The 230686-nt window shown below is 54.1% G+C and carries 209 protein-coding genes, 3 tRNA genes, 5 pseudogenes and 1 other annotated feature (2 of these 218 cut by a window edge); of the genes and pseudogenes, 92 read left to right on the top strand and 125 right to left on the bottom strand.

From position 1 onward, the window contains the following. A protein-coding gene (gene sohB / locus ACR8BN_RS09000) for a protease SohB (RefSeq protein WP_031591592.1) crosses the window boundary here: on the bottom strand, window positions 1-617 show its 5' portion. It extends 430 nt beyond the left edge of the window; the window shows 617 of its 1047 coding nt (coding positions 1-617); its start codon is at window positions 615-617; its stop codon lies beyond the left edge, outside the window. Window positions 618-790: 173 nt separating this feature from the next. Here sohB and ACR8BN_RS08995 point away from each other — a divergent pair, with 173 nt between their 5' ends. Together ACR8BN_RS08995 and cobO are read left to right on the top strand one after the other, a co-directional pair. Next, window positions 791-1552, top strand: a complete 762-nt coding sequence (locus tag ACR8BN_RS08995; protein ID WP_083068814.1) for a YciK family oxidoreductase — start codon at window positions 791-793, stop codon at window positions 1550-1552. Beyond that, window positions 1552-2142: a cob(I)yrinic acid a,c-diamide adenosyltransferase gene (gene cobO, locus ACR8BN_RS08990; protein ID WP_031591595.1), complete on the top strand. Its 591-nt coding sequence runs from the start codon at window positions 1552-1554 to the stop codon at window positions 2140-2142. Before ACR8BN_RS08995 ends, cobO begins: the two co-directional genes overlap by 1 nt. A gap of 54 nt (window positions 2143-2196) precedes the next feature. Here cobO and rluB read toward each other — a convergent pair whose 3' ends face one another. Beyond that, window positions 2197-3087: a 23S rRNA pseudouridine(2605) synthase RluB gene (gene rluB / locus ACR8BN_RS08985; RefSeq protein WP_010670251.1), complete on the bottom strand. Its 891-nt coding sequence runs from the start codon at window positions 3085-3087 to the stop codon at window positions 2197-2199. A 780-nt stretch (window positions 3088-3867) separates the two neighbouring features. On the opposite strand from rluB, the gene ACR8BN_RS08980 reads away from it, so the two are divergent. Further along, window positions 3868-4515, top strand: a complete 648-nt coding sequence (locus ACR8BN_RS08980) for a serine protease (protein ID WP_039386281.1) — start codon at window positions 3868-3870, stop codon at window positions 4513-4515. 10 nt (window positions 4516-4525) lie between these two features. Here the strand turns inward: ACR8BN_RS08980 and ACR8BN_RS08975 are convergent, their stop codons facing one another. Together ACR8BN_RS08975 and rnm are read right to left on the bottom strand one after the other, a co-directional pair. Beyond that, window positions 4526-5146 (bottom strand): L-threonylcarbamoyladenylate synthase, encoded by a 621-nt coding sequence (locus tag ACR8BN_RS08975; protein ID WP_003853883.1) that lies wholly within the window; start codon window positions 5144-5146, stop codon window positions 4526-4528. Between the two features lie 12 nt (window positions 5147-5158). Further along, on the bottom strand, window positions 5159-6043 hold the full coding sequence (rnm, locus tag ACR8BN_RS08970) for an RNase RNM (protein ID WP_434747547.1): 885 nt from the start codon (window positions 6041-6043) through the stop codon (window positions 5159-5161). Window positions 6044-6196: 153 nt separating this feature from the next. Further along, window positions 6197-6298 (top strand) — a sequence feature (Trp leader region). A 23-nt stretch (window positions 6299-6321) separates the two neighbouring features. On the opposite strand from rnm, the gene ACR8BN_RS08965 reads away from it, so the two are divergent. The 6 genes and pseudogenes from ACR8BN_RS08965 to ACR8BN_RS08940 all read left to right on the top strand — a co-directional run bounded on the left by ACR8BN_RS08965 (window position 6322) and on the right by ACR8BN_RS08940 (window position 13348). Continuing rightward, complete coding sequence (locus ACR8BN_RS08965) at window positions 6322-7887, top strand: anthranilate synthase component 1 (RefSeq protein ID WP_010670253.1); 1566 nt, start codon at window positions 6322-6324, stop codon at window positions 7885-7887. Beyond that, window positions 7887-9481, top strand: a pseudogene (gene trpD / locus ACR8BN_RS08960) (bifunctional anthranilate synthase glutamate amidotransferase component TrpG/anthranilate phosphoribosyltransferase TrpD). The gene ACR8BN_RS08965 and the pseudogene trpD overlap by 1 nt, the downstream one beginning before the upstream one ends. Window positions 9482-9483: 2 nt before the next feature. Continuing rightward, on the top strand, window positions 9484-10845 hold the full coding sequence (gene trpCF, locus ACR8BN_RS08955; protein ID WP_430018100.1) for a bifunctional indole-3-glycerol-phosphate synthase TrpC/phosphoribosylanthranilate isomerase TrpF: 1362 nt from the start codon (window positions 9484-9486) through the stop codon (window positions 10843-10845). A gap of 46 nt (window positions 10846-10891) precedes the next feature. Next, on the top strand, window positions 10892-12082 hold the full coding sequence (trpB, locus tag ACR8BN_RS08950) for a tryptophan synthase subunit beta (RefSeq protein WP_083067927.1): 1191 nt from the start codon (window positions 10892-10894) through the stop codon (window positions 12080-12082). Then, window positions 12082-12885 carry a tryptophan synthase subunit alpha gene (trpA, locus tag ACR8BN_RS08945; RefSeq protein ID WP_010670255.1) on the top strand — a complete coding sequence of 268 codons (804 nt, stop codon included), beginning with the start codon at window positions 12082-12084 and terminating at the stop codon, window positions 12883-12885. The genes trpB and trpA overlap by 1 nt, the downstream gene beginning before the upstream one ends. A gap of 148 nt (window positions 12886-13033) precedes the next feature. Next, window positions 13034-13348 (top strand): BON domain-containing protein, encoded by a 315-nt coding sequence (locus ACR8BN_RS08940; protein ID WP_010244430.1) that lies wholly within the window; start codon window positions 13034-13036, stop codon window positions 13346-13348. Window positions 13349-13405: 57 nt separating this feature from the next. Here ACR8BN_RS08940 and ompW read toward each other — a convergent pair whose 3' ends face one another. After that, window positions 13406-14041 (bottom strand): outer membrane protein OmpW, encoded by a 636-nt coding sequence (gene ompW / locus ACR8BN_RS08935; protein ID WP_031593125.1) that lies wholly within the window; start codon window positions 14039-14041, stop codon window positions 13406-13408. Window positions 14042-14291: 250 nt separating this feature from the next. Between ompW and ACR8BN_RS08930 the strand changes: the two genes are divergently transcribed. From ACR8BN_RS08930 to yciA, 4 genes are read left to right on the top strand one after another with little or no spacing between them, the layout of a single operon-like run. Beyond that, window positions 14292-14708 (top strand): YkgJ family cysteine cluster protein, encoded by a 417-nt coding sequence (locus ACR8BN_RS08930; protein WP_434747546.1) that lies wholly within the window; start codon window positions 14292-14294, stop codon window positions 14706-14708. A gap of 27 nt (window positions 14709-14735) precedes the next feature. After that, entirely contained in the window at window positions 14736-15470 is a 735-nt protein-coding gene (locus ACR8BN_RS08925) for a YciC family protein (protein WP_434747545.1), read from the top strand. Between the two features lie 51 nt (window positions 15471-15521). Continuing rightward, the gene (locus ACR8BN_RS08920; RefSeq protein ID WP_010244416.1) at window positions 15522-16061 is read left to right on the top strand and encodes a septation protein A; all 540 of its coding nucleotides are present in this window, start codon (window positions 15522-15524) and stop codon (window positions 16059-16061) included. Window positions 16062-16119: 58 nt separating this feature from the next. After that, window positions 16120-16542 carry an acyl-CoA thioester hydrolase YciA gene (gene yciA, locus ACR8BN_RS08915; RefSeq protein ID WP_010244413.1) on the top strand — a complete coding sequence of 141 codons (423 nt, stop codon included), beginning with the start codon at window positions 16120-16122 and terminating at the stop codon, window positions 16540-16542. 36 nt (window positions 16543-16578) lie between these two features. Here the strand turns inward: yciA and tonB are convergent, their stop codons facing one another. After that, window positions 16579-17328, bottom strand: coding sequence for a TonB system transport protein TonB (tonB, locus tag ACR8BN_RS08910; protein WP_434747544.1), 750 nt, complete (start codon window positions 17326-17328; stop codon window positions 16579-16581). Window positions 17329-17525: 197 nt separating this feature from the next. On the opposite strand from tonB, the gene ACR8BN_RS08905 reads away from it, so the two are divergent. Beyond that, the gene (locus tag ACR8BN_RS08905) at window positions 17526-17822 is read left to right on the top strand and encodes a YciI family protein (RefSeq protein WP_010244407.1); all 297 of its coding nucleotides are present in this window, start codon (window positions 17526-17528) and stop codon (window positions 17820-17822) included. A 77-nt stretch (window positions 17823-17899) separates the two neighbouring features. Next, entirely contained in the window at window positions 17900-18085 is a 186-nt protein-coding gene (locus ACR8BN_RS08900; RefSeq protein ID WP_143789029.1) for a hypothetical protein, read from the top strand. Between the two features lie 226 nt (window positions 18086-18311). On the opposite strand, the gene ycgZ is transcribed toward ACR8BN_RS08900, so the two are convergent. Then, window positions 18312-18554: a regulatory protein YcgZ gene (ycgZ, locus tag ACR8BN_RS08895; protein WP_031593131.1), complete on the bottom strand. Its 243-nt coding sequence runs from the start codon at window positions 18552-18554 to the stop codon at window positions 18312-18314. Window positions 18555-19284: 730 nt separating this feature from the next. Continuing rightward, window positions 19285-19458, bottom strand: a complete 174-nt coding sequence (locus ACR8BN_RS08890) for a YciY family protein (protein ID WP_003853917.1) — start codon at window positions 19456-19458, stop codon at window positions 19285-19287. A 170-nt stretch (window positions 19459-19628) separates the two neighbouring features. Here ACR8BN_RS08890 and cls point away from each other — a divergent pair, with 170 nt between their 5' ends. Beyond that, window positions 19629-21089 (top strand): cardiolipin synthase, encoded by a 1461-nt coding sequence (gene cls, locus ACR8BN_RS08885; protein ID WP_010244396.1) that lies wholly within the window; start codon window positions 19629-19631, stop codon window positions 21087-21089. A 45-nt stretch (window positions 21090-21134) separates the two neighbouring features. Next, entirely contained in the window at window positions 21135-21458 is a 324-nt protein-coding gene (locus ACR8BN_RS08880) for an HI1450 family dsDNA-mimic protein (RefSeq protein WP_003853921.1), read from the top strand. A gap of 48 nt (window positions 21459-21506) precedes the next feature. Here ACR8BN_RS08880 and oppF read toward each other — a convergent pair whose 3' ends face one another. From oppF to ACR8BN_RS08845, 7 genes are all read right to left on the bottom strand, one after another. Next, on the bottom strand, window positions 21507-22508 hold the full coding sequence (oppF, locus tag ACR8BN_RS08875; RefSeq protein WP_010244389.1) for a murein tripeptide/oligopeptide ABC transporter ATP binding protein OppF: 1002 nt from the start codon (window positions 22506-22508) through the stop codon (window positions 21507-21509). Beyond that, complete coding sequence (locus tag ACR8BN_RS08870) at window positions 22505-23518, bottom strand: ABC transporter ATP-binding protein (RefSeq protein WP_434747543.1); 1014 nt, start codon at window positions 23516-23518, stop codon at window positions 22505-22507. The genes oppF and ACR8BN_RS08870 overlap by 4 nt, the downstream gene beginning before the upstream one ends. An 11-nt stretch (window positions 23519-23529) precedes the next feature. After that, window positions 23530-24438 carry an oligopeptide ABC transporter permease OppC gene (gene oppC / locus ACR8BN_RS08865; RefSeq protein ID WP_010244382.1) on the bottom strand — a complete coding sequence of 303 codons (909 nt, stop codon included), beginning with the start codon at window positions 24436-24438 and terminating at the stop codon, window positions 23530-23532. Between the two features lie 14 nt (window positions 24439-24452). Beyond that, window positions 24453-25373 (bottom strand): oligopeptide ABC transporter permease OppB, encoded by a 921-nt coding sequence (oppB, locus tag ACR8BN_RS08860; protein WP_010244379.1) that lies wholly within the window; start codon window positions 25371-25373, stop codon window positions 24453-24455. Between the two features lie 92 nt (window positions 25374-25465). Further along, complete coding sequence (gene oppA / locus ACR8BN_RS08855; RefSeq protein WP_031593134.1) at window positions 25466-27106, bottom strand: oligopeptide ABC transporter substrate-binding protein OppA; 1641 nt, start codon at window positions 27104-27106, stop codon at window positions 25466-25468. A gap of 155 nt (window positions 27107-27261) precedes the next feature. After that, window positions 27262-28887 (bottom strand): ABC transporter substrate-binding protein, encoded by a 1626-nt coding sequence (locus ACR8BN_RS08850; RefSeq protein ID WP_069026602.1) that lies wholly within the window; start codon window positions 28885-28887, stop codon window positions 27262-27264. A 582-nt stretch (window positions 28888-29469) separates the two neighbouring features. After that, window positions 29470-30117: a YchE family NAAT transporter gene (locus ACR8BN_RS08845; protein ID WP_010244367.1), complete on the bottom strand. Its 648-nt coding sequence runs from the start codon at window positions 30115-30117 to the stop codon at window positions 29470-29472. Window positions 30118-30576: 459 nt separating this feature from the next. On the opposite strand from ACR8BN_RS08845, the gene adhE reads away from it, so the two are divergent. Then, entirely contained in the window at window positions 30577-33264 is a 2688-nt protein-coding gene (gene adhE, locus ACR8BN_RS08840) for a bifunctional acetaldehyde-CoA/alcohol dehydrogenase (protein WP_434747542.1), read from the top strand. Window positions 33265-33332: 68 nt separating this feature from the next. Here the strand turns inward: adhE and tdk are convergent, their stop codons facing one another. Next, window positions 33333-33953: a thymidine kinase gene (gene tdk / locus ACR8BN_RS08835; protein ID WP_031593137.1), complete on the bottom strand. Its 621-nt coding sequence runs from the start codon at window positions 33951-33953 to the stop codon at window positions 33333-33335. Window positions 33954-34362: 409 nt separating this feature from the next. Here tdk and hns point away from each other — a divergent pair, with 409 nt between their 5' ends. Continuing rightward, window positions 34363-34770: a histone-like nucleoid-structuring protein H-NS gene (hns, locus tag ACR8BN_RS08830; protein ID WP_031593138.1), complete on the top strand. Its 408-nt coding sequence runs from the start codon at window positions 34363-34365 to the stop codon at window positions 34768-34770. 87 nt (window positions 34771-34857) lie between these two features. On the opposite strand, the gene ACR8BN_RS08825 is transcribed toward hns, so the two are convergent. The 5 genes from ACR8BN_RS08825 to rssA all read right to left on the bottom strand — a co-directional run bounded on the left by ACR8BN_RS08825 (window position 34858) and on the right by rssA (window position 40366). Further along, window positions 34858-35865 carry an NAD-dependent epimerase gene (locus ACR8BN_RS08825; RefSeq protein WP_434747541.1) on the bottom strand — a complete coding sequence of 336 codons (1008 nt, stop codon included), beginning with the start codon at window positions 35863-35865 and terminating at the stop codon, window positions 34858-34860. Window positions 35866-35879: 14 nt separating this feature from the next. Continuing rightward, entirely contained in the window at window positions 35880-37220 is a 1341-nt protein-coding gene (locus ACR8BN_RS08820; RefSeq protein WP_311967686.1) for a UDP-glucose dehydrogenase family protein, read from the bottom strand. 22 nt (window positions 37221-37242) lie between these two features. Then, the gene (gene galU, locus ACR8BN_RS08815; RefSeq protein ID WP_031593142.1) at window positions 37243-38151 is read right to left on the bottom strand and encodes a UTP--glucose-1-phosphate uridylyltransferase GalU; all 909 of its coding nucleotides are present in this window, start codon (window positions 38149-38151) and stop codon (window positions 37243-37245) included. Window positions 38152-38344: 193 nt separating this feature from the next. Further along, a complete protein-coding gene (gene rssB, locus ACR8BN_RS08810; protein WP_010244345.1) occupies window positions 38345-39361 on the bottom strand; it encodes a two-component system response regulator RssB in 1017 nt (338 codons plus the stop codon). Window positions 39362-39460: 99 nt separating this feature from the next. Next, window positions 39461-40366: a patatin-like phospholipase RssA gene (gene rssA / locus ACR8BN_RS08805; protein ID WP_010244341.1), complete on the bottom strand. Its 906-nt coding sequence runs from the start codon at window positions 40364-40366 to the stop codon at window positions 39461-39463. Window positions 40367-40462: 96 nt separating this feature from the next. Here rssA and ACR8BN_RS08800 point away from each other — a divergent pair. From ACR8BN_RS08800 to xthA, 5 genes and pseudogenes are all read left to right on the top strand, one after another. Beyond that, window positions 40463-40917 (top strand): annotated as a pseudogene (locus ACR8BN_RS08800) (YchJ family protein). A 56-nt stretch (window positions 40918-40973) separates the two neighbouring features. Further along, window positions 40974-41822, top strand: coding sequence for a formyltetrahydrofolate deformylase (purU, locus tag ACR8BN_RS08795; RefSeq protein ID WP_003852258.1), 849 nt, complete (start codon window positions 40974-40976; stop codon window positions 41820-41822). A gap of 144 nt (window positions 41823-41966) precedes the next feature. Then, a tRNA-Tyr gene (locus tag ACR8BN_RS08790) sits at window positions 41967-42051 on the top strand. A gap of 38 nt (window positions 42052-42089) precedes the next feature. Next, window positions 42090-42174: transfer RNA gene (locus ACR8BN_RS08785), tRNA-Tyr, on the top strand. A gap of 158 nt (window positions 42175-42332) precedes the next feature. Then, window positions 42333-43139, top strand: coding sequence for an exodeoxyribonuclease III (xthA, locus tag ACR8BN_RS08780; protein ID WP_424998441.1), 807 nt, complete (start codon window positions 42333-42335; stop codon window positions 43137-43139). A 33-nt stretch (window positions 43140-43172) separates the two neighbouring features. Here xthA and ACR8BN_RS08775 read toward each other — a convergent pair whose 3' ends face one another. The 3 genes from ACR8BN_RS08775 to ACR8BN_RS08765 form a co-directional block, all read right to left on the bottom strand. Further along, window positions 43173-43484, bottom strand: coding sequence for a DUF1496 domain-containing protein (locus ACR8BN_RS08775; RefSeq protein WP_069026352.1), 312 nt, complete (start codon window positions 43482-43484; stop codon window positions 43173-43175). Then, window positions 43481-45397 (bottom strand): DNA topoisomerase III, encoded by a 1917-nt coding sequence (locus ACR8BN_RS08770; RefSeq protein WP_115759057.1) that lies wholly within the window; start codon window positions 45395-45397, stop codon window positions 43481-43483. The genes ACR8BN_RS08775 and ACR8BN_RS08770 overlap by 4 nt, the downstream gene beginning before the upstream one ends. A 197-nt stretch (window positions 45398-45594) precedes the next feature. After that, window positions 45595-46146 carry an NAD(P)H nitroreductase gene (locus ACR8BN_RS08765; RefSeq protein ID WP_031592757.1) on the bottom strand — a complete coding sequence of 184 codons (552 nt, stop codon included), beginning with the start codon at window positions 46144-46146 and terminating at the stop codon, window positions 45595-45597. Window positions 46147-46319: 173 nt separating this feature from the next. Here ACR8BN_RS08765 and sppA point away from each other — a divergent pair, with 173 nt between their 5' ends. From sppA to pncA, 3 genes are all read left to right on the top strand, one after another. Then, complete coding sequence (gene sppA / locus ACR8BN_RS08760; RefSeq protein WP_434747540.1) at window positions 46320-48182, top strand: signal peptide peptidase SppA; 1863 nt, start codon at window positions 46320-46322, stop codon at window positions 48180-48182. Window positions 48183-48267: 85 nt separating this feature from the next. Then, window positions 48268-49281, top strand: coding sequence for an asparaginase (gene ansA, locus ACR8BN_RS08755; RefSeq protein WP_010260629.1), 1014 nt, complete (start codon window positions 48268-48270; stop codon window positions 49279-49281). A 16-nt stretch (window positions 49282-49297) separates the two neighbouring features. After that, window positions 49298-49906, top strand: a complete 609-nt coding sequence (pncA, locus tag ACR8BN_RS08750) for a bifunctional nicotinamidase/pyrazinamidase (RefSeq protein ID WP_031592761.1) — start codon at window positions 49298-49300, stop codon at window positions 49904-49906. A 28-nt stretch (window positions 49907-49934) separates the two neighbouring features. On the opposite strand, the gene ACR8BN_RS08745 is transcribed toward pncA, so the two are convergent. After that, window positions 49935-50216 (bottom strand): YeaC family protein, encoded by a 282-nt coding sequence (locus ACR8BN_RS08745; RefSeq protein WP_003852750.1) that lies wholly within the window; start codon window positions 50214-50216, stop codon window positions 49935-49937. 5 nt (window positions 50217-50221) lie between these two features. After that, window positions 50222-50632 (bottom strand): peptide-methionine (R)-S-oxide reductase MsrB, encoded by a 411-nt coding sequence (gene msrB / locus ACR8BN_RS08740; RefSeq protein ID WP_010670269.1) that lies wholly within the window; start codon window positions 50630-50632, stop codon window positions 50222-50224. Window positions 50633-50973: 341 nt separating this feature from the next. Here msrB and gapA point away from each other — a divergent pair, with 341 nt between their 5' ends. After that, entirely contained in the window at window positions 50974-51972 is a 999-nt protein-coding gene (gene gapA / locus ACR8BN_RS08735; protein ID WP_003852747.1) for a glyceraldehyde-3-phosphate dehydrogenase, read from the top strand. Window positions 51973-52046: 74 nt separating this feature from the next. Continuing rightward, window positions 52047-52946 (top strand): D-hexose-6-phosphate mutarotase, encoded by a 900-nt coding sequence (locus ACR8BN_RS08730; RefSeq protein WP_424997350.1) that lies wholly within the window; start codon window positions 52047-52049, stop codon window positions 52944-52946. Here ACR8BN_RS08730 and ACR8BN_RS08725 read toward each other — a convergent pair. Together ACR8BN_RS08725 and ACR8BN_RS08720 are read right to left on the bottom strand one after the other, a co-directional pair. Beyond that, window positions 52943-53794 (bottom strand): aldo/keto reductase, encoded by an 852-nt coding sequence (locus tag ACR8BN_RS08725; RefSeq protein WP_434747539.1) that lies wholly within the window; start codon window positions 53792-53794, stop codon window positions 52943-52945. The genes ACR8BN_RS08730 and ACR8BN_RS08725 overlap by 4 nt on opposite strands. 72 nt (window positions 53795-53866) lie before the next feature. After that, window positions 53867-54616, bottom strand: a complete 750-nt coding sequence (locus ACR8BN_RS08720; RefSeq protein WP_031592766.1) for a MipA/OmpV family protein — start codon at window positions 54614-54616, stop codon at window positions 53867-53869. 420 nt (window positions 54617-55036) lie between these two features. Here ACR8BN_RS08720 and yeaG point away from each other — a divergent pair, with 420 nt between their 5' ends. The 6 genes from yeaG to ACR8BN_RS08690 all read left to right on the top strand — a co-directional run bounded on the left by yeaG (window position 55037) and on the right by ACR8BN_RS08690 (window position 63791). Then, window positions 55037-56971 carry a protein kinase YeaG gene (gene yeaG, locus ACR8BN_RS08715; RefSeq protein ID WP_010260606.1) on the top strand — a complete coding sequence of 645 codons (1935 nt, stop codon included), beginning with the start codon at window positions 55037-55039 and terminating at the stop codon, window positions 56969-56971. Between the two features lie 89 nt (window positions 56972-57060). Then, window positions 57061-58338, top strand: a complete 1278-nt coding sequence (locus ACR8BN_RS08710; RefSeq protein WP_434747538.1) for a YeaH/YhbH family protein — start codon at window positions 57061-57063, stop codon at window positions 58336-58338. Between the two features lie 248 nt (window positions 58339-58586). After that, window positions 58587-60314, top strand: coding sequence for a potassium/proton antiporter (locus ACR8BN_RS08705; RefSeq protein WP_069026356.1), 1728 nt, complete (start codon window positions 58587-58589; stop codon window positions 60312-60314). A gap of 78 nt (window positions 60315-60392) precedes the next feature. Continuing rightward, window positions 60393-60626 (top strand): DUF1480 family protein, encoded by a 234-nt coding sequence (locus ACR8BN_RS08700; RefSeq protein ID WP_010260598.1) that lies wholly within the window; start codon window positions 60393-60395, stop codon window positions 60624-60626. Between the two features lie 377 nt (window positions 60627-61003). Then, window positions 61004-62470: an undecaprenyl-phosphate galactose phosphotransferase WbaP gene (gene wbaP, locus ACR8BN_RS08695; RefSeq protein WP_029519111.1), complete on the top strand. Its 1467-nt coding sequence runs from the start codon at window positions 61004-61006 to the stop codon at window positions 62468-62470. A 127-nt stretch (window positions 62471-62597) separates the two neighbouring features. Beyond that, on the top strand, window positions 62598-63791 hold the full coding sequence (locus ACR8BN_RS08690) for a multidrug effflux MFS transporter (RefSeq protein ID WP_434747537.1): 1194 nt from the start codon (window positions 62598-62600) through the stop codon (window positions 63789-63791). Here the strand turns inward: ACR8BN_RS08690 and dadX are convergent. Next, on the bottom strand, window positions 63784-64854 hold the full coding sequence (gene dadX, locus ACR8BN_RS08685; protein ID WP_069026358.1) for a catabolic alanine racemase DadX: 1071 nt from the start codon (window positions 64852-64854) through the stop codon (window positions 63784-63786). The genes ACR8BN_RS08690 and dadX overlap by 8 nt on opposite strands. A gap of 19 nt (window positions 64855-64873) precedes the next feature. Beyond that, window positions 64874-66175, bottom strand: coding sequence for a D-amino acid dehydrogenase (locus tag ACR8BN_RS08680; protein WP_434747536.1), 1302 nt, complete (start codon window positions 66173-66175; stop codon window positions 64874-64876). Between the two features lie 504 nt (window positions 66176-66679). Here ACR8BN_RS08680 and ACR8BN_RS08675 point away from each other — a divergent pair. Next, window positions 66680-68215 (top strand): SpoVR family protein, encoded by a 1536-nt coding sequence (locus ACR8BN_RS08675; RefSeq protein WP_434747535.1) that lies wholly within the window; start codon window positions 66680-66682, stop codon window positions 68213-68215. A 40-nt stretch (window positions 68216-68255) separates the two neighbouring features. Here ACR8BN_RS08675 and fadR read toward each other — a convergent pair whose 3' ends face one another. Beyond that, complete coding sequence (fadR, locus tag ACR8BN_RS08670; RefSeq protein WP_010670276.1) at window positions 68256-68975, bottom strand: fatty acid metabolism transcriptional regulator FadR; 720 nt, start codon at window positions 68973-68975, stop codon at window positions 68256-68258. Window positions 68976-69458: 483 nt separating this feature from the next. Between fadR and dsbB the strand changes: the two genes are divergently transcribed. Further along, window positions 69459-69989 carry a disulfide bond formation protein DsbB gene (dsbB, locus tag ACR8BN_RS08665; RefSeq protein WP_010260580.1) on the top strand — a complete coding sequence of 177 codons (531 nt, stop codon included), beginning with the start codon at window positions 69459-69461 and terminating at the stop codon, window positions 69987-69989. A gap of 444 nt (window positions 69990-70433) precedes the next feature. On the opposite strand, the gene ACR8BN_RS08660 is transcribed toward dsbB, so the two are convergent. The 3 genes from ACR8BN_RS08660 to ACR8BN_RS08650 form a co-directional block, all read right to left on the bottom strand. Beyond that, window positions 70434-70880 carry a YcgN family cysteine cluster protein gene (locus tag ACR8BN_RS08660; RefSeq protein WP_010260578.1) on the bottom strand — a complete coding sequence of 149 codons (447 nt, stop codon included), beginning with the start codon at window positions 70878-70880 and terminating at the stop codon, window positions 70434-70436. A gap of 65 nt (window positions 70881-70945) precedes the next feature. Next, window positions 70946-71605, bottom strand: coding sequence for a fumarylacetoacetate hydrolase family protein (locus ACR8BN_RS08655; protein ID WP_039390979.1), 660 nt, complete (start codon window positions 71603-71605; stop codon window positions 70946-70948). Window positions 71606-71921: 316 nt separating this feature from the next. Next, on the bottom strand, window positions 71922-72197 hold the full coding sequence (locus ACR8BN_RS08650; protein ID WP_083067905.1) for a YcgL domain-containing protein: 276 nt from the start codon (window positions 72195-72197) through the stop codon (window positions 71922-71924). Between the two features lie 155 nt (window positions 72198-72352). Between ACR8BN_RS08650 and minC the strand changes: the two genes are divergently transcribed. Genes minC through minE form a run of 3 tightly spaced genes read left to right on the top strand, consistent with a single transcriptional unit; the run spans window position 72353 to window position 74179 of the window. Then, on the top strand, window positions 72353-73060 hold the full coding sequence (gene minC, locus ACR8BN_RS08645) for a septum site-determining protein MinC (RefSeq protein WP_031592776.1): 708 nt from the start codon (window positions 72353-72355) through the stop codon (window positions 73058-73060). A gap of 33 nt (window positions 73061-73093) precedes the next feature. Then, complete coding sequence (gene minD / locus ACR8BN_RS08640) at window positions 73094-73906, top strand: septum site-determining protein MinD (RefSeq protein ID WP_010260569.1); 813 nt, start codon at window positions 73094-73096, stop codon at window positions 73904-73906. 3 nt (window positions 73907-73909) lie between these two features. Further along, entirely contained in the window at window positions 73910-74179 is a 270-nt protein-coding gene (gene minE, locus ACR8BN_RS08635; protein ID WP_008925314.1) for a cell division topological specificity factor MinE, read from the top strand. Window positions 74180-74232: 53 nt separating this feature from the next. Here minE and rnd read toward each other — a convergent pair whose 3' ends face one another. From rnd to ACR8BN_RS08605, 6 genes are all read right to left on the bottom strand, one after another. Beyond that, complete coding sequence (gene rnd, locus ACR8BN_RS08630; protein ID WP_010670757.1) at window positions 74233-75354, bottom strand: ribonuclease D; 1122 nt, start codon at window positions 75352-75354, stop codon at window positions 74233-74235. Window positions 75355-75452: 98 nt separating this feature from the next. Further along, window positions 75453-77129 (bottom strand): long-chain-fatty-acid--CoA ligase FadD, encoded by a 1677-nt coding sequence (gene fadD / locus ACR8BN_RS08625; protein WP_124890019.1) that lies wholly within the window; start codon window positions 77127-77129, stop codon window positions 75453-75455. Window positions 77130-77337: 208 nt separating this feature from the next. Next, complete coding sequence (locus ACR8BN_RS08620; protein ID WP_031592781.1) at window positions 77338-77934, bottom strand: Slp family lipoprotein; 597 nt, start codon at window positions 77932-77934, stop codon at window positions 77338-77340. Between the two features lie 60 nt (window positions 77935-77994). Then, on the bottom strand, window positions 77995-78693 hold the full coding sequence (gene tsaB, locus ACR8BN_RS08615) for a tRNA (adenosine(37)-N6)-threonylcarbamoyltransferase complex dimerization subunit type 1 TsaB (RefSeq protein WP_434747534.1): 699 nt from the start codon (window positions 78691-78693) through the stop codon (window positions 77995-77997). Window positions 78694-78737: 44 nt separating this feature from the next. Next, a complete protein-coding gene (locus tag ACR8BN_RS08610; protein ID WP_031592783.1) occupies window positions 78738-80654 on the bottom strand; it encodes an ATP-dependent DNA helicase in 1917 nt (638 codons plus the stop codon). A 241-nt stretch (window positions 80655-80895) separates the two neighbouring features. Then, window positions 80896-81633 (bottom strand): carbonic anhydrase, encoded by a 738-nt coding sequence (locus ACR8BN_RS08605; protein ID WP_115764976.1) that lies wholly within the window; start codon window positions 81631-81633, stop codon window positions 80896-80898. Window positions 81634-83489: 1856 nt separating this feature from the next. Between ACR8BN_RS08605 and ACR8BN_RS08600 the strand changes: the two genes are divergently transcribed. Further along, window positions 83490-84164, top strand: a complete 675-nt coding sequence (locus ACR8BN_RS08600) for an ATP-dependent Clp protease proteolytic subunit (protein ID WP_137227720.1) — start codon at window positions 83490-83492, stop codon at window positions 84162-84164. Between the two features lie 383 nt (window positions 84165-84547). On the opposite strand, the gene ACR8BN_RS08595 is transcribed toward ACR8BN_RS08600, so the two are convergent. Next, window positions 84548-84715, bottom strand: a complete 168-nt coding sequence (locus ACR8BN_RS08595) for a hypothetical protein (protein WP_191938676.1) — start codon at window positions 84713-84715, stop codon at window positions 84548-84550. A 373-nt stretch (window positions 84716-85088) separates the two neighbouring features. On the opposite strand from ACR8BN_RS08595, the gene ACR8BN_RS08590 reads away from it, so the two are divergent. Both ACR8BN_RS08590 and ACR8BN_RS08585 read left to right on the top strand, forming a co-directional pair. Continuing rightward, window positions 85089-85448 (top strand): hypothetical protein, encoded by a 360-nt coding sequence (locus ACR8BN_RS08590; RefSeq protein WP_069026363.1) that lies wholly within the window; start codon window positions 85089-85091, stop codon window positions 85446-85448. Between the two features lie 67 nt (window positions 85449-85515). Then, on the top strand, window positions 85516-85860 hold the full coding sequence (locus ACR8BN_RS08585; RefSeq protein WP_003852699.1) for a RidA family protein: 345 nt from the start codon (window positions 85516-85518) through the stop codon (window positions 85858-85860). Window positions 85861-85872: 12 nt separating this feature from the next. On the opposite strand, the gene ACR8BN_RS08580 is transcribed toward ACR8BN_RS08585, so the two are convergent. Next, a complete protein-coding gene (locus ACR8BN_RS08580; RefSeq protein ID WP_010260545.1) occupies window positions 85873-86067 on the bottom strand; it encodes a YoaH family protein in 195 nt (64 codons plus the stop codon). A 110-nt stretch (window positions 86068-86177) separates the two neighbouring features. Between ACR8BN_RS08580 and pabB the strand changes: the two genes are divergently transcribed. The 4 genes from pabB to ACR8BN_RS08560 all read left to right on the top strand — a co-directional run bounded on the left by pabB (window position 86178) and on the right by ACR8BN_RS08560 (window position 91441). Then, window positions 86178-87557: an aminodeoxychorismate synthase component 1 gene (pabB, locus tag ACR8BN_RS08575; RefSeq protein ID WP_434747533.1), complete on the top strand. Its 1380-nt coding sequence runs from the start codon at window positions 86178-86180 to the stop codon at window positions 87555-87557. Then, complete coding sequence (locus ACR8BN_RS08570) at window positions 87541-88104, top strand: CoA pyrophosphatase (RefSeq protein ID WP_022625545.1); 564 nt, start codon at window positions 87541-87543, stop codon at window positions 88102-88104. The genes pabB and ACR8BN_RS08570 overlap by 17 nt, the downstream gene beginning before the upstream one ends. Before the next feature lie 184 nt (window positions 88105-88288). Next, window positions 88289-89653 (top strand): L-serine ammonia-lyase, encoded by a 1365-nt coding sequence (locus tag ACR8BN_RS08565; protein ID WP_010260538.1) that lies wholly within the window; start codon window positions 88289-88291, stop codon window positions 89651-89653. 225 nt (window positions 89654-89878) lie between these two features. Continuing rightward, entirely contained in the window at window positions 89879-91441 is a 1563-nt protein-coding gene (locus ACR8BN_RS08560) for an EAL domain-containing protein (protein ID WP_307745751.1), read from the top strand. 140 nt (window positions 91442-91581) lie between these two features. Here the strand turns inward: ACR8BN_RS08560 and ACR8BN_RS08555 are convergent, their stop codons facing one another. Continuing rightward, entirely contained in the window at window positions 91582-93162 is a 1581-nt protein-coding gene (locus ACR8BN_RS08555) for a TerC family protein (RefSeq protein WP_031591377.1), read from the bottom strand. Between the two features lie 507 nt (window positions 93163-93669). Between ACR8BN_RS08555 and manX the strand changes: the two genes are divergently transcribed. The 4 genes from manX (at window position 93670) to ACR8BN_RS08535 (ending at window position 96907) form a co-directional block, all read left to right on the top strand. Further along, complete coding sequence (gene manX, locus ACR8BN_RS08550) at window positions 93670-94632, top strand: PTS mannose transporter subunit IIAB (protein WP_115764973.1); 963 nt, start codon at window positions 93670-93672, stop codon at window positions 94630-94632. A gap of 63 nt (window positions 94633-94695) precedes the next feature. Next, the gene (locus ACR8BN_RS08545; protein ID WP_010670765.1) at window positions 94696-95496 is read left to right on the top strand and encodes a PTS mannose/fructose/sorbose transporter subunit IIC; all 801 of its coding nucleotides are present in this window, start codon (window positions 94696-94698) and stop codon (window positions 95494-95496) included. A gap of 15 nt (window positions 95497-95511) precedes the next feature. Beyond that, window positions 95512-96357 (top strand): PTS mannose transporter subunit IID, encoded by an 846-nt coding sequence (locus ACR8BN_RS08540; RefSeq protein ID WP_031591381.1) that lies wholly within the window; start codon window positions 95512-95514, stop codon window positions 96355-96357. 91 nt (window positions 96358-96448) lie between these two features. Next, window positions 96449-96907 carry a DUF986 family protein gene (locus tag ACR8BN_RS08535; protein ID WP_022625541.1) on the top strand — a complete coding sequence of 153 codons (459 nt, stop codon included), beginning with the start codon at window positions 96449-96451 and terminating at the stop codon, window positions 96905-96907. Here ACR8BN_RS08535 and rlmA read toward each other — a convergent pair. From rlmA to ACR8BN_RS08510, 5 genes and pseudogenes are all read right to left on the bottom strand, one after another. Then, window positions 96904-97713 (bottom strand): 23S rRNA (guanine(745)-N(1))-methyltransferase, encoded by an 810-nt coding sequence (rlmA, locus tag ACR8BN_RS08530; RefSeq protein ID WP_434747532.1) that lies wholly within the window; start codon window positions 97711-97713, stop codon window positions 96904-96906. The two genes, ACR8BN_RS08535 and rlmA, sit on opposite strands and share 4 nt — an antisense overlap. Window positions 97714-97850: 137 nt before the next feature. Continuing rightward, the gene (gene cspE, locus ACR8BN_RS08525) at window positions 97851-98060 is read right to left on the bottom strand and encodes a transcription antiterminator/RNA stability regulator CspE (RefSeq protein WP_003852684.1); all 210 of its coding nucleotides are present in this window, start codon (window positions 98058-98060) and stop codon (window positions 97851-97853) included. An 81-nt stretch (window positions 98061-98141) separates the two neighbouring features. Beyond that, window positions 98142-98186: pseudogene (locus ACR8BN_RS08520) on the bottom strand (DUF2627 domain-containing protein); the annotation flags it as partial. A gap of 518 nt (window positions 98187-98704) precedes the next feature. After that, on the bottom strand, window positions 98705-99715 hold the full coding sequence (locus tag ACR8BN_RS08515) for an MBL fold metallo-hydrolase (RefSeq protein WP_083067888.1): 1011 nt from the start codon (window positions 99713-99715) through the stop codon (window positions 98705-98707). Between the two features lie 18 nt (window positions 99716-99733). Next, window positions 99734-100006: a YebO family protein gene (locus tag ACR8BN_RS08510; protein WP_010258793.1), complete on the bottom strand. Its 273-nt coding sequence runs from the start codon at window positions 100004-100006 to the stop codon at window positions 99734-99736. Between the two features lie 212 nt (window positions 100007-100218). On the opposite strand from ACR8BN_RS08510, the gene ACR8BN_RS08505 reads away from it, so the two are divergent. Beyond that, complete coding sequence (locus ACR8BN_RS08505; protein WP_010258788.1) at window positions 100219-100455, top strand: YobH family protein; 237 nt, start codon at window positions 100219-100221, stop codon at window positions 100453-100455. Window positions 100456-100485: 30 nt separating this feature from the next. On the opposite strand, the gene kdgR is transcribed toward ACR8BN_RS08505, so the two are convergent. Further along, window positions 100486-101277 carry a DNA-binding transcriptional regulator KdgR gene (gene kdgR, locus ACR8BN_RS08500; protein ID WP_010670769.1) on the bottom strand — a complete coding sequence of 264 codons (792 nt, stop codon included), beginning with the start codon at window positions 101275-101277 and terminating at the stop codon, window positions 100486-100488. A 186-nt stretch (window positions 101278-101463) separates the two neighbouring features. Between kdgR and ACR8BN_RS08495 the strand changes: the two genes are divergently transcribed. Beyond that, the gene (locus tag ACR8BN_RS08495; RefSeq protein WP_022625538.1) at window positions 101464-102834 is read left to right on the top strand and encodes an MFS transporter; all 1371 of its coding nucleotides are present in this window, start codon (window positions 101464-101466) and stop codon (window positions 102832-102834) included. Window positions 102835-103097: 263 nt separating this feature from the next. Here ACR8BN_RS08495 and htpX read toward each other — a convergent pair whose 3' ends face one another. From htpX to ACR8BN_RS08475, 4 genes are all read right to left on the bottom strand, one after another. After that, on the bottom strand, window positions 103098-103979 hold the full coding sequence (gene htpX, locus ACR8BN_RS08490) for a protease HtpX (protein ID WP_434747531.1): 882 nt from the start codon (window positions 103977-103979) through the stop codon (window positions 103098-103100). Window positions 103980-104223: 244 nt separating this feature from the next. Next, on the bottom strand, window positions 104224-106263 hold the full coding sequence (gene prc, locus ACR8BN_RS08485; RefSeq protein ID WP_031591391.1) for a carboxy terminal-processing peptidase: 2040 nt from the start codon (window positions 106261-106263) through the stop codon (window positions 104224-104226). Window positions 106264-106282: 19 nt separating this feature from the next. Further along, complete coding sequence (gene proQ / locus ACR8BN_RS08480) at window positions 106283-106984, bottom strand: RNA chaperone ProQ (protein WP_425000276.1); 702 nt, start codon at window positions 106982-106984, stop codon at window positions 106283-106285. 96 nt (window positions 106985-107080) lie between these two features. Continuing rightward, the gene (locus ACR8BN_RS08475; protein ID WP_010258773.1) at window positions 107081-107581 is read right to left on the bottom strand and encodes a GAF domain-containing protein; all 501 of its coding nucleotides are present in this window, start codon (window positions 107579-107581) and stop codon (window positions 107081-107083) included. 213 nt (window positions 107582-107794) lie between these two features. On the opposite strand from ACR8BN_RS08475, the gene yebS reads away from it, so the two are divergent. The 3 genes from yebS (at window position 107795) to rsmF (ending at window position 113152) form a co-directional block, all read left to right on the top strand. Then, window positions 107795-109039, top strand: a complete 1245-nt coding sequence (yebS, locus tag ACR8BN_RS08470) for a membrane integrity lipid transport subunit YebS (protein ID WP_031591392.1) — start codon at window positions 107795-107797, stop codon at window positions 109037-109039. Next, window positions 109008-111641, top strand: coding sequence for an MlaD family protein (locus ACR8BN_RS08465; RefSeq protein WP_434747530.1), 2634 nt, complete (start codon window positions 109008-109010; stop codon window positions 111639-111641). The genes yebS and ACR8BN_RS08465 overlap by 32 nt, the downstream gene beginning before the upstream one ends. Before the next feature lie 83 nt (window positions 111642-111724). Then, a complete protein-coding gene (gene rsmF / locus ACR8BN_RS08460) occupies window positions 111725-113152 on the top strand; it encodes a 16S rRNA (cytosine(1407)-C(5))-methyltransferase RsmF (protein ID WP_434747529.1) in 1428 nt (475 codons plus the stop codon). A 1-nt stretch (window position 113153) separates the two neighbouring features. Here the strand turns inward: rsmF and ACR8BN_RS08455 are convergent, their stop codons facing one another. From ACR8BN_RS08455 to ACR8BN_RS08440, 4 genes are all read right to left on the bottom strand, one after another. After that, the gene (locus ACR8BN_RS08455) at window positions 113154-113801 is read right to left on the bottom strand and encodes a metallophosphoesterase (protein WP_191938669.1); all 648 of its coding nucleotides are present in this window, start codon (window positions 113799-113801) and stop codon (window positions 113154-113156) included. Between the two features lie 313 nt (window positions 113802-114114). Further along, on the bottom strand, window positions 114115-114327 hold the full coding sequence (locus ACR8BN_RS08450) for a DUF1272 domain-containing protein (protein ID WP_010258758.1): 213 nt from the start codon (window positions 114325-114327) through the stop codon (window positions 114115-114117). A gap of 146 nt (window positions 114328-114473) precedes the next feature. Next, window positions 114474-115823, bottom strand: coding sequence for an MFS transporter (locus ACR8BN_RS08445; RefSeq protein ID WP_031591397.1), 1350 nt, complete (start codon window positions 115821-115823; stop codon window positions 114474-114476). A gap of 140 nt (window positions 115824-115963) precedes the next feature. Continuing rightward, a complete protein-coding gene (locus ACR8BN_RS08440; protein WP_031591398.1) occupies window positions 115964-117994 on the bottom strand; it encodes a choline transporter in 2031 nt (676 codons plus the stop codon). A gap of 255 nt (window positions 117995-118249) precedes the next feature. Between ACR8BN_RS08440 and betI the strand changes: the two genes are divergently transcribed. From betI to ACR8BN_RS08400, 8 genes are all read left to right on the top strand, one after another. Further along, on the top strand, window positions 118250-118843 hold the full coding sequence (gene betI, locus ACR8BN_RS08435; RefSeq protein WP_010258750.1) for a transcriptional regulator BetI: 594 nt from the start codon (window positions 118250-118252) through the stop codon (window positions 118841-118843). A 14-nt stretch (window positions 118844-118857) separates the two neighbouring features. Beyond that, the gene (gene betB / locus ACR8BN_RS08430) at window positions 118858-120330 is read left to right on the top strand and encodes a betaine-aldehyde dehydrogenase (protein WP_208003087.1); all 1473 of its coding nucleotides are present in this window, start codon (window positions 118858-118860) and stop codon (window positions 120328-120330) included. A gap of 23 nt (window positions 120331-120353) precedes the next feature. Further along, on the top strand, window positions 120354-122036 hold the full coding sequence (gene betA / locus ACR8BN_RS08425) for a choline dehydrogenase (protein WP_033779020.1): 1683 nt from the start codon (window positions 120354-120356) through the stop codon (window positions 122034-122036). A 429-nt stretch (window positions 122037-122465) separates the two neighbouring features. Beyond that, complete coding sequence (gene mdtJ / locus ACR8BN_RS08420; RefSeq protein WP_434747528.1) at window positions 122466-122816, top strand: multidrug/spermidine efflux SMR transporter subunit MdtJ; 351 nt, start codon at window positions 122466-122468, stop codon at window positions 122814-122816. Then, window positions 122803-123132: a multidrug/spermidine efflux SMR transporter subunit MdtI gene (gene mdtI / locus ACR8BN_RS08415; protein ID WP_434747527.1), complete on the top strand. Its 330-nt coding sequence runs from the start codon at window positions 122803-122805 to the stop codon at window positions 123130-123132. The genes mdtJ and mdtI overlap by 14 nt, the downstream gene beginning before the upstream one ends. Before the next feature lie 200 nt (window positions 123133-123332). Continuing rightward, window positions 123333-124475, top strand: a complete 1143-nt coding sequence (locus ACR8BN_RS08410) for an acyltransferase family protein (protein ID WP_083067877.1) — start codon at window positions 123333-123335, stop codon at window positions 124473-124475. A gap of 148 nt (window positions 124476-124623) precedes the next feature. After that, entirely contained in the window at window positions 124624-124884 is a 261-nt protein-coding gene (locus tag ACR8BN_RS08405; RefSeq protein ID WP_031591403.1) for a hypothetical protein, read from the top strand. A gap of 101 nt (window positions 124885-124985) precedes the next feature. Continuing rightward, the gene (locus tag ACR8BN_RS08400; protein WP_031591405.1) at window positions 124986-125171 is read left to right on the top strand and encodes a hypothetical protein; all 186 of its coding nucleotides are present in this window, start codon (window positions 124986-124988) and stop codon (window positions 125169-125171) included. A 97-nt stretch (window positions 125172-125268) separates the two neighbouring features. Here the strand turns inward: ACR8BN_RS08400 and ACR8BN_RS08395 are convergent, their stop codons facing one another. The 7 genes from ACR8BN_RS08395 to copC form a co-directional block, all read right to left on the bottom strand. After that, the gene (locus ACR8BN_RS08395) at window positions 125269-125406 is read right to left on the bottom strand and encodes a hypothetical protein (RefSeq protein ID WP_010258717.1); all 138 of its coding nucleotides are present in this window, start codon (window positions 125404-125406) and stop codon (window positions 125269-125271) included. 213 nt (window positions 125407-125619) lie between these two features. Beyond that, window positions 125620-126642 carry an alcohol dehydrogenase AdhP gene (adhP, locus tag ACR8BN_RS08390; protein ID WP_434747526.1) on the bottom strand — a complete coding sequence of 341 codons (1023 nt, stop codon included), beginning with the start codon at window positions 126640-126642 and terminating at the stop codon, window positions 125620-125622. Between the two features lie 551 nt (window positions 126643-127193). Further along, window positions 127194-127634: a WapI family immunity protein gene (locus ACR8BN_RS08385; RefSeq protein WP_086905961.1), complete on the bottom strand. Its 441-nt coding sequence runs from the start codon at window positions 127632-127634 to the stop codon at window positions 127194-127196. A 17-nt stretch (window positions 127635-127651) separates the two neighbouring features. Beyond that, entirely contained in the window at window positions 127652-128326 is a 675-nt protein-coding gene (locus ACR8BN_RS08380) for a hypothetical protein (RefSeq protein ID WP_434747525.1), read from the bottom strand. A 759-nt stretch (window positions 128327-129085) separates the two neighbouring features. Continuing rightward, the gene (locus ACR8BN_RS08375; RefSeq protein WP_010670792.1) at window positions 129086-129433 is read right to left on the bottom strand and encodes a YebY family protein; all 348 of its coding nucleotides are present in this window, start codon (window positions 129431-129433) and stop codon (window positions 129086-129088) included. Window positions 129434-129461: 28 nt separating this feature from the next. Next, complete coding sequence (gene copD, locus ACR8BN_RS08370) at window positions 129462-130337, bottom strand: copper homeostasis membrane protein CopD (protein WP_434747524.1); 876 nt, start codon at window positions 130335-130337, stop codon at window positions 129462-129464. 5 nt (window positions 130338-130342) lie between these two features. Next, window positions 130343-130720, bottom strand: coding sequence for a copper homeostasis periplasmic binding protein CopC (copC, locus tag ACR8BN_RS08365; protein WP_434747523.1), 378 nt, complete (start codon window positions 130718-130720; stop codon window positions 130343-130345). Window positions 130721-130871: 151 nt separating this feature from the next. Between copC and ACR8BN_RS08360 the strand changes: the two genes are divergently transcribed. Then, window positions 130872-131105 (top strand): DNA polymerase III subunit theta, encoded by a 234-nt coding sequence (locus tag ACR8BN_RS08360; RefSeq protein ID WP_010258692.1) that lies wholly within the window; start codon window positions 130872-130874, stop codon window positions 131103-131105. Then, the gene (gene exoX / locus ACR8BN_RS08355; RefSeq protein ID WP_434747522.1) at window positions 131102-131773 is read left to right on the top strand and encodes an exodeoxyribonuclease X; all 672 of its coding nucleotides are present in this window, start codon (window positions 131102-131104) and stop codon (window positions 131771-131773) included. Before ACR8BN_RS08360 ends, exoX begins: the two co-directional genes overlap by 4 nt. Here exoX and ACR8BN_RS08350 read toward each other — a convergent pair. Together ACR8BN_RS08350 and ACR8BN_RS08345 are read right to left on the bottom strand one after the other, a co-directional pair. Further along, the gene (locus ACR8BN_RS08350) at window positions 131767-133830 is read right to left on the bottom strand and encodes a prolyl oligopeptidase family serine peptidase (RefSeq protein WP_434747521.1); all 2064 of its coding nucleotides are present in this window, start codon (window positions 133828-133830) and stop codon (window positions 131767-131769) included. The genes exoX and ACR8BN_RS08350 overlap by 7 nt on opposite strands. A gap of 126 nt (window positions 133831-133956) precedes the next feature. Continuing rightward, window positions 133957-134613, bottom strand: coding sequence for a tellurite resistance TerB family protein (locus ACR8BN_RS08345; protein WP_010258682.1), 657 nt, complete (start codon window positions 134611-134613; stop codon window positions 133957-133959). 166 nt (window positions 134614-134779) lie between these two features. On the opposite strand from ACR8BN_RS08345, the gene purT reads away from it, so the two are divergent. Further along, complete coding sequence (gene purT, locus ACR8BN_RS08340) at window positions 134780-135958, top strand: formate-dependent phosphoribosylglycinamide formyltransferase (RefSeq protein ID WP_033779003.1); 1179 nt, start codon at window positions 134780-134782, stop codon at window positions 135956-135958. A 34-nt stretch (window positions 135959-135992) separates the two neighbouring features. On the opposite strand, the gene ACR8BN_RS08335 is transcribed toward purT, so the two are convergent. Together ACR8BN_RS08335 and zwf are read right to left on the bottom strand one after the other, a co-directional pair. Next, a complete protein-coding gene (locus ACR8BN_RS08335; protein WP_031591424.1) occupies window positions 135993-136631 on the bottom strand; it encodes a bifunctional 4-hydroxy-2-oxoglutarate aldolase/2-dehydro-3-deoxy-phosphogluconate aldolase in 639 nt (212 codons plus the stop codon). A 214-nt stretch (window positions 136632-136845) separates the two neighbouring features. Next, the gene (zwf, locus tag ACR8BN_RS08330; protein ID WP_010258671.1) at window positions 136846-138321 is read right to left on the bottom strand and encodes a glucose-6-phosphate dehydrogenase; all 1476 of its coding nucleotides are present in this window, start codon (window positions 138319-138321) and stop codon (window positions 136846-136848) included. Between the two features lie 363 nt (window positions 138322-138684). Here zwf and ACR8BN_RS08325 point away from each other — a divergent pair, with 363 nt between their 5' ends. Next, the gene (locus tag ACR8BN_RS08325) at window positions 138685-139554 is read left to right on the top strand and encodes a MurR/RpiR family transcriptional regulator (protein WP_031591425.1); all 870 of its coding nucleotides are present in this window, start codon (window positions 138685-138687) and stop codon (window positions 139552-139554) included. 527 nt (window positions 139555-140081) lie between these two features. Here the strand turns inward: ACR8BN_RS08325 and ACR8BN_RS08320 are convergent. Further along, window positions 140082-140459: a hypothetical protein gene (locus ACR8BN_RS08320; protein WP_434747520.1), complete on the bottom strand. Its 378-nt coding sequence runs from the start codon at window positions 140457-140459 to the stop codon at window positions 140082-140084. A gap of 1560 nt (window positions 140460-142019) precedes the next feature. On the opposite strand from ACR8BN_RS08320, the gene ACR8BN_RS08315 reads away from it, so the two are divergent. Further along, window positions 142020-143105 (top strand): hypothetical protein, encoded by a 1086-nt coding sequence (locus ACR8BN_RS08315; protein ID WP_434747519.1) that lies wholly within the window; start codon window positions 142020-142022, stop codon window positions 143103-143105. Window positions 143106-143217: 112 nt separating this feature from the next. Here ACR8BN_RS08315 and ACR8BN_RS08310 read toward each other — a convergent pair. From ACR8BN_RS08310 to ACR8BN_RS08300, 3 genes and pseudogenes are all read right to left on the bottom strand, one after another. Then, window positions 143218-143562 (bottom strand): annotated as a pseudogene (locus tag ACR8BN_RS08310) (LEM-3-like GIY-YIG domain-containing protein); the annotation flags it as partial. Between the two features lie 18 nt (window positions 143563-143580). Beyond that, a protein-coding gene (locus tag ACR8BN_RS08305; RefSeq protein WP_434747518.1) for an IS3 family transposase occupies window positions 143581-144728 on the bottom strand; the annotation gives its coding sequence in 2 pieces (ribosomal slippage) (window positions 143581-144491 and window positions 144491-144728; 1149 coding nt in all). A gap of 63 nt (window positions 144729-144791) precedes the next feature. Then, window positions 144792-145223, bottom strand: a pseudogene (locus ACR8BN_RS08300) (LEM-3-like GIY-YIG domain-containing protein); the annotation flags it as partial. Between the two features lie 190 nt (window positions 145224-145413). On the opposite strand from ACR8BN_RS08300, the gene ACR8BN_RS08295 reads away from it, so the two are divergent. Then, complete coding sequence (locus ACR8BN_RS08295; RefSeq protein ID WP_434747517.1) at window positions 145414-146403, top strand: DUF4238 domain-containing protein; 990 nt, start codon at window positions 145414-145416, stop codon at window positions 146401-146403. A gap of 140 nt (window positions 146404-146543) precedes the next feature. Here the strand turns inward: ACR8BN_RS08295 and ACR8BN_RS08290 are convergent, their stop codons facing one another. From ACR8BN_RS08290 to ACR8BN_RS08260, 7 genes are all read right to left on the bottom strand, one after another. Then, complete coding sequence (locus tag ACR8BN_RS08290) at window positions 146544-146738, bottom strand: hypothetical protein (protein ID WP_434747516.1); 195 nt, start codon at window positions 146736-146738, stop codon at window positions 146544-146546. A gap of 164 nt (window positions 146739-146902) precedes the next feature. Next, the gene (locus ACR8BN_RS08285; protein WP_434747515.1) at window positions 146903-148099 is read right to left on the bottom strand and encodes a hypothetical protein; all 1197 of its coding nucleotides are present in this window, start codon (window positions 148097-148099) and stop codon (window positions 146903-146905) included. A 101-nt stretch (window positions 148100-148200) separates the two neighbouring features. Next, entirely contained in the window at window positions 148201-148617 is a 417-nt protein-coding gene (locus ACR8BN_RS08280; RefSeq protein WP_434747514.1) for a DUF6971 family protein, read from the bottom strand. Between the two features lie 228 nt (window positions 148618-148845). Further along, window positions 148846-149169, bottom strand: a complete 324-nt coding sequence (locus ACR8BN_RS08275) for a hypothetical protein (protein WP_434747513.1) — start codon at window positions 149167-149169, stop codon at window positions 148846-148848. Window positions 149170-149794: 625 nt separating this feature from the next. Beyond that, complete coding sequence (locus tag ACR8BN_RS08270; protein WP_434747512.1) at window positions 149795-150475, bottom strand: Rha family transcriptional regulator; 681 nt, start codon at window positions 150473-150475, stop codon at window positions 149795-149797. 792 nt (window positions 150476-151267) lie between these two features. After that, window positions 151268-152728 carry a tyrosine-type recombinase/integrase gene (locus tag ACR8BN_RS08265; protein WP_434747511.1) on the bottom strand — a complete coding sequence of 487 codons (1461 nt, stop codon included), beginning with the start codon at window positions 152726-152728 and terminating at the stop codon, window positions 151268-151270. A 262-nt stretch (window positions 152729-152990) separates the two neighbouring features. Further along, window positions 152991-153311 carry a hypothetical protein gene (locus tag ACR8BN_RS08260; RefSeq protein WP_118664012.1) on the bottom strand — a complete coding sequence of 107 codons (321 nt, stop codon included), beginning with the start codon at window positions 153309-153311 and terminating at the stop codon, window positions 152991-152993. 182 nt (window positions 153312-153493) lie between these two features. On the opposite strand from ACR8BN_RS08260, the gene pyk reads away from it, so the two are divergent. Both pyk and ACR8BN_RS08250 read left to right on the top strand, forming a co-directional pair. After that, complete coding sequence (gene pyk / locus ACR8BN_RS08255) at window positions 153494-154969, top strand: pyruvate kinase (RefSeq protein ID WP_311976495.1); 1476 nt, start codon at window positions 153494-153496, stop codon at window positions 154967-154969. A gap of 84 nt (window positions 154970-155053) precedes the next feature. Next, the gene (locus ACR8BN_RS08250; protein WP_022625519.1) at window positions 155054-156286 is read left to right on the top strand and encodes an MFS transporter; all 1233 of its coding nucleotides are present in this window, start codon (window positions 155054-155056) and stop codon (window positions 156284-156286) included. Between the two features lie 187 nt (window positions 156287-156473). Here the strand turns inward: ACR8BN_RS08250 and lpxM are convergent, their stop codons facing one another. The 3 genes from lpxM to znuA all read right to left on the bottom strand — a co-directional run bounded on the left by lpxM (window position 156474) and on the right by znuA (window position 159866). Further along, complete coding sequence (gene lpxM, locus ACR8BN_RS08245; RefSeq protein ID WP_039391085.1) at window positions 156474-157448, bottom strand: lauroyl-Kdo(2)-lipid IV(A) myristoyltransferase; 975 nt, start codon at window positions 157446-157448, stop codon at window positions 156474-156476. 125 nt (window positions 157449-157573) lie between these two features. Beyond that, complete coding sequence (mepM, locus tag ACR8BN_RS08240) at window positions 157574-158905, bottom strand: murein DD-endopeptidase MepM (RefSeq protein ID WP_069026418.1); 1332 nt, start codon at window positions 158903-158905, stop codon at window positions 157574-157576. 13 nt (window positions 158906-158918) lie between these two features. Beyond that, entirely contained in the window at window positions 158919-159866 is a 948-nt protein-coding gene (znuA, locus tag ACR8BN_RS08235) for a zinc ABC transporter substrate-binding protein ZnuA (protein WP_010670802.1), read from the bottom strand. 77 nt (window positions 159867-159943) lie between these two features. Between znuA and znuC the strand changes: the two genes are divergently transcribed. Next, window positions 159944-160699, top strand: a complete 756-nt coding sequence (gene znuC / locus ACR8BN_RS08230; protein ID WP_434747510.1) for a zinc ABC transporter ATP-binding protein ZnuC — start codon at window positions 159944-159946, stop codon at window positions 160697-160699. Continuing rightward, the gene (znuB, locus tag ACR8BN_RS08225) at window positions 160696-161481 is read left to right on the top strand and encodes a zinc ABC transporter permease subunit ZnuB (RefSeq protein WP_010258643.1); all 786 of its coding nucleotides are present in this window, start codon (window positions 160696-160698) and stop codon (window positions 161479-161481) included. Before znuC ends, znuB begins: the two co-directional genes overlap by 4 nt. Here znuB and ruvB read toward each other — a convergent pair whose 3' ends face one another. The 6 genes from ruvB to aspS all read right to left on the bottom strand — a co-directional run bounded on the left by ruvB (window position 161482) and on the right by aspS (window position 167008). Beyond that, the gene (gene ruvB / locus ACR8BN_RS08220; RefSeq protein WP_010258640.1) at window positions 161482-162486 is read right to left on the bottom strand and encodes a Holliday junction branch migration DNA helicase RuvB; all 1005 of its coding nucleotides are present in this window, start codon (window positions 162484-162486) and stop codon (window positions 161482-161484) included. It abuts the gene before it with no gap. Between the two features lie 8 nt (window positions 162487-162494). Next, window positions 162495-163109, bottom strand: coding sequence for a Holliday junction branch migration protein RuvA (ruvA, locus tag ACR8BN_RS08215; protein ID WP_010670803.1), 615 nt, complete (start codon window positions 163107-163109; stop codon window positions 162495-162497). A gap of 96 nt (window positions 163110-163205) precedes the next feature. Further along, window positions 163206-163733 carry a crossover junction endodeoxyribonuclease RuvC gene (ruvC, locus tag ACR8BN_RS08210; protein WP_003849205.1) on the bottom strand — a complete coding sequence of 176 codons (528 nt, stop codon included), beginning with the start codon at window positions 163731-163733 and terminating at the stop codon, window positions 163206-163208. Between the two features lie 37 nt (window positions 163734-163770). Then, window positions 163771-164514, bottom strand: coding sequence for a YebC/PmpR family DNA-binding transcriptional regulator (locus ACR8BN_RS08205; RefSeq protein ID WP_010258633.1), 744 nt, complete (start codon window positions 164512-164514; stop codon window positions 163771-163773). Window positions 164515-164798: 284 nt separating this feature from the next. Next, the gene (gene nudB / locus ACR8BN_RS08200; protein WP_010258628.1) at window positions 164799-165230 is read right to left on the bottom strand and encodes a dihydroneopterin triphosphate diphosphatase; all 432 of its coding nucleotides are present in this window, start codon (window positions 165228-165230) and stop codon (window positions 164799-164801) included. Continuing rightward, entirely contained in the window at window positions 165230-167008 is a 1779-nt protein-coding gene (gene aspS, locus ACR8BN_RS08195) for an aspartate--tRNA ligase (protein WP_434747509.1), read from the bottom strand. The genes nudB and aspS overlap by 1 nt, the downstream gene beginning before the upstream one ends. A gap of 211 nt (window positions 167009-167219) precedes the next feature. Here aspS and ACR8BN_RS08190 point away from each other — a divergent pair, with 211 nt between their 5' ends. The 4 genes from ACR8BN_RS08190 (at window position 167220) to cmoB (ending at window position 170281) form a co-directional block, all read left to right on the top strand. After that, complete coding sequence (locus ACR8BN_RS08190; RefSeq protein WP_258995322.1) at window positions 167220-168041, top strand: DUF72 domain-containing protein; 822 nt, start codon at window positions 167220-167222, stop codon at window positions 168039-168041. A 69-nt stretch (window positions 168042-168110) separates the two neighbouring features. Further along, window positions 168111-168506, top strand: coding sequence for an MAPEG family protein (locus tag ACR8BN_RS08185; protein ID WP_010258617.1), 396 nt, complete (start codon window positions 168111-168113; stop codon window positions 168504-168506). Between the two features lie 81 nt (window positions 168507-168587). Next, entirely contained in the window at window positions 168588-169316 is a 729-nt protein-coding gene (gene cmoA, locus ACR8BN_RS08180) for a carboxy-S-adenosyl-L-methionine synthase CmoA (RefSeq protein WP_010258614.1), read from the top strand. Beyond that, the gene (gene cmoB, locus ACR8BN_RS08175; protein WP_434747508.1) at window positions 169313-170281 is read left to right on the top strand and encodes a tRNA 5-methoxyuridine(34)/uridine 5-oxyacetic acid(34) synthase CmoB; all 969 of its coding nucleotides are present in this window, start codon (window positions 169313-169315) and stop codon (window positions 170279-170281) included. The genes cmoA and cmoB overlap by 4 nt, the downstream gene beginning before the upstream one ends. A 4-nt stretch (window positions 170282-170285) precedes the next feature. Here cmoB and ACR8BN_RS08170 read toward each other — a convergent pair whose 3' ends face one another. Further along, on the bottom strand, window positions 170286-170906 hold the full coding sequence (locus ACR8BN_RS08170) for a LysE family translocator (RefSeq protein WP_064705019.1): 621 nt from the start codon (window positions 170904-170906) through the stop codon (window positions 170286-170288). 154 nt (window positions 170907-171060) lie between these two features. Between ACR8BN_RS08170 and ACR8BN_RS08165 the strand changes: the two genes are divergently transcribed. After that, window positions 171061-172158, top strand: a complete 1098-nt coding sequence (locus tag ACR8BN_RS08165) for a glycerol dehydrogenase (RefSeq protein ID WP_031591434.1) — start codon at window positions 171061-171063, stop codon at window positions 172156-172158. A gap of 30 nt (window positions 172159-172188) precedes the next feature. Here the strand turns inward: ACR8BN_RS08165 and ACR8BN_RS08160 are convergent, their stop codons facing one another. Together ACR8BN_RS08160 and cutC are read right to left on the bottom strand one after the other, a co-directional pair. Next, complete coding sequence (locus ACR8BN_RS08160) at window positions 172189-173037, bottom strand: hypothetical protein (protein WP_434747507.1); 849 nt, start codon at window positions 173035-173037, stop codon at window positions 172189-172191. A 412-nt stretch (window positions 173038-173449) separates the two neighbouring features. Then, window positions 173450-174202: a copper homeostasis protein CutC gene (cutC, locus tag ACR8BN_RS08155; RefSeq protein WP_010258601.1), complete on the bottom strand. Its 753-nt coding sequence runs from the start codon at window positions 174200-174202 to the stop codon at window positions 173450-173452. An 85-nt stretch (window positions 174203-174287) separates the two neighbouring features. On the opposite strand from cutC, the gene ACR8BN_RS08150 reads away from it, so the two are divergent. After that, window positions 174288-175433 (top strand): MalY/PatB family protein, encoded by a 1146-nt coding sequence (locus tag ACR8BN_RS08150; RefSeq protein WP_434747506.1) that lies wholly within the window; start codon window positions 174288-174290, stop codon window positions 175431-175433. On the opposite strand, the gene ACR8BN_RS08145 is transcribed toward ACR8BN_RS08150, so the two are convergent. Beyond that, window positions 175430-176020, bottom strand: a complete 591-nt coding sequence (locus ACR8BN_RS08145) for a VOC family protein (protein WP_423211198.1) — start codon at window positions 176018-176020, stop codon at window positions 175430-175432. The genes ACR8BN_RS08150 and ACR8BN_RS08145 overlap by 4 nt on opposite strands. A gap of 284 nt (window positions 176021-176304) precedes the next feature. Between ACR8BN_RS08145 and ACR8BN_RS08140 the strand changes: the two genes are divergently transcribed. The 4 genes from ACR8BN_RS08140 to ACR8BN_RS08125 all read left to right on the top strand — a co-directional run bounded on the left by ACR8BN_RS08140 (window position 176305) and on the right by ACR8BN_RS08125 (window position 180598). After that, complete coding sequence (locus tag ACR8BN_RS08140; protein ID WP_009089698.1) at window positions 176305-176427, top strand: hypothetical protein; 123 nt, start codon at window positions 176305-176307, stop codon at window positions 176425-176427. Window positions 176428-176637: 210 nt separating this feature from the next. Beyond that, window positions 176638-178368 (top strand): arginine--tRNA ligase, encoded by a 1731-nt coding sequence (gene argS / locus ACR8BN_RS08135; RefSeq protein WP_434747505.1) that lies wholly within the window; start codon window positions 176638-176640, stop codon window positions 178366-178368. Between the two features lie 86 nt (window positions 178369-178454). Next, the gene (locus ACR8BN_RS08130; protein WP_163636885.1) at window positions 178455-179390 is read left to right on the top strand and encodes a LysR family transcriptional regulator; all 936 of its coding nucleotides are present in this window, start codon (window positions 178455-178457) and stop codon (window positions 179388-179390) included. Between the two features lie 209 nt (window positions 179391-179599). Further along, a complete protein-coding gene (locus ACR8BN_RS08125) occupies window positions 179600-180598 on the top strand; it encodes an aldo/keto reductase (protein ID WP_425028768.1) in 999 nt (332 codons plus the stop codon). Window positions 180599-180659: 61 nt separating this feature from the next. Here ACR8BN_RS08125 and flhE read toward each other — a convergent pair whose 3' ends face one another. From flhE to otsB, 18 genes are all read right to left on the bottom strand, one after another. Beyond that, window positions 180660-181052 carry a flagellar protein FlhE gene (gene flhE, locus ACR8BN_RS08120; protein ID WP_434747504.1) on the bottom strand — a complete coding sequence of 131 codons (393 nt, stop codon included), beginning with the start codon at window positions 181050-181052 and terminating at the stop codon, window positions 180660-180662. Beyond that, window positions 181052-183145: a flagellar biosynthesis protein FlhA gene (gene flhA / locus ACR8BN_RS08115; protein WP_010670817.1), complete on the bottom strand. Its 2094-nt coding sequence runs from the start codon at window positions 183143-183145 to the stop codon at window positions 181052-181054. Before flhA ends, flhE begins: the two co-directional genes overlap by 1 nt. After that, a complete protein-coding gene (gene flhB / locus ACR8BN_RS08110; RefSeq protein WP_031591448.1) occupies window positions 183138-184289 on the bottom strand; it encodes a flagellar biosynthesis protein FlhB in 1152 nt (383 codons plus the stop codon). Before flhB ends, flhA begins: the two co-directional genes overlap by 8 nt. A 188-nt stretch (window positions 184290-184477) precedes the next feature. After that, entirely contained in the window at window positions 184478-185119 is a 642-nt protein-coding gene (gene cheZ, locus ACR8BN_RS08105) for a protein phosphatase CheZ (protein ID WP_003849160.1), read from the bottom strand. 9 nt (window positions 185120-185128) lie between these two features. Beyond that, window positions 185129-185518, bottom strand: coding sequence for a chemotaxis response regulator CheY (gene cheY / locus ACR8BN_RS08100; RefSeq protein WP_010258559.1), 390 nt, complete (start codon window positions 185516-185518; stop codon window positions 185129-185131). Between the two features lie 39 nt (window positions 185519-185557). After that, entirely contained in the window at window positions 185558-186607 is a 1050-nt protein-coding gene (locus tag ACR8BN_RS08095; RefSeq protein WP_010258555.1) for a protein-glutamate methylesterase/protein-glutamine glutaminase, read from the bottom strand. Continuing rightward, on the bottom strand, window positions 186607-187479 hold the full coding sequence (gene cheR / locus ACR8BN_RS08090) for a protein-glutamate O-methyltransferase CheR (protein ID WP_010258551.1): 873 nt from the start codon (window positions 187477-187479) through the stop codon (window positions 186607-186609). Before cheR ends, ACR8BN_RS08095 begins: the two co-directional genes overlap by 1 nt. 80 nt (window positions 187480-187559) lie before the next feature. Beyond that, window positions 187560-189236 (bottom strand): methyl-accepting chemotaxis protein, encoded by a 1677-nt coding sequence (locus ACR8BN_RS08085; protein ID WP_434747503.1) that lies wholly within the window; start codon window positions 189234-189236, stop codon window positions 187560-187562. A gap of 106 nt (window positions 189237-189342) precedes the next feature. Beyond that, window positions 189343-190905: a methyl-accepting chemotaxis protein gene (locus tag ACR8BN_RS08080; protein WP_410009728.1), complete on the bottom strand. Its 1563-nt coding sequence runs from the start codon at window positions 190903-190905 to the stop codon at window positions 189343-189345. 194 nt (window positions 190906-191099) lie between these two features. After that, entirely contained in the window at window positions 191100-192773 is a 1674-nt protein-coding gene (locus ACR8BN_RS08075) for a methyl-accepting chemotaxis protein (RefSeq protein WP_434747502.1), read from the bottom strand. Between the two features lie 161 nt (window positions 192774-192934). Further along, window positions 192935-193432: a chemotaxis protein CheW gene (gene cheW / locus ACR8BN_RS08070; RefSeq protein WP_010258541.1), complete on the bottom strand. Its 498-nt coding sequence runs from the start codon at window positions 193430-193432 to the stop codon at window positions 192935-192937. 23 nt (window positions 193433-193455) lie between these two features. Next, window positions 193456-195438 carry a chemotaxis protein CheA gene (gene cheA / locus ACR8BN_RS08065; RefSeq protein ID WP_434747578.1) on the bottom strand — a complete coding sequence of 661 codons (1983 nt, stop codon included), beginning with the start codon at window positions 195436-195438 and terminating at the stop codon, window positions 193456-193458. Window positions 195439-195449: 11 nt separating this feature from the next. After that, window positions 195450-196391, bottom strand: a complete 942-nt coding sequence (gene motB / locus ACR8BN_RS08060) for a flagellar motor protein MotB (protein WP_434747501.1) — start codon at window positions 196389-196391, stop codon at window positions 195450-195452. Next, window positions 196388-197275 (bottom strand): flagellar motor stator protein MotA, encoded by an 888-nt coding sequence (gene motA, locus ACR8BN_RS08055; protein ID WP_031591454.1) that lies wholly within the window; start codon window positions 197273-197275, stop codon window positions 196388-196390. Before motA ends, motB begins: the two co-directional genes overlap by 4 nt. A 132-nt stretch (window positions 197276-197407) precedes the next feature. Next, a complete protein-coding gene (gene flhC, locus ACR8BN_RS08050) occupies window positions 197408-197986 on the bottom strand; it encodes a flagellar transcriptional regulator FlhC (RefSeq protein WP_010258532.1) in 579 nt (192 codons plus the stop codon). Next, the gene (flhD, locus tag ACR8BN_RS08045; protein ID WP_434747500.1) at window positions 197983-198336 is read right to left on the bottom strand and encodes a flagellar transcriptional regulator FlhD; all 354 of its coding nucleotides are present in this window, start codon (window positions 198334-198336) and stop codon (window positions 197983-197985) included. Before flhD ends, flhC begins: the two co-directional genes overlap by 4 nt. Window positions 198337-199352: 1016 nt before the next feature. After that, a complete protein-coding gene (gene otsA / locus ACR8BN_RS08040; RefSeq protein WP_039391132.1) occupies window positions 199353-200789 on the bottom strand; it encodes an alpha,alpha-trehalose-phosphate synthase in 1437 nt (478 codons plus the stop codon). Beyond that, on the bottom strand, window positions 200786-201574 hold the full coding sequence (gene otsB, locus ACR8BN_RS08035) for a trehalose-phosphatase (RefSeq protein ID WP_434747499.1): 789 nt from the start codon (window positions 201572-201574) through the stop codon (window positions 200786-200788). The genes otsA and otsB overlap by 4 nt, the downstream gene beginning before the upstream one ends. 454 nt (window positions 201575-202028) lie before the next feature. Here otsB and eptA point away from each other — a divergent pair, with 454 nt between their 5' ends. The 6 genes from eptA (at window position 202029) to ACR8BN_RS08005 (ending at window position 207214) form a co-directional block, all read left to right on the top strand. Next, window positions 202029-203657 carry a phosphoethanolamine transferase EptA gene (gene eptA / locus ACR8BN_RS08030; RefSeq protein ID WP_182686013.1) on the top strand — a complete coding sequence of 543 codons (1629 nt, stop codon included), beginning with the start codon at window positions 202029-202031 and terminating at the stop codon, window positions 203655-203657. Next, a complete protein-coding gene (gene pmrA, locus ACR8BN_RS08025; RefSeq protein WP_010670822.1) occupies window positions 203657-204337 on the top strand; it encodes a two-component system response regulator PmrA in 681 nt (226 codons plus the stop codon). The genes eptA and pmrA overlap by 1 nt, the downstream gene beginning before the upstream one ends. Continuing rightward, entirely contained in the window at window positions 204334-205392 is a 1059-nt protein-coding gene (gene pmrB / locus ACR8BN_RS08020) for a two-component system sensor histidine kinase PmrB (RefSeq protein ID WP_143789067.1), read from the top strand. The genes pmrA and pmrB overlap by 4 nt, the downstream gene beginning before the upstream one ends. Before the next feature lie 310 nt (window positions 205393-205702). Beyond that, a complete protein-coding gene (locus ACR8BN_RS08015) occupies window positions 205703-206269 on the top strand; it encodes a flavin reductase family protein (protein WP_031594590.1) in 567 nt (188 codons plus the stop codon). A gap of 59 nt (window positions 206270-206328) precedes the next feature. Then, window positions 206329-206862, top strand: a complete 534-nt coding sequence (gene msrA / locus ACR8BN_RS08010) for a peptide-methionine (S)-S-oxide reductase MsrA (protein ID WP_031594591.1) — start codon at window positions 206329-206331, stop codon at window positions 206860-206862. 264 nt (window positions 206863-207126) lie between these two features. Then, a tRNA-Ser gene (locus tag ACR8BN_RS08005) sits at window positions 207127-207214 on the top strand. Window positions 207215-207385: 171 nt separating this feature from the next. On the opposite strand, the gene phoH is transcribed toward ACR8BN_RS08005, so the two are convergent. The 5 genes from phoH to putP all read right to left on the bottom strand — a co-directional run bounded on the left by phoH (window position 207386) and on the right by putP (window position 213692). Continuing rightward, window positions 207386-208174, bottom strand: coding sequence for a phosphate starvation-inducible protein PhoH (gene phoH, locus ACR8BN_RS08000; RefSeq protein ID WP_010258505.1), 789 nt, complete (start codon window positions 208172-208174; stop codon window positions 207386-207388). Between the two features lie 571 nt (window positions 208175-208745). Then, a complete protein-coding gene (gene efeB, locus ACR8BN_RS07995) occupies window positions 208746-210023 on the bottom strand; it encodes an iron uptake transporter deferrochelatase/peroxidase subunit (RefSeq protein ID WP_086906028.1) in 1278 nt (425 codons plus the stop codon). Between the two features lie 2 nt (window positions 210024-210025). Then, the gene (efeO, locus tag ACR8BN_RS07990) at window positions 210026-211141 is read right to left on the bottom strand and encodes an iron uptake system protein EfeO (protein ID WP_143789069.1); all 1116 of its coding nucleotides are present in this window, start codon (window positions 211139-211141) and stop codon (window positions 210026-210028) included. Window positions 211142-211193: 52 nt separating this feature from the next. Further along, window positions 211194-212018 carry an iron uptake transporter permease EfeU gene (efeU, locus tag ACR8BN_RS07985; protein ID WP_031593440.1) on the bottom strand — a complete coding sequence of 275 codons (825 nt, stop codon included), beginning with the start codon at window positions 212016-212018 and terminating at the stop codon, window positions 211194-211196. A 189-nt stretch (window positions 212019-212207) separates the two neighbouring features. Beyond that, window positions 212208-213692 carry a sodium/proline symporter PutP gene (putP, locus tag ACR8BN_RS07980; protein WP_039391146.1) on the bottom strand — a complete coding sequence of 495 codons (1485 nt, stop codon included), beginning with the start codon at window positions 213690-213692 and terminating at the stop codon, window positions 212208-212210. Between the two features lie 451 nt (window positions 213693-214143). Between putP and putA the strand changes: the two genes are divergently transcribed. Then, window positions 214144-218091, top strand: a complete 3948-nt coding sequence (gene putA / locus ACR8BN_RS07975) for a trifunctional transcriptional regulator/proline dehydrogenase/L-glutamate gamma-semialdehyde dehydrogenase (RefSeq protein ID WP_434747498.1) — start codon at window positions 214144-214146, stop codon at window positions 218089-218091. 1339 nt (window positions 218092-219430) lie between these two features. Here putA and ACR8BN_RS07970 read toward each other — a convergent pair. From ACR8BN_RS07970 to ACR8BN_RS07925, 10 genes are all read right to left on the bottom strand, one after another. After that, a complete protein-coding gene (locus ACR8BN_RS07970; protein WP_069026438.1) occupies window positions 219431-220516 on the bottom strand; it encodes an acyltransferase family protein in 1086 nt (361 codons plus the stop codon). Window positions 220517-220980: 464 nt separating this feature from the next. After that, window positions 220981-221733, bottom strand: a complete 753-nt coding sequence (gene tcyN / locus ACR8BN_RS07965) for an L-cystine ABC transporter ATP-binding protein TcyN (protein ID WP_434747497.1) — start codon at window positions 221731-221733, stop codon at window positions 220981-220983. Continuing rightward, window positions 221730-222398, bottom strand: coding sequence for a cystine ABC transporter permease (gene tcyL, locus ACR8BN_RS07960; protein ID WP_003854540.1), 669 nt, complete (start codon window positions 222396-222398; stop codon window positions 221730-221732). The genes tcyN and tcyL overlap by 4 nt, the downstream gene beginning before the upstream one ends. Continuing rightward, window positions 222398-223198, bottom strand: a complete 801-nt coding sequence (gene tcyJ / locus ACR8BN_RS07955; RefSeq protein WP_033787602.1) for a cystine ABC transporter substrate-binding protein — start codon at window positions 223196-223198, stop codon at window positions 222398-222400. The genes tcyL and tcyJ overlap by 1 nt, the downstream gene beginning before the upstream one ends. A gap of 113 nt (window positions 223199-223311) precedes the next feature. Then, window positions 223312-224298 (bottom strand): D-cysteine desulfhydrase, encoded by a 987-nt coding sequence (locus ACR8BN_RS07950; protein WP_434747496.1) that lies wholly within the window; start codon window positions 224296-224298, stop codon window positions 223312-223314. Between the two features lie 218 nt (window positions 224299-224516). Next, window positions 224517-225020 (bottom strand): flagella biosynthesis regulatory protein FliZ, encoded by a 504-nt coding sequence (gene fliZ, locus ACR8BN_RS07945; RefSeq protein ID WP_434747495.1) that lies wholly within the window; start codon window positions 225018-225020, stop codon window positions 224517-224519. A 50-nt stretch (window positions 225021-225070) separates the two neighbouring features. Beyond that, window positions 225071-225793 carry an RNA polymerase sigma factor FliA gene (locus ACR8BN_RS07940; RefSeq protein WP_003854529.1) on the bottom strand — a complete coding sequence of 241 codons (723 nt, stop codon included), beginning with the start codon at window positions 225791-225793 and terminating at the stop codon, window positions 225071-225073. 144 nt (window positions 225794-225937) lie between these two features. Continuing rightward, on the bottom strand, window positions 225938-226906 hold the full coding sequence (locus tag ACR8BN_RS07935) for an HNH endonuclease signature motif containing protein (protein WP_434747494.1): 969 nt from the start codon (window positions 226904-226906) through the stop codon (window positions 225938-225940). Window positions 226907-227141: 235 nt separating this feature from the next. Next, window positions 227142-227912, bottom strand: a complete 771-nt coding sequence (locus ACR8BN_RS07930; RefSeq protein WP_228379744.1) for a glycosyltransferase family 25 protein — start codon at window positions 227910-227912, stop codon at window positions 227142-227144. A 490-nt stretch (window positions 227913-228402) separates the two neighbouring features. Further along, on the bottom strand, window positions 228403-229734 hold the full coding sequence (locus ACR8BN_RS07925; protein ID WP_434747493.1) for a FliC/FljB family flagellin: 1332 nt from the start codon (window positions 229732-229734) through the stop codon (window positions 228403-228405). Between the two features lie 336 nt (window positions 229735-230070). Between ACR8BN_RS07925 and fliD the strand changes: the two genes are divergently transcribed. Then, window positions 230071-230686, top strand: partial view of a flagellar filament capping protein FliD gene (gene fliD, locus ACR8BN_RS07920; RefSeq protein ID WP_134160628.1) — the 5' end (the start) only. It continues 797 nt past the right edge of the window; only the first 616 of its 1413 coding nucleotides appear in the window; its start codon is at window positions 230071-230073; its stop codon lies off the right edge, out of view.

The following is a 230686-nucleotide window of genomic DNA, read 5'->3' as shown; positions in this document are numbered from 1 at the left end:
ATTTGCGCAACCACGCCGATGGAGCCAATAATCGAGAAAGGTGCCGCCACAATGCGATCGGCCACGCAGGCCATCATGTAACCGCCGCTGGCAGCCACTTTATCCACGGCCGCCGTGATGCGCAGACCCTGATCGCGCAGACGCTGCAACTGCGAGGCTGCCAGGCCATAGCCATGAACCACGCCGCCCGGGCTTTCAAGACGCAGCAGCACTTCATCGCCAGGCTGCTTCACGGCCAGCACGGCTGAAATCTCTTCGCGCAGTGAGGTCACCTCATGGGCGTCCATGCTGCCTTTGAAATCGAGCACATAGAGCGTGGGCTTCGCACTGTCTGCCTGCCCCTGCTTCGCCGCCTGCTTTTCCGCTTTGGCTTTCAGTTTTTCACTTTTCTTATGATTTTTCAGCCAGACTTTTTGTGCCTGAGGCTTCATTTTTGCCAGCTGCAAATCCTCTTTCATCTGTTGATAATCATCATCCAGATGGGTCAGCCGAAGCTGACCGTTTTGTGCCCGTTTGCGTAACGCGGCATTCATCACAATCATGACAATCACAGCGACGGCAACCACCAGTGTCACCACTTTCGCTAAAAACAGTCCATACGTTGAAATAAAATCCATAGGTCGCCTTAGTAAACAGAGAATCAAAAACAGTTCGCCAGTTTAGCCGTTTTGCCCCGCTTCGTCGCCTGAAATGCCAGCAGCTGGCACAGAATGCGTGGGTTGGCGATTGCGCCCATTCGTAAATTCAGGCATAAAGCGGAATCATGCTGTTTTCGCTGGAGGACCCCGCTGTGCATTATCAACCGAAAAGCGACCTGCTCAATCATCGCATTATCCTGGTCACTGGCGCTTCAGATGGCATTGGCCGGGAAGCGGCGCTGACTTATGCCCGCTATGGCGCAGAAGTGATCCTGATGGGCCGTAACCCTGAGAAGCTTCAGCAGGTCGAACAGGCGATCAATCAACTCAATCTCTGCCCTGCTCACACTGTGGTGTTCGATCTGGCCGAAGCGACACCAGAACGTTGCCAGCAGGTGGCAGAACAGCTGGCACAGCAGTTCCCGCGTCTTGACGGCGTGCTGCATAACGCCGGTATCCTCGGTGAGATTGTGCCGCTGGCTGAACTTGACCCACAGGTCTGGCAGCAGGTGATGAACATCAACCTGGACGCCACCTTCTTCCTGACGCAGGCGCTGTTGCCGCTGCTGTTAAAATCGGATGCCGGTTCACTGGTGTTTACCACCTCCAGCGTGGGCCGCACCGGTCGCGCGGGCTGGGGGGCTTACGCCGTCTCTAAATTTGCTACCGAAGGCATGATGCAGGTACTGGCTGATGAGTATAAGAACCAGCCGCTGCGGGTGAACTGTATTAATCCAGGGGGGACGCGAACTAAAATGCGTGCCAGCGCGTTCCCGCAGGAAGATGCCAATAAGCTGAAAACCCCTGCCGATTTGATGCCGCTCTACCTTTATCTGATGGGTGATGACAGCCGTCGCAAAACCGGGATCAGCTTTGATGCCCAGCCAGGCAGAAAACCGGGAGCCGCTGAATAATGGCTGACGATCGTCATCAACAGCGTCAGCAGCGATTAAAAGAACAGGTTGACGCGCGTATTGCTGCAGCCACGGAGGTTCGTGGCATCCTGATGGTCTTTACCGGCAATGGCAAAGGCAAAACCACTGCGGCCTTTGGCACGGCACTCCGTGCCACCGGTCATGGCAAACGCGCGGCGGCTATCCAGTTTATTAAAGGTGACTGGCCGAATGGCGAGCGCAACCTGCTGGAACAGCACGGTGTTGAATTTCAGGTGATGGCAACCGGCTTTACCTGGGATACGCAGAATCGCGAAACGGATACCGCCGCCTGTCTGGCGGTATGGCAACATGCAAAACGGATGCTGGCCGATGAGCAGCTGGATCTGGTGGTGCTCGACGAAATCACTTATATGGTCAGCATGGATTATCTGCCACTGGAAGAGCTGATAGTGGCCCTGCAACAGCGCCCGGCGCATCAGAGCGTCATCATTACCGGACGTGGCTGTCATCGCAGCCTGACTGAGATGGCGGATACGGTGACTGAGATGCGGCCGGTTAAGCACGCTTTTGATGCCGGGATACAGGCTCAGCAGGGAATTGACTGGTAACAGAAAAAGAAAACGCAGCCCTGGGGCTGCGTTTTTAGCGATCGGGCAACGTGCTTAACCGGAGTTACGTTTGCTGCCCGGATTGCGGCGTGGTGCACGTGGGGTGCTGCTCACTTTACTGTGACGTTTCACGGCACGACGAATCTGGTTCGCTTTGGTGCGACGACGATCTTTTTCGACCACCAGTTTGGTGACCGTTTCATCATCCATTTCCACCAGGTTACGCAGGTAGTTAACCGCAGGCAGATCCAGTTCGGTCCAGCCACCGCGTGGCAGGCCTTTTGGTAAGGTGATATCGCCGTAGCGAACACGCATCAGACGACTGACCTGCACGCCGACCGCTTCCCATAAACGACGCACTTCACGGTTACGTCCTTCGGTCAGGGTCACGTTGTACCACTGGTTGATCCCTTCTCCACCGCCAAATTTCAGGGTTTTAAAGGCAGCCGGGCCATCTTCCAGCTGAACGCCCTTGCTCAGCTGACGAATTTTATCATCGTCGACCTGACCAAAGACGCGCACCGCATATTCACGTTCCACTTCACGGCTCGGATGCATCAGGCGGTTCGCCAGTTCACCGTCAGTGGTGAAGAGCATCAGGCCACAGGTGTTCACATCCAGACGGCCAACGGCAATCCAGCGTGAACCGCGCAGACGAGGCAGACGGTCAAATACCGTTGGGCGCCCTTCAGGATCGCTGCGGGTACAGAGTTCACCTTCTGGTTTGTAGTAAGCCAGCACGCGGCAAACTTCGGTTGCTGATTCAGCAATCGAGACCAGATGACCATCAATACGGATTTTCAGAGATTTGCTGCTTTCGACGCGGTCGCCCAGGGTGGCGATCTTGCCGTCGACGCTGACACGGCCAGCGGCAATCATTGATTCGATTTCACGACGCGAGCCATGACCGGCACGCGCTAAGACTTTCTGTAACTTTTCGCTCATTGAGCTTCCTCTTTGTCGCCTTCCCAGGCGTCACGGTAGGGTGATAATTCTTTCTGAATCAACAGGTTAACCTATTAATTCGGCCCCATTATACAGACATTTACCCCTGAAGTAACGCGCTTTATGAGTGGGTTAATAGCCAATAAAGAAGAGTTGGCCTCAAATAGTTTTAACTCTATTAATCCTTAATACGCTTCTGAATAATGTGCGATCATCTGACAAGACCTTTGATTAATAAAATGCATCTATTGAAAACTTTATAGCTGATGACAATTAAATTTTCTTACCACTCAGGAGGCATCAAAATGATGTTCTGGTGATGAAAACCATAACACTATCTTACACTTCTATAGATTCACTCTTGCTTTTAATCTTCTTCAGAAAACATTAAAATCAGAATAAACAACTGCCAGGTTGATTTTATCCATCACAAATGGTCGGTAAATATAAAAATGTTAGATTATTCTTAAGGCAGATTTATTTAAAACCTTATTTTTCATAACATTTGATTCTTATTAGCTTTAATAAATTGTACGACACTATTAAGCTGATATAATTTATTCCTGTAGCACAATAAAAAGCAGGACTCACGATAGAGGGGTCCTGCAACAATGAAGTCCGGCTTTTGTTATTCGTTTATAAAAATAGTCTTTTTACATTAATCCAATAAACCGGCGCATCCGGAGTTGTTGCGTTAATACGGTTCAGTGATGAACCTTGCTTGCATGTCAAAAATCTTCACCAGGGATTTCCCGACATGCCTGAATAAAGAAACCCATCATGAAAAACCTGTTGCTGTGCCCGGTGCTTGCTGCACTGGTGCTGAGCGGGTGTTCTGTGGGCCACACTGAGTACAGTCGTACGGCGATGCAGCACGTAGATATGAGCGTGACTGGCATTCCGACGATCCTCGGTCTCGGCACACTGGGCACCAGCATTCCTCTGACGCCTGAATATAGCCTGACGGCTGCGCACGTCGCCAAAACTGCCGTGCAGCGCGTCAAGTCTTATCACCCTTATTGCGACCTTGCGATTATTTATCACAAGAATGACGCCAGCACGCTGACTAAGTTCCGCAACAGCGACATCGGCGATCCGGTTAAAATGTATGGCTATAGCTTTATTTCGGCGATGCCGGTTGAATCGACGGGAGTTAATTTAGCCCGCACGGCAATTCGGAATAACTGGAATAAAAGTCCCTGTATAGCCATGGCCTCCAATGCAGGCGTTGTTCAGGGAATGTCGGGCGGCGGCGTTTATAACCGTGATGATACGCTGGGCGGCGTGATTGTTGGCTATTCTGACTCAATTAAAAATGGGCGTAATAACAAAGTGATCCTGAAAGATGTGTCACTTTATATCCCTTACGGCCAGTTCAAAAGCTGGTTAGAGTCGAATCTGGCCCAGACACCGACACGCGGTGCCTGAGCCTGAGGGCTTACAGGAACGGGCGGGTATCGCCCACCCCTTCACGCACAATTTCCGGCGCATCGGTGGTCAGATCGACCACCGTGGTCGGCTGCTGGCCCAGCGTGCCGCCGTCGATAATCAGATCGACCAGCTTGCCGATGCTGTGCTGGATCTCTTCCGGATCGGACTCGGTGAAATCGTTGCCCGGCAGAATTAATGAGGTCGACATCATCGGCTGATTCAGTGCTTCCAGCAGCGCCAGCGCCACGGGATTTGAGGGCACGCGCAGACCAATGGTCTTACGTTTTTCATTCATCAGGCGGCGCGGCACCTCTTTGGTCGCCTTGAGAATAAAGGTGTAGTTGCCTGGCGTGTTGTTTTTCAGCAGGCGAAACGCTGAGTTGCCCACCTGCGAGTAGACCGACAGCTCAGAGAGATCGCGGCACATCAGGGTAAAGTTGTGGTGCCCGTCGAGCTGACGGATACGACAGATACGCTCCATCGCGCCCTTCTCCTCCAGCCGACAGCCCAGCGCATAGCCGGAATCGGTTGGATAAACAATGACGCTGCCTTTGTTCAGGTAGTCTACCGCCTGATTAATCAGGCGAGGCTGCGGGTTGTCCGGATGAATATGAAACAATTGACTCATAGAAACCTCGTGTCACCTTTCCGTGATTGCCAGGCCGGGAGCCAGATCAGGGAAGCGTTCCCAGACCGGCTCAACCGCCGCGGGCAGCCAGAGTTTGCGGCCCAGTTCAATCCACGGACAGGGTTGATGAAAATCAGAACCTTGTGATGCGGCCAGTTCATTATCTCTGGCGTATTGCGCCAGCGTCGTGCGCTCATTGGGTGGCTGCTGGCACTGCGCAACTTCCATCGCATCGCCGCCCGCTTCGCGGAAATGGGCGACCAGCCGCTTGAGCCACTTTGCCGATAAACCGTAACGGCCAGGATGCGCCAGCACAGCGCAGCCACCAGAATGATGAATCGCATCAATAGCTTGTTTAATTGTACACCATTGTGGCGGCACGTAACCGGTTTTGCCACGCGCCAGATAATTTTTGAACACCTGCGCCATATTCTCTGCTTTACCCTGCTCAATCAGGAAGCGGGCAAAGTGACCGCGGGTAATGATGCCGCCATCAGCCAGTCGCGTGGCTCCCGCCAGTGCATCCGGGATACGTGCTTTCGCCAGTCGCTCACCAATCTCTTCTGCACGTGCCTGCCGACAGGCATGTTGTCCGGCCAGAAACGCCACCATCGCCGGATGGCGGATATCAATGTTGAGTCCCACGATATGAATCTCATGGTTCTCCCATAGGGTGGAGATTTCTGCGCCCGCCAGCACTTTTATCGATAAATCGTGATCGATTGCCGTTTGCTGCGCTTCATCTACCCCTGCAACGCTGTCGTGATCGGTGATCGCCAGTACGCCGACGCGCATCTCAACCGCTCGCTGCACCAGGGCTGCAGGCGTCAGTAAGCCATCGGAGGCACGCGTGTGGCTGTGTAAATCATAGACCGGGAAACGGGCGATATCGCTCAAGAGAACTCCTGCAAAAACTAAACCGGCCAGCATGATAACGATTTTCACGGTCAGTGAAAAAGTGTATTGACATTTCCGCCCTGAACCCGTTAACTAGTACACAAGTTCACACGTAACGGGTATTCAATCATGGCTGTTGTAATCACGCATTTAAACGGTTGGCGCGATGTTCCCGAAAACGGGCGACAGGGTCGTGCACACTTTGCGTAAACGCTGTGCTAATACCTGAGCCCGCCACCGAGCGGGCTTTTTTTTGAGCGAAATTCAGAGAAATCATCATGCCAAATGCGAAACCTACAGTGAAGTTGATTACCGGCACCGCACCCTACCGCGAAGATCCGGCCGCAGTGTTTCACCAGCTGTGCGGCGCACGTCCGGCAACCCTGCTGCTTGAATCCGCTGACATCGATAGCAAGCGCAACTTAAAAAGCCTGCTGATTGTCGACAGCGCGCTGCGCGTCAGCGCAATGGGCAATAATGTCACCGTTCAGGCGTTGTCAGAAAATGGCCGCGCCCTGCTGCCGCTGCTGGATGAGGCCCTGCCTGCGTCGGTCAGCAATCAGGTTCGTCCCGATGGACGTGAACTGACTTTTCCGCAGAGCACCGACCATCAGCAGGATGAAGATTCCCGCCTCAAGGCACTGTCGGTGTTTGATGCACTGCGTCTGATTCCACAACTGGTCAACTCTCCTGCCGATGAACGCGAAGCCGTGCTGCTGGGTGGCCTGTTTGCTTATGATCTGGTTGCCGGTTTTGAAACCCTGCCGGAGCTGGATAATCAGCAACGCTGCCCCGACTACTGTTTTTACCTGGCAGAAACCTTACTGGTGATCGATCACCAGACCCGCAGTGCGCGTCTGCAGGCCAGCCTGTTCTGCCCGTCCACCAGCGAGTTCCAGCGCCTGCAGCGCCGCATCGAGCAGTTGCACGGCCAGATGCTGCAGCCGGCACCGGCTCTGCCGGTCCAGCCGGTTGAACAGATGACGCTGACCACCAGCCAGAGTGATGAAGAGTATTGCGACGTAGTACGCACCCTGCAGCAGGCAGTTCGCATCGGCGAAATTTTCCAGGTCGTGCCGTCACGTCGCTTCTCGTTGCCGTGCCCGTCGCCGCTGGCTGCTTATGAGACACTGAAAAACAGTAATCCCAGCCCCTACATGTTTTTCATGCAGGATCAGGATTTCTCTCTGTTTGGCGCGTCGCCGGAGAGTTCGCTGAAATATGACGCCACCTCCCGTCAGATTGAGATCTACCCGATTGCCGGTACCCGCCCGCGTGGCCGCCATGCTGATGGCTCACTGGACCGCGATCTCGACAGCCGCATTGAGCTGGAGATGCGTACCGACCATAAAGAGCTGGCTGAACATCTGATGCTGGTGGATCTGGCGCGTAACGATCTGGCGCGAATCTGCGTGCCCGGCAGCCGTTACGTGGCTGACCTGACCAAAGTTGACCGCTACTCATTTGTGATGCATCTGGTTTCCCGCGTGGTGGGCACGCTGCGCGCGGACCTCGATGTGCTGCACGCGTATCGTGCCTGTATGAACATGGGCACGCTGAGCGGAGCACCAAAAGTTCGCGCCATGCAGTTGATTGCCGGGGCTGAACGCACCCGTCGCGGCAGCTACGGCGGCGCGGTGGGCTACTTCACCGCCCAGGGCGATCTCGATACCTGTATCGTTATCCGCTCCGCCTATGTAGAAGACGGCGTCGCCACCGTTCAGGCGGGCGCAGGTGTGGTGCTGGATTCTAATCCGCAGGCTGAAGCTGATGAAAGCCGCAACAAAGCGCGCGCCGTACTGCGCGCTATCGCGACTGCCCATCACTGCAAGGAGATCTTCTGATGGCCGATATTCTGCTGCTCGATAACATCGACTCTTTTACCTATAACCTGGTTGATCAGCTGCGCACCTTTGGTCACAACGTGGTGATCTATCGCAACAACCTGCCCGCCGAACTGCTTATTGAACAGCTGCAGCGGATGGAGAACCCGGTGCTGATGCTCTCTCCTGGTCCCGGCGCGCCAAAAGATGCTGGCTGTATGCCGGAGCTGCTGCGGGTGCTGCGTGGTCGTCTGCCAATTATCGGCATCTGTCTGGGTCACCAGGCGATAGTCGAAGCCTATGGCGGCCATGTGGGCCAGGCAGGCGAGATCCTGCATGGCAAAGCCTCTTCAATCGACCATGACGGCGAGGCGATGTTTACCGGTCTGAGCAATCCGCTGCCGGTGGCGCGTTACCACTCGCTGGTGGGCAGCAACACGCCGGATGAGCTGACGGTAAATGCCAGTTACAACGGGATGGTGATGGCCGTTCGCCATGAAACCGATCGCGTATGCGGATTTCAGTTCCATCCTGAATCGATTTTGACTTCTCAGGGCGCGCGCCTGCTTGAGCAGACGCTGGCCTGGGCGCTGGCGAAGTAACAGGGAGAATAAATATGCAACAGACACTGGAAAAACTTTACCAGGCGCAAACGCTGAATCAGGCTGAGAGTCATCAGCTGTTCAGCGCCATCATTACCGGACAGCTGGAACCAACGCAGCTCGCTGCCGCGCTGATCGCCATGAAAGTGCGTGGTGAAACGCCGGAAGAGATCGCCGGAGCCGCCACCGCGCTGCTGGAAGATGCCAAACCTTTTCCCCGCCCTGATTATGCGTTTGCCGACATTGTGGGCACCGGCGGCGATGGCAGTAACAGCATTAATATCTCGACTGCCAGCGCCTTTGTCGCCGCGACCTGCGGTCTGAAAGTGGCGAAGCACGGCAACCGCAGCGTCTCCAGCAAATCGGGATCCTCCGACCTGCTGGCCGCCTTTGGCATCAATCTCGATATGCCCGCTGACCGGGCACGCCAGGCGCTGGACGATCTGAATGTCTGCTTCCTGTTTGCGCCGCAGTATCACACCGGATTTCGCCACGCGATGCCGGTCCGCCAGCAGCTTAAGACCCGTACGCTGTTTAACGTGCTGGGCCCGCTGATCAACCCGGCACGCCCGCCACTGGCAGTGATTGGCGTCTACAGCCCGGAACTGGTAATGCCGATTGCCCAGACGCTGAAAGTGCTGGGTTATCAGCGCGCGGCGGTGGTTCACGGTGGCGGAATGGATGAAGTGGCGCTGCACGATGTAACCCATGTGGCCGAACTGCGTGAAGGTGAAATTACGCGCTATCAGCTCTCGCCAGAGGACTTTGGTTTTGGCTTCCATCCCAAAGAGGCGCTGGCGGGCGGCACGCCGGAAGAAAATCGTGACATTCTGACCTCTTTACTCCAGGGTAATGGCCAGCAGGCCCATGAGGAGGCCGTCGCCGTCAACGTGGCGATGTTGCTTAAAGTATTCGGTCAGGAAGATCTGCGTGAAAACGCACAGCAGGCGCTTAACGCCATCCGCAGCGGACAGGCTTATGAGCGTGTTGTCGCACTGGCAGCAAGAGGATAATCATGAAAGGCACCGTGTTAGAAAAAATTGTTCAGGACAAAGCGATTTGGGTTGAAGCCCGTCAGCAGCAGCAGCCTCTCTCTACCTTTCAGAACAGCATTGAACCCGCCAGCCGTCATTTCTACGACGCGCTGCAGGGTGCAAGAACCGCGTTTATCCTGGAGTGTAAAAAGGCCTCTCCCTCAAAAGGCATTATTCGCGAGGATTTCGATCCAGCCGCCATTGCCGGGGTCTACCGCCACTACGCATCCGCGGTGTCAGTGCTGACCGATGAAAAATATTTTCAGGGCGACTTCGCCTTTCTGCCGATTGTCAGCGCGGCCATCACCCAGCCGGTGCTGTGCAAAGATTTTATCATCGACCCTTATCAGATCTATCTGGCACGTTACTACCAGGCTGATGCGATTCTGCTGATGCTGTCAGTGCTGGATGATGAGCAGTATCGTCAGCTGGCCGCCGTGGCGCACAGCCTGAAGATGGGCATTCTGACTGAAGTGAGTAATGAAGAGGAACTGGAGCGGGCTATCGCGCTGCAGGCCAAAGTCGTGGGTATCAACAACCGCGATCTGCGTGACCTCTCTATCGATCTTAACCGCACCCGTCAGCTGGCACCGCGCCTGTCCCACGGCGTCACGGTAATCAGCGAATCAGGCATTAACAGCTATGCCGATATTCGCGAGCTGAGCCACTTTGCCAACGGCTTCCTGATTGGTTCTGCACTGATGGAAGAGGCCGACCTGACCGCAGCGGTGCGTCGGGTCACGCTGGGCAGCAATAAAGTGTGCGGCCTGACCCGTGCCGAAGATGCGCGCGCCGCCTATGAAGCCGGGGCAATCTATGGCGGTCTGATCTTCGCGGAAGGTTCTCCGCGCCAGATTGACACCGCTACGGCGCAGACCGTGATCGCTGCGGCGCCGCTACGCTACGTCGGCGTGTTCCGCAATGCCGCTGTAAGTGACGTTGTCACGCAAACCGGTACGCTTTCACTCTCTGCGGTGCAGCTTCATGGCAACGAGACGCCGGAGTTTGTGGCTGAACTGCGCGCGGCTCTGCCAGCAGAGATTCAAATCTGGAAGGCGCTGCGCATAGAAGGCATCTTACCGGCGCGCGACTGGCCTCATGTTGACCGTTATGTGTTTGATAATGGCGACGGCGGAACCGGACAGCGTTTCGACTGGTCACTGTTGCAGGGACAGACGCTCAACAATGTGCTGCTGGCCGGTGGCCTGAGCGCGGATAACTGTGTTGAAGCCGCACAGCTCGGCTGTGCCGGACTGGACTTCAACTCTGGCGTGGAAAGCGCGCCTGGCATCAAAGATGCCCGTAAAATTGCCGCTGTGTTTCAGACACTGCGAGCCTACTGATTTGCCTGGCCTGCTCAACGGCGGGCCCGAGAAAGGAAGATAAAAAATGACGTTACTTAATCCCTACTTTGGCGAATTTGGCGGAATGTATGTTCCGCAAATCCTGATGCCAGCCCTGCGCCAGCTGGAACAGGCGTTTGTCGACGCCCAGAAAGATCCTGAGTTTCAGGCCGAGTTTACCGACCTGCTGAAGAACTATGCGGGTCGCCCTACCGCCCTGACGCTTTGCAAAAACCTGACTAAAGGCACCAAAACCCGCCTCTATCTTAAGCGTGAAGATCTGCTGCACGGTGGCGCGCACAAGACCAACCAGGTGCTGGGTCAGGCGTTGTTAGCCAGACGCATGGGCAAAAACGAAATCATTGCCGAAACCGGTGCGGGTCAGCACGGCGTAGCTTCAGCGCTGGCCTGTGCGCTGCTGGGCATGAAATGCCGCATCTATATGGGCGCAAAAGATGTGGAGCGTCAGTCACCCAACGTCTTCCGTATGCGTCTGATGGGCGCAGAAGTGATCCCGGTGCACAGCGGCTCCGCCACGCTGAAAGATGCCTGTAACGAAGCGCTGCGCGACTGGTCTGGCAGCTACGAGACATCACACTATATGCTCGGCACCGCGGCGGGTCCGCATCCCTTCCCGACGATTGTGCGTGAGTTCCAGCGCATGATTGGCGAAGAGACTAAAAAGCAGATTCTGGAAAGAGAAGGTCGCCTGCCCGATGCGATCCTCGCCTGTGTGGGCGGCGGCTCCAATGCCATCGGCATGTTTGCCGACTTTATCGATGAGACCAGCGTGAAGCTGATCGGCGTAGAGCCTGCGGGCCACGGCATTGAGACCGGCGAGCATGGCGCGCCGCTCAAGCACGGTCGCGTCGGCATCTACTTCGGTATGAAATCGCCGATGATGCAGACCCATGATGGCCAGATTGAGGAGTCTTACTCGATCTCTGCCGGTCTCGACTTCCCGTCGGTAGGCCCGCAGCATGCGCACCTGAACAGCATCGGTCGTGCGGAATATGTCTCCATCACCGATAACGAAGCGCTGGCCGCCTTTAAACAGCTCTGTCGCGATGAAGGTATTATTCCGGCGCTGGAGTCATCCCACGCCCTGGCGCACGCCATGAAGATGATTCAGGCTGAGCCGGAAAAAGAGCAGTTGATTGTGGTCAACCTCTCTGGCCGTGGCGACAAAGATATTTTCACCGTTCATGACATTTTGACAGCGCAGGGAGAAATCTGATGGAACGTTACAATCAACTGTTTACGCGTCTGTCAGCGAATAACGAAGGGGCTTTCGTTCCTTTTGTTACGCTGGGCGATCCGTCACCGGAGCTTTCACTGCGCGTGATTGACGCCCTGGTTGAAGGAGGCGCGGATGCACTGGAGCTGGGTATTCCCTTCTCCGATCCCCTTGCAGATGGCCCGACCATCCAGAACGCGACGTTACGCGCCTTTGCGGCGGGCACTAACACCAGCCAATGCTTTGAAATGCTGGCCACTATCCGCCGTAAGTATCCGGATCTGCCGATTGGATTGCTGATGTACGCCAACCTGGTCTTCACCAACGGTGTGGATGAGTTCTATGCCCGTTGTGCAGAGGCGGGTGTGGATTCGGTGCTGGTGGCGGATGTGCCCGTTGAAGAGTCCGCGCCCTTCCGTCAGGCCGCGCTGCGTCATGGCGTGGCACCCATCTTCATCTGTCCGCCCAACGCCAGCGATGAGCTGCTGCGTGAGATCGCTTCGCACGGACGGGGTTACACCTACCTGCTGTCGCGCGCGGGCGTTACCGGTGCTGAAAACCGCGCCAGCCTGCCGTTGCAGCATCTGATCGACAAGCTGCGTGAATACCATGCAGCCCCGCCGCTGCAGGGCTTTGGTATTTCTGAGCCTGAACAGGTGAAGGAAGCGATCGCTGCGGGCGCTGCGGGCGCGATCTCCGGTTCTGCGATTGTCAGAATCATCGAAAAGCATCATTCAGAGCCTGAGGTGATGCTGAGCGAGCTGAAGAACTTTGTCAGCCGCCTTAAAGCCGCCAGCCGTTAATCCTGCCAGCATGCCTTATCGCGCGATAAGGCATGATTTGTTTCCTTTTTTTCATTCCCCCATTTGCCCTTTTTGCAAAATCTGCACCACAATGACAATGCGCCGTTACGGTAACGTCGCATCCATTTTGTGACAGGGAGAGAAAGCAATGAAATTCGTTAAACTGCTGACAGGTGCTGTACTGGCGGGCGTGGTTGCGCTGACACTGAGCGCCTGTGCGCCAACCGCAACCAAAGAGGGAACCGGTGGCTATATTGATGACACCGTGGTGACCACAAAAGTTAAAGGTGAACTGCTGAAAGATGACTCACTGAAATCAACTGAAATCAACGTAGAAACCTTTAAAGGTAAAGTTCAGCTGAGCGGTTTTGTTTCATCACCACAGATGGCTAATCGTGCCGTTCAGGTTACGCGCAGCGTGGCGGGCGTAAAGTCCGTGGTAAACAATATGCAGATCAAATAACGTCTTAACAGACAAAAAAAGGCCGCTGATTCAGCGGCCTTTTTATCGTCTTTATCATCAGAAACGGTAACCCGCACCGAAGAAGAAGACCCAGGGATCGATGCGCATATTGATATTCTGCTGCTCGCCACCCGCTTTAAACTTCACTTCCGTATCAATATCCATGTACCACACCGACGCATTCAACATCCAGTCACGGTTAATCTGATAATCCAGACCGACCTGACCCGCCACACCCCAGGAATCCTTCACGCTGAGATCGGTCAGGCCCGCATCGCGGCCCGTTTGATTGAAATCGGCGTCGTAAAAGGTGGTGTAGTTGATACCTACGCCAACGTAAGGACGCGCTTTGCTCTTGCTGTCAAAAAAGTAGTACTGCGCCATCAGCGTAGGCGGTAACTGGCGTACCGTTGCCAGTGTTCCGGTCGGGCCCAGGCCCACTTTGTGACGGAACGGTGTGGCGGCCAGTAATTCGACACCAATGTTGTCCGTTGCCATGTATGTAAAGGTCAGGCCCAGCTGCGTATCGTTGGATGCGCTGAACTCGCCCATCCCTAACACATTATCGGAACCTTCGGTGGGCCGAACGGTGGCACTGCCGGCACGCATAAAGAAGTCGCCTGCTTCGTGGGCCATTGCCAGCTGGGGTAAAGCCAGAGCCAGCAGCATCGCGCATTTTGCCAGTTTCATCATCACTCCTTTGCTTAATGTTAATGTCGCGAACGTCATCGCTTTTTTGCTGGCAAATATTTAACGTGATTTACAGAAAATTGCACTCTGTACCTTTCAGATAAATTACTTAAAAAACAATGAATTGATTTAGATCAATTTCGGCTCAGGCTGGCGCAGCAAAATTCCCCTTGCTGAATAATTTCGCCGGGCCTATTTTGCTTATCTTCTCTGGTGATTTTGGTTCGATGCCCTGGGAGGGGCGGGTGATCAAATGAGTGAAATAACTAACCCTTGTGTCAGCTGTGGCGCCTGCTGCGCCCATTTCCGCGTCTCATTTTACTGGGCCGAAGCCGATGATGCAGGCGGCCCGGTGCCGACCGCATTAACCGAACCGCTCAGCCTGTTAATGCGCAATATGCGTGGTACGAACGATCGCGCGCCGCGCTGCGTTGCCCTTGAGGGCGACATTGGCGGCTGTGTCTCCTGCGGAATTTACGAACAACGTCCGACGCCCTGTCGGGAATTTTCGATGTCGGGCGAAGCGGGTATCCACAATGAAGCCTGCGATCGCGCCCGCGCCCGGTATGGCCTTCCCGCCCTTTTTTCTCCATCTTTACCTGCCATGACAGAAAGTTATGCCGCAGCGGGTGCCCGCGAGCTGCCAGAACATGTACAATCGCCGGGTTAATTAACCCGGTTCCTCAAAGGAGTGTACATGTCTATCACGGCAAGCTCGTTATACCGTGACACAGGAAATTTCGCGCGCCATCAACTGGCTACGGTGCTGTTGATGTCGCTGCTGGCCGCTTTTATCACCGTCATGCTGGTGCATGTGCTGACGCCGGGTGCCGATCAGATGGCCCTCCTGCAACAGGGTGACGATATCGCCGGTTCGCTGTTTGAGATGGTGCAGAATATGTCACCGGAACAGCAGCAGGTGCTGCTGCGCGCCTCGGCGGCCAGCACCTTCGCTGCGCTGATGGGGAACACGCTGCTGCTCGGCGGAATGCTCTATCTGATCCCGATGGTCTCTTCCGGCCAGCGTGTCAGTGCGTTGCGGGCGATTGGTGCTTCAGCGCCGCTGCTGCCAAAGCTGCTGCTGCTCACCTTCCTGATGACGCTGGTGGCGCAACTGGGCTTTATGGTGCTGGTGGTGCCAGGCATTCTGCTGACGATTCTGCTGTCGCTGGCTCCGGTGATGGTGGCCAGTGAGAAGATGGGTGTCTTTGCCGCCATGCGGGCCAGCATGCGGATGGCGTGGAAGAATGTGAAGCTGATTGCCCCCGCTATTCTGCTCTGGCTGCTGGCCAAAGTAGTGGTGATGCTGTTCTTCTCTTCGCTGACGGTTTTACCGCTGAATGTCTCATCGGTGATTTTCACCGCGGCAGGCAATGTGGTTTCGGCGATGTTGATTATCTATCTTTATCGGCTCTATATGCTGTTACGTTGATTGACGATGTGCCTTCGGGCACATTTGCAGCCAACTCTGAATGGAAAAACTATGAAGCAGCTACTCGACTTTCTTCCCCTGGTGGTCTTTTTCATCTTCTACAAGCTGTATGACATTTTTGTCGCCTCGGGCGCGCTGATTGTCGCGACCGGCCTGGCGCTGGTTGTCAGCTGGGTGCTCTATCGCAAGCTGGAAAAGATGACAATTTTCACCTTTGTGCTGGTGGCGGTCTTTGGCACCCTGACGCTGGTGTTCCACAACGATGAGTTCATTAAGTGGAAAGTTACGGTTATCTACAGCCTGTTTGCCGCCGCCCTGCTCTACAGCCAGTGGTTTATGGAGCAGACGCTGATTCAGCGCATGCTGGGCAAAGAGTTACAACTGCCCGATGCGGTCTGGCGCAGGCTCAACGTTGCCTGGGCGCTGTTCTTCTTCATCTGCGGCCTGGTAAACATCTATGTCGCCTTTTGGTTATCTCAGGCGTTTTGGGTTAACTTTAAAGTGTTCGGTCTTTCCGGTCTGACCTTACTGTTTACCCTGCTCAGCGGGCTTTACATCTGGCGACAGATGCCGCAGCAGGAACAAAAATAATCATCTGCCCGGTCCGCCGGGCATTTTTTTAGCATTCACCTGCATAGAAGTGGAAGCAATGGGCGAAAAACATACATTGCCGAAAGGCGAAATGGTGCTGCGTACGCTCGCCATGCCAGCAGACACCAACGCCAACGGCGATATTTTTGGTGGCTGGCTGATGTCACAGATGGATATGGGTGGCGCTATCCTGGCGAAAGAGATCGCTGAAGGACGCGTGGTGACGGTTCGCGTTGACGGCATGTCATTTATGAAGCCCGTCGCGGTGGGCGATGTGGTGAGCTGCCATGCGAGCTGTCTCCGTACCGGCAACAGCTCCATGACGATCAATGTTGAAGTGTGGATCAAAAAAGTGTCGTCTGAGCCGATTGGACAAACTTACATTGCGACGGAAGCGGTGTTTATTTATGTGGCGGTCGACAATGAGGGCAATTCCCGTCCTCTGCCAGCCGGTCGCGCCAACCAGCAACCCGGCGAATGAAAAACAGGTCAGGCTGTTTCAGCCTGACCTGACGCATTATTCTATGCTGGCCCCACCATTAATCTTAAACACGATATTCATGGTCAGACCCTGCCCTGGCCGTCCGCTCTGATAGCGCCACTTTTTCATCGCCTGCTTAACTTCACGCTCAAACATATTGCGCGGCTCAGCAGAGAGGAGCTGGATGTTATCCACCCGTCCCTCACTATCCACATCAAACTTCACCCGTACCCGCCCCTCTACACGCAGTGCAAATGCGCGTTGTGGATAGCCAGGCTTACTGACGTTCAGTGCTTTTGGGCCGGTTGAGGCCGATGAGGAAGGTAACGGCGTAGATTTTGGCGCCGTGGTCGGTTTGTTCTGCGTCGCCGGGGCTTCCTGCTTAAACGGATCGGCCTGCGGTTTGCTCTCCTGACGCGGCTTCACCTCGCGTTTAGGCTGCTCCCGCTTGTGCTCTGGTTTCGGTCTGGGCTTTGGCTTAGGCTCAGGTTTGGGAATCGGCACCGGCTCCGCTTTCGGCGGTTCGGGCACGGGCTGAGGTTCCGGCACCGGTTCTGGCTTAGGCTCGGGCTGTGGCGCAGGCGGCTCCACGATGGCCGGTGCAGGCTCAGGCTGGACTTCAGGGGCGACCATGGTAACGCTGATAGGCTGTGACGCTTTGGGCACCTCAATCACCTGCTGGAATGAAGCATACAGAATTCCGGCTATCACGGCCCCATGCAAAGCAACAGACAACAACATGGAGACAGGCGTGCGTTTAGGTAATGGCATAGTCAGCGTGGTCATAACAGTCGCAGTGATTGAATGAAGCAGCGATTTTAAATGCAAATAGCAATCAGTTTCAATAACTCCCGCCATCCGGCCTGAAGAAAAGCGCTTTTTAGCCCTTTATGCTGAGCCATTAACCACGCTGAGGTTTCGTTTGCACTCTGATGGGCAATCACTTAACGTGTTGCGAAATTCTGGTTAATGGGAGTTCCTTAGTGCTTTACGTCATTTATGCAGAAGATACTGCAGATTCACTGGAAAAACGTAATGCCGTGCGCCCTGCCCATCTGGCACGGCTCAAACTGCTGCAGGAAGAGGGACGCCTGATCATTGCAGGCCCGATGCCTGCTGTCGACAGCAACGATCCTGGTGTAGCGGGCTTTACCGGCTCAACCGTGATTGCTGAATTCCCGTCATTAGAAGAAGCACAATCCTGGGCACAGGATGACCCCTACTTCGCGGCGGGCGTCTATAAGCAGGTTTCGGTTAAACCGTTTAAACGCGTCTTCTGATCGTGAGTCAGCAGTGAAAATGGCTTCTGTGCCTGGCACAGAAGCCATTTTTATTTTGATCGTTTAAGAGAGAAAAGATGCAGATAATCATTCTGGGGCTACTGGCCATTATCGCTTTACTGATCGGCAGCGCGGTTTATCTCTGGCGAACTCAGGGCTGGCGTAATCAAAAGCAGTGGATTGTCATGCTAATCGTGCTGGCGGCGGCACTGCAGCTGGTGAACGTGACGCTGGTGATGACGACACAACGTCTCGCTGGTTAATCAGCCTGAGATTTCATTGCGACAGAGCAGCACATAACGCTCTGTCGCAGCGACCGGCCGGTCTGAATATTCTGCCTCGCGAATAAACGCAGCGACCAACTGATCTTATTAAATTAAAGCGTTGTTCTGAACGACATTGATAATAAACCGGCAGTATACCGCCCTGGTCTTTCAGTAATACACGCTCTCTTTATTTTCCCGCCGCTGGCATATTTTCAGCGATGAGTTAACCGCGATCCAGAATCAGGCCAATCAGCGCATGATAGTGCTGTTCTTCTTCCGGACTGGTGACATGCTGTAAACGGCCGATCAATTTTGAGCAGATCGCTTTACGATTCAGACTACGACCCGAACTGATAATTTCCGTCACGACGGAGCCAAGAATGGCCTGTTGTGAGGGCTGCGCGGCGCTGTGTAAATAGGCGGAGATGTCAGAGACTGAAGCGGGAATACGAACGTTAGCCTGCATGGTTGACCCTCATAGAATTCATATAAGATTACTAACCGATGCGATAAAGTTATACAACAACGAGCTATCTGTACAGATATTTAGCTTAAAAAATCAGATTATCATGATTCAATGGCAACAAATTCATAAATAACAGCACATTACAATAATGCAAAGTTGTACAACTTCTTAGCCTGCCGTCTTTATCCTGTTAATACTCCCTCTTTTGTCCGCGCCTGAATGACCTGTTTTACTATTAAAAAATGATCTTTCCGCCCTTTTTTTAGCATTTAAGAGGAATTATCTGGCAGAGCTGTCTACATTTATTCCTTGTGAGTTGAACCTCTGAATGGATGCACAGTACAGTCGTGGGCAAATTATGCATAAAACTTATTCTGGCCAGTCCCTTACATTGCTCGACCCGCTGTTATCCCGGCTCCTTTCTATTGTTGACCCCAAAATAGAAGTAATGAGTGGTTACCCTGCTAATTGCTCAGTGTGGCTCACTGTCTATTATCAGCGTAAATCGCGGAAGTGGTCTTACGAATGGTACGACCGTGTGGGTTACCACAGGCCGACTGAGCTGGGCAGCTCAATGGAATGTCTGATGCGCGAAGTCAGCGATCGTGGCGCGTCGCATCAGGAGCACCTGATAGCGCGACGGGCGATGGCAGAATCGGTTTTTTTTGAAGCCTGATTTGAAGTCTGAATAGCCTGCTTTGTCCGACAGGCTGAATTCACGGGGCTTTCGCTATATTATCTGCGTAATAAACAGAATCGAACGACGCTGCTGTTGTGCCAGCTGATGGCGAATGCAGTGGATACGCTTATACCGCCGCGACTGCCCTTCCAGCCAGCGTGAGCGGCGGCGATGCACCTGCCGTAACATTCTCCAGCGCGCCACTTCATTTCTGCTTCGTTTCATCACTTCCTCTCTGACGTCATACACACGAGATATACGCGAGGGCATTATAGAGATCTCTGCGGTAATGCCAAATCGGATCCTTCATCGAGGATGTCCGGGATAAAGGGTTCCGTTAGCCGTCATCTGCACGTAAACTTGCCGGACGAAAGCGCGAACGGGATGTCCACTTTATGACCACTTTTTATACCCTGATCAGCTGGTTGCTGGTGTTTGGTTACTGGCTGCTGATCGCCGGGGTTACGCTGCGCGTGTTAATGAAGCGACGGGCTGTGACATCCGCGATGGCCTGGCTACTGGTGATCTATATTCTGCCGCTGGTAGGGATTATCGCTTATCTCTCTTTTGGCGAACTGCATCTGGGTAAACGTCGCGCGGAGCGCGCCCGCACCATGTGGCCATCCACTGCCCGCTGGCTTACTGACCTTAAGCAGTGCCGTGAAATTTTTGCCACCGAACACAGCGACGTTGCGCGTTCGCTGTTTGAGCTTTGCTACCATCGTCAGGGCATCGCCGGGGTCAAGGGCAACCAGCTGCAGCTGCTCACCAGCGCCGACGACGTGATGCAGGCGCTGATTCGGGATATCCAGCTGGCCCGCCACAACATTGAGATGGTGTTCTACATATGGCATCCCGGCGGTCTGGCGGATGAAGTGGCGGAATCGCTGATGGCGGCATCACGCCGTGGCGTTCATTGCCGTCTGCTGCTGGACTCTGCGGGCAGTGTTACCTTTTTCCGCAGCCCCTGGGTCGGCATGATGCGCAATGCCGGAATTGATGTGGTGGAAGCGTTGCAGGTCAGCCTGCTGCGCGTCTTCCTGCGACGGATGGATCTGCGTCAGCACCGCAAAATCGTACTCATTGATAACTATATCGCTTATACCGGCAGCATGAACCTGGTCGATCCGCGCTTCTTTAAACAGAGCGCGGGTGTCGGTCAGTGGATTGACCTGATGGCGCGAATGGAAGGCCCGGTGGCGACGGCGATGGGGATTGTTTTCAGCTGCGACTGGGAGATAGAGACCGGCAAACGCATTTTACCGCCACCGCCCGATCGCAACATTATGCCGTTTGAACAGGAGAGCGGCCACACCGTGCAGGTGATCGCCTCCGGCCCCGGCTTCCCGGAAGATATGATCCATCAGGCGCTGCTGACTGCGGTCTATTCGGCACGTGAACAGTTGATCATGACCACGCCCTACTTAGTGCCGAGCGACGATCTGCTGCATGCTATCTGTACGGCGGCGCAGCGTGGCGTCAATGTCAGCGTGATAGTGCCTCGTCACAATGACTCGCTGCTGGTTGGCTGGGCCAGCCGCTCCTTCTTCAGTGAGTTGCTGGAAGCGGGCGTGAAAATTTATCAGTTTGAAGATGGCCTGCTGCACACCAAAAGCGTGCTGGTCGACGGACAACTGAGCCTGGTGGGAACCGTGAACCTAGATATGCGCAGTTTATGGCTGAATTTTGAAGTGACGCTGGTGGTTGATGATGCGGGATTTGGCAGCGATCTCGCCTGTGTGCAGGATGACTATATCGCCCGTTCCCGCCTGCTGGATGGCAAGCGCTGGGCAAAACGTGCCTGGTGGCAACGCATCGTCGAACGACTGTTTTACTTCTTCAGTCCTTTACTGTAAAACGAGCCAGATTGTGTAAATGGCCGCAGGCCGACAGGACAGACTATGGATTTAAATAATCGCCTTACCGAAGATGAAACGCTGGAACAAGCCTACGATATTTTTCTCGAACTGGCAGTCGACAATCTTGATCCGGCAGACGTCATTCTCTTCAATCTGCAGTTCGAAGAGCGCGGTGGCGCAGAGCTGTTTGATCCGTCTGAAGACTGGAAAGATCATGTCGATTTCGACCTGAACCCGGACTTCTTCGCCGAGGTGGTGATTGGGCTGGGTGAAGCGGACGGTGAACCGATCACCGACGTCTTTGCTCGCGTGCTGCTGTGCCGCGAGAAAGACCACAAACTCTGTCATATCCTGTGGCGTGAGTAAGCGTCAGATTTGATAAGAAAACGCCGGGCGATTGCCCGGCGTTTTGCATTATAGCGGATCGACTTTCAGACAGGAGACCGCGTGGTTGAAACTGCCTTCCAGCAGCGGTCGGGTTTTCGCACACTCCGGACCGGCAATCGGACAACGGGTGCGGAACACGCAGCCTGATGGCGGATTGATCGGCGACGGCAGCTCCCCCTCCAGCAGCTGAATCTGCTTGTTCTTCTCCTTGTCCGGATCGGGAATCGGCACCGCGGACATCAGCGCACGGGTGTAAGGATGCTGAGGATTGCTGTAGACCTCTTTGTAAGTACCCAGCTCCACCGCATGCCCCAGATACATTACCAGTACCCGGTCAGAGATATGTTTCACCACCGCCAGATCGTGCGCAATGAAGATCAGCGATAAGCCCATTTCGCGCTGCAGCTGCTGCAGCAGGTTAACCACCTGGGCCTGAATCGAGACGTCCAGTGCGGAGACCGGCTCATCACAGATAATCAGCTTAGGCTCCAGAATCAGCGCGCGGGCGATACCGATACGCTGACACTGACCGCCCGAGAACTCATGCGGATAGCGGTTAATCAGGTTAGGCAGAAGACCCACTTTCATCATCATATTTTTGACGCGGTCTTTCACTTCCTGACGCGCCATTTTTGGATGATAGGTTCGCAGTGGCTCTGCGATAATATCGCCGATGGTCATACGCGGGTTCAGTGATGCCAGCGGATCCTGGAATATCATCTGGATATCGCTTCGCGCCTTGCGCCACTCCTCTTCACTTTGCCCCAGCAGATCACGGCCTAACCAGGCGACCCGACCTTCGGTCGCCTTGACCAGCCCGATAATGGCGCGCGCCAGGGTCGATTTACCACAGCCAGACTCGCCTACCACGCCCAGGGTTTCCCCCTCATACAGACGCAGGCTGACACCATCGACTGCTTTCAGGGTTTTTGATGGCTGCCAGAACCACTGCCTGCCATCTTTAATGTCGAAATGCACCTTGAGGTCGGCGATTTCCAGTAACACTCTTTTTTCAGCTACGGTGCTCATACTAACTCCTCCACCGGCTTAAAGCAGGCGCGCAGACGGCCTTCGCCAAAGGGTTCCAGCGGTGGTGCCTGGGTGCAGATATCCATAGCGTGCGGACAACGCGGCTGGAACGGGCAGCCCTGCGGCAGACGCAGCAGGTTGGGTGGATTACCCGGAATCGTCGTCAGACTTTCCCCTTCCGCATCCAGACGCGGCACCGCATTAAGCAGGCCAATCGAGTAAGGATGTGACGGCTGATAAAAGACATCGCGGGCACGGCCATACTCCATGGTGCGTCCGGCATACATCACCAGCACTTTGTCGCAGATCCCCGCCACCACACCCAGATCGTGGGTGATCATGATAATGGCGGTATTGAACTCGCGCTTCAGGTCGTTGAGCAGCGTCATAATCTGCGCCTGGACGGTAACATCCAGCGCGGTGGTCGGCTCGTCGGCAATCAGCAGTTTGGGACGGCACAGCAGCGCCATGGCGATCATGACGCGCTGACGCATACCGCCGGAGAACTCATGCGGGTACATCTTCATCCGCTTGCGCGCTTCCGGCATTTTCACCGCATCGAGCATTCTCACCGACTCTTCAAACGCCTGCGCGTTGTTCATCCCTTTATGCAGCTTAAGCACTTCCATCAGTTGCTCGCCCACCCGCATATAGGGGTTCAGCGAGGTCATCGGGTCCTGGAAGATCATCGCAATCTGTTCGGCGCGCAGTTTATTGAGCTTGCTCTCGGGCAGATTCAGGATCTCTTTGCCATTAAACATTGCCGAACCGCCAATGCGGCCATTTTTCGCCAGCAGCCCCATCAGGGCAAAGGCGGTTTGCGACTTGCCGGAACCGGACTCACCGACAATGCCCAGCGTCTCACCGGCGCGCAGCGAGAAGTTCAGGTCGTTAACGGCGGTAACATCACCATCGTGCGTGCCAAAGGTGACGCGTAAATCTTTGACCGTAAGTAGCTGTTCGCTTCCCGCGCGGGCCGCCATTGCTGGCTGGAATTCATGAATAGTCATCGGGAAACTCCTTAACGATCTTTCGGGTCGAGGGCATCACGCAGGCCATCGCCGATAAAGTTGAAACAGAACAGCGTGACGACCAGGAAACCTGCCGGATAGAGCAGCAGCCACGGCGACACTTCCATCGAGTTTGCCCCGTCGCTGAGGAGTGCGCCCCAGCTGCTCAGCGGCTCCTGCGTACCCAGTCCCAGGAAGCTCAGGAAGGATTCAAACAGGATCATGCTCGGCACCAGCAGCGAGGCGTAAACCACCACCACGCCCAGCACGTTCGGCACGATGTGGCGCACCACGATTTTCCAGGTCGATACTCCGCCCACATGGGCCGCTTCGATAAACTCTTTGCGCTTCAGGCTCAGCGTCTGGCCACGCACAATACGCGCCATATCGAGCCACGAAACCATGCCGATAGCAGCAAAAATCAGCAGGATATTGCGACCAAAAAAGGTCACCAGCAGGATCACGAAGAACATAAACGGGAAGGAGTTAAGGATTTCCAGAATACGCATCATCACCGAGTCTGTTTTGCCGCCGAGATAGCCAGCAATCGAGCCATAGAGCGTCCCGACAATCACCGCGATGAGCGCAGAAGCCACGCCCACCATCAGCGAGATGCGGCCACCGATAGCCACACGTACCAGCAGGTCACGACCCGAAGAATCGGTGCCGAACCAGTGACCAGAAGTGGTATCGGGCGGCGAGGACATCATGGCCCAGTCAGTATCGTCGTAGGTAAACTGCGCCAGCATCGGCGCAAAGATCACGAACAGGGTGATCAGGAACAGCACCAGCAGGCTGATGGAGGCAGCGCGGTTATGAATAAAACGACGACGCGCATCCTGCCAGAGACTACGCCCTTCTACTTCCAGCTTCTCACTGAACGCATCAAGAGCTTCGCTGTTTTTCTTACTTAACATCATGGCGAACTCCGCAATCAGTAACGAATTTTGGGATCGATAACGGCATAGAGCACGTCAACAATCGCGTTGAATACTATGGTCAGCAAACCAACCAGAATGGTCAGGCTCATTACCAGCGAGTAGTCACGGTTCAGCGCGCCGTTCACAAACAGCTGACCGATGCCCGGCAGACCGTAGATCGACTCAATCACCATCGACCCGGTGATGATGCCGACAAACGCCGGTCCCATATAGGAGATCACCGGCAGCAACGCGGGCTTCAGCGCATGACGCATTACAATGCGGCGCAGCGGTAAGCCTTTGGCGCGCGCGGTGCGGATAAAGTTGGAGTGCATCACTTCAATCATCGATCCACGGGTGATACGCGCGATACTGGCGATGTAAGCCAGCGAGAGCGCCACCATCGGCAGCAGCATGTAGTTCCACTGCCCGCCATTCCAGCCGCCGCCCGGCAGCCACTTCAGGGTAATGGCGAACAGCAGAACCAGCAACGGCGCGACCACGAAACTGGGTATCACCACGCCGGTCATTGCCACCCCCATCACCGCAAAATCCCACAAGCTGTTCTGTTTGAGCGCAGCGATAACTCCGGCCGTGACGCCCAGCACCACCGCCAGCAGAAACGCGGCCAGGCCAAGTTTGGCCGAGACCGGGAACGCATGCGCGACCAGGTAGTTGACCGAATAATCTTTGTATTTAAAGGATGGGCCGAAGTCGCCGTGCGCCAGCTGCACCAGGTAATCGACATACTGCTTACCGATAGGATCGTTGAGGTGATATTTCGCCTCAATGTTGGCCATCACTTCCGGTGCCAGGGTGCGCTCGCCAGTAAACGGGCTGCCGGGTGCCAGTCGCATCATAAAGAAGGAGATGGTAATCAGGACGAACAGCGTCGGGAGCGCTTCAAGCAAGCGACGCAGGATGAATTTTAACATTGCCGTACCTACCAGGCTGTTGCTTCACAACATATAAAAAAAATTAAAAGGCGGCGCCAGACGCGCCGCCACTGCTGATAGCCTGAATGCTATTAGTGTTTGATGATGTAGAAGTTTTTATCCAGGGTTTTATCCAGTGGATCTTTACCGGTATAACCGCCGACATAAGGTTTCACCAGACGGGTATTCACGTAGTAGTAAACCGGGACGATGGTGCTGTCTTTATCCATGATCTGCTCGGCCTGCTGATAGTCAGCTGCACGGGCTTTAGCATCCGGGGCCTTAATCGCGTCGCGAATCACTTTGTCAAACGCATCGCTCTTATAGTGCGAGGTGTTACTGCTGCTGTTGGACAGCATGGTGTTCAGGAAGGAAGTCGGTTCATTGTAGTCCGCACACCATGCCGCACGGGAAACATCGTAGTTACCCTGATGACGGGTATCCAGGAAGGTTTTCCACTCCTGGTTTTCCAGCTTGATGTTCACGCCGATATTTTTCTTCCAGATCGAGGAGGCAGCAATCGCCAGCTTTTTGTGCAGATCGGAGGTGTTATAGAGCAGGTTAAAGGTCAGCGGTTTGTCGGCAGTGTAGCCCGCTTCGGCCAGCAGCTTTTTCGCCTCGGCATTACGCTTGTCCTGTGACCATTTGAACCAGTCTGGCGGCAGAATGTCCATGCCGTCGGTCGCTGGTGGCGTGTAGCTATAGGCAGGTTTCTGGCCCTGCGCCAGCACTTTATTCACCATGATGTCACGATCCAGACCCAGCTTCAGGGCAGCGCGCACGCGCGGATCGGTGAATGGCGCTTTCTGGTTGTTGATTTCGTAGTAATAGGTGCAGAGATATGGATCGACGTGCAGCTCTTTACCGTTGTCACGCTGCAGCTTTTTAAACAGCTCAATTGGCAGGTTGTTATAGGTCATGTCGCTGCCGTTCTCGGAGAAGTAACGGTTAACGTCGCTGACTTCAGAACTGATAGGCAGGAAGGTGACCTTGTTCAGCACGGTGTGTTCGTTGTCCCAGTAGTTTGGGTTACGCACCAGGGTGATACGCTCGTTAATCACGTGCGCGTCCAGCTTAAAGGCTCCGTTGCCGACCCAGTTCTGTGGCTGAGTCCACTGATCGCCAAACTTCTCAATCGCCGGTTTGTAGACCGGTGACATGACGGAGTTAATCAGCAGCTTATCAAAATAGGGAACCGGCTCACTCAGGGTGACTTCCAGCGTGTGATCATCAATGGCTTTGACGCCCAGATCGGTAATGGGCTTTTTACCGGCGATGATGTCATCGACGTTCAGGATATGACCATATTGCGGATAGCTGGCGTAAGGTGACGCGGTTTTAGGATCGACCAGGCGCTCCCAGCTGTAGACGAAGTCCTGCGCGGTGACCGGCTCGCCATTGGACCATTTGGCATTTTTACGTAAGTGGAAAGTCCACACTTTGAAATCTTTATTTTCATAGCTTTCCGCTACGGCCGGGATCGGTTTACCGTTGCTGTCATTGACCAGCAGACCTTCGTAAAGATCACGCGCCACGTTATCTTCCGGAACACCTTCAATTTTATGCGGATCGAGCGACTGCACTTCATCGCCATTGCCGCGAACCAGCTCCTGTTTTGCGGCCAGCTCAACGCCCGCAGGCACCGTTGCTGCGAAAGCCGCATTCCCTGCCAGCGCACTCACTGCGGCGAAAACGCCCGCTGCAATCAGGCTTTTTTTCGTGATGTTGTTCATTATTACACTCCAGTTTTATTATCGTCACCGTGGCGATGCTCTGCCCCGGCGTCCCCCGTCTGCGGACTCCCTGGCCTGTTACCAGGGAGATTGACCCCAAAAAAGGTCTGTTTGCTGATGCGCTTTCCGACTGTCTCGCCGAACGGGCGATCAGATCAGTGTTTTTTGATGAAATAGTACTTCAGGTCTGTCATGTCCTGCGGGTCTTTGCCCGTGAAGCCGCCAACCCAGGGCTTCACCAGGCGCACACTTACGCGGTAGTAAACTGGCACAATTGGTGAGTCTTTGTCGAGTTGTGTTTCAGCCTGCTGATACAGGCCGGCGCGCTGCGCCTCGCTGCCCGCCGTCAGCGTCTCCGCCATCAGACGATCAAAGATCGCGCTGCTGTAAAACGCGGTGTTGATCGAGGCGTTGCTGATCAGCATGTTCAGGAAGGTTGAGGGTTCGTTGTAATCTGCACACCAGGTGGCGCGCACCACGTCATACTGCGCCTGATGCCGGGTCTCCAGCATGGTTTTCCACTCCTGATTCTGCAGCGTCACCTTAGCACCCAGGTTTTTTTGCCACATCGACGCGGCCGCAATCGCCTGCCGTTTGTTCTGATCGGAAGTGTTATAGAGCAGCGTAAAGGTCAGCGGATGGGCAGCATCAAAGCCGGCCTCTGCCAGCAGCTTCTTCGCGGCTTCATTACGCTGCGCCTGCGTCCAGGTAAACCAGGCAGGTGGCGTGAGTTTGATACCGGCGGTGAAAGGCGGCGTCAGGCTGTAAGCCGGAATCTGCCCCTGGGCCATGATCTTATTGGCTATCACCTCGCGATCGAGGGTCATTTTCAGCGCGGCACGCACCCGTGCATCGGTAAACGGCGGCTTTTTGTTATTAATCTCGTAGTAGAAGGTGCAGAGCAGCGGGCTGACCTTCACTTCATCGCCCAGCTCTTTGCGCAGCTTGCCAAACATCTCTGGTGGCACCGCACTGTTGGTAATATCCGTGCCGCCGCTGCGGTAGCGATTGATATCGCTGTTTTCAGAAGCGATCGGCAGGAATGTGCCCTGCTCAATCACCGTGTGCGCATTATCCCAGTAGCGAGGATTGCGCTTCACGACAATTTTTTCATTCACTACCCAGTCGCTCAGCGTGTAGGCACCGTTACCGATGTAATGACCCGGGCGGGTCCAGGCTTCGCCCCACTGCTTAATGGCAGGCGCATAAACCGGCTTCATCGCCGTATGCGCTAACATCGCCACCAGGTAAGGAACAGGCTCACTCAGGGTAATCTGCAGCCGATGGGCATCCAGCGCCTTCACGCCCAGCTGATCGGGTGACGCTTTACCGGCAAGGATGGCATCAATGTTGGCAAAATGGGCGGCCTGCAGATAGCTGGAGTAAGGCGACGCGGTTTTCGGGTCCACCAGACGGCGCCAGCTGTAGACGAAATCAGCGGCGGTAACCGGCTCACCGTTGCTCCACTTCGCATCCTCCCGCAGATTAAAAATCCAGACGGTAGGTTGCGGGTTTTCCCAGCTTTTAGCGACGCCAGGGACGACCTGCCCGCTGTTATCGGTATTGACCAGGCCGTCCAGCAGGTTGTGAATAATATTGGATTCCGGCACGCCTTCGGTTTTATGCGGATCCAGCGAGGAGACTTCACTGCCGTTATTGATCACAATCTGTTGCTGCGCGGCCAGAGTTGTACCCGGCGGCACCGTGGCGGCATAGGCCGGCGAAAAAGCCATTAACAAAACGACTGCGAGTTTTGACCGCTGCTGCTGCAAGTTCTTCATCCCAATCATGCGAAACGCCAACCTTAAATTAAGTATCCCGACAGGCTTAAGCAAAAAGCGTTCTCACTTTGGGCTTTCGGAGAAAAAATTTTACGTTGGGCCAAAAATTATCAGAAGCCGCGAAGGCGCGCCAAAGCAAAATAGCTAAAATGTTAACTAATTCTCTTTTATCATGAGAAGTCAGGCAGCGGAAGTGTTAATTTTCGTCCTGAAAATATCATATCGATATGAAAAATAGACTATTTAGCTGGAAACCCCTCTTTAGAGCAGAAAGCAGCGGCAAACAGCCTCTTTTTTGGCACTTATATTGGGGAATCTGGCTTCAGCGTGATGAAATTTAAGATAGCGTGATTATTCTGGCAGTTTGTGAGGCTTACAAGAAAATAGAGAGCAGAATATCGTGTGAAAATAGTGACATTATTTCGCAGAAAAAAGTCTGTGAGCCAGCGCGCAGTAATGAAATTTATAATTGCCTGATTCTGTTAAGCACAACGAATAATTGCATCGTAATGGTGCATAAAATGCCCCTTCTGCACCATTACGGATCATTATTTCACTTCACTCTCTGAAATAAGTGAGCGTTTAATTGAGTAAGCCGGGAAAAATGGACTTCATGCCGGTGACAACAAATTCGATCCCCAGAGCCATCAGTAACAGACCCATAATACGCGTAATGACGTTGATACCGGTCTGGCCAAGAATACGCACCATTAACGGCGCGGCCCGAAAGAGTAACCAGCAGCAGAATGCAAAGATGGCTATCGCCAGAGTGAACCCCAGCAGATTTATCCAGCTGTGGTAGCGGGTGCTCCATACGATGGTCGAACTGATAGCACCCGGTCCCGCCATCAGAGGCAACGCAAGCGGCACAACCCCCACACTTTCACGAATCGCCGTTTCTGACTTCTCCTGCTTATTCTGCTTATCTTCGCCCAGCTTGCCGCTGATCATCGACATCGCAATGGTGACGACCAGGATCCCACCCGCGATGCGGAAGGAGTCAATCGAGATGCCAAACACATGCAGAATCGCATCACCAAGGAACAGTGACGTCCAGAGAATAATAGCAACCGCCAGATTGGCAGTGAGGTTGGTTTTGTTACGCTCAGCCACCCCCTGATAACGGGTCATGCTGATGAAGACCGGAATAATTCCCACCGGATTGACCAGCGCAAAGAGCCCGACAAAAAATTTTATATAGCCTGATAAATCTAACAGCGCAGGGTTCACGACTTTACTCCGTACCACAGGGGGGAAAACGCGCCTAATGTATGTGAAAACAGGCACGGACGCCAGATGCTGACTCAGCTATTTATACTGTTGAATGACGGAGCATCCAGCGCTTTACCCCAGAGATTAAAAAGTGACTGGATTTAGCCGCTACCAGGCTGATGACGTGAAGAGGTAACCAATTTGATACACAAAGGGCGTAAAGGGGAGCTGAAAGGTGTCAGCTTGCGGTTAAATTGATCTGCATCAAAATTGCCCTACCCCAAACCAGGTAATCTTTTCGCAACGGAAGTATTAGCGGCAGCGAAGAAAATCTCACTGACTGCAACAGAAGACTAGTTCAGTAAACAGTTGAAAATCCGGGCGTTCTGACCCAGTCCAGCGCCTTATGGCAACGTGACTATACTCAGGGCGCAGGATTGTTTACTAAAAAAGTTTAACTTCCTTCAGGAGAACACCATGGCCGTAACCAATGTCGCCGAACTTAATGCACTGGTTGAACGTGTAAAAAAAGCCCAGCGTGAATATGCCAACTTTTCTCAACAACAGGTCGACGCCATCTTCCGTGCCGCCGCCCTCGCCGCCGCAGACGCCCGAATCCCGCTTGCCAAGATGGCCGTTGCCGAATCCGGTATGGGCATCGTCGAAGACAAAGTGATCAAAAACCATTTTGCTTCAGAATATATCTACAACGCTTATAAAGATGAAAAAACCTGTGGTGTGTTAGCCACGGATGATACTTTCGGCACCATTACTATCGCCGAACCTATTGGCCTGATTTGCGGTATCGTCCCGACGACCAACCCCACTTCAACCGCCATCTTCAAAGCATTAATCAGCCTTAAAACCCGTAACGGCATCATTTTCTCTCCCCATCCACGCGCCAAAGATGCAACAAACAAAGCTGCAGACATCGTATTGCAGGCGGCGGTGGCTGCCGGTGCGCCAAAAGATATTATCGGCTGGATCGACGCACCTTCCGTTGAGCTGTCAAATCAACTGATGCATCACCCTGACATCAACCTGATTCTCGCCACTGGCGGTCCGGGCATGGTGAAAGCGGCTTACAGCTCCGGTAAACCTGCGATTGGTGTCGGTGCGGGTAATACGCCGGTCGTGATTGACGAAACCGCCGATCTGAAACGTGCGGTTGCGTCGATTCTGATGTCGAAAACCTTTGATAACGGGGTTATCTGCGCCTCTGAACAATCGGTGATTGTGGTCGATTCAGTCTATGACGCGGTGCGTGAACGTTTCGCCAGCCACGGCGGTTATATGCTGCAGGGCGCCGAACTGAGTGCGGTGCAGAATATCATTCTGAAAAACGGCGGCCTGAATGCGGCCATCGTAGGCCAGCCAGCGTTCAAGATTGCGGAGATGGCCGGTATCAGCGTGCCACCGAGCACTAAGATTCTGATTGGCGAAGTTAAGCTGGTTGATGAGTCTGAGCCGTTCGCCCATGAAAAACTCTCACCAACCCTTGCGATGTATCGGGCGAAAGATTTCCAGGATGCGGTCGCGAAAGCAGAAAAACTGGTCGCCATGGGCGGTATCGGCCACACCTCCTGTCTCTATACCGATCAGGACAACCAGACCGAACGCGTTCACTACTTCGGCGACAAAATGAAAACCGCGCGTATTCTGATCAACACCCCCGCCTCGCAGGGCGGTATCGGCGACCTCTACAACTTTAAACTGGCGCCGTCTCTGACGCTGGGTTGTGGTTCGTGGGGCGGAAACTCTATTTCAGAGAACGTCGGTCCAAAACATCTGATCAATACCAAAACTGTCGCCAAGCGAGCTGAGAATATGTTGTGGCATAAACTTCCTAAATCCATCTACTTCCGTCGGGGTTCACTGCCAATTGCGCTGGAAGAAGTGGCAACGGATGGCGCGAAACGTGCCTTTATCGTCACTGACCGCTTCCTGTTCAATAACGGCTATGCCGACCAGGTGACCCGCGTGCTGAAATCACACGGCATTGAAACGGAAGTGTTCTTCGAAGTTGAAGCTGACCCGACACTGAGCATCGTGCGTAAAGGTGCTGAGCAGATGAACAGCTTCAAACCGGATGTCATCATCGCGCTGGGCGGTGGCTCACCGATGGATGCCGCGAAAATCATGTGGGTGATGTACGAACATCCGGAAACACACTTCGAAGAGCTGGCGTTACGTTTCATGGATATCCGTAAACGTATCTACAAGTTCCCGAAAATGGGTGTCAAAGCGCGCATGGTTGCCATTACCACCACGTCCGGTACCGGTTCTGAAGTCACGCCGTTTGCTGTAGTGACCGATGATGCGACGGGTCAGAAATATCCGCTCGCTGACTACGCGCTGACGCCTGATATGGCGATTGTCGATGCCAACCTGGTGATGGATATGCCGCGTTCACTCTGCGCCTTCGGCGGTCTGGATGCCGTGACGCATGCGCTGGAAGCTTATGTATCAGTGCTGGCGAATGAATACTCTGACGGACAGGCGCTGCAGGCACTGAAACTGCTGAAAGAGAATCTGCCAGCCAGCTATGCCGAAGGGGCTCAAAATCCGGTGGCGCGTGAGCGCGTACACAATGCCGCCACTATCGCCGGTATTGCGTTTGCCAACGCCTTCCTCGGGGTTTGTCACTCAATGGCGCATAAGCTGGGTTCAGAGTTCCATATCCCACACGGCCTGGCCAACGCCCTGTTAATCTCTAACGTTATTCGCTACAACGCGAATGACAACCCGACTAAACAGACCTCTTTTAGCCAGTACGATCGCCCTCAGGCGCGCCGTCGCTACGCCGAGATTGCTGACCATCTGGGTCTGAGCGCACCGGGCGACCGCACCGCGCAGAAAATTGAGAAGCTGCTTGCCTGGCTGGATGAGATTAAAACTGAACTTGGTATTCCGACCTCTATCCGTGAGGCGGGTGTGCAGGAAGCGGACTTCCTGGCGAAAGTCGATAAACTGGCCGATGATGCGTTTGATGACCAGTGTACCGGTGCTAACCCTCGTTATCCGCTGATTGCTGAACTGAAACAGATTATGCTCGATACCTACTACGGTCGTGAATTTGTCGAACCGTTCTCAAGCGTAGCCGAAGCCATTGCCGAGCAGCCGGTAAAAGGTATTAAGCTTGAGAAGAAAGCCAAAAAAGTCTGATAGTGCCGTTCTGACTGTCTGATAAAAAAACCCGCCCCGGCGGGTTTTTTATTGCCTGAACAATAGGGTTAATTCAGCGGAGTCTGAGCGCCGTGGATCGCCTGCAACGATCCCTGCTCTATCGCCTGTTTATAATGCTTACGGCAGACTGAGATATAGCGTTCGTTACCGCCAATCACCACCTGCTCACCCTCACTGAAAGGTTTGCCCTCGCTATCCAGTCGCAGAACCATACTGGCCTTGCGCCCACAGTGACAAATAGTTTTGAGTTCAACCAGCTTATCTGCCCACGCCAGCAGATACTGACTGCCAACAAACAGTTCACCGCGAAAATCCGTTCGCAGGCCATAACAGAGCACCGGGATATCAAGGTCGTCTACGACATCTGACAGCGCTTTAACCTGCTCGCGGGTCAGGAACTGACTCTCATCAACCAGAACGCAGTGGACAGGCTGAACGGCATGTTCAGCAGCGATGTCCCTGTAGAGGGATGTCTCTGCGTTGTATAGCAAGGCCGGTGACGACAGTCCGATACGGGAGCTCACCTGCCCGGCACCAAAGCGGTTATCGATTTCAGCGGTGTAAACCAGTGAACGCATGCCGCGCTCATGGTAGTTATATGAGGATTGTAGCAGTGCGGTCGATTTCCCTGCATTCATGGCAGAGTAATAGAAATAGAGTTGAGCCATCGGGGCGTATCTTCATCAGGACTGAATGGAATGGCGCGCATATTACCACAAAGCGGCGGCAATACGTTGCGGTTGATGAGTGAATAAAGTGTAACGGCTGGCCGTTTATTCCTCTGCATGCCGTTTCCAGCGCCTGTTATGTGCACTGCCGAACGGGATAAGTTTTGCTTATTTTAACCGCAACAAAAGCAATGACATTTTTGTAGCTGACCTGAATACATTAAATTTATTTGATATCGGACTAAAGGAAAATATTTTTATTCCGCATAACTGTGAAATCTTTTGGTAAAACTTGTTTTTAGTCACCTGTGTAATTAGTGATATACATATTTTTATGATTGCAGTTATTTTATGTCGCCACTACTATTAGCGGGCAACACAACTTTTCCCTTATTCAGAGACCAGGACAATGAGCGAAGCACTAAAAGTTCTTAATAATATCCGTACGCTGCGCGCCCAGGCCAGAGAGTATTCCGTTGAAATACTGGAAGAGATGCTGGAAAAGCTGGACGTAGTAGTAAAAGAGCGCCGCGAAGAAGAGTCACATTTTCAGGCAGAAAATGAAGAACGCACGCGTAAGCTTAACCAGTATCGTGAAATGCTACTGGCTGATGGTATTGACCCGAATGAACTGATTAACGCGCTGACCGACACACGGACTGCGGCAAAAGGTAAACGCTCAGTACGTCCGGCAAAATATGGTTACACCGATGAAAAAGGCGAGTCCAGAACGTGGACCGGTCAGGGCCGCACACCGGCCGTGATTAAAAAAGCGCTGGAAGAACAGGGTAAAAAGCTGGACGATTTTTTACTGTAAAGACCCGCAGGGTGACTGCCTTTCTGGCAGCCTGATGCGCAATAAAAAAGGAAGCCGGAGCTTCCTTTTTTTCTTTTAATCAGTTACTCAGACGCGGTAAAAGTCGCGGTACCACTCCACAAAGTTTTTAACGCCCTCTTCGACCCCGGTCTGCGGTTTGAATCCAATTGCCTTAAACAAGGCTTCGGTGTCCGCACTGGTTTCCAGTACATCTCCAGGCTGCATTGGCATCAGATTCTTCCTGGCAGTAATACCCAGGGCTTTTTCAATCGCTTCGATATAGTTCATCAACGTGACAGGCTGACTGTTTCCAATATTATAAACGCGATAAGGCGCTGAACTGGTTGCCGGCGATCCGGTTTCAACCGTCCAGTTGTCGTCCTGTTGTGGAATAACATCCTGCAGGCGAACGATGGCTTCAGCAATATCGTCAATATAGGTAAAGTCGCGTTTCATCTGGCCCTGGTTATAAACGTCAATCGCTTCACCGGCAATCATTGCACGGGTGAATTTGAATAACGCCATATCCGGACGGCCCCACGGGCCATAGACCGTAAAGAAGCGCAATCCTGTGGTCGGCAGCTGATAGAGATGCGAGTAAGTGTGTGACATTAACTCGTTGGCTTTTTTGGTCGCTGCATATAAAGAAACCGGATGATCAACGCTATCTTCGGTTGAGAACGGCATCTTGCGATTCAGACCATAGACTGAACTGGATGAGGCGTAGAGCAGATGTTCAATTTTATGATGACGGCAACCTTCAAGGATATTGAGGTGACCAGTCAGATTGGATTCTGCGTAGGCATGAGGATTTTCAATGGAATACCGGACACCGGCCTGAGCGCCAAGATGGATAACGCGCTGGAATTTTTGCTGATCGAACAGTGACGCCATTGCGTCACGGTCCGCCAGATCCATCTCAATAAAAGTAAAGCCAGGATCGGCCTTAATTAAATTGAGACGGGCATGCTTGAGATTTACGTCGTAATAATCATTCAGGTTGTCGATACCGACAACCTGGTGACCGGCGGCCAGCAGACGCTGGCTGACATGAAAACCAATAAAACCTGCGGCGCCGGTGACCAGAAAGTTCATAAATCCCTCGTTAATTATGCAGTTTGAATAGACGCTCCGCGGCCGATTGCATAATAAACGAAACCGCGTTTGCTGATACGCTCTGGATCATACAGGTTACGACCATCAAAAATCACGGCTTCTTTCAGTGCATTTTTGATGATGTCGAAGTCAGGCGCACGGAAGTTTTGCCACTCCGTACAGATCACCAGGCCGTCAGCGCCCTGCAGTGCGGCTTCTTTGGTACCCATCAGCTTAAGATCGCTGCGGTGACCGTAGATGCGCTGTGCTTCATCCATCGCTTCCGGGTCAAACGCCTGAACAGATGCCCCAGCTTCCCACAGCGTTTCCATCAGCACACGGCTGGAGGCTTCACGCATGTCGTCTGTGTTCGGCTTAAATGACAGGCCCCAGAGCGCAAACGTTTTACCTTTCAGATCGTCACCAAAATGACGCTTGATAAAGGTTGGCAGTTTGTTTTTCTGGTTGTCATTCACATCTTCCACGGCCTGCAACAGACGTGGCTGATAGCCAATTGCCTCAGCGGTACGGATTAACGCCTGCACATCTTTCGGGAAGCAGGAGCCGCCATAACCACAGCCAGGATAGATAAAGTGGTAGCCAATGCGGGGATCGGAACCGATGCCCTGGCGTACTTTTTCAATATCCGCGCCTAAACGTTCAGCCAGGTTAGACATCTCATTCATAAAGCTGATTTTGGTGGCCAGCATGCAGTTTGCTGCATACTTGGTCAGCTCTGCGCTGCGGATATCCATCATGATCATACGATCGTGGTTACGGTTAAACGGCTCATAGAGCTCACGTAACAGTTCTACCACGTCGTCGTTGTCAGTACCGACAACGATACGTTCTGGACGCATACAGTCATTAACTGCAGCACCTTCTTTGAGGAATTCCGGGTTAGATACCACATCAAAGGTGATGTTGGCGTCACGCGCTTTCAGCGCTTCCGTCATTACCGCACGAACTTTGTCTGCTGTGCCAACCGGAACGGTTGATTTGTCGATAACCACTTTGTGATCGTTCATATGCTGCGCAATGGTGCGCGCTACGGCGGTCACATATTTCAGATCGGCAGAGCCATCTTCATCTGGTGGAGTACCAACTGCAATAAACTGCATAACACCATGGTTTACGCCCATCTCAGCATCAGTGCTGAACTTCAGACGACCCGCTTCGTAATTGGACATTACCAGCGGCGTTAAACCTGGTTCGAAAATAGGAATGATGCCTTTTTTCAGATTTTCGACTTTGTTTTCGTCGACATCAATGCAGAGAACGTCATGTCCGACTTCGGCTAACACCGCAGCCTGAACCAGACCGACATAGCCGATACCAAATACAGTGACTTTCATCGAGTTATCCTGTGTTTATGAATTACTTTTTGTTGCCAACTGCGCCATCGAGCCATTCAGAAAAATCTTTGCCCAATACCGGATGACGAACACCGTACTCAACGAAAGCCTGCATGTAGCCCAGTTTGTTACCACAGTCATGGCTGACGCCTTTCAGGTGATATGCTTCAACTGTCTCTTTTTCCATCAGCATCGCAATGGAGTCAGTCAGCTGAACTTCGCCGCCTGCACCTGGAGGCGTTTTAGCCAGCAGTGGCCAGATCGCTGAAGAGAGAACATAACGACCTACTACGGCCAGGTTTGATGGGGATTCTGACGCTTTAGGCTTCTCAACCACACCGACCATTGGTGCGCTGTCGCCTGGGTTCAGTTCTGCGCCCTGGCAATCGACAACACCGTAGGCAGTCACATCGGCAACCGGCTCAACCATGATCTGGCTGCGGCCAGACTCTTCATAACGGCTCAGCATCTCTGCCAGGTTATCTTTGGTTGGGTTTGATTCATATTCGTCGATGATGACGTCTGGCAGGATAACCGCAAACGGCTCATCGCCGATCAATGGGTGTGCACACATTACAGCGTGACCCAGACCTTTAGCGATACCCTGACGAACCTGCATGATGGTGACGTGTGGCGGGCAGATTGACTGGATTTCATCCAGCAACTGACGCTTAACGCGTTTTTCCAGCATTGATTCCAGTTCGAAGCTGGTATCAAAGTGGTTTTCGATGGCATTTTTTGATGAATGCGTTACCAGCACAATTTCGTTGATGCCAGCAGCGATACACTCGTTAACGACATACTGGATTAACGGCTTATCAACCAGCGGTAACATTTCTTTAGGAATCGCTTTGGTAGCCGGGAGCATACGCGTACCCAAACCCGCTACCGGGATTACCGCTTTTTTTACTTTGGTATTATTGGCAGACATTAAGATACCTCTCTTATAGGCCGTTCAAGTTAATACTTGATATGTCGGTTTAAAATCGGAAATGAGTATATCAGTTAGTATCGAACGGATTTATCCTGGAAGGCATCAAACCGTCGAAATTAAGACTATTACCCAACAGTAAAGCTAAACTCTGGCCCTGTCCTCAGCGCCAGAATTCCTCTGTTTTTATGGCTTATTCTTCCGTCGATAGCATCAGCCGAATGCGCCCGCCCGCGCCCCAGACGTGGCATTGCCAGTTTTCTGCGCGCTGACTGATCTGATTAAGATGGGTGCTGCCCATAGTGCCAAGTGGGACACCATTGCTGAGCTGAATCTGATGGGCATGAACATGGAGTGTGGCATTCAATCCGGCCGAAACCAGGATTAAGTTCTTTAATCCGCGATGATAGTACCCAACCAGTAACGGGAACTGGCCGCTCAGGTTAGCCTGCCGCAGTAACAGATTGACCTGTCTGAGCAGCCCATTGAGTTCCGGCAGACGCTGTTTTTGCCCGGTCAGTTGCTCCTGCAGCAGGCCATTGAACAGCGCTCGCAGCAGCAATGCTGCCAGCACGCCATTATCACCGGCACGGGTCACGTCCAGACAGTAGAACGCCAGATCTTTGTCGGATAGCGCCGCAATATCAAGCACCAGCCCTGGCTGCTCGGCCATCGTCAGCTGACGATAGTTAACCCGGCAGTTGGCAATAGTCTGTTGCACCGGGGGCTGGAGTTGCTTGAGCAGCTTGGCAGCTGCTTTAGGATCACGAACCAGCGCATCCCAGTCCTGGAACAGTTGTTCATCCTCTTCCACTTTCGAAGTGAACATAGAGGGATAGAGACATTCATAGACCGCTTCACGGAAGCGCTCAAAGTTTTTCAGTGGCTTAAGCAGCACATCCTGCACCCCGAGACGCAATACATGCGCAATGTCCGACATGTTCTCGGTGGCTGAGATGATTAAAATCGGCACAATGTTGCCGCGGGTACGAATGTGCTCAACGAACTGGATGCCGCTCATGCGGGGCATTTCCAGATCGCAGATAATCAGGTCGACAGTATGCTGTTGTAGTTGTGCAATTGCTTCCAGACCATCTTCCGCTTGTAACGTCACAGCACCCATCGATAACAAAAATTGGTCCAGCAACGAACGGAAAACAGCCTCATCTTCGACAATGAGTATCTTTTTGCCGAGTAGTGGTTTTTCCATTCTTTCCCCCTGCGTACCAGATATTTCAATAGTGGTTCATAAAACGCAGTTGCGCCTTTAAGAATTGGCTGAAGTCACCGCTTTGAATGAACAACCTGATTATCTGCCACGGACCAGTGGTAATAGTTCATCCATTTTCTTCTCTACGGCGGCCTTGCCTGCTTCAATGGCTTCCTCAGCACGGTGAAAATCCAGCGTCGAAATTTGCGGACAGACCGGCTGAATCAAAACATCGGGCGGATCGCCCGCCATGCGATTCCGCTTCAGGCGATTTTCCAGCACCTGGATAGAGGTGGACATAATCTCCATCGCGCCAGGTGACTGAGACGCACGGCGCTGGCTGAAATTCACCAGACGCTGACGCAGCTTCCCACCCCAGCTCAATGCCGCTGCGGCAGCTTCTTCTTCGCTATTCTGCGGTGTCACGGAAAAGAGATCCTGCTGCATTAAATGCGCGTCATGCTGTAAGTCAACGGCGATAACAATGTCTGCCCCCAGGGCGCGGGTAAGTGAAATCGGCACCGGATTGACCACGGCACCATCCACCAGCCAATACCCATTGTAGCCCACCGGCGGTAATAAACCTGGCATACTGCATGAAGCGCGTACTGCCTGATGCAGATCGCCCTCGGTCAGCCAGAGTTCACGACCGGTACTGAGGTTCGTCGCCACCACGCCAAAGGGTTTATGACAGTGCTCTATCGTGTCATTGGGGATCAGCTGACGAACATGGCTAAAGACCCGCTCACCGCGCAGCAGTCCGCCACGCTGCCAGGAGACATCCATCAGGCGAATAACATCCCAGTAGCGAAATGCACTGACCCATTTTTCCATCAGCGGCAGGCGGTTATTCACATAGGCAGATCCGACTAATGCCCCGACAGAGCAGCCCGCAACGACGTCGATCTCAATACCTGCACGCTCCAGCGCGTTGATCACGCCGATGTGCGCCCATCCTTTGGCCGCTCCAGAACCCAGAGCCAATCCAATTTTTACCTTTCTCATTTCTGTCTGGTCCTGCCGTCAATACGTAGCATCACAACACGGGGTCAGCTAACATAGCGCGCTTGTAAAATCGACCCATCATTCCCGGGAGATAATGTGTCAGAAACCTGCCCATGTTGTAGCGGAGAGCAGTATAGCGTATGTTGCGAGCCCTTTCTTCAGGGTAACCAGATTCCTGTTACCGCTGAACAACTTATGCGATCCCGTTATTGCGCTTATGTTCAGCATAATGCGGACTATCTGGTTGCGACCTGGCATCCTGAGAAGCGTCATCCGGCGCTGTCAGGGCTTTTATCTGAAAGTTTTCCAGGAACCGACTGGCTCAGCCTGAATGTAACCCGTTGTAATCATGGAAGCCATGAGAACGAAGCTTTCGTTACCTTTTTTGCGCGATACCGCGAGAAAACCAACATTCAGGCCATTCATGAATGTTCACGCTTTCTTCGCGAGGATCAACGCTGGTACTATGTTGACGGTACAGCACCGCCCGTAGGGCGTAACGATCGCTGCCCGTGCGGCAGTGAAAAAAATACAAAAAATGTTGTGGTTAAGCTGACGGCTACCCCAGCGGTTTTACCCCTAATGCTTTGACAGGACTCTGATTGAGATGCAAGCGCAAACCATGCAAAGAAAAGTTTTACGAACCATTTGTCCCGATGCAAAAGGTCTGATCGCCAAAATCACCAATATTTGTTACAAGCACGAACTTAATATCGTGCAGAACAATGAGTTTGTTGATCATCGCACCGGGCGTTTTTTCATGCGTACCGAGCTGGAAGGGATTTTCAACGACAATACCCTGCTCGCCGACCTCGACAGCGCCCTGCCCCAGGGTTCAGTCCGGGAACTGCACAGTGCCGGTCGTCGTCGCGTGGTGATTCTGGTCACTAAAGAGGCGCATTGCCTGGGCGATCTGTTAATGAAGAGCGCGTTTGGCGGCCTGGATATGGAAATTGCGGCGGTAGTGGGTAACCACGACACCCTGCGTTCGCTGGTTGAGCGTTTCGATATTCCCTTTGTGCTGGTGAGCCATGAGGGACTGACGCGTGAAGAGCACGATAACCGCATGGTGGAAGAGATTGACCGCTATCAGCCCGATTACGTGGTGCTGGCGAAATATATGCGCGTCCTGACGCCCGCCTTTGTGCAGCGTTATCCGAACCAGATTATCAATATTCACCACTCCTTCCTGCCCGCCTTTATCGGTGCCCGTCCCTATCATCAGGCTTATGAACGCGGCGTGAAGATCATCGGTGCCACCGCGCACTATGTGAACGACAACCTCGATGAAGGCCCAATCATCATGCAGGATGTGATAAACGTTGATCACAGCTACACCGCCGATGAGATGATGCGCGCCGGTCGCGACGTAGAAAAGAATGTCCTGAGCAACGCACTTTACAAAGTGCTGGGTCAGCGCGTGTTCGTTTACGGCAACCGCACGATTATTCTTTAATCAGCCAGTGCGCTGAATTGTCTGCAGATTCAGCGCTACGCGTAAAAAGTGGGCAAACAGTTGCGGTTTTGCCAGTGGGCGCTTTACACCCTTATCGCATTTGGTATGATGCGCCCCGCTTTAAGAGAGAAAGATTCAGGCCATGGTGGGATTCCCGAGCGGCCAAAGGGAGCAGACTGTAAATCTGCCGTCACAGACTTCGAAGGTTCGAATCCTTCTCCCACCACCATCTGAATCTGAATCATCTTAAGCCACATCACTATCCCAGGTGGGATTCCCGAGCGGCCAAAGGGAGCAGACTGTAAATCTGCCGTCACAGACTTCGAAGGTTCGAATCCTTCTCCCACCACCATCTCGTATGCTGCACAAAATCCCAGGCCGATATCTAAGCTTCCTGTTCGCCCCCACATTCCTGCCCGCTTTTGCACAATCTCAGCCTGTTCCGCCATGACTTTTTCAGCAAAAATCGCTACCATCTCCGCCTGACATTTCTGAACAACGGTCGATCTCATGAAATTTGTTTCATTTAACATCAATGGGTTGCGTGCCCGCCCGCATCAGCTTCAGGCACTTGTCGAACAGCATCAGCCCGATGTTATCGGTCTGCAGGAAACCAAGGTCCATGACGACATGTTCCCGCTGGAAGAGGTGTCAAAGCTCGGCTATCACGTCTTCTATCATGGACAGAAAGGTCACTACGGCGTTGCCCTGTTAACCAAAGCTGAGCCAGTGTCAGTGAGCCGGGGTTTCCCGGGTGATGACGAAGAATCCCAGCGCCGCCTGATCATCGCGGAACTTCCCAGCCCGATTGGCGACATCACGGTAATTAACGGCTATTTTCCGCAGGGCGAAAGCCGCGACCATCCCACCAAGTTTCCGGCTAAAGAGAAATTCTATCGCGATCTGCAACGTCTGCTGACCGAGGATCTGCCTGCTGATAAACCAGTTCTGATTATGGGCGACATGAATATCAGCAGCACCGATCGGGATATTGGTATTGGTGAGGAGAGCCGCAAGCGCTGGCTGCGCACCGGCAAATGCTCCTTCCTGCCGGAAGAGCGCGAGTGGATGGACCGCCTGCTGGGCTGGGGACTGGTTGATACCTGGCGTGAGCACAATCCGGAGGTGGCGGATCGCTTTTCCTGGTTCGATTACCGTTCGAAAGGGTTTGATGATAATCGCGGGTTACGCATCGATCTGGTGCTGGCGAGCAGAACCCTGGCGTCGCACTGCGTTGAGACCGGCATTGATTATGAGATCCGGAGTATGGAAAAACCGTCTGACCACGCGCCCATCTGGTCAACCTTCCGCTTTTAACTGACGGTCGCGTGGCAGAGCGCCACGCGACGGCTATTTCACTATTTTCCAGATCAGGTTATTGGTGCCGATGGAATGTTCATCACGGGTACATTGCAGCAACACCCCCTCTGATTTCACCACCGCCCCTTCCGTGTAGTTACGGTTTTCAAAAATACAGCAGCGGAGACAGTCTGGCTGACGTCTCTCTGCCTGTGTCCATGCTTCGGGTGGCATATCCACCACGACATCGGTGTTGCCACCGTTGCTGCCCTGCTGTGGCATCGACTGATAACGACTGTTGGCCTGCGCCACGCTGGTCGCCAGCGACAGGGTCACGAGCAGTAATACTGAATAACGCCTCATTCCGTCTCCTTCACTTTACGCCTGGTTTTGCGCACCGGACGTTTCTGTCCGGTGGACGGTAATCCCCGAAATGCATGCGCCGCAGGCTGCTGTCGCGCCTGCTGGATCAGACCGGTTAAGGTCTGCACCAGCGGCTGCATGAACTCATCATAGCGGCAGGCCTTTTCGCTGATACGCGTCAGTGTCGATTCCCACTGCGCCGTCATATCCGGGCGTGCTGCCAGATCGGGCAGGGAGTGGATCAGGGCGCGCCCGGCATCCGTAGAATTGATATAGCGGCCCTTCTTCACCAGGAAGCCACGACGAAACAGTAATTCGATAATGCCGGCGCGTGTGGCTTCCGTACCTAAACCATCGGTCGCACGCAGTACTTTCTTTAATTCTTTATCCTGAACGAAACGGGCAATGCCGGTCATCGCAGAAAGAATAGTGGCATCGGTAAACGGGCGAGGCGGCTGGGTTTGCTTCGCCAGCACCTCTCCACGCTCACACAGCAGCTCATCCCCTTTCGCCACCACCGGCAACGGCATGCCGTCGTTCTCTTCATCCCGCTCTTTGTTGCCCAGCAGCGCGCGCCAGCCCGCCTCCGCCAGGAAGCGCGCTTTCGCCACGAATTTTCCGCCGGCAATATCAAGATCGATGACACATTTGCGGAATACCGCATCCGGGCAGAACTGCATCAGATACTGGCGCGCTACCAGTTCATAGATATGCTGCTCGTTTTCACTGAGCTTCACCGCGCTGGAACGGGCCGTTGGAATAATCGCATGGTGTGCATCCACTTTTTTATCATCCCAGCAGCGATTTCTGCGATCGGCATCGAAATCTGCCGGTGGGATCAGCTGTGACTGATGCGCCTGTATCGCCTTTAACACCGCATGACGACCGGCAAAATGCTCTTCAGGCAGATAGCGACTGTCCGAACGGGGATAGGTAATGAGTTTGTGGGTTTCATACAGCCGCTGGCAGGTATCCAGCACCGTCTGCGCACTCAGCCCGTAACGTTTAGCGGCCTCAATCTGCAGGCTGGATAAGGAAAAGGGCAGCGGCGCCACCTCATTTTCGCGCTTATCGCTGTAAGCAGTAACGATCGCTGGCTGGCCCGTAATACGCGCCACCACATGCTCGGCCAGCGCGCGTTGGAGCAGGCGGCCCTCTTCATCCTGCCACGGTTCACAGGCTTCACTGGGGATCCAGCTGGCGATAAATCGGGCGCCATCAGGCGTGAGGATATGCGCTTTCACTTCGAAGTAATCTTTCGGCACGAAGTTTTCGATCTCTTCATCGCGCCGGACCACCAGCCCAAGCACCGGCGTCTGCACCCGGCCCACCGACAGTACGCCATCATAGCCTGCATTGCGTCCCAGCAGCGTCCAGGCGCGGGTCATGTTAATGCCATAGAGCCAGTCGGCACGGGCGCGGGCCAGCGCCGAAACGCACAATGGAATAAACTCGCGATTTTCACGCAGGCGGTTCACTGCCCGGTCCACCGCCTGAGGATTGAGGTCGTTAATCAGACAGCGCTGCACCTTGCTGCGTTTTTCAGCTGGCAGGTTCAGGTAGTCGAGCACCTCATCCACCAGCAACTGCCCTTCCCGATCCGGGTCACCGGCATGCACCACTTCATTCGCCTGCGCCAGCAAGCCCTCAACCACTTTCAGTTGCTTAGCGACCGAGGGACGCGGCTTTAGCTGCCATTTTTCCGGAATGATGGGTAAATCCGCCAGCGACCAACGCGCATAACGGCTGTCATAACTGTCGGGTTGCGCCTGCTCCAGAAGATGGCCTACGCACCAGGTGACGATCTGATCGTTGCCGCAGGCAATGAATCCATCACCGCGTCGATGCGGTTTCGGCAGCACATCTGCGATAGCACGCCCCAGGCTCGGTTTTTCCGCAATAAACAAACGCATTGAATCAGGTAATCCTTAACATCAGGGGGAACGCAGTAATAACCGGTTGTCCGCTGTCGGTTTGAATACTGGGGCTATGTTAGCCTGGCAGGCCCGCTGGCGTAAGTGTGATGCGCGGCGTTAGCGATCGTTCGCACAGGAACCGTGCAAAAAGCAGGGCTGAAATGCACCCTGCCGGAACCGGACAAGCATTGTAGTCAGAAGTAACGGACGAAGGGCGCCGTGTCAGGTGGGAGCACCGTAGTGCTGGATTTCAGTTGCGGGGTGCCCAGATAGAGAAAGCCGACGATGGCATCCTGTTCGCGGCAGCCAAACCCCTGGCGTACCTGCTCGTCATCGGTCCAGGGACCACTGCGCCAGATACCGTTGTAACCCTGAGCGACGGCCGCCATCTGCATGGCCATCACTGCACAGCTTGCCGAGGCGATCTGCTCCCAGCGCGGCACTTTGTGGTGCTCTTCACAATGTGCCACCACCGTAATGATCATCGGTGCCCGAAAAGGTGACTGGCTCGCTTTGTTAATCGCCTTTTCATCCAGCTGTTTATCGCGAGCTGCCTGCTCCAGCAGCTGGCTCAGCCGGTCGCGACCTTCATTTTCCACAATGATAAAGCGCCAGGGTTGCAGCGTGCCGTGATCCGGGGCGCGCATGCCGGCCCGCAGGATATTTTCCAGTGCGTCACCCGCAGGTGCCGGCTCAGTCAGGCGTGAGGCCGAACGTCGGTTGACCAGTAATTCCAGTGCGTCCATGTTTCTCTCCCGATCTCTGTAATGTTGCAGTTATCCTGGCACAGGCAGATTTTTTGTAACAGTGCGCAGTGATTTCCTGCTGACTTTTAACACGCTGCTCTTTAGGATGAGCTCGTCGGGGAAGTCTGGTCCGCGCGGCGGCCACTTCCTGCTACATATTTATGGAGAGTCTGATGCGCACATTGTGGCGAATAATTGCAGGTCTGTTCCGCTGGAGCTGGCGGGTACTGAATTTTATCAGGGAATTTATTCTGAATATTTTCCTGATTTTGTTGATTGTGGTGGGTGTAGGGATCTGGCTGCAGGTCAGCGGGTCGGGCGGAAGTTCAGCGCCGATTCAGCAAGGCGCACTGAAAGTGGATCTCAGCGGCGTGCTGGTGGATAAACCGTCGGTAAGCAATCGTCTGAGCAAAATTGGCCGCCAGCTGCTGGGTGCCAGCAGTGATCGCTTACAGGAAAATTCGCTGTTTGATGTGGTCGACGCTATTCGTCAGGCAAAAGATGACAGCAACATTAAAGGCATGGTGCTCGATTTACGCGAATTTGCCGGTGGCGATCAGCCTTCACTACAATATGTGGGTAAAGCGCTGCGCGAATTCCGCGACAGCGGCAAGCCGATTTATGCACTCGGCGACAGCTACAGCCAGGCGCAGTATTACCTTGCCAGCTACGCCACCAAAATCTATCTGTCGCCACAGGGCACCGTAGATCTGCATGGTTTCGCCACCAACGGACTCTATTACAAAACCCTGCTGGAGAAGCTGAAAGTCACCTCGCACGTCTTCCGTGTCGGAACCTACAAATCAGCGGTTGAGCCGTTCCTGCGTGACGACATGTCCCCTGCCGCACGGGATGCAGACAGCCGCTGGGTCGGTCAGCTGTGGCAGAACTACCTGAACACCGTGGCAGCGAATCGCCAGATTACGCCGGAACAACTCTTCCCCGGTGCTGCTGCGATTATTGCCGGATTAGACGCCGTGAAAGGCGATACCGCGCAATATGCGCTGGATAACAAGCTGGTCGATGCCCTGGGTTCACGTGCGGCAGCCGATCAGGAGCTGGTAAAAACCTTTGGTCTGGATAAGCAGAGCAACGATTACCGTAGCGTCAGCATCTATGACTACAGCGTAAAAACCACCTCCACGCAGCAGGATGGCAACATCGCGGTAGTCATGGCCAGCGGTGCCATCATGGACGGTGAAGAGACGCCGGGCAACGTCGGTGGCGACACGACGGCGGCACAGATCCGCGATGCGCGTCTCGATCCGAAAATCAAAGCGATTATTCTGCGGGTGAACAGCCCGGGTGGCAGCGTCACCGCCTCGGAAGCGATTCGTGAAGAGCTGGCGGCAGCGCAGGCGGCCGGTAAGCCGATTGTGGTCTCGATGGGAGGCATGGCGGCGTCCGGCGGTTACTGGATCTCAACGCCTGCCAGCTACATTGTGGCGAACCCCAGCACGCTGACTGGCTCGATTGGCATCTTCGGCGTGATCAATACGCTGGAGAACAGCCTGGACAGTATCGGCGTGCACACCGACGGTGTTGCGACCTCACCGCTGGCGGATATCTCAACCACCAAAGCGCTGCCAACGGAAGTGCAGCAACTGATGCAGCTGACTATCGAAAATGGCTACCGCAACTTTGTCGGTCTGGTGGCGAAGTCACGTCATAAAACGCCAGAGCAGATTGATGCCATTGCACAGGGCCACGTCTGGACCGGCAGCGATGCGAAAGCCAATGGTCTGGTTGATGCACTGGGTGACTTCGATGATGCCGTGAAAAAGGCGGGCGAGCTGGCGAAAGTCAGTAAGCCGCAGCTGAGCTGGTATCAGGATGACCCGAGCTTCCTGGATATGATGCTGAGTCAGATGAACGCGTCGGTGCAGGCTGTCCTGCCTGATACGCTGAAAGCCTGGCTGCCAGCACCGATGCTGGATGTGATGAGTGCCATGAAAGCCCAGCCTGGTCTGTTCGACAAGCAGAACGATCCTCAGAACCGTTATGCATTCTGCCTGAACTGCGGCGAAGTGCGATAAACCTCGCAGCCCGGCCGCTGGTCGGGCTGCTTTTCCCCGCTATTCCCCTTATACTGCGCGTTTTATGGCGAGTCTGAGTTCTCTAATGCAAAAGAAAAACATCTACGTAGCCTACACTGGCGGGACGATCGGTATGCAGCGTTCGGCGCAGGGTTATATTCCCGTCTCCGGACACCTGCAGCAACAGCTGGCTAACATGCCGGAGTTCCACCGCCCTGAGATGCCTGATTTCACCATTCATGAATATCAGCCGCTGATCGACTCTTCCGACATGACCCCGCAGGACTGGCAGTCTATCGCAGAAGATATCCGTCAGAACTACGATCGCTATGATGGTTTTGTGATCCTGCATGGCACCGACACCATGGCATTTACCGCCTCAGCACTCTCCTTTATGCTGGAAAATCTGGCCAAGCCGGTTATCGTCACGGGCTCGCAGATTCCATTAGCGGAATTACGTTCAGATGGTCAGCAGAATCTCTTAAATTCGCTCTATGTGGCAGCCAACTATCCGATCAGCGAAGTGTCGCTGTTTTTCAATAACACGCTCTATCGCGGTAACCGGACCACCAAGGCACATGCAGATGGCTTCAACGCCTTTGCTTCGCCCAACCTCTCTGCGCTGCTGGAAGCGGGCATTCATATTCGTCGTCTCAATACACCGCCTGCCCCAGCCGGTCAGGGCGAACTGAAGGTTCACACCATTACGCCTCAGCCCATTGGCGTGGTCACCATCTATCCCGGGATTTCAGCCGACGTTGTGCGTAACTTTCTGCGTCAGCCAGTCAAAGCATTGATCCTGCGCTCCTATGGTGTGGGTAATGCACCGCAGAACAAGGAATTTCTGGCAGAATTGCAGCAGGCCAGCGAGCGTGGCATCGTGGTGGTAAATCTCACCCAGTGTATTTCCGGCAAAGTGAATATGGGCGGATACGCTACCGGCAATGCGCTGGAACATGCTGGTGTCATCAGCGGATTTGACCTCACCGTGGAAGCGGCGCTGACAAAGCTACACTTTTTACTCAGCCAGGATCTTTCGGCCGATCAAATCCGTGCCAGAATGCAGCAGAATTTGCGCGGCGAACTGACTGAAGACTGAAACGGAGCGATATGTAATGAAGCGGGCACTCATCATTATTGATATTCAGAACGATTTTTGCCCCGGCGGCCCGATGGCAGTCCATGAGGGTGACCATACGGTCGAGGTGGCAAATCGTTATGCGCGACTGTTCCGTGAAAACGGGGAATGCGTACTGGCACTGCAGGACTGGCATCCGGCCGATCACGGCAGCTTTGCCTCGATTTCCGGCGAGCCGGTCTACACGCTGGGCGAGTTAAATGGTCTGGCCCAGATCTGGTGGCCCGATCACGGCATTCAGGGCTCAGCTGGCGCTGATTTTCATCCGGGTCTGGATCGCTCACTGTTCGATGCGACGTTCCATAAGGGCCAGGATCAAGATGTCGACAGCTATAGCGCCTTTTTTGACAATGGTCATCGCCGTAAGACCGAGCTGGACAGCTGGCTGCGTGAGCGTGGGATCACCCATCTGGTGATGCTGGGGCTGGCGACGGATTACTGCGTAAAATATAGCGTGCTGGATGCGCTGGAGCTGGGTTATCACGTTGAGGTGGTTAAAGAGGGCTGCCGGGGGGTCAATCTGAATCCTGAAGACAGTGAAATTGCCTTTGCCCAGATGACCGCTCAGGGTGCCATTCTGATTTAAAATGGAGCTGGCATGACGCCAGCTCTTTTTAATGCAGATGGATGCGGGTCACGTCAGGGTCAATTCCAAACTCTTCTTTGAGCTCTTTTTTCGACTTCATCACCATTTCGCCACCTTTGCCGATGGTCATGTGCTGCGGCGCGTCGTTGTGCCGCGCCTGCCACATCATGACCAGCTGCAGGCAATTGTCGCGCTGCTCCTGAGTCAGTGCCACGCCATCCGGCCACTTACCAATCTCAACCGCCGTGGCAAGACGCTGATAGACTTCAGGCGTCATCGATGCAAGCATTGCTTCAAGCTGTTCCTTCATCGCCTTTACCCTTTGGTCTGTTCGCCCTGCTCGTCGGTGAAATTCAGTGAGGCGGAGTTAACACAATAGCGTTCGCCGGTCGGCTGCGGGCCGTCAGGGAAGACATGTCCCAGGTGCGCATCGCAGCTGCCACAGCGGATCTCAATACGCTGCATACCGTGTGAATCATCTTCAATATAGCGAATCGCATCATCACTGACCGGCTGGTAGAAACTGGGCCAGCCACAGCCCGAGTCATACTTCGTCTCAGAGAGAAAAAGTGGCGCCTCACAGATCAGACAGTGGTAGATCCCTTCCTGCTTGTTGTGCAGCAGTGCGCCGCTGTAAGGCGGTTCCGTTCCGCGTTGCTGAGTGACGTAGCGTTGCATTTCGGTCAACTGTGCAATTTTTGCTTCGGGTGCGGTGTCTTTAGCCATTTTAGGATTCCGGGCAGTGCCATTTTGAAAAATTCGACTATTATTCTAACAAATGATCAACATAACCCGGGTCTTTTTTTGTGCTCACCCTTTCAGCCTGCTCTCTGCTAAGCGGATTTGTGACATCGATCACCTTTTATCCGGAGCATCCCTATATATTCGGCGATTGATTCAACGAAGCGCGATATCATTGGCGGCGCGCAAGCGGTTGCGCATCGAATAATTCCTTTCAGGCGAATTGATTTGTCGCAACAATTGACACGATTCCGCTTGACGCCTGGTAAGGTTTTTGTAATTTTACAGGCAACCTTTTATTCACTAACCAATAGCTGGTGGAATATATGACTATCAAAGTAGGTATCAACGGTTTCGGCCGTATCGGTCGCATCGTTTTCCGTGCTGCTCAAAAGCGTTCTGACATCGAAATCGTTGCTATCAACGACCTGCTGGACGCGGATTACATGGCGTACATGCTGAAGTATGACTCTACTCACGGTCGTTTCGACGGCACCGTAGAAGTTCAGGATGGCGCACTAGTGGTTAACGGTAAAAAAATCCGTGTTACCGCTGAACGTGATCCGGCCAACCTGAAGTGGGATGAAGTGGGCGTTGACGTTGTTGCTGAAGCAACCGGTATCTTCCTGACCGACGAAACCGCGCGTAAACACATCACCGCAGGTGCTAAGAAAGTCGTTCTGACCGGTCCATCTAAAGATGACACCCCAATGTTTGTTCGTGGTGCAAACTTCGACAAATATGATGGCCAGGATATCGTGTCTAACGCATCCTGTACCACCAACTGCCTGGCACCGCTGGCAAAAGTGATCAACGACAAGTTTGGCATCGTTGAAGGTCTGATGACGACCGTTCACGCCACCACTGCTACCCAGAAAACCGTTGATGGCCCGTCTCATAAAGACTGGCGCGGCGGCCGCGGCGCATCGCAGAACATCATTCCTTCATCAACTGGCGCAGCTAAAGCCGTTGGTAAAGTTCTGCCAGAGCTGAACGGCAAACTGACCGGTATGGCATTCCGCGTACCAACCCCTAACGTTTCCGTTGTGGACCTGACCGTGCGTCTGGAAAAAGCGGCTTCTTACAAAGAAATCTGTGCTGCAATCAAAGCGGCTGCAGAAGGTGAGATGAAAGACGTTCTGGGCTACGTTGAAGATGACGTGGTTTCTACCGACTTCAACGGCGAAATCCTGACTTCAGTGTTTGACGCTAAAGCCGGTATCGCGCTGAACGACAACTTTGTGAAACTGGTTTCCTGGTACGACAACGAAACTGGCTACTCAAACAAAGTTCTCGACCTGATTGCACTGGTTTCTGCTAAATAAGGCAGCCAGACATCATTGAGAATAAGGGCGACTTCGGTCGCCCTTTTTTTGATCCGCACAGGAAGGAATCGAACATGCAAGATAAACTGTTTTCTCTGCCGGTGGTCACGCAGATCTCCCCTTACCTCACCCAGCGCCAGATTGGCGAACTCCCCGCCATTGTGGTGAGTCACCCCAAAGTGCGGGCAGCCATTACGCTTCAGGGCGCGCACCTGATTGCCTGGCAACCCAGCGGCGAAAAGCCGGTACTCTGGCTGAGCGATAAGAGTCTCTTTGCACCGGGTAAGGCGATTCGTGGCGGCGTTCCGATCTGCTGGCCGTGGTTCGGCCCGGCGGGCGAACCGGCACACGGCTTTGCGCGGGTTCAGCCGTGGAAGCTCACGGCGCATGATGAAAATGAAGATGGCGTCATGCTGACGCTGGTGCTGGAGAGCAACCCTCAGACGCTGAAGCTCTGGCCGCATGAGTTCACCCTGATTGCCCGCTTCCGTCTGGGCCAGCATTGTGAGATAGAGCTGGAAGCCTATGGTGACTTTGAAGCGACGGCGGCTCTGCACAGCTACTTTACCGTCAGCGACATCAACGGTGTGGAAGTCTCGGGCCTGGGCAACAGCTATATCGACAAAGTGAATAACGGCGAGGTGGCCAGCAGCGACGGCAAACAGCGTTATCCTGGGCGTATCGACCGTATCTTTACCGCAGCAGAAGATTGCTCAGTGATTAATGATACTGCGGGCGAGCGGCAGATCGAGGTGTACCACCATCATCATAGTGACGTTGTCACCTGGAATCCTGGTGTGGAACTCTCCTGCAGCATGACGGATATGGCGAATGAGGGCTATAAGACCATGGTCTGTGTGGAGACGACGCGTATCAGCAAACCGTTACGCAGCGCGGGTGAAAAGCCAGCACGACTGGCCACGACGTTCCGCCTCAAAAAGAGAGCCGCAGCCAGCGATAACGTTAACGGCTAAACAATATCCAGCGGCAACTTATGCTGTGGCGCTGGCCAGGCGCGATCGATGAGCTGCAAATCCTCATCGGTCAGTTCCACCTCCAGCGCCGCCGCATTTTCCTGAACGTGGGCCACGGAACTGGCTTTAGGAATGGCAATCACCCCTGGCTGACGAATCACCCAGGCCAGCAGTAATTGCGCCACGCTGATGCCCTTCTGCTGTGCAATCTGAGTCAGCTGAGGATCGGTGAAGAGTGAGTCACGTAGCCGTCCGGCCTGGGCCAGCGGACAGTAGGCCATGACCGGTACGCCACGCTGCTGACATGCCGGCAGCAGATCAAATTCAATGCCGCGTGAAGCCAGATGATAGAGCACCTGATTGGTCGCGCAGGCCTCGCCCTTCTCTTCATCCCACAGTTCAGCCATATCGTCGGTATCGAAATTCGATACACCCCAGTGACGAATTTTGCCCTGCTGCTGCAGGCGTTCCATGGCGCGCAGTGTCTCTTCCAGCGGAATATTGCCACGCCAGTGCAACAGGTAGAGATCGAGATAATCGGTTTGCAGACGGCGCAGGCTGCGCTCACAGGCTGAAATGGCATCCACTTCGCCTGCATTCCACGGATAAACTTTGGAGACCAGCAGCGCCCGGTCGCGACGGCCCAGCAGTGCCTGCCCGACCACCTCTTCGGCTCCGCCATCTGCATACATTTCAGCGGTATCAATAAGCTGTAATCCGCACTCAAGACCCGCCTGCAATGCAGCGACTTCATCAGCACGTTGCGCCGGGTTTTCACCCATATACCAGGTGCCCTGACCAATAACAGGCAGATCGCTAAAACCGGCAAAGTTAATCGTGTTACGCATTCTGCTCTCCCGCCCCATTCTGAGGCCCTGTAAAAGAACAGAGGGCATTAAATGCCCTCTTTTGGTGCGTTATCAGAAGGTATAGCTGACACCCGTCCAGATTAACGCCTGCCCGCTTTTATCAATCATCGGGCTGTCTTTGATTTCGCTGTCGAAGCGGACGTAACGTCCCATGACGCTGGCATTCCACTGCGGCGCAATCTGATAGCTGGCGCTCAGTTCCACATAAGGCGACCAGCTGTCATCCGGGTTGTAACGGCTGATGCCGGTACGGGCGCTTTCATGCCCGGATACCCCATAGTAATAACGGTTTTGATTGGCGCTGTTCCATGTGGCCCCGATGCCCGGCGTCAGGCTGAAGTCACCCATCTGGAAGCGATAGAGGTATGTCAGGTCCCAGATTATCCCGTTGCTGTTATTGAGCACATCACCCAGTAATGAGGTACGGACAATCCCCCAGTCCGCAGTGTGACGATAGGTTGCGCCACCCATCAGCGTCATGCGGCGTTTATCCAGCCCTTTCATGTCGCCCAGGTCGTTGTCGCTGGGTTTGTACTCTTGCGGTGACCCCAGCAGGGTCAGAGACAGCTGGTTCTGGGGATCTTTCCACAGGTAGTAGCCGCCCTGCAGGCTGCGGAACCAGAAGTCTTCACCCTCATAATTGATAACCGGAACCGGGATATACCGGTCCTGGCCGCCGCGATAAGGTGATTCGGCATAGATGACCGACGCACCAATGGAAAGCGGTGCGGCATTCACGTGTGTGGCCAGTAAATAACAGGGCAGAAGTGCAACAAGCGTCTTAAATTTGAATTGGTTCACAATTTATTCATTCCATAAATATAACAATCAAACAGGAAGTCTAACGTTTTTTCACGGCTGGATTAACTTATATCGAAATCCTTTAAGTGACTAACCGATGAAAGTGGCATTAAAGGTTAAAAACACGTTAAGTTAAAGCATCACCCATATGAACGCATCTCACAACAGACCCGCTGTACAGTTGATCTTCCCCTCATTAACCCAAACCCGTGGAGGAAATTTCCTAGAAGCCATCTACAGTTAGAAGTAACAGCAGACATTTTGTACGAGCAGAGTAACCACAAAAGTTGTGTATCCCGATAAGAAAGATCAGGTTGGCATAAGGGTTGCTGTACTCAACAGAGAATATCTTCCGGGAGCTGCTATAAGCCTCTAATTACGCTCCTTACCTGTGCTAAAAACGAAAGGACGGGCATCGCTATGAATATATTCGATCACTATCGTCAGCGTTATGAAGCTGCCAAGGACGAAGAGTTCACACTGCAGGAATTTCTTGCTATCTGTAAGCAGGATCGCAGTGCATACGCCAACGCTGCAGAGCGACTGTTAATGGCTATCGGAGAGCCGGTAATGGTCGATACTGCTCAGGAGCCACGCCTTTCCAGAATATTCTCCAACCGTGTGATGGGACGCTATCCGGCGTTCGAGGAGTTTTACGGCATGGAGGAAGCGATTGAACAGATCGTCTCCTATCTGAAACATGCCGCTCAGGGACTGGAAGAGAAGAAACAGATCCTCTATTTACTGGGGCCGGTAGGTGGCGGTAAATCCTCACTGGCGGAACGGCTTAAGTCGCTGATGCAGCGGGTGCCCATCTATGTACTGAGCGCCGACGGGGAACGCAGCCCGGTTAATGACCACCCTCTCTGCCTGTTTAATCCGCAGGAAGATGCGCATATTCTCGAAAAAGAGTATGGCGTGCCGCGCCGTTATCTCGGCACGATCATGTCGCCGTGGGCCGCTAAGCGACTGCACGACTTTGGCGGCGATATCTCGCGTTTCAAAGTGGTGAAAGTCTGGCCGTCAATCCTGGAACAGCTGGCGATTGCCAAAACTGAACCGGGTGATGAGAACAACCAGGATATCTCCGCGCTGGTTGGTAAAGTGGATATCCGTAAACTGGAAAACCACGCGCAGAACGATCCTGATGCTTACGGTTACTCCGGCGCACTCTGCCGTGCGAACCAAGGGATCATGGAATTCGTTGAGATGTTTAAAGCGCCTATCAAGGTGCTGCACCCCTTACTGACGGCGACGCAGGAGGGGAACTACAACGGCACCGAGGGGATTTCGGCGCTGCCGTTTAACGGCATTATTCTGGCGCACTCCAATGAATCAGAGTGGGTGACGTTCCGAAACAACAAGAATAATGAGGCGTTCCTTGACCGTGTTTATATCGTCAAGGTGCCCTACTGCCTGCGGGTCTCTGAAGAGATCAAAATCTACGATAAGTTACTTAATCACAGTGAGCTGGCGACCTCGCCCTGCGCACCGGGTACGCTGGAGACGCTGGCACGCTTCTCAATCCTGTCTCGTCTCAAGGATCCGGATAACTCCAGCATCTATTCCAAAATGCGGGTCTATGATGGTGAAAGCCTGAAAGATACCGACCCTAAGGCGAAGTCCTGGCAGGAGTATCATGATTACGCCGGTGTGGATGAGGGGATGAACGGCCTGTCGACCCGCTTTGCCTTTAAGATTCTGTCGCGGGTGTTTAACTTTGACCACGCCGAAGTGGCAGCCAACCCGGTGCACCTGTTCTATGTACTGGAACAGCAGATTGAGCGCGAACAGTTCCCTCAGGATCAGGCTGAGAAATACCTTGAGCATCTCAAAGGCTATCTGATCCCCAAATATGCTGAGTTTATCGGCAAAGAGATTCAGACCGCCTATCTGGAGTCTTACTCTGAGTATGGTCAGAACATTTTTGACCGTTATGTGACCTATGCCGACTTCTGGATCCAGGATCAGGAGTATCGCGATCCTGACACCGGACAGCTGTTTGATCGTGAGTCGCTCAACGCAGAACTGGAGAAAATCGAGAAGCCCGCAGGCATCAGTAACCCGAAAGATTTCCGTAACGAGATCGTCAACTTCGTGCTGCGCGCCAGGGCACACAATAACGGTCGCAACCCGAACTGGACCAGTTACGAGAAATTACGCACCGTGATTGAGAAGAAAATGTTCTCGAATACGGAAGAGTTGCTGCCGGTGATCTCGTTTAATACCAAGACCTCTACCGATGAGCAGAAAAAACATGATGATTTTGTCGATCGCATGATGGAAAAAGGCTATACCCGCAAACAGGTTCGCCTGCTGTGTGAATGGTATTTGCGTGTGCGTAAATCGTCCTGATAAGAGTCTGTAAGCTTGCCGGTAAGTGATACCGGTCTGACAAGGTCGGGTTCGCCCGGCCTGCTTACAATGTAGTTTGGGGGAATACCATGGCCTATTTCATCGATCGCCGACTTAACGGCAAAAACAAGAGCGCGGTAAACCGCCAGCGCTTCTTGCGCCGTTATAAGTCGCAAATTAAGCAGTCGATCTCCGAGGCCATCAATAAACGCTCGGTGACCGATGTAAACAGCGGTGAGTCTGTCTCTATCCCGATTGACGACATCAATGAGCCGATTTTCCATCAGGGACGCGGTGGCAACCGCCATCGGGTCCATCCGGGCAACGACCATTTTGTGCAGAATGACCGGGTCGAGCGCCCTCAGGGTGGTGGTGGTGGCGGCGGCAGTGGCCAGGGCAATGCCAGCCAGGATGGTGAAGGTCAGGATGAGTTTGTCTTCCAGATATCGAAAGATGAGTATCTGGACCTGCTGTTTGAAGATCTCGCCCTGCCTAACCTGCGCCGGAACCAGCATCGCCAGTTGAATGAGTATAAGACCCACCGTGCCGGTTTCACCTCTAACGGTGTACCTGCCAATATCAGCGTCGTACGTTCGCTGCAGAACTCGCTGGCGCGTCGTACGGCGATGACGGCGGGTAAACGCCGGATGCTGCACGAACTGGAAGAAACGCTGCGGGAGATAGAGAACTCTGAACCGGCTCAGCTTCTTGAAGAGGAGCGGCTGCGTAAAGAGATCGTCGAGTTGCGGGCGCGTATCGAACGGGTGCCTTTTATCGACACCTTCGACCTGCGCTACAAAAACTTTGAGAAACGGCCGGAGCCTTCCAGCCAGGCGGTGATGTTCTGTCTGATGGATGTATCCGGATCCATGGATCAGGCCACCAAGGATATGGCGAAACGCTTCTATATCCTGCTCTACCTGTTCCTGAGCCGCACCTACAAGAATGTCGATGTGGTTTATATTCGTCATCACACGCAGGCCAAAGAGGTGGATGAACAGGAGTTCTTCTACTCCCAGGAGACCGGTGGCACCATCGTTTCCAGTGCGCTGAAACTCATGGATGAGGTGGTGAAAGAGCGCTATGACCCGGCGCAGTGGAACATCTATGCTGCACAGGCGTCGGATGGCGACAACTGGGCCGACGATTCACCGCTCTGTCACGAGATCCTGGCGAAGCATATTCTGCCGGTGGTGCGTTATTACAGTTATATCGAGATTACCCGCCGTGCGCATCAGACGCTGTGGCGCGAGTATGAGCATCTGCAGGCGACGTTCGATAACTTTGCTATCGAACATATCCGTGAGCCGGAAGATATCTACCCGGTGTTCCGATCGCTGTTCCATAAACAGGCAACGGAAGCCTGATGCACTAAGCCGGCTCATCGCCGGCTTTTTTTATCTTCCGAATAACCTGCTAAAACAGTCTGTTTTCTGCCGCTTGCCTGCCAACCCCCTCATTCTTCACATTAATCTGATTCCATACGCTGTTAAGCAATTCGTATAATGATCATTTTCACAATGACAACTCCTTGATAAAACATTATCTTTCAGAGATAGCATGGATATTTGTCACCAGTCGCTGCACCGCACTGTCATATCTCAGGAGATCGGGTTTGAACCACACTATTGTCTACAGTCTGTTTATCATCGGTTCCGTGCTGGTCGCATCGAGCATTCTGCTCAGCTCTTTCTCATCCAGACTGGGTATCCCCATTCTGGTGATCTTCCTTGCTCTGGGCATGCTGACCGGGGTTGATGGCATCGGCGGCATCGCCTTTGATAACTATCCGGCGGCTTACTTAATCTCGAACCTGGCGCTGGCGATTATCCTGCTGGATGGCGGCATGCGGACCAAAGCCAGCTCATTTAAAGTCGCCCTGGGGCCAGCGCTGTCGCTGGCGACCGTCGGGGTCATGATTACCGCAGGCTTAACCGGTGTGGTCGCCGCCTGGTTGTTTAACCTGGATATGATGCAGGGCTTCCTGATTGGCGCGATTATCGGCTCCACAGATGCCGCCGCCGTCTTCTCACTGCTGGGTGACAAAGGCCTGAATGAGCGCGTCAGCTCCACGCTGGAGATTGAATCGGGCAGTAACGATCCGATGGCGGTGTTCCTGACCATTACGCTGATTGAGATGATCGAACAGGGCCGCAGCGGCCTTGACTGGATGTTCCTGGTGCATCTGGTGCAACAGTTTGGTCTGGGTATTGTGCTTGGCCTGGGCGGCGGCTGGGCGCTGCAGCAGCTGATTAACCGTATCAGTCTGGCCGGTGGGCTCTATCCGCTGCTGGCGTTGAGTGGCGGCATTCTGGTGTTCGCCCTGACCACGGTATTAGAGGGCAGCGGCATCCTGGCGGTCTATCTGTGCGGCTTTTTACTGGGCAACAGCCCGATTCGCAACCGTCACGGCATTCTGCAGACCTTTGACGGCATGGCGTGGCTGAGTCAGATTGGCATGTTCATCGTGCTGGGACTGCTGGTAACCCCGTCTGATTTGTGGCATATCGCGGTTCCGGCGATGATCCTCTCACTGTGGCTGATTCTGGTAGCGCGCCCACTGTCGGTCTTTATTGGTCTGCTGCCGTTTCGCAGTTTTACCACCCGCGAACGCGTCTTTATCAGCTGGGTTGGTTTACGCGGCGCGGTACCGATTATCCTTGCGGTCTTCCCGATGATGGCCGGATTAGAAAACGCGTCGCTCTATTTTAATATCGCCTTCTTTGTGGTGCTGGTCTCCCTGATGTTGCAGGGCACCTCGCTGGGCTTTGCAGCGAAAAAAGCCAAAGTGGTGGTGCCGCCTACCGCATCGCCTATCAGCCGTATCGGCCTGGATATTCACCCCGAAAACCCATGGGAGCAGTTTGTCTACCAGCTCAGTGCTGACAAGTGGTGCGTCGGCGCCGCACTGCGTGACCTGAAGATGCCACGTGAGACCCGCATCGCCGCCCTGTTCCGTGACAATGTGCTTATGCATCCGAATGATGGAACGCGGCTCAGGGAGAACGACGTCATCTGCGTGATTGGCCGTGAACGCGATCTGCCGGCGCTGGGTAAAATGTTCAGCCAGTCACCGCCCGTTTCCCTCGACCAGCGTTTCTTTGGTGACTTTATTCTGGATGCTGAAGCTCGCCTGCGCGATATTGCGCAGATTTACGGACTGGAACTGGATGAGAACACCAACGATCAGCAGTCGCTGGGACAACTGGTGCTGAGTATGCTGGGCGGCGCGCCGGTGGTTGGCGATCAGGTTGAGTGGAATCAGCTAACGTGGACCGTCGCGGAGAAAGAGGATAACCGTATTGTGAAGATTGGTGTCCGTCCGGCTGAAGAGAAGGAATAATCCTAATCATTCAGCCACGTTATTTTCTGTCGATACGCTAAGCTTAAATGTCTATGCCAGCAAAAACGGGAGAAATGAATGGGACACGTGGTTAAAATTGGTCGTTATGAGATTGTTGATGCCGATCTTGACAGTGAGAACCTCGACACCGTCAGCATCCCCTGTCACACCAATCCCGGCTTAATTACCCAACTTGATGGCTGGGATCGCGATACCAGCGTCCCGGCATGGATTGACGGAGAACCGGTGGATCTGCAGATTGGTCATTACGATAAACAGCAGGACCGCTGGATTTTAAAAAAACCTGCCTGAGTCCATTATCACTACCGCCAGTCGTAAGATTTGGCGGTAATTCCTAAAAAGCGTCTTAAACAGTTTGGTTATAACCAACCCCCGCCTTATTTTATCCAGTAAAAACCAAAACTTAGCTATTTAAAACTTTAATCACTTTTGATGTTTTCAGATTTTTTCCGTATTAACTCTGTCAAATAACTCCTGCATACTCATTCTCAATGCTGCAACATTTCGTGAGTACTATCACGCTTTAGCCGTTATCTTTTTTGCAGCTGCACTGGCTTTACTGACTGCAACAGACTGAAAATTATTTTTTAATTTTTCAGAAGCCCACCCCTGAGCGCGTACATGATTCTGGTCAGGCCATCTTTTACTTGAGAAAGAGAGCAGGTTTTATGGCAAGTACATTGATAATGAATAGCCCGAGCCGCTCGTGGAGCGGCACGCGTAAAAATATCATCGTGAAATTCGCCCTGAGCTTTTCCGATCTGATTGCACTTAACCTCGCACTGTTTTTATCTGCCGCGACGATACAGGGTATTTGGGGCGAGCTGGATACCTTTATTCCACCCCATCAAATTGAATATCGTTTTGTGGCACAGTTTATTATGTCCGTCATGTGTACCGGCTGGTTCTGGGTGCGCCTGCGTCACTACACCTATCGCAAACCCTTCTGGTTTGAGCTGAAAGAGATCATTAAAACATTATTTGTTTTCTCGCTGCTCGACCTTGCGTTGATCGCCTTCTCTAAATGGGATTTCTCCCGCATGGTGTGGGTCTTCAGCTGGACATATGCCCTGCTGCTGCTGCCGCTGATGCGTGCTCTGGTTAAACGCGCCATTCACAAGGCGGGTCAGTGGCAGAAAGAGACCATCATTATTGGCTCCGGCAGAAACGCCACCGAAGCTTACGCGGCGCTGCAAAGTGAAGAGATTCTGGGCTACAACGTACAGGCCTTTATCTCGGTCGATGATGTCCCGGCTCAGCAGAGCGTGAATGGCGTGCCGGTGATCACCTGGAAAGATATCAACTGGCAGACCATTGACCGTGACAACGTGCAGTTTATTGTGGCTATGGAGTATGAGCAGCAGCCGATGCGCGATCGCTGGCTGAAATTCCTGTCGAAGATGAACTGCCGTTCAGTTTCAGTGATCCCGACGCTGCGCGGCGTGCCGCTTTACGGCACGGACATGTCCTTTATCTTCAGCCATGAAGTAATGATTCTGCGTGTCAGCAACAACCTGGCGAAACACTCCTCCCGTTTCATGAAGCGCGCCTTTGATATCGTGGTGGCGTCGATGCTGCTGCTGTTCCTCGGCCCAATCTTCGCCCTGCTCTGCTATATGGTGAAACGTGATGGCGGCAATGCCATTTATGGTCACGAGCGTGTGGGCCAGAATGGCAAAAAATTCAAATGTCTGAAATTCCGTTCCATGGTGACCAATTCCAAAGAGGTGCTGGAGAAATTACTGGCAACCAGTGAAGAGGCCCGGATTGAGTGGGACAAAGATTTCAAACTGAAGAATGACCCGCGCGTGACCCGGATTGGTAGTTTCCTGCGTAAAACCAGCCTCGACGAGTTGCCGCAGCTGTGGAACGTGATTCGTGGCGAGATGAGCCTGGTTGGCCCGCGTCCCGTGATTGAAGCTGAGCTGGAGCGTTATGCCGGTGATGTCGACTACTACCTGATGGCCAAACCGGGTATGACCGGTCTGTGGCAGGTCAGCGGACGTAACGATATCGACTACGACACCCGCGTCTATTTTGACTCCTGGTATGTCAAAAACTGGGCGCTCTGGACCGATATTGCGATCCTGTTCAAAACCGCAGGCGTGGTGTTACGTCGCGACGGCGCTTACTAATCAGACCTCTGCGATGCCTGTTTACAGCAGGCATCGCACTTTCCGCACGACTTCCTCTATCTTTTTTGCCGCTGAATCATTACCCTCTGCGATCGTTTTTTAACAGAACGCTTACCCTCTGGTTGTTATGCAAAAATTTACTCTGCTGTTATTAAGCCTGGTGCTGCTGGCACCCTTAGGCATCGATCTCTATTTGCCCACGCTGCCACAAATCGCAGAAGGGCTGGATACGCCGGTTAATCTGGTGCAGACCACCATTCCCCTGTTTCTGCTGGTCATGGGGCTGGGACAACTGGTGACCGGCCCGCTGGTGGACAACTATGGCCGTAAGCCGATTGCCCTGCTGGGCCTGGCGCTTTACATCACGGGGAGTGCCATCGCCGCCACCGCCACCTCATTCCCGCTGTTCGTCCTTGCCCGCCTGGTGCAGGGCTGTGGCGTCTGCTGCAGCGCGGTCGTGGCCTTTAGCGGCGTGCGTGACCGCCTGAGCGGTGATGATGCCGCCCGTGCGTATGGCTTCCTGAATGGCGCATTAAACATCGTTCCGGCTCTGGCTCCGCTGCTGGGCGGTTTGCTGGCCAGCGCCTTTGACTGGCGCGCGCCCTTCTGGTTTCTCTGCGCCTACGGCGTGCTGATTACGCTGCTGGTGATTATCTGGCTGCCAGAGACGCGTCCGGCGGATACCCTGCGGGTGAAAGGATTACCGATTAAACAGTATGTCGCGATCCTGCGTCAGCCGCGCTTTCTGGCGTTCACGTTCGCCAATGCCGGTGCGCTGGGCATGGTGCTGACCTATGTGTCGCTGGCACCGCAGGTATTAATGACCGAAGGCGGGCTGACGCCAATCCAGTTCTCTTTTGCTTTTGGCGCCAACGGTTTCTGGATCATGTTTGTCAGCATGTTCGTCAATAAAGCGATTCGCAAAGCGGGTCGCCCTTTCTGCCTGGCGATGGGATTCTTCACTATGCTGCTGGGCGCGGTGCTGCTGGTAGCGGGGATGCAGATCTTCCCGACGGAGATGCAGACGCACTGGGCGCTTTACATGTTCCCGGTGGCCGTTTCAGTTGCCGGGCTGGCCTTTACGGTGGGACCGGCCACCAGCTATGCGCTGGAACCCTATCAGCAACAGGCGGGCGTGGCGTCCGCCTTGCAGGGATTTATTCAGATGGCCGGTGGCGCGTCAGGCAGTCTTGTCATTGTGGCGCTGCCGGTGGCGGAGAAGCTGTCGCTGAGTCTGATGATGCTGCTGGGTGCAGCGCTGGCCTTTATCGCCTGGCGCTGCAGCAGAAAGATGCGCGGCAGCCTGACCGCGCTTAAATAACCGTGACCGGAACGCGGGGTGCGAGCGCGCACATCAGCTCGTACCCTACCGTTCCGGCCGCTTTTGCCACCTGATCGATTTTTACCTGCTCTCCCCACAGTTCCACGGCTGAGCCAATACCGGCCTGGGGACAGGGGGTTAAATCCACGGTGATCATATCCATCGAAACCGCGCCAACCACCTGAGTCATCACGCCATCGACACAGACGGGCGTACCCGTCGGGGCATGCCGTGGATAGCCATCCGCGTAGCCACAGGCCACCACGCCAATCCGCTGCGCCGTGCTGGCGTGATAGCGGTAGCCGTAGCCCACTCCATCGCCCGGCTGTAGCTGCTGGACCGCAATAATCTCACTGCTTAAGGTCATCACTGGTTTCAGGCCACTGCCTGCAATGTCCTGCCAGTCACCGCTGGGCGACGCGCCATACAGAATGATGCCGGGGCGGACCCAGTCAAAGTGTGCTTCAGGATGCCACAGGGTGCAGGCGGAGTTGGAGAGCGATCGCGGACAGTTCAGCCCCTCAGCCGCCTGCTCTACGCGCTGCATTGGCGCAATCAGACCCTGCGGATTTTCCGCATCGGCAAAATGGGCCATCAGCGTCATCTCACCTACCGTACTGAGCGCCCGCAGCTTTTGCCATGCGCCGTTGACCTGTTCCGGGCGAAAACCCAGTCGGTTCATCCCGCTGTTCATTTTGAGATAGATATCCACCGGTGCTGCGAGTCTGGCACTGGCCAGCGCGTTGATTTGCCAGTTACTGTGTACGCTGGTGGTGAGACGATAACGGTCAATCAACTGCAGATCCTCTGGCTGGAAGAAACCCTCCAGCAGCAGAATCGGTTTTTTCCAGCCCTGCTCGCGCAGCTGGATCGCCTCTTCCATATTAAGAAGCGCGAAGCCGTCGGTGGCAGATAACGCCTCGCGCACGCGCTCAATGCCATGGCCATAAGCATTAGCTTTCACCACTGACCAGACGCGGGAGGCGGGTGCCGCCTGGCGAACAACAGTCAGGTTATGACGTAACGCCTGCTGGTTGATGGTAGCGACAATCGGACGTGACATCCTCTCTCTCCCTGAATACTTAACGAGTTGCGTTGGCGTTACGCAGCGGCGATGAGGTCGCCGCGAAACCGGGTAAGTAGCGGAACACCGCTAAGTCATCCGCCGCAATGGCCGGCTTTTTACCGGAGAGGAGATCGGCCAGCAACTGACCAGAACCACACGCCATCGTCCAGCCCAGCGTACCGTGACCGGTATTGAGCCAGAGATTAGAGATGGGTGTGGCACCCACAATCGGCGTACCGTCTGGCGTCATCGGACGCAGACCGGTCCAGAAACTCGCCTGCGCGAGATGACCGCCTTCAGGATAGAGATCACTGACCACCATCTCCAGCGTTTCCCGCCGCGCTTCGGTGAGTTTGGTGTTAAAACCAACAATTTCCGCCATCCCGCCGACACGAATACGATTGTCAAACCGGGTCACCGCCACTTTGTAGGTCTCATCCAGGATAGTTGAAACCGGTGCGGCGTCAGGATTTTTAATCGGAATAGTGAGTGAATAGCCTTTCAGTGGATAGACCGGAATATCGATGACATTTTTCAACAGCGCGGTCGAGTAGGAACCAAAGGCCACCACATAGTGGTCTGCCTTGATAATTTCATCGCCGCACTTCACGCCATAGATGCGATTGCCATCGCGCAGCAGGTGGTCGACCGGAGTGTTAAAGCGGAAGACTACGCCCGCCTCTTCGGCCATTTTTGCCAGCCGCTGAGTAAAGAGCTGACAGTCGCCGGTTTCATCGTTGGGCAGGCGTAATCCGCCGGTGAGTTTATGCTGAGTTGCCGCCAGTGCCGGTTCAACGCGAGACAGTTCATGCGCCTGCAGCAGCTCATAGGGCACACCCGCGTCGCGCAGCACCGCAATATCTTTGCTGGCGCTGTCGAACTGCTGCTGAGTACGGAACAGTTGTAGCGTACCGCCCTGACGGCCCTCATAGGCGATGCCGGTTTCACTGCGCAACGCTTTCAGACAGTCACGACTATATTCGGCAATCCGCACCATGCGGCTTTTGTTCTGCTGATAGTGATTGATGTCGCAGTTGCGCAGCATGTGCCACATCCACTCCAGTTGAAAACTACTGCCATCCAGCCGGATAGCCAGCGGCGCGTGGCGCTGAAACATCCACTTCACCGCTTTCAATGGCACGCCGGGCGCAGCCCAGGGTGCGGCATAACCCGGTGAGATCTGACCGGCATTCCCCGCACTGGTCTCCATCGCTGCGGCGGGCTGTCGATCAATGACCGTCACCTGATGTCCGGCACGCGCCAGATACCAGGCACTCGCCACCCCGACCACACCACTTCCAAGAATTACAACGTGCATAGCTCCCCCACCCGACCTGTAAAAGCATAATTCACTGTTCAACTGATGATAGTCAGCGGATTTACATAGCGGACACCACCACAGAATTTCACCATCCATTTCACATCTTTTTTACTTTTCAGGTAACTAAAATCTTGTCGCGCGGCCAATTTCAGCGCTTTATGCGTCTTAATCCTTAAACACAGAAATAAATGACAACGAAGGCAGTTAAATCTGCCTGTTGCAGGAGATTCATTCAACCCCATACATTCCGCTTATAAACAGGATTAGATTTCGATATTTATAATACAGTCAGAATTAAAGGCTGCTAAATCCCCTGCCACACGACTCTTAATGATTTTGTGCCAAAGAATTCGTTTGAGTTCGCATTTCGGATAAGCGACAGTGGACTATCATTGTTGTGTTCGCTCAGTTTTTTTCGGGTTCCCTTTTTCAGGATGAAGCCTTAAATAACCAGAACGGGTTGTCTTTCGGGTCAGCCGGTTTGCAAAAAAGAGGTGCGCTATGACGACAATCTTTGACGAAGCCATCAGAGACAGCAAACGACTCAATGACGGACCAGACTGGACATTCGAACTGCTTGATGTCTACTTAGCCGAGATCGACCGGGTTGCTAAACTCTACCGGCTTGATACCTACCCGCACCAAATCGAAGTGATTACCTCTGAACAGATGATGGACGCCTACTCCAGCGTCGGCATGCCAATCAACTATTCACACTGGTCATTCGGCAAAAAGTTTATCGAGACCGAGCAGCGCTATAAGCATGGTCAGCAGGGTCTGGCCTATGAGATTGTCATCAACTCTAATCCCTGCATCGCCTACCTGATGGAAGAGAACACCATGACCATGCAGGCGCTGGTGATGGCGCATGCCTGCTATGGCCACAACTCTTTCTTTAAAAATAACTATCTGTTCCGCAGCTGGACGGATGCCGGGTCGATTGTCGATTACCTCTTGTTCGCTAAAAACTATATCAGTGACTGCGAAGAGCGCTATGGCGTCGAAGAGGTAGAGCGGCTGCTCGACTCCTGCCATGCCTTAATGAATTATGGCGTCGATCGCTATAAGCGCCCGCAGAAGATCTCTCTGCAGGAGGAGAAGGCGCGGCAGAAAAGCCGTGAGGAGTATCTGCAAAGTCAGGTGAACACCCTGTGGCGAACGCTGCCACGGCGAGAGAAAGAGACTGTGACCTTTGAAGCCGCGCGCTACCCCTCTGAGCCGCAGGAAAACCTGCTCTATTTTATGGAGAAAAACGCCCCGCTGCTGGAGTCATGGCAGCGTGAGATCCTGCGCATTGTGCGCAAGGTGAGCCAGTATTTCTATCCGCAGAAACAGACCCAGGTGATGAATGAAGGCTGGGCGACATTCTGGCACTACACCATCCTCAATCACCTCTATGATGAAGGCAAAGTGTCGGAACGCTTTATGATGGAGTTCCTGCACAGCCACACCAACGTCGTGTTTCAGCCGCCCTATAACAGTCAGTGGTATAACGGCATCAACCCCTATGCCTTAGGGTTCGCGATGATGCAGGATATCAAACGTATCTGTCAGTCGCCGACCGAAGAGGATCGCTACTGGTTCCCGGATATCGCCGGTTCCGACTGGCTGGAAACGCTGCATTTTGCGATGCGCGAGTTCAAGGATGAGAGTTTTATCAGCCAGTTCCTGTCGCCGAAGGTCATGCGAGATTTCCGTCTGTTTACCGTACTGGATGATGACCGCAACAACTATCTCGAAATTGCCGCGATCCACGATGAAGCGGGCTACCGGGCGATTCGCCAGCAGCTCTCCGCGCAGTACAACCTGAGTAATCTCGAACCGAATATTCAGGTCTATAACGTCGATCTGCGCGGTGACCGTTCGCTGACCCTGCGCTATGTGCCGCAGAGCCGCACGCCGCTGGATACGAGCCGTCGCGAGGTGCTGAAGCATGTGCATCGTCTGTGGGGATTTGATGTGATTCTGGAACAGCAGAACGAGGATGGCAGCGTAGAGTTGCTGGATCGTAATCCACCACGCGGTTCGTCACTCTGATGGGTTAAAACAAAAAACCGGACGCGATGTCCGGTTTTTTTTAACGCTTACTGCCGAGATCGTCGGGCAAATTCTTCTGCATACTGTGCCAGATTTCACCGCTGCGGCGGCCATAGTTGCGCACCACGTCCACAATCTCATCCTGTCCGGGCTCTTTGTCGCACAGTTCCAGCAGTTTGAGATAGAAATCGCGCGCGACCTGCCGGGCTTCCGGATTAGAGAAGTAGTGGCGGCCAACGCGGGTATAGAGCCCTTTCAGGCCATTCAGGATCAGACCGTAAATCGGGTTACCTGACGCAAACGCCAGACCGCGGAACACCCGGTAGTCGAGTTCGGTATAGGCATCAGCCTGATCGGCAGCCGCACTGACGGTTTCCAGCACTTCGCGTGCTTTGTCCGGATGATGGCGCAGCGCACGGCTGATAAAGATCGATGAAATGTTGCTGCGTACCGACAGCAGGTTGTCGATCAGCACCGGAACGCTGTCGTGATCGAGACGGGCCAGCGTTTCCAGAATATTCAGCCCGGACGTCTCCCAGAAATCGTTCACCCGCGTCGGTTTACCGTGCTGAATAGTCAGCCAGCCATCGCGCGCCAGGCGCTGCAGCACTTCACGCAAGGTGGTGCGCGTCACCCCAATCAATTCAGAAAGCTCACGCTCAGCAGGAAGAATCGACCCTGGCGGAAAGCGACTGTTCCAGATGCTTTCAATAATATACTCTTCAGCAAATCCCGCTGGACTCTGAGCCTTTATAACCATAGCAATGTGTTCTCGTTGCTTTTCTAATCATGATGGGCACTCATCATACCAGACGCCCTATAGCGGATATAGCCTGAGTAATCATTAAAACCGGGCGCAGGCGCATATTTCAGCATGGCTGACCGCAGTATCAGCGGCTTCGGGATCACGGGCGGACTGAATGGCTTTCTGCGCTGAAATGGCGCGTGCCACAGCACCGCTGAGTGTCAGCGTTCAGGCGCCCTGAAAGCACAGAACGCTGGCAGCATATAACCGCGCCTGCCGTTTCGCCTCCTGACCGCATGCGATCGTCTCTGTCGCCGCTGCGGATCTCCCCGCGCTTCACTGACGGTCGTTCTGCAGATAAGGTCCGGCTTATCCTCATTTAACCTGCTCTGGATCAGAATCAGGTCATGTTTGCACACGATTTTTCCCTGCCCCTGGCTGGTTTGCAAACGCTTTTGGTTTACACTGCGTGGCATTAACGTTTACAGGGAATGCAATATGTTGCGATATCTGAATCAATGCTCACGTGGTCGCGGAGCCTGGTTACTACTGGCACTGACTGCACTTGCACTGGAATTAACAGCACTCTTTTTTCAGCACGTAATGGGCCTGAAGCCCTGCGTGATGTGTATTTATGAGCGCAATGCGCTGTTTGGTGTGCTGGGCGCGGGTCTGGTCGGTGCGATTGCGCCGAAATCGCCGTTGCGTCTGGCGGCGCTGGCGTTGTGGATCTACAGTGCCTGGGAAGGTCTGCGTCTCTCTTATGAACATACCATGATTCAGCTGCACCCTAACCCCTTCACCACCTGTGATTTTGCTGCGCGATTCCCCAGCGGCTTACCGCTGGATAAGTGGCTGCCGTCGGTGTTTCTTGCCAGCGGTGACTGTGCAGAACGCAGCTGGACTTTCCTGACGCTCAGCATGCCGCAGTGGATGATTGTGGTGTTCGCCGGTTATCTGCTGGTCGCGGCGCTGGTGCTGATAGCCCAGCCGCTGAAACCTAAACGTCGCGATCTCTTTGGTCGCTGAGATCAAAAAAGGCTGCCACTGGCATAATGCCAGTCAGTGATAACGCAGTCTGGTGCCGGGCCTGCTCTGAAACTTCAGTGTGTATTGTCAGAAAGGGCACGAGAGTGAAGGCCTGTGCGCCTCTGCTGCTGAAAGGGCTATCCGCAGCGCTGAGGCGTGACGGTGGGCCAGAAGTCCACGCCGGGAAGCGTGGACAGTTCGGGGCCGGCCAGGGAGGGCCGATCCCCGAACGGTTCGTCGGCACGACGTCAAAGCCGAAGGTACCGCGTGAGCGGCGCGAGGACGGCCCGGCAGCAGCAGAGGTGCGCTGGCCCGCAATGCAGCTCGCTCGCCCGGAAAAAAAGCTGCCACGTTTGACCGTGACAGCCTTTACAAATCTCATCTTAACTGACCAGCATTATGCCACTGGCAGCCTTTTTTCTGTTCCGATTGATAGCGCGGCACTCAGCCGTTGCGATCGGGGCGATCAATGATGTGATCTTCCCAGTCCCGCACTTCACTCTCACGCACCGCAATATACCGCACCGAAATACGCTGCGCATGCATCGCTGTTTTCGAACCGGCCCGCAGCGGATGCCATACGGGTAAATCTTTGCCCTCACCCAGCAGCCGGTAAGCGCAGGTGCGCGGCAGCCAGTTGAAGGTCGTCAGATTTTCGCGCGTTAACTTGATGCAATCCTCTTCAAGCTCGAAGCGGCGCTCATAGTTACGGCACTGGCAGGTTTTAATATTGAGCTGATCACAGGCGACATTGGTGAAGTAGATCTCATCGGTGTCGGCGTCCTGCAATTTGTTCAGGCAACACTGTCCACAACCATCACACAAGGATTCCCATTCCTCATCGCTCATTTGTGCCAGGCGTTTTTGTTGCCAGAAAGGGGTGTCAGTCATGATGATTTGTCCGGATTGTGCCTAAACCGCACCTTATAAAGCCTATGCGGCGGTGATGCAAGTTTTTAGAGTACGCGCGTGCTGATGCCATGACCCGCCAGTGAAACTTCCAGCTGGTCACCCGAGCGCATCGGGCCTACCCCTTCTGGCGTACCGGTCAGAATCACATCGCCTGCCCGCAGGGTAAAGTAGTGGCTCATATGGGCAATCAGCGGCAGGATTTTATGAATCATATCCGCGGTGTTGCCCTGCTGACGTACCTCACCGTTCACCAGCAATTTAAGCTCGACGTTTTGCGGATCGCCACTGAATTCCGTCACCGGGATAAAACCGGAGACAGGACAGGCATTATCAAAGCTTTTGGATTTTTCCCACGGCTGGCCCGCTTTTTTCAGCCCGGCCTGCAGGTCACGCAGTGTCAGATCCAGCGCCACGCCATAACCTGCAATCGCTTTAGCCACATGCGCATCGGTCGCCTGCTTCAGTGTCGCGCCGATCAGCACCGCCAGTTCAACTTCATGATGGACCTCGCCGAACGCGTCGGGAATAGAGAGCGGCTGACGTAAATCACACAGCGCCGTTTCCGGCTTGATAAAGATCACCGGCTCGGTAGGGGTTGCGCTGCCCATCTCTTTAATGTGCTTTGCATAATTACTCCCGACGCAAACCACTTTGCTGACCGGAAAATCTAACAGAGCGCCTTGCCAGTTACGATGCTGATACATGCTCATCCCCTGTTCAGGTTAGGTGTGATGCCAGCGCTGCTGGCGGGTTGATGTTTGCTCATGCGTTGATCGAAATGCCAACCTCATAGCGTGATAATAAGATCCTTTTAACGGTCCGGGGTGCGTAATTTGTCAGAAAGCGTAAATGCAGGCGTTGAAGTGCTGAATAATCGTACAAATCAGGAGAAAAAATTGAGCAGGGAATTTAAAAAGGGGTCAAACAGATAAGCTGCGCCGTTAATTTTGCGCAGCATCAGAGCAATATTATCCTGCCTGGATCGCACCGACAGGATTTATATTTACAGAAGAATCCGAGTTAATGTTTTTTATCGGCCTGTAAATGAATGTTGAGGAGACTTTCAATCGGCGGAGGGAGCTGTAAATAATAGCCCTGCTCGCTCAATCCCTGCTTAACTTTATTGATATCCGCATTAGCCAGCCTGTCCCGCCCCGCCAGCTTAAGCACCATCGCCAGCTGCGGCTTGCCAAAGCCTTTCAGCAATTCTTCCGGAACGCGCGAGAAATCGTCCTTTTTTTCAACATAGAGATAAGTCTGGTCACGTAACGGGCTTCTGTAGATCACACAAAACATATTTTTTACTCGAATTAACCGGCGTTGAGGCTTGTCTGAATATAGCTGTAACTATAACATGCTTGCAGAACTTCGAATATTCACCGTTAGCGCTTCAACGATGATTTTATCATCGCCAGGCTTTCGGTAGTGAAAACAGGACTGAGTCGGGACAGATGTCGCAAACGCCAATCGAATTCAAAGGTAGCAGTTTCACCCTGTCTGTCGTCCATTTGCATCACCATGACCCTGCGGTGATTCGCAAGGCACTCCAGGACAAGATTGACCAGGCTCCAGATTTCCTGAAAAACGCGCCTGTGGTACTTAACGTCTCGACATTAAGTGCCGATGTAAACTGGAAACAGTTGCAACAGGCGGTTCTCGCCACCGGTTTACGCATTGTCGGCGTAAGCGGCTGCAAAGATGAAGCGCTGAAACGTATGATCGCCCGGGCCGGCCTGCCCGTGCTGGCAGAAGGTAAAGAGGCCAGACCGCAAGCCGCCGCGCCGCAGCCGATACCAGAACCGCTGCCGGCTGTAACCGAAACGGTAGCAACGAAAACCCGCATCGTGAACACTCCGGTGCGCTCGGGCCAGCAGATTTATGCGCGTGACGCCGATTTGATCATCACCAGCAGCGTCAGCGCCGGCGCCGAACTGGTCGCCGATGGCAATATTCACATTTACGGCATGATGCGCGGTCGCGCCCTGGCGGGTGCCAGCGGTGACCGCAACTGCCAGATTTTCTGTACCAACCTGGCTGCCGAGCTGGTCTCGATTGCCGGAGAGTACTGGATCATGGATCAGATCCCGCAAGAATTTTTTGGTAAAGCTGCGCGTCTGTGCCTGCAGGATGGCGCGCTGACTATCCAGACACTTAATTAGGCCCCTTTTCTTTTGTTAAGGAAATCAACATTTATGGCACGCATTATTGTAGTTACATCCGGTAAAGGGGGCGTTGGTAAGACCACGTCAAGCGCGGCCATCGCCACCGGTTTAGCGCAGAAAGGCAAAAAGACAGTTGTGATCGATTTTGATATCGGTCTGCGTAACCTGGATTTGATCATGGGCTGTGAGCGCCGTGTGGTCTACGACTTCGTTAATGTGATCCAGGGCGATGCCACACTGAACCAGGCGCTGATTCGCGACAAACGCACAGAGCAGCTCTACATTCTGCCTGCGTCACAGACCCGTGATAAAGATGCGCTGACCCGTGAGGGTGTTGAAAAAGTTCTGAACGATTTGGCTAAGATGGAGTTCGATTTCATCGTCTGTGACTCACCGGCAGGGATTGAAACGGGCGCACTGATGGCGCTCTACTTTGCCGATGAAGCCATTATTACCACCAACCCGGAAGTCTCTTCTGTCCGCGACTCCGACCGCATCCTCGGCATCATCTCATCCAAATCCCGTCGCGCTGAAAACAGTCAGGACCCGGTGAAGGAGCATCTGCTGCTGACCCGCTATAACCCTGGCCGGGTGAACCGTGGCGATATGCTGAGCATGGAAGATGTGCTGGAGATCCTGCGCATTCCTCTGGTCGGCGTGATCCCTGAAGATCAATCGGTGTTACGTGCCTCTAACCAGGGCGAACCGGTGATTCTTGACGGCGAATCTGATGCTGGCAAAGCCTATGCCGATACCGTTGAACGGTTGCTCGGTGAAGTACGCCCCTTCCGCTTTATCGAAGAAGAGAAGAAGGGTTTCCTGAAACGCCTGTTCGGGGGATAAACCATGGCATTACTTGATTTCTTTTTATCCCGGAAGAAGAACACTGCCAACATAGCCAAGGAAAGGCTGCAGATTATCGTGGCAGAACGGAGAAGGGGCGACAGTGAGCCCCACTATCTTCCGCAACTTAAGCGCGACATTCTGGAAGTGATTTGCAGATATGTGAAGATCGATCCAGAAATGGTAACGGTTCAGCTCGACCAGAAAGGTGATGATATCTCGATTCTGGAGCTGAACGTGACGCTGCCGGAAACGGATGAAGTGACTAAATGACGCTGACCGTTTGCTGAATTTCCCCTGCGCTCTGGCAGGGGAAATTTAACCGGTTAACAACCCGCCAGAATTTCCTCAATGCCGGGTTTCAGCAGTTCGCCCCGCCATCCGGTAAGTAACTCCGGCTGACGTCCCTGCGGCTTCAGGCCCCAGTGCTGACTTAATACCTGATTAATCTGACGTCGTGACGCCAGTAGCTCCTGACTGAATCCACTCTGCTCGCTCACCTGCTGCACCAGCGCTTTCATCGCTTTAAATACTGGCTTGTAGTGCGGATGGTCAATCAGATTGCCCAGCGGAGCCGGTAGTTCGCTCTCATCCAGCGCCTCAGCTTCTGCCACCAGCGCCACCAGCGCTTTGCCGTGGAAACGAATCTCGTGGCCTGACAGCCCCAGATGATCCAGCTCGCCCAGTGAGCCTGGCATAAAGCGCGCTACTTTCCACAGGTGCTCTTCGCGCACCACAAAGTTAACGGCCATATCTTTTTCACGCGCCAGCTTCAGACGCCAGGCTGCCAGTCGCTGCAACGCCGCCAGTTGACGCGGACGCAACTGCCAGGCATTGGTAATATCCCGCCAGGCTTCATCCGGCGACAGGCTATCCAGACGACGCTGACACAGGTTATCGCACTCACTGAGGGCCGCCGCCATATTGCCGGCCTCTTCCGTATTGATCATCAGCTGACGGGCAATCGGCAGCAGATAGTGAACGTCCGCCGCCGCATACTCGCACTGACGCTGGGTCAGAGGGCGCGCCAGCCAGTCCGTGCGTGATTCACTTTTATCGAGTTCGACCTGAGTGAAATGTGCCACCATTGAGGCAAAACCCCAGGAGAGCGGCTGGCCAGAGAATGCCGCCAGAATCTGGGTATCGATCATGGGCGTCGGCAGCACGCCGAAACGGTGCAGGAAGACTTCCAGATCTTCACCACCGGCATGCAGGAATTTGGTGACGCTGGTGTCGGTCAGCAAGGCAATAAAGGGTGACCAGTCACGGATATTCAGCGGGTCAATCAGCACCAGTTGCTGATCGTCGAACAGCTGGATCAGGCCAAGCTGAGGGTAGTAAGTGCGGGTGCGGACAAATTCGGTATCCAGGGCCACCGCCGCGTGCTGGCGCGCTTTCTGACACACGTCTGCCAGTTGATCATCCTGGTCGATAAGGGAATAGTTCACGTCTGATTTCCACCGCAGCCAACAACGCGCGGCGCTCCATGTTAAAAACAATAAAAACGCCGGACATGCCGGCGTTCAACCTCAATTTCTGCCCGGATTCAGCTCGCGCCGGGTTTCGCCTCGTCGCGCAGCTCACGCCGCAGGATCTTGCCGACATTGGTTTTAGGCAACTCATCACGAAACTCAATGATTTTCGGCACCTTGTAACCGGTGAGCTGACGGCGACAGTGATCGAGCACCTCTTCTTTGGTCAGCGACGCATCTTTTTTCACGATGCAGACTTTTACCGCTTCGCCAGAAAGATCGCTGGGGACACCGATAGCCGCGGCTTCACGCACTTTAGGATGCTGCATCAGCACGTCTTCGATTTCATTCGGATAGACATTAAAACCTGATACCAGAATCATATCTTTTTTACGGTCAACGATGCGAATAAAGCCTTCCTGGTCAACGGTAACAATATCACCGCTGTGGAGCCAGCCATTTTTCAGCACTTCCGCTGTCGCTTCCGGATGCTGCCAGTAGCCCAGCATCACCTGCGGGCCGCTGATGCAAAGTTCGCCCGGTTCACCCGGAGCGACTTCATTGCCGTCGTCATCCAGAATAAGCACATCTGTCGAGGGCACCGGCAGACCGATACTGCCGGTATGGCAGCTGATGTCATAGGGATTGACTGACACCAGCGGAGAACACTCTGTCAGGCCATAGCCTTCCAGCAGATAGTGTCCGGTCAGTTTTTCCCAGCGCTCGGCCACCACTTTCTGCACCGCCATTCCGCCACCGGCGGAAAGACGCAGCGTTGAAAAATCGAGTTTATTGAACTGCTCATCGTTGAGTAGCGCGTTAAACAGCGTGTTCACGCCGGTAATGGCGGTAAACGGAAATTTCCCCAGCTCTTTAACAAAGCCGGGGATATCGCGCGGATTGGTGATCAACAGATTCTGACCGCCCAGCTCCAGGAACAGCAGGCCATTCACCGTTAAGGCGAAAATGTGATAAAGCGGCAGCGCGGTAACGACACACTCTTTACCGTCGCGCAGCACTTTGCCGTAGGTCGCGCGGGTCTGTTCAAGATTCGCCTGCATGTTGCGATGGGTCAGCATCGCCCCTTTGGCTACGCCAGTGGTGCCACCGGTATATTGCAGGAAGGCGAGATCGTCATTGGAGACCGTCGGGCGTTGATAATTGAGCGTTTCGCCGACTTCCAGTACGTGGCGAAATGAGATAGCCCCCGGCAGATGGTATTTGGGCACCAGCTTCTTCACATACTTAACGACAAAGTTAACCAGCGTCGCTTTTATCGGCGCCAGCTGATCGCCCATCCGGGTCAGGATGACGTGCCGCACAGCAGTTTTCGCCACCACTTTTTCCAGCGTGTGCGCAAAATTCGAGACAATGACAATCGCACTGGCCCCACTGTCATTGAGCTGATGCTGCAGCTCGCGCGGCGTATAGAGCGGATTGACATTGACCACCACCATACCCGCACGCAGCACACCAAACAGGGCCACCGGATACTGCAGTAAATTAGGCATCATCAGCGCCACCCGGTCACCCGCTTTCAGGCCCAGCTGTTGCTGAAGATAGGCGGCAAAAGCGCGGCTCTTCTCTTCCAGCTGACGATAACTCATCTTCTGACCCATGTTCAGGAACGCGGGTTGATCGGCGTAGCGTTTTGCGGCCTGCTCAAACAGATCCACCAGCGAGGTGTAACGATCTGCACTTATTTCGGCAGGCACATCTGCCGGGTAGCGTTTCAGCCAAACCTTATTCAAGGATCCACCCCGATAATTATGTTGTATTTCCATCGCTGCCTCAGCCAATCTGGTTTGTTAACAATATTTTAACTGATTGTACCAGTTTGCCTGTTTTGGCATGTTGAGGTTGCGAAGTGCATCACTAAATTTCGTGCTGATAAAACAGGCAAATAAAAAGCCCGGCAGCGAGCACCGCGACCGGGCTGATAATTAAATGTTTTTTCACTTACTCGGTCAGAATGGTCTGCACCTCTGCCGGCCCACTGTTCATCATTCCCCAGTAGGGATTCGGGCCCCAGTATCCGCCGCGATGGCGGGTCGGACCATACCAGATCCAGGGATCCATCGGCTGGGGTGGTGCTGTCACCTGCTGGGTAAGTCGCCAGCGCTGATAACCGCGCACATCGATGACCGCAAATTTGTAATCCGCTTCGCCAATTTTGCCCTGCTCCGTCCCCTTCAGGGTACCCAGCACCGTCACATACTGATTTCTGACATCCACCGGATCAACAAACCCGCGGATATCGGCATAAATCCGGCCGACCGAGGCCGCACCCAGACGCGGTCTGGCGCTATCATCCAGCGGCTGTGCAGCAATCTCAAGCCGGGTTTTGCCGTTCAGGTTAGTGACATTCACTACCTTGCCGCCAAAGCGCGATTCCTGCCCGACAAAGAGCGAAGGATCGCTCATGACCCGCAACAGATCCTGCTGCGGCTGAGGTGAGCTGCCCTGCAGCGTGTCAGGAATTGAGACACAACCGGTTAACGCCAGCACACAGGTCAGCAACAGACCTGAAAGCCCTTTACCACACATTGACGACATAGACGTTCTCCCGTTAGGTAAAGAGTTAGACTGGACGCATAACAATAAGTTGCGTGCATTTTACCGGCCAGGTAATTTTTTCCAGGCGACTTCATTACGCAGATAAGTGGGCTCCGCCGTTTCCGGCAGCAGCGTCTTCCCCTGCGCCAGCGCAAGGGTCGCCAGCGGCAGCATATCTTCTGCAGCAGGCAGCGTAACGTCACTGGCGTTCAGGGTTAGCTCGTGTCCCTGCTGCAGGTCAGGATAAGCCTGCCAGCCGGTGCCTGCGATCATCCATTCGCCGGAGAGCGCCTGCATCCGTGCCAGTGCCGCTTCGGGCGACAGCACGCTTTCGCTGGCCTCACCCTGCCAGGCACCCTGTTCATCACGTTGATATTCGGCCCAGTAGACCTCGCCCATCCGCGCATCAATAGCGGTTAATACGCGGGTAGCACCGTGCAGACGCCATGCGCCTTCCGCCAGCGTTGCCAGCGTGGAAACTGCGATCATTGGCAGTGAAGCGCCCAGTGCCAGGCCCTGCGCAATGCCAATGCCAATCCGCACGCCGGTGAAACTGCCAGGGCCGCGACCAAAGGCGAGCGCGTCCAGATCGGTCAGTTCCAGCTGCTGTGCCAGCAGTAGCTCTTCGATCAGCGGTAAAATACGCTGGGTATGATCGCGCGGGGCAATTTCGAATCGGGCATCAATCTGTTGCTGATTCAGCAAGGCGGCTGAACAGGCTTCTGTCGCCGTATCCAGCGCTAAAATTCGGGCTGACATGACTACCTCAGAAGAAAGAAAACGGCGCGCATCTTAGCATAAAATTACGCGTCTGGTTCGGGTTGCTGGCGGATAAAGGCGATGGCGCGGGCAATGTCCCGGGTGCGCGGCGTCGGCGGCAGGCTATTGAGAAACAGCGCGCCATAAGGACGTGAAACCAGACGCTGATCGCAAATGACCAGTACGCCACGATCGTCGGTATCGCGGATTAAACGTCCCACGCCCTGCTTCAGGGTGATCACCGCATCCGGCAGCTGCACATCCGTAAAGGGATCGCCGCCACGAATCCGGCAATCTTCCATTCTGGCTTTCAACAGCGGATCTTCCGGTGAGGTGAACGGCAGTTTATCGATGATCACCAGCGACAGCGCATCACCCCGCACATCCACGCCTTCCCAGAAACTGCTGGTCGCCACCAGCAGGGCATTGCCCTTGTCGATGAACTGCTTCAGCAACTGACCCTTGCTGGTTTCACCCTGCACCAGCACGGGTAGCGTCATAGAGGCGCGAAATTCCGCGGCCAGCTCACGCATCATCAGGTGCGATGTGCACAGAAAGAAGCAGCGGCCTTTATTAGCATCAATCAGCGGCTTCATCATGGCGGCCAGCTGGCGTGCACCACCCGGACGGTTAGGCTCAGGCAGATTGCGCGGTACGCAGAGCAGAGCCTGCTTCGCAAAGTCGAACGGGCTGTTCAGAATCAGGCTTTTTGCTGCATTCACACCCAGCCGTTCGGCGAAGTGTGCCATTTTCTCATCCACCGCCAGGGTGGCTGAGGTGAAGATCCAGGCAGCCTTACGATTGTCCATCACTTCACGGAAGCGTTCTGCCACCGAGAGCGGCGTCAGCGCCAGAATAAAGTGACGTGAGGTACATTCATACCAGTAGCTGTAGCCCGGTTCGTTAATCGCCCGCAGCCGTTTTAACCGGCCACGGTAGAGCGCGGCCCGCTCGAAGGCAGCATCCAGCAGGGCTGAACGGCCCAGTGAGAGTTTGATAACGTCGTAACAGAGTTCAAGCGCATCATCCAGCAGCGTAAACATCCGCAGGATGTTGTTATCGCTCAGCAGTTCACGCAGGTTACCGCGATAGCCGGGATCGCCTAATGACAAGCGAAAATCCTGCGCGCACTGCGCCAGGCGGTCAGCGGATTTCTGCAACTGCTGGGCATCACGCACTTCGGTGCGGTAGGCGGTAATAATATCTTTGGCGAGATCGAGTAACTGGCGGCTGGAGAGCTGCTGACCAAAATACTGACTGGCAATATCGGGCAGCTGATGGGCTTCATCGAAGATCATCACATCAGCTTCGGGAATAAGTTCGCCAAAGCCGCCCTCTTTCACCACCAGGTCGGCAAGAAAGAGATGGTGGTTCACGACCACCACATCGGCGTCCATAGCGCGTTTACGCGCCCTGACCACAAAACACTCTTTATAGCGCGGGCAGTCAGTGCCTAGGCAGTTATCGTTGGTGCTGGTGACCAGCGGCCAGACCGGGCTGTCTTCGGTCACGCCCGCACAGCTGCTGATGTCGCCATCTTCCGTCTGCGATGACCAGCTGCGCAGCGTCACCAGATCGGTCAGCCCCTGCGCGGTGAGATCGCCGCCCGCCATCGATTGCTGTTCCATGCGTTCCAGGCAAAGGTAGTTGGAGCGCCCTTTCAGCAAGGCCGTTTTACCTTTGAAATCCAGCGCCTTGATCATCGTGGGCAGATCGCGACCATAGAGCTGATCCTGCAGCGCCTTGGATCCGGTGGAGACAATCACTTTTTTACCGGCCCGCAAAGCGGGAGCCAGGTAGGCATAGGTTTTTCCGGTGCCGGTACCGGCCTCGACCACCAGTTCACCCTGCTGTTTTACGGCTTCAGATACCGCCTGCGCCATCTCACGCTGTGCTTCACGCGGCTTAAAGCCTGCGATCGCCAGCGCCAGCGCGCCATCCACTGCAAAATCGTCTGCCACATACCCTCACTAAGAACGGCAAAAACACTGTAATTATGTCAGTATTGGATCAACAAAGCAAAATTGATAATTATCAATAGCTTGTCTATTTTTTTCCGTTGGGAGTGTGGCAGCCAGTGGCACAGGATCGCGTCTGAAAGATGAGAAAAAGGCGGCACGGGGCCGCCTGAAGAGAAGCGCTCGCCGCACCGGGATGCCTGATGGAGAGTCGCACCGCGAGAGGAAGCAGAAATCGCTGTAACTACTCTACAATCATGCGCCCATTGAGATGCTGCAACGGACGATTGTTGGTGGTTTTCAACGCCTGTTTAAAGGCGTCGAGCTGCGCCTGAGAGAGCGTAACCGGCTGTTTCATCACCAGCCAGCGGATCCCTTCGCTGCAGGGCGGCGTCGTCAGGGAGCCGCTGAAACGATAATAGTGCAGATCTTCCGGGAAGAGATCGCGTAAATTTACCTGGCGATTAATGGTTACCTGCTGGTTTTCCTTTTTCGGCATAGCGTCGATCAAGGGTGCCAGCGCCGGGTTCTCTTTACCGACCTCAAACATCACCGCGACCACGGCCAGATCGCCATCTTCTTTGCTGTGTACAAAGTGGGCTTCAAGGGGAAAGGTGTGCCCATTGATCTGGTTCTCACTCGGCGTATGGAAGTGATACTGACGCAGCGTGAACTTTTCACTATCCAGTACAAAATCATCTTCTTCATCAACGGTCACCTGAATCGTGTGGCCATTGTTGATCACCTTCTCAGCCGACGTATGGTAGGCCAGATCGAGTGCCTGTAAATGTCCCTCAATCGGATCTTTAATATTGATTGGCGACTGGGACTTACCTTCGTGACAGATGTGGAAGTCACTGGTCAGTTCGCTCCAGTGTTCCGGGCCAGCTTTGCCTTCGTACGTCCAGTGCGGTTCCGCCGCGCCGGCTACGTTAAGGGTAGAAAGCGCCACAATCAGACTTAACATTTTTGGTAATTTCATTTTTATCCCTGCTTAATAAGCTTATTTACGGCAGGGATACTATTCCGCTCACTGCGGCGTCAGCAAGGTGACTAAATGCGTTAAATCAAAATCAGAACGAATAAAGAGTTTATAATTACAATCAATGTTAATTTAATTAACAAACATCACCATGTGACGTTTTTAAGCACTTCAGGCAAGGGTGGATATCAATCTCTCTGAATAAAAAGAGTTTCATTTGCTGTATTTATCAGTTTGACTGTCGAAACGAGCCGGGAGGGAAATTTTGCACTAAATTCAGGCGACGTAAGAAACCGCAAAACTGCACGCAGGCGGTTTTGCGGTGCAACGCGATAACGCGTCATAAAAGATTATGCAGGTGACGCTAGACATCCTTTTCTAATGGTTCCTCTTCTTCATCTTCCTCCTCATCTTCAGGATAAATCTCAGCGTCATCGGGCAGCGGCTCATCGTAATCAGGGCGTTCAGACATAATTTCCTCCGGTGTCAGATAGCAATTTTGCTATGCCCTTTGAGTGTAGCTTACTCCTGCCATCTGTTTGGTAAGGCTCGCAAAAGATATCAGAAATGCGGGCGCTACCGCAGACTCTGCTTCGCCACTGCGTGAAACAGCCTTGCGTCACAGTCAGTGCTGATAACGTACCGGTTAATCGGATGCCTGTTCGCCTCCCCCAACCGCGTTATCATTGACGTCAGTCTGATAGCGGGTTTAATAATTCACCGCTTAAAAACCTCTATTTTCAAAAAACCTCTTACTTGGTTAATGAATAAAACGCCGGAACTTAACTGCCTATAATACAGGAACACGAAAAGGTAATGATGCGATTCAAAGCATAATTATGCACAAAGAGAGGTAACATTAAATAAAAACTCAACAGGAGTAGCATTAAACATCGTTGTGTTGTTATAAGAAAAAATCCCTGATATAAAAGAGGCAGAATTTAAACGTAACCTTTGAGCATTAGCGGATTGAATATTTCCCCCGATGCAGCCAGGCTGACTTAACAGATGGTAGAGAGGTAATTAAAAATTCAGGAGTTCTGTTATCTCTCACAGGCAATAAAACTTGTCGCCGGATGAGTCACATCACAATAGAAACCATGCCCCACAGCATCCGTCCTCTTTAAAAGGCCGTTTAAGACTCTCTCGCTAAAGATATCCGTTAATGTAAATGAAGTGGGGCTTTATATTATAAGTTAAGTGGGATGTAATCTGGCTGTTGCTACCCTGTTGCATCTATCCGTCAAAATGGACACCATTACCTCAACAAGGAGAAATATCATTGTTCCCTAAATTACCCCGTTATAGCTTAGTGATTCTGACGCTGAGCGGTTGCGTGACCAACGATGAGGTCAAACTCAACCCAGTTGGTCAACATAGCGAACCTGTCATGCCGCATATAAACCAGGGGATCAGCCCTGCACAGCGGCGCGCGATTATGTCCGGCGAACAACCAGACTGGTCTGACGTTTATCCTCAGCGAATCAATAAAAACTCGTCAGCTGTCAGAAAATGATCTGCACGTCGTAGCAGTTAACGTCGTTATTCCAACACTCACATAGCGTAAAAAACACTGTGGAAAATAATCAGCACGTCGATGATGTCTCCCTATGGGATTGGATTGTCACATTAATTTTAACCGGCATACCCGTATTAAATCTTTTCATGCTGCTTTACTGGTCCTTAAACCGAAGGACTAAACGTTCAAAGAAAAACTACGCCAGAGCGAGTTTATTATTGATATTCATCGTACTCATCTTCTATATCATCACCCTGGAAGTTACAACGGGCTACTTTCTTTTCAAACATTACTGATCCTTAAACTGACAGCGTCATACCCTTAAATGGAGTTTTTTATGGTGCGTTATTTCACTTTTCTATTATTGGGCGTCATTTCGGCTTGCTGCTTAGCAAAAACGTCAGTGGTGATAAATAACACTCTGAAAGCGCAAGAGATAAAATCGGCAAAAATTGTTTACATTGGCGAGGTCAATGGCACTAAAGTGGCAGAATTGATGGCAGGCATCGATGATATTAATGCAAGTTACCCTGCTGTAAAAGAAATATCGCTTTATATAAACAGCTTTGGCGGCGACATGGAAGCTGGCTATATGGGCGGCCAGGCCGTCAGGGGGTCAAGGATTCCGATAAAAACCATCAATGCCGCAATGACGGGTTCGGCGGCTACCCTGATTTATTGCTCAGGGGCGCAAAGGGAAACATTACCCAGCGCAACGTTTTTAATCCACCCTGCAGCGAGTCAAAACATTCAGAGCAACTATCTGAAAAAAAATGAAGTCATTTTACTCAGCAGAGATATCGATAATGTCAGTAAAATATTCAGGGACACCTATGCATCCTGTTTCAAAGATGACGGGAAAGAGATAGATAAGGCCTTATTCAGTGAAGACAACCGTATTTACCTGCGTTTTCCAGAATCTGTAAAACAGGGTATTGCACAAAAACGTGTTGAAGGAATCGCACCCGCTGATGTCGCTTATTACATTTTCACTTCAGAGGCCAGCGGCTAGCAAAAATAGCGTTAATTATGCCTGCGGGACGAGTGCCTTTTTATCAGATATTCGCCGCCTGGACAGATGGGCGTGCTGGCGGGGAGACATATCGAGCCGTTAGCGGGTAATCCAGAGAAGAACATAACGCAGACGACGTTCAGATGGGGCGCCGCAGGCTCTCACCATCAATATCACGGCGGATTTTCGCAGGAAGCGCTACCCTTGCATGGTGAGTTTTTTGAGCAGCAATAGCAGGGTTGATTCAACACTGGCCAGATAAAAAGCGGCAAATAAAGCAGGCCGCTCAGCCAGATACGGCTCATTCTGGTACAGGGCGTTTATCTGTTTCTGGCTGGTGACCTGATATCACGATTATTGGCGACGCTGCTGTTGCGACCTGCTTATAAGCGGACGTACAACGCACCCGCCAGCATAACGATGAACAGAATAGTGAAGGTAATAAAGCCTTGCTTACTGCCACGGGACAATCCAACAAATGCCGAAACCACAATAAACAGCAGCGTCAGTGCGCCGACCATCACCCAAAAAAGATACTGCGTATTCGCCATGCCTGAATCCTCATCCGTAGCGCGATTTATCTGCTGTTTTATAACATTTTTATGCCGCGCGTGCCCTCACTTCTCCCGCTCTTTCTACGCTTCATGCTGTTTTAGCGCAGCAGGGTTGCAACAGTGACAACGTCCGCGGCTCATTATCATGATGCAGTCAGTGTGATGCAGTTAGCAAATGCAGAGGAACGCAGTTAGCAAATGCAGAGGAACGCAGCGAGGAAATAAACACGCGGATTATAATGATTAAATCAGCTTACCGTTGGGATGTGGCACCCGTAGGCTGACGTGCTGAGACTGGTTTAACATTGTCGTTCAGGCGGTGTTAAACAGATGGCCTTAACCCGACTGCCTGACTCAGGCGGAGGAATGTATGAACTATTTCCGCATCGGCTCTCTGGCTGGCGTGCTGCTGCTCTGCGGCTGCCAGGCACCCACGCCTGATCAGGCTCGTCAGCAGCAGCCTGTTTTTCAGGGTCAAAGCACCCGCACCGTCCCTCAGCTCAGCGACTGTATTTATCGCGGCTGGTCCACCACCAGCGTCATTGCCAGAGATAACACCACTCACACCCAGCCCAACGGCAGCGAGATCAGCGTTTTCACCTGGGAAGATTCGATTTTTGCGGATGTGTCGCCCCGCCGAAAAGGGTCTGATGTGAAATATTTCACGACTTTCCGGATGGCGCCTCAGGTGATGGCGGACAGACAGGCGATTGTTGAGCGCTGCCTGTAAGGCGTAAGGGGTGACAGCGATGTCAGGATTGTGCCAGGCTAATGCGCAATTAACCAGGGAGAAACCGATGAGTATTACCCGCATTGACCCGGAACACCGTATGTCCGAAGCCGTGATCCACAACGACACAATCTATTACACCAGTGTGCCTGAGAATCTGGATGCCGACGCAGAAGCGCAGACAGCCAATGCGCTGGCAGTAATTGATGCGATTCTGACACGGCTCGGTAGCGATAAAAGCAAAATCCTTGATGCGACGCTGTTTCTGGTGGATAAGGCCGATTTCCCTGCGATGAACCGCGCATGGGACGCATGGGTCTCTCCAGGTAATGCGCCGGTGCGCTGCACGGTACAGGCCGGGCTGTTGAATCCGAAGTACAAAATCGAAATTAAAATTATCGCTGCACGTTAAAAACGCCGGGCGTTATTCCTCTTCGTTTTCTTCATCTTCGTCTTCGAATAGCGCCCGAATCCGTTCGCCCTTGAAATTTTGTCGGATCTCCTGCGCCACCTGGGTGATCGCTTCACCGCTCGACAAACCTCCCGCCATCAATTCCTGAATACGTTCGACGGCCTGCTGCTGCTGCTCATGAGAGAGAGCCGGTATTCCTATAAACATGTTTCACTCCTGCGTTGGGGCAGACAGTATCCCACGCGGAACTAACAGGTGCCAGTCAGGAAAAAATATGGCAGTCTGACCGCCTCTTTGCTCTCTGATTTCTCTGCCCGATGATTGTTGAAACCCTCAGTCTTGATTATACCCCGGATTCGCTGACTCAGCGTTTTGCCCCGATTGCCCATCTGCCCTGGGCGATGCTGCTCTCCTCCGCGCAGGCGAACCACAGCGATAACCGCTTTGATATTCTGACCGCCGATCCCCGCGCCACCCTGGTGACCCGCGGTGCGATGACTACCGTCAGCGACCCGACCGGCACGACCGAATCGACCGCCGATCCCCTGCTGCTGGTGCAGCAGCAGTGTGATGCGCTGGGCGTGACGCCGGCTGCCAGCGATGCCCTGCCGTTTCAGGGCGGTGCGCTGGGCCTGTTTGGTTATGATCTGGGCCGCCGGTTTGAGACGCTGCCTCAGCAGGCCGCGGCCGATCTCACTACGCCTGACATGGCGGTGGGTATCTATGACTGGGCATTGATTGCCGATCATCATCAGCAGACCCTGACGCTGGTGGCGTTAAAGAGCGCGGAAGAACGCGCCGCCTGGCTGGCGCAATGGCCTGCGCGCGAGGCCGTGCCCTTTTCACTGACCAGCCGCTGGCGCTCCAACCTGAGCTATGCAGATTACGCTGCGCGTTTTGCGGCGGTTCAGGCCTATATTCAGGCGGGTGACTGTTATCAGGTTAATCTGGCGCAGCGTTTTCAGGCCAGTTACCAGGGTGATGAGTGGCAGGCGTTCAGTATACTCAACGCTGCTAACCGCGCGCCGTTCAGCGCTTTTCTGCGTCTGCCGGAAAGCGCAATCCTCAGCCTGTCACCGGAGCGCTTTCTGGCGCTAAATAATAAACAGATCGAAACCCGACCGATCAAAGGTACCCGGCCACGCTGTGACGATCCGATTGCAGATGCTCAACAGGCTGAGTCGCTGCGCCATGCGGAAAAAGATCGGGCCGAAAACCTGATGATTGTCGATTTGCTGCGCAACGATATTGGCCGCGTGGCGTTACCCGGCTCGGTCACGGTGCCGCAACTGTTTGTGGTTGAACCCTTCCCCGCCGTGCACCACCTGGTGAGCACGGTGCGGGCGCAGCTACCTGACACCCTGCAGGCCACCGATCTGCTGCGCGCCTGTTTTCCGGGCGGCTCGATTACCGGTGCGCCCAAGATTCGGGCGATGGAGATTATTGATGAACTGGAGCCGCAGCGGCGCAATGCCTGGTGCGGCAGCATCGGTTATCTCAGCCTGTGTGGCCGGATGGATACCAGCATCACCATTCGCACGCTGATCGCTGAAGGTCAGCAGCTCTACTGTGCGGCGGGCGGCGGGCTTGTCGCAGACAGCGATCCCGAAGCGGAGTATCAGGAAACACTCGACAAAGTCAGCCGGATCTTACCGGCACTGGAACAAACCGGAGGTTCAGTTGGCCCTGACGCTTGATGATTTCCGCAGCCGTTTTCTGTTGCAGCAGCCTGCCCGCAGCACACAATTGCTATCCGGGCGCCATGCGGCGGTGCTGGTGCCGATTGTGGCACGGCCTGAACCCGGTCTGTTGCTGACGCAGCGCTCACACGCCCTGCGCAAACATGCAGGACAGGTCGCTTTTCCCGGCGGGATGCAGGATGATACTGACGCATCGCTCATCGCCACAGCACTGCGTGAAGCACAGGAGGAGGTTGGCATTGAGCCGCATCAGGTCGAGGTATTAGGCGCACTGCCCGCCGTAACCAGCAGCACCGGCTTTCAGGTGACGCCGGTACTGGGGATCATTCCGGCCGATCTGCGGTTAACGATTAATCCGGATGAGGTGAGCAGCGCCTTTGAGATGCCGCTGGCCGAGGCTTTGCAGCTCAGCCGCTACAGCGCGCTGGAGGTGCATCGGGCTGGCGTTCGCCACCCGGTCTGGCTGTCGCGCTATCAGGATTATCTGGTGTGGGGCATGACCGCGGGTATTATCCGATCACTGAGTGCTCAGATCGCATTCTGAGACCTTTCTCGTTTTTTCCTCTCTCCGGCCCGTCAGGTTACTGGCGCGCTACGCTATAATTTTTTCTATCCGTTTTGATAAGTTTATTTCATGCGAAAAGCTGCTCTTTCCTGGTGCATGACCATTACTATGGGCGCCATAAACTGCCCCGGCAGACTGAGAATAATTGTGAGGAGTGTCACCTGTGATTAGTGTTTTCGACATGTTCAAAGTGGGCATCGGCCCCTCAAGTTCGCATACTGTCGGCCCGATGAAAGCAGGTAAACAGTTTGTGGATTTGCTGTGCGAACAGGAAAAGCTGCAGGAGGTCACCCGGATCGCCGTGGATGTTTACGGTTCTCTCTCTCTGACCGGCAAAGGCCATCACACTGATATCGCCATTATTATGGGTCTGGCGGGCGAATCGCCGGATACGGTGGATATCGATGCGATCCCCGCCTTTATTAAAGATGTTGAGCAGCGTGAGCGACTGCTGCTGGCGAAAGGCGCACACGAAGTGGATTTCCCGCGCGAAGGCGGCATGGTATTTCGCAGTGAGAACCTCTCGCTGCATGAAAATGGCCTGCGCCTGCTCGCGTTTGCGGGCGACCTGCTGATCCTGTCAAAAACCTATTACTCCGTTGGAGGCGGCTTCATTGTTGATGAAGAGCACTTCGGGCAGTCGGCACTGGATGAAGTTTCTGTGCCCTGGCCATTCCACTCCGCCAAAGATCTGCTGGCTCACTGTCGTGAAACCGGCCTGTCACTCTCAGGTCTGGTGATGAAAAATGAGCTGGCGCTGCACAGCCGCGATGAGATCCATGCCTATTTCACAAACATCTGGCAGACGATGCAGGCCTGTATCGACCGCGGTCTCAATACCGAAGGCGTGTTGCCAGGGCCACTGCGCGTGCCGCGCCGTGCTGCCTCCCTGCGTCGCCTGCTGACCTCCTCTGACAAGCACTCCAGCGATCCAATGATAGTTATCGACTGGATCAATATGTATGCGCTGGCCGTCAACGAAGAGAACGCCGCGGGAGGCCGCGTGGTTACCGCGCCCACTAACGGTGCCTGCGGTATCGTGCCTGCGGTGCTGGCTTACTACGATCACTTCATTGAGCCGGTGACACCCGACATTTTCCTGCGCTATTTCCTCGCCTCTGGCGCTATCGGCGTGCTGTATAAAATGAACGCCTCTATTTCAGGCGCGGAAGTGGGCTGCCAGGGTGAAGTGGGTGTCGCCTGTTCTATGGCCGCGGCCGGTCTGGCTGAACTGCTGGGCGGCAGTCCGGAGCAGGTCTGCGTGGCGGCTGAAATCGGTATGGAACATAACCTTGGACTGACCTGTGACCCGGTAGCCGGTCAGGTTCAGGTGCCCTGCATTGAGCGCAATGCTATCGCCTCGGTTAAAGCAATTAACGCGGCGCGCATGGCACTTCGGCGCACCAGCGAGCCCCGCGTCTCGCTGGATAAGGTTATCGAGACAATGTATGAAACCGGCAAAGATATGAACGCCAAATACCGTGAAACTTCACGTGGCGGTCTGGCGATTAAAGTTCAGTGTGATTAAGCGAAACGATTAACTGAATAAAAAACGTGCAAACGTAATAAAATCCGCATCCTGCGCTATCTCAGCGCAGGTTTAACCGGTAGAGTGATTTCCGCGCAGCCGTCCGGCATACGCAACTTTCCAGACCCGCTTTTCTGCATTCCGGCCTCAATGTTGATCTGACCGTGCCGATACTCACCCCGTTGTGTTTTGCTTTTTACTGGCTTTTTGGGAAGGTGGATACAGATGTTTATGGCCCAGCAAAATGTTGGACAATTCAGACGCAAGCGTGTGCTGATAGCGCTGTCGATCGCCACCGTGGTGCTGATATTAACCCTGGCCTTTCGCTATATTGAAGAGAAGTCACGAATCGAGCAGCAGGCGATGGATTTCGCCGATAAAGCGATTATGCGGTTTGACCGGATGTTTTCACCGCTGGAGGTTTCAGCCAATAATACGCTGGGTCTGGTCGGCGTTCCCTGTCCGGATGTTCGCTTTCCACTCATCGAAAAAATTTCTTCCCTGCAGACGGTCCGGGCGATTCTGCTGGTGGATAACGACGTGCTCTACTGCTCCAGTATTTATGGGCCGCGCACCATCCCCTTTAGCCAGACTTACCCTGACTTAGCCTTTAACAGTCAGCGCATGACGCTGGCAACCGATGATTATCTGCTGAAAGGCTCGCCCATTTTACTGCTGTGGACGCCAAAGAGCCTGGATAACCGCTCCGGGATTTTGCAGGTGATCAACATCGAAATGATGAGCAATTATCTGCTGGAGCCGCAGTTGCCCTGGGTGGAGCGCGCCGTCTTTAATGTCAACGGGGAGAGCCTGGAGTATGGCAATCCGCTGATCGAGCCCACGGTGCCGTCAGAAGACGAAGTGAGCTATGAGCAGGGCTCGCTGCGCTATCCGTTTACGCTTACCCTCTATGGCCCCTCTCCGACCCGCCTGGCGCTGGCGACGCTTCCCTCACAGCTCCCGCTGGCGTTGCTGCTGAGCCTGCTTATGGGTTACATCGTCTGGCTGGCGACCGCAAATCGCATGAGCCTGAGCTGGCAAATCAGTTATGGCATTACGGCCCGTGAGTTTATGGTTTATTGCCAGCCGCTGATCAACACCAAAAGTGGTGAGTGCGACGGTATTGAGTTACTGCTGCGCTGGCATAATCCTCGTCAGGGCTGGATTGCACCTGACGTCTTTATTCCTCTGGCCGAGCGACAGAACCTGATCAAACCGCTGACGCGCTTTGTACTGAATGAAGTGGTGAGACAGTTACCGCAGCTGCCCGACGATCCCGCGTTCCATATCGCCATTAACGTTGCCGCCAGCCACTTCCGCGACCACGCCATTCTGGAAGATCTGCACAACCTGTGGTGGCCTGCCAATCCGGTGCCGAAACTGGTGGTGGAGCTCACCGAACGCGATGCCCTGCCGGTTGTGGACCAGTCGGTGATTGCGCAACTGCACGACATCGGTGTCCTGCTGGCGATTGATGATTTTGGCACCGGTCACAGCTCGCTCTCCTATCTGAAAGATCTGCAGCCAGATGTGCTGAAAATCGACAAGATTTTCACCGCAGCCATCGGCACTGACGCGATTAATGCCACGGTGACGGATATGGTGATTTCGCTGGCCCAGCGCCTGAATATCAGTCTGGTGGCCGAAGGCGTGGAGACGGCTGAGCAGGCGGCCTATCTGCGCGAACGCGGTGTGGATCATCTGCAGGGCTACTATTTTGCCCGCCCGATGCCGCTACAGGACTTCCCGGCGTGGCTGGCGCAGCATCAGGCTGATTCCCGCAGGTGACAATAGCCTGAGCTCCGTTTCGCCCTGCATGATGACCTTACGCCACAGACAAAAAAACAGCCGCGGCAATGAGCCAGCGGCTGTCGGAGAATTCAGCGTGGCCGGTAAGCCCGGCAGCGCCTCTGCATCAACGAGAACGATTAGCCCTCTTCATCCTCGTCATGCGGTTTATCTTTAGTGACACGCACCAGATCGATACGGTAGTCGGTCGCTTCGATAATCTGGAAGTGCAGCGGAGTAATATCAATCACATCGCCAGGAAGCGGTAACTGCCCTTTCTGCTCAATCAGCAGGCCCGCCAGCGAGGCGTGGTCTTCTGTCGGGTCGACCAGCTCATGGAAGTCGAGCAACTGCTGCAGCGAGTGCAGATCGGTCCCCCCTTTCACTAACCAGCCATCACCATCCGCAATGATATCGGGCGTTTCATCTTCATCCGGGAATTCACCCGCAATCGCTTCCAGCACGTCCAGCGGCGTAATCAGACCCTGAACCACACCAAACTCATTGGTGACAATCACGAAGCTGCCCTTGGCACGACGCAGCACGCCAAGCAGGTTGATCGGATCCAGCGTCTCCGGCACCACGATAGTCGGTGTATTGGCCGCAAAGGTCGCCACATCCACACCATGTTCCAGCGCCACCAGCAGCTCTTTGGCTCGCACTACGCCGACAATTTCATCCAGTTCACCCCGACAGACCGGGAACAGGCTGTGTGGCGTATCAAGCAGCTGACCGCGAATCTCATCAACCGGACGATTCGCATCGACCCAGGAGATTTCACCGCGCGGCGTCATGATGCTGCGAATCGAGCGGGAAGCCAGCGTCAGCACGCCATTAATCATATAGCGCTCTTCATCTTTAAACGCTTCCTGCGGCATCGCTTCCGCCAGCGCAGCCTCTTCGCTGCTGCTGGTGTTGCCATTGCTGGCGCTCTGGGCACGGTTGCGGCCCCCCATCAGGCGTAAAATCGCTTCGGCGGTGCGTTCACGCATCGGGCGATTTGACTGATGGCGGATAAAGTTACGACGTGCAACCTGGTTGAACAGCTCAATCAGAATCGAGAAGCCAATCGCCGCATAGAGGTAGCCTTTAGGAATATGGAAACCAAAGCCTTCTGCCACCAGCGACAGACCGATCATCAGCAGGAAACTCAGGCAGAGCACCACTACCGTCGGATGCGCATTAACAAAGTTGGTTAACGGCTTAGATGCCAGCAGCATCACACCCATCGCAATCACCACGGCGGTCATCATCACCGGCAGGTGGTTCACCATACCCACGGCGGTAATCACAGCATCCAGCGAGAAGACCGCGTCCAGTACCACGATCTGCGTCACGACAGCCCAGAAACTGGCATATCCCCGATTACCGGATCCGTCGAGCTGCCGGTTCTCCAGCCGCTCGTGCAGCTCCATGGTCGCCTTAAACAACAGGAACAGACCACCCGCCAGCAGAATTAAATCACGACCGGCAAAGCTGAAACCGCCTACGCTAAAGAGAGGCGTCGTCAGCGTCACCATCCAGGAGATCAGCGACAGCAGACCCAGACGCATGACCAGCGCCAGTGACAGGCCAATCAGGCGAGCTTTATCACGCTGCTTCGGCGGCAGTTTGTCGGCCAGAATGGCAATAAACACCAGGTTATCAATGCCGAGTACGATTTCCAGCACCACGAGCGTCAGTAAACCCGCCCAGATTGAGGGGTCGAATAAAAATTCCATTATTTATGACTCCAGAACAGGGAACAGATCGCGGTGCTGCTTATCAGCGCAGCAAAGCGTGACATGCAGGTAGTCGGGAAAGCGGTGGAAACGCCGTGAGGCGAAGGGTGACGCGCCAGCAGGCGCAAAGAACAGATTAAGCGACGTCGGTGACGATCCATAAAGGTGGGCTGAAGCCCGTTACTCCTGAGTAATAAACAGAACGTTAATGTATCAGGTCGGCGAATTGCGTCAAAAAATTTTCTTATTTTTACAATCTGCCTGACGGATGATCAGGCGCATAAAAAGAGTTACTGGCCGCTTCACAGGATGAATAGCTGACAGACATCACATAATTTATTTTTTCGATCACTAAAATAAATCGCGACTTTACCGCCTTGACGTAGTTAACCCATGTTTTTTCGAGGCTATACCGATAATTCGAATCATCCGGTTAAACAGATCATCAAAGCAATTCAATACAGTTCATTGACTCAGATGAGCATCTCTAGCGAACGGAGGTAGCACGTGACCATTGCGATAGTAATTGGTACACACGGCTGGGCAGCGGAACAACTGCTGAAAACAGCAGAAATGCTGTTGGGCGAGCAGGACAATGTCGGCTGGATAGATTTTGTCCCCGGTGAAAATGCAGAAACGCTGATTGAAAAATATCAGGCACGACTGGCAGAACTTGATACGACGCAGGGAGTCCTGTTTTTAGTTGATACCTGGGGTGGCAGTCCGTTTAATGCGGCCAGTCGCATCGTGGTCGACAAACCGCAGTATGAGGTCATCGCCGGGGTCAATATCCCGATGCTGGTCGAAACGCTGATGGCGCGCGATGATAATCCCGGTTTTGACGAGCTGGTCGCCGTGGCGGTGGAGACCGGCCGTGAAGGGGTCAAAGCCCTGAAAGCCAAAGAAGAAGCGCCGGCGCCAGCCGCGGCAAAACCGGCCGCTGTGGTGCAACCGGCTAAGCCGATGGCGCCCGGTGACCACATGAAAATCGGGCTGACACGCATTGATGACCGTCTGATTCATGGGCAGGTGGCGACGCGCTGGACAAAAGAGACCAACGTTCAGCGCATTATCGTCGTCAGCGATGAAGTGGCCAACGATCATGTGCGCAAAACCCTGCTGACACAGGTCGCTCCGCCCGGCGTCACGGCTCATGTGGTGGATGTCGATAAGATGGTGCGGGTGTGGAACAACCCGAAGTATGGTCAGGATCGCGTGATGCTGCTGTTTACCAACCCCACCGATGTACTGCGCGTGGTGGAACAGGGTGTTGATATTAAAACCGTCAACATCGGCGGTATGGCGTTCCGCCAGGGGAAAACCCAGGTCAATAATGCGGTCTCGGTCGATGAAAAAGATATTGCCGCATTCCGCAAACTCCATGAACGCAATATTGAACTGGAAGTGCGTAAAGTTTCCAGTGACCAGAAACTGAAAATGATGGATCTGATCGCGAAAGTTAACGCGTAACAGAAGCACTTATGCGCCTGTGTTTCCGGGCTCCTGGTTATCCTGCTGAGGACAAGAAGTATGATGGAAATAACCTCGCTACAAATTATTTTGATTTTTATTGTCGCCTGTATTGCCGGTATGGGGTCGATTCTGGATGAGTTCCAGTTTCACCGCCCGCTGGTGGCCTGTACCCTGATTGGTATGGTGCTGGGTGACATGAAAACCGGCATTATTATCGGCGGTACGCTGGAGATGATTGCGCTGGGCTGGATGAACATCGGTGCCGCCGTTGCTCCTGATGCCGCCCTCGCCTCCATTATCTCGACCATCCTGGTTATCGCTGGCGGCCAAAGTGTGGGTGCCGGTATTGCGCTGGCGATTCCGCTGGCCGCCGCCGGACAGGTACTGACCATTATCGTGCGTACGCTGACCGTCGCCTTCCAGCATGCGGCTGACAAAGCCGCAGAGAAAGGTAACCTCACGGCCATCTCCTGGATCCACGTCTCTGCCCTGCTGTTACAGGCGATGCGTATCGCCATCCCGGCGCTGATTGTGGCGATTTCGGTCGGCACCAGTGCGGTTCACGCATTACTCAGCTCTATTCCGGACGTGGTTACCAACGGCCTGAATATCGCCGGTGGCATGATTGTGGTGGTCGGTTATGCGATGGTCATCAACATGATGCGCGCAGGCTACCTGATGCCGTTCTTTTACCTTGGCTTCGTCACCGCAGCCTTCACCAACTTTAACCTGGTGGCGCTGGGCGTCATTGGCGTGGTCATGGCGGTGCTCTACATTCAGCTCAGCCCGAAATACAACCGTGTGGCGGGAGCACCAACAGGTGCTGCGACCGCAAACGATCTTGATAACGAACTCGATTAAGGAACAGGTGAGCACATGGTTGATATTACGAAAGTCGAAAAGAAACTGACACCCGGTGATGTTCGCGCCGTCTTTCTGCGCTCTAACCTGTTCCAGGGTTCATGGAACTTTGAACGCATGCAGGCGCTGGGCTTCTGCTTCTCAATGGTGCCGGTGATCCGCCGTCTCTATCCTGAGAACAATGATGAGCGTAAGCAGGCGATCAAGCGTCATCTGGAGTTCTTTAATACCCATCCTTATGTGGCCGCGCCGGTTCTGGGCGTGACTATGGCGATGGAAGAGCAGCGTGCTAACGGCGCACCGATCGACGATGGCGCGATTAACGGCCTTAAAGTCGGCCTGATGGGACCGCTGGCCGGTGTCGGCGACCCGATCTTCTGGGGTACGGTGCGCCCGGTGTTTGCCGCGCTGGGAGCCGGTATCGCCATGAGTGGCAGTCTGCTGGGTCCGCTGCTCTTCTTTGTGCTGTTTAACCTGGCACGCCTGCTGACCCGCTACTACGGCGTGGCCTATGGCTATCGCAAAGGGATCGATATCGTCAGTGATATGGGCGGCGGTTTTCTGCAGAAACTCACGGAGGGCGCGTCGATTCTCGGCCTGTTTGTCATGGGGGCGCTGGTCAACAAGTGGACACACGTTAACATCCCGCTGGTGGTGTCACGTATTACCGACTCGACCGGTAAAACCACCGTCACCACCGTACAGTCGATCCTCGATCAGCTGATGCCGGGCGTAGTACCGCTGCTGCTGACCTTTGGCTGTATGTGGCTGTTACGCCGTAAAGTGAACGCGCTGTGGATTATCGTTGGCTTCTTTGCTATCGGTATCTTTGGTTACTGGATCGGCTTGCTCGGTCTGTAATTTTATCCAGCCGGGAGCCTGTGCTCCCGGCTTTTAAGCGTGGTGAGCTGAGCCATAACCGGCTGAGCTCACCCTGTTTGAGGTAGATGTGATGTCATTAACCGACGCGCTGATTGCGTGTTGTATTGCCGCCCTGATGGGGTTTGCCATTTATCATGAGGCGATTCTGCCGCGTCGCCACGGCCCGACCCGCTTACGGGTTGCGCTGCGCAGGCAGCATAAGCTGGATAGCCTGATTTTCATCGGCCTGCTGCTGATCCTGCTGTGGAACAACGTCAGCCATCACGGCCCGCAGCTCACCACCTCACTGCTGATGGTGCTGAGTTTTCTGGCGTTCTGGCTATTCTGGCTGCGAAAGCCAACGCTGCTGATGAAAAGTGAGGGGTTGTTTTACGCCGGTGTCTGGATCGATTACCGGCGAATTCAGGGTATGAATCTCTCTGAGGATGGCATTCTGGTGATTCAGCTGGAACAGCGTCGGCTGCTGATCGCGGTGCAGCAACTCGACGATCTGGAGCGCATCTATAACACCCTGGTCGAGGCGCGCTAGTCGCGCTGCCACACAGTCAGGGTAAAGTCGGCGTCGCAGCTGAACTGCTCGCTCTGCTGCAGGGTCTGCCAGACCTCTTCACGCGCCCGCCAGGCGAACGGCGTCATCTGAAGCAGGGTCGTCGCGGCTGCGCCGGTTAATGCCATCGGGTAACGCAGCGCATGCTGCGCCACCTGCCGGAATCCGGGATACGCTTTCTGCTCCGGCACATGCAACTGCACTTCGCGGTAAATCAGCGCCTTGAACTGCTGCAGATGATGCGGGCCCGGTGTCACGGTCAGTACCAGGCCACCCGGCTTCAGCACGCGGGCCAGTTCCGCTTCATTGCAGGGTGCGTAAATTCGGACAACCGCATCCAGGGCTTGATCGGCAAAGGGTAAGCGCTGGCTGGAGGCGACGCAGAAGCGCACGGCCGGATAGCGCTTTGCTGCCAGCCGGATCGCCATTCTGGCGACATCCAGTCCATAGACCTGCCCGGCCTCGCCTGCTGCGTCAGCCAGTGCGGCGGTGTAGTAACCTTCTCCACAGCCGATATCCAGGATTTTACACTCTGGCTGGCTCAGCGCGGGCGCAAGCAGGCTGACGACCCGATCACGCAGCGGCTGGTAGTAGCCTGCCTCAAGAAATTCACGTCGTGCCTGCATCATCTCTGCACTGTCACCCGGCTCACGCGACCGTTTATGCTGAACGGGCAGCAGATTGACATACCCTTCTTTCGCCTGGTCAAACTGATGGCGATTCTCGCAGCACCAGCTGCGCGCAGTAAAGGCGAGAGGAGAGTGACAAAGAGGGCAAATCAGGGACATAGGGTGCTCCGGCATCAGATAACGCGGCGCAGTGTAACCTTAACGTTTACGCATCGGAAGCATAAAGAAAGCCCCGGCTGAGAAGCCAGGGCTTTGAGATTTCATGTCAGGGTGCAATGCACCGAGGCGGAGTTGAATCAGATAGCCGTAACGTTAACGGCTGCCGGGCCTTTCTGGCCGTCCTGAATTTCGAACTCAACGCTCTGGCCTTCAGCCAGGGTTTTGAAACCATTGCCCTGAATAGCTGAGAAGTGTACGAACACATCTTTGCTACCGTCAGCAGGGGTGATAAAACCAAAACCTTTAGACTCGTTGAACCACTTAACCTGACCTTTAATCTTTGCCATTTTGCAAATTCCTTTAGATGTTTATTTAGCCCGAAGGCTGTCGTACAGAAAAACCAGAGACATTACTGCATGAGGCACTAATTAAGGTTCGGCAAGGAAGCGGTATTCAACGTCAACGTCTTTACTCGTCCTTCTTTACAGAAGATGCCATGCATAAACAGAACTGTACCTCGTTTAACTCAGGATTTGTTATCACATATCCTAAAAATAATGGCAAGCCATTTTTAAGGGCCTCAGCCAGCCTGCGCACATAATTGCCAGAAGGCTCACATTGCCTGTTCTGTGGCGTTTACAAATGCCGATGCAAATTAAGCACGCTCTCTGGCTATCCCCCTCTCCGGCCTCTGTTGCCGGGTCTAACCCAATGGATACCATAAGAAATTAATATTTCACAAATATGGCAATAACAGAATGAATAAGCGAAGCGCGAAAAGTTGAAAATATCAATAATCCGGCTTCAATCCTGTACAGCGCCTTTTATTTCGTACAGATAACACTTTTCTTGCACCAAAAGCAGGAGCCAGACAGTCGTCCTGCTCCAAATAAAAGCATTGAGCCCGATTTTACTTATTAAGAATTTAACTTTTGATTTGAAAAATTGATATCAGATAATAAAAATCGGGCTTTTGTTTATCTTTGAGGTTTTAGGATAATTCCTGGATATCCTTATTCAGCCCGCGGCTTTCGCCTATTCGCCACGGTGCGAAACCGCCCTTTTGCTCGTTTGCCCGCAGCAGCGCATCCGCCAGTTCTTTGGGTGGCGCATCCAGCGACTCATCGGCCAGTTCGAACACGCCCCAGTGGATGGGCAGCGTCAGCGGCCTGCCTGCTGCCTGCCACAGCGCCACCGCCTGATCGGGATTCATATGCTGTCCCGCCATGAACCATTCAGGTGCATAAGCGCCAATCGGCAAAGCCGCCAGGCTGAACGGGCCAAGTCGGGCCGCAATCTCCGGCAGGCTATCGCTGTAGCCGCTGTCGCCCGAGAACCAGAAACGCACGGAGGCAGAACGCACGACCCAGCCGCACCAGAGCGAACGGTTTCGATCGCGCGGCGTTCGCATACTCCAGTGACGTGCCGGCACCGCATCAAAACAGAGGTCGCCGACAGTAAACGGTTGCCACCAGTCGAGCTGATGGACCTGTTTCACGCCCTGCGCCCTGCACCATTTAGCCAGGCCCAGCGGCACGATAAAGGTCGCCTGCGGAAAACGCCGGACGATCGCTTTAACCGTCGGCCGATCAAGATGATCGTAATGGTTATGTGAAATAAGCACGACATCCAGACGCGGCAGATCAGCGATGCTAAGCGGTGCTGGCGTTTTTCGCTGCGGCCCGGCAAAAGAGAGTGGCGAGGCGCGTGACGAAAGTGCGGGATCGATCAGGATATATTGCTGGTTCAGTCGCAGCAGCACGGCTGCATGTCCCAGCCACCAGATGCGATCGTCACTGCCGCTGATATCGGCGGGCTGCCACCACTGTTCGGTGAAAGCCCCGTAGCCCTGCTGCGGTGGCAGCGGCAGCCCCTGTGCTTTGCGCTCCCTGCGCCAGCGCTGCAGATCGCCCGGCTTGCGCCGTTCCGGTTCAGGATTGCAGAATCCTTCTGGCGTGTGATGCGCTTTGCTGCTGTCATACCACGGATTTTTCCAGACCATCCCGTCTCTCTGCTGTGATTAGCGTTCCGGAATCAACCGGATAAAGTCGCGTTTCTCGCGATCGTCATCGGTTTTTTTACTCTCTGCCCCTGGCTGCATCTCAATCAGACGGCGCAGCAGCTGATTCTGTTTCTTCTGCTCTTCCAGCAAAGATTCCAGTAAGCGGATTTGCTCACCGGCGCGCACGCTGGCGCGGTTAACAAAGAACCAGGCGATAAACGCCACAATCAAAATAATGACCAGCAGGCCATAGCTGACCAGTGGGCCCGAATTTGCGGCTAACTCATTCATAACTGCCTCGTAAAACTCAGTGGAAACGCCAGAACATGGCAACCGCCTATTCTACCTGTAGCCATCGCAAAAGATAATGGGGTTAACATCAATGCAGAATTTGCCGTTTCAGTTATCTCTGATCGATCCCACCAGAAAAGCGAGGCATGCTGATATCATCATAACCGGCGGCACCAGGTGGAGCGCTGAGTTATCTTTCACAAGGAGACATAATGAAACTGTTTATTCGTACGGTAGGCTTGCTGGCAGTGATCTGGCTGGCGATGCTGTTTACCGGCTATGGCGTATTAACCGGCAGTACTAAAAATGCAGCCGGCCTTGGCCTGCAGTGCAGCTATCTGACCGCTCGCGGTGTGATCAGTGCGCAGTATCTGCATACTGACAGTGGCGTGGTGGGTGTGACTGATTGTCCGTTGCTGAAGAAAAGCGGAGAAGTGATCGATAATTAAAAAAACAGCGGGCCGCATGGCCCGCTGTTTTCAGAACGGGTAGTCGTGATAGCCCATCTCTGAGGAGAGCGTGCGCGCCGCCCGATGCAGCATTGCCACATAATCCTGGCGGGCATCTTCTGAAAAGCGAATGGTGGGAAAAGAGATACTCAGTCCCGCAATCACCACGCCAAAACGGTCAAATACCGGCACGGCAAGGCAGCGTAAGCCCTCTTCCTGCTCTTCGTTATCTTCACCATAGCCCTGCGTTCTCACCTGATCCAGCGCCGTAATCAACGCCTCCGCGCTTAACAGCGTATTGGCCGTACTCCGTTTGAACTCGACATCCCGCAGGATCTCCTCAACTTCGCTGCGATCGCGCCAGGCGAGCAGAACTTTCCCAATCGCGGTGGTATGCAGCGGATTACGGCGGCCAATGCGCGAATACATACGCAGGTTGTAGAGGGAGTCGATTTTGTGGATGTAGACAATACTGTCCTCTTCCAGCGCCCCCAGGTGAATGGTCTCTTTGGTCAGACGCGAAAGCTCACGCATCTGCACATCCGCACTGCGGATTAAATCGACATTCTGCAGCGCCTTAGCGCCCAGTTCAAACAGCTTCAGTGTCAGTGAGTACTTCTCGCTCTCACCTTCCTGCGTGACATAACCCAGCGACTTCATGGTCTGCAGGAAACGGTAAACGGTGCTTTTTGACATCATCACGCGCTGCGCGAGCTCAGTAATACCGTGATCGCGCTCTTCACCCAGCGCCTGCAGAATGCCGAACACTTTAAGTACCGAAGAGACGGAATCGGGCTGTTTATCATTTTCAGCAGAGGACATCGCGCACCTTGTTAAACCTGTTTCAAAAAAAATGGAACGGACTGTCAGTATAGAGTGAGGCACACGAAGGCAGCAATGCTTTAACCATGACGTCATATTTAAAGACAGTTTTTATCCGTCCAATCGCTGTATTTCAGCGTTAATTTCATTAGCATGATGATATTCACCCTCTTTAGTAATTAATTTATGACACTCTCCCCTCCTCAGGATGGATTACCCGCGCGTCAGCGCTATATGGCAATCGTCACTATCGCGCTGGGCCTGACCATGGCGGTGCTGGATGGCGCGATTGCCAATGTTGCCCTGCCCACTATCTCGCGTGAACTGAATGCCAGCCCGGCGCAGTCGATCTGGATAGTGAACGCCTATCAGATTGCGATTATCGTCTCGCTGCTGTCGCTCTCCTTTCTGGGCGACATGCTGGGTTATCGCCGCGTCTATCAGGCGGGCCTGGCGCTTTTTATTGCCACTTCGCTGTTCTGCGCCTTCTCGACCACGCTGACCATGCTGACTTTTGCCCGCGTGCTGCAGGGATTAGGGGGTGCAGCGCTGATGAGTGTGAATACCGCGCTGATACGCATTATCTATCCGCAGCGTCATCTAGGACGCGGCATGGCGATCAACTCGCTGGTCGTGGCGGTTTCAACCGCGGCAGGCCCGACGGTCGCCGCAGCGATTCTTTCGGTGGCAAGCTGGAAGTGGCTGTTTCTGATTAACGTCCCGCTGGGTGCCATTGCGCTCTGGCTGGCGCTGCGTACGCTGCCTGATAATCCGCAGAAAGCGACAGCGCAGAAATTTGATGTTCCCAGCGCGATCATGAACGCCCTGTTCTTTGGTCTGATCATCTCTGCGCTGAGCGGATTTGCACAGGGACAGAGTCATCTGCTGGTGCTGTCGGAGGTCATTGCTCTGCTGGTTGTGGGCTGGTTCTTTATTCGTCGTCAGTTAAACATGGCGGTGCCGCTGCTGCCGGTTGATCTGCTGCGTATCCCGATATTCAGCCTGTCGATGGGAACGTCGGTCTGTTCGTTCTGCGCACAGATGCTGGCGATGGTGTCGCTGCCCTTCTTTCTGCAAAACGTCCTGCAGCGTGATGAGGTGGCAACCGGTTTACTGCTGACGCCCTGGCCGCTGGCAACCATGGTGTTTGCGCCGATTGCCGGCCGGCTGATTGAACGGGTGCATGCCGGGCTGCTGGGCGGCATCGGGCTGGCCATGTTCGCCCTGGGGCTGTTTCTGCTCGCCTGGCTTCCGGCCAACCCAGGTGATGGCGATATTATCTGGCGCATGATGCTGTGCGGTGCCGGTTTTGGGCTGTTTCAGTCACCCAATAACCACACTATCGTCACTTCCGCTCCGCGTCATCGCAGCGGCGGCGCCAGCGGCATGCTGGGCACCGCGCGCCTGCTGGGCCAGAGTATGGGTGCCGCGCTGGTTGCGCTGATGTTTAATCTGTTTGATGAACGCGGGACGCACGCTTCACTGCTGCTGGCGGGCAGCTTTGCCGCCGTGGCCGCGCTGGTCAGTGTGTCGCGGATGACGCAGACCCGCGCCTGATGGCAGAAACAGAAAAGGCGACCACCTGGCAGAGTGTGACCCGATTCGCTGTAAGGCCGAGCCCTCACAGGGAACCCGGTCAGATCGGAAAGACTTCTGTCATCCATGACGGTCGGCCCGCACCATCCATGGCGCGGGACGCTTTCCTATTCTGCCCGGGTTCCCTGCATGTTGAGCTTAAGATATTGCTGTCAGATTCAGTCTGATTATGGTTTCTAAACAGAAAAGGCGACCCAGGGTCGCCTTTTTTACTCTGCTGAACGCTACTTCAGATACTGGCCGCTGCGCAGTGCTTCAATACGCTTATCTAACGGCGGATGCGACATAAACAGCTCGCTGAATGATTTGCCTTTACCGTTGATACAGAACGCCATCATGCTGCTCGGCTCCTGCGGTTCGTAGCTGGTTTTCAGGCGCTGTAACGCCGCAATCATCTTCTCACGACCCACCAGCTTCGCTGAACCGGCATCGGCATGAAACTCACGGTGACGCGAGAACCACATGGTGATGATGCTGGCGAGAATACCAAACACCAGTTCCAGCACCATCGACACCGCAAAGTAGACCAGCGGGTTGCCGTTGCTGCTCTCCTCACCATCACGGTTGCCGGACATAAAGCCCGACGCGATCTGCGCCAGAATACGTGAAACGAAAATCACAAAGGTGTTCACCACACCCTGGATCAGCGTCATGGTGATCATGTCGCCGTTGGCGATATGTGACACTTCGTGTGCCAGTACCGCTTCCGCTTCATCACGGCTCATGTTCTGCAGCAGACCGGTTGAGACAGCAACCAGTGAGGCGTTACGCCGTGCGCCAGTCGCAAAGGCGTTGATGTCAGGTGCGTGATAGATCGCCACCTGTGGCATCGCAATACCCGCCTGTTGTGCCTGACGGCCAATTGTATCCACCAGCCAGCGCTCGGTTTCGTTGCGTGGCTGTTCAATCACTTCACCGCCAACCGATCGCAGTGCCATCCACTTCGACATAAGCAGTGAAACAAACGCACCGCCGAAGCCAAACAGGCCTGCCATGATCATCAGGCCCTGAACACTGCTTGACTGGATCCCTGTCAGGCTGAGAATCAGCCCGAATACCAACATCACAGCCAGGTTGGTCATCAGGAAAAGAGCAATACGCATCATTTTTGTTAATCTTCCTCAGTAGTTCACGCGCCTATACGCGGATCCATATCCTATGGGCATTGGGCTGCTTTTCAAGCAACCTTAACGTTTAAGTGCCTAAAAAGACATAACTTTACATTGTGACACGCCTGATGAGGAGCCCAGCCTTCAGGCTCCTTCACCAGCGCTAATCATTGCTTACTGGAAACTTTTCTGAGTACAAAAAAAAGCACCGCTGAGCGGTGCTTTTTCTGGCAATAGCGGATTATTTAGCCGCTGGCGCCTCTGGCTGGGATTTCTCCAGTTGCGCAAGATCGTTAGCGATCTTCACCGTCTCATCAAGATAGGGATCCGGCTCTTTATAATCTTTCGGTAACTCATCCAGGTTTTTCAGCGGTTTTTTGCCTTCGGCCTGATAGCGCGCGTTGATCCGCTCCAGACGAGACGCATCATCTTCGTGGTTCTCTTTCTCGCGCTGAGCGAGATTAAGCGACACGATGTTGCGCTTATCTTTCAGGGCATTGTAACGGGCAATGTCCTTCATGATGTACTGGAACTCGCGATCCTGAGCGATGCGGTCAGCATGCTGCTTAGTCAGCTGCACCACCAGCGGTTTCACATCACCGGTTTTGACATAGGTCGCCGCTTTAATGCTGTCCCACGGCAGTGCGTTATCTTCAAATTTCTCACCGGTTTCAGCCGCTTCAACGCCGGTTGGCATCAGCAGATCCGGCGTGACGCCTTTACGCTGTGTACTGCCGCCGTTAATGCGATAGAACTTCTGAATAGTGTAAGAAACGGAGCCTAACGCAGGCCACTCCGGACGCAGCATCTGATCGTAGATGCGGTTCAGAGAGCGATACTGCTGAACGGTGCCTTTACCAAAGGTTGGCTCGCCAACAATCACCGCGCGTCCGTAATCCTGCATCGCGGCAGCAAAGATCTCAGAGGCTGAGGCGCTGAAGCGATCGACCAGCACCACCAGCGGTCCTTTGTAGTAGACAACGCCGTCATTATCGCTGTCTTCACGAATCCGACCATTGTTGTCGCGTACCTGAACCACCGGACCACTCGGAATAAACAGACCGGAAAGCGAGACTGCTTCGGTCAGCGCGCCGCCACCGTTGGTACGCAGATCGATCACCACACTGTCGACGTTCTGTTTCTGCAGTTTCTGCAGCTGTACTTTCACGTCGTCGGTGAGGCCGACATAGAAACCAGGAATATCGAGAACGCCCACTTTCTGCTTGCCGACATTTTTGATGGTCAATTTAACCGCGCGATCTTCCAGACGGATTTTCTCACGCGTCAGCGTCACAGTACGGGTTTTGGTGCCCTTACCGGCTGGCAGAACTTCCAGGCGCACTTTGCTGCCCTTTGGTCCTTTAATTTTTGCCACGACATCATCCAGACGCCAGCCGATCACATCTTCCATCGGCTTGCCTGGCTGACCAACACCGACGATGCGATCGCCAACGGTAATGGCTTTGCTTTTCGCGGCCGGGCCGCCTGCGACCATCGAGTTAATTACCGTATAGTCGTCATCCATCTGCAGAACCGCACCGATGCCTTCCAGGGAGAGGCTCATCTCGGTGTTGAACTGCTCGGTGTTACGCGGCGACAGATAGCTGGTGTGCGGATCGATTTCGCGGGCAAAAGCGTTCATCACCAGCTGGAAAACATCTTCACCGTTGCTCTGGGCCAGACGACGGATAGCAAAGTTGTAACGCTTGGTCAGAACGTCGCGGATCTCGTTATCATCTTTGCCCGCCAGCTTCAGACTCAGCTGATCGTATTTGACCTTGGCATCCCACAGCGCATTCAGTTCAGACTGATCTTTCGGCCAGGGTGCTTTCGCGCGGTCAATGTCGATAGTGTCATTGCCGCTGAAATTCATCGGACGAGCCAGCACCGTCAGCGCATATTGATAGCGCTCAAAACGGCGTTTCTGCGCCAGATTATAAATATCGTAAAAGAGATCCAGCTTGCCACTGCGCAGCTCATCGCCGACGGTGGTTTTTTTGCTGGCAAACTGCGCCACATCTGACGCCAGCAGCACATTGTGGCTGTAGTCGAGCATGTTCAGATAGCGATCAAAAATTTTCGCTGAAAAGTTCTGATCCAGGTCGAACTGGCGATAGTGGGAACGGGTAAAGCGCGAGGTTACGCGCTCACTGACCGTCGGATCCTGCGGATCTTCGTGAAGCTGGGGAATCTGATCGGCGCGTGTAATGTTCTCCGCGCCGAAGGTTGGGCCTGCTAATAGCAGGCCCGCAATAAGTCCAACTTTAAAAAGGGTGTTCATGCCGGGGTTAGCCTCCGTTTCAGAACTGCAAGTGTTCTGCGCGCACAATCATTGCCATGCCGGAAGCGAGCTGGACCCGAACGCCGTCTTTTGATACTTCAAGAACGGTAGCGTCCATCGCACTTTTGCCTGCTTTAACTTTAATACTCTGGCCGGGTTGCAAAGTTGAGGTATCAGTGATGGGTCGGGCTTCCTGCTCCGGACGTGGGGCTGGCTTGCGATGCTGTGAGGCGGTCGCACGCGATGCAGTGGTCTGCGGACGCGGTTTACGCGCTGCTTCGCCTTCTGCAGGCTTACGTGCCGCGGGCTTGCGTGGACGACGCGGTGCCGCGCCCTCTTCGCTTTCGCCTGCTTCACGACGCGCGGCGCGCTGCTGGTCACGCTGCGCCTGGACGCGTGCTTTCGCTTCTTCCAGTTGCTTGCGTGCATGCTCAACGTGTTGCTCATCCAGCACGCCACAGGCGTTACCGTCGAGATCGACACGGATAGCACCGGCTTTGATGCCGTACAGATAACGCCAGCTTGACGTATAGAGACGCAGCGCGGAACGCAGCTGTGTTTTGCTCAGACCCATTTCGCCCTGAACACGCTCGACCAGATCCTGAAAGATACCGATTTTGAGCGGACGCGCTTCACCTTCAGCGCTAAAGCAGTGCGGAAAGCGCTCCGCCAGAAAAGTGATGACTTCTTTACTGCTATTCAACTTAGGTTGATTTTCCATGAAATTTCCTGATTACAACGGGTTTGCCGACCAGCGCAGGCATGAACAGGCGACATTATAATGACAACATCGCTAAATGCCATGTGATCCAGTCGATTAGCTGCGCGTCAGCTGCAGATATTTTTCTAAGTCGCTGTTCGCAAGCACTTCACAAAGCCCATCAGTCAGTGTGACCAGCCCCGATTCGTCGTCGCTGTCAAAGCGATTGTACGCCACGCTGTCGATGTCCAGCACCCCAACCACAGTGCCGTTCACTTTCAGAGGAATCACAATCTCAGCATTGCTGGCAGCGTCACAGGCGATGTGGCCCGGGAAGGCATGCACATCATCTACGCGTTGCACTTTTTCTTCTGCCAGCGCCGTGCCACACACACCTTTACCGACCGGAATGCGCACACAGGCGATTTTGCCCTGGAACGGGCCCAGCACCAGCGTATCCGCTTCCGTCAGCAGGTAGAAACCTGCCCAGTTCACGCCATCGAGACGTTCGTACAGCAGCGCGCTAAAGTTTCCCATCGCGGCGAGGAACGCCGTTTCTCCCGCCAGTAAGGCGCGCATATCGCGATTCAAATCGGCGTAAAAGGCAGTTTTGTTCATTATTCAACCGTTACCAATGACATCTGAACGGGCATTAGAGACCGTTCGTTAAAAATAAGTTTTAAATATCCAGAGCCACAAGGTGAATCATAGCGTTAGTTGCTATACCCTTAGCATTCTGTGGATCGAAGCGTGATGCCCGAGACAGGCACACAGACAATGTCTTTATGACCGATATCTGTTACTTCTGAAGAGCGAAGATTGCATCACCCTATGAAAATTCACGCTATCAGCCAGACATTGCCTCACGCACGTTATCAGCGTTGCCCGCAATGCGATACCCTTTTTTCCTTACCGGATGTGAAATCTCATCAGTCGGCACATTGCCCACGCTGTAACGCCGAAATTCTCAGTGGTCGCGACTGGCCGATGACCCGTCTTATGGCGATGGCCGCCACCATGATTGTGTTAATGCCCTTTGCTTTCTCCCTGCCGCTGGTAGATATCCGGCTGCTTGGCATGCGCATCAATGCCAGCGTACTGGAAGGCATCATCCAGATGACCCAGCAGGGTGATGTACTGACGGCCTCAATGGTGGCGTTCTGCACCATCGGCGCGCCGGTAACACTGGTGGCGGGTATCTGTTATCTCGGTATCGGCCACCGGCTGGGCATGAACCTGCGTCCCGTGCTGCTGATGCTGGAGAAGCTGAAAGAGTGGGTGATGCTCGATATCTATCTGATCGGCATCGCCGTGGCGTCGATTAAAGTGCAGGACTATGCTTCGCTGGAGATTGGCTACGGGCTGGCGGCTTACATCTCCCTGACGGTGCTGAGCGTGCTGACACTGATCCATCTGAATATGGAGCAGCTGTGGGAGCATTTCTACCCGCAGACGCCTGGCAATATGGCCCGTGACGATATGCAGGTCTGTCTGAACTGTCACAACACCAGCATACCCGATGAACGGGGCCGCTGCCCGCGCTGCCACACGCCGCTCGACTTCCGACGCCGCCACAGCCTGCAGAAATCCTGGGCCGCGCTCATCGCATCGATTGTGCTGTTGATCCCCGCAAATCTGATGCCGATCTCCGTGGTCTATCTTAATGGCTCACGGCGTGAGGACACCATCTTCTCCGGCATCCTGGGGCTGGGCGAAGGCAATATTCCGGTGGCGGCGATTGTTTTTATCGCCAGTATTCTGGTGCCGTTTATCAAGGTGCTGGTAATGCTGACTCTGCTGCTCAGCATTCATTTTCGCTGTGAACAGGGGCTGAGAACCCGCATCCGCTTGCTGCGGTTTGTCACCTGGGTTGGCCGCTGGTCAATGCTCGATCTGTTTGTCATTTCGTTAACCATGTCGCTGGTCAACCGTGATCAGCTGCTGGCTTTTACCATGGGACCGGCGGCGCTGTTTTTTGGCGCGGCCGTCATCCTGACCATTATGTCTGTTGAGTGGCTGGACAGCCGCCTGCTCTGGGATGCACATGCAACAGGAAACGCCGACTACACCGACTAACGCAACGCTGCGCAATAAGCGCAAAATTTCGCCCTTCTGGCTGCTGCCGATTATTGCGATGCTGATCGCCTGCTGGCTGCTCTGGACCAATTATCAGGAGCGCGGCACCACCATCACCATCAATTTCCAGACGGCGGATGGTATCGTGCCGGGTCGCACCCCGATCCGCTATCAGGGCGTGGAAGTGGGCACCGTGCAGGGCATTAATCTCAGTGATGATTATCGCAGCATTCAGATTAAAGCCAGCATCAAGAGCGATATGCGCGATGCGCTGCGTGAAGATACTCAGTTCTGGCTGGTGACGCCTAAAGCCTCGCTGGCGGGTGTGTCGGGGCTGGATGCGCTGGTCGGCGGTAACTACATCGGGATGATGCCAGGTAAAGGTAAACCCAGCGAGTCGTTTACCGCGCTGGATACGCAGCCCAAATATCGGGTAAATACCGGCGAATTGATGATCCATCTGCATGCGCCCGATCTCGGCTCGCTCAACACCGGCTCGCTGGTCTATTACCGCAAAATTCCGGTTGGTCGGGTCTATGACTACAGCATTAACAGCAAATCCGATGGCGTGTCGATTGATGTGCTGATTGACCGTCGCTTTATCAATCTGGTGAAAACCAACAGCCGTTTCTGGAACGTGTCAGGCATGAATGCTGACGTCAGTCTGAGCGGGGCTAAAGTGCAGCTGGAGAGTCTGGCGGCGCTGGTCAATGGTGCGATCGCGTTTGACTCACCACAGGGTGCGGAAACGGCCAAAGCTGAGCAGAATTACCGGCTCTATCCCGATCTGGCGCATAGTCAGCGCGGCGTGCAGATCACGCTGGATCTGCCCAACGGCAACAATCTCAAGGCGGGCAGCACCCCGCTGATGTATCAGGGACTGGAGGTCGGCACGCTGACCAAACTGAACCTGCAGGATGGCGGCAAGGTCACCGGCGAACTGACCATCGATCCCTCTGTTGTCGGTCTGATGCGCAGCGGCACCCGCATTGAGATGCACAGTCCGAAAATCAGCCTGACGGATACCAGCCTCAGCGCGCTGCTGACCGGCAACACGCTGGAACTGGTGCCGGGCGAAGGCGAGCCGCAGCAGCACTACACCGTGCTGGCGTCCAATGAGACTCTGCTGCAGAAGCCCCATGTGCTGACGGTAAAACTCAGCGCGCCAGAGAGCTATGGTATCGATCAGGGCCAGCCGCTGATGCTGCACGGCATGCAGATTGGTCAGGTGATGTCGCGTACGCTGGATGAAAATGGCGTGAATTTCGTGGTAGCAGTCAATCCTGAAAATCGCAATCTGGTGCATGGCGACAGCAAATTTATCGTCAACAGTCGGCTGGATGTGAAGTTCGGCCTTGATGGCATGCAGGTATTAGGTGCCAGCGCCCGTGAATGGGTGGATGGCGGTATCCGGCTGGATCCGGGCAAAAAGGGCGAGCCAAAAAGTGCCTATCCGCTGTTTGCCGATGCTGAAAAAGCGGAAGAAGGCATCACCGGCGATGGCCCTTCTACCTCGCTGATGCTGACCGCCAACAGTCTGCCTGACGTGCAGGCCGGCTCTGTCGTGCTTTACCGCAAATTTCAGGTGGGTGAGATTGTCAAAGTCACGCCGCGCGCTGACGCCTTTGATATTGCGGTACATATCCAGCCGGAGTATCGCAAGCTGCTGACCAGCGAAAGCGTGTTCTGGGCTGAGGGTGGCGCACGCGTCAGCCTTAACGGCAGCGGCCTGACGGTGCAGGCTTCGCCGCTTAACCGCGCGCTGAAAGGCGCGATCAGTTTCGACAATATGAGTGGTGCGCAGTCGGCCAAAGGGGCCAAACGCGTCCTCTATCCGTCTGAAACCGCCGCCCGCGCGGTGGGTAGCCAGATTACACTGCACACCTATGACGCCAGCAAGCTCTCTGCCGGAATGCCGATTCGTTACCTGGGTATTAATGTCGGCCAGGTGGAGTCACTGTCGTTAAGCAAAGATAATAATCAGGTGGTGGCGAAAGCGGTACTCTATCCGGAGTATGTGAACGATTTCGCCCGTCTCGGCAGCCGTTTCTCGGTGGTCTCACCGGAAATTTCCGCTACCGGCGTGAATCATCTGGAAACCCTGTTGCAGCCTTACATCAACGTGGATCCAGGTAAAGGTGGCGCCGCGCGCACGTTTGAGCTGCAGGAGAGCACCATTACCGACTCCCGCTACCTTAATGGCCTGAACATTTATGTTGATGCCACTGAGGCCGGTTCACTGTCGCTGGGTACGCCGGTGCTGTTCCGTGGTGTGGAAGTGGGTACCGTGACCGGCACTTCACTGGGTAATATGGCGGATCGTGTGCAGATCGCCCTGCGCATCAGTAAGAAGTACCAGCATCTGGTGCGTAATAACTCGGTGTTCTGGCTGGCATCCGGCTATAACCTGGACTTCGGTCTGGTGGGTGGCGTAGTGAAAACCGGGACATTCCAGCAGTTTATTCGCGGTGGCATTCAGTTTGCGACGCCGCCGACGGTGCCGCTGGCGCCACAGGCGAATCCGGATAAACACTTCCTGCTGCAGGATGAAGCGCCGAAAGATTGGCGTAACTGGGGAACGGCGATCCCGTCTCCGCGCTAAAGGCTATCTCAAACGGGCAGCCTGGCTGCCCGTTTCCTTTCCTCATGGTACACTGCCGCCTTTGTCTTAACTGGAATGTGCCCGTGTCAGATGCTTCTTCGCTTTTCCCCGCCGATTTTCTCTCATTAATGCGCCAGAGCCTGCCCGATGAGGCGAGCCTCGAACAATTTATTGCGTGCAGTCAGCAACCCCTGCGCCGCAGTATTCGCATCAATACCCTGAAGATCAGCGTGGCTGACTTTCTGAGTCAGACCGCTAATTATGACTGGCAGCTGACGCCGGTGCCGTGGTGCGAAGAGGGATTCTGGATCAGTCGGGAAGATGAGAGCCTGCCGCTGGGCAGCGTAGCTGAGCATCTCAGCGGCCTGTTCTACATTCAGGAGGCCAGCTCCATGCTGCCGGTGACCGCGCTGTTTGATGCTCAGTCAGAGGTCAGCGCCGTGATGGATATGGCGGCGGCACCGGGTTCTAAAACGACCCAGATTGCTGCGCGGATGGGCAATCAGGGCGTTATCCTGGCTAACGAATTCTCCTCCAGCCGGGTAAAAGTATTGCACGCCAATATCAGCCGCTGTGGCGTCAGCAACAGTGCCTTAACGCACTTTGACGCGCGGGTCTTCGGACCAGCCCTGCCGGAACAGTTCGACGCCATCCTGCTCGACGCGCCCTGCTCCGGCGAAGGGGTGATTCGCAAAGATGCTGATGCGCTGAAAAACTGGTCGCTGGCAAGTACGCACGAAATCGCCGCGACCCAGCGCGATCTGCTCGACAGTGCCTTCCACGCCCTCAAACCCGGCGGCACGCTGGTTTACTCTACCTGCACCCTGAATCAGATTGAGAATCAGCAGGTTATCGCCTGGCTGCTGGAGCGTTATCCGGACGCTGTTGAGGTTGTAGCGCTCGATGGGCTGTTTGAGGGTGCCGGACAGGCCGCGACGCCCGAGGGCTATCTGCATGTCTTCCCGCAGATGTTCGACAGCGAAGGCTTTTTCGTTGCCCGGCTGCGTAAAACCGCGTCGGTCGAACCCTTACCGCTTCCGGGCTACAAAGTGGGTAAACTGCCCTTCTCCCACCTCAGCCGCAAGCTGGAAAGTGAGATAGCCCAGGCCGCCGCCGCGGTCTCTCTTAAATGGGATGCGTCGCTGGAGCTGTGGCAGCGTGACAAAGAGATCTGGCTGTTCCCGAAGGCCGTCACCCCGCTGCTGGGCAAAGTGCGGTTCTCGCGCATCGGCCTGAAGCTGGCAGAAACCTTTGCTAAAGGCTATCGCTGGCAGCATGAAGCGGTGATTGCGCTGGCAAAACCCGATGCGGCGCAGACTTTTGAGCTCACCGCAGCAGAGGCGGAAGAGTGGTATCGCGGGCGGGATATCTACCCGGAAACGGAACCCACCCGTAATGAGATGATTGTCACTTATCAGCAGCAGCCGCTGGGGCTGGCTAAAAAAGTCGGCAGCCGTATCAAGAACAGCTATCCGCGGGAGCTGGTGCGCGACGGACGCCTGTTCCGCTGAGTCACTTTATTTGCACCATCGTCAGATGATTGCCAAACACTGCGCCGGTATCGATGTAGTGCAGATTGGCAATCGTCAGCGGCTGTTTCAGCGGCGTGTGTCCGAAGTAAAAGGCGTCAGCGCCACGGATACCCGCCCGTTCGCCTGACTCCATCGCCTCCAGCCGCTGACGGCTCCAGACCACCTGCTGCCAGTCGAGTGGCTTATTCAACGCATATTCCCGGGCCGGATAATCAGCATGAGCAATCACAACAGTTCGCTCATCGAGTTGCAGATGGAGAATCAGCGGCAGCTCACGGCAACGCTGCAACACGTGACGCGCCGCAATCAACGCTGCACCACGCAGCCGAAAAAACCAGTCGCCACCGTTCATCTGCCAGAGCGCCATTTCCTGCCCCTGTAATGCTGACAGCGCCATCTCCTCATGATTCCCCCGCACGCAGCGAAACCAGGGCTCCTCCAGCAGCGCCAGACAACCCAGGCTGTCGGGCCCGCGATCGATGATATCACCCACCGAAATCAGTAAGTCCTGCTGCGGGTCAAACTGATGCTGCTGCAACAGCGCATCCAGTTCGCGGCGGCAGCCATGCAGATCGCCGACCACCCAGATCCGTCGCCACGCTGCGCCATTCAGGGATTGGTAAAACATCGCTGCACCCGGCCTTTGTCTGCTGAAAACTTCTTCAGAGTATAGTCAGGGCTGACCCTGTACTGGCATGACGAGCTGGAAAGCAGAATGCAAAGGAGGCTGGCAACAAGGGAGCAAGGGAGCAAGGGAGCAAGGGAGCAAGGGAGCAAGGAGGCCTGACAAAACGATTAAAGAGAGGTGAAAGGAGCGTCCCTCCCGGCGCTTATCTCCGGCACTCAGTTAAGGTGGTAGCTCTGTCAGGGACGAAATACATCATAAAGCGATCAGGCGCGCCAGGCTATTCTGCCCCCATCATATCTGTAGTCATTTGGGATCAGCTACGCATTTTAGCCGGATATTTCTGCAGTTTCTCTGCCGGGCGCACCGGACGGCGCACCAGTTCACCGCCGCAGTTGGGGCAAAGATGAGTGAGATGCTCAGCACAGTCAGCGCAGAAAGTGCATTCAAACGAGCAGATGCGTGCCGCCAGAGAAGATGGCGGCAGATCAACGTCGCAGCGTTCACAATTGGGGCGAAGTTCCAGCATGGTGTGACTCCTTAAAAAGCGGTATGCGCCAGCTTCGCGGTTGCTGACCCGAATGTCGAGCCAGCAACCGGACAAGAGTGTGTCAGATCCGGACATCCTGCTTTAACGGTACAGTCATCGGCGAATGGCATCCTGCTGTGCCGCTGCTATTTGTGCCGCTGATCTTCAGTAAGGTCATCGGGCAAATCCTCTTCGTCAGCTGTGCCATCGAACTCAGCACTCTCCTCTTCCGGCTCCTGACCGCCCATCGACGCATGAATCACCTCCTCTTCCAGCGTCGGGATCAGCGCGGCACCCAGTGGCGAGGTCGCCAGACTGTCAGGCATCACCACATGCGGCAACGGCACTTCGGTCGTCGGAAGCGGACCCGGCGCACGCACATAACTCAGTCCGCCAATCACCAGCGCACAGAGCATAAAGAAGAGATAGAGCATATTGCTGCCCAGCGGCTGCATCAGCGCGCCGACCACCAGCGGGCCGATACTGGCGCCAATACCAAACGCCATCAGCAGACAGGCAGTTAACGAGACACGTCGATCGGCGGCGACCTGATCGTTGGCCAGCGCCACCTGCAACGGATAGAGCGCAAACTGCATCATGCTGGCGGCAAAGGCGATGCCAATCATCCAGTGGAAGGTCAGATGCGGCAGTACCACCAGCGGCACGCAGGCCACGGCAAAGAGCATGGCAATGATGAATAACAGCCGCTGGCGGTCGTAGCGGTCAGAGAGCCAGCTCAGCGGAAACTGCGACACCAGTCCGGCAAAAATCGTGAGACTCATAAAATAACCGGTCTGGCTGGTGGTGAAGCCTTTGCTGCTGCCATAAACCGGTGCCAGGCCATAGAACGCGCCAATCGCCATGCCGGTCACCAGGGTGGTGCCGAGCAGTTTGGGAATAGTGCGGATAAAATAGCCCAGCTCCATCGGCGCCGGCGTCATGGGCCGGACATGAGTGCGGGTGGTCAGTGCAATTGGCACCAGACAGAGCGCGAAACAGAGCGCCACAATCAGCAGCGTGCTCACCCCAAACCCCGATTGCAGGCTCAGGATCACCTGTCCGCCACTGAGTCCAAGGTAGGTGGCGACCATATAGAGGCCGAAAATCATGCCGCGCTGGGAAGATTCCGCCTGATCGTTGAGCCAGCTCTCCAGCACCATGTACTGGCACATCATGCAGAGCCCGATAATCAGACGCAGAAAGACCCACAGCGGAATAAAGTCTGTCAGCCCGTGACCCACCACCGAGGCGGTAATGATCCCGGCACAGGCCACGTAGGCACGGATATGGCCGACGCGGGCAATCAGGTTGTGCCCCACCTTGCCGCCAATCACCAGCCCGATATAGTTGGCCGCAATAATCGCGCCGATCAGCGCACCATTAACCTGCTCACTGGCCAGCCGCAACGAGACGTAGGTAGTCAGTAAACCGGAACCCAGCAGCATCAGAAGCGTAGTGGTATAGAGCGGCAGAAACGTACTGAATATTTTTCCCATATGACTCCCTGTCTACGCTTTTCAGGCATCAGGCCAGCAAAGCCCTAAAGATAGTCGATTTCGGCAGGTGAAGCGGTATTGTTGATGACGACGGTAGCGAAAAAAAGCCCGCCAGCAATTGCTCACTGACGGGCCCTGACTTAAGCGCTTGGGAAGCTGATGTTGCTGCCCGGCGCTTCACGGTTGAGATGGATGAAGTTCAGGTGTCGCTCATACTGATCCAGTATGTCGATGATCACCTGCTCTTTGCTGTAATCCATTAAGTCGTTACCCTGGCTGCCTTCCATCAGGAAGGTTTCCAGCCGGTAGTAGGTCGACTTACCGCTGCGGGCGCGATAGGTGAAGCCCGGAATCGAATATTGCTGCGGCCAGACCTGATAGATAAAGTCCTGCTCCTCGCCCAGATGGACGCGCAGATCCAGATAGCCAATCGGGTTGCTTTCATCCGGCTCAACGCTCTCCAGCGTGACCCGGCCATCCCGCAGCTCCAGCTCTTTCGCCACTTCCTGCATCGCCGGATAGATGGTTTTTTCCATCATCTGCTGGGTATAACGCGAGCCAGGGTAGTTCATCAGGCGCGAAAGACGCTTCTTCCAGGTCAGGCGATCGGTCGCATGAGCCAGATAGGGCGCGGTGTCGCGCGTGGCGCTGGCCCGACGGTGATCTTCAATCTTCAACGATTTAAACAGCCCCGCCATCACAAAGAAGATAACAAAGCTGAACGGCAGCCCCATGATCACCGTGGTGTTCTGCAAGGCAGTGATACCGTTGGTCATCAGCATACTCATGGTCAGTACCCCAATCGCCACAGACCAGAAGATACGCAGCCAGTTCGGTGCATCACTGTTGATGTCTTTCAGTCGCGAGGTGAAGTTACCCAGCACCAGCGAGCCGGAATCCGCCGAGGTGACGTAGAACAGCATACCGGTGATCGTCGCGACCGAGGCGCTGAGTTTAAACGCCGGATACTGCGCCAGCAGGCTATAGAAGCCGCGCTCCGCATGATTCATTACTTCCTGCGCAAACTCCGTATTGCCGTGGATGATCTGATACAGCGCGGCATTACCGAACACTGACAGCCACAACAGCGTAAAGGTAAACGGAATAATCAGCGTGCCCAGCACGAACTCACGGATGGTACGACCACGTGAGATACGTGCCAGGAACAGGCCGACGAATGGCGACCAGGCTACCCACCACGCCCAGAAGAAGAGCGTCCAGCTGTTCATCCACTGTGTCGGGCGATCAAACGCAAAGGTATTGAGCGTCATGCCCATAAAGCGGTTGATATAATCCCCGACGTTCAGCACCAGCGCATTCAGCAGGAACTCGGTGTTGCCGAAGAACAGCACAAACAGAATCAGTCCCAGCGCCATCACCACGTTCAGCTCAGAGAGAATACGGATCCCTTTATCGACGCCCGACGTGACAGAAATGGTGGCGATCACCACGGAGAGGACAATCAGTGCGGCCTGCGCGGTCAGGCCTTCCGGGATATCAAACAGCACTTTGAGGCCATAGTTAAGCTGCACGACTCCGATGCCGAGTGTGGTGGCGATACCAAAGATGGTGCCCACCACGGCGGCGATATCTACGGTGTGGCCAATCGGGCCATAGATGCGTTTACCAAAGATGGGGTAGAGCGCGGAACGGATGGTCAGCGGCAGGTTATAGCGATAGCTGAAGTAGCCCAGCGCGATGCCCATCAACGCATACATTGACCAGCCGGTCAGTCCGTAGTGGAACAGCGTCCAGACCATCGCCTGGCGGGCCGCTTCCATCGTCTGCCCTGCTCCCTCCGGCGGCTGCATATACTGCGTCACCGGTTCGGCGACCGAGAAGAACATCAGGTCGATGCCGATCCCGGCGGCGAACAGCATGGCGGACCAGCTGAGCACGCTGAACTCGGGTTTGGAGTGCTCCGGCCCGAGCTTGATCGAACCAAAGCGTGAGCAGGCCATATAGAGCACAAAAACAATATAGAGCGTGGCAGCCAGCATGTAGTACCAGCCGAAGGTGGCGGAAACCCAGTTTACCGCCTTGAGGATCCAGCTCGCGGCCAGTTCACTGTAGAGAATCGTCACAAGTGAAAACGTCAGAATCAATCCGGCAGAGGTATAAAATACAACGGGATTGAGTCTGTCTTTTTCACCGGCAGGTGGATTATTCATCGGTTACCTCTGGTTAATGTCCTGAAAATACGCAATGGATAAGTCTTGCCGTCCACGGCTTTCCGGCCTTGCGGCCCTGTTTCGTTCTGTCACTTCCTGTTAATCACTCAGGCAAACCAGCCTATTTTAGCACTCATTGCCGTTTCGCTTTCGCTACATTTAAAGAACAGCATCCTAACAAAGTTTCTTTTTATATTGAACGTGCAATCAAAAAAAGTTTAAATAGGGGCTCGATTTGAGGGTGGAGCTGGAGCTATGCCAAAGGTAGGGATGCAGCCGATACGTCGTCGGCAACTGATTGATGCGACCCTGAGCACGATTAATGAAGTGGGGATTAATGATGCCACTATCGCCCAGATCGCCCGTCGGGCGGGGGTATCCACCGGCATCATCAGTCACTACTTCAAGGATAAGAACGGCTTACTGGAAGCCACGATGCGTGATGTGACGCGTCAACTGCGGGAGGCGGTATTGTCGCGGTTAGAACCGCTGGCCGGTGCCTCTGCAGAACAGCGGTTGTGTGCCATCGTTGAGGGTAATTTTGATGATACCCAGGTGCACACGGCAGTGATGAAAGCCTGGCTCGACTTCTGGTCGAGCAGCATGCATCAGCCCCAGCTTAATCGCCTGGAGCGGGTCAGCAGCCGGCGGCTCTACTCAACGCTGGTGGTCGAATTCCGGCGTGAACTGCCGCTGGAGAAGGCAAGGCTGGCCGCACACGGTCTGGCTGCCCTGATAGATGGTCTGTGGCTGCGCGCCGCGCTGAGCGGTAAGCCATTTAACCCGGTCATCGCCCTCACACTGACCACCCAATTCATCCGTCAGCAACTGGCTGGCGAGCACGAATAACGGAAGGAGAAAACATGTCCCGATTCACCGAGCAGAAACTCTACATCGATGGCGCTTATGTTGCCGCAGCGTCTGGCGAAACGTTCCAGACGATTAACCCGGTCAACGGCGAAGTGCTGGCAGAGGTTCATGCCGCCGGCCAGGAAGATGTCAATCGCGCCGTTGCTGCCGCCAGAAAAGGCCAGAAAGTCTGGGCCGCGATGACCGCCATGGCGCGCTCGCGTATCCTGCGTCGCGCCGTCGATATTCTGCGTGAGCGTAATGATGAGCTGGCAGAGCTGGAAATGCTCGATACCGGTAAGCCTTACAGCGAAACCTCAGCGGTCGATATCGTCACCGGCGCAGACGTACTGGAGTATTACGCCGGTCTGGTTCCGGCGCTGGAAGGTCAGCAGATCCCACTGCGCGAAACCTCCTTTGTTTACACCCGCCGCGAACCGCTGGGCGTGGTAGCTGGTATCGGTGCCTGGAACTACCCGATTCAGATCGCCCTGTGGAAATCCGCGCCCGCGCTGGCGGCGGGTAACGCGATGATTTTCAAACCGAGTGAAATGACCCCGCTCACTGCCCTGAAGCTGGCGGAAATTTACACCGAAGCGGGGCTGCCGGATGGCGTGTTCAACGTGCTGCCGGGCATCGGTTCGGTTACCGGTCAGTTGCTCACTGAGCACCCTGGCATCGACAAAGTCTCCTTCACCGGTGGCGTCGTCAGCGGCAAAAAAGTGATGGCCAATGCAGCAGGTTCAACGCTGAAAGAGGTCACCATGGAACTGGGCGGTAAATCACCGCTGATCATCTTTGATGATGCCGATCTCGATCTGGCCGCCGACATCGCCATGATGGCGAACTTCTACAGCTCCGGTCAGGTCTGTACCAACGGCACCCGCGTCTTTATTCCTGCAAAACTGCAGGCCGCATTCGAGGCGAAAATCAGCGAACGCGTCGCCCGCATTCAGGCAGGCGATCTGCGTGACCCGGCGACCAACTTTGGTCCGCTGGTCAGCTTCAGCCATCGCGACAATGTGATGCGTTATATCGAATCCGGCATCGCTGAAGGCGCACGCGTACTGTGCGGCGGCAAACGTCTGACCGGTGGCGATTTCGACCAGGGTGCCTGGGTTGCACCCACCGTGTTCACCGACTGCCGTGATGAGATGAAGATTGTGCGTGAAGAGATCTTCGGACCGGTCATGTCGATCCTGAGCTACGAAAGTGAAGAAGAAGTGATCCGCCGCGCCAACGACACCGAATTTGGTCTGGCCGCCGGACTGGTGACGCAGGATCTCAATAAGGCGCACCGCGTGATTCATCAGATCGAAGCAGGTATCTGCTGGATTAATACCTGGGGCGAATCGGCCGCAGAGATGCCAGTGGGGGGTTACAAGCACTCCGGCATTGGCCGTGAGAATGGCCTGATGACGCTGCAGAGCTACACCCAGGTGAAGTCCGTGCAGGTTGAGCTGACGCGTTTTGAGTCAGTCTTTTAATCACTTAACCTGAGGAACGATGAATGGAATTTGATTACATTATTATTGGAGCCGGATCCGCAGGAAACGTTCTGGCTACCCGTCTGACCGAAGAGAGCAACGTGAGCGTCCTGTTGCTGGAAGCGGGCGGCCCGGATTACCGCTTTGATTTTCGCACCCAGATGCCTGCGGCTCTCGCCTTCCCGTTACAGGGCAAACGCTATAACTGGGCCTATGAAACCGAGCCAGAGCCTTACATGAACAATCGCCGCATGGAGTGTGGTCGCGGCAAAGGTCTGGGCGGTTCATCACTCATTAACGGCATGTGTTATATCCGCGGTAACGCGATGGATCTCGATAACTGGGCCAGCGAACCTGGGCTGGAGAACTGGAGCTATCTGGACTGCCTGCCCTACTACCGTAAAGCGGAAACCCGCGATATCGGCCCGAACGATTTCCACGGCGGCGACGGCCCGGTGTGTGTTGCAACGCCTAAAGCGGGCAATAATGTGCTGTTTGAAGCGATGATTGAGGCCGGCGTGCAGGCGGGTTATCCGCGCACAGACGACCTTAATGGCTATCAGCAGGAAGGTTTCGGTCCGATGGATCGTACCGTCACACCAAACGGTCGTCGTTCCAGCACTGCGCGTGGCTATCTCGATATGGCTAAAGGCCGCGCTAACCTGAAGATCATCACGCACGCCACCACCGATCGCATCATCTTCGATGGCAAGCGCGCGGTCGGTGTGGAGTATCTGCAGGGCGACAGCAACACCATCAACAAAGTAACCGCGCGTCGTGAAGTGCTGCTGTGTGCCGGCGCTATCGCTTCGCCGCAGATCCTGCAGCGTTCTGGCGTGGGTTCTCCTGAGCTGCTGAAGCAGTTCGACATCCCGGTGGTTCACGACCTGCCGGGCGTGGGTGAAAACCTGCAGGACCATCTGGAGATGTATCTTCAGTATGAGTGTAAGGAACCGGTCTCAATCTATCCGGCTCTGAAGTGGTGGAATCAGCCGAAAATCGGTGCAGAGTGGATGTTTAACGGCACCGGTATCGGCGCCAGCAACCAGTTTGAAGCGGGTGGCTTTATCCGCAGCCGCGAAGAGTTCAGCTGGCCGAACATTCAGTATCACTTCCTGCCGGTGGCGATTAACTACAACGGCTCCAACGCGGTTGATGCCCACGGCTTCCAGTGTCACGTCGGCTCAATGCGTTCTCCAAGCCGCGGTCATGTACGCCTGAAGTCACGCGATCCGCGTCGTCATCCGGCCATTCTGTTTAACTACATGTCGCATGAGCAGGACTGGCATGAGTTCCGCGATGCGATTCGCATCACGCGCCAGATCATTAATCAGCCAGCGCTGGACAAGTACCGTGGCCGTGAAATCAGTCCGGGACTGGATTGCCAGACAGATGAGCAACTGGATGAGTTCGTGCGTAACCACGGCGAAACCGCCTATCACCCGTGCGGCACCTGTAAGATGGGTAACGACCCGATGTCCGTCGTTGATGGCGAAGGTCGTGTGCATGGACTGGAAGGCTTACGCGTGGTTGATGCGTCGATTATGCCGCTGATCATCACCGGTAACCTGAACGCCACCACTATCATGATTGGCGAGAAGATTGCCGATAAGATTCGTGGTCGCGATCCATTGCCGCGCAGCACCGCCGCTTATTATGTCGCGGGTGATGCACCCGTTCGCACGGTTCCGCAGCGCGCTGAATAATACGTGACAGCGTCACTTAATAATAGTCGGGCACTTTTATTGCCCGGCTATTTTTTCATTACGGTTTACCACACATCCTTTTCCACATTTCACCATTTTCAAATCATCAAACCTTAACCGACATCAAACAAAGCAGCATCTGCTGTTGATTTGGTGATGTGCAGAATGCTATAAATCCAGCGTCTATTTAACCGGAGGCACTATCCGTCCACTGATGAGAAGCAACAATGTGGATGTGTTGTAAATTTTATGAGCAGAATGTTCATGTCAAACCCCCTGTTTTCCCCCATTTGCCTTTCTGGCTGGAATGCCGCCGATCAGCACTGGCGTAACGCCCTGTAGTCCCCTCACCACTTCGACACTGTTCTGAGTCTGCCCGCACGTTGTGCGTTGTTGCAGGTCGTCATTTATCGTTGCTGGAGAGCACCCATGCGCGCCTGGGTTTTATTATCACTCGCTATTGTTACTGAGATTATTGGTACCCTTTTTATGAAATGGTCCAGCCTCAATGGCAGCCATTCCGGCTACCTGATGATGCTGGGCATGATTGCCTGTTCTTATATTCTGCTGAGTTTCGCCATTAAACGTATCGCCCTGGGCGTGGCTTATGCCCTGTGGGAAGGTATCGGCATCATGCTGATTATGTTATTCAGCGTGCAACTGTTTGGTGAAACGTTGTCAGCGCTGAAAATCTGTGGGCTGGTGACGCTGATCGTCGGAATTGTGTTGATCAAAACCGGCACCCAATCATCAGCGGAGGTTAATCATGCTCATCGCTGATCTTGTTCATGCGTCCTGGCTGGCGCTGGCTATCGTGCTGGAGATTGCCGCCAACATATTCCTTAAATATTCTGATGGGTTTAAGAAACCGCTGTACGGTCTGCTTTCACTTTGTTGTGTCCTGCTCGCGTTTAGCGCACTCGCTCAGGCGGTCAAAGGTATCGATCTCTCGATCGCCTATGCGGTCTGGGGCAGTTTTGGGATTATCGCCACTGTCGCGGCCGGATGGGTGTTGTTTGGCCAGCGGCTGAACCGCAAAGGCTGGGCCGGCCTGACCCTGCTGCTGGCCGGTATGATCCTGTTAAAACTGGCCTGATCGGCCATCTCAATCAGTGATATTGATTAAGGGTGTGCCACTGCACGCCCTTAACTTCCTGTGCTTTCCCACCCTGTTTCGGTTGATTTTTCCCTCCTGCCTGTGCTCGGAATCCTCTTACTTTTGTAAAGGCCCGTTTACATATCTGTTGCCTTGAGGCTTAGTGAGCGCCGAAGGTCGGATAAAAACGAGGAATAGTTATGTCTGCAACACGAGGTTGGTCTACCGAGCTGGAGGGATTACGCGGCATCGCTTCTCTCTGGGTATTAGTTGGCCATATCAGCTTACTGGTTCATTGCCATATCACGCTTATTTCATCCCCTGGCATCGGAGTCGATCTGTTTATTCTGTTATCGGGTTATCTGATGGCGAAAAACTACGTCGAGCGTCAGCAGAAAGAGCCGTGGCAGAGCACAGAGACCATTAAGAAGTTCTGGATCCGGCGCTTCTTCCGCATCGCCCCGCTCTACTATCTGCTGCTAATCATCGCTCTGATTTATGGCCCGTGGTTTGGCGAGATGCGTGACACCATTGCTCACTTCTATTCCGGCACCGCCACTGAATCATCGCGTTACACCGACCAGTCGCTGGCAAACATCCTGACCCACTTCAGTTTCCTGTTCGGCCTGCTGCCCGAATATGGTTTTAATACCGTGCTGCCTGACTGGAGTATCGGGCTGGAGATGCAGTTCTATCTGCTGTTCCCGTTCATCATGCTGGTGACGCTGCGCTTTGGTTATGCCGCATCGCTGATTGGCATCATGGCGCTCTGCTGCGCTGGCCGGTATGTGCTGGCAGATTATTATGAGGCGTTTGAGATGCCTTCAATGATCCTGATAAAGCTGAATATGTTCCTGTCGGGCATGCTGCTGGCCGAGGCGATTCGCCGTAAATCCCTGCTCTACGTCGCCTTTGCGCTGCTCGGCCCGGTCGCCAGCGTGGCGATGGGTCTGGGCGCGATTAAGCTGCAGGTGATTATGGAGGCGCTGATGATCGTCGGTATGACGGCGATTCTGTGGCAATACCCGCAGGGCAGCCTGATGGCAACGCTGATTGCTCTGCCACGTAAGCTGCTGAACAACCGTCTCAGCACCTGGCTGGGCGACGTGTCGTTCTCGGTCTACCTGCTGCATCTGCTGATTGTGCTCCCGATGATCGCACTGCTGCTCAATCACACCGACATTGAGTTTAAGAGCGACATGATGCGTTTCCTGATTGTCTGCGTCTCTGCCATCCCGGTGACCTATGCGCTGGCCTCTTTACTCTATAAATATGTTGAGAAGCCCGGCATTCAGATTGGTAAGCGCGTGCTGAAGCCGAAGCTGGCCGATCAGACCAGTTAAGTTTTTAACGCAGCCCATCCCTTTCCTAAAAGCCCCTGACGGGGCTTTTTTATTGCCGCTTCACATGGCTTCTCCTGAGCGGAAGTCAGCACACCCGCCGAGGTGAACTACACTTTCCCGGTTAACAATCTGACGCAGAGGAGAGAACATGAGCATTCAGCATCTGCTGCTATCCAGTGACGGTGGCGCAGTGATCATTGAAGCAGAACAACTCGAAAGTGAGCTGGTTATCCCGCCCCACCTGCAGACCCTGACCGGCGGTGAAGCTGACAGCGATACCGGCCATCGGGTGGCGGTAACAAAGCACTACTGCAAGGGACGCTACTATGCGGTTGCCCTTGATCGCCATGCGGCCAGCAATGAAATTGATGACGTGATCGACCTGCTGCATCCGGCCCCGCTTGATTAGTCTTTGTCGGACAGAACCAGTTAAGTTCAGCTGAACTGCTGGCGGAAAAACTCAGTATTGCCGGTGTGCGGCATTTACCTATTCAGAAGAGGATAAGTATCATGCAAAAGAAGAAGTGGTTTGTTTCTTACGTGATTAAGCCTGAAGGTGAAAATCATGTCACGACTCACGCCTTTATCGAGGGTGACGATGTCGAGGAGGCGCTGGAAGCCTTTATGTTCGAAACCAAGAAAAGCCTGTCGCTGGAAACCGGAGAGCTGATTCTGCTTTCGGTGAGCCTGGTGTAACCTCTGATTAACCTCGCAATTGCGGGGTTTTTTATGTCCTGTATCAGGATCGGTTATCTATTTATATTATTTATAATTTCCCTGGTGCGGCACTCAGTTACTTACTGGGATAAGGCCAGGCGTGATCCACGCCAGTTGATGACAGCAGACCGGTAACAGCCAGATACGCCAGTATCAGGACAAACAGCACAATCGCTGCGATTTCAATGGATTTGAGTAAGTGATGCTTAGCCATAAATAACCCTCCTTCAGATGTGTGTAATCAGACTTCACCCCATAAACTATAATGTTACCGGTAAAGTTCAAGTGAAAATCACATCATGAAACATAAAGCCGCGCTTATTAATGCTTTAACCGAATGTGCTCTTAGGCATTCAGAGGGAGAGAACTGGCCTTACAGGCATAAAAAAGCCCGCACGGCGCGGGCTTCTGCGATTATCAGCACGGATTATTCAGCAGGCTGACCGGTAAAGTCGATTACCATCCTGCCGCGGATCTTGCCCTGAATCATCTCATCGAAGATGGCATTGACCTCACCAATCTTCCTTTTGGTCACCTTCGGCACCACCTTCCCTTCTGCCGCAAACTGTAAAGCTTCCGCCAGATCGTTACGCGTTCCGACCAGCGATCCCACCACCTGTATGCCATCGAGCACCAGACGTGGAATATTCAGGCTCATCGCTTCTGGCGGCAGTCCGACAGCCACTACCCGACCACCGGCCCTGACCGCATCGACAGCAGAGTTAAACGCCGCTTTAGCAACCGCCGTTACCACAGCCGCATGCGCCCCACCGGTTTGCTCCTGAATAAAGCGAGCCGCATCTTCGCTGGCAGAGTTTACGACCAGGTCGGCGCCCATCTCTTTCGCCAGTGCCAGTTGCCCATCACTCACGTCAACTGCGATCACTTTGGCGTTAAAGACATTTTTTGCATACTGCAGGGCGAGATTTCCCAGCCCGCCAAGACCGTAAATCGCCAGCCACTGACCCGGTTTTACCTCGGACACTTTCACCGCTTTATAGGTGGTGACACCGGCGCAGGTGACACTACTGGCGGCGTATGGGTCAAGCCCATCGGGGACTTTGACCGAGTAGTCTGCAACGACGATACACTCTTCAGCCATGCCGCCATCGACGGTATAACCGGCATTGACGACCTCTCTGCAGAGCGTTTCGTTACCGGAGTTACAGTATTGGCAGTGACCACAGCCCTTAAAGAACCAGGCCACGCTGGCACGATCGCCTGGCTTGAGTGAGGTGACATCTGGCGCGACTTCCTCAACAATACCGATACCTTCGTGGCCCAGCGTCACGCCGGTTTTATCACCGAAATCACCGTTCTTCACATGCAGATCGGTATGGCATACGCCACAGCATTCCATCCTGAGCCGTGCTTCGCCCGTTTTGAGAGGACGCAACGTCTTCTCAACCACTTCAACCTTGTGTTCACTGTTAGCAATTGCCGCTTTCATAAACGTTACTCCTTTTGATTGAAGACTTAAGGATAAGCCAAACCGCGGTGATGACAAGATGACAGGTAAGCTTTGGGTGCGAGGCTGGCAGGATTGTTTCTGCTTTTGTGAATGGGGTGGGTTTTTGGGATGGAGACCGGGCACTATAAGCTAGTAGGGTTATTTTGCGTTCGCTTTTCAACCCAAATTTTAAGCTCACTAATATGTCAGGGTTTTATTAATACCATCGGTTAAATTTAATATACACATAAGAAACTACGACAACCCATGTAAAACTAAGGAGTGCTGCATACTGCGGAACAAAGCAGATGAAGATATACACGCCCGCCACAATAACTGCAGCAGGGACTAAATATAAAAAAGACTTAATGAGCCATAAAATAGCACGCTTCATTTATTCAGAATCTCATATAGGGCGTCAGCAATTTTCCCCTGTTTGGCAGTACAGGTGCTGATACTGCCGCATCGAATATTGCATGGACGGAAAAACCTGAATAAAAACCCATTTTACGCCCAAAGCTTTCAGTTAAAACTTTTCAATGGCTAAATGTTTAATTCGGCCATTGAATCATTTCATCCAGCCTCTTCAGAATATCGGGGAAATAGCTTTCATTAAGGCCAAAGCTGCCTTTAACCTGAACGCTGTCGGCATGGGATTCCGGGCGAATATCAAACTCTACTATTACACCATCTTTACCAGTCACTTTCCTGATAACCATGTTGAGCTGACCACGCTCGCTGCGAAAAATGAAAGGTTTTAATTCGCGCTGTGCGATTATTGCCTGATAATTCGCGGCAAACTCATCCTTTAAAATTCTTAGCTCACCTACAGTAAATTCAGTCTGAAACTGTACTTTCACGCCGCTTACGGAGAATTCTATCCATGACTGGATCCAATCCCATAAGTGCCCAGCAGGATCTGCTTCATTGTCGGGTATCCTTTCAAAAGGAGAAATCACGAAGGTGAAATCCTCATTGCGAAAATCAAACATAAAAGCCTTCCTTTCAGTTAATCCATATATTTGAAATGCGATATCGTCCAGTCTGATTCACGCACCACAACTTCGAGGGTGTATTCTTTGTACTCATACTGCAGTGTTTGCTTATTAAAGCGTAGCTTGAACATTCTGGTTTCATATCTGAACATGCCCTCACCTTTACGGGGATCTGCCATTCTCTTGCCATATCGAATGGCTCGCTCCTGAATTTGCAGAGGGACATAGCGACCCGGTTCATACATGTGTTTTGCAGCAGCCTCAGTCATTTTAAGGTTACGTGCATGCAGCCCGAGTTTCAGTCTGCTGCGCAGAAAGGATATAGTGGATTGACTGAGCTTCGCATAAACAGCGGCACGTGCCCCTGATTCAAACAGCACCCGCCCTGTACGAAGGATACGAAAAATACCCAGGCCAAACAGGGCAATATCCGTGGGATCAATCAGGGGTGTTTCAAGTGGCGCTTCTTCCAGCCTGACAAAATACCCCTGAACGTCATAAATCTGCCACAAACCCGGAGCCTGTGCGACCGAGTAACCGATACACATACCGCTGGTTTCATCTGTTACGGGCTTTGCATTTCCTGGCAAATGGCTGGGGCGAATCTCAAAAAAAACGCCCTGAGGCAATCTCGACTCAAATGTGTAGTAACGTCCAGGTTCCTGTTTTGCTGCTGTTCCTGATATCATTCTCAATCCCTCGTTCATGATAATGGCTGCATTATAGTGCCACACTAAGATAAAACGATCACTCTCCGAAATTTGCCTATCCGTCCGTCAGAGAACTATAAATACGTGAATTCCTCGGCACGAGCTGTGTCCCCTAGCATACCTTCACTCAGTGGACATCGGATGAATGATTAGCGTCACTGTGTGTGCATTATCGAAATCAATAACGGCATGTTTGTCATGAAGACTTGATCCAACGTAACGCCCCAGATGGATTAATGAGAGTATTAGTCGAAGCGCGCGAAATGAGAGGTATTAAGATTGGGCCAGACCTGCCGAATTTTCATGAGATGAGACGCGCTGAAAGTCGACTATTTGATGTGAGAATCGAAGAAGTTTTTTGTAAAGGCCATTCGACCATAAAAAACTTTTCTATGAAGAAAAAACAATCGTGATTCAAGCGATCAGGAATATGTGATGGCATAGATTGAATAGTGTGATTTCGGGATGTTTCGTAACAATCACATAAAATCTTTATAAATCATAAAGCAAAAAAAGACCGAATACGATTCCTATATTCGGTCCAGGGAAATGGCTCTCAAGGAGCCGTGCGCTAAAAGTTGGCATTTATGAAGGCGATGTCGCCTTGCCATTTAACATTAGAACAGCGCGGTGGAATTGCCAGCAAACGTGAGGCGCAGGACCATAAACCGGATCAGTTTGTGATCGCAACGGCAAAAAAGAGGGGTTGGGCGCAGCGCGGTGCTGCACCCGACAGGTTTATTTACCGCACAACGCCTGGGTGCGCTCAACAATCGGCTGCAGACTCATCATCTGGCCCGGATGCGCTTTATCTTCGGCCTGGATCACGCTGATCGGCTGCGCTTTCACCTGTTTGTTTTTGAAAAGTGTGTCGGCGATATCGTTCAGGGGGTATGTCATCAGCGTGCTCGGGTTGATGGCAAACATCGCACCATCTTTCTCACAGGTCAGCATCACCTCTTCACGGTTAAACGGCCACTTCTCTTTACCGATCTCAAAGCGGCTGACGGTAATGATTTGTGCCGCCAGCGCCTGGCCGCATACGGATAACAACAGGATTGCGGGGATCACTTTCTTCAGCAACATAACTACCCTTTTCTCTCTTAAACCACATTCAGGCTGGCGACAGCGTGGCAAATACGCTGACCAGCCCAACCACTCCGCACGCCAGCAGCAGTTCAAGCTGCGTCATGCGAATAAATTTTTGCTGCGTCCCGCTGCCCGCCAGGCGGAATCGCGGCACCAGCCAGTATCGGTTAATCAGCGCCACCAGCACCATCAGGGCAACCAGCAGCACTTTGCACAACAACAATACAATGTAGCGTGAATCGTGCCACGTGAGCGGCCAGCCCACGATCATCACGCTGTTTATCAGGCCACTCAGCAGCGTTAACGCCACCGCCAGATGACCATAGCGCGAAAAGCGCATCATGGTGCGGATAGCGTCGGTACGGCGATCGATCTGGCGCGCCTCCCGCATCAACAGCAACAGAGGCAGTAATCCGCCCGTCCAGAACGCCGCGGCAATCAGATGCAGTGCATGATTGAGCTGCTGAAGCAATCCCGGCCAGTCATCGCGCATCGCGGCATGACCTATCAGAGCCATGCAGGCCAGTTGCAGTACGCCTGCCAGCAGTAACACGGGCTGACGCAGCCGCCCGGTCAGTAACAAACCGGCAACAGCCAGCAGGCTAAACAGGATTTCCCACAGCCACACGCCACCGAAGTGCGTGCCAATCACCGCCAGCCAGACATCAACATCGGCCAGATTGGTGCTGTCGCCGCTCATCAACACATTCTGGCAGGCCAGCATCGCCAGTGCACTCAGCAGCGCCAGCCAGGCGCTCCCTTTCACCAGCGGGTTTAATCGTCGCGCCAGTAGCGGTCGATAGCGTTTGGGTGCCAGCAGCGCGCTGTAACAGGCGCTGCCGGTCAGCAGCATCACGGCGGCAAAATGCAGCGCGCGTAACAGGATCCAGAGTGTGGTCACCGGCGTTACTTCACGCTAAAGCGATAGCTTCCTGCGGTTTTATGTCCATCCACCGACAGCACATGCCAGTTAACCTGATAGCTGCCCGCTTGCAGCGGCTGAGACAGGCCCACAATCAGCCGGTTTTTCTGGCCAGATTCAACGCGGGCTTTAGCGGTGGCGACAGGCTTCTTTGCACTATTCAGCAGCGTGACGCCGCTGAATGCCGCTTCAATATCTTCACTGAAGTTCAGCGTCAACGCATCGGTGGATGTCGTTACCTGCGCTTTGGCCGCCGGGATAGAAGACTGGAGATGCGCATGCGCCGCTGCCAGCGAACTGAATATCATCAGTCCGGCTGCCGCCAGCGCAATAATCATGCGGGAAATCAGTTTTTTATGCATAAGATCATCCTTTTAACCGCCGCCAGGGCGATAAACGTGGCAAAAGAATACGCTGCTGTATTTGCACTGTCGAGGCCAGCGATGCGATCCTTTATCCTTGATTCAGACCGCCGAAAACATTACTTTTGCCCGCTATCGTCAGGAGAATATTATGAGCCATAACCTTGCCCTGCTGTCCCAGGAAGAGAAAGACAAGATTAATGTCGATTTGGCGGCAGCGGGTGTGGCGTTTAAAGAGCGCTATAACATGCCGATCGTCGCCGAAATGGTGGCGCAGGAGCAGCCCGAAGCGCTGCGTGACTGGTTTCGTCAGCGTCTGATGCACTACCGCCAGGCGTCGCTCAGCCTGTCGCGCCTTCCTTATGAACCGAAGATGAAGCAATGATATTTCGCGTTATTGATACCGAAACCTGCGGTCTGCAGGGTGGCGTAGTCGAAGTGGCGTCCGTGGATGTGGTCAACGGCCAGATTGTGAATCCGATGAGCGATCTCACCCTGCCCGACCGCCCTATCAGCCGTCAGGCGATGGCAGTGCATCGCATCACCGAAGCGATGGTCGCCGGTAAGCCAACCATTGAAGAGGCGATCCCGCGCTATCACGGCAGTGCTTTTTACGTGGCGCACAACGCCAGCTTTGATCGCCGGATGCTGCCGGAGATGTACGGAGAGTGGATCTGCACCATGCAGCTGGCGCGTCAGCTCTGGCCGGGTATTAAATATGGCAACCAGGCACTGTGTCATTCGCTGAAGCTGGATGTTATACCGCCCGCCGACCTGCATGCCCACCGCGCGCTCTATGACTGCTATGTTACGGCGGCGCTGCTGATCCGTATTATGGAGACCTCCGGCTGGAGTGCCTCCGAGATGATTGTGCGGTCACAACCGGCGGCCCAGCGCGACGACGTTCTGCCGTTTGGCAAATACCGCGGTCAGGCGATTGCGGTGGTTGCGCGTAAGGATCCGGGCTACCTGAAGTGGATGCTGGATAACGTCAGCGATCTGCGCCCGCCATTGCGGCAGGCGCTGCGTAAGTACCTGACCGAGTCTCAGTAATCCTGGGCTGGCGGTAAGGTGCCCTGCGCCAGTCCCAGCAGGAAGCTGTATTCCATCGCGATCCCTTCATAGGCTTTGTAGCGCCCCGACTTGCCGCCGTGACCTGCATCCATGTCGGTGCAGAGCAGCAGCAGGTTATTGTCGGTTTTCATCGATCTCAGCTTCGCCACCCACTTGGCCGGTTCCCAGTACTGCACCTGAGAATCGTGCAGGCCGGTGGTGACCAGCAGGTGGGGATAGGCTTTCGCCTCGATATTGTCATAAGGGCTGTACTGGCGGATATAACGGTAGTACTCCGGATCATTGGGGTTGCCCCACTCGTCATACTCGCCGGTGGTCAGCGGAATCGACTCATCCAGCATTGTGGTAACCACATCCACAAACGGCACCTGGGCAACCACGCCGTGGAACCGCTGCGGTGCCAGGTTAATCACCCCGCCCATCAGCAGGCCGCCCGCGCTGCCACCCATGGCATAGAGCCGTTCCGGGTGTCCGATGCCGCGCGCCACCAGTGCGTTAGTGACATCGATAAAATCGGTGAAGCTGTTCATTTTGTTCAGCAGGCGACCGCCGTCATACCATTGCTGCCCCAGCTCACCGCCGCCGCGCACCTGTATCAGCGCATAGACAAAGCCGCGATCCAGCAGGCTCAGGCGGCTGACGCTGAAATCGGCATCCATACTGCTGCCGTAGGCACCGTAGCCATACACCAGCATCGGATTCTGCCCGGGCTGATAGTGTTTGCGGTGATAGACCAGCGATACCGGCACTTCGGTGCCATCGCTGACTTTGATCCAGTGGTGTTCGCTTTTGTAATCTTCCGCGTTAAAGCCTTTCACCGCGCTCTGCTTCAGGATGCGGCGTTCACCGGTATCCATATCCAGTTCAAACAGCGTGGTCGGCGTGGTCATCGACGAATAGCCGTAGCGCAGTTTGCTGGTGCGCGGCGTCGGATTGTAGGCCAGCCAGGTCACATAGGTCGGGTCGTCAAAGGCGATGCCGCTGGTTTCACCGCTGGCCCAGTTGATCTGCCGCAGGCTGGTTAAGCCGCGCTGGCGCTCCTCGACCACCAGCCAGTCCCGAAACAGCTGAAAATCTTCCATCACTACCTGTTCCCGTGCCGGGATCAGGGTTTCCCAGCGTGATTCATCCAGATAGCGGCTGCGGTACAGCCCGAAGTTTTCGCCTTCCCGGTTGGATCGAATGAAGAACTGATGATCGTAGTGGTCGATGCTGTACTCATGATCGCGGCGGCGCGGCAGAAACACATGGGGCTGCGCGTCGGGGAAGTTCGCATCAATCAGCTGAATTTCGCTGGTGTTGGTGCTGTAGAGCGCAATCATGATGAACTGCTTGGAGGTGGTCTTATGCACGCTGAGATGATAAGTATCATCCTGCTCTTCATACACCAGTTGGTCATCAGACTGTGGTGAACCGAGTTCGTGTCGCCATACCTGATAGGAGAGCAGCGTCTGCGGGTGTTTTCGCACATAGTAGAGGGTGCGCGAGTCATTACCCCACGCGAAGCTGGAAGAGGCATTGCTCAGCACTTCAGGGTACCAACTGCCACTCTCCAGGTTACGGAAGCGGATGCCATATTGCCGGCGAGACAGGAAATCTTCAGCCAGCGCCATGACCCGGTTATCCGGACTGATATGCAGCGCGCCCATGGTGTAGAAATCGCTGTGCGAGGCGCGCTGGTTGGCATCCAGCAGCAGGTTCCACTCGTCAGACTCATCGCTCGCGGCGGGCTGGCGGTAATAGGCCGGGTATTCGTTACCGCTCTGGTAGCGGCTCTGATAACGGTAGCCATTTTTCACATAGGGCACCGAGTGATCTTCAGGCGGCAGCCGATCGATAATCTCTTTTAATACCCGGTCCTGCAGTGGCTGCTGTGACGACATGATTTTTTTGCCGTAGTTGTTTTCGGCACGCAGGTAATCAAGAACCTCGCTGTTTTCGCGCTTGTCGTCGCGCAGCCAGTAGTAGTCGTCAACGCGCGTCTCCCCGTGCAACGTCATCTCATGGGGTATTTTTTTTGCGATGGGTGCTTTCATCCATCCGTCTCCGTGAACGTAATGATCTGTAAGCGTAACACTTCAGCAGCGGGAAGCCAGGTATAGGTTGAGAAGCAGCCGCTGGCGGATCACATCCTGTGACCCGCCAGCGGAATATCAGAGGGATTAACTGGCGGGTAAACGGGCTTTCTCAGCCTCAAGATCCTGCTGGATGCCGTCGCGAACATCCTGAGGGATTTTCAGCGCGTCGCCCAGCGCGGAGAGATAGCTGCGCTCCATGAAGTGATCAACGTCGATAGCGGCACAGCTCAGGAAGTAGAGCTCCAGCGCCTCCTCCTCGTTTTTCACATCGGCGGCCAGCCACTGCGGATCCAGCGGGCGGTTCATCGCTTTCTGGATCAGCTGTTCCGCTTCCTGACCGTAACCGGACTGATGAATATTCTGCTCAATGGCTGCCCGTTCCTGATCGTCAATGTGCCCGTCGCTTTTGGCGGCAAACACCAGCGCCGTCACCAGACGTTCGGCCCGCAGGTTAACCGGCGTCTGCGCCACGCCAAAGTCAGGTTCATTCTGGTGCGCTTCGCTGACCCGCTGCTTGTATTTGTTCCATAACACCGCGCCCGCAGCCGCACCGCCACCGATAATCAGCGCCTTGCCGCCATATTTTGTCAGCAGTTTGCGCGACGATTTACTGGCAATCAGCATACCGGCCAGGCCGCCCAGCGCACCCGGCGCCAGCATGTCGCTTAAGCCGCCACCCGATTTGCCCTCACCGCCCTTCTTCGTCAGTACCGACTGAATTTGTTGCAACCAGTTATTCATCATCCACTCCTTTTAAGATGTCAGTCCGCTATCCTGACGAAAAGGATGTCAGGAAACGTCAGAGCGGGAAAAGTAAGGCAAAAGGTCGCGTCAGATGGACGAAAGATGAGAACGCAAACGTTTTCGTTTATACTTGCGCGCGAATTTTGACTGCTTAGGTGAAGAAATGACGACTCTCGGAACAGCGCTGCGTCCGGCAGCAACGCGTGTGATGCTATTGGGTTCAGGTGAACTGGGTAAAGAGGTGGCGCTGGAGTGTCAGCGTCTGGGTGTGGAAGTGATCGCGGTTGATCGTTACGCCGATGCCCCGGCGATGCACGTCGCCCATCGCAGCCATGTGATTAACATGCTGGATGGCGCGGCACTGGCAGCGTTAATCGCTGAAGAGAAGCCTGATTTTGTCGTACCGGAAATCGAAGCCATCGCCACGGAGACCCTGGTTGAGCTGGAGCAGCAAGGCCAGCGCGTGGTGCCGACTGCCCGTGCCGCGCGGCTGACCATGAACCGCGAAGGGATTCGTCGACTGGCGGCTGAAGAGCTCTCTCTGCCGACCTCCCGCTATCGCTTTGCCGACAGCAAGGCGCGCTTTGATGAAGCGGCTACCGAAATCGGCTTTCCCTGCATTGTGAAGCCGGTAATGAGTTCATCCGGCAAAGGTCAGAGCTTTATCCGCGACGCCAGCCAGCTCGATAATGCCTGGGACTATGCGCAACAGGGTGGCCGCGCGGGTGCCGGACGCGTCATCGTCGAAGGGGTTGTTGACTTCGATTTCGAGATCACCCTGCTGACCATCAGCGCAGTCGATGGCATTCATTTCTGTGCGCCGATTGGTCACCGTCAGGAGGATGGCGATTATCGTGAATCCTGGCAGCCGCAGCAGATGAGTGATGTGGCGCTGCAGCGGGCACAGGATGTTGCCGCGCAGGTGGTTCAGGCGCTGGGTGGCTATGGTTTGTTTGGCGTTGAGCTGTTTGTCTGCGGTGATGAGGTGATATTCAGCGAAGTTTCGCCGCGTCCACACGACACCGGCATGGTGACGCTGATTTCGCAGGATCTGTCAGAGTTTGCGCTGCACGTGCGGGCGTTTCTCGGTCTGCCGATTGGCGCGATTCGCCAGTATGGTCCGTCAGCGTCCGCCGTTATCCTGCCGCAACTCACCAGCCAGAATGTGCAGTTTGTGAATGTCGAAGCGGCGCTGGGTGCCGGTCTGCAACTGCGCCTGTTCGGCAAGCCGGAAATCAGCGGTCAGCGTCGTCTGGGCGTGGCACTGGCAAGCGGTGACAGCACCGATCAGGCGATTGCGCGTGCCGTTGCCAGCGCAGCAGCGGTCACGGTTCAGGGGTAAAGGTGTGCGGTGAGCAGATGCTCACCGCCATAACTTACTTCGCGCCTTCAACAGCTTCGCGTGCCAGGCGGGTGATACGATCCCAGTCGCCCGCTTCCAGCGCGTCGTTGGGTACCAGCCAGGAGCCGCCGATGCAAAGCACGCTTTTCAGCGCCAGATAGTCACGGTAGTTCGCCGGAGAGATGCCGCCGGTCGGGCAGAATCGCACCTGAGGGAAGGGTCCGCCAATCGCCTGCAGCGCTTTAACGCCGCCGTTCGCTTCTGCCGGGAAAAACTTGAACTCGCGCAGACCGTAGTCCATACCGGTCATTAACTCAGAAACGGTGCTGATGCCGGGAATCAACGGCACCGGCCCTTCAACGGCCGCTCTCAGCAGCGACTCGGTGACGCCAGGGCTGATCACAAACTGCGCACCGGCATCGGTCACTTCTTGTAACTGCTGCGGATTAATCACCGTTCCCGCACCAACGATCGCATCCGGCACTTCTTTGATCATCGCACGTAAAGCGTCCATCGCCACTGGCGTGCGCAGCGTCACTTCCAGCACTCTGACACCGCCTGCCACCAGCGCTTTTGCCATCGGCACGGCGTGTTCCAGTTTGTTCACAACGATGACCGGCACGACAGGTCCGGTGGTCAGAATCTGTTCTGCACTCGTTTTCCAGTTTTTCATCAGTTCCCCTTGCTTAATAACACCGGGATTGCGACCCGGTCATGGAGCATCGGCTCCTGCCCTGTAAATTGCGTCACTACCATACATGATCAGCTTCCTGAGCGTCTATCATCCTGCGACCATTTTGAAACGGCAGTTCAATTTTATTCGTGTCGGCTGGCCCGGTTTAAGGGCGAAAAAAAAGCCCGCGTTGCGGGCTTCATCATCACTTTCGTTATTCGAACTCGTTCCACGAGCGGCCATCGCGGGTAATCATCGCCACTGAGGCCACCGGGCCCCAGGTGCCCGCCTGATACGGCTTGGAAGAGTCGCCGTCCGCAGCCCAGGCGTCGATAATGGAATCGACATAGGTCCATGCGGCTTCCACTTCATCGCGGCGCACAAACAGCGCCTGGATACCGCGCATGCTCTCCAGCAGCAGACGCTCGTAAGCATCAGCAAGGTGCGACTGGTTAAAGGTCTCGGAGTAGCTCAGATCCAGCTTGGTGGTCTGCAGTTTGTGCTTGTGATCGAGGCCCGGCACTTTGTTCAGGATCTCGATATCCACCCCTTCGTCCGGCTGCAGACGAATCGTCAGCTTGTTCTGCGGCAGCTCTGAGTATGAGTCTTTAAACAGGTTCATCTCCGGGTTTTTGAAGTAGACCACCACTTCTGAACACTTGGTCGGCAAACGCTTACCGGTACGCAGGTAGAACGGCACACCCGCCCAGCGCCAGTTGTCGATATCGACACGAATTGCCACGAAGGTCTCTGTGGCGCTCGACTTATTGGCACCCTCTTCTTCCAGGTAGCCAGGCACTTTTTTGCCCTGCACAAAGCCAGCGGTGTACTGGCCGCGAACGGTTTTCTCACGCACGTTGGTCTGATCGATGCGGCGCAGCGAGCGCAGCACTTTAACTTTTTCGTCACGGATGCTGTCGGCGCTGAGGTCTGACGGCGGCGACATGGCGATCATGGTCAGAATCTGCAGCAGGTGGTTCTGGATCATGTCGCGCATCTGGCCCGCTTTATCGAAGTAACCCCAGCGGCCTTCGATGCCCACCTCTTCGGCCACGGTAATCTGGACGTGGTCGATGGTGCGGTTATCCCAGTTATTCACGAAGATAGAGTTAGCAAAGCGCAGCGCCAGCAGGTTAAGCACGGTCTCTTTGCCGAGATAGTGGTCAATACGGAACACCTGGCTCTCATCAAAGTACTCACCAACGCTGTCGTTGATCTCCTGTGAGGTTTCCAGTGAGGTGCCCAGCGGCTTCTCCATCACTACGCGCGCCGGTTTAGCATTCAGCTTCGCGGTGCCCAGCCCCTGACAGATGGCGCCAAAAGTGCTGGGTGGCATGGCGAAGTAGTTGATGGTGGTGCGATTTTTCTGGTCCAGCATCTTGCCCAGTTTCGGGAAGTGCGTGGTGTCGTTGACATCGAGGTTGCAGAAGTCGAGACGATTGCTGAGTTTGTCCCACAGCGCTTCGTCAATCTTCTCCTTCATGAAGGTTTCCAGCGCTTCACGTACCACTTTGGTGTATTCCGCTTTATCCCACTCGGCACGGCCGACACCAATAATGCGGGTTTCCTCGTGGATCTGCCCCGCTTTCTCTAACTGGTACAGTGAAGGCAACAGTTTACGGCGTGCAAGATCGCCTTTGGCACCGAAAATCACCAGATCGCATGCCTGGGCTGTTTGTGTTACCGCCATTTTCCTCTCCTCGTTGCAGGATAGTCCGGTGGTGATGCATCCTCTGCCACCGGGTCCAGGTTATTATTTTCTTTGAGCACAATGTACTTTTTTCCCCGCGCCAGGTAAACCGACTCGCCGGGTTAACCGCATTAACTCTGTACCGGATGTGCTAAGCGCGTGTGATGACACGTGCGGATTGCCGGTTTTTTCTGTGTCTGTTGGTGTCAGGAAAATCAGGCACCGGTCAAAGTATCCCAAAAAAAGGGCAATCGACTTGTCCGCCGTTGCGCCTGGCTGGTGCTGACACGATATAGTCTCTGTTAATCGACTCTGACGACAGGGATAATTGAAATTGGTAAAAGTGATTATGGTCATCGGCTTATGAATATGCTGGAAAAAATTGAGGTGCAGTTTGCCGCGCTCAGCAATGCGGAACAGAAAGTCGCCCGGCAGATTCTGGCTGCGCCACAGGCGGCGATGCACTCCAGCATCGCGACCCTGGCACGCGAAGCCTGCGTAAGTGAACCCACGGTGAATCGCTTCTGTCATCGACTGGGCGCGCGCGGTTTTCCCGACTTTAAGCTGCAACTGGCGCAGAGCCTGGTGAAAAGCAGCAACTGGGTCAGCCGGGGCGTGGAGGACGATGACAGTGTGGAGAACTACAGCCACAAAATCTTTGACTCGGCGCTGGCAGGGCTGCAGCGGGTGCGGGATCAACTGGATAGCGCCCAACTGCAGCAGGCCGTCACCCTGCTCACTCAGGCTGACAAACTCGCCTTTTTCGGGCTGGGTGCTTCCGCTGTGGTGGCGCATGACGCCTTTACCAAATTTCTGCGCTTTAATCTGCCGGTCATCTGGTCAGACGATATTGTGATCCAGCGCATGAGTTGCATAAATAGTCGAGCCGGTGACGTTTTTGTTCTCATTTCGCATACTGGACGCACAAAAAATATGGTAGAACTGGCTCGCCTGGCCCGTGTAAACGGTTCCACCGTTATAGCCATCACCTCTGCCGATTCTCCCCTTGCCCATGAAGCAGCGATAGCTTTAGTGCTTGATGTACCGGAAGATACGGATATCTATTTGCCGATGGTATCGCGCCTGGCGCAGTTGACCGTGATCGATGTGTTGGCGACCGGTTTCACCCTGGAACGGGGTGCGCCCTTCCGGGAAAACCTGAAACGCGTAAAAGAGGCGTTGAAAGCGTCGCGTTACGAAAAGCACACCATTCGGGAAAAGGATGATCAGTAAAAAATTAACATCACATTTACAATGTGAGTCGTATCACAACCCGTCGATCATATAGAATAGATAACCATGCTGTGTCCACAGACCAGGGCACGCTTAAATGTTTACGGAGTCCTCGATGTCAAGACGTCTCAGAAGAACGAAACATGAGGTGTGACTAGGTGGTGGACCCTCAGTAGATCATGAGGTTATACATAGCGTCAAGCCCTCTTGTGTCACTTCTTGTGCTCACCTTGTGTAACTCGCAGAATCATTAAGGCTCACGTAATGTTATAGCGTAACACTAAAAGAAACCCTCAGAGACCAGCAGAGAACGCTAGGGGCCTATGGGGGTACTTTGGGAAGTTGCTCTATTAGATACTGACAGGAATTTTTGTGACAACTTTTAAGGACCTAAGGGACTCCTAACGATCACAGCTTATCGAGCATCCATAAGAGAACGGAGAGCATCATGAGTACGTCCCGAAGGTCTACGCTTGGCAGACTCATAGGACGCCTCCTTGTTGTTCTAACTAATTAATTGACTTGGTTCATGCCTCAAAGGCGAGCACTCTTTTATACCAGACGGATTTCACAGGGATCATCTCTAAGGCTAGCTCCTTGGTCACGTTACCGCGCTTAAAGGCCTCGTAGATACGGGCTGGCTGTTGACCATCGACCCGGCTAGAGATCGCTTTGAGTTCACCCATAGCGTAGCGGTGAGCGTCTTTCTGGCACTCTAGGAGTTCAGCTTCTTTGTTGTAGCCTAGCTCTACCATCTTATTGGCTACCACTGTGGCAACTTCTGGCATCTCTAGGATAGCTTCAAAGGCTGCATAAACAGTGTCTTCAAAAATCCTCTGATATCCAGCCAGCGTATTTGAGAGTGGCTTGCTTATCGGCTGCTTTATATTCATGACCGTTGGCATAACGAGCCGCCCGCATTTTTACCTGTCGGGTTAATCTCTGAGCAGATTTGGTCTTCCACTCAGATGGGGCCTTACCTTTCGGTAACTTCAAGTTCTGCCAGATCTCTGTAAGATTCCACATACCGTCAGCGTTAGCTTTAAAGGCGTGGTCTTCAATAATAATGATATGGTCAGCGTACTTGTGGTTCTTTGAATTAGATGAGTTGGACATGTTGTATTTCCTTTTGTTTGCATTCTCAGAGTCGCACCCTCCGCTGGCCTACACAGTCCCACAACATAAAGGGGACCAGCAGAGGCACTGAGAGTGCAAACAGAATGACTGTGTATGTGTGATATATAATGGAGCCTTGCGAAGGCTTAGGGTGTACTACAGGAGGTCTAACAGGGTGTGATCAAATAGTGATCCACTTGATTACATCGAAGCGGATAGGTCAGAGTGATCCTAATAATCATTAAGTGGGATGGTTGCCATCGCATGATGACCATCTATCTAAAAGTTAATCTTAAAGTTACTCAAAGAGTATTATCTTTTAATTAAATCAATGCTTTTAAACTGAAAGTATCTAAAGTCTCTTGAAGTTAAAACCAAAAGAATAACTTTAAGTAAGGTGTCGGCTATCGCCAGATAATCACCATCACTCATGGATCACTCTTTGTACTTCTTAGAGTTTCCACCCCTGTGACATTGTTGTCATAAGCTCATAGTCTCTCACCAGCCAATAGCTAAGAAGCAGTCTTACAGACCGCGAAGCGTACCAATGTGCTCACCCCTGAAAAACAGCGAGACTACAAGCAGGTCCAGACGTGACTCTTTAGTGTCTGTTCCCTTTAGTGAGGGTTTAATCTTAACAATTGATTCATAAGCTTTTTATTTCACTTTCCGAGCTTAGTGCTCTCACTATGTCGCCCCGAAGTGTTAACCCATTGATTATGAGTGTTAGCTAATACTCGCCCTTGCTGAGCAGCTTCCAGCATCTCTATGGCACGCTGAACGGTCACACGGTAGCCCTTGATGACTAACGAGGTGTCACCCTCTTTGCGCCCTGCGGGTTCACCTGCTGAACGGTAAGAGACTAAATGGCGCTTGTTGTGATTCTCTTTGGCCCACGAGATGCCTGTAGGTGACTCAGCGTCTAACGTCAGGAACTCAACGACAACTGACTGAACCTCAGGACCGCCTGTGAAGGTAGTTATACGTGCCTTATTGTATTTGGTAGTTGAGGATACCTTGGGCTTGGTGATGTACTTGGGACCGCTTAAGGGCCACTTTGGGTTAGTTATGTAGGACATGATGTACCTCTAAAAGAAAAAATCTTGGAAACATTCAAACATTGCACTCTGGATAACTTGCATATTCATCCCCTATTGTGAATTACTTACTTTTCGTGTTGACTTTCACTCGAATAGTTGGTAATTAAAATACATCATTTCTAAGTAGAATAATGTTCACATTGTTTAGCTATGCTGGGTTTAGTTACTTACCCAAAACGCTCTAATTATTTTGGAAGCGATGCCGATACGATCTACCTATACAACATCTCAATCATCTCTGGAAATTAAATGGAAACGAATAGAATAGATCAGGAATGGGTAACTCTTAACGCAATCAGGGGAATGGTTAAGATTGCCTCTAAAGGTAGCATGTCTAAATCCACTTATGATAACTCTTTAGAATTAGGTGGTGTCCTTTATCCTGAACTTCTCGGCCCCGAAAACAGCCTCCTCTTGAGACAAAGAGAAAGTGATATAACTAGAGAGTTTCGCCAATTGGCGGAAGTGCAATCAATGAGGGATGATATAAAGGTAAACCCGTTAGATTTAGTGTTAAAAGAGATCCATGAGTTTGAAACTCTAATTCACATTGCTAAGCAGAAAGATGTTAAAGATAAAACCAAGACTGACGCATTAAAAAAAAGACTAGCCCAACTTCAAAAGGCAAAATCTGAACTCGAAATAAAAAGTCACTCTGAAAATCAATTGATCTTTAGGGATGCTTATAATGCTGATAGGAAACTTAACGCACTACCTCACGGCATGGGGTCAAGATACAAAGATTTTGAATTGCCAGATGGTAATGCATTACGTCTTAGAGTGTTACACCCTGACAAGCCTGAGCATATTACCGGCGCTGATATTATCTATGAAAGACATAATGATAAGACAGGAAAGATCAGTATTGTTGTCGTTCAATATAAAATATGGGAAGACAGGACACTATACGTCTCAGATAAAAGAATGCGCGACCAGCTCAAAAAAATGAAGGCGTTTACCTGTTCCAACAAAATTTGTACTGCTAATAAAGGGGATAACACATATAGATTCCCTTGTTGCTCAGCCTTTTTAAGGCCAACCGATAGGCTACAAAATGCAGATCAGAAATTCATTTCCACTGGTGAGCACATTCCTATATGTCGTATAAATGAGTGTAAAACTAAAGGGTTGAAAGGCGCAGAAATCCTCGAGTACGATAGGATAAAAGAGGTATCCCTTTCTTCAGAACTATTTGAAGAGTTATTTAATAGAGGAAAGATCGGCTCAAGGGAACTTTCACACTTGGAACTTAAGCAGCTATATACTAATGCTTCAATTATTGACACATCTGACACTGTAGTCATCTATGCTCAAGAATTTACAAATGACAATTGATTTTAGAATTATGTGATACTAACTAAGCGGGTGCTTGCCCGCTGATAAGTAAGTTAGAGATCCTAGCTTCCTAATAGTCATATAAATCTCACTTATTAAGATAAAATATTCGTTAAAACCCCGGAGAGTATCTCACAGGAGACATAGCGCCCTTCTTCCTGAGACCATCAGGAATCCTTTTACCAAGATAAAGCCGTGTGACTTCTGGGTCAGCTTCTCTACCACGAAACCCATAGCGTGCACTCTGTGCAGCTTCAAATTCATCATTTGTGTCCCATAAAGTTATCTCAGGGAAATTCTCACGGGTAGACTTGAGCCACTCATCAGCGATATATACGCCTCTCACTATGCCCCTTACTGTCGCCAATATGACCTGAGCTTTACGGGCACGCTCAACGTTGATACGCCAACTAAAACGCACAGCATCATAGAGATCTGTATCCTTTGAACTTCTGTTTGAATCGCCACGGATAATCTAGACACTTCCGAGCCGTTGATAATACTGGTTTTCATATTCTGTCGGTGACATCTGATTGCTCGAACCATGCCGACGCTTACTGTTATAAAACATTTCGATGTAATCAAAAATATCGCTGCGGGCTTCTTCCCGCGTTCCGTAGATCTTTTTCTTTATCCGTTCGCGTTTCAGCAACTGGAAAAAGCTTTCTGCAACCGCATTATCGTGACAGTTACCGCGACGGCTCATGCTCCCCTCCAAGCCGTGTGATTTCAGGAACGACTGCCACTCATGGCTTGTGTACTGACTGCCCTGGTCCGAGTGAACCAGCACCTGTTTTTGGGGATTACGCCGCCATACAGCCATCAGCAGTGCGTTCAGGACAATATCCTTTGTCATCCGGGATTGCATTGACCAGCCGATAATTTTGCGTGAGAACAGATCAACAACCACAGCAAGATACAGCCAGCCTTCGTGGGTCCTGATGTAGGTTATGTCCGTTACCCAACGCTTATCCGGAGCATCCGGATTGAACTGTCGCTGGAGCCTGTTGGGCGATACGATACTGGCCTCGCCTTTGCGTGCCCGCGGGCTCCGGTACCCGACCTGAGCCTTTATCCCGGCACGATTCATCAGTCGCCAGACTCTGTTCACTCCGCACTGTTGCCCGCTATCCCGCAAGTCCAGATGGATCTTGCGATAACCATAAACGCAACCGGACTCCAGCCAGAACTGTTTGATCTGTCCCGTCAGTCTCAGATCTACCTGGTGGCGCTGAGAATACGGTTGCTTAAACCAGGCGTAAAAGCCACTGGGATGAACATCCAGCACCCTGCAGAGCAGACGAACAGGCCAGCAACGGGAGTTGTCACGAATAAAGACGTACCTCAGTCGGACAGCTTTGCGAAGTACGCCGCGGCTTTTTTTAATATGTCCCGTTCGTCAGTAACCCGCTTCAACTCCTTCTGGAGTCGGCGGATCTCGGCCTGAGCATCTGACTGTTCTTTATTAGTGGATGAGTCCGGACCGTACTTCTTTATCCAGGCGTAAAGGCTGTGGGTGGTGATATCGAGACGTGTTGCAACGCTGGAAACAGAATGACCGCGATCAATAACCTGTTTGACTGCTTCAATTTTAAACTCTTCGGGATAACGCTTACCGCTCATGGGCACCTCTCTTTAAGCCATCTTAAATGACTCTGAGGTGTCTGTTAAACCCGTGGCGATTCAATTCACAGAAATCATTAAGGTCTTATGGTGGAACTCTATGGTTTCGGGCTGATACGTAGCGATTAACTCTTTGATATGCGCAGCGCCAAACTCATTACTACCAGCGCCATTCATGATGTTAGTTAAACCGGGATAAGCATCAATGAGCGCAGCTTCAACCTCATAGGCGGTCTTCTCGTCAACCATTCCGTGCCGATGGATTACGTGGATGACCTCAAGACCAGCCAACCTGATCTCTCTAAGTTGCTTAAGCTTATTACTGATTAACTCATCATCGTCTACTGCTGCCACCTCTCCCCGCATGTGAGCGAATACGCGATTACCCTTACCTTTTCCCACGTAGAACGTGCTGCCGTCTCTTGGATCAATCAGGCGATACACATACCACCCTAAATGTTCAATCACGCCAACAGGGAACTCGGTAATGTCCATATTATAATTCCTTTGAATCTTGATGCGAAGCATCATAGACTACACATATGAGTCCCTTTCTACAAATGACCGTTAGTTGGCTTTGCACATAAAAAGTCAGAGAGTATATAACTAACAATCAATGTGATATTTAAGATGCCCAGCACTTATAGTGGTTGTTTAATTCCCCACCAAATCAAAAAGAGATTATATGAAGATTTTTGAAAAGAAGATTAGACACCATTATGTCTGGGCGTATTACTTGAGAGACTGGGCTACTGATAACAAGAACATCCATTATATTACAAAGCGAGGTAATACTGCTTGTGATAGTATTAGAGGATTAGGTTTCGAAAAAGACTTCTATAAAATGGGCATGCTTAGAGACGAAGATAGAGAACTTATCACGATGATCACCAAAGAATGTGCAGATGTCCTAAAGAAGCTTCACTGGGATTTTGTCGAAATGATATTTAATACTCAAAAATTTTTCCTTAATCTATCACCAAAAGTTCATGAAAAACTTGGTGTGGACCTCAATGATATAATGTCTAGCAATCTCTTTGAGAATTATTTATCTCAGCAAGAACATAATTCCATTACGATCCTTAATAGCCTAAGGACTGGTGATTCATCCTGCCTCCAAAATCAAGAAACCTATTATGAATTATGTTATTTTTTAGGTTACCAATTAGCTCGAACAATAAAAATGAAGAAATTATTAATTCTTACATTGAAGGCCACCAGTGGTCCACAAGATGTTGTGACTAGGTTAAAGGATTTCTATGAAAGAAACTGGTGGTTTATGTGTTCATTCATGGCAACCAATCTGTCATATGACATGTCATTAAATAAAAGTCGTAGAGTTTATGTCATAGAAAATAAAACAAGCATTGATTTCATCACTTCAGATCAACCAGTAATAAACCTAAATCCTGAGGGCCACAATGGTGATGCCGTAGATTATTACTATCCATTATCCCCTCGCAAAGCGTTAATTATACTCACTAGCAATCACGTTTACTTTGATCATCTTAATATCAGTGAGATTGATGTTGCAATGCTAAATATAAAAATGGCCGACAATTCCTGCGAGACCATCTTTGGAAGAAGTGAAGGTGAGCTATTAAATAACAAAAAAGCTTTCTTGGATCGTAGTTATCTTCATTTCGCTCAAAAGTACAGTTGTAATAATAACTAGTTCGAAGCTAATCATCATTTTAGCTACTAAAACCTTAGGGGGTTGCAATTCGTCTAACAGAATAGACGCCTGTAAGTGCTCTTTAATCTGGCGAGTGACATCACGTAATTCTGTGCATTAACGATAGGGTTTTGAGCGGCTTAAGCATTGAATGACTCCTTGTCTTTATCGGGTGCCTTCAGGAATGACTGACGGACCGTGGGAGCTTGCGCTAAGAGTTCGCTTTGTGTGTACTCTGGCAGAGCTTTAAAAAGTGAGGTCTTACCGTGTAATAGTAGGTCTTCCACAGCAAGTGCCACGAGCACAGCCATAGAGGTTTCTTGATAGTTAGCCATGATATTTAGTCCTTGTGCTAAAGAGATGGCGCTTAGTAAATTCTGAGAGTTGACCAGAGGTATTATCCTGCAAAATTCACGTAGAGATGCATGATTGATATAAACAAAAGGCCCACCGATAGAATTAACTAAGGGTGAGCCTTCAGGTTTGCTGAGTGTGGTTATTACTCAGTGAAGGTAATGCGATGCACCAGAGGAAACGAAGCGTCAGCCTCAACTTCCATATGTGCACTCTCTTTGACACGCACAGTGCCGGAAGCCAATACGTCAATCACAGAGACCAACTCAAGGTTGTAACCTGCACGACCAGAGTCACGGGATACGATTACTCGCACTGCGTCACCTTCCTGAGTGGTACGGAAAGAGATAGACGCAAACAGTTTAGGCAGTAGATAAACGCCAGTGTCCTCACCCACGTAAGGGCATACAGTACACCCCAGCAGGTCGGACAGGTCTTCATGACCAGCACGTTGAGCAGCACGCTCTAAGACGGCCTCAAGTTTCGCAGGGACCATCAAGGCGAACTGGTCCAGAGAGCCACCCAGATGCACAGGAAGATTCAACGCGAGTGCATCGAGAATGTCCTCAGCTTGGTCAGCGGGTTTACCTGTCAGTTTACTGTAAGTCGCAGTCTGTAGGTCAGGAGTTGCAGCGAGAACCTCCGCGACTTTACCGAACATCAGACGATTATATTGGTCAATCATGTTATCGACTGACTGCACCAGAGCGCCGTGAGTATAACCACCCATCATCTCAAAATCAGACACGAAGGTTGCCGCAGAGATAAACGCGCCAGTGTTCTGAGCGTTGTCCTCATTAGGCACCAGCAGCGGTGAGACCATCACAGCGGAGCCTTTAATAGCCTTAGCGGTCAGTGCGTCCTCAGCCGGATTAAACAAACCGTTCTTCTTCAATATAACGCTGCGATCTTCCATTGTGTGGGTACGCAGTGGAGTAGGCTTGGTGCCATATGGACGAAACTCACAAGGGAAGATGTGCTCACGTACAGCAGCCTCAAATTCACCATCGTTAAACGTAGCATTGAGTGATTCTTCCAGAGCCTGAATGTATGCAGTCGAGTCATTACCACCCGGCAGCCCCTTACCGTTCAGGTCCGTGCCGTTCACCTGTAGAATCTCAGCGGTGCCGTCAAGCATCTTAATGACCTCACTGTTTTCTAAATCAGCGTCACGGCCTTGGAATGGCTTACGGGTCACCTGAGCATCATTATTACGAGCCATTGGTGATGCATAGTCAGCGGTGTTGATAACGCCTGTAGTCTTGCCGTTGTCAGTAGGTGCGTTACGGTTAGCAATACTGTAGTCGAGTGCGTGGAAACCGGAATTAGACATGTTGCTCATGGTGTATACCTTCTCTTAAATTGGATTTGAATAGAATTGCACTTAATGTGCATGGCGGGCCCACGGAATTGCAGACCCATTGATTGACTTGCGGAGTGAAATTAACCACCGAATGCGGCACGATGACCGTGCTCACCGAACTTACGGGCGATCTCTTCTTCACGCTGTTTGCGTTCAGCCACGGCCTTAGCGATCTCAGCAGGCGTAGCGTGGATAGCAGCCATGCGCTCACGGTGTTGCTCGGTCTCGATGCGCTTACGGTCAGCCTCTTTGCGAGCCTCAGCGTTACTGTGCGCCCACTCTCGGGAATACTTGCTGTAATCACCAGCATTCAGACCAGCGGAGTGCAGAGCGTTTAAAATTGAGTTGGTCTTACCGAAGTCATTGCCGCAGCCGTTAAGCATGGTCACCACGACAACCTCAGTGAAATACTTGGTAGTCATCTCTTGACCAAAGAGCATTACGGTTTCTTTATCGGCGCTTAGGGTAAGGTCAAGTTTGCGATATGAAATAGACATGAGGTGTTCCTTCTTAATTGATTTTTTAAATAAATTGGTTACATGAAGTCGCGCATAGTCAGGCCAGCAGCTACAGCCATGTGGCACAGAGCAGCCTTGGTGAGCTTCTCGCGGGTCTCCAATGGACCCAGACCCAATGCCTCCGCTAAACGGATGGACTTCACGTCACGCAGTCTGAGAGCTTTACGGCCCTCTGGGGTCGATGTGTTGAATGTGGTTGGCACGGTGTCAGTCCTTTTGATTTGCATAGAGGTCAGCGAGAGTCTCGACTACATCGAAACTTATCGCGGTGTTATAGCCAGCCAGCAGCATCAGGAAGTCATTCCCTGTAAGAACCTCAGCGGTCCCCTCGGGTTGACCACGGCGTGCTCTCATAGCCTTCACGTCTCGTTTGACATGGCGTTTATGCTTCCCGGTCATCATTGCGATGTCCTCAATGGAAACTTGGTAATTAGCGGGGTCTTTCAGCCACTCTGTGAGATGGTCTCGGAGTGCAATTAGATTGACCCCTGAGGTCTTCTTGCTAGCAGGGCTAGCCTTAGATGTGGTCATGATGATGCGTCCTGTTGTGTCCAGAATTGGGCAAAATAAAGAACCACTGAAAGGCTCTATAGGTGTGTGTGTATTTAATTAAAAAGTAAATCAGTCAGCCGCCTTAATGGTCGCTACCAGACTCCTGCCGATACTCAGGGATAACAACTTAAAGATAGGAATCTAATGTTAAATACTGGAGTCAATCACAAATAACCATACACATGGAAGATATGAACTTGTTAGTATTACATTGATATATTTCTTTATTGAATGAGTCGTCTGGTGTTTGTATCGGTTAAGCCCTGTTGAAGTGGCTGGCTGATTTACTTTAGAGAGAGAATATAAATGGGTGACCCTGAGAGAATGAGTTCTCTGGTGAGTTAGCAAATAAGTGGATGAAGCCTATTAGCTCCAGACCTCTCGTGTTGGGTCAGCGCACATTGAATATATATAATGGAGTTTGAATCTAATGCTATTTAGGAGGGGCGGAACCTAATCACGCACGTTCATTGGAATATGAGCATAGTCATAAAGAGCCAGTGAATATGATGTGTGATTGCAAGAAGGTGTCTGTACTCTCCCGATAGTGAGTCTTAATGGAAATGATCGGTAGGTGTCCACTTTCGAAATGGAAAGTTCACCCTCAGAATTCATCCGGTTTACCTGCACGAGCACGAGAAAGTAACAGTTGCTGCTTCTGGTAGTCTGACCCGAGTTGCTCCACTAAATCTGTGCGGAACTTATCGAGCGCCTTATCATTGCTAAAGTATTCCTGACCCTTCGCGTTGAACCTGAAGTTAATCCCGGTCGGGCTAAAGCGTCTGTCAGTTGGCTTTAGGATAATGAAGTAATCTCGATAACGAGGGTTCACCTCTACGCGCCCATCAGGTCGGAACCTGAAGAGACCACGAGACTTCTTGAGCGCTTGGAGTAAACGCTGTGCTGGCAGGTCGTGGGCCTTGCAGAAGTCACCCCATGTGACCCCACGGCGGTTAGCTGATTGAACGGCTACGCGCTTCTTGTCGTCTTCTAGGCGTTGTACTTGAGACTCTAGGAACTCGATGCGCTCGAAGCACTTGAGGCGTAACTCAGCGGAGTAACCTGAGACCAGTACAAAGGTGGCCTTCTTGGTCAATCGGTACAACGGTAAGGCTCGGCCTGTGGGGTCTGTATAGGTTTCCTCACTGAGCTGAGATTTCAGCCCAGCTATATTAAGTAGGTTACGGCAATCAACTAACACATTTTTGTGCAGCTTCCCGGTCAACTCAGCAATTTCTAAACTGGTCATTGATACAACGTTATTAAATTCAATTGGCATGTTCATAGTGTGATTTCCTTTTGTCTGCACCCTGAAGCCGCACCCCACTGACCTACGTAAAGTCCCCACACAAAGGGAGACCAGCAGGACAACAGGACGCAGACAGAATGACTTTACGATTAATTTAAAGTGTGCACTTGCGGTGGCACGATTTGGGATAATAGGGGCGTCGATTCGACGGGTCCTTTAAAGCAGGAATCTCTAAAAGCCCCATTTCAGGGTTTCATTTGAAAAGTGCATCTCGCAGGAGAACGGTGTGTCATCTCTCCCGTTAGTGAGTCTTAATGTCTGTTTAACTTTGAGAGGGCTACGAGTGACCAATAAGGGATAGTTAGCTAATCGCTATAATGACCATCTCGCTATAGGTAACAACAAGGTATCTTAAAGTTTACTCTTTGAGTTACTCTTAGAATTAAACTTAAAGAAGAACTTAAAGTTATTATCTTTTAATTAAATCAATTCATTTAAACTCTAAGTATCTAAAGTGTCTTTAAGTCTCTTGAAGTTAAAACATAAAGAAGAACTTAAAGAGAGGTGACCATTGTCATGGATATTATCACCATAACTCTTGGTTACTCTTTATACTTCTTAGAGTTTCCACCCCTATGACCTGAGTCAATAAAATAACTGGTCCCATCAGCCAATAGTCAGAGACCGCGCAAGCGCAGATGACGTACCAATGTTGCCCACCCCTAAGAAGCATGGACCAGCTAGGTTCAGACTTTAGTAAGTCCTCTCCCGATAGTGAGTCTTAATGGCAAAATAAATCATTATCGCCAAACCAATAAGCCCAGCCTATCAAGGTTCTAACAGTGCCTTAGCGAGACCCTCAGCCATCTGGTCAACTGCCTTAGCGCGACCATACAGACCAAACGTAATGCCCTGTCCTGAGTGTCCCAGAACATCACCAGCGAGGCTCTCAGCAACGCCAGCATTCTTAAAAAGGGTAGCCATAGTGTGACGCAGAGAGTGCAACACAAGATCACCTGTGCGGTCTGGCAGTGCTTGCGGTAGGACCTCCCTGTTAAACCACTGTGAAGCTGTGTCTCTGGACATACCGAACACAAGGGAATCACTGGACGGCAACGCAGCGACCCACTCCCGGAACTCAGCCAGAGAGAAACCCTTAGCGCCATCTGTCAGCGGGACCAGACGAGCACTTGCAGCGTTCTTAATGCTCTTGTCTCCATTGTCGTTAATGTCGATACAGAGATGACCAGCTTCCTCTACTACATCAGCCTTAGTTAGCTGTGTGAGTTCCCCGGCGCGTGCTCCTGTGATAGTAGCGACCAGACCAAAGAGGCGCTTATGTGGTTCACGTTCAGTGGTCACCCGGTCCAACACCTTGACCAGTTCAGCCGCAGAGTAAGCACGGCGCACGCTCTTAACGCCCTTCACTTTTAGGCCCTTTGTGTAGTCGTGCTTAATGTGTCCATTCTGAAAGGCCCAATTCATGACAGCGCACAGTTTAGCCATCATCTTATTAACGGTAGCGTCTGCGTATCGCCCTGAGTCACGCATAGCATCGCGCATAGCGGAGACCTCAGCCCTAGTGTGCTCTCTCCAGTCAATCGAACCAGTGAACAGCTTGAGCGCCTTATGCGCAGACTGAATGTCTCTCACACTGGCTGGCTTGAGGTTTACGCTGTGTTCCTTTATGTAGAGGTCTGACAATTCATTAAAAAACAGAGGCTCCTGTGTGGATTCTGTAGGGCTAGACTCTTGGTCATCTCTCAGATTTCGCTTTGGAGCGTCTGCATTGTGCACTCCCTGATCATTATCACCATTCAACGAGGCCAGCACTGACAGTAAAGGCTGAGTGTCCCCACTGTGTGCACGACTCCGAGCAGCTTGCAGGACCTCCAACGCCTTAACGATGTGTGCTTGCTGGTCTAGCGTCATTGATTCCTTTGCGAGTGACCGCAGATTAACGCTGGCGTCTTCGATGTGGTCCACCTCCAGACCTGACCAGAAGTCTCCCACCTTGTCAGTGAGGAACGTTAAGGCCATAGACTTAAGGTGCTCGTTCAGTTCCTTGCTGGTGACCTGTGAGTTATCAAGAAGGAACGCTTTCGCGGTCTGAGCTAACTCCCTTGCTCTGATCATTGCAGCCCTCTTGTCCGAGGTGCGCAGACCTATAGAAACCAGAGAAGACGCATTACCTATCTCCCTGAATCGAACTGTATAACGCCCTGAGCCTCGACGTCTTACTAACTGAGGGACAGCCAGCCTTGATAAAGATAACGACTGATTGTTCATGATGTGATTCCTTTTGACTCGTTTTGAGTGGACACGCTGCCCTCTCCCAAATCGTGAGTCGCAATTACCGGCTCACCCCCGTAAGTGGGTGTTAAATGGCTTCCTTCCCTGTGTGGATTGAAATCAGCATCAACATAATCAGGTGCTGTTATGCACCAGTAGACCAGACAGACCAAACTCAGCAAGTAGACGAAAAGCACAGATGAAATAATTAACGTAACCCACGAGAAGTTACTCAAAGAAAAAGAATCAGCAGCACACATCACAGAGCGCCCTCCTCTTTTGAGTTCAACTCAATGGTAATCTCGTGAGCCTCCGGGTTATCGAGGAGCGTATAGCTGACCTGATAGAGAACGGTGTGTGGACCAGCAGTTTGATAATCAACAATCGACCACCACGCTAAATCAGAACCGATTGATAATTCCATGATGAGACCTAGCGTCATGGTGCGCACAGATGGGCCTTGATGGTAGATGTGGACTCCTCTCTGGTCACTATGAGTAACCACTGAGTCAGCTTTACGAATGGCGTGAGTAAATACAGGTCGAGCTTGGCTTGAGGTCGTCTTAACAGTGTCAAACATTTGGTGTACCTTAGGTGTAAGCGTTTACCTTGTGTCAGTATTTGGAGCACTACTTGTGTCACCTTAAGCGCTAAACAGATAGCAACGGACAGACGCTAAGATATGCTCAACAAGTAGACCCACACTGGCACGCACGATTAAACATCAGGCTAATCAATCAGTTAGAACAAAAGGATCATCGAATGACCAGCCCTACAGCAATCATCCAAAAGTCCACCTCTCGACGTCTCAGAAGAACCAAAATCGTTACAACCCTCGGCCCGGCCACCGATCGTGATAATAATTTAGAAAAAATCATCGCTGCCGGCGCGAACGTTGTACGACTCAACTTCTCTCACGGCACGCCAGAAGATCACCAGATCCGTGCCGATAAAGTGCGTGAGATTGCCGCAAAACTGGGTCGCCACGTGGCCATCCTCGGTGACCTCCAGGGTCCAAAAATTCGTGTTTCAACCTTCAAAGAAGGCAAAGTTTTCCTGAATATCGGCGACCGTTTCCTGCTGGATGCCAATCTGGGTAAAGGCGAAGGCGATAAAGAGCGCGTGGGTATCGACTATAAAGGCCTGCCGGCAGATGTGGTGCCGGGCGATATCCTGCTGCTGGATGATGGCCGCGTGCAGCTGAAAGTGCTGGAAGTTCAGGAGATGAAAGTGTTCACCGAAGTCACCGTGGGTGGCCCGCTGTCGAACAACAAAGGCATTAACAAACTGGGCGGCGGACTCTCAGCTGAAGCGCTGACCGAAAAAGATAAAGCGGATATCATCACCGCCGCCAAAATCCGCGTCGACTATCTGGCCGTCTCTTTCCCACGCTGTGGTGAAGATATGAATCTGGCACGTCGTCTGGCGCGCGAAGCGGGTTGTGACGCCAAACTGGTCGCAAAAGTGGAACGTGCCGAAGCGGTCGCCAGCCAGGAAGCGATGGATGACATCATTCTGGCCTCTGATGTGGTGATGGTGGCGCGTGGCGATCTGGGCGTTGAGATTGGCGATCCGGAACTGGTCGGCATTCAGAAAGCATTGATTCGTCGTGCCCGCCAGCTTAACCGCACCATCATTACCGCGACGCAGATGATGGAGTCGATGATCACTAACCCGATGCCGACCCGCGCAGAAGTGATGGACGTGGCGAATGCCGTGCTGGATGGCACCGATGCTGTGATGCTCTCTGCGGAAACCGCAGCGGGTCAGTATCCGGCTGAAACTGTCTCAGCGATGGCGAAGGTCTGCCTGGGCGCGGAGAAGATCCCGAGCGTCAACGTCTCCAAGCATCGTCTGGACGTGCAGTTCGACAATGTCGAAGAAGCGATTGCTATGTCATCCATGTACGCCGCGAACCACCTGCAGGGCGTCACCGCGATCATCACCATGACCGAGTCGGGCCGTACCCCGCTGATGACCTCACGTATCACCTCGGGCCTGCCGATTTTTGCCATGTCACGCCATGAACGCACGCTGAATCTCACCGCGCTCTATCGCGGCGTAACGCCAGTGTTCTTCGACAGCAATAACGACGGTGTGGCTGCTGCGCACGATGCCGTTAACCTGCTGCGCGACAAAGGCTTCCTGGTCTCTGGCGATCTGGTCATTGTGACGCAGGGCGATGTGATGGGCGCCACCGGCACCACCAATACCACACGTGTGCTGCGCGTGGATTAATTGAGTCCGGGTTTACAATGTCGGTGTAGAATAAACAACGCGACTGCCTGGCAGTCGCGTTTTCTTTTCTGACAAGGAGGCCAGATGGCCCGTTTCCACCCCATCAGCCAGCTTACCGGCCGAATTTTACTCTTTCCTCTGGCGTTAGTGCTGTTCGAGTTTGCCACCTATATTGCTCATGACATGATCCAGCCTGGCATGCTGATCGTCACCAGCGAATTTTCCGTCGGCCCTGAATGGGTCTCCACCTCCCTGACCGCCTACCTGATTGGCGGCGTGGTGCTGCAATGGCTGCTGGGTCCTCTCTCTGATAAGTTTGGCCGGCGACCGGTGATGCTCTTCGGCATCCTGTTTTTTGCCGTCGCCTGCATGCTGATGCACTGGGTCAGCTCAATTGAAGAATTTGTCAGCCTGCGCTTTATTCAGGGCATCAGCCTCTGCTTTATCGGCGCGGTCGGCTATGCCGCAATTCAGGAAGCCTTTGATGAGGCGCTGGCGGTGCGCATGATGGCGCTGATGGCCAACGTGGCGCTGCTGGCTCCGCTGGCGGGTCCGCTTGCCGGTGCAGCCTGGCTCACCATTGGCAGCTGGCGCAGCATGTTCTGGCTGTTTGCCGCCTGCAGCCTGGTCGCCTTTGTGGTGCTGTGGCGTGTGATGCCCGAAACCGCAGGTGACCGCAGTCACTCCATCGCCCTGCCCAATCTGGCACGCAACTATGGCCGGCTGATGAAAGACCGGCTGGTAATGTTTGGTTCCTTCGCTATCGGGCTGGTGTTTATCCCGATCCTCACCTGGGTTGCCCTTTCGCCGGTGATCCTGATGCACGACGAAGGTCTGTCGCGTATGCAGTACGCCCTGCTGCAGCTGCCGGTGTTTCTGGCGATGATCGCCGGTAACCTGACGCTGAGTAAGCTGGCGGGACGCGTGCCGATTGAACAGCCGGTGAAGTTCGCCGCCTGGCCGATTCTGATTGGTCTGAGCCTGGCGCTGGTGGCGAGCCTGATGAACAGCCACGGTTATCTGCTGATAACCGCTGGTCTGAGCCTCTACGCCTTTGGCGCTGGCATGGTCAATGCCGGACTGTATCGCCTGACGCTCTACGCCAGCAACGAAGGCAAAGGCAGCGTGGCTGCGATGCTGGGAATGATCAGTATTATGACGCTGGCGGTGGGAATTGAGCTGGCGAAAAGCGGCTACTTCAGCGGCGGCACGCTGTGGTTCTGCCTGGTCAACTTTATCAGCGGCGTGCTCTGGTTTGGTCTGGTGATCCTGTTTATGCGCGAGCGTAAACGTCGCAGCAGGCTGGAAGCATTATAAACAGGCAGCGCAGCCACAGGTTTGCGCTGAGCAGGCAGCTCAGAAGCTCAAAGCGATGGAAGTATACGCCTGTAGCCAAACAGCGCGGGCCAGGGAGGGCGTATTATACGTCTTTGCGAAAGGCGACTGCGACCTGAGCCAGCTCTTTTCCCCTCATCATAAAAAGGCCGCTTTCGCGGCCTTTTTGCTATTTGCGCGGATAAAGCTCTTTGCGCGAATAGGGCTCGATGTCACCCTCTTTGCGGGTCTTCAGCAGCTTGAGGATCCAGGTGTACTGCTCGGGATGCGGGCGGACAAACACTTCCACCTCTTCATTCATCCGGCGAGCCAGTTGGTGATCGTCGGCTTCCAGCAGATCGTCCATCGGCGGACGCACATAAATTTCAAGCTTGTGCGATTTGCTGTTATAAACCGGGAACAGCGGCACCACACGCGCGCGGCAGACTTTCATCAGTCGCCCTACCGCAGGCAGCGTCGCTTTATAGGTGGCAAAGAAATCGACGAACTCACTCTGCTCCGGGCCATGATCCTGATCGGGCAGGTAGTAGCCCCAGTAGCCCTGGCGGATTGAACTGATAAAGGGTTTGATACCGTCGTTGCGCGCATGCAGCCGTCCGCCATAACCCCGGCGTGCGGTATTCCAGGCATAGTCCATCAGCGGATCGCTCTGGTTATGGAACATCGCCGCCATCTTTTGACCTTCTGACGCCAGCAGCATAGCGGGAATATCCACCGCCCAGCCGTGCGGCACCAGGAAAATCACATTCTGCTGCTCCGCTTTCATCTGGTCGATAATTTCACGACCATGCCACTCTACACGTTCACGGATACGTGCCGGATCGCGCAGCACCAGCTCGGTCATCATTGCCATCGCCTGCGGTGCCGTCGCAAACATCTCATCGACCAGCGTCGCACGCTGCGCCTCGCTGAGTTCCGGCAGACAGTAATAGAGGTTAATCAGCGCACGGCGACGTGCGCCCTTTGCCAGCTTACCGGCGAATTTGCCTAACCGACCCAGCAGCGGATCGCGCACTTTCGGCGGTAGCATCGCCATCGCGGCCAGACCACCAATCGCCAGCCAGCTGCCCCAGTATTTAGGTTTGAGAAAAGAACGTTCAAAAACGGGAATAAATTCAGTGTTATTTTTTTTACGGGTTTCCATGCACTCGCCTCAAGCAATGACCGGCTAATGATAGTGACGACCTGAAAATTTGCAATCATCCTGCGCCATATAGCAAAAAACCGACGGGAAACCCGTCGGTTTTTGCGCGATTTGACGAAATTCGCTTACTTCAGACCCAGCTGAGGCAGCCAGGATTTAACCTGTGCCATGTAATCGCTGCGATCTTTACCCGTCAGGCCTTCCATGCGCGGCAGTTTCGCCGTTAATGGGTTGACCGCCTGATTATTGATCCAGATTTCGAAATGCAGATGCGGCCCGGTAGATCGTCCGGTGTTACCTGACAGTCCAATACGGTCGCCACGTTTCACTTTCTGACCTGGCTTCACCAGCACTTTCTTCATGTGCATATAGCGCGTCATATACTGGCGGCCATGACGAATGGCGACGTAGTTACCCGCCGCACCGCCGTTCTTCGCCACGACGATCTCACCATCACCCACTGCCAGCACCGGCGTACCGATCGGCAGCGCAAAGTCGACGCCTTTATGAGGTGCAATGCGGCCGGTAACCGGGTTGAGACGACGCGGATTAAAGTTAGAGGAGACACGATACTGCTTAACCGTCGGGAAGCGCATAAAGCCGCGCGCCAGACCGGAGCCGCTGCGATCGTAGAACTTGCCATCTTCGGCGCGGAAAGCGTAATAGTCTTTACCCCCGCTGCGCAGGCGCACACCCAGCAACTGACTTTGCGCACTCTTGCCATCCAGCATTTCGCGTGACATCAGTACGCTGAACTGGTCACCCGCACGCAGCTTACGGAAATCCATCTGCCACTGCAGCGCTTTGATTACGGCGCTGGATTCGGCACTGCTCAGCCCGGCACGCTGGGCACTGGCTGCGAAACTGCCGCGCACTTCGCCCTGCATTACGCTGTTGCGCCATTCACCCTTCTGCATCTCCGCATCCATCTTAAAGCCGCCTTTAGGGGTGCGCTCATAGGTGCGGGTTTCACGGCGGGAAATTTCCCAGCTCAGGGTTTTCAGGCCGCCATCATCATCCAGCGTCCAGCTCAGCTGCTGACCAACCTGCAGATTACGCAGGTCGCGATCGCTCATCACCAGCGCATTAATGTCACTGATGTCGATGCCATACTGATTCAGGGCACTGCTCAGGGTATCGCCGGATGAAACGGTGTAGTCGTGAACCCCGGCCGTTTCGGGCACGTCGGTGTCCACATCGTCCGCAGGCAGTTCTTCGTCCGGTTCCGGTGTGCTCTGATCGATAGGCTCACTGGCTTCCGGCAACAGCGTGCGGAACGTGTTCTTATCCAGTTCGATGTTTTTGACGATGGGTGTCACATCATCCGAAGGATGATAAACGTAAGGCCGCCAGACAGCGACGGCCAGAGTGACTACAGTTAAAGAACCCAGCATTACGCGGTGGGGGCGCGGCAAATTATTAAATGCGAGGGCGACAGAGCGGGCTATCTGCTGCACTTTTACCTATTCCTCATGCTCCATTCAGGCAGCTTTCATACTGGCTCGACAGTTGTGAGAGGAATTTCACATAGCTGTCTTTGGCTAAGCTGATGTCTGTTCCCAGGGGATCGAGCGTGCCTTTACGCACCTGCGTTCCGCGGGCGACAGCATCGATGACTGCTGGCCTGAATTGTGGCTCAGCAAAGACGCAGACCGCCTTTTGCTCAACCAACTGTGTTCGTATCTGATGTAAACGCTGAGCGCCCGGTTGAATTTCAGGATTGACGGTAAAGTGCCCGGTGGGCGAGAGACCGTATTGTTTTTCAAAGTACGTGTAAGCGTCGTGAAAAACGAAATATCCTTTATTTCTGACCGGAGCGAGTTGTGCGCTAACGCGTTTGTCCGTGTCCGCCAAAGCTACCTCAAACTGCTGGAGGTTGGCGTCAAGTTTGGCTTTATCTTGCGGCATAAGTTCCAATAATTTTCCATGGATTGCAACCGCGGTCTTGCGCGCAATCTCTGGCGACAACCACAGGTGCATATTAAACTCGCCGTGATGATGGTGATGAGCATCGGCGTCCTGTTCTTCGGATTTTTCCGCTGTGTGTTCATCTTCATCTTCACCACCGCTAATCAATAACGGTTTTACCCCGTCGATGTTCACCATCGCGAGGTTTTTTTGGGCCGGAAGTTCAGCCGCAGACTTCGCCATAAAGGCTTCCATTTCAGGCCCGACCCATACAACTAAGTCCGCGTTTTTTAAGCGTTTTGCATCTGAGGGCCGCAGGGAATAATCGTGTTCAGAGGCACCGTCCGGTAGCAGAACGTCAACCGGTGTGACACCATCGGCAATGGCCGCAGCGATAAACCCTACCGGTTTGAGTGAAGCCACGACATTCGCCTGAGCTGGAAGGGTTAACGAAGCTGTAACGGAGAAAGCAGTTAAGGCGAAAATTGCGCCCTTTTTATTATGTAACATATTGCGTCATTCCATCGTGACCATGAGGTGGAATGTGATATTATAACATTCGAAATTCTGTGCAACCTGTAAATACTATGACCTCACTTGTCACACTCGATAATGTTTCGATAAAGTTTAACCAGCGCAATGTGTTATCCGGTGTCAGCCTGGCACTGCACCCTGGCCGCATCCTCACCCTGCTGGGTCCTAACGGTGCCGGAAAATCAACGCTGGTGCGTGTGGTGCTGGGACTACTCGCTCCCACCACCGGTTCCGTTCAGCGTGATCCCGGTCTGCGAATTGGCTATGTGCCACAGAAGCTGCACATCGACCCGACCCTGCCAGTGACCGTTGAACGCTTTATGCGTCTGACCCGGGGCAGCAAAAACGCCGAGATCCTGCCGGCACTGAAACGCGTGCAGGCGGGTCACCTGCTCAACGCCCCGCTGCAAAAGCTTTCCGGTGGTGAAACCCAGCGTGTGCTGCTGGCGCGCGCCCTGCTGAATCAGCCTCAGTTGCTGGTACTCGATGAGCCTACCCAGGGTGTGGATGTGAATGGTCAGGTGTCACTCTATGACCTTATCAATCAGTTACGCGTTGAACTGAACTGCGGCGTACTCATGGTCTCCCACGATCTGCATCTGGTGATGGCCAAAACCGACGAAGTGCTGTGCCTTAACCATCACATCTGTTGTTCCGGCACCCCGGAAGCGGTATCGCAGCATCCGGAATTTATCGCCATGTTTGGTCCGCGCGGCGCGGAGGAGTTGGCAATTTATCGTCATCATCATAATCACCGTCACGACCTTCAGGGACGTATCGTTTTACGCAAAGGACAGGGTCCATCATGATTGAGTTGTTATTACCGGGCTGGATAGGCGGTGTGATGTTAGCGCTGGCTGCCGGTCCGCTGGGATCGTTTGTTGTCTGGCGCAAGATGTCCTATTTCGGCGATACCCTGGCGCATGCCTCCCTGCTGGGCGTGGCATTTGGCCTGCTGTTTAATGTGAATCCTTACTACGCGGTGATTCTGGTTACGGTCTGCCTGGCGCTGGGACTGGTCTGGCTGGAGCGTCGTCCGCATCTGGCTATCGATACCCTGCTGGGGATTATGGCACACAGCGCGCTGTCGCTGGGCCTGGTGGTGGTCAGCCTGATGAAGAACGTTCGCGTCGATCTGATGGCTTATCTGTTTGGCGATCTGCTGGCGGTGACGCCAGACGATCTCTGGATGATGGGTGGCGGCGTGGTGATCGTGCTGCTGGTGATGGCGTGGCAGTGGCGGTCGCTGCTGTCGATGACCATCAGCCCGGAACTGGCACAGGTAGATGGCGTTAATATCCAGCGTACCCGTCTGATTCTGATGCTGGTCACAGCACTGACGATTGGGGTGGCGATGAAGTTCGTGGGTGCGCTGATCATCACCTCACTGCTGATTATTCCTGCCGCAACCGCTCGTCGCTTTGTGCGTTCACCGGAAGGAATGGCGGCCGTGGCCGTGGTCATCGGAGTGATTGCCGTCACCGGCGGCCTGACCTTCTCCGCCTTCTACGACACCCCTGCCGGGCCGTCAGTAGTGCTCTGCGCCGCTATCCTGTTTATTTTCAGCATGGTCCGGAAACCAGCAGTCTAGTTACTCTTCACGCGTGATGCCGAAGTGACGATAAGCGTGCTGCGTGGCCATCCGGCCACGCGGTGTGCGCTGAATGAAGCCCTGCTGAATCAGGAAGGGTTCAATCACATCTTCGATGGTTTCGCGCTCTTCACCAATGGCCGCAGCCAGGTTATCCAGTCCCACCGGCCCACCCATAAATTTGTCGATGATCGCCAGCAGCAGTTTACGGTCCATATAATCGAACCCTTCGCTGTCTACGTTAAGCATATCCAGCGCGCTGCAGGAGACTTCACCGCTCAGGTCACCGTTTGCCCGCACTTCGGCGAAGTCACGAACGCGGCGCAGCAGGCGGTTGGCGATACGCGGTGTGCCGCGTGCGCGACGGGCGATCTCTAACGCCCCTTCGTCACTCAGCGCCAGACCCAGACAGGCGGCGCTGCGGCCTACGATGTGCTGCAAATCTTTAACCTGGTAGAACTCAAGCCGCTGCACAATACCAAAACGATCGCGCAACGGCGAGGTCAGCGAGCCAGCACGCGTGGTGGCGCCGATCAGAGTAAACGGCGGCAGATCGAGCTTGATTGAGCGCGCAGCCGGGCCTTCGCCGATCATGATATCCAGCTGATAATCTTCCATCGCCGGGTAGAGTATCTCTTCCACCACCGGTGAGAGACGATGGATTTCATCGATAAACAGGACGTCATGCGGTTCAAGGTTGGTCAGCATCGCCGCCAGGTCGCCCGCCTTTTCCAGCACCGGACCTGAGGTAGTGCGAAGATTAACGCCCATCTCGTTGGCCACGATGTTCGCCAGGGTTGTTTTACCCAGTCCCGGCGGACCGAAGATCAGCAGATGATCGAGCGCATCGCCGCGCAGTTGCGCTGCCTTGATGAAAATCTCCATCTGCTCTCGCACCTGCGGCTGACCGACATACTCGGTCAGCATCTTCGGGCGAATAGCGCGGTCAATAACCTCTTCTTCGCTGATACTGGCAGCGGAGATCAGGCGGTCGGCTTCTATCATGAATTACCTCAAATGGCGGCGCGTAGCGCTTCGCGGATCAGGGTTTCGCAATCCGCATCCGGTCGACCGACTTTACTGATCATACGGCTCGCTTCCTGCGGTTTATAACCCAGTGATACCAGCGCTGCAACCGCTTCGGCTTCCGCATCATTGGTTTCCGGCTCGGCGCTCGGCGTGGTCAGCGTAAAGGCAGAATCGCCGCCAAACAGGTCGCCGTGCATTCCTTTGAAGCGGTCCTTCATCTCGACCACCAGACGCTCAGCCGTCTTTTTGCCCACGCCTGGCAGTTTCACCAGTGACGCGATCTCCTCTTTCTCAACAGCGGTCACAAACTGCTGCGCCGACATGCCGGAGAGGATCGCCAGCGCCAGCTTAGGTCCGACGCCATTCACTTTAATCAGTTCGCGAAACAGCGCGCGCTCCTGCTTGCTGTTAAAACCAAACAGCAGCTGCGCATCTTCACGCACCACAAAGTGGGTAAAAATCACCGCTTCGTGCTGAAGTTCAGGCAACTCATAAAAACAGGTCATGGGCATATAAATTTCATAGCCGACGCCGTGTGCCTCAAGCAGCACCAGTGGCGGCTGCTTTTCCAGAATATTGCCCCGTAAACGACCTATCACCTGAACGCTTCCTTAACTAACGAATGTGGCGGATTTTATAACATAAAAAAGGCTGGATGAATATCCAGCCTGTGAGTGCGACCTGAGCGATGACGGCTAACCTGAGCGTAACCGTCCGCGCGTCAGCACCAGCTTGCTGTCACTCATGCGAGCCGCATTCTGAGCCACATGACAGTGCGTAATGGCAATCGCCAGCGCATCGGCGGCATCTGCCTGTGGGTTCGCCGGCAGCTTCAGCAGGGTTCGCACCATGTGCTGCACCTGACTTTTCTCGGCGCTGCCGATGCCAACGACGGTCTGTTTTACCTGACGGGCGGCATACTCAAACACCGGCAGATCGTGGTTAACCGCGGCAACAATCGCGGCACCGCGTGCCTGGCCGAGCTTCAGCGCGGAGTCTGCATTCTTCGCCATAAACACCTGTTCAATGGCGAAGAAGTCGGGTGAAAACTGCGTAATGATTTCACAGACGCCCGCATAAATCAGCTTCAGACGGGCGGGCAACTCGGTGGTATTAGTGCGGATACAGCCGCTGCCCAGATAAGTGAGCTGGCGGCCAGTCTGACGAATAACACCATAACCGGTGATGCGTGAGCCGGGATCAATACCCAGGATAATCGACATTACGCCTCTTTGGTTAAAGTGATTACGGTAGACGCCATTACAGCGTTTCCGCTACCTCGTCGGAGATTTCACCGTTGTGATAGACCTCCTGCACATCGTCGCAATCTTCCAGCATGTCGATCAGACGCAGCAGTTTAGGTGCGGTTTCCGCATCCATTTCGGCTTTGGTGGTCGGGATCATCGCCACTTCTGCAGTGTCCGCTTTCAGGCCGAGTGCTTCCAGTGCATCACGCACCGTGCCCATCTCTTCCCATGCGGTGAAGACATCAATTGCGCCGTCGTCATAGCTGACCACATCTTCTGCGCCTGCTTCCAGAGCCGCTTCCATCACCGCATCTTCATCCTGACCCGGCGCATAAGAGATCACGCCTTTTTTGTTGAACAGGTAAGCCACGGAGCCGTCGGTGCCGAGATTCCCGCCGGTTTTGGTGAAGGCGTGACGCACTTCGCCCACGGTACGGTTACGGTTGTCACTCAGGCATTCAATCATGATGGCCGAGCCGCCAGGACCGTAGCCTTCATAGATGATGGTTTCCATGTTGGCATTGTCATCGCCGCCCACACCGCGCGCGATAGCGCGATCCATGGTGTCACGCGTCATATTGTTCGCCAGCGCTTTATCCATTGCTGCACGCAGACGCGGGTTTGAACCCGGATCGCCGCCGCCCAGCTTGGCCGCTGTCACCAGTTCACGAATGATTTTGGTGAAGATTTTGCCGCGCTTGGCATCCTGCGCCGCCTTACGGTGTTTGGTGTTTGCCCACTTACTGTGTCCTGCCATTTTAAATTTTCTCCGATCTTTTACAGGGTGCAGGCTATCCTGCTTGCGAGCCTGTTTACCGTCCGTACGCATACAGGTGACTGACAACCTGAATACCCCGAGGGCGAGCGTCGCGAAGCATCCTCACGTACAAGCGTACGCTGACGACGTCGCGCGGGCGGTGAACAACCTCACGGTGCCGATAACGCCTGACTGTTCAATATGTTGGTGAAGTCCTGTTAAAACTCACCAGATTCATAAAATTTAATCTATCCGCCGCCGGAATACCGGGCGATGGCGAGCATTCAGATAAATTCTTCAATTGCCTGGCGGTTACTCCATGATCGGGTTAATGCTGCAGCGTCAGCGGGTGCCAGCCAGCGAAACGCCAGATGCTCGGTGAGCATCACATCGCGCTCCGTCGGCAGTTGCAGGCGAAACCAGTGCTCGTGATTATGGGTGACATCAGGGGCGTAGCGATGGCGGAAATGGGGAAAGATTTCAAAGTCGATCTGACGCTGACAATCCTCCACCTCCAGCCGCTCGGCCAGCACGTCGATGCCGATTTCCTCATTCACTTCACGACACGCGGTCGCCAGCGGTGACTCTCCCGCCTCCAGGCTGCCGGTGACCGACTGCCAGAACGTGGGATCGTCACGCCGCTGCAGCATCAACACCCGGCCAGTATCGCGCGCCGAAATGACGACCAGCACTGAAACCGGGTGTTTATAGCCCATTATTTATTCTCAGGCTTTTCTTTTTTAACGACCTGAATACCGAGCTCCAGCAGGGAAGCCGGATTGGCTTCGCTTGGCGCTTCGGTCATCATGCAGGCGGCCGCCGTGGTTTTCGGGAACGCAATGACGTCACGAATGTTATCAGTGCCGGTCAGCAGCATGGTCAGACGATCCAGACCAAAGGCCAGGCCCGCATGCGGTGGCGTACCGAACTTCAGCGCATCCAGCAGGAAGCCAAACTTCTCACGCTGCTCATGCTCTTCGATACCCAGAATGCTGAACACCGTCTGCTGCATTTTGCCGTTGTGGATACGCACTGAACCGCCGCCCACTTCGTAACCGTTGATCACCATGTCGTAGGCATTCGCCACGGCACGGGTTGGATCGGCGGCCAGCTCTTCTGCGCTCATCTCTTTTGGCGCCGTGAAAGGATGGTGCATCGCAGCCAGACCGCCCTCCTCGTCCTCTTCGAACATCGGGAAGTCGATCACCCACAGCGGTGCCCAGGCTGACTCATCAGTGATGTTCAGCTCGCGACCCACTTTCAGACGCAGCGCACCCAGTGCATCAGCGACTACTTTGGCGCGATCGGCACCAAAGAAGATAATGTCGCCATCCTGTGCGCCGGTGCGGCTCAGAATGCCTTCCACGATCTCTGCATTCAGGAATTTGGCAACCGGGCTCTGCACGCCTTCCAGGCCGTCAGCACGGACGTTAACCTTCATCCACGCCAGACCTTTGGCACCGTAAATCTCCACGAACTTGCCATATTCATCAATCTGCTTACGGCTCAGCTGTGCGCCGGTCGGCACGCGCAGCGCGGCAACACGGCCCTTTTCATCGTTAGCCGGGCCAGAGAAGACCTGGAACTCCACGTTTTTAAGCAGGTCGCCGACGTCCACCAGCTCCATCGGGTTACGCAGATCCGGTTTATCAGAACCGTAGCGATGCATCGCTTCCGCAAAGGTCATCTGCGGGAACTCACCGAGATCAACGCCCTGCACGTCCTGCCACAGATTGCGGATTAAACGCTCCATGATTTCACGCACTTGTGGCGCGGTCATAAAGGAGGTTTCCACGTCGATCTGGGTAAATTCTGGCTGACGATCGGCACGTAAATCTTCGTCGCGGAAGCATTTAACGATCTGATAGTAGCGGTCAAAACCGGACATCATCAGCAGCTGTTTGAACAGCTGAGGTGACTGCGGCAGCGCATAGAATTTGCCTTTATGTACCCGGCTTGGCACCAGATAGTCACGCGCGCCTTCCGGCGTCGCTTTGGTCAGCATCGGGGTTTCGATATCCAGGAAACCTTCGTCATCCATAAAGCGACGAACAAAGCTGGTGATTTTTGCGCGGGTTTTCAGACGCGTCACCATCTCAGGGCGACGCAGATCCAGATAGCGGTACTTCAGGCGCGCTTCTTCGCTGTTGGTCTGATTCGAGTCCAGCGGCAGTGGCTCAGAGCGGTTAATGATGGTCAGTGCCTGGGCAAACACCTCCACTTCGCCGGTCGCCATGTCGCTGTTTTTGTTCTTCTCATCACGCGCACGCACGGTACCGGTGATCTGGATACAGAATTCGTTACGCAGTTCAGAAGCCAGCTTAAATGCGTCCTGGCGATCGGGATCAAAAAACACCTGCACGATGCCTTCACGGTCGCGCATATCGATAAAAATCAAACTGCCCAGATCGCGACGGCGGTTTACCCAGCCGCAAAGCGTGACTTGCTGACCCACATGAGACAGATTGAGCTGTCCGCAATATTCTGTACGCATAACACTATCCTTTTAACTTCGCCGCTGCATCTGACAGCATCCGGCCGCGTTACCTGTTGCGATGCTGTCGCAAAAATGGCGGTCATTATAATGGAAAAAGCCAGACAGGATAAGCAGATCCGCGCCAAAGCGCCGATTTCCTGTGTGCATTTGCCCCCCAGCCTGACCATAGCGGATAATGGGGTATCTTAATCTGCAGCCAGGAGCGCGCGTGACACTTCGTATTGGCCTGCCCCAGTGGCAGCATTCACACTGGAAACGCTGGGGCATCGAAAGCCTGGCGGACTATGCCCGCTATTTCCATTGTGTAGAGGGAAATACCACGCTTTATGCGCTGCCGAATCCGGAAACCGTGATGCGCTGGCGCGATATGACGCACGATGCGTTTCGCTTCTGCTTTAAGTTTCCCAATACCATCAGCCATCAGGCGGCGCTGCAGCACAGCGACGACCTGCTGACCGATTTCCTGCGGCTGATGGAGCCGCTGGCCGATCGTATCGGTCAGTACTGGCTGCAACTGCCTGCCAGCTTCTCTCCGACGCAGCTCGACGACCTGTGGCGCTTTCTCGACAGCCTGCCGCGCCGTTTTCACTACGGCGTCGAAGTCCGCCATCCCGCTTTCTTCGCCAAAGGGGATGCTGAACGGGCGCTGAATCGCGGCCTGCTGGCGCGCGGCATCAATCGCGTGATGCTCGACAGCCGTCCGGTTCACGCCTCCACCTCGCAAAGTCCGGCCGCGCTGGTGGCCCGCGCGCAGAAGCCCCGGGTGCCGCCTCATGCATTGCGAACCGGCTCGCAGCCGATGGTGCGGTTTATCGGCAGCGACAGTGTGGAAGAGAGCGTACCGCTATTTCAGATCTGGCGAGACAAGCTGACGGCGTGGCAGCAACAGGGCGACGCCATGCTGTTTCTGCACACGCCCGATATGGGCCAGGTCTTTCCGCTAGTGCAGGCGCTCTGGCCGCAGCTGCAACAGATCGATCCCGGCATAGGTAGCGGACCGGACTGGCCGCAGCAGACGTCACTGTTTTGATTCCTGCCCAGGACAGCGGGCTGTGCGCCCGTTAGAATAGAAGCATTATGGACAGTCGCAGGGGTGGCAATGGTTAGCGCGTTATATGTGGTGATGGGTGCATTACTGGTGATGAAATTCACGCTGGACGTGGTCCGCTATCGCCGATTCTATCGCGTGGCGTATGGCGATGGCGGCTACCACGACCTGAAAATGGCGATTCGCATTCACGGCAACGCCATCGAAACCATTCCGCTGGCGCTGTTTCTGCTGGTAATGATGGAGATGAACGGCGCCGATATCTGGATGGTGCATCTCACGGGTCTGCTGTTCTTTATCAGTCGCCTGCTGCACGCCTGGGGTTTGCGCAGCAGCGCAATGGCAGGCCGCAAATATGGCATGCTGCTGACGCTGTTTTCCCTGTGCGGCATGGTGATTTTTAACCTGATCTATATGCCGTGGGAACTGGTGCTGACGCTGCATTAAGCTGGCCTGGGTTAAGGGGTGCAGCCCGCCCCACTTTCTGCGAGAATAGCGCCCTTTCCGTCGTCTCTTCGGATTTTCGATATGTCTGACCGCGATCAACTCTTCTCAGCGCCCATTGCAAAACTGGGCGACTGGACTTTTGACGAGCGTGTAGCTGAAGTCTTTCCTGACATGATTCAGCGCTCGGTGCCGGGCTACTCCAACATCATTTCGATGATTGGCATGCTGGCAGAACGTTTTGTTACCCCGGACAGCAAGGTTTATGACCTGGGCTGTTCGCTGGGCGCGGCCACCCTGTCGGTGCGCCGCAATATTCAGGTGCCGGGTTGCCAGATCATCGCAGTGGATAACTCCCCGGCGATGGTGGAGCGCTGTCGTCGGCATCTTGATGCGTTTCGCGCGGACACACCGGTAACGGTGCTGGAAGCGGATATCCGCGACATTGAGATTGAGAACGCCTCTCTGGTGGTACTCAACTTTACGCTGCAGTTTCTGGAACCGCCTGCGCGTCTGGCGCTGCTGGAAAAGATCTGGCAGGGACTGAAACCGGGCGGTGCGCTGGTACTGTCAGAGAAGTTCAGTTTTGAAGATGCCGAAGTCGGTGAGCTGCTGTTTAACATGCATCACGACTTCAAGCGCGCCAACGGCTACAGCGAACTTGAAATCAGCCAGAAACGCAGCATGCTGGAAAATGTGATGCTGACTGACAGCGTTGAAGCTCATAAAGCCCGTCTGAAACAGGCCGGTTTCTCGCACGCCGAACTCTGGTTCCAGTGCTTTAATTTTGGATCTCTGGTGGCGTTGAAATGATCGACTTTGGCCGTTTTTATCAGCAAATTGCGGTGGGACCGCTGGCGAAGTGGCTGGAAGTGTTACCGGCGCAAATCAGCGAGTGGCAGCGTGAAAACCTGCATGGGCACTTCCGCGACTGGTACAAGTCGCTGGAGTATCTGCCGCTGCTGGAGCCTCAAAAGCTTGACCTGCTGCACAGCGTTACCGCTGACCGCGATGACATCAGCGATCGCCATCGTCAGGGTATTGAGAAATTACTGCGCAACCTGATGCCGTGGCGCAAGGGGCCCTATTTCCTTTATGGCACCCACATCAACACCGAATGGCGTTCGGACTGGAAGTGGGAGCGCGTACTACCGCACATCTCTCCGCTGGCCGGCCGCACAGTGCTCGATGTGGGCTGCGGTAGTGGCTATCACATGTGGCGGATGATTGGCGCGGGTGCCCATCTGGTGGTCGGCATCGATCCAATGCAGCTATTCCTGGTGCAGTTCGAAGCGGTGCGTAAGCTGCTGAACGACGATCGCCGGGCGCATATGCTGCCGCTGGGCATTGAGCAGTTACCGGTGTTGCAGGCGTTCGATACCGTGTTCTCGATGGGCGTGCTCTATCATCGCCGTTCGCCACTGGATCACCTGTTACAGCTTAAGAATCAGCTGGCCAGCGGTGGCGAACTGGTGCTGGAGACGCTGGTGATTGAGGGCGATGTGAATCAGGTGCTGGTGCCTGGTGAGCGATATGCGCAGATGCGCAATGTCTTCTTTATTCCGTCAGCTGAAGCGCTGAAAAGCTGGCTGGAAAAAAGCGGCTTTGTCGATGTACGGATTGTCGATTTCGCCCTCACTACCACTGAAGAGCAACGCCGTACTGACTGGATGACCAGCGAGTCTCTGGCTGAATTCCTCGATCCCGATGACCCCAGCAAAACGGTCGAGGGCTATCCGGCGCCTCTGCGCGCCGTACTGGTCGCCACCAAACCGTAATGCCCTAGCGGCGAGACAACGCCAGTTTCGCCGCAAATCCAATAAAGACGCAGCCAGTCAGGCGATCCATCACCTTCAGCACTCGCGGTTTGCGCAAATGACCGGCGAAATAGTGGCTGCCGCCAATCAGTACCGCATTCCAGATCAGCCCCAGCAGCATGTGTGCCAGCGCCATCAGACTACACCAGAGCGCCACCGATGCCCCCGCCGGGATAAACTGTGGCAAAAAACTCACATAGAAGATCCCCACTTTGGGGTTTAGCAGATTGCCCAGCAGCCCACGGCTGAAGCAGGCAAGATAGCCCTGCTGCAGCGCCGGTTGTTGCGTGTCGACTGCTGTCTGGCGGGGTTTCAGCAACAATTTCAGCCCCAGCCAGAGTAACCAGGCGGCACCCAGCCACTTAAGCAGGTTATAGGCCATTTCGGAGGCCAGCAGCAGCGCGCCTAAACCGAATCCCACCGCGACACCCCAGACCAGACAGCCGAGCGTGATACCCAGTGCCGTCACGCTGGCGCGCTTTGCGCCCTGAGCGACTGCTGAGCGCAGTACCAGCGCAGTATCAAATCCCGGCGTCAGCGTCAGTATGGTGATGGCAAACAGAAATGAAAACAGCGTGGTGGTCATGGCGTTCTCCCTGGAGGTAACAGCCGGTCAGCAGCGTATGGGTGTCCTGCTAGCGTAACAGGCCCGTCGAATTATCTCACCCTGAACACTCTCCCTGTTCGTCAGCGTGTGCCAGGCTAAGGGCGGTTTAACTTCATATTAAGGAGCTGTGATTATGAGTAAATTTATCTTCTCTTCACCCCGTAAATATGTGCAGGGCGCGGGCGTGCTGGATGAGCTGGGTCCCTATGTGGCCGAACTGGGTGATAACGCTTTCCTGGTTGCGGATGATGTCGTCTGGAAATTGATCGGCGAACGCGCCCAACAGGCGCTGCAAAAGGCGGGCGTTACCTTCAACTGGCACCAGTTCAACGGCGAGGCGTCGAGCAATGAAATCACCCGTCTGAGCCAGCTGGCGAAAAGTCAGGGCTGTAATGTAGTTGTCGGGCTGGGCGGTGGCAAAACGCTGGATACGGTTAAAGCGGTGGCGGATGAGCTGAAGCAGCCGGTAGCCATCGTGCCTACGATCGCCTCCACCGACGCCCCCTGTAGCGCGCTGTCGGTCATCTATTCTGATAGCGGCGTATTTGAGAGCTATCGCTTCTACAGTAAAAATCCTGATTTGGTGCTGGTGGACACCGCCGTCTGCGCCAGTGCGCCAGCACGACTCTTTGCCTCCGGCATTGCAGATGGCCTGGCGACCTGGGTTGAAGCGCAGGCGGTGGCGCGTTCGCATTCAAAATCGATGGTTAATGGTGATCCGACAATTGCCGGACTGGCGATTGCCCGCGCCTGCGAAGAAACGCTGCTTACCTGGGGTTACAGCGCCTACGTTGCCGTCACCCAAAAACGAGTGACACCCGCAGTGGAAGCGGTGGTTGAGGCGAATACGCTGTTATCGGGGCTGGGCTTTGAAAATGGAGGGCTGGCAGCTGCGCACGCTATTCATAATGGGTTCACCGCGATTGATGGTGATATCCACCATCTGACCCATGGCGAGAAAGTCGCCTACGGCACACTGACGCAGATGGTGCTTGAGAAGCGTCCGGATGAGGAAATTGCGCGCTATATCCGCTTCTATCGCTCGATCAACATGCCGACCACGCTCCGGGAGCTGCATCTGGAAAATGAGAGCTGGGAGAATCTGGTCAAAGTGGGTGCACTGGCGAACAGTGAGGGCGACACGCTGAAAAACCTTAATCCAAACCTTTCACCGGAAGATATTGCAAACGCACTGCTGGCGCTGGATGCCTTTAGTCAGACGGTTAAATAACCACCCGACAGGCGATCATCCGATCGCCTTTTACTCCGCCGCCGCTGGCTGGTCCCAGTACTCATATTTGTAGGCGGAACTGAGATGGCGCTCTATAGTGCCGCGCGTGAAGATTTCGGTCTCATGCAGATAACTCAGGGTACAGTTACCCACCTGATCCCAGGACTGACACTCATCTACTGATCGGATGGTGCTCAGCGGTGTGGTCGCCGTGCCGTTGAGCCGCACTTCACGCCATTGGGGATCGTAGGTATAACTGTCGGTGCTGCGGGCCGATGTGGTGCGGGTCACCAGACCCTGCGGATTCCAGTGGTAATGATTTTCACCGTTGGTCAGGGGATCGCTGCCGCGCGCCACGCTCTTCTCCAGCCTGAACTGCCGATCATAACGGTAAGTCGTGTCGGTAAAGCCGCTTTTACCCATGCTGGTAAACCTGTCGGAGGCGCTGGTAATGTTGCCATGCTGACCTTTCTGCCAGTTAATCGTCCCCTGTCGGTTATCGACCACCACCTCTTTGCCCTCTTTCAGCACTTTTACCAGATACGCATATTCCGCCACCCAGCCGCCCTGCACCCGGGCAATGTGTTGCTCCATGCTGAGAATCACGTTGCGCTCACTTTTGTCATAGCTGACGTCGGCAACCGTCAGATCGCCACAGGCGTCAAACTGCCCCAGTACGCGCTTTTGCGAGTTCACATCTTTGCCAAACTCACCCGCAACCACCTGCTTCACCGCGCCTTTCGCATTCCCGCCCAGTAAAATCAGGTTATTGCTGTTAGCCACAGCAGCGTTGTTCGGGCTGCATGCGCTGGCGGCAGCGTTGCCACTGCAGAGAGCAGTCAGGATCAGAGTCAAAACAGCAATCGGATTGGGTTTCATAGGATCTTTTCCAGGCGACGTTGCTTTCAGTGTAAACGCTACGGTGATGAACAGCGGCAATCTGTGAAGATTTCAGCCTGCATAGCCTTTTAGGACCGAAGAGGCGACACGGCATCAGCATAACGAATAAAGCGGGTGATTACGTTGCTGCCGCGCCTGAAAGTCCTGGATGACATGTAATGATTAATATGGGGCAGGTGATTTTTATCTAGCCAGGCGAAAGAGTGATAACTTCGCTGCAGCCAGATTTCAGATCTCTCTGACATCAATAGCTTGCCAGAGAAGCGCAAAACAATTTAGCTGGTAAGGAGTGTGCGTTACACAAAAAGAACCCCAGCAAGGATACTGGGGTTTGGTACTTGCAAACACCACGTCAATGATCGGCGTGCTGCGCGGCAAAATCTGTTGTGGTTCAGGCGACCCGAACGGTGCTCATCTGCATCACGCTTTTCATCGCCTCAACCACATCGCCGTCTACACAGTAGCGGCTGAACTCGTCAGTCTCGGCTTCTGAACACATGGAGACCCCCGCTTTGCGGTAGCGCATCGGCGACGCGACAAGGCGGCTGGCCGAGCTGTGAACTTCATCAATCCCCATGTCGAGAAACTTTTGCAGGTTGCTGAGACGTACCCCGGCACCCGCCATAATGATAGGACCGGTGCTGGCCTCATTTAGTTCCCTGAGTAATGCAATTCCGTTTTCAGCGCTCTGCTGCTGACCGGATGTCAGAATACGCGCCACTCCCAAATCCGTCAGCTCTTCCAGCGCACGCTTTGGGCTGTGACAGAGATCGAAGGCGCGATGAAAGGTTACGGCCAGCCCGTCACACAGCGCCATAATCTGCCGCATCTGACCATGATGAATGTGAGCATCTTCATCCAGCATCCCAATTACCAGACCAGGAAAACCAAGTTCACGGATTAACGCCACATCCGATTTCATCGCTTCAAATTCGCGTGCGGTGTAACAAAAATCGCCACCACGTGGCCGGACAATAGGATGAACCGGAATCGAAACTTCTTGCCGGGCGGCATTCAGCATCCCCGCTGACGGGGTCAGGCCGCCTTCACGCGGTGCGGCACAGAGTTCAACCCGATCGGCGCCCGCCTGTTGTGCGGTCACAGCGCAATCCACGCCATAGCAGCAAATTTCCAGTGTGGTCATTCTCTTCTCCTTTACATGACTCTGGTTCAAGGCAGATTCATCAGTTAGTCTGGCTGCTGGAATGAGTTTACCGGGAAAGTTAACTATGGCATTCAATTTCGACCAACGGATAGACCGTCGTCACAGCGATAGCCTTAAATGGAACAAATATGCGGACCAGGACATTCTGCCGTTGTGGGTGGCAGACACCGATTTCCGATCGCCTGACTGCGTCATCAATGCGATTAAAACCCGTGCCGAACATGGGATTTTTGGCTATGGCGACACGCCTGATGAATTTATCGATAGCGCGATAGCCTGGCTCGCCTCACGCTATCAGTGGCACGTTAATCCGGAATGGATTGTGGTTTTGCCGGGTGTCGTGAGCGGTCTGAATCTGGCAGTGCGCGCTTTCACCGCGCCTGACGAGCTGACGATTACGCCAACACCCATCTATCCGCCGTTTCGCGGTGCAGCAAAACTGGCAGAGCGCGGTCAGATCACGCTGCCGCTGACGCTGCAAGAGGGACGCTGGCTGCTGGATCTGGATGCGCCGGAAGGTCAGCTGGACGATAAAGCGCGGCTGTTAATGCTGTGCAACCCGCAGAATCCGGGCGGCACCGTCTATCGCCGCGAGGAACTGCAGGCGCAGCTGGCATTTGCGCAGAAGCACGATTTGATTGTCTGTTCCGACGAGATCCACAGCGATCTGCTGCTGGAACCCGGCGTTAAGCACATACCCTTTGCTTCACTGAGCGAAGATGCAGCCCAGCGTAGCGTGACGCTGATGTCGCCCTCAAAGTCCTTTAATATTGCCGGTCTGGGAGCTTCCATCGCCATCATTCCCAACGCCGGGCTGCGCGCGCGCTTTAACCGGGTACGACGCGGCATTGTGCCGGATGTTGATATTCTGGCACTCACGGCAGCAGCAGCAGCATGGCGCGAGGGTGAGCCGTGGCTGAATGCGCAGAATGCCTATCTGCGCAGTAACCGTGACTGGCTGGTGTCGCAGGTCAATAAGATGGCCGGCCTGTCACTCGCCTCGCCGGAAGCGACCTACCTGGCCTGGATCGACGCCAGCGCGCTGGGTGTGGCCAGCCCGGCCCTCTATTTTGAAAAGCACGGGCTGGGCTTAACCGCCGGACGTGAGTTCGGCAATGACCAGTTTGTCCGGCTCAATTTCGGCTGTACCCGCGCGCTGCTCGACGAAGCCGTTGCGCGCCTGAAGCGTGCGTTAGCCGCCCGCCTTTAGTTCTGTTCGCTGGCGACAATCTCCTCCAGTCGCCACGGATGGAACTTGATTGTCGTCTGCCCATCCGTTACCGCCAGGGTCGGATTGGGCAGGCGCTCATTCTCCCCCTGCGGTGAACTGGTTTTAAATGAAATACCCGGCTGCGTCAGCGCTTCATCTGACAGCAAGGCCATCGCGCGCACGCCCAGCGTCTGATGATCGCCGCGTAACACCACCTCAATATGCTCCCAGCCTTCATGGCGATAACGCTTTTCACCCGGCCATGGCAGTTCAACCACATCAATTTGCCTGCCTGCGACAAACAGCGGGTCATGGAGTTTAAACAGGCAAATCTGCCTGCCGTTGATCATCGCCGATGAAAACTGCGTGCCAATCTGCTGCAAACCTTGCTGCCAGCGCATCGCCGTCGTGTCCTGGTGGCAACGCACCGCGATATGGTCCATCTCCAGATCGGTAAGACGCAAACCGAGCCGCTGCGCAAAACTTTGCAACGATTCTTCAAAACGTTCTAAATCTATCTTTAAATCATCCAATTCTGCCGGAAAAGATCTCTTCACTACCCCAGTTCCTCTCAATTTGTTTAGCATTTATAACCCGCCTGGCTTTTGGCGCGCCGCGTGCTGAGCATCACATAATGATAAGATTCATCTTATTTGGCCCGAAATTTAACGCTAATCCTTATAATAACATCTTTCATTTCGGATTTATCTCCTGTTTAGGACCATGAGTTCCTTGATGAAAGCATGTTAAATATATGATTATTATCAACTTCTTTAATACAATAAGATAACTCTCATTTACCTGGCAAACAATTGCAGCCCACCCCGCCTTCCTATAAATTTGACCTAACACAACCAAAAGGAATGGCTCTATGTCTATGCTCATCGTTGTCGCTGTCCTGATCGCACTGATGGGATTTGCAATCTCCCGCCATTGGAAGGTGCGTGAAGATAAAAGCGTAAAGAACCCACGCCGTCATCTGCGACGTCGTTAATGCCTCAGGGAAACATCTTATTCAGCTCTGTTTCCCCGCTTCATCCAACTGCTGACGCCCACTGACATTTCACGTATACTTTTCCCCTCATTTTTTTCCGTTTTGTCTGCCCCATCCGTTTCTGCCTCTCCGTGACGCGATGCGCTCAGGCAAGATGATGACAGCCCGGCTTTCTGGTCCGGGCGTTGCTCAGCACATGAAGGTAACTCGGTGAATATTCAGGCACTTCTTTCCGCAAAAGTCAGTCAGGCAATGGTTTTAGCCGGCGCACCCGCCGATTGCGAACCCCAGGTTCGTCAATCCGCCCGGGTTCAGTTTGGAGACTATCAGGCCAACGGCATTATGGCCGTGGCGAAAAAGCTGGGACAGGCACCGCGACAATTAGCGGAAACGGTGATTCAGCACCTCGATCTGACCGGCATCGCCAGCAAAGTCGAAATTGCCGGGCCGGGCTTCATCAATATCTTCCTTGACCACAACTGGCTGGCCAGCCATGCCCGGGAAGCGCTGCGTCTGCCGCGCCTTGGCGTGCAGCTGGCCGAACCCCAGACTATCGTTGTCGACTACTCTGCGCCTAACGTTGCGAAAGAGATGCATGTGGGCCACGTCCGCTCCACCATCATTGGTGATGCGGCGGTGCGTACGCTGGAGTTTCTCGGCCATAAAGTGATCCGAGCGAACCACGTTGGCGACTGGGGAACGCAATTCGGTATGCTGATCGCGTTCCTGGAAAAACAGCAGAATGAAGATCATGCTGAGATGGCGCTGGCCGATCTCGAAGGCTTCTACCGTGAAGCCAAACGCACCTATGATGAAGATCCTGAGTTTGCCGAGCGCGCGCGCAGTTATGTGGTGAAACTACAGGGCGGCGATGACTATTGCCGCCAGATGTGGAAGAAGCTGGTCGACATCACCATGAGTCAGAACCAGAAAATCTATGACCGCATGAACGTCACCCTGACGCGCAACGATGTTATGGGTGAAAGTCTCTATAACGATATGCTGCCTGCCATCGTCTCCGATCTGAAACAGAAAGGCTTAGCGGTAGAGAGTGAAGGTGCGACCGTGGTGTTCCTGGATGAATTCCAGAACAAAGAGGGTGAACCGATGGGCGTCATCATCCAGAAAAAGGATGGCGGCTACCTCTACACCACCACCGATATCGCCTGTGCGAAATATCGTTACGAAACGCTGAAAGCCGATCGCGTACTCTATTACATCGACTCACGTCAGCATCAGCATCTGGTTCAGGCCTGGACTATCGTCCGTAAAGCGGGTTATGTGCCGGAATCAGTGCCGCTGGAGCACCATGCGTTCGGCATGATGCTGGGCAAAGATGGCCGTCCGTTCAAAACCCGCAGCGGCGGCACCATCAAGCTTTCCGATCTGCTGGATGAAGCCTATCAGCGTGCCTACACGCTGGTGCGTGAGAAGAACCCGGAGATGAGCGAAGCGGAAGTGAAAACGCTGGCGGAAGTGGTTGGCATCAGCGCGGTAAAATACGCCGATCTGTCAAAAAGCCGTACCACCGATTACATTTTCGACTGGGACAACATGCTGGCGTTCGAAGGCAACACCGCGCCTTACATGCAGTATGCCTACACCCGCGTACTCTCCGTGTTCCGCAAGGCGGGCATTGATGTTGATTCGCTGGATGCGGAGATTGTGATCAGCGAAGAGCGTGAAGCGCAGCTGGCCACCCGTCTGCTGCAGTTCGAAGAGGTCATTACGCAGGTTGCTCGTGACGGCACGCCACACGTGATGTGTGCCTATCTCTACGATCTGGCCGGTCTGTTCTCCGGATTCTACGAGCACTGCCCGATTCTCACCGCAGAATCAGACACAACCCGTCTGAGCCGACTGCAGCTGGCCGCGCTGACCGCGAAGACGCTGAAGCAGGGTCTGGATACGCTGGGCATCGACACCGTCGAGCGCATGTAATCTCTGAAACGGAGAGGGGTTTCCCTCTCCGTTGCTGAATTCGTATATCCGCTCTGATCCCCCAATCTTCGCAGCAGGATGGTGTTATGTCTGTAGCCGCGCACCTCATCAGCAGCCACCTTCCCACGATAAAACAGTTACAGTGCTTCCTTGCTGTTGCGCACGAGCTTAATTTTCGCCGGGCCGCAGAACGTCTCAGCATGACGCAACCGCCGCTTACCCGTCAGATTCAGAGTCTGGAAGATCTGCTGGGCCACTCGCTGTTCAGCCGCACGACCCATGAGGTAACGCTCACCAATTCTGGCCGTGCGCTGGTCGCGAAGGCGGAAGCGATCCTGACTGCGCTGAGTGCCCTGAAGCAGGATGCGCAGCCCGCCGCGGCCCGGCTACGCATCGGGCTGACCCGCACGCTGAACTTTGAACTGATTTCGCCACTTAACCGGCAGCTCGCCGCTTTTCATGCCAGCGATGAGATGGAGATGCCCCGCCTGACCTCCCCTCAGCTTTTGCAAAGCCTGGCCAAAAACAGCCTGGATTTAATACTCACCGGAGAAAAGGGGTCGGATGCGGAAGACACCGTTCAGTACGCCTGGGTTTACCGTGAGCCGCTGCTGATTGCCATACCGTCGGCGCATCCTGCCAGTGTGGCGGAGCAGGTCTCGCTGGAAGCGCTGGCCGATCTGCCGCTGTTCTGGTTTGCGCGCAGCGCCAATCCGCTGTTTTACGATAAATGCGAGCGCTACTTCGCCACACTCAGCGTCACGCTGAAACGGGTGAGAGAGCCGGACGATTCCCTGCTGATGCTGTCGCACATCGCCAGAGGAAAAGGATTCGCCCTGATGCCGCAGTCAAAATGCACCTTTAATCAGGCAGGTCTCTGTTATCGCCCGCTGACAGAAGATGCGGCACAGCCGCTGGCGATTGATGTTTACGCGGCGATTCGCGCCGATGAAAAAAATGAGGCGGTTCTCAATGCGCTGAGAGAACTCTCTGATCCCGGGGATGCGATAAAGTCCGCATGATGCTGCATCGCTGAAACGCAGTGAAGCATCCCCCTCTTCTTACTTCTTAATCCCCGCTCAGCCTGTTGCTGAGAGCTTACTGAGTCGGCATGCCGGATGTATGTCTTAAGCCCTTTCATTCGCCTGATACCTTTTTTGCATGACGGAAAGAGCAATTCATTGCTTTCACGCGGAGTGAAACAATCGCGTCTCACATACGAGGAGCGACAATGAAAAAGCGAACGTTAACTCAGGGTCTGGACGTCAGCGCAATCGGCTATGGTGCGATGGGGCTTAGCGAATTTTATGGTCAGACCGATGACCGTCATTCCCTGCAACTGCTCAGCCAGCTGCGCGATCTGGATATCACCTTTATCGATACCGCCGATCTTTACGGTCGCGGTCACAACGAGCAGTTGATAGGTCAGTTTCTTGCCGGGCTCAATCGGGCCGAACGGCTGAAGTTCACCGTTGCCACCAAATGCGGCATTGAACGTACGGCGGATGCGGCCTATGCCCGCACCATCAACAATCAGCCGGACTACATTACCCGCTGCTGCCATGAATCACTGAAACGGCTGGGCGTTGAGCGTATCGATCTCTTTTATCTGCACCGGATCAGTCCGGCGACACCGATTGAGGAGAGTATGCAGTGTCTCAGCCGTCTGGTGCAGGAGGGAAAGATCGCCCGGATTGGGCTGTGTGAAGCGTCGGCTTCGACGCTGAATCGGGCGCAGGCGATCCATCCGCTGGCCGCGCTGCAGACGGAGTATTCACTCTGGACGCGTGACATCGAAGAGGAGATTCTCCCTATGGTGAAAAAGCTCGGTATCGGACTGGTGCCCTATTCGCCGCTGGGCAGAGGATTCCTGACGGGTAAATACCGTAAAAACAGCGATTTTGCCGAGGGTGATTTCCGCAAAAATAATGACCGTTTCCAGCAGGAAAATATCGATCACAATCTCCAGCTTCTTAACGCGGTGACACCACTGGCTGAGAAATATCACGCCACCACCGGGCAGATTGCGCTGGCCTGGCTACTGGCACAGTATGAAAAAATTGTGCCGATACCAGGCACCAAACAGATCGCTTACCTTACTGAAAACGCGCAGGCCGCGGATATCGAGCTGGAAGAGGAAGATATCGGGATGCTGAACGCTGTTCATCAGCAGATTGAAGTTAAAGGCGGTCGCTACTCTGAGGAGGGAATGAAGGGGGTTAACGCCTGAACACAAACTATGCACTTGCGCACTGTGCGTTGGTGCGCTAGTCAATTCAGCAACAATACCCTTACTCGTAATTGACCATCACTTCACTGCTCACCACCCGCAATCCAGGTGGCAGCGCCCCGCTTCCGGCAAAACCAAACACCATGTGCAAAGTCTCACCGGCGCTCAGATGTGCCAGCCCGCGCGTGGTGCCGCTGGCCCCCTCCAGGGAAGTGCAGCGCTGTTCGCCGCACAGCCGCACCTGCAGGCCGGACGGAGCCGGTCTGCTCAGCTGATAACGCCAGTTAACGACGCTGACCTCCCCGGCAATGTCGGCGGGCGGCGTCAGCGGCTGCGCCCGTTGCCAGCTGCCGCGGTTAGCCAGCAGCGGCCCATTGGCCGAAGCACTCCAGGCACCACCGGCCGCCTGCGCCATCAGTGGCAGCATCACGAATGCCATCACCAGCCAGCGCATTATTTTCCTCCGATGGTGGCAGTCATGCGGATCTGACGGTTGTCGCTCAGCTCCAGATTAGAAAGCACCACCAGCTGTGGCAGATTGCGGCGCAGGAAGCGCGCCAGCAGCGCACGCAGCGGATGATTGACCAGCAGCACCGGCGGCGCGCCCAGCATCTCCTGACGTTGCAATGCCGCCTGTGCCTGACTTAACAGCCGATCGGCCAGACCCGGCTCCAGTCCGCCACCGCCCTGCAACGCCTGTAACAGCAGGCGCTCCAGCGTGGAATCGAGCCCGATAACCTGCACTTCATCATTACCCGGGAACCACTGCTGAGTAATCGCACGGCCCAGCGCCACACGCACCACGCTGGTCAGCTCCTGCGGATCGCTCTGCACCGGCGCATGTTCCGCCAGCGTTTCGATAATAGTGCGCATATCGCGAATCGACACCCGCTCCACCAGCAGGTTCTGCAGTACCTTGTGCAGGGTGGTCAGCGAGATCACACCCGGCACCAGATCTTCGGTCAGCTTCGGCATCTCCTGAGTCACACGATCCAGCAGCTGCTGCGCTTCCTGACGGCCAAACAGCTCGCTGGCGAACTGGCCAATCAGATGGTTCAGGTGGGTTGCCACCACGGTACTGGCTTCAACTACGGTAAAGCCCTGAATCTGCGCCTGCTCTTTCAGCGCGCTATCAATCCAGACCGCCGCCAGTCCAAAGGCAGGATCAACGGTCGCTTCGCCTGGCAGACTTCCGGCAGCCGTGCCCGGGTTAATCGCCATCCAGCGGCCAGGATAGGCATCACCGCTGCCAATCTCCACCCCTTTCATCAGGATGCGATAGCGTGCCGGTGGCAGCTCCATGTTGTCGCGGATATGCACTACTGGCGGCAGGAAACCGACATCCTGGGCGACTTTCTTACGGATACTGCGGATACGTCCCAGCAGCTCACCGTTTTGCTGATGATCGACCATCGGAATCAGGCGATAGCCCACTTCCATGCCCAGCGTATCTTCCAGCTGCACATCGGTCCACGACGCTTCGGTGGCGGCTGGCGTGTCCGCCGTTTTGGCGATGCCGCCCGTGACTTCCACTTTCTTCTTCGGCTGCATTTCGCGGCCGCGCAGCCACCAGGCCAGACCCAGTAAGGCGGCGGTGAACAGCAGGAAGACGAAGTTCGGCATGCCAGGCACCAGACCGAGCAGACCAATCACGCCGGCACTCAGCATCAGCACGCGCGGATCTTTGAACAGCTGGGTGACCATCTGCTCGCCGACATCCTGATCGGTGGCAACGCGCGTCACGATAACACCGGCTGCGGTAGAGATAACCAGGGCCGGGATCTGCGCGACCAGACCATCACCGATGGTCAGCAGCGTATAGGTCTCTGCGGCATGACCCACATCCATACCGTGCTGCACCACGCCCACCAGCAGGCCGCCGATGACGTTGATCACCATGATCATAATACCGGCGACGGCATCACCACGAACGAACTTACTGGCACCGTCCATCGAACCGTAGAAGTCCGCTTCCTGGGTCACTTCGGCACGGCGGCGTTTGGCGTCATCTTCACCGATCAGACCGGCGTTGAGGTCGGCATCGATCGCCATCTGCTTACCGGGCATCCCGTCCAGCACAAAGCGCGCGCCCACTTCGGCGATACGGCCAGCACCTTTGGTGATAACCATAAAGTTGATGATGACGAGGATGATAAACACCACGATACCGATGGCGAAGTTACCGCCCACCAGGAAGTGACCGAACGCTTCAACCACCTGTCCTGCCGCGGCGGCACCCGTATGCCCTTCCATCAGGATGATACGGGTTGAAGCCACGTTCAGCGCCAGACGCAGCAAAGTAGAGAACAGCAGAATGGTCGGGAAAGCCGCAAACTCCAGGGTTCGCTGGGTGAACATTGCCACCAGCAGGACCATGATTGATAGCGCAATGTTAAAGGTGAACAGCAGATCGAGGATGAACGGCGGTAATGGCAGAACCATCATCGACAGGATCATCAGGATCAGTACCGGCCCGGCCAGCACCTGCCACTGCATATCTTTAAAGTTGCCCGGTAAACGTAGTTTTGCGGCCAGGTTATTAGCCATCGTTTTTGCTCTCTCCTGCAAAGTCCATCTCTGCCGGAACCGGCAGGTCTTTTGGTTTGGTTGGGATCAGGCCGCCTTCACGCTTCCAGCGACGCGACTGCCAGACCCACGCCAGCACCTCGGCCACGGCGGCATAGAGCGCGCCGGGAATGTGCTGACCAATTTCAGTATGTCGGTATAACGCACGCGCCAGCGGCGGTGCTTCCAGAACCGGGATGCGGTGTTCAGCAGCCAGTTCACGAATTCTCAGGGCGATCTCCCCTGCGCCTTTCGCCACGACTTTCGGCGCACTCATCTTCTTCTCGTTGTACTGCAGTGCCACCGAGTAGTGCGTCGGGTTGGTGACGATGACATCGGCTTTCGGCACATCCGCCATCATTCGGCGCCGTGCTGCGGCACGCATCTGCTGGCGGATGCGCCCTTTAACGTGCGGGTCACCTTCCTGCTGCTTATGCTCGTCGCGGATCTCCTGCATCGACATCTTCAGCTTTTTAAAGTGGCTGTGTAGCTGCCAGAAGACGTCATACCCGACCATCGGGATCAGCCCCAGCATCACCAGTGAACAGCAGACCGCGATCATCTCCATGCCGTGAATCAGCGCGGTGACGGGCGCTTCGCTGATCAGCCGCAGCATCTCGGGCCAGTGGCTCCAGATGTACCACCAGCCCACCGAGCCTACTAAGATGGTCTTGAGGATGCCTTTAAACAGTTCGGTCCAGGCCTGCGCCGCAAACATTCGCTTGAACCCAGCCATCGGGCTCATCTTCTTCAGGTCGAACTTGATCGATTTACCGCTGAAAACGATACCGCCCAACAGCATGGGCGCGGCGATTGCCACCAGCACCAGACCGCCCATCAATGGCAGCAGCGCCATCAGTGCCTGCGTGATCAGGCTGCCGATGTGGCTGACGATAATTTTGTCATCTCTGACCATGCCGTGATCAAAACGGAGTCCGGTGGCGACCATCGCCGCCAGCCGGTGCGCCATCATGTTGCCGCCCATCCACAGGATCATGATGCCGGCCAGCAGCATCAGTACGGATGTGAGTTCGCGCGAACGCGGAATCTGGCCCTCTTCACGCGCTTTCTCAAGTCGGTGGGCCGTGGGCGATTCTGTTTTGTCTTCGTCGCTATCTTCAGCCACGACAAACCTCGGTTGGCAGGAATTCTGAGCATAGGATGCCAAATCTGGCTTAAGTTAAAGCGGAGATAAGATGAAGAAAACAGGCGTTCTTTCGGGGATGGGTCTGACAATGCGGAACGGGGCCACCCGAAGGTGACCCTGTTTATTATAACCTGCAGCTGTTTTGCCCGCCCGCAGGCGGACGAAACCTAGAACCCTAAGCTGTCCAGCAGGTCATCAACCTGATCCTGGTTCGCCACCACGCCCGGTGCATCGGCGTGAATCTGCGGCCCGTTCAGCAGGCTGGTGCCTTCCTGACGCTTCTCAGCGCTGACTTCTGGCATATTCTCCAGCAGAACCATTAACAGCTGGCGCTCAATTTCCTGGATCACATCCATCATGCGCTTGATCACCTGACCGGTCAGGTCCTGGAAATCCTGCGCCATCATGATTTCAAGCAGCTGCTTGTTGGTAAAGGCGGTATGCTCTGGCACAGCGGTGAGGAATGCGCGCGTATCCGTCACCAACTCCCGCGCATCACCCAGTTCAATCGGGTTCTCAAACCACTCATCCCAACGCCCTTTCAGCTGGGTTGCCCCGGCTTCCATCTTATCCTGATGGGGTTGTGCTGCTTCAACACAGTTCAACGCACGGTCGGCGGCCTGCGCCGTCATCTGCACAACATAATCCAGACGGTCGCGGGCATCAGGAATGGCTTCAGCCGCATCGGCTATGGCTTTATCCAGCCCCAGCTCGCGCAGGCTGTCGCGCAGCATGCGCGTCAGAGAGCCAATACGTGAAATGATGTCGTGTGCCGCGGCATCCTCAGTTGGTTTCGGAAAGTCGCTCATCACATCCCCTTACATGCCCAGTTTTTCGAAAATTTTACCCAGCTTTTCTTCCAGGGTTGCCGCAGTGAATGGCTTCACGACATATCCGCTGGCACCGGCCTGGGCGGCGGCGATAATGTTCTCTTTCTTCGCTTCCGCGGTCACCATCAACACCGGCAGCGAACTCATTGCCGCGTCGGCACGAATGGTCTGCAGCAGCTGCAGGCCATCCATGTTTGGCATGTTCCAGTCGGAAATCACGAAGTCGAAACCACCCGCTTTCAGTTTGCCGAGGGCATCCACACCATCTTCCGCTTCTTCTACGTTATTGAAGCCCAGCTCTTTCAGCAGGTTACGCACAATACGACGCATCGTATTGAAGTCGTCTACTACCAAAAAGCGCATGTTTTTATCAGCCATATCTACTCCTGAGTTGTCTCGCCCGGCGGGACGGGCCTATTAAATACGCAATGCCTGTCCGGCGCTAATTTTCGCCAGCATATGCTGGCTGATGTTGCTTAAATCCACGACTTCGCTCACGCCGCCTGTGGCAATGGCCTCACGCGGCATGCCAAATACCACACAGCTGGCTTCGTTCTGGGCGATAGTCCAGGCGCCTGCCCGATGCATTTCCAGCATCCCGGCGGCACCGTCGTTGCCCATGCCGGTGAGGATCACCCCCACCGCATTTCGTCCGGCGTAAGTTGCCACCGATTTAAACAGCACATCCACGGAGGGTTTGTGCCGGTTAACCGGTGGCCCTTCATTCAGTTTCACCACATAGTTGGCGCCACTTCGGGCCAGCTCCATGTGCATTGCGCCTGGCGCGATGTAGGCATGGCCCGGCAGAATACGCTCACCATCTTCAGCTTCCTTCACCGTGATCTGACACAGCTTGTTCAGACGCTCGGCAAAAGAGCGGGTAAAGCCTGGCGGCATATGCTGGGTAATCAGCAGTGCCGGGCTGGTCGCCGGTAACGGCTGCAGCACATGGCGAATCGCCTCGGTGCCGCCGGTTGAGGAGCCAATCGCAATCAGCTTCTCACTACTCAGCAGCGGACCCGCTTTCAGCGTCGCCGGCACCGGCATCGCTGCACGGTTGTGCAGTCGGGCACGGGAGGCTGCACGAATTTTGTCGCCAATCATCTGACTGTAAGACAGCATCCCTTCGCGGATACCGAGCTGTGGCTTGGTGACGAAATCCACCGCTCCCAGCTCCAGCGCGCGCAGGGTAATTTCAGAGCCTTTCCCGGTCAGCGATGAAACCATCACCACCGGCATTGGCCGTAACCGCATCAGTTTTTCCAGGAAATCGAGGCCATCCATGCGCGGCATTTCCACATCCAGCGTCAGCACCTGCGGATTGAACTGCTTAATCAAATCGCGGGCGACCAGCGGATCGGGCGCCGTAGCGACCATCTCCATATCCGGATGGCTGTTAATGATTTCAGTCATCAACTGCCGCATCAGCGCAGAGTCATCTACGCACATCACGGTGATTTTGCTCATCATCTTTCCTTCGTCAGTCCATAGACGGTTTGCCCGCGCAGCCAGAACTCTTTACTGATCTGACTGAAGTTTTCTGAATGACCGGCGAACAGAATGCCGCCCGGCTTCAGGAGCGGGACAAACCGACGCAGAATCTTCTCCTGCGTCTCTTTATCGAAATAGATCATCACGTTGCGACAGAAAATAGCGTCGAACTGACCCGGCAGCGCCCAGTCATTGGCCAGCAGGTTAAGCTGCGCGTAAGTGACCATATTGGTCAGCTCGGGACGCGCCCGCACCATACCGGCATGAGGACCGGTGCCGCGCAGGAAGTAGCGCTGCATTTGTGCGGGTGACAGCGTACGCAGCTCCTCCTGGCGATAAACACCCGCCACCGCTTTTTCCAGCACCTGGGTGTCGATATCGCTGGCATGAACCTGAAACTTGCCCGGTCCGGTGCCCAGCGCTTCCGCCAGCGTCATGGCGATGGAGTAAGGCTCTTCGCCGGTTGAGGCTGCGGTACTCCAGACGCTGAAGTTGCCCTGTCGCTTACGTGCATGCTCCGCCAGAATCGGGAAGTGATGCGCTTCGCGGAAGAACGCGGTCAGGTTAGTGGTCAGGGCATTGATAAACGCCTGCCACTCGGCACTGTTCGGATCGGATTCCAGCAGCGCCAGGTAGCGACCGAAATCATCGATATTCAGCGTACGCAGGCGACGAACCAGACGGTTGTAAACCATCTCACGCTTGTGATCGGCCAGTACGATACCGGCACGCTGATAGATCAGCTGGCTGATACGACGAAAATGCGTATCGGAGAGCGGTAAACGCTGCACCATCTGCGACAGCAGCGTTGTCGTCTCATTTTGATCTAAAATTGTCGATTTTTTCATCTCTGCACCTGGCCCGAACTCAATACATTATTTGTCTGCTGCGATGCCCGGCGGCTCAATGGCGGCCGGGCCACGGGCGTTTAAAAGGTTTCCCAGTTGTCGTCGCTGCGGATAGCAGGCGAACGACCAACGGCTAACGGTGCATCTGACTGGAGAGTTTTCATCGCCGTTGTCTTGTTAACGGCCTGAGCGACAAATTCTTTACCAATATTGAACACTGATACCGCTTGTTTTAAGTGACTTGCCTGATCTTCGAGCGCTGCAGCCGCTGCCGCTGACTCTTCGACCAGTGAGGCGTTCTGCTGGGTGACGCGATCCATCTCGGTCACGGCAAGGCCCACCTGGTCAATGCCACGGCTCTGCTCGTCTGACGCTGAGGCGATCTCACCCATGATGTCGGTGACGCGGGTGACCGCGCTGACGATGTTGCTCATGGTGTCACCGGCGCTCTCTACCAGCACCGAGCCGGTATTAACGCGGCTAACCGAATCTTCAATCAGACCTTTAATCTCTTTGGCGGCCTGGGCGCTACGCTGCGCCAGGCTGCGCACTTCACCGGCAACGACCGCAAAGCCGCGACCCTGTTCACCGGCACGCGCCGCTTCAACGGCGGCATTCAGCGCCAGGATGTTGGTCTGGAAGGCGATGCCATCAATCACACTGGTAATATCGGCAATCTTTTTGGAACTGCCGGCAATTTCTTTCATGGTGGTGACCACGCCATCCACCACTTTACCGCCCTGCTGCGCGGTTTCAGAGGCGGTCAGCGCCAGCTTGGACGCCTGACGGGCGTTTTCGGCATTCTGCTTAACGGTCGCGGTGAGCTGCTCCATGCTGGCAGCGGTCTGCTCCAGCGAAGCGGCCTGCTGTTCGGTACGCGAAGAGAGATCGTTATTGCCGATGGAGATTTCGCTGGCACCGGTATAGATGGCATCAGAGCCGTCTCGTACGGTACGCACGGTACGGACCAGCTCCTGCTGCATGTGCTGCAGCGAAGTCAGTAACTCACCGATTTCGTTACGCACGCTAATCTCAACCGGCTGGGTTAAGTCGCCCCGTGCGATGTGCTGGATATGCTCAATACTCTGACGCAGCGGACGGATCAGCACCGAGCGCATCACGTTCCACACCAGGATAATCATCAGTAACGTCACTGCCAGCGTGGCGATGACAATAGTGATGGAGCGGTTATACGCGTGCTGGTTGGCTTCCACACCCTGCTGAGACAGCGCTTTATTGTGCTCAAGCCACTCGCTGTAATCTTTCTGGAACTTGTCCTGGTAGCTCTGGGTCGGCTGATCCACAAAACCTTTGAAATTGCCGGCAGTGAAGAAGACCATCAGTTCCGCCAGCGCATCGTGATAGGCCTTGTAGTTCGCCTGTAACGCCCGGACGTTTTCGGCCGTTTTGCCTTGTTCTGACAGGTTATCGTTGAATATCTGATAGCTGACTTCAGCCTGCTTCAGCTCCTCACCCGCCAGGGCGACCAGCTCTTTCACGCTGGCACCTGAGCCCGACATCTGTGCATCCTGCAGAAAACGGATACCGGCGCGGTTAAGGGTGTTACGCGCCTGAACCAGCGAAACCCATGAGGTGCCCATCGCCTGTTGCAGAGTATTCAGGCGCTGGTTGTAGGCAAAATTCTCTTTATCTGAACTGACAGTTTTGAAAAACATTCCGCCGGAAAACAGCTGCAGCAGCGCAAACAGCGCCAGCACACACAGCAGGCCGGAGACGACTCGTACTCGACTAAACATAAACACCTCATTGGTTGGCGATTCGTGTGTATTTATCGGCGGAGACGGGGGGAACTTTATGCATGGCGACGGCTTTGCGCCGCCGCCATGTTGAAAGAGGGAAAAATCAGGCGCGGGAAATTTTGAAAACGGAGACGGCCTGGGTCAGGACGCTGGCCTGCTGCTCCAGTGCGGCCGCCGCGGCGGCAGACTCCTCAACCAGCGAGGCGTTCTGCTGGGTCACGCGATCCATTTCAGTGACGGCCAGACCGACCTGCTCAATACCACGGCTCTGCTCATCGGAAGCCGAGGCGATCTCACCCATGATGTCGGTAACGCGGGTCACGGCACCCACAATCTCATTCATGGTGCTGCCGGCGCTTTCAACCTGCAGTGAACCGCTGTTGACGCGTGACACTGAGTCTTCAATCAGGCCTTTAATCTCTTTCGCGGCCTGGGCGCTGCGCTGGGCCAGACTGCGCACTTCACCGGCCACTACCGCAAAACCGCGACCCTGTTCACCGGCACGTGCCGCTTCAACCGCCGCATTCAGCGCCAGGATGTTGGTCTGGAAGGCGATGCCGTCGATCACGCTGATAATGTCCGCGATCTTCTTCGAGCTGCCGGCGATCTCTTTCATGGTTGTGACCACGCCATTCACCACTTTACCGCCCTGCTGCGCGGTTTCGGAGGCGGTCAGCGCCAGCTGGGATGCCTGACGGGCGTTGTCAGCATTCTGCTTCACCGTGGCGGTGAGCTGCTCCATGCTGGCGGCGGTCTGCTCCAGCGAAGCGGCCTGCTCTTCAGTGCGGGCCGACAGGTCGTTGTTTCCGGCGGCGATTTCGCTGGCACCGGTAAAGATGGCATCAGAGCCGTCACGCACATTCCCCACCGTCATCACCAGCGACTGCTGCATCTCATGGATGCCTGCTGCCAGCTGGCTCATCTCATTACGCCCCTCAACCACAATCGGCTGGGTCAAATCGCCGGAGGCGATAGATCGGATATGCGCCAGCAGTTGTTGCAGCGGCTGAATTAACACCTGCCGCAGGCCAAACCAGCAGGTAATAATCACCGCAAGCACCGCAACACCAATCGCGGCCAGCAGCCACATCATCTGTTTAAAGGCTTTCTGGTTCTGCGCCATTCCCTGATCGGAAAGCTCGGTCTGACGCGCACGCCATTTGTTGTAACTCTCCTGCATCGCGACCTGTTTCTGCTCAATGTTCTGTTTGAACATCCCTTCCAGGTCACGCGCCTGCAGACTTTTTACCATCGCCTTCAGGCCGTTTTCGTAGTTAGCGTAATCGGCTTCAAGCGTATCGCCCATTGTTTCGTCAAGACCTGCCGTGGTTGGCAGGTGGTAATAGATTTTAAAGTGGTGCTCGGCTTCCACTAACTGCTTATTGGCTTTGTTGATCAGCTCATCAAGCTGACCGCCGTTCATCTGCGAGGCCATGCTGGTCTGTAAGCGCAGCATGCCGCGGTTCAGCGTGGTACGGCTGTTGTTCAGTGAAATATAGGCGTCAGTCATCTCGGTGACATTGCGATTAGAGACCTGCGACAGCGCAAAGGACTCTTTGTCTTTGTTGAGGGCTGACCAGAAAAGGCTGCCAGCGACTAACTGGAGCGCGCCAAAGATGACCAGGACTGCGATTAAACTGGTCACCACTTTTATTTTTTTTAACATCTTGTTCCCCTGCAGGTTAATTTAGGTGCAGCGGCTATATCGGCGATGTAACAGGATTAATTAACGCTATTCAGCGCTTTCAGGAGAGAAGTGGCTTTTGTAATTATTTTTATCAGCATGAGCTGCTGAGTTTGGCTTTACGCAGAGGAATCGCGAGGGGTTGCTGCGCATCCCGCAGGATGCGCAGCGTGACATCAGAAGGTTTCCCAGTGAGTATCACTGACCGGCGCCGTCAGGGCTTTGCGTGGTGCCAGCGCCGCCGTGGCGGGTGCGGCAATCGGCAGATGCTTTGTCAGCGTCTGCTGCAACGTGCCGCGTTGAATTTTAAAGACCGATACTGACTGACTTAACCGGCTGGCCTGATCTTCCAGCGAGGCGGCTGCCGCAGCGGACTCTTCCACCAGCGAGGCGTTCTGCTGGGTAACGCGATCCATCTCGGTGACCGCCTGCCCGACCTGATCGATTCCGCGACTCTGCTCGTCCGACGCCGAGGCAATTTCGCCCATGATGTCAGTGACGCGCGTGACCGCACTGACGATATCGCTCATGGTTTCCCCGGCGGTACCGACCAGTTGCGAACCAACATTGACCCGGTTCACTGAATCATCGATCAACCCTTTGATCTCTTTTGCCGCCTGGGCGCTGCGCTGTGCCAGATTACGCACCTCGCCCGCGACCACGGCAAAACCGCGACCCTGCTCGCCGGCACGCGCCGCTTCAACGGCGGCGTTAAGCGCCAGAATATTAGTCTGGAAAGCAATGCCATCAATCACGCTGGTGATATCGGCAATCTTCTTCGAGCTGCCGGCGATTTCGCTCATGGTTTTCACGACACCCGCCACCACATTGCCGCCTTTTTCTGCGGTTTCTGAGGCGCTGAGTGCCAGCTGTGACGCCTGACGGGCGTTTTCGGCGTTCTGTTTCACCGTGGCAGTGAGCTGCTCCATGCTGGCCGCCGTCTGCTCCAGTGACGCCGCCTGCTGTTCTGTGCGGGCAGAAAGATCATTGTTTCCGGCAGAGATCTCGCTGGCACCGGTGAAAATCGCATCCGATCCGTCACGCACATTGGTCACCGTGCGCACCAGCGACTGCTGCATGTCATGCAGACTGGCCGCGAGCTGAGTCATCTCGTTGCGCCCTTCCACCACGATCGGCTGGGTTAAATCGCCCTGGGCGATATGCTGGATGTGATTAATGCTGCTGTTGAGGGGTGTCATCACAATTTTGCGCAGGCCAAACCAGCAGAGCACGATCACGGCGACTACGACGGCCATGATGGTGGAGAGGATCCACATCATACGGCTGTAAGCAGAACTGTTCTCTTCAACACCAAGCGTAGTCAGGCGATTCTGATCGGCACGCCACTCCCGGTAAAGCGTCAGAAACGCACTCTGGCTTGGCGCCACCGGGGCTTTACCGGCCGCAATCAGATCGTTTACCTGTAGCGCGGTCTGCAACTGATCCAGCGCAGCGCCATAGTCGCTGTAGCGCTGCTCCAGCTGGTTGTTTAACTCACGATTCTGTCCCGGCGTATCGGGTGTCTCTTTAAAGACTTTGAAAAAACCGGCGGCCGCCTGCTGGAAGTTTTTGCTGTCGTCAAACAGCGTGGCGACATCGGCCGTTTTGCCTTCCAGCTTACTGGTGGCGAAACGCAGCTGAATACGGGTCAGCAGCACCCGGCTCTGGTTAAGACTCATATAGGCGTCGTTGAGCGCCTGTGTATTTTGCATCGCCAGCTGCGACACGGCAAAGCTTTGCTTATCGTGGCTTAATGCGGAGTAGAAAACAGAACCGGAGAAGGCCTGTAACAGCCCAAACACCAGCAATACCAGTAACAGGCTGGTGACAACACGGATTTTCGTTAACATGAGTAACCCTGAAGAAAGTAGGTAATTAAAGTGACTGAGGGATTATCGGCAGGTGACAGCGGGAAATTAGAGTGCAATGCGGCTTTATTCTATGAATAGAAAGGAATTATCGCTCAGTGAAACTATCACGGGCCAGCCATAACCGGCCCGTGATGATTCAATTACGCGCTACGCAGGTTATCCACCAGCGCCATCTCGTCGCTGCTCAGCAGCTTCTCAATGTCGACCAGAATCAGCATGCGATCGCCCAGCGCACCCAGACCGGTCAGGTACTCGGTGGACATGGTCACAGCGAACTCTGGTGAAGGACGGATCTGATCCTGGGTCAGCGACAGCACATCAGAGACGCCGTCAACCACGATACCGACCACGCGATTTTCCAGATTCAGCACGATAACCACGGTGTTTTCATTGTACTCAACATCGGGCTGCGCAAACTTCACGCGCAGATCGATAATCGGCACGATAACGCCGCGCAGGTTAGTGACGCCGCGAATAAATTCAGGGGTATTTGCGATACGCGTTACCTGATCGTAACCGCGAATTTCCTGAACTTTGAGGATATCGATGCCGTACTCTTCGTCACCCAGCGTGAAGACCAGAAACTCCTGACCCACGGTTTCGCCAGCGATTTTTGTCACGGTTGCCATTCCATTCATGTTATTTACCCTTTCGTTATCAATCAGGCGGCAGCGCCAGCCACACGTTTTTCACGGTTAAGTGATTGCAGTGCTGAAACATCAACAATCAGCGCCACGCTACCATCGCCAAGAATGGTGGCGGCAGAGATGCCCGGCACTTTGCGATAGTTACTTTCCAGGTTCTTCACCACCACCTGATGCTGGCCAATCAGCTGATCGACCAGTAGCGCGTAACGTTTGCCCGCGCTTTGCAGGATCACCACGATGCCCTGAGTGGCCTCGGTTTTGGCACCCTGCACATCAAAGACGTTCCACAGCTCGACCAGTGGCAGATATTCGCCACGCACTTCCAGCACGCACTCGCCACCGGCCAGCGGTTTCAGCTCTTCGGCGCGCGGTTGCAGCGACTCCATCACCGCATTCAGCGGCAGAATAAAGACTTCATCGGCCACACGAACGGACATCCCATCAAGGATGGCCAGGGTCAGCGGCAGCAGGATACGAATGGTGGTGCCTTTGCCCTGCTTAGAGGCGATTTCAACGTGACCGCCCATCTCCTGAATATTTCGTTTCACCACGTCCATACCGACGCCGCGTCCTGAAACATCCGTCACCTGCTCTGCAGTGGAGAAGCCCGGTGCGAAGATCAGCATGCCGACCTCTTCGTCGCTCATGTTCTCGTGAACCGGCAGGCCCGATGAGAGGGCTTTAGCCAGAATACGTTCACGGTTCAGACCGGCACCATCATCAGACACTTCGATGCAGATGTTGCCGCCCTGATGTTCCGCTGAAAGCGTCAGGTTACCGGTTGCCACTTTACCGGCCACCAGACGTTTCTCTGGCGTTTCGATACCGTGGTCAAGGCTGTTTCGCACCAGGTGCGTTAAGGGATCGATGATGCGCTCAATCAGGCTCTTATCGAGTTCGGTTGAGCTGCCCAGCAGCGTCAGTTCGACCTCTTTGCCGAGTTTGCTGGCCAGGTCACGCACCAGACGCGGGAAGCGGCTGAAGACATATTCCATTGGCATCATACGAATCGACATCACCGATTCCTGCAGATCGCGGGCGTTACGCTCCAGCTGACCCATGCTGTTCAGCAGGTCGCCGTGCGCGACCGGATCGAGTTCGCCGGAACGCTGTGCGAGCATTGACTGGGTAATGACCAGTTCGCCCACCAGGTTGATCAGCTGATCGACTTTCTCCACCGCAACACGGATGCTGGTGGATTCGCTCGATTTGGCCGGTGCCGCGACGCGCTTACTTTCACGCTTCACTGCGGCCACCGGCAGTTCGGTGACGGTGGCGGTGTGAACTTCTTCCACCACCGGTGCGGCCTCGGCTGCAACAGCAGCTGGCGCGGCAACGGCTTCGTCAACTGCCGGGAAGCGGATCTGTGCTTCGTCGATGACGAAGCACAGCACCGCCACGATGTCATCTTTACCGACGCCATCAATGCAGACATCCAGCGTGGTGCTGCCTTTCTCCACGTTGGTCAGGGTACCGAGATTACTCATCTCTTCCAGCATCAGATCGACCTCTTTCTCTTTGAGATCGATCAGCTGTACACGCAGGCCGCTGGTGCTGGCCGATTCTGCGCTGGCAGTGGCAACACTGGCCGGAACATCAACCGGCAGACCTTTGGCCTCTAGCGCCAGCTGGCGCAGCGCTTCACAGATATATTTGAAGCTTTCCGCGTTAGGCTCCTGCGCGGTTTTATAAGCATCGAGCTGTTCCTGCATAATATCTTTGGTTTCCAAAAACAGGTTGATGATGTCGGTGCTGAGCTGCATCTCGCCGCGACGAGCACCATCCAGAATGTTTTCCAGGATATGAGTCGTTTCCTGTAATACCGTAAAACCAAAGGTTCCGGCCCCACCCTTAATGGAGTGAGCGGCACGGAAGATGGCGTTAAGCTGTTCCGAATCTGGCTCCTGCGGGTCTAAACCCAACAGGTGTTGTTCCATATCCGCTAATAGCTCATCGGCTTCATCAAAAAACGTCTGGTAAAAATCGCTGATGTCCATACTCACGGGAATCACCTCGGCTGTGAGGGGGCTGCTGTATTCACCGCGCCGCCTGGTGTTGCAGGTGCGGTAATCTGTTCAATGGCCGCCGGATCGCTGATCTGGACGGCATCACTTTCTGCGTTCTCTTTTTCTATTGCCGCTTCGGTATCGTGGTTCAACACCAGCAGGCTGATGCGACGGTTAACGGCGTCATTACCGCCACGATTTTTCAGGCGCATGGTGTCGGCCATACCTAACACCCGTAAAATTTTGCCGCTGTCTAAGCCGCCCATCACCAGTTCACGGCGTGAGGCGTTAGCACGGTCTGTCGACAGTTCCCAGTTGCTGTAGCCTTTTTCACCGCTGGCATACTGAAAATCATCGGTATGTCCGGCCAGGCTCATGCGGTTCGGAATGTCGTTAAGGATTGGCGCTATTGCACGCAGAATATCGCGCATATAGGGCTCGACCTCGGCCCGACCGGTCTTAAACATCGGGCGATTCTGGCTGTCGATAATCTGAATACGCAGCCCCTCTTCCACCATGTTGATGATCAGATGCGGGCGCAGCGCTTTCAGGCGCGGATCCGCTTCAATCAGCTGGTCGAGCTTTTCACGCAAACGGTTAAGGCGAATCTCATCCAGCTTGCGTTTCTGGGCATCCATATCGACGACTTTATTGACTTCGCCAATTTTTTTCGTTGGATCATCACCGCCGCCGGGGATCGGGCTCTCGCTGTCGCTGCTGCGCGCCCCGCCGGTAATTGCTACCTTCAGCGGTGTTTTGAAGTAGTCTGCTATCTGCACCAGCTCCTGCGGGTTGGCGATTGAGAGCAGCCACATCACCATAAAAAAGGCCATCATCGCCGTCATAAAGTCGGCGTAGGCAATCTTCCACGATCCGTGGCTGCCTTCATGGCCTTTATGTTTGCGCTTTTTGATCAGCACAATTGGGCGATTGCCGTGTTTCATGAAGCCTCGTCTGAAGTCTGTTTAGCCGGGTTCTTGGCGTTACGTACGTGCTCTTCCAGTTCGCTGAACGACGGACGCTCGGCGGAATAGAGCGTCTTACGACCAAATTCCACCGCAATCTGCGGCGCGTAACCATTCAGGCTCGACAGCAATGTCACCTTAATGCACTGCATCATCTTGGTGGTTTCCGCACACTTCTGACGCAGTACCGACGATAGTGGAGAGACAAACCCGTACGCCAGCAAGATGCCCAGGAAGGTGCCCACCATCGCATGTGCGACCAGCGCACCGAGTTCAGCGGCCGGACGATCGGCCGAAGCCAGTGCATGGACCACGCCCATTACCGCGGCGACGATACCGAATGCCGGAAGACCATCACCCACTGCAGCAATACTTTGCGCTGGTACGTCACATTCGTGTTCGTAGGTCTCAATCTCTTCATCCATCAACGCTTCGATTTCAAAGGCGTTCATGTTGCCGCTCACCATCAGGCGCAAATAGTCAGTAATAAAATCCACTAACTGTTTATCGGCAAGAATGCGGGGATAATTAGCAAAAATTTCACTCTGGCTCGGATCTTCAATATCGCTTTCCAGCGATAACATGCCCTGCTGACGCGACTTCGCCATCAGGCGATAAAGCAGCGCCATTAAATCCATGTAAATGGCTTTATTGTATTTGGAGCCGCGAAATAACTTAGGCAGCGCCTTAAGCGTTTTTTTAATCGATTTACCGTTGTTGCCGACTAAAAAAGCACCGGCACCGGCACCGCCGATCATTAATAATTCGGCTGGCTGATAAAGCGCGCCCAGATGGCCACCTACCAGCGCATATCCGCCCAACACGGAGCCTAAAACAATCAGGTAACCTATAATTATCAGCACAAAAAAATCCTTACGTCCGTAACGTGTTGGTGGAAGTTAAGCCTGAGAGCCGCAGATGTTATTCCTGAACCGCAAGCAAAAAAAAGCAGCGGTATTAACCGCTGCTGGATGGCTTCCACAGTGCGAACAAACTTAAACGGCGTGTTTAACCTGTTCATCCAGCAGTTGTGGAAACATATCGGCAGGTTCTGCAGAAAGTTTACGTCTTTTTACTGCCCGTGATGGTGGCTGGCACAGGCTGCAGGTAAAGCTGCCAACCGGCTGATGCGCATGATTAATAAAGCTGCCGTTGCAGCTTTTACAATCTGCCAGTTCCAGCATACCGCTATCAACGAATCGGACCAGGGTCCAGGCACGAGTCAGCGCCAACAGCGGGCCCTCGTCCGATTGAGGACACTGTTCAAGATACAGGCGGTAAGCTTTAATCACGGCATCGACGCCGCTGCACAACCCGGTTTTCAGTAAAAACTTCCAGGCGTTACAGAACATAGAAGCATGAATGTTCTGCTCCCACGTCATAAACCAGTCCGTAGAGAACGGCAGCATGCCTTTCGGTGGCGGACTGCCACGTAATTCTTTATAGAGCTTGATCAGACGACCGCGGCTCAGTTGGGTTTCGCTCTCAAGCATCTGTAAGCGGGCACCTAATGTGATGAGCTCCATCGCGAGATGAATATCACGTGCTTCCTGAACAATACTTTTCTCACTCATGACATTGCTCTCTTTTTAGCAGGTGCATCATCTTTAGACGCATTACGCAGTAAACGGCTCGATAATAAAATGCCGGTGTGGATTTGTTGTAAATCATCCACGCGTGATTCCTGCGTCAGGCGATTAATGGTGCTGCTATCGGTAAAACGAAACTGGCAAACCAGTTGATTGGTTTCCGCCATTTTTACCATCTCAGGCAATGTTAATTCAGATAATGCGTTCGCCATTTTATCGTCAATTCCGAGGCGAAACATTGCAGAAGCTTTATCCTGGTTAATTAAACGCTGCGCAAGCAGTAAATAAGACAAGTTGAGATCGTAAATATGTTTCAGTACTTCAGAGGTGCCCATTATTTTTCCATCCTGAGAGATGCGACGTAACTGTATCGCAGAATAAATCTGCGGTTCGAGCTGCTGTTTGTTAAATCAAAAGATGGCAAAAAAAAGTTCATGTAACTTTAATGTCACCGTTTTCGCCTTCCATTTTTGTGTGGGTTTCAGACCCACCGAAGGTCGAAAATCCATGCCATTTTATTTTCGAGTTCTGGACATCTTCCGTGACGTCTTCTTACATTTTTTAGGACTATTCCGAAAACAACGCAAATCTATATCGTCTGATTTCCACATACAACGACAGTAATGTGAAATTTTAGATAAAGTGTGACGCAGATCACACTTTTAACGCAAATTTCTTCAGCAACCCTTTACCGTTACTTACCGACTGGTCATTTTTTGAGCAAAAAAGCCCGATTTTAAGTCCAATTGGTCCTGAGAAAGGTTTAATAGGGGGTAAAAGCATCTCTATTCGACGCTTTGCGCGGTCCGGAATGAATATCGGGTGTTAATCGTTTTAACACCCTATTTAGAACCACCCAAAGAAAGGTTATCAGCATATTATGCTGCCGAACGGTACGGGTATTTGCTGTGAAATTAGTTACTTAAGGGGAGTATCGCAGAGGGTGAGTAATGAAACCGTTAAGGTTTATACGGCAGCTGGGAAGATTTCTGACAACCTGGCGTTAACAGTGTTGGCGGGGTGTACAGACTCTGATACCCAATGTAACAAGGGGTTATATAAGAAAGTCGAATGAATTAACGAGGAGTTATACGTTGGCACTATTACTATCGGCAGCCTGAAGAGAAACTTGAGTAAAGAAGGTAAAGAAAGCGGCAGAGGCTGATTTGACGGGGTTTTCGGGCTTCCCTGCATTTATCGGGCCACTCCGGGCAGCCACTGACGTCATCAGCGTAGAATCGTAGCAAAGGGTCATTAACAGATAGCGGGCGAGTTTTCTGTGAGCTGGGCCGAAAAAAGCAGCGACGCCGTAAAGGCGCCGCTGCTTTCATAACCTGAGTCAGAACAGATATCAGGCGAGTTTTGGGAAGGTCGCGACCTTGTTAACCGTGTTGTGGTCAACGCTGCGCGGTTCAATGCGTTCCAGGTCTTTCAGGAAGCCTTCACGCCAGGCGGTAATATCATTTTTACGCAATACCGCCATCATGTCGTTGTAGCGTGAAATCCTTTCGGTACGCGGCATAGTAATCGCCTTATCCAGCGCGGCGGCCACTTCATCACGGTCATACGGGTTCACAATCAGCGCGGAGGTGAGCTCGTTGGCCGCACCCGCAAAGCGCGACAGCACCAGTACACCAGGATCATCCGGGTCCTGCGCAGCCACATACTCTTTCGCCACCAGGTTCATACCATCACGCAGCGGCGTGACCAGACCGACATCGGTCAGGCGGAAAATTTTCATCAGCAGGCGACGGTCAAAATGCTGGTTAAGGTAGTAGAGCGGGGTCCAGCCCAGCGTACCGTATTTACCGTTGATGCGCCCTGCTTCGGTCTCCAGCTGATGACGGATATCCTGATACGCCTGCACATCGCCGCGCGAGGTCGGTGCAATCTGCGAGTAGCGGATTTTGCCGCGATGCTGCGGGAAGTTCTCCAGCAGCGCTTCATAGGCAAGAAAACGCTCAGGCAGACCTTTGGAATAGTCGAGACGTTCACAGGCAATAATATTGCGTGCATCGCCCAGCTCTTTCTTCATAGCGGCCATTTTCGGTGGCAGCGGCCCTTCGGCCATCTCTTTAATACTGTCTGGCTCAATCCCGATAGGATAAACCTCAGTCATAAAGGTGTTGCCAAAGGCGCGATGTTTTTTGTCGCCCTTATTCTGCAGCTGCGTGAGCTGGCTGACGCTGTCGAGGAAGGCCACCCGATCCGATTCGGTCTGGAAACCCAGCAGGTCATATTCACACAGCATTTCCAGCAACTCTTTGTGCGGCGGCAGCGCATTAAATATTTCAGGCGTCGGGAAGGGAATATGCAGGAAGAAGCCGATGCGGTTATTAATGCCCGCCCGACGCAGCGCGGCTGCAAACGGTAAAAAGTGATAATCGTGGATCCAGACAATATCATCCGGCTTAATCAGCGGTTTTAAACGCTGTGCCACCGCATCGTTAACGTCGCAATACCCTTCCCACGCTTCCCGCTGGAACTGTACCAGGTCAAGGCGATAATGGAATGCGGGCCAGATGACAGTGTTTGAGAACTGGCAATAGTAGAGATCGTAATCGTTCTGGCTCAGCGGGAACGAGGCATACTCAATACCTTCATGTTCCTGAACCGTGACATCTTCTACCTCTTCGCCTGTGTACTCGCTGATTTCACCGTTCCAGCCAAACCACAGTCCACCGGTGCTTTTCAGTGCATCGAGAATACCGACGGCCAAACCGCCAGCGCTGGTTTTTGACCCATCGGGCATGGCGACACGGTTAGATACAACCACTAAACGACTCATAACCTAAACTCCTTACCGACGTTGTCTTGATCTGATAGTAATAATGTTCTTTCCAGCCAGCCGTAAACCGCATCGACATCATGAAGCCGATACTGGGCCTGGGTGGAACCTTCTCCGACTTTGATCGAGACGCCCTGCCGTGCGTTCACGGCCAGAAAGCCCTTCTCATCCGTCAGATCGTCGCCAATAAAGACCGGCGTACGTCCGGCAAAAGGGGGCTGCTCCATAAAGTCGCTAATCGCGGCGCCTTTATCGATACCTGCCGGTTTAATCTCAACCACACATTTCCCCGGCTGAAGCGCCAGTCCGGGAAAACGTTTCACTGACTGTTCAGCCAGTCGCATCACATCCTGCTCATGCTGCATCGCCTGGCGATAGTGAAGTGCGAAAGCCATGCCTTTTACCTCCAGCTGGGTGCCCGGCCAGGATGCCATGGCATCCTGCAACTCCGTCCTGAGCGATTGCTCCACCTCGACCGGCAGGCTGATGCGTTGCAGATTACCCTCTGCATCACGGCGCTCTGCACCATGTACGCCCGCAGCCGGACCGTACCAGGGAGCGGCCAGCGCATCGAGTTGTTCTATGGGTCTGCCGGAGACCAGCGCCAGCGCGCCCTGCGAGAGTGCAGAGAGCTGCTGCAGTTGCGCGATGACCTGCTCAGGAATAAATACCGCTTCGGGACGGGACTGAATCGCTGCCAGCGTGCCGTCGACATCAAAAAAGAAGGCGTACTGCCCGCTGCTTAATGTCGGGTACCTGGCATGGGTGTCTGCCGCTTGGGTCACGTTACTTCTCCTGAAAATCGAATTTTAATAAAACATTGAGTTAAAACAAGAATGTCCTGACGCAGTCAGGTCAGCAAGCGGGAAATTCTGATAAAGCGGTGATTGAGGGATAAAACGCGGTAACTGGATAGGTCACTCTCCTCAAACTTGCAAGCGCATTGCTGACAATACTGGCTAACTGAGAACATCTTCACAGTAAGTGTAGTCATTAACAGGGGTTATGCCAGAAAGATGCAGGTTTCATGCCAGCCGCTGCGGTTAAGTCAGCATAAAAGCACCATCCCATTCTGCTGCGCTTCCGATGATCGGGCCGGACGCGATCCACTGCTGACTGGAGTCACACACGTATTGCACCCGGCAGAGTCGGCACTCCCCAAAGCTTAAGCTTCTTAAGGTATTCCTAATATTGAAAGCGCATTCTCGTGACACTTTTATTACTCTGGTTCCTGCTCACATGGCGTTTAACCTGAAGAGGCCGCTGATTAGCCGCCTTACGTTGCTGATTCTGGCTGCGATTTACATCGCGGTTTTCCTTAACGTTGCCTATTACCGTCAGGTGCTGGCAGTGATGCCACTGAACGACCTGCACACCACGCTGGTCTTTTTATCGATGCCGCTGGTCGCCTTTAGCGTGATCAATATCGTGATTACGCTGGCCTCGTTTATCTGGCTGGATCGGCTGCTGGCCGCGCTGTTTATTCTGCTCTCCGCCTCGGCACAGTTCTTTATTCACACCTATAACATCGTGGTCGATCGCTCAATGATCACTAACATGATGGATACCACCGCCTCGGAATCCTTTGCGCTGATTACGCCACAGTTGCTCGTAACCCTGCTCACTTCCGGCGTACTGATGGCATTGCTGCTGTTCTGGCCGCGAATTAAAAAGCAGCAGTGGCGCGGCGTGCTGGCGCGACTGCTCAGCGTATTGCTGTCAGCAGCGCTGATTGTGCTGATCGCCCTGCTCTTCTATAAAGATTACGCTTCGCTGTTCCGTAACAACCGCGAACTGGTAAAAGCGCTGAGCCCCTCTAACAGCATCGCGGCGACGCTCTCCTGGTATAAGCATGAGCAGTTACAGAACGCGCCGCTGATTCGTATCGGTGAAGATGCGCACCTGCAGCCCAGCCGCAGCAGTGGCAAGCCAAATCTGACGATTCTGGTGCTGGGCGAAACCTCACGCGCGCAAAATTTCTCGCTGGGCGGTTACGGTCGCCTGACCAACCCCTTACTGGCGAAAGATAATGTGATCTATTTCCCGCACACCACCTCATGCGGAACGGCGACGGCGGTCTCCGTGCCCTGCATGTTCTCCAACATGCCGCGCGCCCACTATGATGATGTGCTGGCTGCCCATCAGGAGGGATTGCTGGATATTATTCAGCGCGCCGGGATCAGCGTGTTGTGGAATGAGAACGATGGGGGCTGTAAAGGGGCCTGCGATCGCGTTCCGCATCAGGACATGACCAGCCTGAACCTGCCCGGCATGTGTATTGATGGTGAGTGTTACGACGACGTGCTGTTCCACGGTCTGGATGATTACATCAGCCAGTTAAAAGGCAACGCGGTGATTGTGTTGCACACCATTGGCAGTCATGGCCCGACTTACAGCCATCGCTATCCGCCACAGTTTCGTCAGTTTGAACCGACCTGCGACACCAACCAGATCCAGGACTGTTCGCAACAACAGTTGATCAACACCTATGACAACACGCTGGTCAATGTGGATCACATCGTCGATAAAGCCATTAACGTACTGCGTGCGCATCAGGACCACTTCACCACCAGCCTGGTCTATCTGTCTGACCACGGCGAATCGCTGGGTGAAAATGGTGCTTACCTGCATGGCCTGCCCTATGCTATCGCGCCGGACACCCAGAAACATGTGCCGTTGCTGATCTGGCTTTCCGATGATTATCAGAAACGTTATGCGGTTAATCGCGGCTGTCTGAATAAACTGGCGGCGACAGACGATTTTTCACAGGATAATCTGTTTTCAACCATGCTGGGATTAACCGGCACCGCGACCCACGAATATGTGCCTGCGGATGATATTTTGACGTCGTGTCGGAGCCAACCTTAATGAAGATACTGATTGTTGAAGATGACGCCCTGCTGCTGCAGGGGCTGATGCTGGCGCTGGAAGGTGAAGGCTACGTCTGTGATGGCGTTACGCGAGTGCGGGATGCTGAAGCGCATTTCGCCAGCGGCCTGTATAGTCTGGTGGTGCTGGATCTTGGCCTGCCGGATGAAGATGGACTGCATTTTCTGATACGACTGCGGCGGCAGAAGAAGATGACACCCGTGCTGATCCTGACCGCACGCGACACCATCAGCGAACGCATTGCCGGACTCGACGCAGGCGCGGACGACTATCTGATCAAACCGTTCTCGCTGGATGAGTTGCTGGCGCGGATCCGCGCGCTGATCCGCCGCCACGTCAATCAGGGCGACAGTCATGTCAGAGTGGGTGCGCTGGCGCTGGATATGACCCATCGCCAGATTACGCTCAGCGACGTACTGCTGGATCTGACACCTAAAGAGTTTGCGATTCTGTCACGGCTGATGCTCAAGGCCGGGAATCCGGTTCACCGTGAAATTCTCTACCAGGATATCTATAACTGGGAGACCGAGCCTTCTACTAATACCCTGGAAGTGCATATCCATAATCTGCGCGACAAAATCGGCAAAAGCGCTATCCGCACCGTGCGCGGTTTTGGCTATGCGCTGGTGACGCAGGATGGCGTTCGTGAGGCAACATGATAAGACGTTTCGATCATCGCAGTATGCGCTTTCGCCTCATCCTGACCATCGGTCTGATCCTGCTGGTTTTCCAGGTGATCAGCGTGGTCTGGCTTTGGCATGAGAGCAAAGAGCAGATTCAGTTTCTGGTGGAAGCGCAGTTGCAGAAGCGCAACATGGACAGTCACGTTAAGCGTGAAGTGCATGAAGCGGTAGCCAGCCTGGCGGTGCCAAGTCTGGTGATGATTACCCTGACGCTGCTGCTCTGCTATCAGGCGGTGAAATGGATTACCCGGCCGCTTTATCAGCTGCAGCGTGAACTGGAGAGTCGCAGCGAAGAGAATCTTGATCCCGTCGCCTGCCACAGTCAGGTTCAGGAGATCGATGCGGTGACGCAGGCGATAAACCAGCTGGTCGCGCGTCTGAACAGCAGTCTGGAGCGTGAACGGTTGTTCACCGCCGACGTGGCACATGAGCTGCGCACGCCGCTGGCGGGATTGCGGCTGCATCTGGAGTTAATCGAACGTAACAGCGATGTCAAAGTTCAGCCGCTGGTGCAGCGCCTGGATCAGATGACGCACAGTGTGTCGCAGTTGCTGAATCTGGCGCGCGCCGGACAGTCCTTTACCTCTGGCACCTATCAGAACGTGGGGCTGATTGAAGATGTGATCCTGCCAATGGAGTCGGAGCTGAGTATCATGCTGGAGGCGCATCAACAGAAGCTGATCCTCGATCTGCCGCAGGAGCAGTTTGTGCGCGGTGATGCCACGCTGCTGAAGATGTTGCTGCGTAACCTGGTTGAGAACGCCCATCGCTACAGTCCGGATAACAGCACCATCAGTGTGCAGCTGGTGTTAACTCCTCAGCTGATGCTGGTGGTGGAAGATCAGGGTCCGGGAATTGATGAGAGTAAAAGTGGCGAGCTGAGTAAAGCGTTTATCCGGATGGACAGTCGCTACGGCGGTATCGGACTCGGGCTGAGCATTGTCAGCCGCATCGTCCAGTTACACCGGTTTCAGTTTTTCTTAGAGAACCGCCGCGACCGAAGCGGTTGTCGTGCCGTGGTGAAGTTTTAAGCGCTGAACCAGGCGGAGAGGAACAGAACGACCGTGGCTGCGGCAATCAGCAGTGCAGCATATTCACTCATCGGACGCGGAGCAGTCACAGGCAGAGCAACAGGAGCAGTTTTCATAGCATCATCCTCAGTTAAAGCAGGCAGTATCGCGATTGCATATTAAGGAAACCTTAAGCTCGCGATACTGCCGCTAAAAATGTCCGCGCTGCCGCACGCCGCCATCAACCTCGCATTTCTGCCCGCTGACACCCCTGCTGCATCCGCCCGGTGCTCTACACTTAATGGCTACGTTCCGTTACAGGAGTTACGCCATGAGCCAACGCATGCACAAATATGCTTTTCCGGTCAGCAAAGCCCGCAAATATCTTGAACCCGGACCGGTGCTGCTGCTCAGTTCGCAGTACGGAGATCAACATGACATCATGACGCTCGGCTGGCACACGGTGCTGGAGTTTTCTCCGTCACTGGTCGGCTGCATGATTGCCGGTATGAACCACAGCCATGAGCTGATCCGCAACAGCGGTCAGTGCGTGCTGAACATTCCTTCTGCCTCGCTGATTGATGAAGTTGTGGCAATCGGCAACAGCCACGGCGACAGCATTGATAAGTTTGAGGCATTTGGCCTGACGCCGGAACCCGCTCAGGTGGTTGGCGCGCCGATGATTGCCGAATGTTTTGCCAGCTTTGAATGTCAGCTTTATGACGATTCGATGGTCGCCAACTACAACCTGTTTATTTTTGAGATTGTTAAAGCGCATGTTGCCGAGCAGCCGGAATATCCCACTACCCTGCACTACACTGGCGAAGGCCGGTTCAGCGTGATGAGCGACAAAATACTGGATAAGAGCGGCGATTTTAAACCGGAGATGCTGATCTAGTTGAAAGCGGTCTGCCGCGCCCCCATTCACCTCTTTCGACCTGACAGGAGTAAATTATTATGGCAATCGAATACGCAGTTATCGCTGGCGGCTGTTTCTGGTGTACCGAAGCGGTATTTAAGGATGTGATCGGCGTAGAGTCGGTGGAAAGCGGTTATACCGGTGGTGCCCGTCCTAATCCGACTTATGAGCAGGTCTGCAGCGGTGCGACCGGTCATGCAGAAGCGATCCGCATTGGCTTCGACCCGGAGAAAGTCAGCTTTGGCGATCTGCTGGATATCAGCTTTGTCACGCATGATCCGACCCAGCTTAACCGTCAGGGTAATGATATTGGCACCCAGTATCGTTCCGCCATTTTCCCGGCCAATGCAGAGCAGGAAGCGGAAGCACGCGCCGCCATTGCCCGCGCTCAGGCTGACCATGATGTGCCGGTGGTGACCACCATTGAGCCGCTGAAAGAGTGGTATCCCGCTGAAGCTTATCATCAGGATTACTGGGAAGGCGCGGGCCAGCGCAACGGCTACTGCATGGCGGTCATTCCACCGAAACTGCAGAAGCTGCGGAAAAGTTTCGCTAACAGAGTGAAGAGCTGATTCCGGCATCAGTCGGGGCAGCGTCTGACCAGTAACAAGGTTGAGAACGCCGCCCCGGTTTATTTGCTGCCATAAAACTCACCTGACCGGGCTCATCAATATGGCGGGATGTGGCCGGTAAAACGGCGGGTTTTATGCCGCAGTAAATCGATTCGTTCAGAGCTTAAGCGAATAGATCAAAAGAGAAAAATAGTACTTGACCGTTTTCAACCGACTCCCTATAGTACCGCCCCGTTGACCCATCGCGGTCAGCGAAGTAAATCTGGTGAGGTGTCCGAGTGGCTGAAGGAGCACGCCTGGAAAGTGTGTATACGGCAACGTATCGAGGGTTCGAACCCCTCTCTCACCGCCATCTTCAAAGAAGAGCCTGAACTTTTGTTCAGGCTCTTTTTTTTGCATATTGCACTCTGAGAGGGGTGTGAGAAACCCCCGCCGGGGAACGACCACGGGCGCAGCCCTGCCCCACAATAAGAAAACCCGGCCGGAGCCGGGTTTGGGCGCTACACTTCTACTCAATCAAACGCTAGCTATACGCGTGCAGGGTGCGCTGACACAGCGCAGAACGCACACAATCTTCTTTGCCGAAGCGCACAATGCCAACCATCTCGTCCTCTTCGAAACGCGCCAGCGCGTCTGCGAGACCGGAAGGCACCCCAGCGGGCAAGTCGCACTGGGTAATATCGCCGTTAACAATGACCGTGACGTTTTCGCCCAGTCGGGTCAGGAACATTTTCATCTGCGCGGCGGTGACGTTCTGCGCCTCGTCCAGAATTACCACAGCATTTTCGAAGGTGCGACCACGCATATAGGCGAACGGTGCAATCTCTACCTTGGCAATTTCAGGACGCAGACAATATTGCATAAAGGATGCGCCAAGACGTTTAACCAGAATGTCATAAACCGGGCGGAAATAAGGCGCGAATTTCTCAGAAATATCGCCGGGAAGGAATCCCAGATCCTCATCTGCCTGCAGTACCGGGCGCGTAACGATAATCCTGTCGATATCCTTATTAATCAGGGCCTCAGCCGCTTTTGCGGCACTGATCCAGGTTTTACCGCAGCCGGCTTCACCGGTTGCGAAGATCAGCTGTTTTCTCTCTATGGCGTTAAGATAGTGCGCCTGAGCTTCATTACGGGCTTCAATCGGCAACCGGTCACGCGTATCGCGCGCCATGCCAATGGCATCCAGTCCACTCATATGCACCAGCGAAGTGACCGACTCTTCTTCACGCTGACGATGACTTCTGGAGTCACTACGAAGCACTCTTCTTGCTTCACGACGCGCTTTGATCACTGCTTTCTGTCTTCCCATAGTGGCACCTTTCAGTTGGTTTCATTTCCTGCGTCAGGCCGGTGGCCCGTTGCGATAACGTGAACGCTTTAGAGGTTTCAGTTGGCTTCCTTTTGAGCCATGACAGGACAGGGTAGTGGGTATGCAGCAGCGCAATAGCGTAGCTGAACACCGGATAAAACAGGATGCGATAAGACAAAAGAGATGGTTGAAGGAAGGAAGAAATAACGAGGCAGAATTGCCCTCGCGGTCAGGCGCAATTTATTTACTGACAGTGACTTTCCATTAAAGACTCGACCCATGCGCGAACTCCAGTGTGATACATCAACACATCCGATTACGCCTGTTTAATAAAGTGCACCATTTTGTTGGGCCTTTGCAATAGTAATTTTACCTGCTGGCAAAAGAATTGCTAATCACCTGTATGCATTTCTTTTAAGGCAAAATGTAAAAGCGTTTAATTTCAGTTAATTAGCTTATTTGATATACATCAAACAACCGCTAAAACTCAGTTTAACCTCAGCCAGCAAAGCACGAAAACCGTAAAACGTGGGCGACCAGAACAGATTCGCCCACAGTGGTTGAAATTTAATCAGGCCTCCAGCAACGACTGCCCTAAATAATGGCTGGCGTCTGGTACACCGGGCAAAACAAAAAAGTAACCGCCGCCAAAAGGCCGGATATATTCTTCCAGTGCTTCGCCGTTCAGGCGCCGCTGCACCGTAAGAAAGCCGCGTTCCAGATCGTGCTGATAGCAGACGAACAGCAATCCCATCTCCAGCTGTCCCGATGCAGAGATACCCGCGGAGTAACTGTAGCCGCGCCGCAGCATCAGGCTGCTTGCCGTCTCTGGTGTGCGGGGATTGGCAAGACGTATATGCGCATCCAGCGCAATCACTTCCCCGTCCGGATCACGGGCGTAATCCGGAACGTCGCGTTCATGCTGCATCCCCAGCGGCGCGCCACTTAATTTCTCGCGACCAAAGATAGTCTGTTGCTCGCCCAGCGGCGTGCGATCCCACATTTCGACGTGAAAGCGGATTAACCGTACAGCCTGATAGCTGCCATTGCGCGCCCAGACCGGTTCGTCCTGATCGTCTGTCACCCACAGCAGCTGATTCATCAGAGCAGGATTGTGGGTATCGGGATTGGCGGTGCCATCTTTGAAACCCAGCAGGTTAATCGGGGTCTCCTGCCCCTGACTGCGCGCGGCGTGATCGGAGATAAAGCCTTCACGCCGCCAGCGTACGCCAAGCAGGTCAGGCGTATGCTTGATGATATCCCGCAGGGCATGAATCACCGTATCCTGAGTGTTGGCACAGAGCTGCAACAGCAGATCGCCATGACACTGACTGGCATCCAGCGAATCATTGGGAAAGCGTGTCATCGGCTGCAATTTTTTCGGTTTGTGCGGCGCCAGACCAAAGCGTTCATCAAACAGTGAATTGCCGACCGACACGGTAATCGTCAGGTTATCAGGCGCGATAGTTGCCCCAAGAATGCCGGAATCCATTGGCGGCAGCTGCGGATTGGTAACTACCGGTGCCGGACCGCCCGTGGTCAGGAAGGCGATACGCTGGGTCAGCAACCGGAACAGACGCACCAGCTCCGCTTTATCGCTGCTGAGCAGATCAAACGCCACCAGCATCATCGATGCCTGCTGTGGCGTCGTGATACCCGCCTGATGCTGACCATAAAACGGCTGCATCTGCTGTCGGGCCTGCGGCGTAACCGTCCCCGGCGAAAAGCTGTCGGCGGCGGCGGCATGGAACGGACAGCCGCCGCCCAGCGCTGCCGCGCCACCCAGCAGCCCCAGCCCTTTTAGTAACCGACGACGCGCAGGCTGCGCGTCATCTTCCTTACGACTCATGATTAATCCAGACCCAGGGTGCCACGAAGTAATGAAAGATCTTCCGCCAGTGCGGTGATCGGTCCTTTCAGCGCGTTACGGTCGGCGCTGGTCAGTTTCTCATAGGATTCAAAACCGGTTTGGGTATGATACTTACTCAGGATTGCGTCCACTTTTTTGAAGTTGGCGTCAACTTTAGCCAGCAACTGCGGGTTCGCTTTGCTTACCATGGGTCGCAGCAGCTCAACGATTTTCTGCGCGCCATCAATGTTCGCCTGGAAGTCCCACAGGTCAGTCCGGCTGTAGCGATCTTCTTCACCGGAAATTTTGCTGGAAGCGACCTCTTCAATCAGACCGGCTGCGCCGCCGACCACTTTGGCTGGCGGGAAGGCCAGTTCGCTGATGCGTACCTGCAAATCTTTCACATCTTTATTCAGCTGCTCAGCGTAGTCCGCCATGCCTTTCGTGCTGTTATCAGCAAACAGCGCTTTCTCCAGACGGTGGAAACCGGTGAACTTTGGATCGGCCGCTTTCTTCTCATAGTCATCTTCACGGGCGTCAATGCTGCCGTCGAGATCGGAGAAGAGCTCCGCAATCGGCTCAATGCGCTCATAATACTGACGGGTCGGAGCAAACAGCGCTTTGGCTTTTTCAACATCACCCGCTTTAACGGCGTCAGTAAAGGCCTGGGTGTTGCTCACCAGCTGTTTCACCTGGTCGGTCACATAGGCTTTGTATTCGGTGATCGGGCCTTCCAGCTGCAGGCGTGCTGAGGTGCCACTTTTCGCCGCGCCCTCACCGGCCTGCACGATAAGCTTGCCTTTTGGATTGCTCAGCAGGCCACAGGTCATCTCATATTCGCCCGCCTCCAGATTGGCGGTCAGTTTCTGACTAAAGCCCGGCGCGATATTCTCACGCTCCTCAACCACCAGCACCCCTTTGAGGATCTCCCACTCCAGCGCTTTCTGGCTGTTGTTTTTAATCAGGAACTGGGTCTTACCGGCCTTGACCGTTAAGCTCATCGGCTCGCACTGCTTGTCGGTGACGCTTACGGTAACCTGAGGAACCGCCGCGGCCGCCGTTGCGGAGATCGCCAGCAGAGGAAGCAGCAGTGCCTTGCGGCGGAAACGCATTGTCATCTCTCTTTCCCTATCATGTTGCAGGCGTAAGATGCGCCCGTTAAATGTCAAATTACACAGTGGCCGACGCAGCAGAACGCGCAGGCATAAAGAACAGAATCAGCGCCGGGATCAGGTAGGCGAAGTAAACGGTCACTTCACTGACGCTTGGGGTCTCCTGATAACCCAGCACCCCTTCCAGCAGGGTGCCGAACAGCGAGTGGGTCGATAAGGTATTGCTGAGATCGAAGGCGACGTCCTGAAAGCGATTCCACAAACCCGCTTCGTGGAAGGCGCGGATAGCGCCCGCTGCCAGACCTGCGGCGACAAACAGGATGAATACGCTGGTCCAGCGGAAGAAATGGGCCATGTTAAGACGGATTCCGCCCCAGTAGAGCAGCATGCCCAGCACGACCGCGGTTGCCAGACCCAGCACCGCGCCAATCGGCGGCGCATAACCGACATCCTGGGTAAACGCCGCCAGCAGGAAGAACACTGACTCCAGCCCTTCGCGCGCCACGGCAAGAAACACCATCAGCACCAGCGCCAGACCGCCACGACCTGAGCGTTGCAGCGCCTGATCGACCGCCTGTTCAAGCTCGACCCTGATGTTGCGGGCGACTTTGCGCATCCAGAAGACCATTGAGGTGAGGATCACCACCGCAATCAGCGCCACGATGCCCTCAAACAGCTCCTGCTCTTTCTGCGGAAACTCACCGGTGGTGGCATTGATGAACAGACCCAGGCCCAGACAGAGCCCGGCGGCAATAAACACGCCTGCCCACATCGCGGGAAACCATTGGGTGCGCTGGGTGCGTTTGAGATAGCTGGCTATCAGGCTGACTATCAGCGCGGCTTCAAGCCCTTCGCGCAGCATGATGAGAAAAGGAACAAACATCGCCAACCTCTTGAATGTTAAGCAGCGTCAATAAACAGTAAAATCAGGTAAAGTGTAAACGATACCGATTATCATTATCGCTGAGAAAAAAACAAGTTGCCGGTGGAGATAATTTCATCTTTGAGTGGTTTATCTTTGTAACAAAAAAGCCCGCCCCTTTCGGGACGGGCCAGGCGATTAACGCCTCGCTTATTTTGTCTGGAACTCCGCCTCTGCAGCGGCAAAGCGCTGCTGCGCTTCTGCTGATGGCTCACGTCCCATCAGCGTGAACACCACAATGGCGATGCTGGCGAAAATGAAGCCTGGGATGATTTCATACAGTCCCAGCCAGCCATACTGTTTCCACACCAGCACGGTCAGCGCACCGACGATCATGCCCGCCAGCGCACCGTTGCGGTTCATCCGCTTCCAGCAGACACCAAACAGTACCACCGGACCAAACGCCGCACCGAAGCCCGCCCAGGCGTAGCTCACGAGGCCCAACACGCGGTTTTCCGGGTTAGCCGCCAGCGCGATCGCAATCAGCGCCACCAGCAGCACCATCAGACGCCCTACCCATACCAGCTCTTTCTGGCTGGCATTTTTGCGCAGGAGGCCTTTGTAGAGATCTTCGGTCAGGGCGCTGGAGCAGACCAGCAGCTGACAGCTCAGCGTTGACATCACGGCTGCCAGGATCGCTGACAGCAGAATACCGGCAATCCATGGGTTGAACAGGATACGCGCCAGCTCAATAAAGACCCGCTCCGCATTGGCGTTAACGCCAACCGCCAGCGTCGGGTTGTTCTGGAAGTAGGCGATACCGAAGAAGCCCACCGCCACGGCACCGGCCAGACAGAGCACCATCCAGGTCATACCGATACGGCGAGCGGTACGGATTGAACGATGCGAATCTGCCGCCATAAAGCGCGCCAGAATATGGGGCTGCCCGAAGTAGCCCAGGCCCCAGCCGAGCAGGGAGATCACCGCGACAAAGTTCAGTCCCTTCAGCATGTCGAGGTTTTCCAGGCTCTTCGCTTCAATCACCGCCAGCGAATCAGACCAGCCGCCGACCGCGATAATCACAAACACCGGCGTCAGAATCAGCGCAAAAAACATCAGGCTCGCCTGAACGGTATCGGTCCAGCTCACCGCCAGGAAACCACCCACCAGCGTATAGAGAATGGTCGCCGCTGCGCCCGCCCACAGAGCGGTCTGGTAACTCATACCAAAGGTGCTTTCAAACAGACGCGCACCGGCCACCACGCCCGAGGCGCAATAGATGGTAAAGAACACCAGGATGACAATGGCGGAGATCACGCGCAGGATTTTACTGTGATCTTCAAAACGGCTGGTGAAGAAGTCCGGCAGCGTCAGCGCGTTGTTGTGATGCTCGGTCTGAACCCGCAGACGTCCTGCCACAATTTTCCAGTTGAGCCAGGCACCAATAATCAGGCCAATCGCAATCCAGCTTTCAGAGATACCGGAGATGAAGATCGCACCCGGTAAGCCCATCAGCAGCCAGCCGCTCATATCGGATGCACCGGCAGAGAGTGCCGTAACCACGCTACCCAGACTGCGGCCACCGAGGATATAATCATCAAAGTTTTTGGTTGAGCGATAAGCCACAAACCCGATTAATACCATCCCAAGAATATAAACCAAAAAGGTCACCAGCAAAGGTGTACTTACACTCATCTGTCTCTCCACTTATTATTTGATATCCCAGAGAAATCGCCAGCTACCCGCCTGCCGGAACGGGGCAAAGCGGGCCGATTTTCTTCGTCAGGGCGTCACTCATTTCCCAGCGGCGCGGTATCCTGCCGGAAAGGCGTTGTGCGCACAATGGATTTAACACAGGCGTTACAGTGATTTCACTAACCGTTTGTGAAAACGTGCTCATAGGTTGCACTCGCTCACAGTTATCCGGTTGCACCATCGTATTACCTGCCTGAAACCCGCTTTTCATCGGGTCTGCCAGCCTGGCGAGGATCTTGCAGCAATATCCGTGCCGCATTGCGGGATTTAACAATCGTCGACGTTAAAAGGGTGTTAACTGGCTCACATTTAACACGGTTGCACAAAGTTGCAACTTAAGTGATAGTGCAGCCAACGCCGTATCGAACCACTATCAAGGAGCTCTGGAGTCATGGCTACAACCACCATGGGTGTAAAACTGGATGACGCGACACGCGAGCGCATCAAACTGGCTGCGCAGCGCATCGATCGCACGCCGCACTGGCTGATTAAACAGGCGATCTTTAACTACCTGGGCCAGCTGGAAACCGGCGATACCGTGCCGGAGATCCCGCTTTCTGCTCAGGCGGCCGCGGAGTCCGACGACACCCAGCCAGAGGAGACGCACCAGCCGTTCCTTGATTTTGCAGAGCAGATTTTACCTCAGTCCGTGACCCGTTCAGCGGTGACCGCCGCATGGCGTCGTCCGGAGACCGATGCGGTGCCAATGATGCTGGAACAGGCACGTTTACCGGCGGCGCTGGCAGAGAAAACCCATCAGCTGGCTTACCAGCTCGCCGACAAGCTGCGGCACCAGAAAGGGGCAACCGGACGCGCTGGCATGGTGCAGAGCCTGCTGCAGGAGTTCTCACTCTCCTCCCATGAAGGTGTGGCGCTGATGTGTCTGGCTGAAGCGCTACTGCGTATTCCCGACAAGCCAACGCGCGATGCGCTGATCCGCGACAAGATCAGCAACGGCAACTGGCAGTCACATCTGGGACGCAGCCCGTCACTGTTTGTCAACGCGGCGACCTGGGGCCTGCTGTTCACCGGCCGTCTGGTCTCGACCCACAACGAGTCGAATCTCTCAAGCTCGCTTAACCGCATTATCGGTAAGGGTGGCGAACCGCTGATCCGCAAAGGCGTGGATATGGCGATGCGTCTGATGGGCGAGCAGTTCGTCACCGGTGAAACCATTGCCGAAGCGCTGGCTAACGCCCGCAAGCTGGAAGAGAAAGGCTTCCGCTACTCCTATGACATGCTGGGCGAAGCGGCCCTGACCGCAGGCGATGCCAAAGCCTATCTGCTCTCTTATCAGCAGGCGATCCATGCCATTGGTAAAGCGTCGAATGGTCGCGGCATCTATGAAGGTCCCGGCATCTCTATCAAGCTCTCAGCACTGCATCCCCGCTACAGCCGCGCGCAATATGAGCGCGTGATGGAAGAGCTCTACCCTATTCTGAAATCGCTGACGCTGCTGGCCCGCTCCTATGACATCGGCATCAACATCGATGCAGAAGAGGCGGACCGGCTGGAACTGTCGCTGGATTTACTGGAGAAACTCTGTTTCGAGCCAGAGCTGGAAGGCTGGAACGGCATCGGTTTCGTGATTCAGGCCTACATGAAACGCTGTCCGTTTGTGATTGATGAGCTGATCGATCTGGCGCAGCGCAGCCGCCGTCGCCTGATGATTCGTCTGGTGAAAGGCGCGTACTGGGACAGCGAAATCAAGCGCGCCCAGATGGAAGGTCTGGAAGGCTATCCGGTCTACACCCGCAAGGTTTACACCGATATCTCTTATCTGGCCTGTGCCCGCAAACTGCTGGCCGTGCCAAGCCTGATCTATCCGCAGTTCGCCACCCACAACGCCCACACCCTGGCGGCGATTTATCAGCTGGCGGGCAACAACTACTATCCCGGTCAGTATGAGTTCCAGTGCCTGCACGGCATGGGCGAACCGCTCTATGAGCAGGTGGTGGGCAAAGTGGCGGACGGCAAACTTAACCGCCCCTGCCGTATCTATGCGCCGGTCGGTACCCATGAAACCCTGCTGGCCTATCTGGTGCGCCGCCTGTTAGAAAACGGGGCCAACACCTCCTTTGTTAACCGCATTGCCGATACCTCGCTGCCGATTGATGAACTGGTGGCCGATCCGGTGAGCGCGGTGGAGAAGCTGGGTGCCAGCGAAGGTGCCATTGGTCTGCCACATCCGAAAATCCCCCTGCCGCGCGATCTGTATGGCGATAACCGCGTCAACTCTGCGGGTCTGGATATGGCCAACGAACACCGTCTTGCCTCACTCTCCAGCGCCCTGCTGAGCAGCGCCGTACAGCCCTGCCTGGCCGAGCCGATGATCGACGGTGAAGCGGGTGCTGGCGAGTTGCGCGACATTCTGAACCCGGCAGCGCCTGGCGACCGTGTAGGTCAGGTCCGTGAAGCCACAGAGCAGGAAGTTTCTCTGGCGCTGGATGCCGCGGTGAACAGTGGGCCGATTTGGTTTGCAACACCGCCGCAGGAGCGTGCCGCCATTCTGGAACGCGCCGCACAGATCATGGAAGGCCAGATGCAGCAGCTGCTCGGCATCCTGGTGCGTGAAGCGGGCAAAACCTACAACAACGCCATCGCGGAAGTGCGCGAAGCGGTTGATTTCCTCTATTACTACGCCGGAATGGTGCGTGACGATTTCGACAACGAAACCCATCGTCCGCTGGGCCCGGTGGTCTGCATCAGTCCATGGAACTTCCCGCTGGCAATCTTTACCGGTCAGATTGCGGCTGCACTGGCAGCGGGCAACAGCGTGCTGGCCAAACCGGCCGAGCAGACACCGCTGATTGCCGCACAGGCGGTTCAGATCCTGCTGGATGCGGGTGTGCCGCCTGGCGTGCTGCAACTGCTGCCAGGTCAGGGTGAAACCGTTGGTGCACAGCTGACCGGTGACGTTCGGGTACGTGGCGTGATGTTTACCGGTTCAACTGCGGTGGCGACACTGCTGCAGCGTAATCTGGCGGGTCGCCTTGACCAGCACGGTCGTCCTGTACCGCTGATTGCTGAGACCGGCGGGATGAATGCGATGATCGTCGACTCTTCTGCGCTGACTGAGCAGGTGGTGATCGATATCGTCGCCTCTGCCTTCGACAGTGCCGGACAGCGCTGTTCTGCCCTGCGTCTGCTCTGCATTCAGGAAGATGTCGCCGACCATACCCTGAAGATGCTGCGCGGCGCGATGGCGGAATGCCGCATGGGCAATCCGGAACGCTTCTCGACCGACATCGGTCCGGTCATTGATGCCGAAGCGAAAGCCAATATCGATCGCCATATTCAGGCGATGCGTAATAAAGGCTTCACGGTCTATCAGGCGGTGCAGGATAACCCGCAGGACAGCAAAGAGTGGAATAGCGGCACCTTTGTTAAACCGACACTGATTGAGCTGGGTCAGGTCAGCGATCTGGATAAAGAGATTTTTGGGCCGGTACTGCATGTGGTGCGTTTCACCCGTACTAACCTGCCGCAGCTGGTTGAGCAGATCAATGCATCCGGCTATGGCCTGACGCTGGGCGTACATACCCGCATCGACGAAACGATTGCACAGGTTACGGCGAACGCCCGAGTCGGCAATCTCTATGTCAACCGCAATATGGTGGGCGCGGTGGTCGGCGTACAGCCGTTTGGTGGCGAGGGCTTATCCGGCACCGGTCCGAAAGCGGGCGGTCCGCTCTATCTTTACCGCTTGCTGGCGCATCGTCCGGATAGTGCGCTGCGTCTGACTTTTGATCGTCAGGATGCAGAACGCCCGGCGGACAGCACGCTGCGTCAGTCACTGCTGGCACCGCATCAGGCACTCAGCAACTGGGCTAAGGATAAGCCTGAACTGGCTGAACTCTGCCAGCACTATGGTGATCTGGCCCAGGCGGGCGTTGTCCGTCTGCTGCCAGGCCCGACAGGCGAGCGCAATACCTTCTCGCTGTTGCCGCGTGATCAGGTGCTCTGTCTGGCTGATAACGAGCAGGATGCGTTAATCCAGCTGGCCGCGGTGACCAGCGTCGGCAGTAAAGCACTGTGGCAGGATGATGAGCTGCATCGCGCCCTGCTGGCTTCGCTGCCGGACGCAGTGAAAGCGCGCATCACGCTGGCGCGTGATCCGTTAGCGGCAGAGTTTGATGCGGTGATCTATCACGGTGATGCCGATCAGCTGCGTACCCTGTGTGAACAGATTGCCGCACGTGAAGGCGCGATTGTCTCGGTGCAGGGCTTTGCCCGCGGCGAGACCAATCTGCTGCTGGAGCGTCTGCTGATTGAGCGTTCGCTGAGTGTGAATACCGCTGCGGCAGGCGGTAATGCGAGCCTGATGACCATAGGGTAAGGGGCGTTCGCAGGGATTGTTCGCTGCGCGAACGGGCTGGGGTGCTGTGCTAAGGCTGGAGTTGTTCGCTGCGCGAATGGGCTATGAGAAGGTTTCGTTCGCCTGATAAGCCAGGCAGTTTCAGATTCGCCTCTGCAGGCGACCGACAAGGGGGCGCCCGTCGCCGCGCCCCCTTGACCCCGGGCTCTGGCCTGCTTCACCGCCGCTTCGCGGTTCCTTCGCTACTTCAGGATTTCTCACGGACCGGCGGGACGCGCCATCCATGGCGCGAACCCGCCTCTTCGCGACATCCCTGTCGCTCGTCCTGAAATCCCTCATCCGCTCAGCGGTTCTGACGGCCTCCCCACTCCCTCGCTGTTATCTTTTCTTTTAATGTTGGGCTCGCTGTCGCTGTGAGTTTGGGAATTGCCTCTGACTTTTGGCTCAGCAGACAGAATGGCATTCAACCCGCCCGCTGTTATCTCTGCTTTTTATGTTGAGTGCTTTATCGCTGTGGTTTTTTGGGATTGCCTCTGAATTTCGGCTCAGCAAACAGAATGGCATTCAAACCTACCCGCTGTTATCTCGTTTTCAGGTAACTAAGATTGTTGCGGTGAACTTCAGGAATTGAGACTGGCTTTCAGACCATCAGACAACTCAGCACCAAAAAAACATAAAGAAATCACAGGCGGGAGTTTGCCAGAGGCGTCCGAAGCGCTGAGGAACAACCGCAGGCCAGGATGAGCCGACAGGAAGTCGGCGAAAGGACGGCACGAGCCAGGGATGGCGAGTCCGGACGGTCCGTCGGCCGCAGGGCGTGACGAAGGCACCCCGCACAGCGGGGCGCGCAGGCAGCCGGACGCCGGGATTGTTAAGGGGCGGGCGTCCGCCCCTTGACGCGTCCGCCTGCACAGGCAATCTGAAACTCCCCATCGCCTGGCGGGCGTAACCCGCTCAGCGTCAGCCTGCTGCAAAGCGAAACCTTATGAATCTTTCCCTCCTTCAGCGGCCTGAGCCCTGCCCGTCCGGGTAACAAACCCACCGGCAGGGGTTTGCCAGAGGCGTCCGGAGCGCTGAGGAACAACCGCAGGCCAGGATGAGCCGACAGGACGTCGGCGAAAGGACGGCACGAGCCAGGGATGGCGAGTCCGGACGGTCCGTCGGCCGCAGGGCGTGACGAAGGTACCCCGCACAGCGGGGCGCGCAGGCAGCCGGACGCCGGGATTGTTAAGGGGCGGGCGTCCGCCCCTTGACGCGTCCGCCTGCACAGGCAATCTGAAACTCCCCATCGCCTGGGCGGGCGTAACCCGCTCAGTGCAAGCCCGCTGCAAAGCGTAACTTCCCCGCTGCCAGGCGTAACTTACCCACTGCTCGCGCCGCCAGGCGCCCTTTTCATTAACGTCGGGAACACAAACAGCGACTGCCCGACTCCGCGATTGGTCAGCGACCAGATTGCCACTGAACAGAGCGAGCAGAGACCCACAATGGCCACCGGATAGAAACAGGCCCAGAGAAACGAAAACCACGCCTGCCCGAACAGATGATGCCGCTGCGCGAACAGAATCGCAGACATACCAAAAAACTCGATAAAGATACGGTGGATAACGTAAATCTGCAGCGTATTGCGGCCAACCCAGTTGAGATAACGCATGCTGAAGTGCTGATTCAGCCAGCGACAGGCCGCGATACTGAATAACACCGCCAGTACACACAGGAACAGACTCTTATCCAGACCGAATAGCACATGAATCCCGGCGGCTGCTGCCAGTAGCGCCCAGGGCATCAGATTCTCCCGCCGCCATTCACTCAGGCGCAGCATCGTCTGGCTCCAGAATGCCCCTAACAGGAAGAACACAAAATATTGGGCCAGGCTCTGTGGTCCCCAAAACGGGATCACTTTTTCTGCCGCCAGATAATTCAGCAGGATCGCCACCGCCACCAGGGCCAGCTTATATTGACGGAAAACTTTGGCACAGAGGAAATAGAGTCCCAGCCCATACAGATACCACGAGGTACTCATGGCCATAAAGGTCAGCTTGAGAAACTCGAATAGCGAACCCGCATAGGCGGCATTAAGATTCTGCGAAATACGCTGACCGGTAATTTCAGTGGAGATACCGATAATTGACCACCACTGAATAAATCCCCACAGAATATAGAGATAAAAAAGATTGGTGATGCGACTGGTAAACACCTGCTTCCAGGGCCGGTTCAGAATGCCATTGGTCGCCAGTAATCCTGAGACAAAGAAAAAGGCGGGCATACGCAGCGGCGACAGTACCGTATTAAACTGTATCCATATTTCGGCGGGGATCCATCCGGCAGAGAGATATTTCATCGTCCCTTCAAAGCCGGGTAAAACCGTGTGGTACAGGACCACCAGTAATATGCAGGCGCCCTTAAGGGTATCGACCCACAATATCTGATCTGACTTAGTCTGGTTCATTCAATGACTCCTGCTGTGTAGGTCAGAATGCTGGAAAGTAAAAGCGAGGAAATCAGTATTGCTTTTATGATTATCCGGCAATTATTCGCCATTGAACCGGTGATGAATGTAGCGAAACTCTTAAAAGCCGCCGGGTGGCCCTGTTACCACAGTTATTTACTTAGCAGAACGTTTCCTTACACTTATTAATATCGACGCAATGCGCTAATTAGCAGCGTCGCAGCCTGCTTAAAGGATAATATTGCTTCATAATTCAGAAAATATAATTAAGAGAAAGTGGCAACGGGAAAAGCCAATATATCCCCGATGAAAAGAAAAGATTTGTCAGATGTGCCAAAAGGTTTAACAGCGGCAGAGTTATTTATGATATTGCGCCTGCTAATAGCGTGACCCTGGCCAGTGGCAGCTTAAAAAATGAGGGTTTTAAATGGGTTAAAACTGCCTTCCGGGGAAGGCAGTGTGGATTACTGATTCAGAAATTTATCAAGGAACTGCCGGGTACGCGGCTGCTGAGGGTTACTGAACAACGCTTTCGCTTCGCCCTGCTCCACAATCCGTCCCTGATCCATAAAAATGGCGCGGTCAGCCACATCACGGGCAAAGCTCATCTCATGCGTGACGATGACCATGGTGCGTTTCTCTTCGGCCAGCGCGCGAATGGTGCTGAGCACCTCACCCACCAGCTCCGGATCCAGCGCCGAGGTCGGTTCATCGAACAGGATCACTTCCGGCCGCATCGCCAGCGCACGCGCAATCGCCACGCGCTGTTGCTGCCCGCCCGACAGACGGCGCGGATAGCTCTCTTCTTTGCCGTGCAGCCCGACCTTCTCCAGCAGCGTGCGGGCGCGGGCTACCGCATCCGCTTTCGCTTCGCCTTTAACGATAACCGGCCCTTCAATAATGTTCTCCATCACTGAACGATGCGGAAACAGATTAAAGTTCTGAAAGACAAACCCGACCTGCTGACGCAGACAACGCACCTGCTCTTTCTGCTTACTCTGTGCCAGCGCCGCATCAACGGTAATCTCCCCGACCCGGATGGTGCCGCTATCCGGCACTTCCAGCAGATTGATACTGCGCAGCAGCGTGGTTTTACCTGATCCGCTGGGGCCGATTATGGCCACCACTTCACCGGCGGCCACATCAAGGTCGATGTCGTGCAGCACCGTCTGGCCGTTAAAAGACTTCACCAGCTTTCTGACTTCGATGGCGCTCATTTCGACTCCGAATCCTGACGATTAACATGCTGTTCCAGCCGGTTCTGCAACGCAGATAACACCGTTGCCATCACCCAGTAGATCAGCGACGCTGCCAGATACATAGTAAAGACTTCAAGCGTGCGTGAGGTGATCAACTGCGCCTGACGGAACAGCTCCGGCACCTGAATGGTCGCCGCCAGCGAGGTATCTTTCACCAGGCTGATAAAGCTGTTGCCCAGCGGGGGCAGCGCCGTGCGGGCAGCCTGGGGCAGGATCACCCGGCGCAGGGTTTGCCAGCGCGTCATGCCGATACTTGCCGCCGCTTCCCACTGCCCGCGCTCAATCGATGAAATCGCGCCGCGCAGTGACTCTGAGGCATAAGCCGCCGTATTCAGGGAAAGACCAATCATCGCGGAGGGGATCGGATCCAGCTCAATGCCAAACTGCGGCAGGCCGTAATAGATCATAAACAGCTGGGCGATCAGCGGCGTGCCACGAAAGATCGAGACATAGATCCGCGCCAGCCAGCGAACCGGCCAGAAGCGCGACAGACGCATCAGCGCCAGAATAAAGCCCAGCAGCAGGCCAAAGAACATGCCGCCGATGCTGAGCTGCAGCGTAAACAGCGCGCCTTTTAATAAAAAAGGTGCTGAATCCAGCACCAGTTGAAGACTTTCCTGCATTATTTCGTCACGTCCGCGCCAAACCATTTCTGAGACAGCTTGCTCAGCGAGCCATCTTTCTGCATGTCAGCAATAGCCTGGTCGATCGCTTTCAGCAGGTCGTCGTTGCCTTTACGTACCGCCACGCCCGATTCCTGACGGGAGAACGCATCACCCGCGACCGCCATGGTATTGCCCGTTTTCTTCACCAGATCCAGCGCAGCCAGACGGTCAACCAGAATGGCATTCAGACGGCCAGAGCGCAGATCCTGATATTTCGTCGGGTCATCATCATAGGTACGGATGTCCACGCCCTTCACATTCTCACGCAGCCACTGCTCGTAGTTGGTGCCCAGACCGACGCCCACCTTTTTACCGGCAAGATCAGCAGGTTTGGTGATGGTGTTCGCATTGGCTTTCATGGTCAGCGCCTGAATACCGGAGACCGTGTATGGCGTGGAGAAGTCATACTTCTTCTTACGCTCATCAGAGATGGTGACCTGGTTGATGACCACATCAATGCGCTTCGCGTCGAGTGAGGCCAGCATGCCGTCCCATTTGGTCGGTTTCAGGCTCGCCTTGACGCCCATGTGCTGTGCCAGCTGTTCCGCGAATTCCACTTCAAAGCCGGTCAGCTTGCCCTTTTCATCCTGGAAACTGAATGGCGGATAGGTGCCTTCCAGACCCACCAGCAGCGTGCCGCGCTCTTTAATTTTGTTCAGCAGATTTTCCGCAGCAAAGGTTTTAACGTTGACGCCAGCAATCAGCGCCACGGCCATGACGCCCATCACCATCTGACGACCTGCACGAGAAAAGGACATATTCACCCCATTATTGACAGTATTGTGTGTGTGTTTTTATAAGGGCAGCACGGCTTGTCGCTGCCAGTCCGGAAGGATAACCCACGGAGTATAAACTGTTTTATTCGCTTGTCTCAGACCGAAGGATGATAAGCAAATAACGCCGGTGCGCCGCCCGTATGAATAAACAGCAACGGACCTTCACGGCGGAAACGATTCTGGCTCACGCCATCCAGCAGTCCGGCCATCGCCTTGCCGGTATAGACCGGGTCCAGCAGGATCCCTTCCAGCCGCGCCAGCAGTTTCACCGCAGCCATGCCTTCATCATTAGGTTCGCCGTAGCGTGGCGCAAAGTAATCATCCCACAGGGTAATCGGTGCCTTAGCCTGCACTTCCAGTGTTTCCGCCAGCGACTGACGCAGCCGCGCCACCAGCGGCAACTGCGCCTCAACCTGGCGTGAAACGGTGACGCCCACCAGCTCGGTCTCCGGCAGCAGATGCTCCAGACCCACCGCCAGTCCGGCATGGGTGCCGGCACTGCCCGAGGCCACGACCACGGCGGCGAAATCGACCACACCTTCGCTCTGATGAGCAATCTCCTGCGCGCACTCTACATAGCCTAGTGCACCCAGCGCATTTGAGCCGCCGACCGGCACGATGTAAGGGCGGAAACCCTGAGCTTCCAGACGCGCGGCCTGTTCAGCCAGCTGTTCCGCAGGGTTATTCAGCGCATCCACCATGACCACTTCAACGTCCATCAGATCCAGCAACAGACGGTTGCCGTTGCTCAGGTAGTTTTCTGCGTGGGTGCCAATCGGGTTTTCCAGCAATGCCACGCACTTCAGGCCAAGCCGGGCCGCGACTGCCGCCGTCTGACGCACATGATTAGACTGGATTGCGCCCGCGGTCAGCAGCACATCGGCGCCTTCACGCAGCGCGTCCGCCGCCAGAAATTCCAGCTTGCGCAGCTTATTACCGCCCATCGCCACAGGCGTGAAATCATCGCGTTTGATGAAAATATCGCGACCCAGATAGTCTGAGAGCCGTGGCAGATGTTCTAACGGCGTGGGTGCGCCCAGCAGTTCAAGACGCGGGAATTGGTGTAACAGATGTAAAGACAATGCTGCCTCCGTTCGGGCATTCAATTTATCCTTACAGTGTTGCAGAAGATGCGAAAAGGATCACCCTGATTCAGGTGTCAGCAGATGCGGTGAGACAGATGTGTAGTGAAAGTTGCAGGAGAAAGAAGCGCCGTGCTCCCCCTTCCCTTTTACCCGGCTGGCGGGCAAAAGGGGAACGTGCCGCAGGCACGCGGGGGAGCAATCGGTGCAGATCAGGGTTAACCCTGCTGCCAGCCTAAGAACTGATCGTACTTGCGCAGCGCGATGCGATAATTGTTATTACCGGCATCGGGCAGATCGCTTTCCAGACACTGATGCCAGCTATTTCCCTGAAGCCTGTCGGCCGGGAAATTTCTGGCTTTCAGCATCTCATCCAGACGACGCAGCCGCACCACATATTCACGAATCGTGCTGGGGCTCATCTCTGTCTGTTCAAACAGATACTGTTTAAACGCCATTATGTCGAAGTAATTAGGATGGGTATTACAAAAAATATCACTGCAAAAACGACAAAGCGCGGTCAGTTCGGGCTGAAGTTTCTGCCACAGCTGCTCATCAATCATCTGGTCCATCCGAGCGATGGCCTCTTTATTGATGATCTGGCCACGAAAAACGAGCGCCATTCGATCTAATACCTTGCCACAGTGTGAACAGTTGCTCTGGCTGTGTTTATAGTCTTTAAGATAACGACTTAACGGTCTGGCCTTGGTCTTGGCTCCCATTACTGAGTCCCCGGTTTTTTATAATTTTGAATCGCCAGGAACTGATACTGCTAGCGCGCTCCCGCAAGTCGGGCACGCAGGCGTTTAATCGCCTGACTGTGCAGCTGGCTGACACGGGATTCACCCACATCAAGCACCGCCCCAATCTCTTTCAGGTTCAGTTCTTCCTGGTAGTACAGTGTCAGCACCATCTTTTCACGATCGGGTAACGCTTCGATCGCTTCAATGACGCGCTCACGCAGACTCCCTTCAAGCAACTGATGAAGCGGATTAGCCTCTTCATGGCCTTCCGTCACCAGCTCCGCGCTGTCGCCGTGCTCTTCCCGATACTCGTCGTAGGAGAAAAGTTGACTGTTGTTGGTGTCCAGCAGGATCTGCCGGTACTCCTCCATGGAAACATTCAGCTGCTGCGCCACTTCCTGCTCAGAGGCAGAACGCCCCAGCGACTGTTCCACTCTGTGCATTGCTCCGGCCACCTCGCGTGCATTACGACGCACACTGCGCGGTGCCCAGTCCCGACTACGAAGCTCGTCGAGCATGGCGCCACGAATACGCTGCACGGCATAGGTGGTAAAGGCTGTACCCTGGAGCGCGTCATAACGCTCTACGGCATTTAACAGCCCTATCCCACCCGCCTGCAGCAAGTCGTCAAGCTCAACACTGGCCGGCAGGCGAACCTGCAGACGCAACGCTTCATGGCGCACCAGCGGCACGTAGCGCTGCCAGAGCGAATGCTTGTCCATCACGCCTTCGGCGGTATAGAAATCGTTCACGTTGACTACCCTGCGTTAATGAAGTTATCGGCATGATTATCCAATTCTGTAGCGTTTTCGATTGGCTGAATAGGCGGGGTAAAACGAGGCTATTTCATTTTTGTTACGTCAGAGTGCAGATCCTTCTGCACTCTTCAGCAGGGATTAACGACGGGCGCGCAGACGTTGCCGGGTGGCGGACGGCACTGCAGCCCACAGGCTGCAGACGCGACCTTCCAGTTCCTGATACCAGGGCGCAAGATGCTGCTGCGCCTCCTCGCCAGGATGCACCAGAATCTCGCCCGATTCACCATCAATGCTAATCAGTCGATTAATAAACAGCCGCTGCAAATCACTGCGTAAAAACAGGCCGTTATCGATGCTGTTATCTGCCAGTACACCGTCATCCCCTTCCTGCGTGTCGATATGACAGGCTTCCACCCACGGCCAGTTATGCCGTTCGGTCAGCTCGGTGCCGGTCATCACACAGGCGCCGTAGCGGGCTTTGACACCGGCGCTGAATTCCGCCTGGCTGGCGCGCTGCAGCACCCGGGCTTTGACACGACGCCCGACCTCAGTTCCCGGCATCACTGCCGCCGGGACTTTATGCTGCGGCGTACTCAGCACCACGATGAACTGAATGCGCTGCGACTGCGGAAAACAGGGATCCGCCTGTGGATTGAAAAGCTGCCAGTAAGCGTCTTCATCATCCTGATGCATCAGGACCAGTTTATAGCCGCGACTGTTCAGCAGATTCTGTGCCGTGGCGGATTGCGGATCGATCATCGCGAAGACCTGGCTGCTGCCCATCACTTTCCACAGGTTGTCGCGCTTCTCGCTATCGCTGCGACGGAAATAGAGGAAGGAGAGATTCTGCTTAAGGTAGTGCTCAAAGCGACGCAGGTAATTTTTACGTTCGTTGTCATGGGAGATGAACAGCAGATCCTCCAGCGGACTGTTGCTCTCTTCCTGCGCGAACACCGCGCGGATTTTCAGCGTGCGCAGTCCGGTTGACGGACTCAGCAAGGCGCGCGCCGTCAGCTCTTTATCATCAGGGTATTGCAGAGCATAACGCCGGGCGATCTCTTCAAAGGTCAGCCGCTCACCCGGTAACAGGTCATAATTGAAGCGCATAGACACTCCACAAAGTTAAAATCAAAAATGATGTTGTTCTGTGAGGAGTTATCGGCAGTCTGGGGGGGAACTGTAACCGGGCTGGGGGTGGATACGTGAGCTGTCGTTCAGTTCACCATCACGTCTGTGGAAATCAAACCCTGAAGGTAGCTATTACGGGGGTGTAAGCGCACTGTCGAAGCCAGCTTTCTTCTGGTGAGTCCACAATGCGCACGGTGCGCGGCGGATTTTATGACTACTCTAAAGTGGCTTTGACATCCACGATCTCATGTAAAAGTGGTACGACGGCGCGGCGATAGCGCTGACGGATTCTGACCCTGAGCGGACGTTGCGCCATAAGTCGGGCCCAGATTTCGCGTTTTTGCTGGTCATGCTTTTCAACATCGTTAATCTGCTGAATGGTTGTCTGTTGTGCCACCTCATGAAGCAGTACCGGCGCGGGATGCACGGCCAGTAAACGGAATGCGCCATATTCCTCAAACAGGCACCATTTGTCCGCTGCCATCCAGACCGGATAAAGAAGCGCTAGCAACCGTTTCGCAGCCTCGAGATTAATTACATAGGCATGTGAGGTTGTGGCGCTGTAAACCGGATAGAGACTGGCACTGTCGGTTACAGGCGCAACAACGCTATTAACATATTTATTGACGCGTGATAACAACACCAGTGTTGGATTACAGGCATCCAGTTTTAATGCCGGGCAGGATAATACCGCTGGCAAATGATCAGTTAATAAGGCGTCATCTTCAAGAATCAGCGCTTGGGGGATTTTCTCGTCTACGATTTTTCTATAAATAGAGAGATGACTTAACGCACACCCGATCTCACCGGCTTTAAACGCATAATTTAATGGTCGCGTATGTTGCGCTCTCTCTTCATCACTAAGCTGCTTGCCATTAACTGCGCGAATAAATTCATAATGGATGCCCGCGGTCAGGCACTGCGCGGCAATAGTGGCACGGCGATCGGTCGAAGAATCGAGATTGATAATAAACGCTTTCATCATGGAGACATCCAGCCTCAGGTAACAATTTATTTCTAGAAGGTAAGCATACCGTTAATTTGATAAAGGCTGAAAGCGTAAAGTCATCATCAGGCGTTGAATGTATAAATTTACATCAATAATTGCGGGTGATCAGTTTAATAATCTTGCTGATTTGTAATGTGATTTTGTTCAGGTGATAACTGTACGTGGATTTGAACGAAAAGAATCATATTGGATGAACTATATGCATACTGGGGTACTGCCGACCAGTTTTTTCGGATAATATTTAAACACTCAGGATGTTCAAATGTCAGTGGTGCCGGTATCACTTATGCACTCGCATGCGGAATTATGACGTTTTTTTGTAATTCAAAGGTTCTGGACAAATTTTATTAGCGTCAGGTGAGATTAAGGCGGCACGATGCGCCTGCCATATCCATGGACAGCAACGCGCTAATCGCAGGCAAAAAAACCCTGCATAAGCAGGGTTTTGAATGTTGACTGAAAGCGATTAGCCCTGCAGCAGAGACAGAACCTGCTGTGGAACCTGGTTCGCTTTGCCCAGCACAGAGTTACCCGCCTGCTGAACGATCTGCGCTTTAGACATGTTTGACACTTCTGTTGCGTAGTCAGCATCCTGAATACGAGACTGAGCAGCAGACAGGTTAGTCGTGGTGTTGTTCAGGTTAGTTACCGCTGAGTTCAGACGGTTCTGTACAGCACCCAGGCTTGAACGGAAAGTATCAACAGATGCGATAGCCTTGTCCAGGAGTGCCAGTGGGTTATTGGTTGCCGCGCCAGCGAACTCTGCTGTAGCAGTAACAGTACCAGCAGCATTATCACTTAACTGAAGTTTAGCTTGGTTACCTGTACCGCCGTCAATCGTCACTTTAGTTGCCGCAGCTGCATTAGTAGCGCCGTTAGCATTCGCTAGTGAACCGGTAGCTACATAGTTCTTGCCCTGAATAGTAACAAATCCAGTTGCGTCGCCATTTTTATCAGCACCGACCTGAATGAGCTGATTTGTTTGGGTTGCACCAGCAACGCCATTTTTAGCATCATCGTATGTAACATCGGCTTTGTTAAGTTTGACTGTGCCATCCTGAGCTACAGAAGCTGCATAACTCTTGTCACCTGACTGAACAACATAAGTACTTGTTGCTACACCGTCTTTTTTAACATTGCGAACGGTCACAGCTGAAGTGTCGGTGATACCCAAATCTGTTGCAACTGATGCATCCAGTTTAACTGCAGTAGGTGCACCAGTACCTGTTGCAATATCAGTTAAAGCTGAACCAACTTCCAGTGTATTTTTAGCAACTGAAAAGCCTTTCAGACCGAGAGTTGAAGAGTCAATTTTCTTCAGGTCGATAGAGATGGTTTCACCGTCGTTGGAACCAACCTGAATTTTCATTGCGCCGTCTTTAGCCAGCACATTCACGCCGTTGAACTGAGTCTGACCCGATACGCGGTCGATTTCGCTCAGACGTGATTTGATTTCGTCCTGGATTGAAGACAGGTCAGAATCAGAGTTGGTGCCGTTCTGAGACTGTACAGTCAGCTCACGAACACGCTGTAAGTTGTTGTTGATTTCTGACAGTGCGCCTTCAGTAGTCTGCGCAGCAGAGATACCGTCGTTAGCGTTACGAGCAGCCTGAGTCAGGCCCTTGATGTTAGAGGTGAAACGGTTGGCAATTGCCTGACCAGCAGCGTCATCTTTCGCGCTGTTGATACGTAAACCAGAAGACAGACGCTCCATTGAAGTAGACAGAGCTGACTGGTTCTTGTTTATGTTGTTCTGAGTGATCAGCGAGAGGCTGTTGGTATTAATGACTTGGGCCATGATGAATTTTCCTGTTAATCAAGTCTTTCGGTTAAGGTGTGGGCTTCAACCCGCCGGCTTCAGCGCCGTCAAAGTTGTTATCGTCTGCCGTTTAACAACCTTTAGAATTTTTTTAGTACCAGGCGAATTTTTCTGCTTCAACCTGTCACGTTTTAAGTTATCGCCAGCCGTCCGAACTTCTTTAGACTTAATTCATTAATTTTCTAGCCGCTGAATTACCCTTCTCTATAGTGCTTATTTACCTCATTACCCTAAGGCAAATAACCTTAAACTTTCCTTATTCAAGGCCGATAACCCAGGTATCAATTTCTCTGTCGACCTTATAAAGGAATTAATATGGCTAGTATAAGCAACCTCGGTGTGGGCTCCGGCCTGCCACTCAGTACCATGCTTGACAGTTTGACCACCGCTGAAAAAGCGTCACTCACACCAATTTCAAAACAGCAGTCGGCTTACACGTCCAAGCTCAGTGCCTATGCCACCCTGAAAAGCTCACTGACGACTTTCCAGACCGCAAACACCAAGCTGAACAGTGCAGACCTGTTTACCTCTACCACCGCGGCCAGCAGTTCGACGGCATTCAGCGCCACTACCTCTGGCAGCACCGTGGCCGGTAAATATGCGATTAATGTGACTCAGCTGGCACAGGCGCAGGTCCTGACCTCATCGGTGCAGAGCAGCAACACTGCCGCACTGGGCGACAGCTCTGTGGCCAGCCGCAGCATTGCGATTACCTTAAAAGATGGATCAAGCAAAAGCGTAACGCTTTCCAGCGATCAGACCTCGCTGACCGGTATGCGTGACGCCATCAACGGCGCCAATGCCGGCGTCACCGCCACCATTATTAAGGTGTCAGACGGCAGCTTCCGTCTCTCTATGAGCGCCAACAAAACCGGCAGCGACAATGCCGTGGCAACCATTGCCGTCACCGGCGACAGCACGCTGCAGGGCG

This window comes from Pantoea sp. Lu_F5_004 (assembly GCF_051136245.1).
Taxonomy (GTDB): Bacteria; Pseudomonadota; Gammaproteobacteria; order Enterobacterales; family Enterobacteriaceae; genus Pantoea; species Pantoea agglomerans.
The sequence above is the reverse complement of the archived record's forward strand: the minus strand, read 5'-3'. Positions and strand labels throughout refer to the sequence as shown.

What these genes read in the sequence shown, in the direction of transcription:
- cobO (WP_031591595.1), top strand. Translation starts at nt 1,552, where the DNA reads ATGGCTGACGATCGTCATCAACAGCGTCAGCAGCGATTAAAAGAACAG.
- rluB (WP_010670251.1), bottom strand. Translation starts at nt 3,087, where the DNA reads ATGAGCGAAAAGTTACAGAAAGTCTTAGCGCGTGCCGGTCATGGCTCG.
- ACR8BN_RS08980 (WP_039386281.1), top strand. Translation starts at nt 3,868, where the DNA reads ATGAAAAACCTGTTGCTGTGCCCGGTGCTTGCTGCACTGGTGCTGAGC.
- ACR8BN_RS08975 (WP_003853883.1), bottom strand. Translation starts at nt 5,146, where the DNA reads ATGAGTCAATTGTTTCATATTCATCCGGACAACCCGCAGCCTCGCCTG.
- ACR8BN_RS08965 (WP_010670253.1), top strand. Translation starts at nt 6,322, where the DNA reads ATGCCAAATGCGAAACCTACAGTGAAGTTGATTACCGGCACCGCACCC.
- trpCF (WP_430018100.1), top strand. Translation starts at nt 9,484, where the DNA reads ATGAAAGGCACCGTGTTAGAAAAAATTGTTCAGGACAAAGCGATTTGG.
- trpB (WP_083067927.1), top strand. Translation starts at nt 10,892, where the DNA reads ATGACGTTACTTAATCCCTACTTTGGCGAATTTGGCGGAATGTATGTT.
- trpA (WP_010670255.1), top strand. Translation starts at nt 12,082, where the DNA reads ATGGAACGTTACAATCAACTGTTTACGCGTCTGTCAGCGAATAACGAA.
- ACR8BN_RS08940 (WP_010244430.1), top strand. Translation starts at nt 13,034, where the DNA reads ATGAAATTCGTTAAACTGCTGACAGGTGCTGTACTGGCGGGCGTGGTT.
- ompW (WP_031593125.1), bottom strand. Translation starts at nt 14,041, where the DNA reads ATGATGAAACTGGCAAAATGCGCGATGCTGCTGGCTCTGGCTTTACCC.
- ACR8BN_RS08930 (WP_434747546.1), top strand. Translation starts at nt 14,292, where the DNA reads ATGAGTGAAATAACTAACCCTTGTGTCAGCTGTGGCGCCTGCTGCGCC.
- ACR8BN_RS08925 (WP_434747545.1), top strand. Translation starts at nt 14,736, where the DNA reads ATGTCTATCACGGCAAGCTCGTTATACCGTGACACAGGAAATTTCGCG.
- ACR8BN_RS08920 (WP_010244416.1), top strand. Translation starts at nt 15,522, where the DNA reads ATGAAGCAGCTACTCGACTTTCTTCCCCTGGTGGTCTTTTTCATCTTC.
- yciA (WP_010244413.1), top strand. Translation starts at nt 16,120, where the DNA reads ATGGGCGAAAAACATACATTGCCGAAAGGCGAAATGGTGCTGCGTACG.
- tonB (WP_434747544.1), bottom strand. Translation starts at nt 17,328, where the DNA reads ATGACCACGCTGACTATGCCATTACCTAAACGCACGCCTGTCTCCATG.
- ACR8BN_RS08900 (WP_143789029.1), top strand. Translation starts at nt 17,900, where the DNA reads ATGCAGATAATCATTCTGGGGCTACTGGCCATTATCGCTTTACTGATC.
- ycgZ (WP_031593131.1), bottom strand. Translation starts at nt 18,554, where the DNA reads ATGCAGGCTAACGTTCGTATTCCCGCTTCAGTCTCTGACATCTCCGCC.
- ACR8BN_RS08890 (WP_003853917.1), bottom strand. Translation starts at nt 19,458, where the DNA reads ATGAAACGAAGCAGAAATGAAGTGGCGCGCTGGAGAATGTTACGGCAG.
- cls (WP_010244396.1), top strand. Translation starts at nt 19,629, where the DNA reads ATGACCACTTTTTATACCCTGATCAGCTGGTTGCTGGTGTTTGGTTAC.
- ACR8BN_RS08880 (WP_003853921.1), top strand. Translation starts at nt 21,135, where the DNA reads ATGGATTTAAATAATCGCCTTACCGAAGATGAAACGCTGGAACAAGCC.
- oppF (WP_010244389.1), bottom strand. Translation starts at nt 22,508, where the DNA reads ATGAGCACCGTAGCTGAAAAAAGAGTGTTACTGGAAATCGCCGACCTC.
- ACR8BN_RS08870 (WP_434747543.1), bottom strand. Translation starts at nt 23,518, where the DNA reads ATGACTATTCATGAATTCCAGCCAGCAATGGCGGCCCGCGCGGGAAGC.
- oppC (WP_010244382.1), bottom strand. Translation starts at nt 24,438, where the DNA reads ATGATGTTAAGTAAGAAAAACAGCGAAGCTCTTGATGCGTTCAGTGAG.
- oppB (WP_010244379.1), bottom strand. Translation starts at nt 25,373, where the DNA reads ATGTTAAAATTCATCCTGCGTCGCTTGCTTGAAGCGCTCCCGACGCTG.
- oppA (WP_031593134.1), bottom strand. Translation starts at nt 27,106, where the DNA reads ATGAACAACATCACGAAAAAAAGCCTGATTGCAGCGGGCGTTTTCGCC.
- ACR8BN_RS08850 (WP_069026602.1), bottom strand. Translation starts at nt 28,887, where the DNA reads ATGAAGAACTTGCAGCAGCAGCGGTCAAAACTCGCAGTCGTTTTGTTA.
- adhE (WP_434747542.1), top strand. Translation starts at nt 30,577, where the DNA reads ATGGCCGTAACCAATGTCGCCGAACTTAATGCACTGGTTGAACGTGTA.
- tdk (WP_031593137.1), bottom strand. Translation starts at nt 33,953, where the DNA reads ATGGCTCAACTCTATTTCTATTACTCTGCCATGAATGCAGGGAAATCG.
- hns (WP_031593138.1), top strand. Translation starts at nt 34,363, where the DNA reads ATGAGCGAAGCACTAAAAGTTCTTAATAATATCCGTACGCTGCGCGCC.
- ACR8BN_RS08825 (WP_434747541.1), bottom strand. Translation starts at nt 35,865, where the DNA reads ATGAACTTTCTGGTCACCGGCGCCGCAGGTTTTATTGGTTTTCATGTC.
- ACR8BN_RS08820 (WP_311967686.1), bottom strand. Translation starts at nt 37,220, where the DNA reads ATGAAAGTCACTGTATTTGGTATCGGCTATGTCGGTCTGGTTCAGGCT.
- galU (WP_031593142.1), bottom strand. Translation starts at nt 38,151, where the DNA reads ATGTCTGCCAATAATACCAAAGTAAAAAAAGCGGTAATCCCGGTAGCG.
- rssB (WP_010244345.1), bottom strand. Translation starts at nt 39,361, where the DNA reads ATGGAAAAACCACTACTCGGCAAAAAGATACTCATTGTCGAAGATGAG.
- rssA (WP_010244341.1), bottom strand. Translation starts at nt 40,366, where the DNA reads ATGAGAAAGGTAAAAATTGGATTGGCTCTGGGTTCTGGAGCGGCCAAA.
- purU (WP_003852258.1), top strand. Translation starts at nt 40,974, where the DNA reads ATGCAAGCGCAAACCATGCAAAGAAAAGTTTTACGAACCATTTGTCCC.
- xthA (WP_424998441.1), top strand. Translation starts at nt 42,333, where the DNA reads ATGAAATTTGTTTCATTTAACATCAATGGGTTGCGTGCCCGCCCGCAT.
- ACR8BN_RS08775 (WP_069026352.1), bottom strand. Translation starts at nt 43,484, where the DNA reads ATGAGGCGTTATTCAGTATTACTGCTCGTGACCCTGTCGCTGGCGACC.
- ACR8BN_RS08770 (WP_115759057.1), bottom strand. Translation starts at nt 45,397, where the DNA reads ATGCGTTTGTTTATTGCGGAAAAACCGAGCCTGGGGCGTGCTATCGCA.
- ACR8BN_RS08765 (WP_031592757.1), bottom strand. Translation starts at nt 46,146, where the DNA reads ATGGACGCACTGGAATTACTGGTCAACCGACGTTCGGCCTCACGCCTG.
- sppA (WP_434747540.1), top strand. Translation starts at nt 46,320, where the DNA reads ATGCGCACATTGTGGCGAATAATTGCAGGTCTGTTCCGCTGGAGCTGG.
- ansA (WP_010260629.1), top strand. Translation starts at nt 48,268, where the DNA reads ATGCAAAAGAAAAACATCTACGTAGCCTACACTGGCGGGACGATCGGT.
- pncA (WP_031592761.1), top strand. Translation starts at nt 49,298, where the DNA reads ATGAAGCGGGCACTCATCATTATTGATATTCAGAACGATTTTTGCCCC.
- ACR8BN_RS08745 (WP_003852750.1), bottom strand. Translation starts at nt 50,216, where the DNA reads ATGAAGGAACAGCTTGAAGCAATGCTTGCATCGATGACGCCTGAAGTC.
- msrB (WP_010670269.1), bottom strand. Translation starts at nt 50,632, where the DNA reads ATGGCTAAAGACACCGCACCCGAAGCAAAAATTGCACAGTTGACCGAA.
- gapA (WP_003852747.1), top strand. Translation starts at nt 50,974, where the DNA reads ATGACTATCAAAGTAGGTATCAACGGTTTCGGCCGTATCGGTCGCATC.
- ACR8BN_RS08730 (WP_424997350.1), top strand. Translation starts at nt 52,047, where the DNA reads ATGCAAGATAAACTGTTTTCTCTGCCGGTGGTCACGCAGATCTCCCCT.
- ACR8BN_RS08725 (WP_434747539.1), bottom strand. Translation starts at nt 53,794, where the DNA reads ATGCGTAACACGATTAACTTTGCCGGTTTTAGCGATCTGCCTGTTATT.
- yeaG (WP_010260606.1), top strand. Translation starts at nt 55,037, where the DNA reads ATGAATATATTCGATCACTATCGTCAGCGTTATGAAGCTGCCAAGGAC.
- ACR8BN_RS08710 (WP_434747538.1), top strand. Translation starts at nt 57,061, where the DNA reads ATGGCCTATTTCATCGATCGCCGACTTAACGGCAAAAACAAGAGCGCG.
- ACR8BN_RS08700 (WP_010260598.1), top strand. Translation starts at nt 60,393, where the DNA reads ATGGGACACGTGGTTAAAATTGGTCGTTATGAGATTGTTGATGCCGAT.
- wbaP (WP_029519111.1), top strand. Translation starts at nt 61,004, where the DNA reads ATGGCAAGTACATTGATAATGAATAGCCCGAGCCGCTCGTGGAGCGGC.
- ACR8BN_RS08690 (WP_434747537.1), top strand. Translation starts at nt 62,598, where the DNA reads ATGCAAAAATTTACTCTGCTGTTATTAAGCCTGGTGCTGCTGGCACCC.
- dadX (WP_069026358.1), bottom strand. Translation starts at nt 64,854, where the DNA reads ATGTCACGTCCGATTGTCGCTACCATCAACCAGCAGGCGTTACGTCAT.
- ACR8BN_RS08680 (WP_434747536.1), bottom strand. Translation starts at nt 66,175, where the DNA reads ATGCACGTTGTAATTCTTGGAAGTGGTGTGGTCGGGGTGGCGAGTGCC.
- ACR8BN_RS08675 (WP_434747535.1), top strand. Translation starts at nt 66,680, where the DNA reads ATGACGACAATCTTTGACGAAGCCATCAGAGACAGCAAACGACTCAAT.
- fadR (WP_010670276.1), bottom strand. Translation starts at nt 68,975, where the DNA reads ATGGTTATAAAGGCTCAGAGTCCAGCGGGATTTGCTGAAGAGTATATT.
- dsbB (WP_010260580.1), top strand. Translation starts at nt 69,459, where the DNA reads ATGTTGCGATATCTGAATCAATGCTCACGTGGTCGCGGAGCCTGGTTA.
- ACR8BN_RS08660 (WP_010260578.1), bottom strand. Translation starts at nt 70,880, where the DNA reads ATGACTGACACCCCTTTCTGGCAACAAAAACGCCTGGCACAAATGAGC.
- ACR8BN_RS08655 (WP_039390979.1), bottom strand. Translation starts at nt 71,605, where the DNA reads ATGTATCAGCATCGTAACTGGCAAGGCGCTCTGTTAGATTTTCCGGTC.
- ACR8BN_RS08650 (WP_083067905.1), bottom strand. Translation starts at nt 72,197, where the DNA reads ATGTTTTGTGTGATCTACAGAAGCCCGTTACGTGACCAGACTTATCTC.
- minC (WP_031592776.1), top strand. Translation starts at nt 72,353, where the DNA reads ATGTCGCAAACGCCAATCGAATTCAAAGGTAGCAGTTTCACCCTGTCT.
- minD (WP_010260569.1), top strand. Translation starts at nt 73,094, where the DNA reads ATGGCACGCATTATTGTAGTTACATCCGGTAAAGGGGGCGTTGGTAAG.
- minE (WP_008925314.1), top strand. Translation starts at nt 73,910, where the DNA reads ATGGCATTACTTGATTTCTTTTTATCCCGGAAGAAGAACACTGCCAAC.
- ACR8BN_RS08620 (WP_031592781.1), bottom strand. Translation starts at nt 77,934, where the DNA reads ATGTCGTCAATGTGTGGTAAAGGGCTTTCAGGTCTGTTGCTGACCTGT.
- tsaB (WP_434747534.1), bottom strand. Translation starts at nt 78,693, where the DNA reads ATGTCAGCCCGAATTTTAGCGCTGGATACGGCGACAGAAGCCTGTTCA.
- ACR8BN_RS08605 (WP_115764976.1), bottom strand. Translation starts at nt 81,633, where the DNA reads ATGAAATTACCAAAAATGTTAAGTCTGATTGTGGCGCTTTCTACCCTT.
- ACR8BN_RS08600 (WP_137227720.1), top strand. Translation starts at nt 83,490, where the DNA reads ATGGTGCGTTATTTCACTTTTCTATTATTGGGCGTCATTTCGGCTTGC.
- ACR8BN_RS08595 (WP_191938676.1), bottom strand. Translation starts at nt 84,715, where the DNA reads ATGGCGAATACGCAGTATCTTTTTTGGGTGATGGTCGGCGCACTGACG.
- ACR8BN_RS08590 (WP_069026363.1), top strand. Translation starts at nt 85,089, where the DNA reads ATGAACTATTTCCGCATCGGCTCTCTGGCTGGCGTGCTGCTGCTCTGC.
- ACR8BN_RS08585 (WP_003852699.1), top strand. Translation starts at nt 85,516, where the DNA reads ATGAGTATTACCCGCATTGACCCGGAACACCGTATGTCCGAAGCCGTG.
- ACR8BN_RS08580 (WP_010260545.1), bottom strand. Translation starts at nt 86,067, where the DNA reads ATGTTTATAGGAATACCGGCTCTCTCTCATGAGCAGCAGCAGCAGGCC.
- pabB (WP_434747533.1), top strand. Translation starts at nt 86,178, where the DNA reads ATGATTGTTGAAACCCTCAGTCTTGATTATACCCCGGATTCGCTGACT.
- ACR8BN_RS08560 (WP_307745751.1), top strand. Translation starts at nt 89,879, where the DNA reads ATGTTTATGGCCCAGCAAAATGTTGGACAATTCAGACGCAAGCGTGTG.
- ACR8BN_RS08555 (WP_031591377.1), bottom strand. Translation starts at nt 93,162, where the DNA reads ATGGAATTTTTATTCGACCCCTCAATCTGGGCGGGTTTACTGACGCTC.
- ACR8BN_RS08545 (WP_010670765.1), top strand. Translation starts at nt 94,696, where the DNA reads ATGGAAATAACCTCGCTACAAATTATTTTGATTTTTATTGTCGCCTGT.
- ACR8BN_RS08540 (WP_031591381.1), top strand. Translation starts at nt 95,512, where the DNA reads ATGGTTGATATTACGAAAGTCGAAAAGAAACTGACACCCGGTGATGTT.
- ACR8BN_RS08535 (WP_022625541.1), top strand. Translation starts at nt 96,449, where the DNA reads ATGTCATTAACCGACGCGCTGATTGCGTGTTGTATTGCCGCCCTGATG.
- rlmA (WP_434747532.1), bottom strand. Translation starts at nt 97,713, where the DNA reads ATGTCCCTGATTTGCCCTCTTTGTCACTCTCCTCTCGCCTTTACTGCG.
- cspE (WP_003852684.1), bottom strand. Translation starts at nt 98,060, where the DNA reads ATGGCAAAGATTAAAGGTCAGGTTAAGTGGTTCAACGAGTCTAAAGGT.
- ACR8BN_RS08515 (WP_083067888.1), bottom strand. Translation starts at nt 99,715, where the DNA reads ATGGTCTGGAAAAATCCGTGGTATGACAGCAGCAAAGCGCATCACACG.
- ACR8BN_RS08510 (WP_010258793.1), bottom strand. Translation starts at nt 100,006, where the DNA reads ATGAATGAGTTAGCCGCAAATTCGGGCCCACTGGTCAGCTATGGCCTG.
- ACR8BN_RS08505 (WP_010258788.1), top strand. Translation starts at nt 100,219, where the DNA reads ATGAAACTGTTTATTCGTACGGTAGGCTTGCTGGCAGTGATCTGGCTG.
- kdgR (WP_010670769.1), bottom strand. Translation starts at nt 101,277, where the DNA reads ATGTCCTCTGCTGAAAATGATAAACAGCCCGATTCCGTCTCTTCGGTA.
- ACR8BN_RS08495 (WP_022625538.1), top strand. Translation starts at nt 101,464, where the DNA reads ATGACACTCTCCCCTCCTCAGGATGGATTACCCGCGCGTCAGCGCTAT.
- htpX (WP_434747531.1), bottom strand. Translation starts at nt 103,979, where the DNA reads ATGATGCGTATTGCTCTTTTCCTGATGACCAACCTGGCTGTGATGTTG.
- prc (WP_031591391.1), bottom strand. Translation starts at nt 106,263, where the DNA reads ATGAACACCCTTTTTAAAGTTGGACTTATTGCGGGCCTGCTATTAGCA.
- proQ (WP_425000276.1), bottom strand. Translation starts at nt 106,984, where the DNA reads ATGGAAAATCAACCTAAGTTGAATAGCAGTAAAGAAGTCATCACTTTT.
- ACR8BN_RS08475 (WP_010258773.1), bottom strand. Translation starts at nt 107,581, where the DNA reads ATGAACAAAACTGCCTTTTACGCCGATTTGAATCGCGATATGCGCGCC.
- yebS (WP_031591392.1), top strand. Translation starts at nt 107,795, where the DNA reads ATGAAAATTCACGCTATCAGCCAGACATTGCCTCACGCACGTTATCAG.
- ACR8BN_RS08465 (WP_434747530.1), top strand. Translation starts at nt 109,008, where the DNA reads ATGCAACAGGAAACGCCGACTACACCGACTAACGCAACGCTGCGCAAT.
- ACR8BN_RS08455 (WP_191938669.1), bottom strand. Translation starts at nt 113,801, where the DNA reads ATGTTTTACCAATCCCTGAATGGCGCAGCGTGGCGACGGATCTGGGTG.
- ACR8BN_RS08450 (WP_010258758.1), bottom strand. Translation starts at nt 114,327, where the DNA reads ATGCTGGAACTTCGCCCCAATTGTGAACGCTGCGACGTTGATCTGCCG.
- ACR8BN_RS08445 (WP_031591397.1), bottom strand. Translation starts at nt 115,823, where the DNA reads ATGGGAAAAATATTCAGTACGTTTCTGCCGCTCTATACCACTACGCTT.
- ACR8BN_RS08440 (WP_031591398.1), bottom strand. Translation starts at nt 117,994, where the DNA reads ATGAATAATCCACCTGCCGGTGAAAAAGACAGACTCAATCCCGTTGTA.
- betI (WP_010258750.1), top strand. Translation starts at nt 118,250, where the DNA reads ATGCCAAAGGTAGGGATGCAGCCGATACGTCGTCGGCAACTGATTGAT.
- betB (WP_208003087.1), top strand. Translation starts at nt 118,858, where the DNA reads ATGTCCCGATTCACCGAGCAGAAACTCTACATCGATGGCGCTTATGTT.
- betA (WP_033779020.1), top strand. Translation starts at nt 120,354, where the DNA reads ATGGAATTTGATTACATTATTATTGGAGCCGGATCCGCAGGAAACGTT.
- mdtJ (WP_434747528.1), top strand. Translation starts at nt 122,466, where the DNA reads ATGCGCGCCTGGGTTTTATTATCACTCGCTATTGTTACTGAGATTATT.
- mdtI (WP_434747527.1), top strand. Translation starts at nt 122,803, where the DNA reads ATGCTCATCGCTGATCTTGTTCATGCGTCCTGGCTGGCGCTGGCTATC.
- ACR8BN_RS08410 (WP_083067877.1), top strand. Translation starts at nt 123,333, where the DNA reads ATGTCTGCAACACGAGGTTGGTCTACCGAGCTGGAGGGATTACGCGGC.
- ACR8BN_RS08405 (WP_031591403.1), top strand. Translation starts at nt 124,624, where the DNA reads ATGAGCATTCAGCATCTGCTGCTATCCAGTGACGGTGGCGCAGTGATC.
- ACR8BN_RS08400 (WP_031591405.1), top strand. Translation starts at nt 124,986, where the DNA reads ATGCAAAAGAAGAAGTGGTTTGTTTCTTACGTGATTAAGCCTGAAGGT.
- ACR8BN_RS08395 (WP_010258717.1), bottom strand. Translation starts at nt 125,406, where the DNA reads ATGGCTAAGCATCACTTACTCAAATCCATTGAAATCGCAGCGATTGTG.
- adhP (WP_434747526.1), bottom strand. Translation starts at nt 126,642, where the DNA reads ATGAAAGCGGCAATTGCTAACAGTGAACACAAGGTTGAAGTGGTTGAG.
- ACR8BN_RS08385 (WP_086905961.1), bottom strand. Translation starts at nt 127,634, where the DNA reads ATGTTTGATTTTCGCAATGAGGATTTCACCTTCGTGATTTCTCCTTTT.
- ACR8BN_RS08380 (WP_434747525.1), bottom strand. Translation starts at nt 128,326, where the DNA reads ATGATATCAGGAACAGCAGCAAAACAGGAACCTGGACGTTACTACACA.
- ACR8BN_RS08375 (WP_010670792.1), bottom strand. Translation starts at nt 129,433, where the DNA reads ATGTTGCTGAAGAAAGTGATCCCCGCAATCCTGTTGTTATCCGTATGC.
- copC (WP_434747523.1), bottom strand. Translation starts at nt 130,720, where the DNA reads ATGCATAAAAAACTGATTTCCCGCATGATTATTGCGCTGGCGGCAGCC.
- ACR8BN_RS08360 (WP_010258692.1), top strand. Translation starts at nt 130,872, where the DNA reads ATGAGCCATAACCTTGCCCTGCTGTCCCAGGAAGAGAAAGACAAGATT.
- exoX (WP_434747522.1), top strand. Translation starts at nt 131,102, where the DNA reads ATGATATTTCGCGTTATTGATACCGAAACCTGCGGTCTGCAGGGTGGC.
- ACR8BN_RS08350 (WP_434747521.1), bottom strand. Translation starts at nt 133,830, where the DNA reads ATGAAAGCACCCATCGCAAAAAAAATACCCCATGAGATGACGTTGCAC.
- ACR8BN_RS08345 (WP_010258682.1), bottom strand. Translation starts at nt 134,613, where the DNA reads ATGAATAACTGGTTGCAACAAATTCAGTCGGTACTGACGAAGAAGGGC.
- purT (WP_033779003.1), top strand. Translation starts at nt 134,780, where the DNA reads ATGACGACTCTCGGAACAGCGCTGCGTCCGGCAGCAACGCGTGTGATG.
- ACR8BN_RS08335 (WP_031591424.1), bottom strand. Translation starts at nt 136,631, where the DNA reads ATGAAAAACTGGAAAACGAGTGCAGAACAGATTCTGACCACCGGACCT.
- zwf (WP_010258671.1), bottom strand. Translation starts at nt 138,321, where the DNA reads ATGGCGGTAACACAAACAGCCCAGGCATGCGATCTGGTGATTTTCGGT.
- ACR8BN_RS08325 (WP_031591425.1), top strand. Translation starts at nt 138,685, where the DNA reads ATGAATATGCTGGAAAAAATTGAGGTGCAGTTTGCCGCGCTCAGCAAT.
- ACR8BN_RS08320 (WP_434747520.1), bottom strand. Translation starts at nt 140,459, where the DNA reads ATGCCAACGGTCATGAATATAAAGCAGCCGATAAGCAAGCCACTCTCA.
- ACR8BN_RS08315 (WP_434747519.1), top strand. Translation starts at nt 142,020, where the DNA reads ATGGAAACGAATAGAATAGATCAGGAATGGGTAACTCTTAACGCAATC.
- ACR8BN_RS08295 (WP_434747517.1), top strand. Translation starts at nt 145,414, where the DNA reads ATGAAGATTTTTGAAAAGAAGATTAGACACCATTATGTCTGGGCGTAT.
- ACR8BN_RS08290 (WP_434747516.1), bottom strand. Translation starts at nt 146,738, where the DNA reads ATGGCTAACTATCAAGAAACCTCTATGGCTGTGCTCGTGGCACTTGCT.
- ACR8BN_RS08285 (WP_434747515.1), bottom strand. Translation starts at nt 148,099, where the DNA reads ATGAGCAACATGTCTAATTCCGGTTTCCACGCACTCGACTACAGTATT.
- ACR8BN_RS08280 (WP_434747514.1), bottom strand. Translation starts at nt 148,617, where the DNA reads ATGTCTATTTCATATCGCAAACTTGACCTTACCCTAAGCGCCGATAAA.
- ACR8BN_RS08275 (WP_434747513.1), bottom strand. Translation starts at nt 149,169, where the DNA reads ATGACCACATCTAAGGCTAGCCCTGCTAGCAAGAAGACCTCAGGGGTC.
- ACR8BN_RS08270 (WP_434747512.1), bottom strand. Translation starts at nt 150,475, where the DNA reads ATGAACATGCCAATTGAATTTAATAACGTTGTATCAATGACCAGTTTA.
- ACR8BN_RS08265 (WP_434747511.1), bottom strand. Translation starts at nt 152,728, where the DNA reads ATGAACAATCAGTCGTTATCTTTATCAAGGCTGGCTGTCCCTCAGTTA.
- ACR8BN_RS08260 (WP_118664012.1), bottom strand. Translation starts at nt 153,311, where the DNA reads ATGTTTGACACTGTTAAGACGACCTCAAGCCAAGCTCGACCTGTATTT.
- pyk (WP_311976495.1), top strand. Translation starts at nt 153,494, where the DNA reads ATGACCAGCCCTACAGCAATCATCCAAAAGTCCACCTCTCGACGTCTC.
- ACR8BN_RS08250 (WP_022625519.1), top strand. Translation starts at nt 155,054, where the DNA reads ATGGCCCGTTTCCACCCCATCAGCCAGCTTACCGGCCGAATTTTACTC.
- lpxM (WP_039391085.1), bottom strand. Translation starts at nt 157,448, where the DNA reads ATGGAAACCCGTAAAAAAAATAACACTGAATTTATTCCCGTTTTTGAA.
- znuA (WP_010670802.1), bottom strand. Translation starts at nt 159,866, where the DNA reads ATGTTACATAATAAAAAGGGCGCAATTTTCGCCTTAACTGCTTTCTCC.
- znuC (WP_434747510.1), top strand. Translation starts at nt 159,944, where the DNA reads ATGACCTCACTTGTCACACTCGATAATGTTTCGATAAAGTTTAACCAG.
- znuB (WP_010258643.1), top strand. Translation starts at nt 160,696, where the DNA reads ATGATTGAGTTGTTATTACCGGGCTGGATAGGCGGTGTGATGTTAGCG.
- ruvB (WP_010258640.1), bottom strand. Translation starts at nt 162,486, where the DNA reads ATGATAGAAGCCGACCGCCTGATCTCCGCTGCCAGTATCAGCGAAGAA.
- ruvC (WP_003849205.1), bottom strand. Translation starts at nt 163,733, where the DNA reads ATGTCGATTATCCTGGGTATTGATCCCGGCTCACGCATCACCGGTTAT.
- ACR8BN_RS08205 (WP_010258633.1), bottom strand. Translation starts at nt 164,514, where the DNA reads ATGGCAGGACACAGTAAGTGGGCAAACACCAAACACCGTAAGGCGGCG.
- nudB (WP_010258628.1), bottom strand. Translation starts at nt 165,230, where the DNA reads ATGGGCTATAAACACCCGGTTTCAGTGCTGGTCGTCATTTCGGCGCGC.
- aspS (WP_434747509.1), bottom strand. Translation starts at nt 167,008, where the DNA reads ATGCGTACAGAATATTGCGGACAGCTCAATCTGTCTCATGTGGGTCAG.
- ACR8BN_RS08185 (WP_010258617.1), top strand. Translation starts at nt 168,111, where the DNA reads ATGGTTAGCGCGTTATATGTGGTGATGGGTGCATTACTGGTGATGAAA.
- cmoA (WP_010258614.1), top strand. Translation starts at nt 168,588, where the DNA reads ATGTCTGACCGCGATCAACTCTTCTCAGCGCCCATTGCAAAACTGGGC.
- cmoB (WP_434747508.1), top strand. Translation starts at nt 169,313, where the DNA reads ATGATCGACTTTGGCCGTTTTTATCAGCAAATTGCGGTGGGACCGCTG.
- ACR8BN_RS08170 (WP_064705019.1), bottom strand. Translation starts at nt 170,906, where the DNA reads ATGACCACCACGCTGTTTTCATTTCTGTTTGCCATCACCATACTGACG.
- ACR8BN_RS08165 (WP_031591434.1), top strand. Translation starts at nt 171,061, where the DNA reads ATGAGTAAATTTATCTTCTCTTCACCCCGTAAATATGTGCAGGGCGCG.
- ACR8BN_RS08160 (WP_434747507.1), bottom strand. Translation starts at nt 173,037, where the DNA reads ATGAAACCCAATCCGATTGCTGTTTTGACTCTGATCCTGACTGCTCTC.
- cutC (WP_010258601.1), bottom strand. Translation starts at nt 174,202, where the DNA reads ATGACCACACTGGAAATTTGCTGCTATGGCGTGGATTGCGCTGTGACC.
- ACR8BN_RS08150 (WP_434747506.1), top strand. Translation starts at nt 174,288, where the DNA reads ATGGCATTCAATTTCGACCAACGGATAGACCGTCGTCACAGCGATAGC.
- ACR8BN_RS08145 (WP_423211198.1), bottom strand. Translation starts at nt 176,020, where the DNA reads ATGCTAAACAAATTGAGAGGAACTGGGGTAGTGAAGAGATCTTTTCCG.
- ACR8BN_RS08140 (WP_009089698.1), top strand. Translation starts at nt 176,305, where the DNA reads ATGTCTATGCTCATCGTTGTCGCTGTCCTGATCGCACTGATGGGATTT.
- ACR8BN_RS08130 (WP_163636885.1), top strand. Translation starts at nt 178,455, where the DNA reads ATGTCTGTAGCCGCGCACCTCATCAGCAGCCACCTTCCCACGATAAAA.
- ACR8BN_RS08125 (WP_425028768.1), top strand. Translation starts at nt 179,600, where the DNA reads ATGAAAAAGCGAACGTTAACTCAGGGTCTGGACGTCAGCGCAATCGGC.
- flhE (WP_434747504.1), bottom strand. Translation starts at nt 181,052, where the DNA reads ATGCGCTGGCTGGTGATGGCATTCGTGATGCTGCCACTGATGGCGCAG.
- flhA (WP_010670817.1), bottom strand. Translation starts at nt 183,145, where the DNA reads ATGGCTAATAACCTGGCCGCAAAACTACGTTTACCGGGCAACTTTAAA.
- cheZ (WP_003849160.1), bottom strand. Translation starts at nt 185,119, where the DNA reads ATGAGCGACTTTCCGAAACCAACTGAGGATGCCGCGGCACACGACATC.
- cheY (WP_010258559.1), bottom strand. Translation starts at nt 185,518, where the DNA reads ATGGCTGATAAAAACATGCGCTTTTTGGTAGTAGACGACTTCAATACG.
- ACR8BN_RS08095 (WP_010258555.1), bottom strand. Translation starts at nt 186,607, where the DNA reads ATGAGCAAAATCACCGTGATGTGCGTAGATGACTCTGCGCTGATGCGG.
- cheR (WP_010258551.1), bottom strand. Translation starts at nt 187,479, where the DNA reads ATGAAAAAATCGACAATTTTAGATCAAAATGAGACGACAACGCTGCTG.
- ACR8BN_RS08085 (WP_434747503.1), bottom strand. Translation starts at nt 189,236, where the DNA reads ATGTTTAGTCGAGTACGAGTCGTCTCCGGCCTGCTGTGTGTGCTGGCG.
- ACR8BN_RS08080 (WP_410009728.1), bottom strand. Translation starts at nt 190,905, where the DNA reads ATGTTAAAAAAAATAAAAGTGGTGACCAGTTTAATCGCAGTCCTGGTC.
- ACR8BN_RS08075 (WP_434747502.1), bottom strand. Translation starts at nt 192,773, where the DNA reads ATGTTAACGAAAATCCGTGTTGTCACCAGCCTGTTACTGGTATTGCTG.
- cheW (WP_010258541.1), bottom strand. Translation starts at nt 193,432, where the DNA reads ATGAATGGAATGGCAACCGTGACAAAAATCGCTGGCGAAACCGTGGGT.
- cheA (WP_434747578.1), bottom strand. Translation starts at nt 195,438, where the DNA reads ATGGACATCAGCGATTTTTACCAGACGTTTTTTGATGAAGCCGATGAG.
- motB (WP_434747501.1), bottom strand. Translation starts at nt 196,391, where the DNA reads ATGAAACACGGCAATCGCCCAATTGTGCTGATCAAAAAGCGCAAACAT.
- flhC (WP_010258532.1), bottom strand. Translation starts at nt 197,986, where the DNA reads ATGAGTGAGAAAAGTATTGTTCAGGAAGCACGTGATATTCATCTCGCG.
- flhD (WP_434747500.1), bottom strand. Translation starts at nt 198,336, where the DNA reads ATGGGCACCTCTGAAGTACTGAAACATATTTACGATCTCAACTTGTCT.
- otsA (WP_039391132.1), bottom strand. Translation starts at nt 200,789, where the DNA reads ATGAGTCGTTTAGTGGTTGTATCTAACCGTGTCGCCATGCCCGATGGG.
- eptA (WP_182686013.1), top strand. Translation starts at nt 202,029, where the DNA reads ATGGCGTTTAACCTGAAGAGGCCGCTGATTAGCCGCCTTACGTTGCTG.
- pmrA (WP_010670822.1), top strand. Translation starts at nt 203,657, where the DNA reads ATGAAGATACTGATTGTTGAAGATGACGCCCTGCTGCTGCAGGGGCTG.
- pmrB (WP_143789067.1), top strand. Translation starts at nt 204,334, where the DNA reads ATGATAAGACGTTTCGATCATCGCAGTATGCGCTTTCGCCTCATCCTG.
- ACR8BN_RS08015 (WP_031594590.1), top strand. Translation starts at nt 205,703, where the DNA reads ATGAGCCAACGCATGCACAAATATGCTTTTCCGGTCAGCAAAGCCCGC.
- msrA (WP_031594591.1), top strand. Translation starts at nt 206,329, where the DNA reads ATGGCAATCGAATACGCAGTTATCGCTGGCGGCTGTTTCTGGTGTACC.
- phoH (WP_010258505.1), bottom strand. Translation starts at nt 208,174, where the DNA reads ATGGGAAGACAGAAAGCAGTGATCAAAGCGCGTCGTGAAGCAAGAAGA.
- efeB (WP_086906028.1), bottom strand. Translation starts at nt 210,023, where the DNA reads ATGAGTCGTAAGGAAGATGACGCGCAGCCTGCGCGTCGTCGGTTACTA.
- efeO (WP_143789069.1), bottom strand. Translation starts at nt 211,141, where the DNA reads ATGACAATGCGTTTCCGCCGCAAGGCACTGCTGCTTCCTCTGCTGGCG.
- efeU (WP_031593440.1), bottom strand. Translation starts at nt 212,018, where the DNA reads ATGTTTGTTCCTTTTCTCATCATGCTGCGCGAAGGGCTTGAAGCCGCG.
- putP (WP_039391146.1), bottom strand. Translation starts at nt 213,692, where the DNA reads ATGAGTGTAAGTACACCTTTGCTGGTGACCTTTTTGGTTTATATTCTT.
- putA (WP_434747498.1), top strand. Translation starts at nt 214,144, where the DNA reads ATGGCTACAACCACCATGGGTGTAAAACTGGATGACGCGACACGCGAG.
- ACR8BN_RS07970 (WP_069026438.1), bottom strand. Translation starts at nt 220,516, where the DNA reads ATGAACCAGACTAAGTCAGATCAGATATTGTGGGTCGATACCCTTAAG.
- tcyN (WP_434747497.1), bottom strand. Translation starts at nt 221,733, where the DNA reads ATGAGCGCCATCGAAGTCAGAAAGCTGGTGAAGTCTTTTAACGGCCAG.
- tcyL (WP_003854540.1), bottom strand. Translation starts at nt 222,398, where the DNA reads ATGCAGGAAAGTCTTCAACTGGTGCTGGATTCAGCACCTTTTTTATTA.
- tcyJ (WP_033787602.1), bottom strand. Translation starts at nt 223,198, where the DNA reads ATGTCCTTTTCTCGTGCAGGTCGTCAGATGGTGATGGGCGTCATGGCC.
- fliZ (WP_434747495.1), bottom strand. Translation starts at nt 225,020, where the DNA reads ATGGGAGCCAAGACCAAGGCCAGACCGTTAAGTCGTTATCTTAAAGAC.
- ACR8BN_RS07935 (WP_434747494.1), bottom strand. Translation starts at nt 226,906, where the DNA reads ATGCGCTTCAATTATGACCTGTTACCGGGTGAGCGGCTGACCTTTGAA.
- ACR8BN_RS07930 (WP_228379744.1), bottom strand. Translation starts at nt 227,912, where the DNA reads ATGATGAAAGCGTTTATTATCAATCTCGATTCTTCGACCGATCGCCGT.
- ACR8BN_RS07925 (WP_434747493.1), bottom strand. Translation starts at nt 229,734, where the DNA reads ATGGCCCAAGTCATTAATACCAACAGCCTCTCGCTGATCACTCAGAAC.